Consider the following 171065-nt stretch of genomic DNA (forward strand, 5'->3'; position numbering starts at 1 on the left):
GCTGACGGGACCGCCGGGGCGTCCGGGGCCAGCGCAGCCGGCGGGATCGCCGGGCCTGCCGGGTCCGCCCAGGTGCCGTTCGCCGTCGAGGGCGACCGGTCCGCCGCCGACCGGTAGCCGGGCCCGCACCACACAGCACCGTTCACCATTCAGTTCGCCTGAAAGGAACCATCGAAAACTTTCGATGGACCTGATGGTTCTCCCTGCCGGAGAGTCGTGGACGAGGCCGCACCACGGCCGCCGATCCGCTCCGGCCCGCGAAGGAGAGCCATGAACGACCCCCGCACCGCCACCGACCGCCCCACCGCCGACGAGCCCGACGGCAGCCGGGACGCCGCCCCGTACGGCGGCGGCGACCCGTACGCCGACTACCGCCACGGCGATTTCCCCTTCACCGGCCTCGTCGACCTGGCCGACCGCCGGCTGGGCGGCGGTGTACTGGCCGCGAACGACGAGTTCTTCGCCGAGCGCGAGAACCTGCTCACCCCCGAGCGCCCGGTCTTCGACCCGCACGCGTTCGGGCACAAGGGCAAGATCATGGACGGCTGGGAGACCCGGCGCCGCCGCGGCGCCTCGGCCGGGTCCCCCTTCCCGGCGGCCGGGGACCACGACTGGGCGCTGATCCGGCTCGGGCTGCCCGGGGTGGTGCGCGGCCTGGTGGTGGACACCGCGCACTTCCGCGGCAACTATCCGCAGCGGATCAGCGTGCAGGCCACCGCCGTGCCCGGCACTCCCGGCGCAGCGGAACTGCTCTCCGACGGCGTGCGGTGGGAGGAGATCGTGCCGCCGTCGCCGGTCCGCGGCCATGCCGCCAACGGCTTCGCCGTCACCCGCGAGAACCGCTGGACCCACCTGCGCCTCGTCCAGCATCCGGACGGCGGAATCGCGCGGCTGCGGGTGTACGGCGAGGCGCTGCCGGACCCCGAGTGGCTGGACCTGCTGGGGACCGTGGACCTGGCGTCGGTGCTCTACGGCGGTGTCGTCGAAGGGGCCTCCGACCGGTTCTTCTCCGCCCCGCTCAACATGATCCGCCCCGACCTGTCGCGGAAGATGGAGGACGGCTGGGAGACCCGGCGCCGCCGGGACGCCGGCCACGACTGGGCGCGGTTCCGCCTCGCCGGCCAGGGCGAGATCCGGGCGGTGGAGATCGACACCGCCTACTACAAGGGGAACGCCGCCGGCTGGGCCGCCCTCTCCGGCTGCGACGCCCTCACCGCGGACCCCGCCGATCCGGCCGCGTGGAGCCCGCTGCTGCCGCCGGTGCGCCTGGAGCCCGACACCCTGCACCGCTTCCCGCTCCCCAAGCGGGCCACCGCGACCCATGTGCGACTGGACACCTTCCCCGACGGGGGAGTGGCCCGGCTGCGGGTGCACGGCACCCTCACCGAGCGCGGGCTGGAGCAACTCCGGGAGCGCCACGCCAGGTTGACCGCCTGAGCCGGCGCCCGCCGCCCGGCGCGGGCCCGGGCGGCTTCCGGCCATCGCCTAGCAGATCTCCGTCCGTCTTACGAGCCGTTTATTCTCGCTTTAACCTACGGTGACGTAACCTACGGGGCCGTAAGTACATCCGATGGCTCGACGTCCCCAGGAGCTCGCATTGACCCTCGCCCCCTCCCGCCATCACGGCTCCGCCGTGTGGAGTGACAGCCAGCTGCTGTACGCCCTCGAAGAGGTCGTCGAGACGGAACTCAACCGGCATCTCAAGATCGCCAAGGAGTGGATGCCGCACGAGTACGTGCCGTGGAGCGAGGGCCGGGACTTCGACGGGGTGATGGGCGGCGAGGCATGGGCGCCCGAGCAGTCCAAGGTCACCGACATCGGGCGGATCGCCCTGGTGGTCAACCTGCTCACCGAGGACAACCTGCCCAGCTACCACCACGAGATCGCCACCCTCTTCGGCCGGGACGGTGCCTGGGGCACCTGGGTGCACCGCTGGACCGCCGAGGAGGGCCGGCACGGCATCGTCATGCGGGACTACCTGCTGACCTCGCGCGCGGTCGACCCGGTGGCGCTGGAGCGGTTCCGCATGCAGCACATGTCGGAGGGCTTCCAGTCCGACAACCGGCACAGCATGCTGCACTCGGTGGCCTACGTGGCCTTCCAGGAGCTGGCGACCCGCATATCGCACCGCAACACCGGCCACCACTCGGGCGACCCGGTGTGCGACCGGATGCTGGCCCGGATCGCCACCGACGAGAACCTGCACATGGTCTTCTACCGCAACCTGCTGGGGAAGGCGTTCGAGCTGGCGCCCGACCAGACCATGAGCGCCGTCCGCGACGTGGTCGTCAACTTCCGGATGCCCGGCCACGGCATCCCCGGCTTCGAGCGGGCCGCCGCGCAGATGGCCATCGGCGGCATCTACAACCTGCGCATCCACCACGACGACGTGCTCCAGCCGGTGCTGCGCTTCCTGAAGGTCCTGGAGATCTCCGGGCTGGGCCCCGAGGGACTGCGCGCGCAGGAGGAGCTCGGCCTGTACATGGGCGGGCTGGACGATCAGGCCGTCAAGTTCGACGAGCGCCGGGAGGCGCTGCTGGCCCGCCGGCGGGCCCGGGCCGAGAAGGCCTGAGCCACTCGCACGGCCCACCGCCGGACGGTGCGCAGCCGCCGCCGGGCGCGGGTCGACCGGCGCCTGGTGCGGCACGGCCGCGCAACACCGCGGGGGCGCCCCACACCAGGACGGAACGCCGCGAGGGCGCCCGGGACCAGAAGGTCCCGGGCGCCCTCGCGCTGCCGTCCGCCCGGTCAGGCCCCGGCGGCGGCGTCCGCCGCCTGCGCCTTCAGCGCCCGCTCCACCCCGGAGCGGGACTCCGAGATCAGCCGGCGCAGCGCCGCGTTCGGCTCGGCCGAGGCCAGCCAGGCGTCGGTGGCGTCCAGGGTGGCCTGCTCCACCTGGAGCGCCGGGTAGAGGCCGACCGCGACCTGCTGGGCCATCTCGTGGCTGCGGGCGTTCCAGACGTCCTTGACCACCGCGAAGAACTTCTCCGCGTACGGGGCCAGCAGCTCCCGCTGGTCGGTCTGCACGAAGCCGCCGATCACGGCCTCCTGCACCGCGTTGGGCAGCTTGTCGGACTCCACCACCGACGCCCAGGCGGCCGCCTTGGCCTCGGCGGTCGGGCGCGAGGCGCGGGCGGTGGCGGCGTGCCGCTCGCCCGCCGCCGTCCGGTCCCGCTCGTACTCGGCCGCGATCTCGGACTCGCCGGCCCGGCCGGTCGCCGCCAGCCGCTGCAGGAAGGCCCAGCGCAGCTCGGTGTCCACCGCCAGCCCCTCGATGGTCTCCGCGCCGTCCAGCAGTGCGGCCAGCAGGTCCAGCTGCTCGCCGGTACGGGCCGTCGCGGCGAAGGCCCGCGCCCAGGCCAGCTGGTGGTCGCTCCCCGGCGCGGCGGCCCGCAGCTGCTCCAGGGTGGCCTCGGTCCACCGGGCCAGCCCGGTCTCCCGCCACTCCGGCGCCGCGTACAGGTCGATCGCCAGCTTCACCTGGCGGTGCAGCGACTGCACCACGCCGATGTCGGACTCCTGGGTGATACCGGAGAGCACCAGCTCCAGGTAGTCGCGGGCGGCCATCTCGCCGTCGCGGGTCATGTCCCAGGCGGACGCCCAGCACAGAGCGCGCGGCAGCGACTCGGTGAAGTAGCCCAGGTGCCGCTGGACGGTCCACAGCGACTGCTCGTCCAGCCGCACCTTGGCGTAGCTCAGGTCGTCGTCGTTGAGCAGCACGACCGCCGGACGCTGCCGGCCGACCAGCTGCGGGACCTCGGTGAGCTCGCCGTCCACGTCCAGCTCGATCCGCTCGGTGCGGACCAGGCGGCCGTCCTGGTGGTCGTAGAGACCGATCGCGATGCGGTGCGGGCGGAGCACCGGCTCGCCCTTGGCACCGGCGGGCAGCGCCGGGGCCTCCTGCCGCACCGCGAACGCGGTGACCACACCGGTGGAGTCGGTCACGATCTCCGGGCGCAGCACGTTGATGCCCGCCGTCTCCAGCCACTTCCCGGACCAGGTCTTCAGGTCCCGGCCGCTGGTCTCCTCCAGCGCGCCCAGCAGGTCCGACAGCCGGGTGTTCCCGAAGGCGTGCCGCTTGAAGTAGGCCTGCACACCGGCGAAGAACTCGTCCATGCCGACGTACGCCACCAGCTGCTTGAGGACGCTGGCGCCCTTGGCGTAGGTGATGCCGTCGAAGTTGACCAGGACGTCGTCCAGGTCCCGGATCTCGGCCATGATCGGGTGGGTGGACGGCAGCTGGTCCTGCCGGTACGCCCAGGTCTTCATCGAGTTGGCGAACGTGGTCCAGGAGTGCGGCCAGCGGCTCCCCGGCGCCATCGCCTGGCAGGCGATGGAGGTGTAGGTGGCGAACGACTCGTTCAGCCACAGGTCGTTCCACCACTCCATGGTGACCAGGTCGCCGAACCACATGTGGGCCAGCTCGTGCAGCAGGGTCTCGGCCCGCATCTCGTACGCCGCGTCCGTCACCTTCGACCGGAAGACGTACTGGTCGCGGATGGTCACCGCGCCCGCGTTCTCCATCGCGCCGGCGTTGAACTCCGGCACGAAGAGCTGGTCGTACTTGGCGAACGGGTACGGGTAGTCGAACTTCTCCTCGAACCACTCGAAGCCCTGCCGGGTGACCTCGAAGATCGCGTCCGCGTCGAGGAACTCGGCCAGCGAGGGACGGCAGTAGATGCCCAGCGGCACCGAGCGACCGGTGTCCTTGCTCTCGTAAGAGCTGTGCACCGAGTGGTACGGGCCGACGATCAGCGCGGTGATGTAGGTGGAGATGCGCGGGGTCGGCGCGAAGCGCCAGACGGTGCCCTCGGGCTCCGGCGTCGGCGAGTTGGAGATCACCGTCCAGCCCTCCGGCGCCTTCACGGTGAACCGGAACGTCGCCTTCAGGTCCGGCTGCTCGAAGGAGGCGAACACCCGCCGGGCGTCCGGCACCTCGAACTGGGTGTACAGGTACGCCTGGTCGTCCACCGGGTCGACGAAGCGGTGCAGACCCTCACCGGAGTTGGTGTACGCGCAGTCGGCGACCACCTTCAGCTCGTTCGCGCCGGCCACCAGCCCCGACAGCGCGATCCGCGAATCGGCGAACACCGTGCCGGCGTCGAGCGCCTCGCCGTTGAGCACCACCTCGTGCACGGTGGGGGCGACCAGGTCGATGAAGGTCTCCGCCCCGGCCTCGGCGCTGTCGAAGCGCACGGTGGTGACGGAGCGGAAGGTGCCTCCCTCCTGCGCGCCGCTCAGGTCGAGGTCGATCTCGTACGCGTCGACGGTGAGCAGGCGCGCCCGCCGCTGCGCCTCTTCGCGGGTCAGATTCGTGCCAGGCACGTGGGCATCTCCTCGGTATGTGACGTTTCCGGTCATCCTTCCACGCTCCGGCCTAACCGTGGCCGGGACGGACGGCACACCGCCACGGCCCGTCCGCGTCGATCTTCAGCAGCCCCGGCCCGCCGAGCGGGGCGGAGAGGTCGATCTGCCCGATCTCGTTGACCAGCAGCTCCTCGTAGTCCTCGGTGAGGTCGCCGAGGTGTTCGACGGTGACGTTGCTCTCCCCGCGGTGGGCGAACGAGAGCAGTCCCGGCGGGCCCTCGTACAGCAGCACGTCCGAGCCGTGGCCCTCCAGGACGGTGGTGAGGCGGCGCGCGGTGCCGATCGGGCGGACCGTGAGCACCCAGTGGGTGTCCGCCTCCACCCGGAGGGTGAGCGGCCGGCCCTCGGGGGCGGTGCCGACGGTACGGGCGTGCACGTGGTCCTCGTACCGGTCCAGCAGGTAGTCCTCGCTGCGCCCGTAGACGTCGCAGGACCGGACGGCCACCGAGATGCTGTCGTGGCACTCGATCTCGACCAGGACCCGGCCCGGGGGGATCCGCGGGTCGCAGCTGACGGTCTGGTTCCCCCGGCCCCGCTTGACGAAGGGCGCGAAGGAGGGACCGGTGGGCGCGCCGGGTGCGCCTGCCGGGGGCTGCGCCGGCGAGGGCTGCCAGGCCGGCCCGGCGGGGGGAAGGGACGGTCCGGTGGGCGGGAAGGACGGTCCGGCGCCGGCGGGCGCCCCGGCGGGGGCGAAGGGCACCCCGGCCGGTGGCTTGGCGGGCGGCGCCTGCCCGCCGGGCGGGAACGGCAGCGCGGGCCCGGCGGGCACCGCGAACGGCACCGGGGTCGCCGGCGCGGCGGGCGGCGGGGGAACCGGCACCGGGGCCGGCGGCGGGGGCGGCGGCGGCACCGCGCCGGCCTGCGGTTCGTCCGCCACCTCGATCCCGAAGTCGGTGGCGAGCCCGGCGAGCCCGGAGGCGTACCCCTGCCCCACCGCGCGGAACTTCCAGCCGCCCGAGCGCCGGTAGAACTCGCCGAAGACGAACGCCGTCTCGGTGGTGGCGTCATCGATGCGGAAGTAGGCGACGGGCGCACCCGCCGCCGTGTCGACCCGGACGGCCAGACCCGGTATCCCGCCGAAGGTGCCGCCGTCACACGAGGCGGCCACCACGATCCGGTCGGTCTCCGGCCCCACCCGGGCCGGGTCCACCGAGAGCCAGTCGGCCCGCTCCGGCACGCCGGCCGGGGACTTCCCCAGGTGCCGGACCGCGCCGCTGGGGTGGCTGCGCTGGTTGTAGAACACGAGGTCCGCGTCGCCGCGGACCCTGCCGCCGGTGTCGAGCAGCAGCGCCGACACATCGACGTCCGGCGCCCCGGCCGCGGCGTTCCAGCTGACGGCGACGGTGAGCGGCTCGGCGGGGACGGGCAGGTTTCCGCCCTTGACGATCTGGGTCATGTTCGAACTTTCCCATGAAGATCCGAACATCACCGGGCGTTGTCCACAGCCCGCCCCCGCCGGTATGACTTATCCGAGTTCGGCGGCCACCAGCTCCGCGATCTGCACCGCGTTGAGGGCCGCGCCCTTGCGCAGGTTGTCGTTGGACAGGAAGAGCGCCAGACCGTTCTCGGCGGTCTCGTCGGCCCGGATCCGGCCCACGTACGAGGCGTCCTTGCCGGCCGCCTGGAGCGGGGTGGGGATCTCCGACAGCTCGACGCCCGGCGCGTCCTTCAGCAGCTCGTAGGCGCGCTGCACGCTGATCGGACGGGCGAAGCGCGCGTTCACCTGGAGCGAGTGGCCGGAGAAGACCGGCACCCGGACGCAGGTGCCGGAGACCTTCAGCTCCGGGATCTCCAGGATCTTGCGGGACTCGTTGCGGAGCTTCTGCTCCTCGTCGGTCTCGAAGCTGCCGTCGTCGACCAGGTTGCCGGCGAGCGGCAGCACGTTGAAGGCGATGGGCCGCTGGTAGACGTTCGGCTCCGGGAACTCGATCGCCTCGCCGTCGAAGGCGAGCTGGTCGGCGGCCTCGGTGACCTTGCACGCCTGGCCGTGCAGCTCGGCGACGCCGGCCAGACCCGAGCCGGACACCGCCTGGTAGGTGGTGGCGACCATGGCGGTCAGCCCCGCCTCCAGGTGCAGCGGCTTGAGCACCGGCATGGCGGCCATGGTGGTGCAGTTCGGGTTGGCGATGATGCCCTTCGGACGGTCCTTGAGCGCGTGCGGGTTGACCTCCGAGACCACCAGCGGCACCTCGGGGTCCCGCCGCCAGGCCGAGGAGTTGTCGATCACCACGGGACCCTGCGAGGCGACCTTCTCGGCGAGCGCCCGGGAGGTCGCGCCGCCCGCCGAGAACAGCACGATGTCCAGGCCGGTGTAGTCGGCCGTGGCGGCGTCCTCGACGGCGATCTCGGCACCCCGCCACGGGTAGGTCCGGCCCACCGACCGGGCCGAGGCGAACAGCCGGAGCTCACTCACCGGGAAGTCGCGCTCGGCCAGTATCGACCGCATGACGCCGCCGACCTGTCCGGTGGCTCCGACGATTCCGATCCTCACGAGGTGCTCCTTCTTCCGTCCATCAGGTGTATCCATCATGCGTGTCGGCCCGCGGGTCTTGTCCAGTCCGTTCCACCGGCCGGTACCGGGCGACGGCCTGCGCATACCCTCCGGACGCGGTCGCACGCCCAGCGTGACGCACGCCTCTCCCCGCCCCCCGGCGGCGCGCGGCCGGCGGAGGGGGCGGCGCGCGGCGGGACGGGCCCGTGGAGGCCGGGCCACCGGCGGGGCGGCCCCGGGACGCGCGGGATCCGGGATGGCAGGAGGGGCGGCGGGAAGGCCCGTGAGGCCCGTGAAGGGAGGGGACACGCCAGGGGGCCGGCGGTCACCCAGGAGCCCCGGGAGGGCGCGGACACGCGGAGGGGCGGGCCCCCGGGAAGGGACCCGCCCCGATCACCGTTCCGGCCGGTCCGTCAGGACACGACCTTCTCGATCTTCACGCTGCCGCCACCGGTGACGGTGCCGGCGCCGTTGACCAGCTGCACCTGGCCGAAGAAGGAGCGGCCCTCGGGGGCCGCCGCCGCCACCTCGACCTTGGCGCCGACCGGCGCGGTCGCGCCGTTGGCCAGCCGCAGGGTCGCGGAGCCGTCCACCGTGATCTTGCCGAGCGACGGGGCGAAGTACACGTCGCGGTAGTCGTACTCGGTGGAGCCCGCCGGGACGGCGTAGCCCACGACCTCGATGGTGTACGTGCCGGCCTTCGGGCTGGTGAGGCTCACGGCCTCGTCCGAGTCGCCGTCCGCCGAGGAGCCCACGACCTTGCCGTCCAGCTTGACGTTGAGGTCCAGGTCGGCCTTGTTGTCGGAGACCCCGCCGATCGCCACGTCGAGCTTGGACACGCCCTCACCGACGGTGACGGTGGTGGTCCTGGTCTCGCCCTCCTTGATCACCGGGCGCTCGGTCTTCGCCGAGCCCAGCTCGCCGCCCTTCAGCCGGCCGCCCTCGATCAGGGCGAAGCCGTTGGTGGCCTTCCACTCGACCGGGGTCGGGGTGCCGACCTTGGCCTCGGCCACGGTCTGCACCTCGGGCTCGAAGGTGGTGCCCAGCGCGGTCGCGGTCAGCGTGTACGGGTTGTCGAGCAGCGGCGAGGTGCGGCGCGACTCGACCTCGAACTCCCACACGCCCGGCATCGGGTTGGCGTAGGACCGCAGGTCCGGGCGGCAGGTGTTGGCCGGGTTGGGGTAGTTCGGGTAGCAGTTGATCGTGGAGGTCGGGTCGACCGGGACGCCGTAGGGGTTGATGGCGATCCACCGGGTCTGGCTGTCGGTGGCCAGGCCCTTCAGCGAGACCTCCAGCGACTTGGCGCCCGCGGGCACCTTCACGAAGTACGAGGTGGGGTCGTTGCGCTGCACCGAACCGGACTGCCCGTAGGCGAAGTGCGGCTTGGTGAGCTCCTTGGCGACGACCACGGTCGACAGGATCTTCTTGTCGACGCCCACCGTGCCCGGGTCGTCCACGTCCAGGATCGCGGTGTGGATGCCCGCGGCCCGGGTCTTGGCGGTGACCTTGACGGTGACCGGCTCGTCCAGCGGCAGCGCGACCGAGGTCCGCGCCAGCGTGAAGGTGCCGTCGTTGTTGCGCAGTGCCAGGTCGTGCCGGACCGGGCCCGCGGGGCCGGTGGTGCGGGTGACGGTGACGTCGTAGGTCCGCGACTCGTTGGTCTTCAGACCGCCCTCGCGGTCGTAGACGCCGGTGCCGAAGCCCGGGGTCTTCAGGAAGCCCGCCAGCGCGGTCTTCACCGGCGCCTTCACCGTGTACTGGTGGCTGGTGGCGCCCTCGCGGATCGCCTTCCAGGCGCCCACGATGTTGATCAGGCCGGAGCCCTCCTCGTACGCCTGCGCACCCTTGATGTGCTTGGCGGTGCTGGTCAGCGCGGTCCGCAGGTCGGCCGGCTCCAGGTCGATGTTCTTCTGCTTGGCGGCGGACAGCAGCAGCGCGGAGGCGCCGGCGGCCTGCGGGGACGCCATCGAGGTGCCCTGCAGCATGCCGTAGCCGGGCGGCAGCTGGTAGCCGGCCTCGGCCACCGGGGCGCCCGGCATCCAGGTCTGGATGGTGTTGACCGAGGCGCCGGGGGCGGAGATCACCGGGGTGAAGCCGCCGTCCTCGCGCGGGCCGCGGGAGGAGAAGGGCATCACGGAGTACGGGGTGGTGACCTCGGAGCCGTAGTTGGCGGCCCAGGTCTCCTTGGAGACGGTCGCGCCGACGCTGATGACCTTGTCCGCCAGCGCCGGGTCGCCGATGGTGTTGGCGCCGGGGCCGCTGTTGCCCGCGGAGATGACCAGCTGCACGCCGTAGGTGTCGATGAGCCGGGTGTACAGCTCGGCCCGGGCGTTGTTGCCGTCGTTGAGCGCCGGCAGGCCGCCGATCGACATGTTGACGATGTCGACGTGGCGGTTGACGACCAGGTCGATCATGCCCTCGGTGAGGGCGACGTTGGTGCAGCCGCCGGTCCAGGTGCAGGCCCGCGAGGAGACCAGCTTGGCGCCGGGCGCCGCGCCGTCCATCTCGCCGCCGAACAGGCCGTTCGCGGCGGTGATGCCGGCCACGTGGGTGCCGTGCTCGGACTCGATGACGCCGATGTTGACGAAGTCAGCCTTCTTGCCGGCCCAGTCCCCGCCGAAGGCGTCCATCGGGACGTCCTTGCGGATCTCGATCACGAACGGGATCCGCTCGGCGATCGGGGTCTTCGGGTCGTCGGTGCCGAAGTAGCCGATCTGGAAGCCGTCCCGGTACGGCTTCATGGCCTCGTCGTTGCCGAAGTCGCCGTTGTTGTCGAGGTCGACGCGGACGGTGCCCTTGGCGGCGTCGTAGAGCAGCGCCCAGGAGTCGGTGGTGTCACCGTCGCGGTTGAGGTCGCCCTTCATGTCGCCGCCGGAGGTCACGCTCTCCTTGAAGAGGCTGACCTGGTAGGAACCGGCCGGGGCGGTGTAGGTGCGGCCGTTGAAGCCGAAGCTGGGGCCGGAGGCGGAGGTCACCATCGGGCGCCAGGTGCCGTCGGAGTCCACGATCGGGTCGGTGGCCGTCACCCAGTCGACGATCTTGCGCTCGCCGGTGGTGGTCTTCTGCAGCGCCGGGTGCCCGAGGTCCACGCCCGAGTCCAGGATGCCGATCGTCACGCCGCGGCCGTCGGCCTTGGGGTTCTTCGCGACGAAGTCGACCGCGCCGGTCTCGAAGGCGGGCTGGTACGGGTTCTTCGCCGGGGTGTCCTCGCCGGGCGCCGGGTAGGAGCCGGCGGCGGCGGTCCTGGCGCCCTTGGCGCGGTCCGCGTCCGGGGTCGGGTCCGGCAGCTGGATCTCCTGGCGGAGGTCGATCCCGTGGACCGAGGAGAGCTTCTCCGCCTTGGCGATCGCGGCCTCGGCCTTGCCGGTGGGCACCGTGGCGCGGACGTAGCCGAGCTTGTCGTGGGTGCGGCCGACCGCCGCGCCCTTGACCGCGTCCAGCTGGTCGGCGACCTGCTCGGTCTTGCCGGGTGCGGTCGCGATCATCATCGTGATGTTCTTGTCGCCGTCGGCCTGGGCCTCGGCGAGGAGTTCGGCGTCGGTGGCGCCGAGCTTGTCCGATGCGGACTTCGCCGTACCGGTCGGGGCGGTGGATCCCGGGGTGTCACCAGGGGGGGTGGCGAAGGCGGGGACGGGGCCTGCGGCCGCGAGGGCGGCCACCAGGCCCGCGCCTATCGCTATGCGGGCCGCGCGCCTCGGGCCGCGGACGGATCTCTCTTCGGGTGATGGGGACATGGGCATCCTTGTTCGGAATTCGGTGCCGTCGGTCCGTTCACCTTTGTGGAAGTGACTGATGTTTGGGGAGAGTTGCCCGACCCTGATTGTCTCGTTGGCACATTTCCGCCATACGCCATCGCGGACAAAGTGCGGCCAAACCCGTCAAGCCGCCATCCGCCGGGGGCGCCCGAGGGGTGTCGAGGGGTGCCGGGAGAGCCGGGCGGTGTGCCGCGGCCCGGGTGGGTCAGGGACGGCTCTCCCGGGACCGCGCGTAGTGCCGGGAGGCCTTGGCCCGATTACCGCACCCCGCCATGGAGCACCAGCGGCGGGTGCCGTTACGGGAGGTGTCGAAGAAGTGAAGGACGCAGTCCGGGTGCTGGCAGGCGCGGATGCGGTCCGGGGCGGTCCGCAGCAGCCGCAGGTAGTCGTAGGCGGCGGTCCAGGCGGGGCCCCACACGGGGTCGTCGAACTCGACGGACTCGTCCGGGCCCTCGGCGGTCAGCACCGGGCGGATGCGGCCGTGCCGCAGTACGGCGTCCATCCGGCGCACCGCGTCCGGTGAGCCGGGCGCGCGCACCGCGGCGGCGATCGCGTCCCGGGCGCCGAGCAGTGCCCGCAGTGTGGCGGACGGGTCCGGGGCGCCCGCGGCCGGGGCCTCGCCGGCGGCCGGCAGCAGGTGGCCGAGATCGTTGTCGGCGAGCCAGATGTGCAGCCCTTCCACCGAGGTGAGCAGGTCCTGTCGGCTGCCCTGGACCACCCACCAGGTGTTGAGCAGGTCGAGCGAGACCGGCTCGCCGAGCAGGGGGCGGGGTCCGGCTGGTGGCATCGCTGGGGTCCTTCGGTACGGCTTGTCCTAACCCGTGAATCGTACGAGGCCGGTTGACGACGAGCGCGTCTAACCACTAACTTCCACTTAGGCGGTTAGTTCGGGAAGGGCTCGGGCGGCCGTTCGACGGAGGGGAATGTCATGTCCACTGCTCTGCGTACCGGACACATCGGGATCAACGTGACGGATGTCGACCGCTCGGCCGGCTTCTACGGCCAGGTCCTCGGCCTCGAAGTGGTCACCAAGGGGAGCGAGGAGGGCCGCCGCTTCGTCTTCCTCGGCCGCGACGGCAAGCTCGTGCTGACCCTGTGGCAGCAGGCGCGGGACGCCTTCGACGCCGGCCGCGCCGGACTCCACCACCTCTCCTTCGAGGTGGACACCATCGAGGAGGTGCGCGCCGCCGAGACGCTGCTGCGCGAACTGGGCACCGAGTTCGCCTACGACGGGGTGGTGGCCCACGGAGAGGGCGCCTCGTCCGGCGGGATCTTCTTCACCGACCCGGACGGCACCCGCCTGGAGATCTACGCCCCCACCGGCGCGGAGAACGCCCCGGCACCCGTCGCCGCCGCCCCCACCTGCGGCTTCTTCTAGACCCCGGACTCCGGACGGCCGATCGCGGGCTGCCCGGAGCGCCCACGCCGACCGTCCGGAGCGGGTCCGGGCGGGCCCACCGCCCGTCCGGCCCCGCCCGGATCGCCGATCGACCGACCGGAAGGAAGCCCCGTGAACAGCACCCCGACCACGCCGCCCGGCCCGTACCACCCGGGGGAGCGGGAGGTGCAGCGCCGCGCGGGGCTGCTCGCCCAGGCCGACCACTCCGGGCGGGCGATCGGCGACGGGATCCGCGAGGTGGCGGCCGCGTTCCTCGGCCTCCAGCCGATGCTGGTGGTCGGCGCCGCCGACCGGGCCGGGCGGATGTGGAGCTCCCTGCTCACCGGCCCGCCCGGGTTCGTCACGGCGACCGGCCCGCACTCCATCGGCATCACCGGCGGGGTGGCGGCGGCCGACCCGCTGGCCGAGGCGCTCGCGGCACCCGGGACGAGCGTCGGCACCATCGCGCTCGACCCGCGCACCCGCCGCCGGATGCGGCTCAACGGCACCGCCCGCCCGACCGGCCGCGGCCTGGCGATCGAGGCCGACCAGGTCTTCGCCAACTGCCCCAAGTACCTGCAGAAGCGGCAGCTGGAGGAGGTGGTGGCGGACCGGGCGCCCGGGGCCGCGCGGCGGTCGCCGGAACTGGGCGCGGCGGAGGCGGACTTCGTCCGCGCCGCCGACACCTTCTTCATCGCGACCGCGTCCCCGGCCGGCGACCCCGTCCGGGGACCCGGCGAGCCGGCCGGGGCGCGCCGTGCGGGACCGGCCGACGCCAGCCACCGGGGCGGTCTGCCCGGCTTCGTCACCGTCACCGCGCCGACCCGGCTGAGCTGGCCGGACTATCCGGGCAACGCCATGTTCCTCACCCTGGGGAACCTGGCGGCCGACCCCCGCGCCGGCCTGCTGTTCACCGACTGGAGCAGCGGTGACACCCTCCAGCTGACCGGCACCGCGCGCACCGAGTTCGACGACGGCGGACGCACGGTCCACTTCGAGCTGACCGAGGCGGTGTGGCGGCCGGCGGCGAGTCCGCTGCGCTGGTCCGCCCCCGAGTACTCGCCGGCGAACCCGCCGCTGCCCGGCTGACCCGCCGGCCGCGGGCCCCGCAACGGCCCCCGGGGGAGCGCGGCTCCGCGCCGGGCGCCGGGGCTCTCGGGCCTGCGGCCCCCGGCCGTGGCCGGCCCGTCCTGCCGGTGCCGCAACGCCGGCCCTTCCCCGGTACGTGAACTCCCGGTGAGCGGACGACAGCCGTCCGCCGAGCACCGGATGGCGGTCCGGGCCCTGCATGATCCCTGTGCGCATCTCGGCAGCGCGCGTTGCGGCCGAGTTCACGCACCGGTCACACCCGGTGCCGAGCATCCCCGGTGACGGGTGGCCCCGCCGCCCGGCCGCACCGCGTCCGCGCTCGCACTCGGGGAGATCACGCATGTCCCGCATACGGTCCGCCGCCGCGGCCATCGACCGCCGTACGCTGCTCGTCGCCGCGGGCGCCGCCGGAGCCGCCACCGGGCTCGGCATGGCCCTGGGGCCCTCACACGGATCCGCGACCGCCTCCCCGGCCGCCGGGCCGGACCGGGCCGCCCGGGCCGGGGACGCCGGGGCCCGGCCGGCCGGCCCGTTCACCGCCGGCACCACGCTGCAGGGCGTCGCCGCGCCGCGCGGCGGCCGGGGGCACCTCCCCGGCGCCGGGTACCGGCGGCTGGGCGCCGGCCCCGGCTGGCAGCGCGTGGTCCGCACCGACCTCGCCCGGGCCCACGGCGGCCGGGACCGCCGGCGCACCGCGCTCGCCTCCTTCGTGCACCTCACCGACCTGCACCTGACCGACGTCCAGCACCCGGTGCGCTACGAGTTCCTGCGCTCCGGGGAGCGGAACGCCTGGCGGCCGCACGAGGCGCTGACCGCGGCCGGCGCGGTCTCCCTGGTGGAGCGGATCAACCGGCTGCCCGGCAGCCCGGTGACCGGCGCGCCGCTCGGCTTCGCCATGACCACCGGGGACAACACCGACAACAACTCGCGGATCGAACTCGACTGGTACCTGACCGCGATGAGCGGCGGCCGGATCACTCCCGACTCCGGGGACCCGGGCCACTACGAGGGCGTGCAGAACAGCGGGATCCGGCACTTCTGGCACCCGGAGAGCGCCCTGCGCGACATCGACAAGCGGGACGGGTTCCCGCGCATCGACGGCTTCCTCCGGGCCGCCCTGCGCACCCTGGACAGCCCCGGGCTCCGGCTGCCCTGGTACTCGACGGTCGGCAACCACGACGGGCTGTCCGGTGGCGTCTACGCCTTCGACCGCGGCTACCTCACCGAACTGGCCACCGGTGACCGCAAGCTGGAGATCATCCCGGCCGCCGAAGCCGAGCGGCTCTACCGCGAGGAGCGCAAGGGCGCCGACCCCCGGGGCGCGCGGATGAAGGAGCTGTGGCGGGCGCACGCCCGGGACATGCGGACCGTCACCGCGGACGAGCGGCGCGCCCCGTTCACGCTGCGCGAGTACCTGGCCGCGCACCTCGACCCCCGGCACACCGGAGCCGGGCCCGCCGGCCACGGCTACACCAGGGACAACCTCGACCAGGGCACTCTGTACTACGCGTTCCGCATCTCCGACGACACCGTCGGGATCAGCCTGGACTCCACCGACCCCGGCGGCCACTACACCGGTTCCGTCGGAACCCGCCAACTCCGCTGGCTGGAGCGGACCCTGAAGGCGCACCGGGACGACCACGTACTCGTCTTCAGCCACCACTACAGCCGCAGCATGAAGAACCTGCACCGGGACCCGGCCCGGCCCGACGAGGCCCGGCACACCGGCGCCGAACTGGTCGACCTCTTCCAGCGCCACCCGCAGGTGCTGGCCTGGATCAACGGCCACAGCCACCGCAACGAGATCACCCCGCGCGGCACCTTCTGGGAGATCACCACCGCCTCGCACATCGACTTCCCGCAACTGGCCCGGATCGTCGAGGTCACCGACAACCACGACGGGACGCTGTCGCTGTTCACCACCCTGGTGGAGTCCGCCGCGCCGTACCGGACGGACTTCGCCGACCTGTCCGGGACCGGTCTCGCCGCGCTCTACCGGGAGCTGTCCTTCAACGCGCCCGGGGCCCGCGGCACGCTCGCCGGGGAGGCCGCGGACCGCAACACCGAACTGCTGCTCCGCAAGCGCTGACCGGGCCCGGTCAGCGCGGCAGGACCACGACGCGGACGGCCGGGCCGGACTCGCCCGGCCCCGCGGCGAGGAGCAGCCCGGCCGCGGCCATCAGGGCGGTACGGACCACCGTGGCCTGGTCCGCCGGGGCCTCCCGCAGCCGGTCGGGGGCGACCCGCACCACGGTGATCCCCAACCGCTCCAGGCGCTCGCGGGTGCGGGCCACCCGGCCCTGCGCCAGGTCGGGGGCGCAGCCGTCCGGCCGCATGTCCAGGTGCAGGGCCACCGCCTGGTCCGGCCAGTAGGCGTCCACGTCGCCGACCAGCGGTCCGCCCGGCAGCCGCAGGGTGACGTTCCACAGCGGCTCGGGCAGCCGGTGCCGCCGCACCATCGCGTACAGCCGCCCCTCGGCGACCGCTCGCCCCTCGGCGAGCACCGCTTCGGCGGCGTCCGCCACATGGGGCCGGGTCAGCAGCCGGCACCGGCTCAGCTCGCGCACGACCGCGGTCGCCTCGCAGTGGCCGCCCCGCACCGCCTCCAGGAGCAGCCCGCGCACCACCGCGGCCTCCGGGATCCGGTCCACGGCGTCGGCCAGGGCGCGGGGCACCGGCGCGGTGGGCACCCCCGCCACGTCCTCGGGCGGGGGCAGCGACGGGCCGCGCACCACCCGGACGTACCCGGTGGAGCGGAGCCGCCGGGTCCGCGGCACCAGGACGTCCACCTGGTCGAGCGACGGCAGCGGGGGAGCGGAGGCGAAGTGGTGCAGCGCCAGCGCGGCGAGTCCGGTGATCATCGCCGGGCCGTAGCGGTCCGGCGGCCGCCCGGCGTCCGCCCCCGGCGCGGCGGGGTCCCCGGCGGGTTCCGGGGCGCGCCCGACGGTGTAGAGCAGCGCGGCGTGCAGCCGCTCCTCGTCGGTCACCGGCCCCGAGCGGAGCAGCACCACTCCGGGCAGCAGCAGCTGCCAGGGGCCGCCGGGCCGGCAGCGGGCGGTGACGGCCGACGGGGCGACGCCGTGCGCCCGGAGCTGGCGCAGGGTCAGGACGGTGCGCCCGGCGCCGGATACGTGGTGGGCGCCGGAGAGGTGGCGGACGGGGCGGGGCGGCGGCGGGGAGGGCGGGCTCTCCCCGCCGGGGGCGGCGGAAGGGTGGGTCATGCTCCGGGCCATTCCCGTGCCCGCCACGCCCGCTAACCGCTGTGACACACCTGTCGACAAACCGGAACAACACCGCTCTGGAGTACGGGAGTTCGACCGCCGAATGGCGGTCGGGCCGCCGGCCGGGCCGAAGCCCGGCCGGTCGCCCGGTGGCCTGCGGGACCGGCGGCGCGGAGGTACCCCCGAACGGGCGGCGCGGGCCGGGCGCGACCGGCATACGGCCGGTGCGCCCGGCCCGCGCCGGAGCCACCCGGTGGATCAGGCCGTGGCGCGCGCGTCGCACTCCTGGGCGCGCAGCGCACGCGCCAGGTCGTCCCGGGCCTCGACCACCAGCCGGCGCAGCGCGGGCGGCGCGTCCGGGTGCTCCGCCAGCCAGGCGTCGGTGGCCGCCAGGGTCGGCGCGTCGCCCTGCGGCGCCGGGAACAGGCCGCGCACCACCGCCATCGCGATCTCGATCGACCGGCTCCGCCACACCTCCTCGATCACCGAGAAGTACCGCGGCGCGTACGGGGCCAGCAGCTCCCGCTGACTGGGCTGCCCGAACCCGGCGATGGTCGCCTCCACCAGGGCGTTGGACAGCGCGTCGGAATCCACCACGGCGGCCCAGGCCGCGGCCTTGACCTCGGCCGACGGGCGGGCGGCCAGGCAGCGCACCTGGTGGCGCTTGCCGGAGGCGGTGTCGTCCCGGGCCAGCTCGGCGGCGATCCCGGACTCGTCCACCGCGCCGTGGGCGGCCAGCGGCTCCAGGAACGTCCAGCGCAGCTCCTGGTCCACCTCCAGGCCGTCGATCCGCGCCGTGCCGTCGAGCAGGCCGCGCAGCAGCTGGAGGTCACCGTCGGTGGCGGCGGACTGGGCGAAGAAGCGCGCCCAGGCCAGCTGGTGGCCGCTGCCGGGCTCGGCGAGCCGCAGCTCCCGCAGGGCACCCGCGGCCAGCTCGGCACCGCCCCGCTCGCGCCACCGCGGGTCGGCGTAGTGGCCCAGGGCGGTCCGGGCCCACGCCTGGACCATCTGCAGCACCCCGATGTCGGTCTCGGCGCCGGCGAAGCGCAGCACCAGGTCGAGGTAGTCCCGGGCCGGCATCAGCCCGTCCCGGGTGAGGTTCCACAGCGCCGACCAGCACAGCGCGCGGGCCAGCGGATCGGTGAGGTCGCCCAGGTGGCCGCGGAGGGTGGCCAGCGAGTCGGCGTCGAAGCGGACCTTGCAGTAGGTCAGGTCGTCGTCGTTGACCAGGATCAGCTCCGGCCGCTCGGCGCCGGTCAGCTCCGGTACCGCGGTGTGCTGACCGGTGACGTCGATCTCCGCCCGCGCGTAGCGGACCAGGGCCCCGTCGGCGTCCTGCCGCCGGTAGAGGCCGACCGCCACCCGGTGCGGCCGCAGCGTCGCGGTGCCGGCGTCACCGGTGTCCGGCCGGGCCGGCTGGTGCGGCTGGTCGGCGTCCTCCTGGACGATGGACAGCTCGGTGATGCGGCCGGAGGCGTCGTAGGTGGCCCGCGGGGTGAGCACGTTGACCCCGGGGGTCTGCAGCCAGGCCCGGGACCAGGCGGTCATGTCCCGGCCCGAGGTCTCGGCCAGGACCGACAGCAGGTCGTCCAGCCGGGTGTTGCCGTAGGCGTGCGCCTTGAAGTAGCGGCGGGCGCCCTCCAGGAACGCGTCCCGGCCGGCGTACGCCACCAGCTGCTTGAGGACGCTGGCGCCCTTGGCGTAGGTGATGCCGTCGAAGTTGAGCTTGGCGTCCTCCAGGTCCCGGATGTCGGCGGTGATCGGGTGGGTGGAGGGCAGCTGGTCGGCGCGGTAGGCCCAGGACTTGCGGTTGTTGGCGAAGGTGACCCAGCCGTTGGTGAAGCGGGTCGCCTCGACCATCGAGAAGGAGCCCATGAAGTCGGCGAAGGACTCCTTGAGCCACAGGTCGTCCCACCACTCCATGGTGACCAGGTCGCCGAACCACATGTGCGCCATCTCGTGCAGGATGACGTTGGCGCGGCGCTCGTAGGCGGCCTGGGTCACCTTGCCGCGGAAGACGAACTCCTCCCGGAAGGTGACGCACCCGGGGTTCTCCATCGCGCCCAGGTTGTACTCCGGCACGAACGCCTGGTCGTACTTGCCGAACGGGTACGGGTAGTCGAAGTGGTCGTGGAAGAAGTCCAGGCCCTGCTTGGTGACGGTGAAGATGTCGTCCGCGTCGAAGTGCTTGGCCAGCGAGGCCCGGCACAGCGCCCCCAGCGGGATGTCCAGCACCCGGCCGTCGTCGAAGGTGCGGCGGTAGTGGTCCCGCACCATGTGGTAGGGGCCCGCGACCACCGCGGTGATGTACGTCGAGATCCGCTCGGTCGGCACGAAGCGCCAGGTCGCCGCCGCCTCCCCGGCGGGCTCGGGCGCGCCGGCCGCCTCGCCGTTGCTGAGCACCGTCCAGTCGTCCGGGGCGGTCACGGTGAAGGTGAAGGGGGCCTTGAGGTCCGGCTGCTCGAAGTTGGCGAACACCCGGCGGGCGTCGGCCGGCTCGTACTGCGTGTACAGGTAGACCTTGCCGTCCTCCGGGTCGACGAAGCGGTGCAGCCCCTCGCCGGTCCGGCTGTAGGCGCACTCCGCGTCCACCACCAGGACGTTCTCCGCGGCCAGCCCGTCCAGCGCGACGCGCGCGCCGTCGAACACCGCCGCCGGGTCCAGCTCGCGCCCGTTGAGCACCACCGAGGTGACGCGCGGGGCGATCAGATCGGCGAACGTCGCCGCGCCCGGCTCGGCGGCGCGGAACCGGATGGTCGTCGTCGAGCGAAAGGTCCGCCCCCCGCCGGCCTCGCCGGGGCCCGTCGCCGACCGCAGGTCGAGCGCCACGTCGTAGGCGTCCACGGTCAGCAGCCGGGCCCGTCGGCGGGCCTCGTCTCGGGACAGATTCTCACCGGGCACGACGCGACTCCTTCGTCTTCGTCTCGAATGTCGGACGTCGCGCATCATGTCACGCGGCTTTCGAGGCGGTCATCGGGGAATGCCCGCCCCCGACCCTTGCGTTGCTTGAATGACGTACCGGATACGCACCGTGTACGCACGGCAATCGACAGTCCGCGAAGGAGCGACCGTGACCGCGACCGCCACCGACCCCGCCGGCAAGACCCCGGCCGATTTCTGGTTCGACCCGCTCTGCCCCTGGGCCTGGATGACCTCGCGCTGGATGCTGGAGGTGGAGAAGGTCCGCCCGGTCGAGGTGCGCTGGCACGTGATGAGCCTGGCCGTGCTCAACGAGGACAAGCTCGACCAGGTCCCCGAGGAGTACCGGGAGGCGCTGCGCACCACCGCCTGGCACCCGGTCCGGGTGTGCATAGCGGCCGCGAAGAAGCACGGCAGCGAGGTGCTCGGCCCGCTGTACACCGCGCTGGGCACCCGGTTCCACAACCAGGGCCTGGAGCAGAACCGGGAGACCATCGTGGCCGCGCTGGAGGAGGTGGGGCTGCCCGCCGAGCTGGCGGACGCCGCCTACAGCGACGCCCTCGACTCCGAGCTGCGCGCCTCCCACCAGGAGGGCATCGACCTGGTCGGCCAGGACGTCGGCACCCCGGTCATCGCGGTGCCGGGCGCGGACGGCGAGCAGATCGCGTTCTTCGGCCCGGTGGTGACCCCGGCCCCGAAGGGCGAGGACGCCGCGAAGCTCTGGGACGGCACCCTGCTGGTCGCCTCCATCCCCGGCTTCTACGAGATCAAGCGGACCCGGACGGCCGGCCCGGTCTTCGACTGAACGCGCCGCGCGAGCGTCCCGGCGCCCGCACCGCATGACGGATGGCCCCGCCGAGTCCTGTCCTCGTCGGGGCCATCCGTCCGTCCGCCTGCCGCGTGAAGGGTGAGAAGACGATCACGAGCAGGACGCCTGCGGGTGGTGGCGTCAGGGGGCGAGCAGCAGGTTGTGCGCCCGCTCTTTGGCGGCGGCGTAGCGCTTCGCCACGTCCTGCCAGTTCACGACCTTCCACATGGCCTCGATGAAGTCCACCTTCTGGTTCTTGTACTGCAGGTAGAAGGCGTGCTCCCAGGCGTCGAAGACCAGGATCGGCACGGAGCCCTGGCCGACGTTGCCCTGGTGGTCGTAGACCTGCTCGACGATCAGCCGGCCGGTCACCGGCTCGTACGCCAGCACACCCCAGCCGGAGCCCTGGGTGGTGGCCGAGGCCTTCGACAGCTGCGTCCGGAACTTGGCGAACGAGCCGAAGCTCTCCGCGATGGCGTCGGCGAGCTCGCCCACGCCGTCCTTGTCCAGCGGCTCGCCGCCACCGTCACCGGACATGTTGTGCCAGTAGATGCTGTGCAGGATGTGGCCGGACAGGTGGAAGGCGAGGTTCTTCTCCAGCCCGTTGACGGAGCCCCACTGGTCCTTGTCCCGGGCCTCCGCCAGCTGCTCGAGCGTGTCGTTGGCGCCCTTGACGTAGGCGGCGTGGTGCTTGTCGTGGTGCAGTTCGATGATCTCCGGGCTGATGACCGGGGCCAGCGCCGAGTAGTCGTACGGAAGTTCAGGAAGTGTGTAGATGGCCATGCCGAGCCCTCCGACTGCTTATTGCAATGAAGTTGCAAGTGCACGCTACCAGCAAGTCTGTTCCGCGCCGCGGAACGGGACCGGGATCGGTCCGAAGACGGAGCCCCGATGGGCCTGTGGACCGAGGCCGGTTCCCGCCGGAACCCACCCGCGACCGGGTGCGGCTGCCTTAGGCTTGAAGGTCGTCTCGATCACGCCAGGGGGGCATCCGATGGATCCGCAGCTCGCCGACCTCGCCCGGTCGGCCGGAACGACGGTCGTGGCACTGATGGCGACCCAGGCATGGGAATCCGCGCGGGACGGCGTGCTCTCGCTCTGGCGGCGCTTCCAGCCGGAGCGCGCCGACGGCGTCGGCGACGAACTGGAGGCCGGGCGCGCCGACCTGCTGCTGGCCCGGGAGGCGGGGGACGAGGAATCCGAGGCGGAACTCGCCGCCGAGTGGCAGGGCCGGCTGCGCCGCCTGCTGGTCGCCCGCCCCGAGGTGGCCGACGAACTGCGCCGCCTGCTCGACGAACTGACGCCCCGGCTGCCGGAGGACGCGCGGCCCGCGGTCGGCGAGATCCACCTGCGCGCCGAGGCGTCCGGCAACGGCCGCGTCTACCAGGCCGGGCGCGACCAGCACATCACCGAACGGTGAGCGGGCCGGGACCGGTCCACGGCCAGGCCCGGGGCGCGGGGCGGGTGTTCCAGGCCACCGGCGACCAGCACATCCAGGAGCACCACCACCACTACCCGCCGGGCGCCGGCACGCTGCTCACCCAGGTCGAGGTGCCCGCCCGGGCCGCACCCCAGGGCCTGGCCCCCGACTCGGTGCGGGTGCCGCTCGTCGGCCGCCCGCCCGGTGCGCTGCGCGACCGGCAGGACCTCATGCGCCACCTGCGCGACCGCCTGTCCGGTCCCGGCGGCGTGCAGGTCATCCACGGCATGGGCGGCCTGGGCTGCCGGTGGCCAGGGGCGAGGTGACGCTGGCCGACCGGCTGCCGCCGCTCCCCGGGGACCGGCTGGAGCCCGCGCTGCGCGGACTGCTCGAACACTCCCTGATCGGGATCGTGGAGACGGAAGGGTCCGCTGCGCCAGCGCGCACGGGGTACTGCTGGACAGCGTGGCGGCCGCGGTGCCGGACGGTGAGCGCGCCGCGCTGGCCGACGCGGCGGTACGGCTGCTGGAAGCGGCGCTGCCACCGGACGAGTCGGTGCCCACGCGATCCCACACGGGCTGGCAGCTGCTGGTCCCGCACGTCGACCACCTGCTGCGGACGGCGCCGGGGGAGCGATCGGCCCGGCTGGCGGTGCGGGTGGCCCGTCAGATGCACCACGCCGGGGACTTCGCGGGCGCGCTGAAGTCCTCCCGGGAGACCGGCCGGATCGCCGCCCGGCACCTGGGCGCGGAGCATCCCGTGTCGCTGGCCGCGCGGGACGCCGAGGCGTGGGCCACCCACTTCCTGACCCACTACGCGGACGCCGAGGTGCTGCACCGCCGGAACCTGGCCGCCCGGGAGCGGGTGCTCGGCACGGACCGTCCCGACACCTGGTGGAGCTGCCTGGGCCTCGGACTGTCACTCAGCCTGCTCGGCCGGTACGAGGAGGCGGAGCGGACGCTGCGCCGGGCGGTCGACGGCCAGCGCCGGGTGCTGGGGGAGGACGCCCTGGAAACGCTCTTCAGCCGGTCACGGCTGATTCAGACCCTGCCACACCTCGGCAAGTGGGACGAGTTCAAGGCGGAGGCGCAGGTCGTGGAGGACTGCGAGCGAGTCCTGCCGCCGGACCACCTCACCACGGTGGCGGCCCGTCACGGGTGCGCCGAGGGGCTGCGCGTCTTCGAGCGCTTCGCCGAGGCGGAGCCGATCGCCCGCCGGGTGCTCGCGGACCGGTCGCGCCTCCAAGGTTCCGACCATCCACTCGCCCTCGCGGCGCTCAACCTCACCGCCCTCGTCGCCTACGGCCTGGGGAAGACCGGTGAGGCCGTCGCACTGTGCGAGCAGCTCGTCGAACGCCGTGAACGCGTCCTGGGCGCCGAGCACCCGTTCGTCCTGGGGAACCGTGAACGGCTCGCCCGGTGGCGGGCGGAGGCGGCCGGGGGCTCCTGACGCCAGGCCCCAACGGCCCCGCGGGCGGGTACGGACCTCGGGACCGAGGATCCGTACCCGCCCGCGGGGCGGGGCCGTTGCGGGCTCAGGCGTTCTCGCGCGCCTGGACCATCCGCTGGCGGACGAAGCCGATGACGGCCAGCGCCGCCGCCAGGCCGACGGTGAAGAACAGCTGGGTGCGGTTGTTCTCGTCACGCAGCATCAGCAGCAGCACGCCGATCGTTCCGGCCAGCGCCACCCAGGTGAGGTAGGGGAAGAGCCACATCTTCACCACCAGGCGCTCCGGGGCCTCCCGCTGGAGCTTGCGGCGCATCCGCAGCTGCGCCACCGCGATGAAGGCCCAGACCACCAGCACGGCCGCGCCGACCATGTTCAGCAGCCACTTGAAGATGGTGTCCGGCCACCAGTAGCTGAGCAGCACCGCGAAGAAGCCGAAGGCGGAGGAGGCCAGCACGGTCAGCCGGGGCACGCCGCCGCTCACCTTGCTCAGGAAGCGCGGGCCCTCGCCGCGGGCCACCAGGGAGTACGACATCCGGGAGGCGCCGTAGATGTTGGCGTTCATCGCGGAGAGCAGCGCCACCAGCACGATGACGTTCATGATCTCGCCGGCCGCCGGGATGTCCAGGTGGTTGAGCACCGCCACGTACGGGCCGTCACCGGCCACCGACGGGTCGTCCCAGGGGATCAGGGTGACGACGATCAGCATCGAACCGACGTAGAACAGCGCGACCCGCCACATCGCGGTCCGCACCGCCTTGGCGACGCCCTTCACCGGGTTCTCCGACTCGGCCGCGGCGATCGTCACGGTCTCCAGACCGCCGTACGCGAAGACCGAGGCGAGCAGACCCACGACCAGGCCGTCCACGCCGTTGGGCATGAAGCCGCCGTCACCGGTGAGGTTGTCGGCGCCGGGGGCGTCGGTGCCCGGCAGCACGCCGAGGATCGCCAGCACGCCGAGGGCCAGGAAGAGCACGATCGCGGCGACCTTCAGGGCCGCGAACCAGAACTCGAACTCACCGAAGTTGGAGACCGCGGCGAGGTTGGTGCCGCAGAACACCAGCATGAAGAGGAGGACCCACATCCATGATTCGGTCTCCGGCATCCAGCTGACCATGATGTTGGCCGCGGCGATGGCCTCGGCGGCGATGCCCACGCAGAGCAGTACCCAGAACATCCAGCCCGCGGTGAAGCCCGCCCAGGGGCCGATGGCCCGCTCGGCGTGCACCGAGAAGGATCCGGAGGCGGGGTTCGCCGCGGACATCTCGCCCAGCATGCGCATCACCAGCATGACGAGCAGGCCGGAGGCGGCGTAGGCCAGCACGATCGACGGACCGGCGGCGGCGATGCCGGCGCCGGAGCCCACGAAGAGGCCCGCGCCGATCACGCCGCCCAGGGCGATCATCGACAGATGGCGCTGCTTGAGCCCGTGGGAGAGCGGCGTTCCGGAGTCGTGTGGGGTCGTTCCGGCCTTCTCGGCCTCGCGCTCTCGCGCGGACGACGCAGTTGTCCGGTTCATCAGAGTTTTCTGTCCATTACGTGAGAGCGGAGCGGTGCTGAGCGCCCTCAGTGTGGAGTTCGTGTCCGCTCAGGACAACACCTGCGTCAATGCTGTCTGAATATCGGACGTCAATATGACGCTCCGTGCCCGACCGATCGTCAGGTTGGCTTGATCCGGTGTCAGGCCCTCCGGAGCCGGAGCTCCCGCAGCGCGGCGACGATCAGTACCGCTCCGGTGGCGCCCGCCGACCACAGTAGCTGCGGCCGGGCCCCGTCGTCGGTCAGCATCAGCACCAGCACGGCCCCGATCGCGGCCAGAGCGGCCCAGGTCAGCCAGGGGAAACCCCACATCCGCAGGGTCGCCCGGCCGGCTGTCTCCCGCTCGATGCGGGGGCGCAGCCGCAGCTGCGACACGGCGATCAGGGCCCAGACGAAGAGCAGTACCGCACCCACGGAGTTGAGCAGGTACTGGAAGATCGTTTCTGGCCACTGGAGATTGAGCAGGACCGAAATGAAACCGAATGTGACCGATGCCAGTACGGCGCGGCGCGGCACCCCACCGGGGGACACCCTGAGCAGCGCGCCCGGCGCCTCCTTCCGCTCCGCGAGCGAGAACACCATCCGGGACGAGCCGTAGAGGTTGGCGTTGAGCGCGGACAGCAGGGCCACGAAGACCACGATCTCCATGATCTGCCCGGCCTTCGGCACCCCGAGGTGGGAGAGCACCGCCACGAACGGACTCCCGCCCGGCGTCATCGACGTCCAGGGCAGCAGGGTGACGATCACCAGCATCGAGCCGATGTAGAAGAAGAGGATGCGCCACACCGCGCTGCGCACCGCCCGGCCCACCGCGCGGGCCGGATCGTCCGACTCGGCCGCCGCGATGGTGAGGACCTCCAGGCCGCCGAAGGCGAAGACCACCGCGAGCACCCCGGAGACCACCCCGCCCCAGCCGTGCGGCAGGAAGCCGCCCTGCCCGGTGAGGTTCGCCAGCCCCACCGGGTCGCCGGAGTAGTCGGAGGCGGCCGGCAGCAGTCCGAGGATCGCGAGCAGCCCGAGGACCAGGAAGAGCACGATCGCGGTGACCTTCAGGGTGGCGAACCAGAACTCGAACTCGCCGAAGTTCTTCACGGCGGCCAGGTTGGCGCCGGTGAAGACCACCATGAACACCAGCACCCAGGCCCACTGCGGAACCGACGGCAGCCAGCCGTGCGCGATCCCCGCCGCGGCCGTCGCCTCCACCGCCGCCACCACCACCAGCAGGAACCAGTAGAGCCAGCCGACGGTGAACCCGGCCCAGCGGCCCAGTGCCCGCTCCGCGTGCACCGAGAAGGCCCCCGAGGCGGGCATCGCCGCCGACATCTCGCCCAGCATCCGCATCACCAGCGTGGCCAGTGCGCCCGCGAGCAGGTACGAGATGACGATGCCGGGGCCGGCCACCGCGATCCCGGCCCCCGAGCCGACGAACAGCCCGGCGCCGATCACCCCGCCCAGGCCGAGCATCGTCAGATGGCGCTGCTTGAGGCCCCCGGCGAGCGGTTCGGCCGCCTCGGGCGAGAGCTGCTCGGCGGGCGGGGCGTGGTGCATGGTGCTGGTTCACTCTCGGCTAGCAGCGCCCGACCTGAGCGCGTTGGGGGGTTTCCACAGTCTCCACAAGCGGTCCGCCTGGGCGCAAAGCCATTGACGGCGGAGCCGTCCGAACGTGAGCAGTATCACTGACCTGCCCGAATATGACGTCCGGAGGGTGACTGAACGTCGCGGCGTGCATGGAAAGCGCCAAGCGCGGTCGTGAGGTCTTTGTGGGCAGTCAACGGTGATCGGGGGATGCACGCTGGGTTAACGTCTCGGTGTCCCGCAGTGCCCCGGGAATCACCCGGGGTAGCGGTCCGGTTGTCACGGCAGTTCCCGCCGTGCGCCCGGTCGTCGCGCCCCGGCGCCGCGGGCCGTCCGCAGTCCACCTCTCACCTCGGGGAGAACCGATGAGCTCCGCCTCTGTCCCAGCCGCCCGGACCGGAACGGTCCTCGCCGACGTCGTCTTTCCGGCCGGCGCCGCCCGCCGGGTGCTCGTCCGTGACGCGGCCCTGATCGCCGGCGGAGCCGTGCTGACCGGCCTCGCCGCCCAGATAGCGGTCCCGGTGCCGGGGTCGCCGGTGCCGGTGACCGGGCAGACCTTCGCCGCGCTGCTGGTCGGCACCTCGCTCGGCGCCCGTCGCGGGTTCCTGTCGCTGACCCTCTACACCCTGGTCGGCATGGCGGGCATGCCGTGGTTCGCCGAGGGCGGGTCCGGGGCGCTCGCCCCGTCCTTCGGCTATGTGCTGGGCATGCTGCTGGCCGCGACCGTGGTGGGCGGGCTGGCCCGCCGCGGCGGCGACCGTGACGTGCTGCGCACCGCGGGCACGATGGTGCTGGGCTCCGCGATCATCTACGCGGTCGGGGTGCCCTACCTGGCGGTGGCGGCGGACCTGTCGCCGAGCGCGGCGGTGGCGGCCGGCCTGACCCCGTTCCTGCTCGGTGACGCGCTCAAGGCGGCACTGGCGATGGGCGCGCTGCCGGCCGCCTGGAAGCTGCTGGGCGGCCGCCGGGGCTGACCCCCCGGCTCCCCCTCCGGCGCCCCGCGCCCCCGGACACCCGACGGGCCGGGACCGCACCCCCTTCCCTGGTGCGGCTCCCGGCCCGTTCGGCTGTGCGGTGACGTCCGTCCCGGCTAGCGGGTGGTGGTGGAGTCCTCCCGGGCCGGCTCCACGGCACCGCCCTTGCCGATCCGCTCGCGGACCAGCGAGACGACGACCACGACCGCGGCGACCAGCACCGACATGGTGACCTGGTCCCGGTTGGCGTCATCGGTGAACATATAGCCCAGCACGAAGACGATCATCGCGATGGTCGCCCAGGTCAGGTACGGGAACAGCCACATGCGGACGACCAGCTTGTCCGGGGCCTCGCGGAGGATGATGCCGCGCATCCGCAGCTGGGTGACGCAGATGACCAGCCAGACGAAGAGCGCCACGGCGCCGGAGGAGTTCAGCAGGAACTGGAACACCGTGTCCGGCCACTTGTAGTTGAAGAACACCGCCACGAAGCCGAAGACGACCGAGCAGAGGATGGCGACCTGGGGGACGCCGCTCGCGTTGGTGCGGGCGAACGCCTTGGGCGCGTCGCCGCGCCGGCCCAGCGAGAAGGCCATCCGCGAGGCGGTGTAGAGGCCGGAGTTCAGGCAGGACAGCACGGCGGTGAGCACGATGACGTCCATGACGTTGCCGGCGTGCGGGATGCCGATGGAGTTCAGCGCCGCGACGTAGGAGCCGTCCTCGGCGATCGCCTTGGAGTTCCACGGCAGCAGCGTCAGCACCACGAAGATCGAGCCGAGGTAGAAGACGGCGATCCGCCAGATCACGCTGTTGGTGGCCTTGGTGACCGCGCGCTGCGGGTCCTCGGACTCGCCGGCCGCGAGGGTCACGATCTCGCTGCCCATGAAGGAGAAGACGACCATCAGCACGCCGGTGAGGATCGCTCCGGCGCCGTTGGGCAGGAAGCCTCCGGCGTCGGTCAGATGGGCGAATCCCGCGCCCTCGTTGTCCGAGCCGGGCAGCAGGCCGAACACCGCGAGCCCGCCGACGACCACGAAGGCGGCGATCGCGACGACCTTGATACCGGCGAACCAGAACTCGAACTCGCCGTAGGAGGCGACCGAGACCAGGTTGGTCGCGGTCAGCACCACCATGACGATCAGGGCCCAGCCCCACTGGGGCACGCCGGGCATCCACTTCTCCAGGATCTCCGCGCCCGCGGTCGCCTCCACGGCGAGCACCACGACCCAGAAGAACCAGTAGAGCCAGCCGATGGAGAACCCGGCCCAGCGGCCGAGTGCGCGGTCGGCGTAGGCCGAGAAGGAGCCGGAGGTCGGATTGGCCGCGGCCATCTCGCCGAGCATCCGCATGACGAAGACGACCATCACGCCGACCAGGGCGTAAGAGATCAGGATGGCGGGGCCGGCCTTGGCGATGCCGTCCTTGGAGCCGACGAAGAGGCCGGCTCCGATCACGCCGCCGATGGCGATCATCGACAGGTGGCGGTTCTTGAGTCCGGCCTGGAGGCCGTCCGCGCCGGGCGTCTTCCCGGGATCGCCGGGTGACGTGCCCGGCGGAGTGGTCACGGGCTGTGCGCTCATGTGCACGATCCTTAGCACCGAAGGGTTTTGAGCCGTGCCAGTGAATCTCAGGGATCGGGATAGATGAACCTTTGAATCCGGATCGTTACTTGAGGTTTCCATGAGGTTTAGTGGTTGATCAGCGAATATCCAGCTAAGCGGAGAAGCTAATTCCGCTATTACGCACCGCACTTCAGCGTGCCTTCGCACCCCGCGCGGTCCGGCGGGGCCGCCCGTGTCACACTCGTGGCATGCGCGTGTACCTCGGCTCCGATCATGCCGGTTTCGACCTGAAGAACCACCTCGTCGAGTGGCTCAAGGCCCATGGCCACGAGCCCGTCGACTGCGGCCCGCACATCTACGACGCCCAGGACGACTACCCGCCGTTCTGCCTGCGTGCGGCCGAGCGGACCGCCGCCGACCCGGACAGCCTCGGCATCGTGATCGGCGGCTCCGGCAACGGTGAGCAGATCGCCGCCAACAAGGTCAGGGGCATCCGCGCCGCGCTGGCCTGGAGCGAGGAGACGGCCAAGCTCGGCCGGGAGCACAACAACGCCAACGTGATCAGCATCGGCGGCCGGATGCACACCCAGGAAGAGGCGACCGCGTTCGTCGAGGCCTTCCTGGCCACCCCGTACTCCGGCGAGGAGCGGCACACCCGCCGCATCGAGATGCTCGGCGCCTACGAGACCACCGGCGAGCTGCCGCCCATCCCGGCCCACCACCCGCAGCAGGGCTGATGCCGGAGGGGCACACCATCCACCGACTGGCCGCCGACCACTACGAGAGGTTCGGCGGCCGGTCCGTGCGCGCCAGCAGTCCGCAGGGGAGGTTCGCCGAGGGGGCCGCCCTGGTCGACGGACGCGTCCTGGACCGCGCCGAGGCGCACGGCAAGCACCTCTTCCTGGGCTTCGAGGGCACCGGCTGGATCCATGTGCACCTCGGGCTCTTCGGCACCTACGGCTTCGGCGGGGCCCCGGCGCCGCCGCCCACCGACACCGTGCGGCTCCGGCTGGTCGGCGCCGATTCCTACGCCGACCTGCGCGGCCCCACCGCGTGCGCGCTGATCACCGACGCCGAGAAGGGCGCGATCCAGCAGCGGCTGGGTCCGGACCCGCTGCGCGCGGCGACCGCGCCGGAGGGCGACCGCGGCGGCGAGCGCGCCTGGCTGCGCATCTCGCGCAGCCGCACCTCGATAGCCGCGCTCCTCATGGACCAGAAGGTGATCGCCGGGGTCGGCAACGTCTACCGGGCCGAGGTGCTGTTCCGGCACGGTATCGACCCGTACCGGCCCGGCCGGGAGCTGGTCCGCGCCGAGTGGGACGCCCTCTGGGCGGACCTGGTGCTGCTGATGCGGGAAGGCGTGCGGAACAACCGGATCGACACGGTCCGCCCGGAGCACACCCCCGAGGCGATGGGCCGTCCGCCGCGCGTCGACGACCACGGCGGCGAGGTCTACGTCTACCGCCGCGCCCGGCAGTCCTGCCACATCTGCGGCGGTGAGGTCCGCACCGCCGACCTCGCCGCACGCAACCTCTTCTGGTGCCCGGGGTGCCAGACGCGGTAGCCCGGGCCGGCCGCCGCTGACCCGCCGGCCACCGGGCGGCACCCGCCCTCCCCGGCCGGGCAGGGACCAGCCGGCCCCGGTGACCCGGACGGGGACCCGCGGCGCGGACCGGGGCCCACCGCCCGGGCCGGACCCGGCGCCCGGGCCGGGACTCCGCGGCGCGGATCCGGTCCGGCGGCCGGCCGGCCCGGCCGGCCCTGCTCCGCCGCCGGCCCTTCCGTCGGGGGTTCGCCCGGTCGGCCGGTCAGGCCGCCGTCAGGTCCAGCACCGCCTTGCCGTGCAGCCGCCGGCCCAGCAGCGCGTCCACCGCCTCGGCGGCCTGGTCCCAGCCGCCCCGCCAGGAGATCTGCGGGTCCAGGTCGCCGGCCGCCACCCGGTGCGCCAGCCAGGTCAGATCCGGCCCCAGGCCGGTGGCGGTGAGCAGGAAGAAGGTGGCGATGGTGCGGTCGTGGCGGCCCGGCTCGTCCCAGAAGGCGCCGAGCGGGAAGCGTTCGCCGCCGCCCGTCGACTGGCCCACCGGCACCAGCGTCCCGCGCTCGGTGAGCTTGCCGAACGCGGTGACGAGCTGCTCGCCGCCCACCATGTCGAGCACGCCGTCCACCGGCTCGGTGACCGCCTGCGGCCCAGGGACCACCTCGTCGGCGCCCAGCGCCCGCAGCCCCTCGCCGTGTGCCGCCGGGTCGCCGGTGGAGGCGATGACATGGGCGCCGCCGAGCCGGCCGAGCTGTACCGCGTACCGGCCGACGCCGCCCGTCGCCCCGGTGATCAGCAGCCGCCGGCCCAGGATCGGGCCGATGCGGTGCAGGGCGCGCAGCGCACTCGCGCCCGCGACCGGCACCGTGCTGATCGCGCCCAGGTCGGCGCCCGCCGGCGCGGTGCCCATCAGCGCGGTGTCCACGGCCCGCAGCTCGGCCCAGGCACCGTCGGCGCCGAGCGTCACCACCGGGGTGCCGACGGCCGGGCCGGTGCCGTCGGCGGCGGCCTGTTCGACCACTCCGGCCGCGTCCCAGCCCAGTACCGCGCCGTCGGCGGCGTCCTCGATCCCATGGCGCACCTCGCCGTGGTTGAGCGAGGTGGCCACCACCCGCACCAGCGCCTGGTGGGGCGCGGGCTCGGGGTCGGGGGCGGTGCCGAGACGCAGTCCGCCGGGGGCGGAGCGGTCGACGAGCAGAGCGCGCATGGGTCCGTGCCTTTCAGAGGGGACGGAGGCGGCAGCGAAAGTCGCCTCAGTGGTTAGTGCCACTCAGTGGCATAAACCTACAGGGGGCAACTGCTCCTTCGCTACACTCCCCGGCATGAGCACCGCGCCCCAGGCCCCGACCCCCGGCGAGCGGCTGCCGCTGCGGGCCCGCAAGAAGCTCCGCACCCGGCAGGCACTGATCGACACCGCACTGCGACTGTTCACCGAGCGCGGTTTCGACGGGGTGACCCTCGACGAGCTGTGCGACACCGTCGAGGTCTCCAAGCGCACCTTCTTCCGCACCTTCACCAGCAAGGAAGACGTCGCGATGGCCCCCACCCAGGACATGTGGGCGGCCTTCCTCGACGACCTGGAGACCCGCGACCCGCGCGGCGGCACCCTGCTGGAGATGCTCCGGGACGCGCTGCTCGCCGCGATCGGCGCGATGACCGAGGAGGGCTGGGCGGAGCGGGTGCGGCTGAGCGGACGGCTGGCCGCCAGGACCCCGTCGATGGACGCGCACGGACTGCAGTTCTGCGACCGGACCTGCCGCACCGCGCTCGACACGCTGCACCGCCGGCTGTGGCTCACGGACCCGGCGGCACCGGCGGACCGGGCGGCCGCCCCGGGTCCCGCCGCTGCCCCGCCCCCGGACCCCGCCGGCGGCCCGGCCGGGCCCGCCCCGCTCGCCGACCTGCGGCCACGGCTCGCCCTGGACCTGCTCATCGCGGTGTTCCACCGCGCGCTGGAGAACTGGACCGCCACGCCGGGCAGTCCGACCCGGGACGACCTGGCGGCCCTGGTGCGGGAGGCGTACGACGCCGTGCCCGGCAGCCTCACCCTGCGCCCCGCGCCGCGCGACCCGGCCGGGGCGTAGCGGCCGGACCGGCACACTTCGCCTCCGCCGGGCGCGGGCGGGCCGGCTCCGGCGCGGCCGGCAGCCGGTCAGCCGGCCCGTCGGGGACAGCGGATCAGCCGAGGTCAGCCGCCCGGCCCTCCGGGCCGGCGGGCCGGCGGGTCCGCCGGGGGCGGCAGCGGATCAGCCGGGGCCGGCGGGTCGCTACCGGATCAGCGCACGTCGGCGGGCCGGCGCCGGATCAGTCGGTGCCGCCCGGCCCTCCGAGGCGGCCGGGCCGACGGGCCGGTGCCGGACGCGTCAGGGGCCGGCGCCGGAGGGTCGGGCGGGTCAGAAGCCGTGCGGGAGCCACGGGGCGACATCGCTGCCGAACGCCGTGGACGCCTCGGCCAGCGCCCCCGGCCGCAGCTCGGCCACCCGCCCCGCGCCGGCCAGCGCGGACAACCGGGTCCCGCCCAGGTACACCGCCCCCAACTCCTGCACGTCCAGCCGCAGATCGGCCGGCTCGTCGTCGGCGGCCCGCTCGCAGGACGCGCCCTTGGGATCGCCCACCAGGCGCCAACGCCCGGCGTTCCAGGGGCAGAAGCGGTCCTCGACGTCGAGCACCACATCGACCGGCGCGGTGTAGGTGCGGGCCGACAGCGCCGCCCCGAGGTCCACCAGCCGCACATGGAGGGAGTCGCGGACCCCCACCCGGCAGCGGCGGACGTCCGAGACCAGTTGCAGCAACGGGTCGTCGACCGGCCGGCTGCGCACCATCAGCTTCGAGGTCAGGTCGATCTCGAACAGGAAGCGCCACAACGCCGCGTACGAGGCCGGATCCAGCGCCTCCAGGTCGCGCAGCTGCACCACCCCCTCGGGCCCGGCCGGCTCCCAGACCGGCCGGACGGCGTACCGGGCGTACCCGGTCACCTCGCCGTCCCGCTCGGCCAGGACGCACAGCAGCGGCGACGCGCCCTCGCGGTTCGACGGCGGGTCCAGGAGCGGCAGCCGCTCCCAGCCCGGGGCCCGGGCCAGCATCGCGGGGCGGGCGGCGACCCGCCGCGCGTACACCGACTCGCACGCGTCCCGCGCGTCCGCCGGGGCCGCCATCCGCAGCCGGACCCGGTCGGTGCCCTCGGGGACCCGCAGCACCACCCGGCTGGTGTCGATCTCGGCGGACAGCGTCTGGGTGGCGATGCCGTACCCGAACCGGCCGTAGATCGCCGGCTCCGACGCGGTGAGCGCGGCGACCGGCTCACCGGCGGCGCGGATGTCGGCCAGCTGACGCTCCATCATGGCGGTGAGCACCCCGCGCCGCCGGTGGGTGGCCTGGACACCGACCATGGTCACCCCGGCGGTGGGCACCAGCGATCCGCCGGGCACCGTCATCCGGAAGCCGAACGCCGCCGCGCACCCGACGATGTCCTCGCCGTCCCAGGCGGCCAGCGACCTCTCGATCCCGGTGAGATCCCGCCACAGCGCCTGCTCCTCCGGAGCCTCGGCGACCCCGCCGAAGGCGAGGTCCAGCTTGGCGTACCACTCGTCCCACTCCTCGGACCGGAGCGGTCGTAGCTCAGTCGTCATACCGCCATGCCTACCAGCGGCCGCTCGCACTGGCGAACGGATTTCGCTCCCCTTTGCCCGCACAGGAGGGTGGTGTGACGGACGGCGAATCGACGCGCGTCCGAACGGGTGGGTAGGGTCCCGAAGCAATGACTGGCAGCGGTGGAGCGGACTCGCCGACGGCCCGGACGCGCAAGGCGCTGCACCGGGTCCGAACCGGCGTGCGCAAAGCCGGGGTCGACTACTTCCGCGGCGACGGCTCCGACTGGCTGGCGCTGGCCGCCCTGCTGGTCGCCATCCCCGCCATCGCCCTCGGCACGGTAACCCAGCCCGACTGGTGCTCGCCGGCCGCCCTGGTGCTGCCGATCGTGGCCGGCGGACTGCTGCTGCGCCCCGCCAGCCTGCTCGCGCTCTACGCGGCGGCAGCGGCGGCGCTCATCGTCGAGTCGGCCGTGCTCGGCCCGTACCCCGACGGGCCGGACCGGGTCACCCCCGGCACCATCCTGGTGGTCGCGGCGGTCGGCTTCCTCGGGCTGCTCATCGCCCAGTTCCGCAGCCGGGTCGGCGTGCCCTGGCGGCGCGGCGGCACCATGCTGTTCGACCTGCGCGAACGCATCCGGGTGCAGAGCAAGCTGCCCGCGCTGCCGCGCGGCTGGCACCGCGAGATGGCCCTCCGCCCGGCCGGCGGCCAGTCCTTCTCCGGCGACTTCGTGGTCGCGGCCCGCACCAACGGCGGCCGCACCCTGGAGGTGGTGCTGACGGACGTCTCCGGCAAGGGCATGGACGCGGCGTCCCGGGCGCTGCTGCTCTCCGGCGCCTTCGGCGGGCTGCTCGGCTCGCTGCCCCCGCACGGCTTCCTGCCCGCCGCCAACGGCTACCTGCTCCGCCAGGACTGGGACGAGGGGTTCGCCACCTCCGTCCACCTCGTCCTCGACCTCGACAGCGGCGACTACGAACTGCTGTCCGCCGGGCACCTGCCCGCGCTCCAGCTCAACGCCGGGAGCGGGAAGTGGGAGGAGAAGGCGGCCGAGGGGCCCCTGCTGGGTGTGTACGACGGCGCCCAGTTCGACCCGGTGAAGGGCCGGCTCCGGCCCGGCGACGTCCTGATGCTCTTCACCGACGGGCTCGTCGAGACCGCCGACCGCGACATCAGTGAGGGCATGGACCGGCTGACCGGCGAGGCCGACCGCTATGTGGCGTCCGGTTTCCACGGGGCGGCCTGGCATCTGATCGAGGCCGTCGCCAAGGACGTCAACGACGACCGGGCCCTGCTGCTGATCTGCCGCGACTGACCGCGGCCCGCTGATCCGCCGCGCCCGACCCGCGGCGCACCCGCGTCCGGTACCGGACCGGGGACCGGGGTCCGACCTCCCCGCGGCGCCTCACACCCCCGCGACCGCCGACCTGGTACCGCCTTCCCTCGCGACCCGCCGCCCCCGACGCCTCCCGGGCCCGCGCGGCTTCCCGGGCCCGCGACGCCTCCCGGCCCCGCTTGTACGGCGGACCACCCCCGCGACCTCGGGTTTTCCCCACCCCCGATCCGCCGGCGGCCGCCATGGTCCCGGCCCCCCTCCGCTCCGTACGTTCGAAGCATCCCGGCACCACGGCAGGTGGCGGGCGGAACGGGACACGGAACCACGGCTCGGCAGCCGGGACGAAGGGAACGACACCATGTGGCGGCGCGGTACGCGGCGGAACCAGCGGGAAGCGCCGAGCACCGGCGACTGGGCGGTCGAACTGTGCGGCGTGCGCCGCCGCTACGGGCGCGGCGCCCGCGCGGTGCACGCGCTGCGCGGCATCGACCTGGCCCTGCCCCGGGGCAGCTTCACCGCGGTCATGGGGCCTTCCGGGTCGGGCAAGTCGACCTTCCTGCAGTGCGCGGCGGGCCTGGACCGGCCCAGCGAGGGCGTCGTCCGGCTCGGCGGCACGGAGATCACCGGCATGAGCGAGAACAAGCTGACCGCGCTGCGCCGCGGCCGGCTCGGCTTCGTGTTCCAGTCGTTCAACCTGCTCCCCTCCCTCACCGTCGAGCAGAACGTCCTGCTGCCCATGCGGCTCGCCGGCGCCCGCCCCGACCGGGCCCGCGCCCGCGAGGTCCTCGCCCAGGTGGGCCTGGACCAGCATGCCCGGCGGCGCCCCGGCCAGCTCTCCGGCGGCCAGCAGCAGCGGGTGGCGATCGCCCGCGCCCTGGTCACCCGGCCCGACGTGGTCTTCGCCGACGAGCCGACCGGCGCGCTGGACACCGGCACCGCCGCCGAGGTGCTGACGCTGCTGCGCCGCGCGGTGGACGAGATGGGGGCGACGGTCACCATGGTCACCCACGACCCGACCGCCGCCGGTTACGCGGACCGGGTGCTCTTCCTCGCCGACGGGTCGTTCGCCGACAGCCTGCCGCGGAGCTCCGCCGACCGGATCGCCGCCCGGCTCGGCGAGCTGACCGCCAAGGCCGGGGCGGCGCCCGCCCCGGTGCCGGCCGCCGCCGCCCTCGGGGGCGCGCCGGTATGAGGTCCCTGACCAACGGGCTCGCGCGCGCCGCGATCCGGTTCAAACCGTCCTCCTTCGCGGGCACCTTCATCGCCCTCGCCATGGCCGCGATGATCGTCTCGGCCTGCGGCATCCTGCTGGAGACCGGCATCCGCGCCACCGCGCCGCCCGCGCGCTACGCCGACGCTCCGGTCGTGCTCGCCGCCGACCAGCGGGCCCACCCCTCCGAGGGCCGCGGCGGGGACGCGGAGAGCGACCCCGAGCCGGTGCCGGACCGGGCCCGGCTGGACGCCGGACTGGTGGCCGCCGCGGCCCGCACCCCCGGAGCGGCCGCCGCCGTCCCGGACCTGACCTTCCCGGTCCGGCTCGCCGCCGGGCAGCCCGCCGACCCGGGTGCCCGCCAGGGGGCGGGCCCGGCGCCGGTGACCGCGCACGGCTGGGGCTCGGCCGCGTACACCGGCGTCGAACTGCGCTCCGGTACGGCGCCGCACCCCGGCGAGGTGGTACTGGACTCCGCCGCCGCCGAATCCTCCGGGGTGGCGACCGGCGACCGGATCACGGTGCGCGGCGCCGACGGCGACCACCGGCTGCGGGTCTCCGGGATCGCCGCCGACGGGCCGGGCGGCAGCGGCGCGGGGACCGTGTGGCTCCCGGACCGGGAGGCGCCGCGCATCTCGGGGCACCCGGGCCGCGTCGACGCGGTCCTGGTCCGCCCGGATGCCGGGACGGACCCCGGCGCGCTGGCGGACCGGCTGGAGCGGGACCTCGGCTCCCGCGCCGCGGGCCTGCGGGCACACACCGGCGACGGCCGCGGCGGCGTGGAGCAGCCCGGCCTCGGCGAGGCCAAGGAGATGCTCACCGCCCTCGGCGGATCGTTCGGCGGGATCGCCACCATGACCGCGATCTTCACCGCGGCGGGCACCGTCGCCCTCTCCGTGGGCCAGCGCCGCCGCGAGTTCGCGCTGCTGCGCGCCATCGGGGCCACCCCGCGCCAGATCCGCCGCTCGGTGGCGACCGAGGCGCTGCTGGTCGCCCCGGTCGCCGGTGCGGTGGGCTGCCTGCCCGGCATCGCGCTGGCCCGCTGGTGGTTCGGCGAGCTCAAGGACCGGGATGCCGTCCCCGCCCCGGTCCGGCTCGCCGTCTCCTGGATCCCGCCGACCGCCGCGATCGGCGCCGTAGTGGTCACCGCCCTCTTCGCCGGGCTGGTGGCGGCGCACCGGCCGGCGAGGATCAAGCCGGGCCAGGCGCTCGGCGAGGCCGCGGTGGAGCGGTTCGCGCCCGGTGTCGTCCGTACCGTGCTGGGCGCCGCCGCGCTGGTGGGCGGGACCGTCCTGGCCCGCGTCGCGGCCGAGGCGACCGGCGAGGACGCGGCCACCACGGCCCTCGGCGTGGTGATGCTCTTCATGCTGGCCGTCGGCCTGCTCGGCCCGCTGATCGCCCGGCTGTGCGCCTGGCTGGTCGGCGTGCCGCTGCGCGCGGGGCCCGCCACCGCCCAGCTGGCCTCCGCCAACTCCCGGGCCAACGCCCGCCGCCTGGCCTCCGCCATCACCCCGATCGTGCTGGCCATGGCGTTCGCCTCCACCCTCGTCTTCATGCACACCAGCGAGGATCACGTGGCGGCGGGGGAGCGCCACGCGGGCATCGTCGCGGACCACGTCGTCACCGGGGCCGGCGGACTGCCCGCGGGCACCGCCGCCCGGGTCGCGGCCACCCCGGGCGTGGACACCGCGGTGGGTCTGCTGCGCACCGGTGTGCTGGTGCCGGTCGACGGCGGGGGCGTGCGGATGCTGCAAACCGCCACCGCCCAGGGCGTGACCGGTGGCGGCCAGGCGCTCACCGCCGTCCAGGACCTGGGCGTGTCCACCGGGCGGCTGTCGGATCTGCGGCCCGGCACGGTGGCCCTGGACACCCGGCTCGCCGACGCGGCGCACGTCGGCCTGGGCGACCGGCTCCAGCTGCGGCTCCCGGACGGGACCCGGCACCGGGCGACCGTGGTGGCGACCTACTCCCGCGGCCTGGGCGTGGCCCAGGTGACGCTGAGCCGTTCGGTGCTGGCGGAGCACGTCACCGCGCCGCTCGACGCCGAGGTGCTGGTCCGCGCGGTGGACGGCACGGACCCCGGGGAACTCACCGCGCGGCTCTCCGCGCTCGGCGAGGTCAGCGACCGGGACGGCTACCAGGCCGCCCGGGACGCGGACCGGGCCGTCAACGCCTGGGCGAACCACACCATGGCGGCGGTGCTGGGCGGCTTCGCCGCGGTGGCCGCGGCGAACACCCTGGTGATGACGGTGCTCGACCGCCGCCGTGAGCTGGGTGTGCTGCGCCTGGTCGGCTCCACCCGGCGGCAGGTGCTGCGGATGATCCGCTGGGAGGCGCTGCTGGTGACCTGCGCCGGGGTCGCCCTGGGCACCGCCATCGCGCTGGCCACCCTGTACCCGATGGTGCGCGGTCTGACCGGCGCGGCCCCGTACGTCCCGGTGCCGCTCTACGCGGCCTTCGCCGGCGGCACCCTGCTGCTGGGGCTCGCCGCCACCGCGCTGCCGGCCCGCGCCGCGCTGCGCACCGCGGCTCCGGCGGACGGGGTCCGCGGGTGAGCCCGCCCGCCGGGGCCGGTCAGCCGGTGGCCGCCCCGGCGCCGGACCGGCGCCGGGCCTGCTCGGCCGGGTCCTTGACGAACGCCCACGCCATCCGGGGCTCCATGGCCCAGCGGAAGAGCCGCTGGACCGGTGGGGTGCACAGCGCGGTGACCACCGCGGCCGCGATGACCGAGACGACGATCGCGCCGAGCGGGGTGTGCAGCCACCGGTACTCGTCGAACCAGCCCCAGAAGCGGGAGCCCTTGGCGAGGAAGCCGTGCAGCAGATAGCCGTAGAGGGTTCCGGCGCCGAGTGCGGTGAACCACGTCTGCCGCCGGGGCACCCACGCCAGGAAGCCGATGACCAGCACCGCCGAGCAGCCGAACAGCGCCAGGGTCATCACCGGGCCGGTCCACGGCGGGGCGCCGAGCTCCTGGACGCTGTCCCGGTGGTAGAACCACGCCGAGTTCATCCGGGGGCCCGCCCAGTAGGCGACGGCCACCGCGCAGAGGAAGGCCGGGACGGCCAGCAGGCGCACCTCGCGGCGGCGCAGCCGCTGGAAGTGCTCGGGCTTCAGGTGCAGCCCGATCACGAAGAACGGCAGGAACTGGAGCACCCGCTGCAGGTCCAGGTCGTCGCCGATGTCCGGGGAGACCGACGCCAGGGTCGCGACGGCCAGTGCCACCGGGACGGGCCAGCGGATGAGCTTCCAGATCGGGGTGGTCATCCGCCAGACGAAGAGCGCGATCAGGAACCAGGTGAGGTACCAGGGGTCGAGCAGGCTGAAGTCGTAGGTCGGGTCGTCGTCCGCCCACCGCTTGAAGAAGGTGTACGCCACCTCGAACAGCAGGTACGGCACGGCGACCCCGGTGATCAGCCGCTTGAGCCGGTCCGGCCGCATGTCGAAGCTGCGGGAGAAGTAGCCGGAGATCAGGATGAAGGCCGGCATGTGGAAGGCGTACACGGTCATGTACAGCGCCTCGGCGGCCCGGCTGCCGTCGGTCAGCGGCTCCCACGAGTGCCCCATGGCGACCAGCACGATCGCCAGGTACTTCGCGTTGTCGAAGAACGGGTCGCGCTGCTTCGGCCGCTGCCCGGCCGGGGCGGCGGGTGGCGCGGCGCGCTCGGGCGCCGGCTGCCGGGTGCGGTCCCGGGGCGGTGATTCCTGGACCGGGGGGAGCGGCGACCGCTCATAGCCGTGCGGACGCAGGGAGTTCGTCACAGGCCCTCCGGTGGGGATGTGGGGGAAAGGACCTTGGACCGCACTGCGCAATGCGAGGTGGGGGCAGCGTGGAACATCTGAGGGACCTTAGCGCCGGAACCGCTATTCCGTAAAACTCCGTTCAGCTTCCCTTTGCTTATCGGGCGATTTTCATGCATGCACGCCGATAAAACGGGCCGTTCTGTCCGTTCTGTGCTATTTCATCCACCTTAAACGGGGCATATGCCCCGCAAGCGGCTCGGGTGAAATGTCCAAATCAATGGTGCTTTGCAGGGGCGTCGCGCCATGCCGGAGTGAATTCGGAATTCCTGCCGGGACGCCTCCCGGCAGGCTCCAATTCGATCGCCGCGCATACCGTCGAATTGTGCGCGGCGTCACTTCGCGGTCTCCCCGGCGCGGTCACCGGGAGAGTGATCCTCGTCGCTCCGGAGGGTCTTCGATCGGTCAGCTGCCCCCATTGCGGGGCGAGTTGATGGCACGATGGGTGCAGCGGGGGGTGTGCGGGGAAGGGTGCCTCTCGGGCCGGTGAGACGGATGGCGACCGCGAGGGCGAGTGATCAGTTGTGGTTATTTCCCTGTCCTTGGTGCTGCTGGTGGGGATCGTCATGGCGCTGATGATCCGGAGCGGCAAACTCAAGGGGGGTCCGGCGCTGGTCGCCGTGCTCTTCGGATTCCTGCTGGCCTCCACCGACATGGCGCCGGACATCCAGGAGTTCCTGGACTCGCTCGCCGAGACCATCGCCGAGATCGACATCTGACCGTGCCCGGGGCCGTCCGGCGTCGGTGTGCTTCCGGCGCGCGGGCCCGGTGCGCCCGCCGTGCCATTCCGGTTCCGCGGCCGGGCGTGCGCGCGGGCGCGCGACGGTTTCGCACGGCGCACGCCCACGGGTGCGCCTCCGTGCGCGTCCCCTGGGTCACCGGCCCGCCACCCGGTCCGAAGCCCCGGCTCGGGCCCCGCCCGTCACCACGGTCCGGCCGGTGTGCCGGCCCATGCGAACGGCCCGGTCGAGGGAACCTCGCCGGGCCGTGTGTCGAGCTCTGGAGCGGGCGACGGGAATCGAACCCGCGTAGCCAGTTTGGAAGACTGGGGCTCTACCATTGAGCTACGCCCGCGCGCGCCGGTCGGCCGCCGCGGCGGCGGCGAGTCGGCACGATGTGCATCGTAGCGGGTCCGGACCGTGTCCCGCACACCCCGGCCGGCACCGCGATCACCGGCCGCGGGGCGGCCCCGCGTCCCGGCCCGTCCCCGGAGGTACACCCGGGGAAATGCGGCAGCCAGGGCGTCCGCGGCCATGTACCCTACGTGTCGCACCGACGGGGTGTGGCGCAGCTTGGTAGCGCGTCCGCTTTGGGAGCGGAAGGTCGTCGGTTCGAATCCGGCCACCCCGACCATCAGCACCGGCACCGATCACCAAGATCGCATTGTGGGTGCGATCGCGCATGCGGTTACTATGCAAACTGCGTGCCTGTGTCTCTCTACCGGGCGCGGTCCGCCGAGTCGCTGAACCGAGCGACCGGCGGGATCCCAGATGTCAGCCCCAAGGAGACCGAACCGTGAAGAGCGCCGTGGAGACCCTGAACCCGACCCGGGTTCGGCTCACTGTCGAGGTGCCCTTCGAGGAGCTCAAGCCCAGCCTCGACGCGGCGTACAAGAAGATCAACCAGCAGGTCAGCGTGCCGGGTTTCCGCAAGGGCAAGATCCCTGCGCGCGTCATCGACCAGCGGTTCGGCCGCGGCGCGGTGCTGGAGGAGGCCGTCAACGACGCGCTCCCGAAGTTCTACACCGAGGCCGTCAACGAGGGTGAGCTCAACCCGCTCGGGCAGCCCGAGGTCGACATCACCGAGCTCAAGGACAACGAGCTGCTGACCTTCACGGCCGAGGTCGACATCCGCCCGGCCATCGAGATCCCGGACTACTCCGGCATCGAGGTCACGGTGGACGCCGTGGAGATCTCGGACGAGGACATCGAGAAGTCGGTCCAGCAGCTGCGGGAGCGCTTCGCCACCACCTCCGCCGTGGAGCGCGCCGCCGCCGAGGGCGACGTCGTCACCGTCGACCTGGAGGCCAAGGTCGACGGCGAGGTGCTGGAGGACGGCGTCGCGAAGGGCGTCAACTACACCATCGGCTCCGGTGAGCTGCTGGAGGGCATCGACGACGCCGTCACCGGCCTGGAGGCCGGTGGCAGCGCCACCTTCACCTCCGAGCTCAAGGGCGGCTCCGCCCAGGGCAAGGAGGCCGAGGTCAAGGTGGACGTCACCGAGGTCAAGGCCCGTGAGCTGCCCGAGCTGGACGACGACTTCGCCCAGCTGGCCAGCGAGTTCGACACCCTGGACGAGCTGAAGGCGGACAGCCGCAAGCGCCTGGAGCAGTCCCGCAAGTTCGAGCAGGCCACCCAGGCCCAGGAGAAGGTGCTCGACGCCCTCCTGGAGCTGGTCGAGGTCCCGATCCCCGAGAAGCTCCTCGAGGACGAGATCCAGACCCGCAAGCACAACCTGGAGCACCACCAGCTCGGCCAGATGGGCCTGACCCTGGAGGCGTACCTCAAGATCCAGGAGAAGACCGCCGAGGAGTTCGACGCCGAGCTCAAGCAGCAGGCCGAGAAGGGCATCAAGACCCAGTTCATCCTCGACGAGCTGGTCAACAAGGAGAAGTTGTCGGTCGGCCAGGAGGAGCTCACCGAGCACCTGGTGCGCCGTGCCCAGTCCTCCGGCATGAGCCCGGACCAGTTCGCCCAGGCCGTCGTCGAGGGCGGCCAGGTGCCGATGCTCGTCGGCGAGGTCGCCCGCGGCAAGGCCCTCGCGGTCGTCGTCGAGGCCGCCAAGGTCACCGACAGCAACGGTGAGGTCGTCGACCTCGAGGACGACGAGGACGAGACCGCCGAGACGGTCGAGGCCACCTCCGAGGAGGCCGGCGAGTCCGCCGAGGCCGCTTCCGAGGAGTCGGCGGAGAAGTCCGAGGGCTGATCCACCGCCCCGGCACCGCCCTCCTGAGGCTCGCCAGAACGGGCCCGGACGCCTCGTCGCGTCCGGGCCCGTTCGCGGTCCCGCGGGCATGCGTCCGGGGCCGCGAACGGGCCCGCGGGGCGGGCGGCGGCCGGTGAACCTGCGCTCAGAGCGAACAGTTCCTGATGCGGGATGGCGCCCGCCCACCAGCGCGTTAGGGTCCGTAGATACGAGGGCAGGGGAGTCCCCGTAAGACCCCCGGTAGTACCCGACGAAGATGCTGAGACGGCGCGCCGCCGTCAGAGACGAGCAGGTGGACACGTGACGATTCCGATGCCTTCCGCCGCCAGCGAGACCAACCTCGGTGGCCTCGGCGACCAGGTCTACAACCGACTGCTCAGCGAGCGGATCATCTTCCTCGGTCAGCCGGTCGACGACGACATCGCCAACAAGATCACCGCGCAGCTGCTCCTGCTCGCCGCGGACCCGGACAAGGACATCTACCTCTACATCAACTCTCCGGGCGGCTCGATCTCGGCCGGCATGGCGATCTACGACACCATGCAGTACATCAAGAACGACGTGGTCACCATCGCCATGGGTCTGGCGGCCTCCATGGGCCAGTTCCTGCTGAGCGCCGGTACCCCGGGCAAGCGCTTCGCGCTGCCGAACGCCGAGATCCTGATCCACCAGCCCTCCGCGGGTCTCGCGGGTTCCGCGTCGGACATCAAGATCCACGCCGAGCGGCTGCTGCACACCAAGAAGCGGATGGCGGAGCTGACCGCCTTCCACACCGGCCAGACCGTCGAGCAGATCACCCGCGACTCCGACCGCGACCGCTGGTTCTCCGCCGAGGAGGCCAAGGAGTACGGCCTGATCGATGACGTCATGCACACGGCAGCCGGCGTCCCGGGCGGCGGCGGCACCGGGGCGTGAGCCCACGCCACCGCGCAGCCAGCCCCAGCCCACTGCTCAGACCAGGACGGTGAACACCCAGATGAACAACTTCCCCGGCTCCCTTCCCGGCTCCGGCCTCCGCACGCCGCCGCAGACGCTCTACACCGGCCCCACCGCCGAGTCGCGCTACGTCGTCCCGCGGTTCGTGGAGCGCACCTCGCAGGGCATCCGCGAGTACGACCCGTACGCGAAGCTCTTCGAGGAGCGGGTGATCTTCCTCGGCGTGCAGATCGACGACGCCTCCGCCAACGACGTCATGGCGCAGCTGCTCTGCCTGGAGTCGATGGACCCCGACCGCGACATCTCGATCTACATCAACTCGCCGGGTGGCTCGTTCACCGCGCTGACCGCCATCTACGACACGATGCAGTTCGTGAAGCCGGACATCCAGACGGTCTGCATGGGCCAGGCGGCCTCCGCCGCGGCCGTGCTGCTCGCCGCCGGTACCCCCGGCAAGCGGATGGCCCTGCCGAACGCCCGGGTGCTGATCCACCAGCCGTACAGTGAGACCGGCCGCGGCCAGGTCTCCGACCTGGAGATCGCGGCCAACGAGATCCTGCGGATGCGCTCGCAGCTGGAGGAGATGCTGGCCAAGCACTCCACCACGCCGATCGAGAAGATCCGCGACGACATCGAGCGGGACAAGATCCTCACTGCCGAGGAGTCCCTGTCGTACGGGCTCGTCGACCAGATCGTGTCGACCCGCAAGACCTCCGTGGGCCTGGGCTGACACACCGGTGAGGTACCCCCTTGGACCGAGTCGGTCCAAGGGGGGCCCGCACACCGGGCCCGGCAAGGTACCGTCATAGAGGCTGGGGGTTCGGCCCCCGAACAGAGCGCAGCGCAAGCACCCGGGTCCGCGGAGCAAAGCGGATCCCAGGCGAAGGGGAAGCACCTCGTGGCACGCATCGGTGACGGCGGCGATCTGCTCAAGTGCTCGTTCTGCGGGAAGAGCCAGAAGCAGGTGAAGAAGCTCATCGCAGGCCCCGGTGTGTACATCTGCGACGAGTGCATCGACCTCTGCAACGAGATCATCGAGGAGGAACTCGCGGAGACCTCCGAGGTGCGCTGGGAGGAACTCCCCAAGCCCCGCGAGATCTACGAGTTCCTCGAGGGGTACGTGGTCGGCCAGGAGGCCGCGAAGAAGGCGCTCTCGGTCGCCGTCTACAACCACTACAAGCGGGTCCAGGCCGGTGAGAACGGCAGCCACAAGGACGACGGCATCGAGCTCGCCAAGTCCAACATCCTGCTGCTCGGGCCGACCGGCTCCGGCAAGACGCTGCTCGCCCAGACCCTCGCCCGGATGCTCAACGTCCCCTTCGCCATCGCCGACGCCACCGCCCTCACCGAGGCCGGCTACGTCGGGGAGGACGTCGAGAACATCCTGCTCAAGCTGATCCAGGCCGCCGACTACGACGTCAAGAAGGCCGAGACCGGCATCATCTACATCGACGAGATCGACAAGGTCGCCCGGAAGAGCGAGAACCCGTCGATCACCCGGGACGTCTCCGGCGAAGGCGTCCAGCAGGCGTTGCTGAAGATCCTGGAGGGCACCACCGCCTCGGTGCCGCCGCAGGGCGGGCGCAAGCACCCCCACCAGGAGTTCATCCAGATCGACACGACGAACGTGCTGTTCATCGTGGGCGGTGCGTTCGCCGGGCTGGAGAAGATCATCGAGTCGCGGGCGGGCGCCAAGGGCATCGGCTTCGGCGCCACCATCCGCTCCAAGCGGGAGATCGAGGCCAGCGACCAGTTCCAGGAGGTCATGCCGGAGGACCTGGTGAAGTTCGGGATGATCCCGGAGTTCATCGGCCGGCTCCCGGTCATCACCTCCGTCCACAACCTCGACCGCGAGGCGTTGCTGCAGATCCTGGTCGAGCCGCGGAACGCGCTGGTCAAGCAGTACCAGCGGCTGTTCGAACTCGACGGCGTGGAGCTGGACTTCGACCGCCCCGCCCTGGAGGCCATCGCCGACCAGGCGATCCTGCGCGGCACCGGCGCCCGCGGCCTGCGCGCGATCATGGAAGAGGTGCTGATGTCGGTGATGTACGAGGTGCCGTCCCGCAAGGACGTCGCCCGGGTCGTCATCACCGCCGACGTCGTCCACGCGGGCGTCAACCCGACCCTGGTGCCGCGCACCCGCGGCGGCGAGACCGGCGAGCGCCACGAGAAGAGCGCCTAGCGCGCCCGCGGCGGAGACGCGGAAACGGCGGAGGGCCCCGGATCCCCGGGGCCCTCCGCCGTTTCCGGTGGTGCTCAGGCCGACCGGCGCCCGTTCTCGTACAGCTCCGCGGTGAGCTTGGCGGCCGCCTCCAGGTCCAGGTCCTCCTCGGCGGTGACGTCCGCGTCGAGGTTCACGACCATGCCGGCGTCCGTCTTCTCCGCCCAGGCGCACACCGCGGCGTAGTACTCGCCGTAGAGCTTCACGCCCTGGCAGTCCACCGCCGGGCCGTCGGAGCCGTCCGGCCGGCTGGTCTTCCGGTCCTTGAGGAACTCCGCCTCGGTGTCGCCCTTGAGGTACCCCTTGAACATCTCGTCCTTGATCTTCGCCGGGTCGTTGATGTCGCCGTACATCCCGGAGAAGGACAGGCCGGATTCCGGGTTGTCGGTGCGGGTGTAGCGCGCCAGGACGGAGGTGGCGCCCTCCGGCATGCTGTCCTGCACGCTGGTGCCCTCGGCCTTGAGGTCCTCGGTCCCCTTGTCGAGCTCGTACACCTCGCTGCCCAGCGTCTTCGGCGGGACCAGCTTCATCGCCCCGGCGTCCTCGTCGCCGCCGGTCAGCACCACCACGCCGACCGCCACCGCGGCGACCACCACCACCGCGGCGGAGGCCACCGCGATGATCTTGGTCCGGTCCTTCCGCGGGCCCGGCGGGGCCGGGGCGGGCGGCGGCTGGCCGGCGCCCTGGTCGTACGTGCCGGGCGCCGGCGGGTAGCCGTACCCCTGCTGCGGCTGCCCCGGCTGCTGCTGGGGGTAGCCGTAACCCGGCTGGGGCGCGGGCGCCCCGCCGGTCTGCGGGTAGCCGTAGCCCTGCTGGGGGTAGCCGTAGCCGGACTGCCCGCCGTACCGGCCCGAGGGGTCGGCGGGGGGCTGCGGGGCGCCGTAGGAGCCCGGAGGATCGGCCGGGGTCTGGGGCGCGCCGTAGGAGCCCGGCGGGTCCGCCGGCGGCTGTCCGCCGTCGTACGGGCCGGGCTGCCCGCCTCCGTACGGGCCGGGCTGAGGGGGCGGCTGGTTGTAGCTCAATGGGGTCCTCTCGGGCTCGCTGCCGGTGTGCGGGGGCTACGCGGCCGGGACGAGCGCGTCCTTGCGGACCTTCGTCGCGATGGCCGCCGCCTCCTCGATCGACTTGGAGGAGGTGGGGGAGTCGGAGACCACCGCGATCTCGCCGACCGCGTGGTCGTCGGCCCAGATGCAGACCGGGAAGTTCACGCTCATCCCCGACTTGCTGACCTTGAACTCCTGGCACTTCATGACCGTGCCGTCGAAGCCCTCCGGCTTCACCCGCTCCGGCCGGCCCAGCGGCTCGATCTTGGGGTTGCTGGACAGCCGGACGCTCGCGTGCTCCAGCTGGAACGTCTCGTTCACGGCGCGGTCGGCGCTGGTGACCTTGCCCCAGCTGCCGTTGAACTGCAACGTACCGCCGGACTCGCTGCCGGTGCCGTCGTACTTGGCGGCGATCGGGTGCGGGTCCTCCAGACCGGGGATGTCCTTCTGGGCCAGTTTGTCGGCCTCGGTCATGTTGTCCTCGTTCTTGCCCTCCCCCACCCGGCTCCAGTTGCCGGCCAGCAGCTTGGGGGTGTCCAGCTTCATCTTCTGCGCGGGGGCGGGGGCGGTGGTGCCCTCGTTGCCGCCGTTGCCACCGGGGACCACGACGTCCGTGGTCTCCTTCCCCTTGGCCTTCTTCTTCTTGCCGTCGTCGTCACCGCCGTCGAGCAGCAGGAAGCCGCCCACGATGGCGCCGACCACGACGACCGCGCCGACGGCCAGGGCTATCGCCTTGTTCTTGTTGCCGCCGCCCTGCGGGGGCACCGGCGGCTGCGGGGCGCTGAACCCGTCGGGCTGCCCGTAGGGCCCCGGCTGGCCACCGGGCTGCTGCCCGTACGGGCCGGGCTGCTGGGGCTGGGCGTAGGGGTTGGGCGCGCCGGACTGGCCGGGGTACCCGTAACCGCCCTGCGGGGCCTGCTGCGGCTGTCCGTACGGTCCGGGCTGGGCCGGCTGCTGGGGTTGGCCGTAGCCCGGCTGGCCGGCCGCACCGCCCTGGCCGTAGGGGCCGGGCTGCTGCGGCTGGCCGTAGGGGCCGGGCTGGTTGTAGCTCATGTCAGTCCTCTTGCTTCCGTATGCCGATCGCTGCTGTTTCTCGAGGCGCGGGGGGTGTCGGACGGCGGCGGGGCGGGAACACCGCCCCGCCGGTCACATCGGGAGGCGGCGGGCCGCCCCGCGGGTCACCGCGAAACGCGGATCTCCTTGCGGACGTCGGCGATGGTCTTGGCGGCCTCCTCGGTGGACAGCGGGCTGCCCATGTCCACCAGGGCCACCACGGCCACCGTGCTGTGGTCCGCCCAGCCGCAGATCGGGATGGACGCCGGCATACCGGGCTGCGCCTGCTTGAACTTCATGTCCTGGCACTTCATCACCGCGCCGTCCAGGTTCGCCGGGGCCTGCGCCTGGGGGCTGCCGGTCAGCTCCACGTCGCCGTCGCCCGCCAACTCCTTCTGCCCCTCGGCGAAGATGGCGTCGAGCGCCTTGTCCGGGTCCGAGATGTCGCCGTAGGCGCCGAACACCGACAGCGCCTTCATCGAGGTCAGCTGGGACGGGTCGGGCGTGGCGGAGGGGCCGAGGGTGCTGTACTCGGCCTCCACGCCGGTGCCCTCGCCGGTCATCGTCAGCCCGGCCTTGTCCTCGGAGGACAGCGCGTCGGAGTCCTCGCCGCCGTCGCTGAGCTTGAACTCGCCGAGCACGGTCGGCGGGGTGCTCAGCTTGTGCGGCCCGTCGTTCTTCAGCCCGCCGCCCGGGCCGCCGTTGCCGCCCGGCACCTTGACCGACTCGTTGCCCTGGTTGCCCTTCTTGTCGTCGTCACCGCCGTCGAGCAGCAGGAAGCCACCCACGATGGCGCCGACCACGACGACCGCGCCGACGGCCAGGGCTATCGCCTTGTTCTTGTTGCCGCCGCCCTGCGGGGGCACCGGCGGCGGGGCGTTGAACCCGCCCGGCTGCGGGGGCTGCCCGTAGGGCCCGGGCTGGCCACCGGGCGGCTGCGGGGGCTGCCCGTACGGCCCGGGCTGGCCGCTGGGCGGCTGCGGGGGCTGGCCGTAGGGGCCGGGCGGCTGCTGGGGGTAGCCGTAGCCCGGCTGGCCGCCGGGCGGCTGCTGCGGGTACCCGTACCCGGGCTGGCCGGCCGGGGCGCCCTGGCCGTAGGGGCCGGGCTGCGGGGGCTGCTGGCCGTAGGGTCCCGGCTGCTGGGGCGGCTGCTGCCCGTAGGGTCCCGGCTGGTTGTAGCTCATGTCCGTCCTTACTGTTCCGCTTGTTGCTATCGGTCGATCTCGACGCGTGCGTCGCTGCGAACCTTGACGGTGAGGTCGGCCGCGTCCTTCAACGACATGCCACTGCCCAGGACCCCTGCCGCGGGGTCGGTCATCACCGTGACACCCAAGGTGTCCTCATCACCCCAGACGCACGCGGGGGCGTCCATGGATCCCTGGTCCGACGTCAACTTCACGGCCTGACATTTCAGTACATCTCCGTCGAATCCCTCGGGGGTGAACTCCTCGGGACTGCCCTGCGCCTCCGCCGTGCCGTCGTCCTCCAGGGCCGACACCACCATCGCCAGGGCCATGTCCGAGCCGCGGTCCGGGTCGACGACCTCGCCCCAGAAGCCGGTGAACTTCATCAGCTCCCCGCCCGAGGTCTCGTAGTCGGCCGACACCACGTGGGCGTTCTCCACCCCGGGGACCTGCCGTGCGCTCTGCCCGCCCTCGGAGAGGTCCTTCTCCCCGGTGCCCTCGCCCTGCCGCTCGTACTTCCCGGCGAGCTTCGGCGGCGTCGCCACCTTGTACGGGCCGCTCTCGCCCGAGCCGGTGAGCAGCACCGCCGCGGTCACCGCGGCGGCCACCGCCACCGCCGCGCCGACGGCTATGCCGATCTTCAGGCCGGTGCGGGAACGCCTGGGCGGCAGCTGCCCGTAGGGGCCGCCGGGCTGCGGCAGGCCACCGTAGGGGCCGGGCTGCTGCGCATAGGGGTTCTGCTGCGGGTAGCCGTAACCGGGCTGCGGCTGGTAGTACGGACCCGGCGCCGGATAGCCGCCCTGCTGCGGGTAGCCGTAGCCCGGCTGCGGACTGTACGGGTGCGGCACCGGTGGCTGCTGGCCTCCGCCGTACGGACCCGGCTGACCCCCGTAGGGACCGGGTTGCGGCGGCGGCTGGGAGTAGCTCATCGGGCCTCTCTTCGATGCTTCTTCTCTGCTTCTTCTCTGCGTCTTCGGTGCGCGCGACAGTTGCGCAACATCCTTCCCGACGCCTGTGGCTCCCTTCAGCCCGGGGCGGCAACGGGTTCGTAACGGAGTGCCCCGGCCCCGTAGACTGGCCGTCGTGACCGAGAACACTCAGCAGAGCCCCGCGAGCGGGCCGAACAGCCACCCCGAACTGCCGACCCAGTACACACCGGCCGATGTAGAGGGGCAGCTGTACGAGCGCTGGGTAGAGCGCGGTTACTTCGAGGCGGACGCGGACAGCGCCAAGGAGCCCTTCACCGTCGTCATCCCGCCGCCCAACGTCACCGGCTCGCTCCACCTGGGGCACGCCTTCGAGCACACCCTCATCGACGCCGTCACCCGCCGGAAGCGGATGCAGGGTCACGAGACCCTGTGGCAGCCCGGCATGGACCACGCCGGCATCGCCACCCAGAACGTCGTGGAGCGCGAGCTGGCCAAGGAGGGCAAGTCCCGCCACGACCTGGGCCGCGAGGCGTTCGTGGAGCGGGTGTGGCAGTGGAAGGACGAGTCCGGCGGGCAGATCTCCGGCCAGATGCGCCGCCTCGGCGACGGCGTCGCCTGGTCGCGTGAGCGCTTCACCATGGACGAAGGGCTCTCCAAGGCCGTCCAGACGATCTTCAAGAAGCTCTACGACGACGAGCTGATCTACCGCGCCGAGCGGATCATCAACTGGTGCCCGCGCTGTCTGACCGCCATCTCCGACATCGAGGTGGAGTACCAGGACGACGACGGCGAGCTGGTCTCCATCCGCTACGGCGACGGAGAGGCGTCCATCGTGGTGGCCACCACCCGGGCCGAGACGATGCTCGGCGACACCGCGGTCGCCGTCCACCCGGACGACGAGCGCTACCGGCACCTGGTGGGCACCGAGATCGAGCTGCCGCTCACCGGCCGCCGCATCCCGGTCGTGGCCGACCCGCACGTCGACCCGGAGTTCGGCACCGGCGCGGTCAAGGTCACCCCGGCCCACGACCCGAACGACTTCGAGATCGGCCGCCGGCACGACCTGCCCAACCTGACCGTGATGGACGACCACGCGGTGATCACCGCGCACGGCCCGTTCCAGGGGCTGGACCGGCTGGAGGCGCGCAGCGCCATCGTCGGCGCGCTGCGCGCCGAGGGCCGGATCGTCGCCGAGAAGCGCCCGTACACCCACTCCGTCGGCCACTGCTCCCGCTGCAAGACCACCATCGAGCCGCGGCTGTCCATGCAGTGGTGGGTCAGGACCGGCCCGCTGGCCAAGGCCGCGGCCGACGCCGTCCGGGACGGCCGGGTGAACATCCACCCCGAGGACATGTCGAAGCGCTACTTCGACTGGGTCGACAACATCCACGACTGGTGCATCTCCCGCCAGCTGTGGTGGGGGCACCGCATCCCGGTCTGGTACGGCCCGGACGGCGAGATGGTCTGCGTCGGCCCGGACGAGGAGCCGCCGTCCGGCGAGGGCTGGCACCAGGAGACCGACGTCCTGGACACCTGGTTCTCCTCCGGCCTGTGGCCGTTCTCCACGCTCGGCTGGCCGGAGCGGACCGAGAGTCTGGCGAAGTTCTATCCGAACTCCATCCTCGTCACCGGCTACGACATCCTCTTCTTCTGGGTCGTCCGGATGATGATGTTCGGGCTGTACGCGATGGACGGCACCCCGCCGTTCCACACCGTCGTGCTGCACGGCATGGTCCGCGACCAGTTCGGCAAGAAGATGTCGAAGTCCTTCGGCAACGCGGTCAACCCGCTGGACTGGATGGACAAGTACGGCTCCGACGCGGTCCGCTTCACCCTGGCGCGCGGCGCCAACCCGGGCGTCGACGTGCCGATCGGCGAGGACTGGGTCCAGGGCTCCCGGAACTTCGCCAACAAGATCTGGAACGCCACCCGCTTCGCCCTGATGAACGGCGCCACGGTGGACGGCGAACTGCCCCCCGCCGCGGAACTGTCCGCCACCGACCGGTGGATCCTGTCCCGGCTGAACGCCGTCGTCGCCGAGGTGGACGCGTACTACGAGGACTACCAGTTCGCGAAGCTCTCCGACACCCTGTTCCACTTCGCCTGGGACGAGGTCTTCGACTGGTACGTGGAGCTGTCCAAGACCACCTTCGCCAAGGGCGGCGCGGCCGCGGACGCCTCGCGGCGGGTGCTGGGCGAGGTGCTCGACACCACGCTGCGGCTGCTGCACCCGGTGGTGCCGTTCGTCACCGAGGCGCTGTGGACCTCCCTCACCGGCAAGGAGTCGGTGGTGGTCGCCGAGTGGCCCACGGCCGTGTCCGTCCCCGGCGCGGACACCCCGGGCGGCTTCCGCGACGCGGCCGCCGAGCAGGAGATCGGCACCGTCCAGCAGGTGGTCACCGAGGTCCGCCGGTTCCGCTCCGACCAGGGTTTGCAGCCCGGCCAGAAGGTCCCGGCCCGGCTCGGCCTGGACGGCACGGCGCTGGCCCCGCACGAGGACGCGATGCGCGCGCTGCTGCGCCTGACGCCGCCCGGCGACGGCTTCACCGCCACCGCGTCGCTGCCGGTCGCGGGGGCCACGGTGGCCCTGGACCTGTCCGGGGCGATCGACGTGGCCGCCGAGCGCAAGCGGCTCGCCAAGGACCTCGCGGCCGCCGAGAAGGACCTGGCGCAGACCACGGCCAAGCTCGGCAACGACGCGTTCCTCGGCAAGGCCCCCGATCATGTGATCGAGAAGATCCGTGCCCGGAAGGCCGCCGCCGAGGCCGACATCGCCCGGATCACCGCGCAGTTGGCCGCGCTCCCGGAGAGCTGACGCCCCCCGTGGCGCATCCCCGCCGCCCCGGACCGCCCGGTCCGGGGCGGCGGTGTCGGTCGCGGCCGGAGGTTGCCGCGGTGGCCTCGTAGACTTGGCACCGTGAGCGAGCCCCCACAGCACGAGCCCGACCCGTCCGCCACGCCCGACGACGCCTTCGACGAGATCGTCGACGCCGAGACGGACCGCGACCCCGACCTCGCGGTGATCGAGGCCGGCAGCCGAACCCTGCGCACCCAGGCCGGGCCGCCGCAGGGCGACCAGGTGCCCGCCCGCCCGCTGGACCCGGAGACCGACCGGGCGCTGCGCGAGGTCGAGGCCGAGCTGGCCGGCCGCTGGGGCGAGACGAAGCTGGACCCCTCGGTCCAGCGCATCGCGACCCTGCTGGACATCCTCGGCTCCCCGCACCGCGCCTACCCCGCCATCCACATCACCGGCACCAACGGCAAGACCAGCACCGCCCGCATGATCGAGTCGCTGCTGGGCGCCTTCGACCTGCGGACCGGCCGCTACACCAGCCCGCATGTGCAGTCGGTGACGGAGCGGATCAGCCTGGACGGGGCGCCGATCTCCGCCGAGCGGTTCATCGAGACGTACCGGGACATCCAGCCGTACATCGAGATGACCGACGCCCGGCAGGAGTACCGGCTGTCCTTCTTCGAGGTGCTCACCGCCATGGCGTTCGCCGCGTTCGCGGACGCCCCGGTGGACATCGCGGTCGTCGAGGTCGGCATGGGCGGCACCTGGGACGCCACCAACGTGATCGACGGCAATGTCGCGGTGGTCACGCCGATAGCGCTGGACCACACCGACCGGCTGGGCACCACCCCGGAGGAGATCGCGGTCGAGAAGTCCGGGATCATCAAGAAGGACGCCACCGCGGTGCTCGCCCAGCAGCCGGTGGACGCCGCCTCGGTGCTGCTCAAGCGGGCCGTCGAGGTGGACGCCACGGTGGCCCGGGAGGGCCTGGAGTTCGGTGTGCTCAGCCGCGAGGTGGCGGTCGGCGGGCAGTTGCTGACGCTGCGCGGGCTGGGCGGCGAGTACCCGGAGGTCTTCCTCCCGCTGTACGGCGCGCACCAGGCGCACAACGCGGCGGTGGCGCTGGCGGCGGTCGAGGCGTTCTTCGGGATCGGTTCGCAGCACGCCCGCACCCTGGACATCGACACCGTCCGCCGCGCCTTCGCCTCGGTGACCTCACCGGGGCGGTTGGAGGTGGTGCGGCGCAGCCCGACCGTGGTGCTGGACGCCGCGCACAACCCGGCGGGCGCGCGGGCGGCGGCCGAGGCCGTCACCGAGGCGTTCGGCTTCAGCCGGCTGATCGGGGTGGTCGGAGCCAGCGGCGACAAGGACGTCCGCGGCTTCCTGGAGGCGTTCGAGCCGATCTTCGCCGAGATCGTGGTGACCCGGAACTCCAGCGACCGGGCGATGGACGCGGACGCCCTGGCGCAGGTCGCGGTCGAGGTGTTCGGCGCCGAGCGGGTCCAGGTCGAGCCCCGGCTGGACGACGCGCTGGAGGCGGCGATCACCCTCGCCGAGGAGGAGGGCGAGTTCGCCGGCGCCGGTGTGCTGGTGACCGGTTCGGTGATCACCGTCGGCGAGGCACGACTGCTGCTCGGAAGGGGCTGAGATGCGCACGCTGTGTGCGAGCACGCTGATCGGTGAGTTCATGGTGATCGGCTTCGCCGGTCTGGTCGCGATGAACACCTCGGACCTGTCGACCGGCACCGTGTGGGCGGTCAGCGGCACGGCCATGGTGCTGTGCCTGCTGCTGTGCGGGATGGTCAACCGGCCGGGCGCGGTGCAGGTGGGCTGGGCGCTGCAGATAGCGCTGATACTGAGCGGCGTGGTGGTGCCCACGATGTACTTCCTCGGCGCGGTCTTCGCCGGGCTGTGGTGGGCGTCGGTGCACTTCGGCCGGAAGGTCGACGAGGCCAGGGCCCGGTTCGCCGCGCAGGCGTCCGAGGCGTCCTAGGCCCGGGCGGGGCGCGGGAGGCCGTGCCGGGTGCGGCGTGCCGTCCGAGCCCCTGTAGCCTCGGGCGCACTGCACCCGTCCGCCCTACAACAGGAGCCGCATCATGACTCAGCGCACCCTCGTCCTCCTCAAGCCCGACGCCGTCCGGCGGGGCTTGGTCGGCGAGATCATCGGCCGGATCGAGCGCAAGGCGAACTGGTCCGTCACCGCGCTGGAACTGCGTACCCTGGGCCGCGACATCCTGGAGCAGCACTACGCGGAGCACGTGGGCCGCCCGTTCTACGAGCCGCTGGTGGAGTTCATGTCCTCCGGTCCGGTCGTGGCGCTCGTCGTCGAGGGCGAGCGGGTGATCGAGGGAGTACGGGCGCTGGCCGGCCCGACCGACCCGATCCAGGCCCCCAGTGGGACCATCCGGGGGGACTTCGGCACCATCGTGCGGGAGAACCTGGTGCACGCCTCCGACTCGGAGGAGTCCGCGCAGCGGGAGATCAAGATTTTCTTCCCCGGTCTGGCCTGACGCTCCGTCACCGCCTGACCGCCTCTGACCGGGGGCGACCGAGTAAAAATCGGTCGCCCTCCGGTATACGCGGGCCGATCGGGGGAACGCGACACCCCGACACGACGTCTCCCTTGGAGGAGGCGGGCGCTCCTTCCGCCGACAATGGCTCAAGGACCCTCACGTCGAGTCCGGGCGACCGAGACTACGATGAAAGCTTCCGCGCCTCGCAGCGCACCCTTTTCCTGCTCCCTGCCGACCTCAAGTAAGCATTCGCTCCAGTTGGGAAGGCCAGACGTATCCTCATGGGGAACAACATGTCGTTCATCGGCCGTGACATGGCTGTCGACCTCGGGACCGCCAACACGCTGGTGTACGTCAGGGGCCGCGGGATCGTCCTCAACGAGCCGTCAGTCGTCGCCATCAACACCAACACGGGCGGGATCCTGGCCGTGGGCGCCGAGGCGAAGAAGATGATCGGCCGGACCCCTGGCAACATCGTCGCGGTCCGTCCGCTCAAGGACGGTGTGATCGCCGACTTCGAGATCACCGAGCGGATGCTCCGCTACTTCATCCTGAAGATCCACAAGCGGCGCTACCTCGCCCGGCCGCGCGTCGTGGTGTGCGTGCCGTCCGGTATCACCGGAGTCGAGCGCAGGGCCGTCATCGAGGCGTCCACCCAGGCGGGCGCCCGCCAGGTGCACATCATCGAGGAGCCCATGGCCGCCGCGATCGGCTCGGGCCTCCCGGTCCACGAGGCCACCGGCAACATGGTCGTCGACATCGGCGGCGGTACCACCGAGGTCGCCGTCATCTCGCTGGGCGGCATCGTCACCGCCCAGTCCATCCGGGTCGCCGGTGACGAGTTGGACAACGCGATCATCCAGCACGTCAAGAAGGAGTACAGCCTGCTCCTCGGCGAGCGCACCGCGGAGAACATCAAGATCACTATCGGCTCGGCGTACGAGAGCGAGCACGAGGAGCACACCGAGATCCGCGGCCGCGACCTGGTCAGCGGTCTCCCCAAGACCGTGGTGATCTCCGCCGCCGAGGTCCGCAAGGCCATGGAGGAGCCGGTCAACTCCATCGTCGACGCGGTCAAGACCACCCTCGACAAGTGCCCGCCCGAGCTGTCCGGCGACGTCATGGACCGCGGCATCGTCCTCACCGGCGGTGGCGCGCTGCTCCGCGGCCTCGACGAGCGGCTGCGCGCCGAGACCGGCATGCCGATCCACATCGCGGAGGACCCGCTGGACTCCGTCGCGCTGGGCTCCGGCAAGTGCGTCGAGGAGTTCGAAGCGCTGCAGCAGGTGCTGGACGCCCAGCCCCGCAGGTGACCTCCGGTCACCGTCGCGTCCCGCCGTACGGACGCCGGTGAAGTCCGTACGGCGGCACGCTGGTATACAGGCAAAAGGTCCGACTCCTACGAGGAAGGCACGTCGCCGCACGTGAGGGACACACGAGAGAGCCGCCTGCTCCTGGTGCTGCTGGTCGCCATCGCGTTCGCACTGATCACGGTCGATATCAGAGGCGGCGAGGACTCGCCCCTCGACGGTGCCCGGGAGACCGCGGCCTCCGTCTTCGGCCCGGTGGAGGAGAGCGTCGCCGGAGTCGTCGACCCGGTCGGCAACGCCATCGCCGCGGTGCGGGACTCCGACGAGCGCCACGACCGCATCAGCGACCTCGAACGAGAGAACGCCGAACTCAAGCAGCGGCTCGGCAGCGACGACCGCAACCGCGCCCGCGCCACCGAGTTCGACAAGATGCTCGCCACCGCCGGCCGCGGACAGTACGGCATCACCGGCGCCGAGGTCATCGCCATCGGCAGTACCCAGGGCTTCTCCTGGACCGTCACCATCGACGCGGGCAGCAGGGACGGCATCCGCCGCGACATGACCGTGATCAACGGCGACGGGCTGGTCGGCCGGGTCACCACCGTCGGCCGCTCCACCGCCACCGTGCTGCTCGCCACCGACCCCGACTTCACCGTCGGCACCCGGATGGAGAAGACCGGCGAGATCGGCTTCGCGAACGGCCAGGGCGACCGGCCGCTGCGGGTCCAACTGCTCAACGGCAAGGCCAAGGTGAAGAAGGGCGACCGGCTGGTCACCTTCGGCTCCCGCGGCGACCGGCCGTTCGTGCCCGGGGTGCCGGTCGGCGAGATCGTCCGGGTCGACACCCTGGACGGCGGGCTGACCCGCACCGTCCAGGTCCGCCCCTACGTCGGCTTCACCAAGCTCGACATCGTCGGTGTCGTCACCGAGCCGCCGCGCGCGAACCCCCGCGACTCCGTGCTGCCGCCCCGCCCGGCCGCCCCCAAGCCCAAGCCCGCGCCGAAGCCGAAGGTCACCGTCACGGCCACCCCGCCGGGTCGTGACGCCGCCACCAGGAGCTGACCGATGCTGCGCCTCAACCGGATCCTGCTGTCGACCCTCCTCGTGGTCGTCGCCCTCGTCACCCAGGTCTGTGTGCTCGCCCGGCTGAACCTGCCCGGCGCCGTCCCCGACCTGCTGCTGCTGGTCGTCCTGGGGCTCGCCCTGGTCTACGGCCACACCTCCGGCGCGCTGATCGGCTTCGGTGCCGGACTGCTCGCCGACTTCGCCCCGCCCGCCGACCACGCCGCCGGCCGCTACGCCCTGGTGCTCTGCGTCATCGGCTACCTGGCCGGCCTCGCCAAGCCGGAGACCGGCCAGCTGCGCTCCGCCACCGGCCCGATGCTGGTCGTGGTGGCCGGCGCGGTCGGGTCCACCCTGCTGTACGCGGGTGTCGGCTCGCTCGTCGGCGACGACGCCGGCGGCCACGCGGGCCTGGCCAAGCTGCTGTTCACCGCCGCGCTGTACGACCTGCTGCTGGCGCCCTTCACGGTGCCGCTGATCATGGCGGTGGCGCGGCGCACCGACCACGACCCGCGGGTGGACAGCACCGGCGGCGGCTCCGGCGGCGGCGACAACGCCTACCGCTGGCTCACCTCGGCCAGGCGCAGCGCCCGCGGCGGCCGGCTGGGCAAGGCCGCGCGGGTCGGCAACCAGGGCGGCGGCAGCCTGCTCGCCAAGAACCGGGCGAACAAGGCCGGGCGCATCAAGGGGGTCAAGCGACTGTGAACCCGGTGCCGCCGCCCTCCCCGGCCCACCCGAGCACGTTCCCGTCACCCCTCACCACCGTTCGCACGAGGTGCCGCGCGCGATGAGCAATATTCCGGAGACCGGACGGACGACACGCATCACCATCCGCCTCGTCGCCATCCAGATCCTGGTGTTCTCCCTCCTGCTCACCCTCGGCGGCCGCCTGTGGTACCTCCAGATCCGCAACGGTGACGAGTACGCCGACGAGGCGGCCAGCAACCACGTACAGCAGGTCATCCAGCCCGCCACCCGCGGCTCGATACTCGACGCGCGCGGCATCCCGCTGGCCGACAACGAGACCCGGCTGGTGGTCTCGGCGAGCCGTACCGACCTGATGAAGATGAAGGACGACGGCGAGGCCGTGCTGACCCGGCTCGCCGAGGTCCTCGACATGACCCCCAAGGAGGTCATGGACAAGGTCCGGCTGTGCGACTCGGAGACCCCGCAGCCCTGCTGGAACGGCTCGCCCTACCAGCCGATCCCGATCACCGACGAGGCCACCACCCAGCAGGCCCTGCAGATCCGGGAGCGGGCCGAGGACTTCCCCGGCGTCAGTGCCGAGCCGACCCCGGTGCGCCGCTACGCCGCCCCCGGCGAGTCCAACGCCGCCCAGGTCCTCGGCTACCTCTCGCCGGTCACCGACGACGAGATCAAGAAGGCGGAGGACAGCGAGTCGCCGCTGCTGCGCTCGGACCAGATCGGCCGTTCCGGCCTGGAACGCGCCTACGACGCGCAGTTGCGCGGCAAGGCCGGCGTCACCCGCTACGAGGTCGACAACCTCGGCCGGGTCATCGGCAAGGCGGAGAGCGACCGCGCCGAACCCGGATCGAACATCGTCACCAGCATCGACGCCCGGGTGCAGGCGGTCGCCGAGAAGGAACTGGCGCTGGCGATGAAGGACGCCCGCAAGGTCCACGACCGGAACACCGGCATGAACTACAAGGCCGACGCGGGCGCGGTGGTGGTGATGGAGTCCAGGACCGGCCGGGTGGTCGCCATGGCCTCCAACCCGACCTACGACCCCAACGCCTGGGTGGGCGGCATCTCCGGCAAGGACTACAAGCGCCTGACCGGCAAGGACTCCAACTTCCCGCTGCTCAACCGGGCCATCCAGGGCCAGGCCGCCCCCGGCTCCATCTTCAAGGTGATCCCGACCACCGCGGCGGTCAACGCCGGCTACTCGTTCGAGGGGCCCTACCCGTGCCCCAGCTCGTACAGCATCGGCGGCCAGGTCTTCAAGAACTTCGAGTCGGCCGGCCACGGCAGCATCAGCCTGGGCAAGGCGCTGGAGGTCTCCTGCGACACCGTCTACTACGCCCTGTCGCACAAGGAGTGGCAGAAGGACGGCGGGATCGACCCCAAGAAGAAGCCCGACGACTGGTTCTACAAGACCGCCCACCAGTTCGGCCTGGGCAAGGAGACCGGCATCGACCTGCCCAACGAGGTCGCCGGCCGGGTCCCGGACCGGCAGTGGAAGAAGGACTACTGGAAGGCCAACCAGAAGGTCTGGTGCAAGGACGGCAAGAAGGACGGTGACTACGCCCAGCGGATCGCCTACGAGAACTGCCTCGAAGGCATGAAGATGCGCGCCGGTGACTCCGTCAACTACTCCATCGGCCAGGGCGACACGCTCGTCACCCCGATCCAGATGGCGACCATCTACGCCGCCATCAGCAACGGCGGCACCCTCTACGACCCCTCCGTCGGCAAGGCCATCGTCAGCGCCGACGGCAAGAAGGTCCAGGAGATCAAGCCCAAGGCGCACGGCAAGCTGCCGATGGACGCCACGACCCGGCGGAAGATAAACGACGCCCTCGCGGGGGTGGCCACCCGGGGCACCGCCGCCTGGCGGTTCGTCGGCTGGCCGCAGGACAAGATCCCGATGCACGCCAAGACGGGTACCGCCGAGGTCTACGGCAAGCAGACCACCTCCTGGTTCGCGACGTACACCAAGGACTACACGATCGTCATGACGATCTCCCAGGGTGGTACCGGCTCCGGTGCCTCCGGCCCGGCCGTACGCAACATCTACAACGCGCTCTACGGAGTCGACACGAAGGGCAAGATCAACCGCAAGAAGGGGCTGCTGCCCGTACCGCAGCCCAAGCTGCCCAGGATCGAGGCCGACGGCACCATCGAGGCGAAGCCGTTCGGCAAGACCTACAAGGCGGTCGGACTGGGCGGAGGGAAGCCGCAATGACCGCGTCCCCCTCCGGCTACCCCATCCGGCGCTACGCCCCCGAGCCGGGCACCTGGCGCAAGCTGATGGCACGCGACTCGGTCGTGCGCCGGCTGGACTGGATACTGCTGCTCGCCGCGCTCGCGCTGTCGGCGATCGGAGCGGTGCTGGTCTACTCCGCCACCCGCAACCGCACCGAGCTGAACCAGGGCGACCCGTACTACTTCCTGCTGCGGCACGCGCTGAACACCGGCATCGGGCTGACGCTCGCGGTGGCAACCATCTGGCTCGGCCACCGCACGCTGCGCGGGGCGGTGCCGATCCTGTACGCGCTCTCGGTGGTCCTGGTGCTGGCGGTGCTCACCCCGCTGGGCTCCACCATCAACGGCGCGCACGCCTGGATCGTCATCGGCGGCGGCTTCTCGCTGCAGCCCTCCGAGTTCGCCAAGATCACCATCATCCTGGGCATGGCGATGCTGCTCGCCGCCCGGGTGGACGCCGGCGACCGCCCGGACCCCGACCACCGCACGGTGCTCCAGGCGCTGGGACTGGCCGCGGTGCCCATAGCGGTCGTCCTGCTCATGCCCGACCTGGGCTCCGTGATGGTGATGGCGGTGATCGTCCTCGCGGTGCTGCTGTCCTCCGGCGCCTCCAACCGATGGGTCGCCGGGCTGATCGGCACCGCCGTGCTCGGCGCGGTGCTGGTCTGGCAGCTCGGTGTCCTGGACCAGTACCAGATCGACCGGTTCGCGGCGTTCGCCAACCCGGCCCTGGACCCGGCGGGCGTCGGCTACAACACCAACCAGGCACGCATCGCCATCGGTTCCGGAGGGCTCACCGGCAAGGGGCTGTTCGAGGGCACGCAGACCACCGGTCAGTTCGTCCCCGAACAGCAGACCGACTTCGTCTTCACGGTCGCCGGCGAGGAGCTGGGCTTCCTCGGTGCCGGTCTGATCATCGTGCTGATCGGTGTGGTGATGTGGCGCGCCTGCCGCATCGCGCGGGAGACCACCGAGCTGTACGGCACGGTGGTGGCCGCCGGCATCATCGCCTGGTTCGCGTTCCAGGCGTTCGAGAACATCGGGATGACGCTCGGCATCATGCCGGTGGCCGGTCTGCCGCTGCCCTTCGTCTCCTACGGCGGATCGTCGATGTTCGCCGTGTGGATAGCGGTGGGGCTGCTGCAGTCGATCAAGGTGCAGCGACCGATAGCGGCCTGAGGCCAAGCGCCCGGAACGGCCCGGCCCGGTGCCGGGCCGTTCCGCTGCAAGGGCCCGCCGCGGTCGCGGGCCGGCCGTGCCGGGGGTATCGCCGGGGACGCGATGCGCGCGTAAGTTCTCCCTATGGCGCGCACCGTGCGAGAGGTGGAACGGAAGTACGAGGCGGTCGCGGGCAGCGGTTCGCCCGCCCCGGCCGCGCTGCGCGCGGTCACCGGGACCCCCGGCGTGGCCGCCCTGGAGGAGCGGGGCGACGTCGTCCTGGACGCCGTCTACCACGACACCGCGGACCGGCGCCTGGCCGCGCACGGCGTCACCCTGCGCCGCCGCACCGGGGGCGACGACCAGGGGTGGCACCTGAAACTGCCGGTACGCGCGCCGGGCGGCGGCGGCAGCCTGATCCGGGACGAGATCCGGGCGCCGCTCGCCGACACCGTGCCCGGTGAACTCCTCGCCCTGGTCAGGTCCCGCACCCGGGACGCCGAACTGCGGCCGCTGATCCGGCTCACCACCGTACGGACGGTGTGCCACCTCCTCGGCACGGACGGGCGGCGGCTCGCCGAGCTCGCCGTCGACCGGGTGGCCGCCGAGCGGATGGCGGGCGACCCCGGCCCGGGCTTCCACTGGACCGAGGTGGAGGTGGAGCTCGCCCGGGGCGGCGACGCCGGGCTCCTGGACCGCATCGAGAGCCGGCTCGTCGCGGCGGGCCTGCGCCCGGCCGCCACCGGCTCCAAACTCGCCCGAGCCCTCGCCGAGACCGACCCGGACCCGGCCGCGCAGACGGCGGCCGCGCCGGGAGCGGCGGCCCGCGCCGAACCCGGCAGCGCCGGCGAGGTGGTGCTGGACTACGTGCGACGCCAGATCGCCGCCATCGTCGCCCTGGACCCGGCGGTCCGGCTCGACACCCCGGACGCCGTGCACCGGATGCGCGTCGCCACCCGCCGGCTGCGCGCCACCTTCCGCTCCTATCGCGCGGTGCTCGACCCGGCCGGGACCGGCCCGGTCGCGGACGAACTGAAATGGCTCGCCGCCGAGCTGGGGGTGGACCGCGACCGGGAGGTGCGGGCCGCCCGGCTGGTCGCCGCGCTGGAACGGGTGCCGGACACCCTGCGGCTCGGGCCGGTGCGGGCCCGGCTGCGCATCTGGTCCCAGGCCGAGCGCAGCGGCTCGCGGGCGCGCCTGCTCGCGGTGCTGGACGGCGCCCGGTACCTGGCGCTGCTGACCGCGCTGGACGCCCTCACCGCCGACCCGCCGGCCACCGCCGACGGCGCCCCGGTGCTGCGCCCGGCCGCCGCCCGCCCGGCGCGGAAGGTCCTCCGCAAGGCGGTGCGCAAGGACTTCGCACGGCTCACGGCCCGGCTGGCGGCCGCCTGGGAGGCTCCGCCGGGGGACGACCGGGACCGGGCGCTGCACGAGGCGCGCAAGAGCGCCAAGCGGGTGCGCTACGCCGCCGAGGCGGCCCGGCCGGGGCTGGGCGACGCCGCGGCCGGGCTGGCCGAGCGGATCACCGAGGTGCAGCGGCTGCTCGGTGAGCACCAGGACAGCGTGCTGGCCCGGGCGACGCTGCGCGACCTCGCCGTCCAGGCCCACGCGGCGGGCGAGAGCACCTTCACCTTCGGGCTGCTGTACGGGCGGGAGGAGGCGGCCGCGGCGGCGGTCGAGCGCGCGCTGCCGGGGCTGTGGCGGGAGGTCTCCGGGAAGGAGCACCGGGCGGCGCCGGAGGGCTGACCGCGGCGGCGGCGCCTCCCCGGCGCCCGGCCGGGCACCGGCCCCCGAGGGCACCGCCCGGCTTCCGGCGTGCCGCCGCCCGCGGTGGCCGCTGTGATCGTCGTGCCGGGGGCCGCTCGGAGCGGGTTACGCTTGAGGGTCACTCCTGCCAGCACACGAAGGTCACTGTGATGCCTGTCGAGTCCGTCTTCCCCCAGCTCGAGGCGCTGCTGCCGCATGTGCAGAAGCCCATCCAGTACGTGGGTGGAGAGCTGAACTCCACCGTCAAAGAGTGGGACGGTTGCGACGTCCGCTGGGCACTCATGTACCCGGACGCGTACGAGGTCGGGCTGCCCAACCAGGGCGTCATGATCCTTTACGAGGTCCTCAACGAGCGCGAGGGCGTGCTGGCGGAGCGCACCTACAGCGTCTGGCCGGACCTCGAGGAGCTGATGCGCGAGCACGGTGTGCCGCAGTTCACCGTGGACAGCCACCGGCCGGTGAAGGCGTTCGACGTCTTCGGGCTGAGCTTCTCCACCGAGCTGGGTTACACCAACATGCTCACCGCCCTGGACCTGGCCGGCATCCCGCTGGAAGCCGCGGACCGGGGTCTGGACGACCCGATCGTGCTGGCCGGCGGCCACGCCGCGTTCAACCCGGAGCCGATCGCCGACTTCATCGACTGCGCGGTCATCGGCGACGGTGAGCAGGCGGTGCTGGAGATCACCGAGATCATCCGGGCCTGGAAGGCCGAGGGCCGCCCCGGTGGCCGCGAGGAGGTGCTGTTCCGGCTGGCCCGGACCGGCTCCGTCTACGTCCCCGGCTTCTACGACGTCGAGTACCTGCCCGACGGCCGCATCGGCCGGGTGGTGCCGAACCGGTCCGGGGTCCCGTGGCGGGTGTCCAAGCACACCGTGATGGACCTCGACGAGTGGCCGTACCCCAAGCAGCCGCTGGTCCCGCTCGCCGAGACGGTCCACGAGCGGATGTCGGTGGAGATCTTCCGCGGTTGCACGCGCGGCTGCCGGTTCTGCCAGGCGGGCATGATCACCCGCCCGGTCCGGGAGCGGAGCATCACCGGAATCGGCGAGATGGTCGACAAGGGGCTCAAGGCGACCGGCTTCGAGGAGGTGGGCCTGCTCTCGCTGTCCTCCGCGGACCACAGCGAGATCGGCGACATCGCCAAGGGCCTCGCCGACCGGTACCAGGAGGACAAGATCGGGCTGTCCCTCCCGTCCACCCGGGTCGACGCCTTCAACATCGACCTGGCGAACGAGCTGACCCGCAACGGCCGCCGGTCCGGTCTCACCTTCGCCCCCGAGGGCGGCTCCGAGCGCATCCGCAAGGTCATCAACAAGATGGTCTCGGAGGAGGACCTCATCCGGACCGTCGCCACCGCCTACGGCAACGGCTGGCGCCAGGTGAAGCTGTACTTCATGTGCGGCCTGCCGACCGAGACCGACGACGACGTGCTGCAGATCGCCGACATGGCGACCAAGGTGATCGCCAAGGGCCGCGAGGTGTCGCGGTCCAACGACATCCGCTGCACGGTGTCGATCGGCGGGTTCGTGCCGAAGCCGCACACCCCGTTCCAGTGGGCGCCGCAGCTGTCCGCCGAGGAGACCGACGCCCGGCTGGAGAAGCTGCGCGACAAGATCCGCGGCGACAAGAAGTACGGCCGCTCCATCGGCTTCCGCTACCACGACGGCAAGCCCGGCATCGTGGAGGGCCTGCTCTCCCGGGGCGACCGGCGCGTCGGCGCGGTCATCCGGGCCGTCTACGAGGACGGCGGGCGCTTCGACGGCTGGCGCGAGCACTTCAGCTACGACCGCTGGATGGCGTGCGCCGGGAAGACGCTGCCCGAGTTCGGGCTGGACGTCGACTGGTACACCACCCGGGAGCGGAGCTACGAGGAGGTCCTGCCCTGGGACCACCTGGACTCCGGCCTGGACAAGGACTGGCTGTGGGAGGACTGGCAGGACGCGCTCGACGAGACCGAGGTCGAGGACTGCCGCTGGACCCCGTGCTTCGACTGCGGCGTCTGCCCGCAGATGCAGACGTCCATCCAGATCGGCCCGACCGGGAAGAAGCTGCTGCCGCTCACGGTGAAGTGACGCCCGCAAGCCGTGGGTGAAACCCGCCGCGGCCCCGGCGGCCCGGACACGGGGCCGCCGGGGCCGTGCCCGTTCCGGGCGGGCGATACTCTGCCCGGATGGACGGGTACACGACATCCTCGACGAGACAGCCGGGACCACCGCAGGCACCGGAAGGCTGTCTGACCAAGGCCATCCGGCTGCCGGTCCAGTTGATCGCGCTGATCGTCGTCGTCCCGCTGCGGCTGCTCTGGGACGCCCTGGTCTACTGCTGCCGGGGCCTGTACCGGTGGGTGCTGACACCGCTGGGCCACGCGCTGCGCTGGCTCTTCACGATCTTCGTCGTGGTCCCGCTGCGCGCCCTCGGCACCGCCCTGGCCTGGCTGTTCCGCTACCTGGTGTGGGTGCCGCTGCGCTGGATCTACCAGGTGCTGCTCACCCCGGTCGGGCACGGTCTGCGGTGGCTGTGCCACTACCTGGTCGTGGTGCCCGCCGTCGCCTTCTACCGGTATGTGCTCACGCCGGTGGGCCACGCCGTGCTGTGGGTGGCGCGCGGGATCTGGGCCGTCGTCACCTTCGTGGTGCGGTACACGATCGTGGTTCCGCTGACCGCGCTGTGGCGCTACGTGCTGGGCCCGGTCCTCGGCGCGATCTGGTCGGTGCTGGTCTGGGCCTGGACGGTGGCCGGCCGGATCAGCCGCTTCGTCTGGATGTGCGTGAGCACCCTGTTCCGCTGGGTCTTCGTGATCCCGGTGGCATGGCTGTGGCGGCACGTGCTGAGGCCACCGCTGGTCGCGTTCCGCGACCACCTGTGGCGCCCGGTCGCCCGCGCGGTGCGGCAGGCGCTGCGCGGCGTGCGCCGGGCACTCTTCGGCGCCCCGAGCGCGCCCCCGGGCGGCGGTCCGGTCCCGGCGCAGCGGACCCCCGGACAGCCGGACCCGGGACAGCCGGCACCGGTGCCGGTACCGCACGGGGCGGCGTATCCGCACGGCGGACACCCGCGGTACCCGTACCCGGGGCCCGGCCACCCGGCCCCCTACCAGCAGCCGCCCGCCGCCGGCCCGTACCCGCCGGCCGCCGGGGGACACCAGCCGGGACCGGGGCAGCCACCGGCCCCGCAGCCCGGACCGTACCCGCAGCCCGGCCCGGGCCAGACCCCGTACCCCGGCCCGTACCAGCAGCCGGCGCAGCAGCCGCAGGCCGGATACGTCAACCCGTACCAGCAGGCCCCGCAGCAGCATCCGGCGCCGTACCCGGCGCCGCGGCAGTCGGATCCGCGGGCCCCGCGGGGCTCCGGCTCCGGGGACTGACGGGAACCCCGCCCCGCCGGGGCACGTACTCTAGGTAGCAGTACGACGGCACTCACGAAGGACTGAACGACACTGGGCAAGCGACAGCCCGAAGGCCCGCCGCCCGCACCCGCGGTGCAGCGCATCCGACTGCGCTACACCAAGCGCGGCCGCCTCCGGTTCACCAGCCACCGCGACTTCCAGCGCGCCTTCGAGCGGGCGCTGCGCCGCGCCGAGGTGCCCATGGCGTACTCGGCGGGGTTCACCCCGCACCCGAAGGTGTCGTACGCCAATGCCGCACCCACCGGCACCGGCAGCGAGGCCGAGTTCCTGGAGATCCAGCTCACCGAGGCGAGGGACCCGGACACCCTCCGGTCGCTGCTCGACGCGTCCCTGCCCGACGGGCTGGACATCACCGAGGCGGTGGAGGCCCGCACGCCGGGTCTGGCCGACCGGTTGCAGGCGTCCGTCTGGGAACTCCGGCTCGACGGGGTGGAACCGGCGCAGGCGGAGAAGGCCGTCGCGGCCTTCCTGGCGGCCGGGACCGTGGAGGTCGAGCGCCGCACGAAAAACGGGTTGCGGACCTTCGACACCCGCGGTGCGGTCGTCCGGCTCGAAGCCCTCGAACCGGCGGCCGATAGGCCCGGCGACGGTGCCTGTGCGATACTGCGGCTGGTGGTTCGGCATGTGACACCTGCCGTTCGACCCGACGACGTCCTGTCCGGCCTCCGCGCTACGGCCGACCTGGCGCCGCCGGTCCCCGCTGCGGTGACCAGGCTGGCGCAGGGGCTGCTCGATGAGGAGACCGGCACGGTGACCGACCCGCTCGCGCCCGATCGCGAGGCAGCCGAGGCCGCCCCACCCATGGCCGCCCAGGCTGACCTCCCCCTCCCTTCGCAGGGGGGACCGGCAGCGAAGGCGCCGGAAGGTCCCGCGTAAGGACCGCCGTCGACGCGCCGCCGAAGCACCAGGGAGCCACCCGGGTCCGGCAGGCGCAATGACCAGGAGACTTTCGCCGGTACCGCACAGTCGGTCCCGGCGAGCGAGACGACAGCTCCCGTGTGGCGACCGCGCCCCGGGCAGTGGCACCGCGCTCATCGCGCGGTCCCTGGCCGGAACCGGACGCGGCGCCCGGGAGCGTGACGGGAGAACCGCCCGCATGCTCGAACCAATTGAGCCCACAGAGCCGCAGGACCTGAACGGAGCGGGGCAGCGGAACGCGCGTAGCGCCGCCGCCACCGCCGGGTCCGAGAACAACAGCCCCAGCGACACCCTGCCGCCGCGCCGCCGGCGCCGGGTGGCGTCCCGCCCGGCCGGGCCACCGGCCGGCACGGCGGAGGACGCCGCCGAGGTGACCGCCGCGGCCGGCCCGGCCATACCGGCGGCGCAGTCCGCCGACGAGCCCGGCGCCGAGGCTGGGTCGCTCGCGATGGACAGCGAGGCCGCGGAGGCCGAGACCAAGCCCGCGCGGACGCGCCGCCGGGCGACCCGTAAGGCGACCGCTCCGGCGGGTGCCCCGGCTCCGGCCGAGCCGGTGGCGGAGTCCGCGCCGGTGGCGGAGGAGCCCGCCGGGACCGCTGCCGCCGAGACTCCGGCCGCCGAGGCCGCGGAGCCGGAGGCCAAGCCCGCTCGTGCCCGGCGTCGGGCGACCCGCAAGGCGACCGCTCCGTCGGGCGCCCCGGCCGCCACCGAGACTCCGGCCGCCGAGCCCGCCGCCGAGACCCCGGCTGCCGAGCCCGCCGCCGAGACCCCGGCTGCCGAGACCCCGGCCACCGAGGTCGCGGAGGCCGAGGCCAAGCCCGCTCGTGCCCGTCGTCGGGCGACCCGTAAGGCGACCGCTCCGGCGGGTGCCCCGGCTCCGGCCGAGCCGGTGGCGGAGGAGCCCTCCGGGGCCGCTGCCGCGGAGACTCCGGCCGCCGAGACTCCGGCGGCCGAGGCCGTGGAGGCCGCCGAGCCCGAGGCGAAGCCCGCGCGGACGCGCCGCCGGGCCACCCGCAAGGCCACCGCTCCGGTCGCCGAGGCTGTCGAGGCCGCCGAGGCCGAGGCCCCGGCCGCCGAGGAGCCCGCCGGAACCGAGACCCCGGCCGCCGCCGAGGCGCCCGCGCAGGAGGAGGCGCCGCGCCGCGCCCGTCGGCGCGCCACCCGCAAGACCACCGCGGCCGAGGCCGCCCCGCAGACCGCCGAGGAAGCGCCGGCCGCCGCTGCCGGGCGTGCCGCGGCCGACGCCGGTGCGGACACCGAGCCGGAGGCGCCCGCGCGGACGCGGCGCCGTGGGGTGCGTCCGCCGACCGCCGTGTTCCAGGCCCCGGTGTTCGCCGAGCCGATGTTCCAGACGCCGGAGACGGCGGCCGCCGCTGCCGCCGCCGAGGCCGAGCGGCTGGCCGAGGAGGAGACGGAAGAGGAGGACGCGGAGCAGCTCCGTCCGTCCGGCCGCCGCCGTCGCCGCCGTCGCGCCGAGCTGATCGAGGACCGGACGCCGGTCGAGGAGGCCCCGGAGGCCGACGAGCAGGCCGGTGCCGAGGACGAGGAGTCCGCCGAGGCCGAGGCCGAGGCGGAGGCCGGTGACGAGGAGTCGGGCGACCGTCCGTCGCGCCGCCGTCGCCGTGGTGGCCGCCGCCGTCGCCGGGGTGAGGCCGCCGACGCGGACGCCGGCGAGGAGTCCGAGGCACCCTCCGGCCGGGAGGCCGAGGAGGGCGCCGAGCCGGCCGAGGTCGAGCCGGAGGACACCGAGGCGGAAGCCGAGGAGCAGGCCGAGGAGGAGTCGTCGGGCGGCTCCACCAGCAGCCGTCGCCGTCGCCGCCGTCGCCGCCGCAGCGGGGACACCCTCGAAGGCGAGGCGGGAGGCGACGACCCGGAGCGTACGGTCGTCAAGGTCCGGGAGCCGCGCAAGCGCGAGGAGCCGTCGGACGAGGTGCAGTCCATCAAGGGCTCGACCCGTCTGGAGGCCAAGAAGCAGCGCCGTCGGGAGGGTCGCGAGCAGGGCCGCCGCCGGGTGCCGATCATCACCGAGGCCGAGTTCCTGGCGCGCCGCGAGGCCGTCGAGCGGGTCATGGTGGTCCGGCAGAGCGGCGAGCGCACCCAGATCGGCGTGCTGGAGGACAACGTCCTCGTCGAGCACTTCGTCAACAAGGAGCAGGCGACCAGCTACGTCGGGAACGTCTACCTGGGCAAGGTGCAGAACGTCCTGCCGTCGATGGAGGCCGCCTTCGTCGACATCGGCAAGGGCCGGAACGCCGTGCTGTACGCGGGCGAGGTGAACTTCGAGGCGCTCGGCCTGGCCAACGGGCCGCGGCGGATCGAGACCGCGCTGAAGTCCGGCCAGTCGGTGCTGGTCCAGGTCACCAAGGACCCGATCGGTCACAAGGGTGCCCGGCTGACCAGCCAGGTGTCCCTCCCCGGCCGCTACCTGGTGTACGTGCCCGAGGGCTCGATGACCGGTATCAGCCGCAAGCTCCCGGACACCGAGCGCGCCCGGCTGAAGCAGATCCTCAAGAAGATCGTCCCCGAGGACGCGGGCGTGATCGTCCGTACCGCGGCGGAGGGCGCCAGCGAGGACGAGCTGGCCCGCGACGTCAGCCGCCTCCAGGCGCAGTGGGAGGAGATCAAGAAGAAGGCGAAGAGCGGCAACGCGCCGGCGCTGCTCTACGGCGAGCCGGACATGACCGTCCGGGTCGTCCGCGACATCTTCAACGAGGACTTCTCCAAGGTCATCGTCAGCGGTGACGAGGCATGGGAGACGATCCACGGCTATGTCTCGCACGTCGCGCCGGACCTCGCGGACCGGCTGCAGCGGTGGACCTCGGACGTCGACGTCTTCGCCACCTACCGCATCGACGAGCAGCTGATGAAGGCGCTGGACCGCAAGGTCTGGCTGCCCAGCGGCGGCTCGCTGGTCATCGACCGGACCGAGGCGATGGTCGTGGTCGACGTCAACACCGGCAAGTTCACCGGCCAGGGCGGCAACCTGGAGGAGACGGTCACCAGGAACAACCTGGAGGCGGCCGAGGAGATCGTGCGCCAGCTGCGGCTGCGCGACCTCGGCGGCATCATCGTGATCGACTTCATCGACATGGTGCTGGAGTCCAACCGGGACCTGGTGCTGCGGCGTCTGCTGGAGTGCCTGGGCCGGGACCGGACCAAGCACCAGGTGGCGGAGGTCACTTCGCTGGGCCTGGTCCAGATGACCCGCAAGCGGGTGGGCCAGGGGCTGCTGGAGTCGTTCTCCGAGCAGTGCGTGCACTGCAACGGCCGCGGTGTGATCGTGCACATGGACCAGCCCTCGGCGCTCGGCGGCGGAGGCGGCGGCAAGCGCAAGAAGAAGAAGGCCGGGCAGCAGGCGGAGGCCGAGCAGACCGTCGAGGCGGTGACCGAGATCGCCGCGGAGACCGCGGCGGAGGTCGCGGCGGAGACGGCCGCCGAGGTGGCCGCCGAGGTCGCGGAGCCGGAGCCGGTGGTCGCGGCCGAGCAGGCCGGTGCCCCCTTCGCGCCGGACGAGGAGCTGTACAGCAGCGCCGCGGAGGCCGAGGCCGCCGCGTCCCGGGGCCGGGGCCTCAAGGGCGCGGGCGGTGCGACCCGCACCCGGCGCCGGGCCACCCGCAAGGCGTCCGCTCCGGCGGGTCCGCCGAAGGACACCGCCCCGGAGCCGGTGGTCGTGGTGGCCGCCGAGGAGCCCCAGGCCCCGGAGCCGGCCGCGGCGGCGCCCGCCCCGGAGCCGGAGCCGGCCGAGCCGGTGACCGTCGCCGAGCCGGTGGCGGCCGCCGAACCGGAGGCCGCGCCCGCACCGCGGGCCCGCCGCCGGGTGACCCGTAAGGTGTCCGCTCCGGCGGGCTCCCCGGCGGGGGCCGAGGAGGCCGCCGTGGTGGTCGTCACCGCTCCCGCGGCGCCGTCCGAGGCGCCCGTGGCGCCGGCGGGCGTCACCGGGGCGGAGGCCGCCGCCGAGAGCGGTGCCGCCCCGGCGGAGGCAGCGGTCGAGTCGGGTGCCGAAGCGGAGCCCGAGGCCGCGGCGCCGGCGAAGAAGACGGCCCGCAAGGCCGCCAAGAAGGCGCCGGCGAAGAAGGCCACCGCCAAGAAGACCGCCGCGAAGACGACCGCGGCGAAGACGACCGCGGCGAAGAAGACGGCGGCCAAGAAGACGACGGCGAAGAAGACCGCCGCCAAGAAGACGACGGCCAAGACCGCGGCCAAGAAGACGGCGGCCGGGAAGGCCGCCGCGGCCGAGGAGAAGGCCCTGTCGTCGGTGTCCGGCGCGGCCGACGAGTCGTAACGGCCGGTGCCCGTCCGCCCCGGTCCCGCACGCACCCGCGTGCGGGACCGGGGCGGACGCGTGTCCGCGGCGCCGCCCGGCCGCGGTCCGCGGGGGCCGGCGGCCGGGCGCGCCCCGGGGCCGGTCTGACCCGCCGGGGCCCCGGTTTGACCCCCTGGGCCGGGGGACCGTAATCTTGACCGTCGGCGTCTGTACGCCACACCCCTGAGCACATCCCTCCCGTTCTCCGGGAGAGGCCGCTCGTCCTCACGGATGTATCGGATCCCGGTTCCTGGGGTCCCTGTGAGCGGCTGGCATCAGAGGTTCCGTTCCGAGCGAGAGAGAGTTCCGCGTGTACGCGATCGTGCGCACCGGCGGCCGCCAGCAGAAGGTGTCCGTTGGCGACGTCATTGAGGTTGACCGTATTTCCACCAGCAAGGTCGGCGACAGCGTCGAGCTCTCGACCCTGCTCATCGTGGACGGCGACGCGGTCACCAGCGACCCGTGGGTCCTGGCCGGAGTGAAGGTGCACGCCGAGGTCGTGGACCACCACAAGGGCGCCAAGATCGACATCCTGAAGTACAAGAACAAGACCGGCTACCGCAAGCGGATCGGTCACCGTCAGCTGCACACCGCGCTGAAGATCACCAAGATCGACGCGGCTGCGAAGTAAGGGACTGAGGAGAGATGGCACACAAGAAGGGCGCATCGTCCACTCGGAACGGTCGCGACTCCAACGCTCAGCGGCTCGGCGTCAAGCGCTTCGGCGGTCAGGTCGTCAACGCCGGTGAGATCCTGGTCCGCCAGCGTGGCACTCACTTCCACCCGGGCTCGGGTGTCGGCCGTGGCGGCGACGACACGCTGTTCGCGCTGGCCGCCGGTGCGGTGCAGTTCGGCACCCGCCGTGGCCGCAAGGTCGTGAACATCGTTCCGGTCGCTGAGTAATCAGCCCGTAGAACGACTCCGAGGGCGGACCTCACTTCCCCGTGCGGGAAGCGGGTCCGCCCTCGCTGCGTTGACACTGAAGACACCGGGTGCGCACCGGACCGGACCAGACCGGTCGGACCCTTCGAAGACAACCGCTGTCCTCCGCCCGTAGGCGGCGCGGAGAGCGAACCACCCTGGAGGCACCAGCAATGACCACCTTCGTGGACCGCGTCGAGCTGCACGTCGCCGCGGGTAACGGAGGCCACGGCTGCGCCTCCGTGCACCGCGAGAAGTTCAAGCCGCTCGGCGGCCCGGACGGCGGGAACGGCGGCCGTGGCGGGGATGTGATCCTCACCGTGGACCAGTCCGTCACCACGCTCCTCGACTACCACCACAGCCCGCACCGCAAGGCCACCAACGGCAAGCCGGGCGAGGGCGGCAACCGCTCCGGCAAGGACGGCAGCGACCTGGTCCTGCCGGTCCCGGACGGCACCGTCGTCCTCGACAAGCGCGGGAACGTGCTCGCCGACCTCGTCGGCGAGGGCACCACCTACATCGCCGCCCAGGGCGGCCGGGGCGGTCTGGGGAACGCCGCGCTGGCCTCCGCGCGCCGCAAGGCCCCCGGTTTCGCGCTGCTCGGCGAGCCGGGCCAGGCCGGGGACGTGGTCCTGGAGCTGAAGACCGTCGCGGACGTGGCCCTGGTGGGCTACCCGAGCGCCGGCAAGTCCTCGCTGATCTCGGTGCTCTCGGCCGCCAAGCCGAAGATCGCCGACTATCCCTTCACCACGCTGGTGCCCAACCTGGGTGTGGTGACCGCCGGGTCCACGGTGTACACCATCGCGGACGTGCCCGGCCTGATCCCCGGCGCCAGCCAGGGCAAGGGGCTGGGCCTGGAGTTCCTGCGCCATGTCGAGCGCTGCTCGGTGCTGGTGCACGTGCTGGACACCGCGACCCTGGAGTCCGAGCGGGACCCGGTCTCGGACCTGGACGTGATCGAGGCGGAACTCGCCGCGTACGGCGGGCTGGAGGGCCGGCCGCGGCTGGTCGTCCTCAACAAGGTCGACATCCCGGACGGCCAGGACCTCGCCGACATCATCCGGCCCGAGCTGGAGCAGCGCGGCTACCAGATCTTCGAGGTGTCCGCGGTGTCCCGCACCGGTCTGAAGGAGCTGTCGTTCGCGCTGGCGGGCATCGTCGCCGAGGCGCGCGCCGCCCGGCCGAAGGAGGAGGCGACCCGGATCGTCATCCGCCCCAAGGCGGTGGACGACGCCGGCTTCACGGTGACCGCCGAGGAGGAGGGCCTGTACCGGGTGCGCGGCGAGAAGCCGGAGCGCTGGGTGCGGCAGACCGACTTCAACAACGACGAGGCCGTGGGCTACCTCGCCGACCGCCTCAACCGGCTCGGCGTGGAGGAAGCGCTGGTCAAGGCCGGTGCACGGGCGGGCGACGGGGTGGCCATCGGCTCCGAGGACGACGCGGTCGTCTTCGACTGGGAGCCGACCATGGCCGCCGGTGCCGAGATGCTCGGCCGGCGTGGTGAGGACCACCGCCTGGAGGCGCCCCGTCCCGCCGCGCAGCGCCGCCGGGACCGGGATGCGGAGCGCGACGACGCGGACCGCGAGTACGACGAGTTCCGCCCCTTCTGACCCTCGGGCCCCAGGCCCCACCCGGCTCCTCCCGGAGGCCCGGCTCCCGGCCGGGCCTCCGGCCGTTCTCCGGGCCGGGCCTCCGGCCGTTCTCCGGGCCGGTACCGGGCCGCCGCAGGCCCCGGGCCCGACCGGCCGCACACCGCCCGCAGGCGCACGGGTACGCCTCCCGTCCGGCCGCACCCGCCCACGGGGCGGACGCCGGCGGCCCCGCACCGGCCGGGGAGGATGTACGGCTCGCAGACGGACAAGGCGAAGGCCCCGGAGGCACCTGAGCCTGCACAGTCCCGAAGACCTCGAACACGTCGCCCGGGAACTCAACGGCCGCCCACGCAAGACGCTCGGCTGGGATACCCCAGCCGAGCGTCTACGTGATCTACTCACCACCTGAAAGCACGTGGTGTTGCGACGGCCCCTTGAACCCAAGGTCCTCTTGGGTTCAAGGGGCCGTCGCCGTGTCCCGTGGCCGGGCTCGGACGGTGCTCAGACCGCCGCGGTCTCCTCGGAGCCCGGGCTGCCCGGCTCCAGCTCCATCTCCTCGGCCGCGTCGATCGCCTCCCGCTGCGACGGCAGCTCGGCGGCCATCCGGGAGGCCATCCGGGCCTGCCGCTCCTCCGCCTCGGCGGCCAGCGTGAGCGCCGCCTGGTTGAAGCGGACCATGGACGGCGGGTCGGACGGGCCCAGCAGGTGCTCCTTGAGCGCGGCGCGGGCGCCGGCCAGGGTGTCCTTCTCGGGCTGCCGGACCGACTCCAGCAGAGCCGGGATCCCGGCGGCGTCGGGGGAGAGGATGGCCGCCGCCCGCACGGTCGGGAAGCCGGACCTGAACTCCTCCTCCGACATGCCGCTGGTGTTCGCCACGGCGTACGGCTTCTCGCTGCTCAGATAGTCGGAGACGACGCTCGACACATCACTGATCAGCAGGTCGGCCTGGTTGAAGCAGCTGAAGATCGCCGGGCGCGGGCCGGTGACGATCTGGTGCTCCCACTCCGGCAGCGACGCCCAGAAGGCGTTCTCCCAGGCGGTCAGCGCCTGGTCGACGCGGGCCGCGCGGCCCTCCTCGGGGCTGCCCTGGAGCATCATCCGCTCGATCTCGTCCGCGCTGGCGCGGAACGAGGTGGTGGTGAGCCGGGTCAGCTCGTCGGTGCGGCGGGCCAGCTCGGCGGCGGCCTCCGGGCCGGGCCGGGCGCCGCTGCGCCGGGTGTTGGCCTCGGCGATCATCGCCTTGATGCGCTCGTTGGCGGCGCCGGCCTGCGGGACCACCGAGCCGGTCATCGGGTGCGGCTTGTAGACCAGTCGCACCGACGGGTCGGCGAGCAGGGCGCGGACGATGTTCTCGCCGGCCAGCATGACCGAGGTGTTGCCCGGGTTGCCGTCCCAGCCCTCCCAGGTGGGGGCGTACAGCACGGTGGTGTACTCGCCCGTGGGCGGACCCGAGTAGGGGCGGATCGGGGCCAGCTGCGGACGGCCCACCTCCACCACGTCCCGGTCGTCGATGCCGATGTCGGCGAGCTGGTAGCGGTCGCGGGCGGCCGGGCCGGCCACCCACACCTCGTCGTACGCCTTGGCGTAGGGGTTGCAGCTGGACAGCTTGTCGCTCTCGCCGTGGTTGATGAACGCGTGCTTGATCGACGGGATGCGCAGCACCTGGGAGGTCTTGCCGGAGTTCGCCGGGTGCAGCAGCACCTTGAGCGCGGAGTGCTCCAGCCGCATCAGGTTGGCGACCTTGGGCACGCAGATGATCGGCACGTCGGTGGCGTCGATCTTCTGCACCATGAAGCGCTCGCGGAGCACGATGATCGGCTTGCCGTCCAGCGAGGCGAGCGTGGAGAGCCACATGTTCGCCTGGTACGCGGACGAGGTGCCGCCGGAGAAGTACATGCCCACGGTCGGCTGGTACTCGGCCAGCCAGGAGTCCAGCCAGGCCAGCGCCTTCTGCTCGTTGACCGCGCGCTTGCGCGGCAGCGCCCAGGTCGCCAGGTGCGCGGTGCCGCCGATGCCGATGAGGAGCGCGACGGCCAGACCGGCGCCGCCCCACCAGGCGTTCTCGGTGGCCGCGGAGACCAGCAGGCCGGCGGTGGCCGGGAGCGCCAGGCGCAGCAGGCGACGGCCGTGCTGGCGGGCGAAGATCCGCGGCGGCGCGGCGCTCAGGTGCAGCGCGGAGGCGTCGATGTTGCGGGTCACGAACGGCAGCTGGCGGGTGCGGCGCACCAGCACCGCGGCCGCCTGGCAGGCGAAGTGCACCAGGTAGAACAGCAGCAGGCCGCCGGTGAGCGGCGCGTGCTCGTTCAGCGGGTCGATACCGTCGACGCGCAGCAGTCCGACCAGGATGAACATGTCGCGGATCAGCTGCCGCACCACGACATCGAAGCGGATCTTGCTCAGCAGCGACAGCAGGCCGGGCTGCTGGTGCTGGAGGTAGAGATCGAGCGCGAGGCCACCCGCCGACGCGGCGATGAGGAGCGGCACATTGGGGAGCACGGCACCGATGAGCTGGGTGGTGAAGAACACCACCATCGCGATCAGTGCCGCCAGCTGTACGGCTCGACGGGAGGACGTTCCGGCAGAGGGCACGGGGTGGGCTCCTGGCAGGAGAGCGACGGACGAGGAGAGGGTCTGGCGTGAGTTGGCCATCTGTTCCACACACCGACGTCTGGGCGACGTCTGCGGTTGCGGGACGAGCCGACCACTGACCGTATGACGCGGCCGGGCCCGGTGACAATCTCCGGTGACATCAATCACCTCCAATCGGTGCAAACCGGTAGGCGTTCCGCAGGGCGGAATGCGGCGGCGCTCCCACACCCGCCTGGCGTACATTGCGGGCAACGGACCAGGACGGATGCGGCCGGGAACGGTGGCCGCACCCGCACAGCGAAGGCAGGGGAACAGGCGTGGCAGCGCAGGACGGGACCGGGGGCCATCCCGGACGGGACCTGGGGGAGGCCCGGGGAGAGGTGACCGCGGCCCGCAGGATCGTGGTCAAGGTCGGCTCCTCCTCCCTCACCACCGCCGCCGGGGGGCTGGACGCGGACCGGGTGGACGCCCTGGTCGACGTTCTCGCCAAGGTCCTGGCGAACCGCGGCGGCGACCAGGGCGGCGGAGCCGCGGAGACCGACAAGGAGATCGTGCTGGTCTCCTCGGGCGCCATCGCGGCCGCACTCGCCCCGCTCGGGCTCGACCGGCGCCCCCGCGACCTGGCCCGGCAGCAGGCCGCCGCCAGCGTCGGGCAGGGACTGCTGGTCGCCCGCTACACCGCGTCCTTCGCCCGCTACGGCCGCCGGGTCGGCCAGGTGCTGCTCACCAGCGACGACACCAGCCGACGCGCCCACTACCGCAACGCCTACCGGACCCTGGACCAGCTGCTGGCCATGGGCGTGGTGCCGATCGTCAACGAGAACGACACGGTCGCCACCGACGAGATCCGGTTCGGCGACAACGACCGGCTCGCCGCCCTCGTCGCCCACCTGGTCCGCGCCGACCTGCTGGTCCTGCTCTCGGACGTGGACGGGCTCTACGACGGCGACCCCAGCACCCCCGGTACGTCCCGCATCCCCGAGGTCAGGGGGCCGAAGGAGCTGGCCGGGATCTCCATCGGCAGCGCCGGCCGGGCGGGGGTCGGCACCGGCGGCATGGTGACCAAGGTGGAGGCGGCCCGGATCGCCGCCGCCGCGGGCATCCCGGTCGTGCTCACCGCCGCCAGCCACGCCGCCGACGCGCTGCTGGGCCGGCCCACCGGCACCTACTTCCACCCCACCGGCCGGCGCTCCCGGGGCCGGCTGCTGTGGCTGGCCCACGCCTCCGACCCGCGCGGCTCGATCACCCTGGACGACGGCGCGGTACGGGCCGTGGTCGAGCGCGGCAGTTCGCTGCTGCCCGCGGGCATCGCCGCCGTCGAGGGCGAGTTCAGCGCGGGGGACCCGGTCGAGCTGCGGGACGCCGCGGGCCGGGCGGTGGCGCGCGGCCTGGTCAACTTCGACGCCAAGGAGATCCCCCGCCTGATCGGCCGGTCGACCCGCGACCTGGCCCGGGAACTCGGGGCCGCCTACGAGCGCGAGGTGGTCCACCGGGACGACCTGGTGCTGCTGCGCCACTGACCCCGGCCGGCCCCCGGCCGCGAACCTCGCCGGCCGGCCCCTGGTCGCCGCCCTGGCCCGCTGGCCCCGGCCTCCGGGCCTTGCCCGCTGGCCTCGACCTCCGACCCTGGCCTGTTGGCCCCGGCCTCCGGGCCTGGCCTGCCGGCCCCGCTCCCTGGCCGCTGACCTCGGCCGCCGGCCCGTGGCCGCCGACCTCGGCCTGCTGACCCGCGCCCGCTGGCCACTGACCTCGGGCGGTGGACCGCATCGCCGGGCCGCCAAGCGGGCCGGTGGCCCCGGCTCGCCGACCTCGGTCCGCTGCCCCGCACCCTGTGGCCACGGGATCTCGGTCCGGCGGCCGCCGGCCTGCCGGACCTGCGGCCACCGGCCCTGGTCGCTGACCTCGGACCGCCGGCCGTCGGCCTTCGGGCGGGGTGCGGGCCGGGGATGGCGGTGCTGGCGGCTGGGCCCGGGGGCCGGCACCGCTGACTCCGGCCTGAGGGGCCGAGCGTGCCGGGCCGCGGAAGGGCGGCGCGGACGGCCGGGCCCCGCGCGCCGGGGTGGTACCCGCCGCAGGGGCGGTGGCGGCGGAGGCGCCGGTGAGCCCGCTCGGGCGTCGCCCGACGGCGCGTGACCGGGGCCGCGCGCCCGCTCACGCGCTGCGTCGGGGCGGGCGGCGATGGCGCGCGGGCCGTGCGCCCGGTGGCCCCGTCGTACCGGCGATCCATGGCGTCCCCCTGACGAGCGGCAGGCCGGGGATGGAAAGTGTGACAAGTCCAGACTTCCGGCGGGGACCTTCGGCAAAACCGCCCCACGGCGGCCCCCGGACTGGTCAACTTTGTTGCGGCGGCGCCGCCCGGCGGCGGCTCCGCGGTGGCAGACGCAGACGGCTCCGCGCGCGGGCGGAGCGCTATCCGATCAGGAGGCCGCCGGTGAGACGAGGGCGTCCGGGGGCGCGGCCCCGAGGCGGGGACGCCGCCCTCCGCAGGGCCGCGGGCGAGGAACGCGCCCTGTCCAGCGTGGGGGACGACGCGACCGGGGCGGACCGCGGCCGGGACCGCGCCGTCGTCCAGCCCGCCCGGGGCGGAGCGGGCGTGACCCGGGAGGTCTCCCGGCTGTGGCACGTCACGCTCAGCGTCTCGGGTACCGAAGCGCCGCTCGCCGAGGTCAGACGGGCTCTGGAACAGCTCGCCCACGACCACCCCTTCCTGCTGACCAGCCGGTACGCCAAGGACCACGCCGAGATCCGGTACTGGGAGGAGGCCCGCGATCTGCACGACGCGGCGGCGGTCGCGCTGCGGCTGTGGGGCGAGCACCGCTCCTCCGCCAAGCTCCCGCCGTGGGAGATCGTCGGACTCGAGGTCATCGACCGCGAGACGTACCACCAGCGGATAGCCGAGGGGCACGGCCCGCCGCCCGCGTCCCGGGTGGGCGTCCACCCCTACTGAGCGGCAGCCGGCCCGGTGGCCCGCGGGCCCGGCGGCGCAGTCCCCCCGCCGGCCACGGCATCCCCGCCCCGCGCCGGAGGCCCGGGGGCGTGGTCGGCCCGGCGCGGGCGCGGGCGGGTGTGCCGGCGCCCGCGGAGGGTGAGTGCGTGAGCCGCCGACCGGCGGCGGCCGCGGGGGTACTGGCGGGGGCCGCAGGGGCATCGGCGGCAGCGGCCGCCGACGCGGGTGGAGGGTGTGCCGCGGAGCTGGCCTGCCGCGGACCGCCGGCAGGCGCGGACGCGGCCGCGGGCGGGTGTGCCGCGCGCCGCCGGCCGACCGGGCCCGCCCGCACCGCGGGCTTTCCGGATACCGGCCCCCGCGTCTCGAACCGCGGAATACCCGCCGGTCACCCGGTCGCCGCTCAGTACGCTTCGGGCATGAGCAGCGCACCCACCTCGCCCCTGACCGATCCCTGGCCCAAGTCTCCGGTCCTCCAGGCCGCCTACCGCGCCCGGGCCGCCGCCGCGGACCTGGCGCCGCTGCCGCGTGCCGTCAAGGACGACGCGCTGCTCGCCATCGCCGACGCGCTGGAGGTGCGCACCAAGGAGATCGTCGAGGCCAACGCCGTGGACGTGGAGCGGGCGCGCGCCGCCGGCACCGCGGAGTCGATCATCGACCGGCTGACGCTGACCCCCGAGCGGGTCCGGGCCATCGCCTCGGACGTCCGGGACGTCGTCGCGCTGCCCGACCCGGTCGGCGAGGTGGTACGCGGCTCGACCCTCCCCAACGGCATCGACCTGCGTCAGGTGCGGGTGCCGCTGGGTGTCGTCGGCATCATCTACGAGGCCCGGCCCAATGTGACCGTGGACGCCGCCGCGCTCTGCCTGAAGTCCGGCAACGCCGTGCTGCTGCGTGGTTCCTCCTCCGCCTACGCGTCCAACAGCGCCCTGGTGAAGGTGCTCCGGGACGCGGTCGGCGGAGCCGGACTGCCCGCCGACGCGGTGCAGTTGGTGCCCGGTGAGAGCCGTGACTCGGTGCGCGAACTGATGCGTGCCCGGGGTCTGGTCGATGTGCTGATCCCGCGCGGCGGCGCCTCGCTGATCCGTACCGTGGTGGAGGAGTCCACCGTCCCGGTGATCGAGACCGGCACCGGCAACTGCCATGTGTACGTCGACGCGCACGCCGACATCGACACGGCCATCGGGATCCTGGTCAACTCCAAGGCCCAGCGGCCGAGCGTCTGCAACGCGGCGGAGACCCTGCTGGTGCACCAGGACATCGCCGACCGCTTCCTGCCGAAGGCACTGGTGGCGCTGGCCGACGCCGGGGTGACGGTGCACGCCGACGAGCGGGTGCTGGCCCTGGCCGAGGGCTCTCCGGCCACCGTCGTGCCGGCCGTCGTGGAGGACTGGGAGACCGAGTACCTCTCCTACGACATCGCGGCGGCCGTGGTGGACTCGCTGGACGCGGCGGTCGCCCACATCCGGCTGTGGTCCTCCGGTCACACCGAGGCGATCGTCACCGGCTCCCAGGCCGCGGCCCGCCGGTTCACCCAGTTGGTCGACTCCACCACGGTCGCGGTCAACGCCTCGACCCGGTTCACCGACGGCGGGCAGTTCGGGTTCGGCGCCGAGATCGGCATCTCCACCCAGAAGCTGCACGCCCGCGGACCGATGGGGCTGCCCGAGCTGACCTCCACCAAGTACATCGTCACCGGGGACGGCCACACCCGCTGACCCCGGGGCGGTCGCCGACGCCGCGTCGGGGGGCCCGGCGGCCCCCCGACTTCTCCGCCCGCCCTGCCCAAATTGACCGCTCCGGTCTACTCTGATGGGGTGCCGGACGACGTGGGGGGCAGGCCGTTCCCGGACGGCGACGAGCCCGACGACCGCAGCCACGGGGAAGCGGAGGACGCCTTCGCCACCGTGGTCTTCGACGAGGATTTCGTACGCTCGGCAGAGATCCACGAGCCCACGGCGGTGGAGCGGATGCTCGCCGCCGCCGAGGCCCGGGCGGAAGCGGAGGCGGCGCGCCGCCGCACCGGTGCCGCCACCGCCGAGGACGAGCTGTACGACGACGGCTACGGCCCGGACTCCGAACTCGGTGACGACCCGGACGACCGGGGGACGTACCAGCGGTTCGGCCGGTTCGGGGACGCCGACGACGGGTTCGGCCCCTACGGCCGTTACGGCGGCGGGCGGCCCTACCGCGGCCACGCCCGCTGGCACCGCCCGGTGGCCTGGCTGCTTGCCGTCCTGATGGGCATCGGAGTGGTGGCGCTCGCCTTCGCCGCGGTCTACCGGGGTGCCTCCGGCAGCCGCCAGGAGCCGTCCCCGCCACCGGCCACCAGCGGGGTGGACAACCCGTCCGAGGACCCCAAGGGCGCGGCCCGGGAGCGGCCGGGCGCCTCCCCGGAGGCCCAGGGCTTCTTCACGGACCCCACCGGCGTGCCGGCCGGGCGCACCTCCGGTTCCGGCGCCCCGGCGGCGCCGGTCCCGGCCGCGGTCGTCCCGGGCGGCGGCTGACCCGCCGGTCCGCCCCCGGTCGGGCCGGCCGCTCCTCCCGGCCGGCTCCTCCCCGGCCGCTCCTCCCGGCCGGCTCCTCCCCGGCCGCTCCTCCCGGCCGGGCCACCCGGTTCCGCCCGGCCCCGCGCGCCCTCCGTGATCCTTCCGGTTCAGCCCGGCCCGCGCGCCCTCCGTGATCATCCGGTTCCGTTCGGTCCGGGGCGTTCCCCCGTGCGGACCGGTCTTCCGGTTCCGTCCGGCCGGGGCGTTCCCCCGTGCGGATCGGCCACCCGGCCCCGTCCGGCCCGGCGCCCTCGTGCGAACCCGTCCCGCGCGGCGTTTACGGCGGCGCCCGGAGACCTACCCTTGTGGTATGGCCGGGCCTGGCGACCCACCCGAGGGCACCCCCGAGGGCGTCCCGGGAGGTGGCGACGACGAATACCGATCCGTCGTCTTCGACGAATCGTTCGTGCGGGCTGCCCGCCTCCAGGAGTTCTCCGCCCAGCAGCGGATCGGCGAGCACACGCCCGCCGTCCGGGCCCGGCACTCCTGGGGCCGGATGGCGCCGTCCCGGCAGGCCCTGATCCTGGTCGCGGTGATCGCCGTCGCGTTCGCCGCGGCCGTCTACATGGGCATCCGCAACCCGTACCAGCAGCCGCCGAGGCCGGTCGCCGAACCGCTGCGCAGCAGCGTGGTCCCGCTGGCCCCCCGCGACCCGGTGCCCGGCGGGCGCCCCACCGACCTGTTCGCGCACAGCCCGGCGGCCGACTACGTGACCGGGGCCGAGGGGGTGACCCAGCCGGCCGCCCGGCAGACCGGCAGCTTCTCGGAGAGCGAGGTGATGGGCGCCCTGGCCATCGCCAAGGAGTACGTCATCGAGTCGGCGCTGGACCGCGAGGTGCTCTCCGGTGACTCCGCACAGCCGGTGCGGGCGCTGCTCGACCCGGAGCAGTTCGCGCAGTTCGACCGCAGCTTCACCCGTCCGGCCGAAGACGGCCGGCACGCGGCCACCGGGTGGCTGATCCGCTTCGACCCGGCCCAGGCGGAACTGACCGACGAGCCCGTCCGGGTGCGCGGCACGCTCTCGGTGGTGGAGCGTCCCGCGAACACCCTGGAGGTCACCGCCGACCACACCTTCGTGTACGCGATACGGCCGGCCGGCGACAAGGACGCGGACGCGGCGTCGCTGTTCACCGTCCGCCGCGAGGTCCGGTTCCATCTGGACAGCCAGGACGTGCAGGACCACCGACTGAAGGTGGCGTACAGCTCGGTCCAGGCGGGTCCGCAGTCCTGCGCCGCGGACACTTCCCGGTACCTGCGGCCGCTGCTGGCGGACCAGACCACCAAGAGCGACCGGCCGAGCGGTGTCGACCCGTACGCCACCGGCCGGACCGCCACCTCGCTCTGCGGCGTGCTGGACCCGGGCGCGCAGCCCAGCCCGCCGTCGGCGAAGGACCGCTGACCTGCGCGCCGCGCCCGCGGCCGCGCCGTTTCCCGGCCGCCCCCGGTTCCCGGCCGCCCCGGGGTACCCGGCCGTCTGGGCCCCGGGCGCCCCGGAACCGTCCGTCAGCCCCGGTTCGGCGGGCCGTCCCCGGGCGCCCCGGACCCGTTCACCGGGCCCGGCCCCGCGCCCCCGCCGTCCGTGCGGCCGCCCCCGTCCGCGCCCCCGTCGCCCGGGCCGGTGCCGCCCCCGCGGGCGGAGCCGCCGTCCGGCCCGGTGCCGTCTCCGGCCGGGGCGGAGCCGCCGCGCGCACCGCTGCCGGTGAACCGGTCCCGCAGCCGTCCGCCGAGGTCACCCGCGCCACCGGCGATGTCGCGGACGAAGGCCATCAGCGGGTCCCGGCTGGAGCGCACCGTGTCCGCGTAGTGGGCGGCCGACTCCCGGAAGGAGTCCGAGACCGAGGTGTTCCGGTCGTCCGCGCGGAGCGGGTAGTGACCGTCCATGATCCGCTGGTGGTCGCGGCCCGCGGCCCACTTCCGCAGCTCGGCGGCGCGCACCGTGGTGAACGGGTGGCTGCGCGGCAGCACGTTCATGATCTTCAGTACCGAGTCCCGCAGGTCGCCGGCCTCCTCGTACTCGTCGGCCTGCTCCAGGAACGCGTCCACGTTCATCTCGTGCAGATGGTGCCCCCCGGCGAGCTTCATCAGCCCGCGCATGGACGCCTGCAGATCCTGGCCCACCAGCAGCCCGGCCCGGTCCGCCGACAGCTCCGACTTGCGGAACCATTCGCGCAGTGCGGTCACGAGCGCCATCACCGCCACGTTGCCCAGCGGTATCCACGCGACCTTCAGCGCGAAGTCGGTGAGGAAGAGCAGCACCGTGCGGTAGACGGCGTGGCCGGACAGCGCGTGGCCCACCTCGTGGCCGATGACCGCGCGCATCTCCTCCTCGTCGAGCAGCTCGACCAGCCCGGTGGTCACCACGATGATCGGCCCGTCCAGGCCGATGCACATCGCGTTGGGCTGCGGGTTCTGCGTGACGTACATCGCCGGGACCTTCTCCAGGTCCAGGATGTAACAGGCGTCCCGCAGCATGTCGTTGAGGTGCGCGAACTGCCGGTCGCTCACCCGGACCGAGTCCGACAGGTACAGCAGGCGCAGGCTGCGCTCCGGCAGCAGGCCGCTCAGCGCCTTGAAGACGGTGTCGAAGCCGCTCAGCTTGCGGAGCGCCACCAGTGCCGAGCGGTCGGCCGGGTGCTCGTAGGCACGTGAAGAGATTCCCGGGAACCGCCGCCGGTCGCGACCCGGCTGGTCACCGCCGCCAAGGATCGTGCTGTCGCTCATCAGGACCCCCTCATTGGGCTGCTGTCGTTGCCCGTCCCCCGGACAGCCCCCACCCTAGGGGCGCCGCACCCGGGCGGTTACCGTGGGGACATGCCCGACATGACTGGTCTGACCCCTCAGCTCCTCGCCGTCGAGGCGGGTGACACCGGGCCCGGCGCCCTGCTCCGTATCGTGATCGTCGTGGGCCTGGTGGGCATGGCGCTGCTCGCCTGGCTCCTGCTGCGCGGATACGGCAAGCAGGACTGACCGCTCCGCGGGCCCGTTCCGGTACCCCGTCCGGCCCAGTCCGGCGACCGGCCGGCCGTTCCCGACCCGCCCCGACCGGCCGCAGCTGCCCTACCGGCCCCACCGGCCCCACCGGGCCCCGCCGCGGACCGGACCGTCCCGGCTCCGCCGGGGCCCCGGGCCCTCGGGCGGTGGCCGGAGTCGAGCCCGGGACGCGGTCCGGATCGTGGTCCGGATCATGGTCCGGTCCATGCTCCGGACCGTGGTTCGGCGGTGGCCCCGACGGTGAGCGCGAGCCCCGGCGGCGCGCGCCGGACCTCCCCGCTTACCATGTGGCAGACGTAATGGCCCGCTCACATCCCGGATAGGTCCTGGCGACGATGACCGCTTACAGCACCGCCCACACCCTGGCCACCCTCGCCTCCGAGGGCGGCGAACACGCCGGCAACCACGAGAGCATCAGCCCGTATGTGACCGGTGGAGCGGCGCTGCTCATCCTGCTGCTGCTGCTGTGGATCACCACCCGCTTCAACCGCGACCGCTGAACCGTACCGGCGGCAACGGGGGCCGGCCGGGCAGCGGTGCCGTCTGACGGGACCGCCGGCCGCCGCTGACGGGCCGCGGGTTCGGGGCACCTCGTGCCCCGGCACCCGGCCGGGCCCAGTAGGGTCTGCACGCATGGGAGAGCAGAAACGGTCCGCGAAGCGGCGGCTCGGCGTGATGGGCGGGACCTTCGACCCGATCCACCACGGCCACCTGGTCGCCGCCAGCGAGGTGGCCGCTCATTTCCACCTGGACGAAGTGGTGTTCGTCCCGACCGGGCAGCCGTGGCAGAAGAGCCACAAGAAGGTGTCCCCGGCTGAGGACCGCTATCTGATGACGGTGATCGCCACCGCGTCCAACCCCCAGTTCTCGGTCAGCCGCATCGACATCGACCGCGGCGGGCCCACCTACACCACCGACACGCTCCGGGAACTGCGGTCGCTCAACCCGGAGTCGGACCTGTTCTTCATCACCGGTGCCGACGCGCTCGCGCAGATCCTCACCTGGCGCGACACCGAGGAGCTGTTCTCCCTCGCCCACTTCATCGGGGTGACCCGGCCCGGCCACATACTCGCCGACCCGGGGCTGCCCGAGGGCGGGGTCTCCTTCGTCGAGGTCCCGGCGCTGGCCATCTCCTCGTCGGACTGCCGGGCACGGGTCGCGGCCGGGGACCCCGTCTGGTACCTGGTGCCGGACGGGGTGGTGCGCTACATCGACAAGCGCGAGCTGTACCGGCACGACTGCTGAAGGGGTACCGGTGAACGACGGACAGGACCCGTACGGCCAGGACCCGTACGCGCAGGAACCGTACGGCCGGCAGCCGCAGGTGTACGGCTACGACGCCTACGGGCAACCGGTGTACCAGCCGCCGCAGGACGCGTCGCCGGAGTACGGGTACGACGCCTACGGCCGGCCGGTGCAGTCCGGTGACGCCGCGTACTCCGGGCAGCCGGGGCAGTCCGGTGACGCCATGTACCCCGGGCAGTCCGGGCAGTCCGGTGACGCCGCCTACTCCGGGCAGCCGGGGCAGTCCGCCCCGCAGCCGTACGACTCCGCCGGGGCCTCCGGCTGGGGCGACCCGCAGGCCGGCGGCACGTACGGCGGACAGGGCTACGGCGGTCAGTCGTACGGCGAGCAGTACGGCGGGCAGTACCCCGAGCAGTACGGCCGGCAGTACGGGGAGCCCGGTCCCGACCCCCAGCGGTACCCCGGCCCCGATCCCCAGCAGTACCCCGGCCCCGAGGCGCAGCGGTATCCCGGCCCCGAATCCGGCGGGTCCCAGCAGCCCGGCGCGCCTCAGCAACCCGGCCCGCCCCAGGCGTACCACCCGCAGGCCGGGACACCGCCCCAGTCGCCCCAGGCCGGCCCCCGGCAGCAGACCCCCGCCCGGCCCCAGGCGCGGCCGCTGACCGAATCGGCCCAGGAGCGGCCGACCGGGCCGGACCGCGCACCGCACGGCGGGCCCGCCGCGGCGGCCGGTTCCGCCGCACCCGGCCCGGCCGCGCCGGCCCCCGGCGCGCCCGCCGGCCGGCCGACCGGTGCGCCCGGCCGGCCCGGGGTGCCCGGACAGCGGAGGCAGCGGGGACAGCGCGCCGGGACGGGCGGCCCGGCGCCGAACCCGTCGGCCGCCCGCCGGGCGGCCGACGAGGAGCACCAGGAGCCGGACGGCCCGTACCGCACCGAGCAGTTCTCCTTCCTCGAAGAGCCGGACGAGGAGTCCGAGGACGTCATCGACTGGCTGAAGTTCGCCGAGACCCGCACCGAGCGGCGGGACGAGCGCCGCCGCAAGACCCGTAACCGGCTCATCGCGCTCGCGGTGGTGCTGCTGGTGGTGCTGACGGGCGGCGTGGGGTACCTGTGGGTGGCGGGCCAACTCCCCGGCCAGTCCGGTGGCACCGGCGACGAGGCCGGGTCCGGCAAGGGGCAGAAGCGCGATGTGATCGTCCTTCACCTGCACGAGACGGGCGGCACCGGCGAGACCTCGACCGTGCTGCTGGTGGACAACGAGACCACCGAGAAGGGCACCGCCGTCCTGCTGCCCAACGCGCTCGCGGTGGCCACCGAGGAAGGCGGCTCCACCACCCTCGGCAATTCCGTCGAGGAGAGCTCGGACGCCACCCGGGAGGCGCTGGGCACCCTGCTGGGCGCCGACATCGCCGGCACCTGGCGGCTGGACACCCCCTACCTGGAGAACCTGGTCGAGCTGGTCGACGGCATCACCGTCGACGCCGACACCACCGTGCCGGCCGCCAGGAAGGGCGCCGACCCGCTGGTCACGCCCGGCAAGGGGCGGGCGCTCAACGGCCAGGCCGCGGTCGCCTACGCCACCTACCGGGCGCCCGCGGAGCCGCAGACCGAGCAGCTGGACCGCTTCGGGCAGGTGATGCACGCGGTGCTGAAGAAGATGTCCGGCGACGCGGACGACGCCACCGGCACGGTGCAGTCGCTCGCCCAGATCCCGGACCCCTCGCTGAGCGAGCAGGAGCTGGGTGCCTCGCTGGCCCGGCTCGCGGAACGCGCCAGGAACGGCGCGTACGACACCACGGTGCTCCCCGTCGAGCAGGACGGGACGCTCAGCGAGAAGGCCACCGACCACGTGGTCAAGGACATCCTCGGCGGCACGGTGAAGAACACCGACCCGGGCGGCACCGCGCGGATCAGCGTGCGCAACGCCAGCGGGAAGCCGACCGCGGGCAGCGCGGCGCAGATCGCGCTGATCAACGGCGGCTTCACGGTCCTCGCGGCCGGCGACGCGGGTGGCACCCCGCAGGCCGAGTCCCGGGTGACCTACACCGACCAGGCACAGGCCGCGCAGGCCAAGGAGGTCGCCAAGACCCTGGGACTGCCGGCCGGCGCGGTGGCCAAGGGCAAGGGCGCGGCCAACGCGGACGTGACCGTGGTGCTGGGCCAGGACTACAAGGGCAGCGCGGGTCCGGGCGGTGCCACCGGCTCCGGCGGCACCGCCTCGGGGGACGCCGCCGCCACGGGCGGGACCGCCTCGGCCGGCTCCACGGGCGGCTCGGGCGACGTGCAGGGCGTGTCCACCGGCGGCACCACCGGGGCCACCGGCTGATACGCCCGGCCCGGCCGCCGCCACGCGGCCGGGCGGGTGGCGGACGGTGCGGTGGCTGCGGTGTGCGGCCCGCGCCGGGCGGCGGTCGGCCGGGTGACGGAGCGCGCGGGCGGGTGACCGGTCGGCCGGGGCCCCGGGCTGCCGGTTCCGGGCAGGCCGCGGTGCCGCCCCCGCCGAACGGCCGCTGCCGAACGGTGTCGCGGCCCCGGGGCGGCCTGGAACAAACGTCTGGCGCCGGTGCGGGTGGGGCGTGAGACCCTGGAGGTATCACGTCCCACGACCGGAAAGTACCGCCTGTGACCGCCACAGACCGCTCCATCGAGCTCATCAACGCCGCCGCGCAGGCGGCAGCCGACAAGCTCGCGCACGACATCATCGCGTACGACGTCAGCGACGTCCTGTCGATCACCGACGCCTTCCTGCTGGCCTCGGCGCCGAACGACCGCCAGGTCAAGGCGATCGTCGACGAGATCGAGGAGAAGCTGAGCAAGGAACTCGGCGCGAAGCCGGTGCGCCGCGAGGGCGACCGGGAGGCCCGCTGGGTGCTGCTGGACTACGTCGACGTCGTGGTGCACGTCCAGCACAGCGAGGAGCGCGTCTTCTACGCGCTGGAGCGGCTCTGGAAGGACTGCCCGCAGCTGGAGCTCCCCGCCGACGCGGTCGCCACCCGCGGCAAGGCCGAGGAGCACGCCCAGGCGCGGTCCGCGGCCGGCGACGGGGTCGGTGAGCTGAGCTGAACGGCAGCAAGGGCGGCAGGGGCCGCCGGATCGTGCTGTGGCGCCACGGCCAGACCTCATGGAACCTGGAGCGCCGGTTCCAGGGCTCCACGGACATCGAGCTGACCGAGACGGGCGTCTCCCAGGCCCGCCGCGCGGCCCGGCTGCTGGCCGCCCTCAAGCCGGACGCGATCGTCGCCTCCGACCTGAAGCGGGCGAGCGCGACGGCCGCCGAGCTCTCCGTGCTCACCGGGCTGGAGGTCGCGCACGACGCCGGTCTGCGGGAGACCTACGCGGGCCACTGGCAGGGGCTCACCCACGAGGAGATCATCGAGCGCTACGGCGACCAGTACGCGGCGTGGAAGCGCGGCGAACCGGTCCGCCGCGGCGGCGGCGAGCTGGAGACCGAGGTCGCCGACCGGGCCGCGCCGGTGGTCAGGGCGAGCGCCGACAAGCTGCCGGACGGCGGCACCCTGGTGGTGGTCAGCCACGGCGGCACCATCCGCACCACCATCGGGCGGCTGCTCGGGCTGGACCCCAGGTCCTGGGAGGCACTCGGCGGACTGACCAACTGCTGCTGGTCGGTGCTGGGCGAAGGAGCCCGGGGCTGGCGCCTGCTGGAGCACAACGCGGGGACGCTGCCCGAGCCGGTGCTCGGCGACGACGACTGAACGGCACCAAGCGCCTGCGGTGGACCGGGCCCCGGTCCCCGAGGGCGGCCGGTCGCCCACGGCGGGCAGGTGCCCACGACGGGCCGGTGCCACGGCGGGCCGGGGCCCACGACGTGTCGGTGCCCCCGGCGGGCCTGGTGCCTACCACCGGCCGGTGCTCGTGGCGGACGGGCCGAGGTCCCCGCGCGGGGTGACGGGGGACCGGGTACACCGCCTCCGCCGTGCCGACCGCGACCACCGGGTGCCCGGGGAACGCGGGCCCGCCGGACCTCCCGGTGTGATCGGAGCGGCCGGCCGGGGCGGTGCCCACCGTCCGGAAGCGGGTCTCGGCGGGCCTAGGCGGGCCGCCGACCGGCGGCGGACCCGGTACCGGTCGGCCGATTTCCCATTCGGGCAGGTCACAGGCTAAGGTTCATCTTGTTCGCGGCACGGCGGGGGGAAACCCCGGCGGGGCTGAGAACAGCGGGGCTATAGCTCAGTTGGTAGAGCGCTTGCATGGCATGCAAGAGGTCAGGAGTTCAATTCTCCTTAGCTCCACAGCACGGAAGATCCCGTCTCCCCCCAGGGAGGCGGGATCTTCTGCATGATCCGCCGGTTTCCCGCCCCCCCCTGGCCCTCCCGGTCTTCCCGGTCCTCGTGGTCCCCCCGGTCCTCCCCGTCCGGGGGGCGCGCCTTTTCCCCTGCGGCGTACCGCCGCGAGGGCGCCGTTCCCACGCGGAGGCGGGCCCGCCCCCATCACGCGCCCCGGGCCCACCCCGGGCCACGCGAGTGTCACGGAGGAGGGTCAGGGCGTGGCTGTCGGGGGAGTGCCCGGGCCCGGTGCCACGGGAAGGACTTGACGAGCGCGACCAGGGGCGCGGCGCCAGGGGCAGGTCCGGGACGCGGCGCTGCGGAGGCGGCCCGGCCCCCTGTGGCGCCGGGTTCGCGGTGCACGCCGCCGGGATCCGGCATCGGCGTCCGGGCCCGCTACCGGAGGCGATCGGTCCGGTGTGCCCAACCGGACCCCGCCGTCGGAGTTCTGGCGGGCCGTCACCTCCTCTCCGGATTCCGGCCCCCACCCGCGGCCGGAGGTTGGCGACGGTGGAGCGATCACCCGACAAACGCCGCCGCACCGCCGCTGACCCGCGCCGTTTCGCATGGCAGAATCGGGACGGCCGAAGGGGGACGGGGCCGATGGGGATGGATGGTGCGATGACAACGGCGGCGTCTCCCGGGCCTGTACGGCCGCACCGGCCGGTACGGTCCGCCCGGCCAGCAGCGTCCGCCCGGCCTCTAGGGTCCGCGGCCACACCTGGAGCGGAGTGATGGGGGCACACAGCCGGAAGTGCGACTGGTGCGGGAGCGGCACGCCGATCGTGCGGGACATGGAGCCGCTCAACCCCGAATACCAGTACTGGTGCGTGGAGTGCGCGCGGGCGCTGATCATAAAGGGCGACCCGATCGAGACCTACCGCGAACTCGAAGGGGAACCCATCTACGGGCGACTGCTCGACGAGCACTGCACCCTCAAACGCTTCTACTCGTTCGCGACGGCTTGAAGCACCGGCCGCCCGGCCCGCTCGCCTACCGCCGTTCCGGTCCGCTCGCCCTCCGCCGTCCCGGCCTGCTCGCCCACCGCCGTTCCGGCCCGCGCCTGCCGCCGTCCCGGCCCGCGTCCACCGTCGTCCGGAGCCCGCGCCGGCCGCCCCCCGGAGCCCGCCCGGCTCGGCCGCTCCGGACCTGACCGCCGGCGCCGGCCGAGATCTCCATGCCGGCCGCGCCCACCTCGTCGCCGGCCCTGCCCACCCCTCGTCCACCGGTGTCCGCCGGCTCCGGGCCCGCCGCCACCCCCGTCCGCTTCCGTCCCGCCCGCCGGATCCGGGCAGCGGGTCCGCCGGCCCCTCACGGTCCGCCGGCCCGTCACGGTCCGCCGGCCCCTCACGGTCCGCCGGCCCCCCGCGGTTCGCCGGGACGCCGTCGGGACCATGCCGCCGACCGGGCGGCGCGGAACCGATTTGGCAGAAGGCCGGGGGGTCCGTGTAATGTAGGCGATGCCGCCGAGGGGAACCGGGAAGAACCGGAAGAACCAAGCGGTGCTGAACCTGGGGCTATAGCTCAGTTGGTAGAGCGCTTGCATGGCATGCAAGAGGTCAGGAGTTCAATTCTCCTTAGCTCCACTCCCAAGGTAAGCGGGTCGTCCGAAGCGGACGGCCCGCTTTCTGTTCGGTCGAGCCATGTGCGCCCGCTTCACCCCCTGCGGTAATCTGAGCCCATGCGTGCCGTACGCCTTCTGCTTAGCGGGCCGCGCTGATCAGTACCGACCGGTGAAGGTCGGCATCGGCGCGGCGTCCCCTCCTGTGCGAGGGGATTTTTCGTTTCGTCACCCTGACGAGTCGTACCGCTGACAGAGACGATCGATGGAGCTTTGAGGACGATGAGCGAGACCAACACTGCTGCCGAGGTGGCCGCGCCGCACCGCTACACGGCCGCGCTGGCCGCCGACATCGAGGCGCGCTGGCAGGACTTCTGGGACGCCGACGGCACGTACGAGGCACCGAACCCGACCGGCGACCTGGCCGGCGACCCCGCGGTCGCCGAGCTGCCGAAGACGTTCATCATGGACATGTTCCCGTATCCGTCGGGTGCGGGGCTGCACGTCGGTCACCCCCTGGGGTACATCGCCACCGACGTCTACGCCCGGTTCCACCGCATGACCGGTCACAACGTCCTGCACACCCTGGGCTTCGACGCCTTCGGCCTGCCCGCCGAGCAGTACGCGGTGCAGACCGGCACGCATCCGCGGGTGTCCACCGAGGCCAACATCGTCAACATGAAGGCGCAGCTGCGTCGGCTGGGCCTGGGGCACGACAAGCGCCGCTCGTTCGCGACGATCGACCCCGAGTACTACAAGTGGACCCAGTGGATCTTCCTGCAGATCTTCAACAGCTGGTACGACGAGGAGGAGCGCCGCGCCCGGCCGATCGCCGACCTGGTCGAGCAGTTCGCCTCCGGTGAGCGCGCCACGCCCGACGGCCGCCCGTGGACCGGGCTGAGCGAGGTCGAGCGCGCCGACGTGCTGGGCGGCTACCGGCTGGCCTACGCCTCGGACGCGCCGGTCAACTGGTGCCCCGGCCTGGGCACCGTGCTGGCCAACGAGGAGGTCACCGCGGACGGCCGCTCCGAGCGCGGCAACTTCCCGGTGTTCAAGGCCAATCTGCGCCAGTGGAACATGCGGATCACCGCCTACGCGGACCGCCTGCTGACCGACCTGGACGAGCTGGACTGGCCCGAGGCCATCAAGCTGCAGCAGCGCAACTGGATCGGCCGCTCCGAGGGCGCCCGGGTCGACTTCGCGGTGGACGGCCGCACCGACGCGGCGATCACCGTCTTCACCACCCGCCAGGACACCCTGTTCGGCGCGACGTACATGGTGCTGGCCCCGGAGCACGACCTGGTCTCCGGTACCGACTCGATCGTCCCGGCCGGCTGGCCCGAGGGCACCCACGAGGTGTGGACCGGGGGCTACGCCACCCCGGCCGAGGCGGTGGCCGCCTACCGCAAGCAGGCCGCGTCCAAGTCGGACGTGGAGCGCCAGGCCGAGGCCAAGGACAAGACCGGCGTCTTCACCGGCGCCTACGCGGTCAACCCGGTCAGTGGTGACCGGGTGCCGGTCTTCATCGCCGACTACGTGCTGATGGGCTACGGCACCGGCGCGATCATGGCCGTCCCGGCGCACGACACCCGCGACTTCGCCTTCGCCCGCGCCTTCGAGCTGCCGATGCGCTGCGTCGTCGAGCCGTCGGACGACCGCGGCACCGACCCCGCCGACTGGGACGACGCGTTCGGCTCGTACGACGGCACGATCGTGAACTCCGCCCAGGACGGGATCTCGCTGGACGGCCTGGGCGTCGCCGAGGCCAAGGTGAGGATCACCGAGTGGCTGGAGACCCGGGGCATCGGCGAAGGCACCGTCAACTTCCGCCTGCGCGACTGGCTGTTCAGCCGTCAGCGCTACTGGGGCGAGCCCTTCCCGATCGTCTACGACGAGGACGGCGTCGCCCACCCGCTGCCGGAGTCGATGCTGCCGCTGGAGCTGCCCGAGGTCGACGACTACTCGCCGCGCACCTTCGACCCGGACGACGCGGACACCTCCCCGGAGACCCCGCTGTCCCGCAACGACGAGTGGGTCCACGTGGAGCTGGACCTGGGCGACGGCCGCGGCCCCCGCCGCTACCGCCGGGAGACCAACACCATGCCCAACTGGGCGGGCTCCTGCTGGTACGAGCTGCGCTACCTGGACCCGCACAACAGCGAGCGGCTGGTCGACCCGGACATCGAGCGCTACTGGATGGGTCCGAGCGCGGGCCGCCCGCACGGCGGTGTCGACCTGTACGTCGGTGGCGCCGAGCACGCCGTGCTGCACCTGCTGTACGCCCGGTTCTGGTCCAAGGTGCTGTTCGACCTGGGGCACATCTCCTCCGCGGAGCCGTTCCACAAGCTGTACAACCAGGGCATGATCCAGGCCTATGTGTACCGGGACGCCCGCGGCATCGCGGTCCCGGCCACGGAGGTCGAGGAACGCGACGACGTCTACTACTACGAGGGCGGCAAGGTCTCGCGGCTGCTCGGCAAGATGGGCAAGTCCCTGAAGAACGCGGTCACGCCGGACGAGATCTGCGTCGAGTACGGGGCGGACACCCTGCGCCTGTACGAGATGGCGATGGGGCCGCTGGACGTCTCCCGGCCGTGGGACACCCGCGCGGTCGTCGGCCAGTACCGGCTGCTGCAGCGGCTGTGGCGGAACGTGGTCGACGAGAACACCGGCGAGGTCACCGTCGTCGACGCCGAGCCGGACGAGGCGACCCTGCGCGCCCTGCACAAGGCGATCGACGGCGTCCGGCAGGACATGGCGGGGCTGCGCTTCAACACCGCCATCGCCAAGGTCACCGAGCTGAACAACCACGTCACCAAGTTGCGGGAGGTGCCGCGCTCGGTCGCCGAGGGCCTGGTGTTGCTGATCGCGCCGCTGGCCCCGCACATCGCCGAGGAGCTGTGGCGCAAGCTGGGCCACCAGGACTCGGTGGTCCACCACGACTTCCCGGTCGCCGACCCGGCGTACGTGGTGGACGAGAGCGTGACCTGCGTCGTGCAGCTCAAGGGCAAGGTCAAGGCCCGGCTGGAGGTGCCGCCGACGATCTCGGACGACGAGCTGGAGAAGCTGGCGCTGGCCGACCCGGCGGTGGTCGCCGCACTGGGCGGCGCCGGTATCCGCAAGGTCATCGTGCGCGCGCCGAAGCTGGTCAACATCGTTCCGGCATGACACCGGAGCACTGACGCGGGCGGCCCCGGCCGTGACCGGCGAGACGGCCACGGCACCGCCCACCGGAGCGCCCCGGCGTCACCCCGTGGACACCACGGCCTCACTGGTGACCGGTCACTGGTCACCGGTGAGGTGCGGCGGGCGAGGGGTGACGGGTGAGGGGTGACCGGGCCTCCGGTGGCCGGGTGACCGCTTCGCGGCCGTGACCGCGTCGGCGCCTGACCGCCGTGCCCGGTCGGCAGGCCCGCCGAGCGGCTGGCTGGCGGTCGGTCGGCGGTCGGCGGGCGCGGGGCCGGACCGGCCGGGCGCCGTCGAAACGGTTCGCGGGCAGGGTGGGGTTCCCAGGAACTTCGGCCCTGCCCGTCCGTGTTTCAGGGCCTCCGAGGAACTCCGGTCCGGCCTGTCTGCGTTTACCGTGGAGGGACGACACGTCCGGATACGCGCGCGCCGACAGCGAGGGGCTAGGGATACCGATGGAATCCGTGATTCTGATCCTGGCGCTCCTCGTCGTGGTGATCATGGGGCTGGGGATCTACCTGGGAGTCAAGGCGGTACGGGCCGCCAAGCGCGGCGTGGACCGCACGATCACCCAGGCACGGCGCACCGTCGAGGACACCGCGCTGCGGGCCAAGAGCTTCGGCCAGCCGGGCCCGGCGGGCGAACTGGCGCAGCTGCGGCTGTCGCTCCGCAAGTCCATGACGGCGACCGAGCAGGCGCTGCAGGCGGGCGCCGCCGAGGACTCCTCGCTGAGCGAGTCGCTCGCCCTCTTCCAGCGGCTGCGGTCCCACGCCGACGAACTCGACGCCGAGCTGAAGCGAGCGGAACGGGAGCCCGACAAGAGCCGCGTCCTCGGCCGCCTGCCCGAGATGCGCGAGCGCACCCGGCAGGTCACGTCCTCGGCCGATTCGCTGCGCCATGCGGCCCAGGAGCGGGCCCATCGCTTCGCGCAGGACGACCTGGCCCAGCTGTCCCGCCAGATCGAGATGGAATCCGGCGCCCTGCGGCACTGGACTCCGGCGCCCGGAGCCACGGACACCTCGCCCGCCGCCTCCGCGGGGACGGCACCCGGCGCCACGGGCTCCCCGGCCGCCAGGGACGCCGACGGGGGCGCCGGGGGCACCGAGCGCGCCGGAGACACGCCGGCTCCTGGCGTGGCCACCCCGGGGGCCGCCGGGCCGGCCACGGCGGAGTCACCGCGGCCCGCACTGGACGCGCCGCCGGAGCACACCTGGCAGCCGGGCCACTCCTGGCAGCGGTCCGCCCACCCGGAGAACGGCTGACCCGCACGGTACGGTGACCCACGCACCACCGCCGGTAAGCCGGCGGGCGTCGCGCCGGCCGCGGGCGCCCCTGCCGCACCGCCCGTGGCACGCCCGTGGCGCATCCGTCGCACGATGCGTGGCGCACCCGCCGCGCGGTGTGGGGCGGATCGGCCGCGCGGTGTGGGGCGGACCGGCCGCACGGTGCGGGGCGCCTCTGCCGCGCCGCTTGCGGCGTATCCGCAGCGCCCCCGGGGCGCTGTCACCGTGCGGCCCGGAGGGCCCGCGCTGTCGGGTCCGCACGTCCCCCGCTAACCTCCCAGTCATGTCCCGCCATGTCGCGATCGTGACCGATTCCACGGCCTACCTGCCTCAGCAGGTGATGGAGCGACATCACATCACCTCGGTCCCCCTCACGGTGGTGCTCGGCAGCCGGGCACTGGAGGAGGGCACCGAGATCTCGGCCCGCTCCGTCGCCCAGGCGCTCCAGAAGCGCAAACCCGTCACCACCTCCCGCCCCAACCCGGAGATGTTCGCCGCCGCCTACCGTGCGGCCGCCGAGGCGGGTGCGGCCGGTGTCGTCTCCCTCCATCTGTCCGCCGAGTTCTCCGGGACCTACGACGCGGCGGTGCTGGCGGCCCGGGATGCGCCGGTGCCGGTGCGGGTGGTCGACAGCGGCATGGTGGCCATGGCCCTCGGCTTCTGCGCGCTGGCCGCCGCCGAGACCGCGGACAGCGGCGGCACCCTGGATGAGACCGTCGCCGCCGCGGTGAAGCGGGCCGAGGCGACGTCGGCCTACTTCTACGTGGACACCCTCGACTACCTGCGGCGCGGCGGCCGGATCGGCGCGGCGCAGGCGATCTTCGGCTCGGCCCTGGCGGTGAAGCCGATCCTGCAACTCGACGAGGGCCGGATCGAGTTGCGGGAGAAGGTCCGGACCGCCTCGAAGGCCATCGCGCGCCTGGAGGAGATCGTCGTGGAGCGGGCCGGGGCGAGCCCGGTGGACATCGCCGTGCACCACCTGGCGGCCGGCGAGCGGGCGACAGCGCTCGCGGACCGCTTGCGGGACCGGGTGCCGGGGCTGGAGGAACTGTACGTGAGCGAGGTCGGCGCGGTGATCGGCGCTCACACTGGCCCCGGCCTGCTGGGGGCCGTGGTCTCGCCCCGGTAGGAGGTGGCCGTCCGGGTGCTCGGCCCCTCAGGCGCGGTATCGGGGGGCGACCGGTACCGGCGGGATGCGAAGGCGCATCTCAAGGCGCATCTTGTGGTGGCGGAATGTGCGGTGACGCGTTGCGCGGAGATGGGGCGGCGGCGTGGCGTATGTGTGCGGCGTGTCTGTGCGGTGTCACACGGTGGCGGATGTGTGTGGTGACGCGTCGTGCTGGGTGAGTCATCCCCGATCGACGGGCTGGGCATGCCCCGCCGGGCCCGGTTCCCTCGGCCGAGTGGCTGAGTTATCCACAACTGGCCGGTTATCCCCGGGAATCGCGGTCCTCCAGCGAGATCGGCGACCTCCGCCTACCGTCGGGCCTCATGGGATCACGATCACAATCCGTAATCGACCGCCCGGCGCACGGACGACCGCGCGTGCGGCGCGGATCAGGTGCCCACCGTCTGGTCCGCACCCCGCGCCCCAGCTCCGGCACGGCCGAGCGGGCAGCCGCCCTGCTACGCCACCCGCCGGGGACGCGACCGCATACCGGAAACGGCCCGGTGAGCCCGGCCACCCGCCGTGGCGGAGCCACTCGCACCGGCCCGCCCTCCATCGGGATCGACCGGCCACCGGAAGCCGCGGCCGGCCCCCGGGAGGGGACCGATGGGGTCGGCCCGGTCGGCACCGCCACTGCCGGCACCGTGGGTACCGCCGGATCAGGCCCCTGCGATACCGCCGAACCCCGGGCAGCCGAGACAGCTGAACCGCAGGCCGAGACAGCCGAGCTTCGGACCGCCGCCACCGCCGCCGCCACCGAACGCGGTGCTGTCGGCACCACCGGCACCGCCCTGACCGGCGTCGGCTCCGACGACGGGTCCGCAGTTCCGGCTCCGCGCTCTGGGCTGCCACCGGATGGCGGGTTCCCTCCTTCCGGCGCCGCGTCGGGTGGGTGGCGCCGGCACCGCATCCGGCTCGCGGTGAGCGAACGGTTACCCCTGTGGTGGCGGACCAGGTGCGGCGTCGAGCCTCGGACCCTCGCCGCACTGGCCCTCGTCCTGCTCGTCGCGGCAGGCTTCGCCGCCTACCACTTCTGGGCAGGGCGCCCACAGACCGTGCACGCCCCCGCCGCCGAACACCCGTCCGGTACTTCCGCCGTCACTCCGTCCGGGGACACTGGGCAGACCCCTCACGGTCCGCCGCTGCCGGCGCCCGCTCCGGCAGCGGCAGCCACCAGCGGCGGCGCCCCCGGCCACGGCCGGGGCGTGGTGGTCGACGTGGCGGGCAAAGTGCACGACCCCGGTGTCCACCGGCTCCCGCCCGGTTCCCGGGTGGCCGATGCCCTCAGCGCGGCCGGTGGCGTACGGCGGGGCACGGATCTCAGCGGCCTGAACCGCGCCCGGGTGCTGACCGACGGCGAGCAGATCGTGGTCGGCGGCGCGCCCGGTCCGCCGACGGGGGGACAGCCCGCCGCGCCGGGTGCCGCGCCTCGCGGTGCGAACGCGAGCGGCACCGCCCCGGAGGGTGTCCCGATCAGCCTCAGTACCGCCACCGCCGAACAACTCGACACGCTGCCCGGGGTCGGACCGGTGCTGGCCCAGCACATCCTCGACTACCGGACCGAGCACGGGGGTTTCCGCTCGGTCGACGAACTCCGTGACGTCCACGGCATCGGCGCGCGCCGCTTCGCCGACCTGCGGCCGCTGGTTCGACCATGAGCGGCGCGGACCGGACGCCGACGGTGGCGCCCCCGGAGGCCGGGGCCGCGGCGCGGCATCCGGCCGGGGCTCGCGCCGGCATCCCGGACGGACCACCGCTCGTGGTCGGCGGCCTCCGGCATGACGCCCCGGGGAGGAACGGGAGGACCGCACCGGGGAGGAACGGGAGGGCCGCGGCGGGGGTGCGGCCGGGGCGCGTACGGGTGCACGCCGATGCGGTGTCACCGCTGGGGGCGTCCGACCCCCGCCAGGAGGGCCCTGCCGACCTCCGGCTCGTCTTCCCCGCGCTCGCGGCGTGGATCGCCGCCGCACTGGCGCTCGGTTCGTCGTCCGGCGGTGCGGTGGCGTCCGCTTGCGCCGCGGCCCTGGTCGCCGGGGTCGGGCTGCTGTGCTGGGATTACCGTCGCGGACGGGCCGCCCCCGGCCCGACTGCTCGAATCCAGGCGGGGCAGCGACCGGGACGCCCGCGGCCCGGGGGCACCCATGCCGCACGCGCCGACGCACCGGACGGTGAGACCGGACCGCTCGCCGCCGCGGAAGGCGAGGCTGAGGAGACCTGCGGGGCCGGGGCCGGCGCCGTCCGGGTGGGGGAAACCGGTGCCGGTGCGCGGCGGGTGCGCGGGGGCGGTGCCGCGCGGATCCGGGTAGCAGGCGGCACTCCGCGGGGCGGGGCGGGCGGCGCTGGTGCCGACCAGGGGCAGGCGGACGATGTGGGGGCCGGCCGGGGGATGGCGGATGGCGCCGGAGGCGAGCGGGTGCGCGGGGACGTCGCCGGCCGGAGCGGGGCGCCAGGTGGCACCGGGCTCACTCGTCCGCCCGCTCCCGGGGCCGGCCGGGTGCGGGCGGACGGGGACAGCGCCGGGCGGCGCGGGGCGGGGGTGGCCCTCGCCATGGCTCTGCTCTGTGCCTCGGCCGCCGCCGCGGTGGCCGGTCTGCACTCGGCGGAACTGCGCCGCGGACCACTGCCCGTCCTCGCCGGCCGGTACTCCGAGGCGACGGTCGAGCTGACGGTCACGGGCGACCCCCGCCAGGCCCGCCTCCCGGTGGGCGGTGCGACGTCCGCACCGACCACGGTGGTCCTCAGAGCCGAGGCCACCCGGATCACCGCACCCGACGGCACGGTCTCCACCAACCGTTCCCCCGTACTGGTCACGATCCGGCCCCGCCCCGGGGCCGAGGCGTCCTGGCTCGCCCTGTTGCCCTCCACTCGGCTGCGGGTCTCCGCCCGGCTGGCGCCTCCGCTGCGGGAAGCCGAGCCGTACGCCGCGGTCCTCCGGGTCCGCGGCGGAGGACCGCCCCGGGTCACCGGTGACCCCAACGCGCTGCAACGCACGGCCGGGCGGCTCCGCGCCGGGCTGCGCACCGCGACCGACGGGCTGGGGGCGGATGCCCGGGCACTGTTGCCCGGCCTGGTGGTCGGGGACACCTCCCGGCTGCCGGCCGAGCTCGACGAAGCGTTCCGCGCGACCGACCTGGCCCACCTGTTGGCGGTCAGCGGCAGCAACCTCACGCTCCTGCTGGTGCTGCTCGTCGGCCCACCGCACCTCGCGGCGCGCGCCGAGCGGCGAGGTCTCGCCGGACGCCTCGGCATCCCGCTGCGCACCACCGCCCTGCTGGGCGGCCTCCTCACCCTGGCCTTCGTCGTGGTCTGCCGCCCGGACCCCAGTGTGCTGCGCGCGGCGGCCTGCGGGCTGATCACCCTGCTCGCGATCGGCACCGGCCGACGCCGTTCCCTGCTTCCCGCGCTGGCGGCCGCCGTGCTGGCCCTGGTCCTCTACGACCCGTGGCTGTCCCGTAGCCCCGGCTTCCTGCTGTCCGTCCTGGGGACCGCCGCGCTGCTCACCCTCGCGCCCGGTTGGAGCGCCGCGCTGTGCCGCCGTGGGGTACCGCCGCGGCTCGCCGAGATGCTGGCCGCGGCCCTCGCCGCCCAGGCCGTCTGCGCGCCGGTCATCGTGATGCTTTCGGCCCGGGTGAGCCTGGTGGCGATCCCCTGCAACCTGCTCGCCGAGCTCGCGGTGGGCCCGGCCACCGTGCTCGGGTTCGCCGCCCTCGCGACCGCGCCATGGGCGATGCCGGTCGCCGAGGTCTTCGGCCGGCTGGCGGGCTGGCCGGCCGAGTGGATCGCGGCCGTGGCCCGGACCGGTGCCGGCCTGCCCGGCGCCGAGGCGGGCTGGCCGGGCGGCTGGGGCGGCGCGCTGCTGCTGGTGGCGGCCACCGGCGTGGCCGTGCTGGTGGTGCGGAGCGTGCCGTGGCGTCCGTGGGTCTGCGCGGCCGGGGCGCTGCTGCTGATGATCGTGCTGCTGCGGCCCGCTCCACTGGCCCGGGTCGTCACCGGCTGGCCGCCGCCCGGCTGGCGGATGGTCGCCTGCGACGTCGGTCAGGGAGACGCGCTGGTGCTGGCCGCGGGCGACGGCGCGGGCGTGGTGGTGGACGCCGGACCGGAGCCGCGCGCCGTCGACCGGTGCCTGCGCTCTCTGGGCATCGTCCGGGTCCCGCTGGTGGTGCTGACCCACTTCCACGCCGACCATGTCACCGGCCTGCCCGGCGTACTGCGCGGCCGGTCGGTCGGGGCGATCGAGACCACCGGCCTGGCGGAGCCGCCGGACCAGGCGGAGTACGTCCGCAGACAGGCGCGGGCCGCGGACATCCCGGTGATCACCGCCACCCCGGGGGAGCGGCGGCGGGTGGGCCCGCTGTCCTGGGAAGTGCTGTGGCCGCCGGCCCCTTCCGCCGGCCCGGCGGGCGCGGCCGCGGCGGTCACCGCCACGGAGGAGCCGAACGACGCGAGCGTCACCCTGCTGGTCCGCACGGCCGGGCTGACCCTGCTGCTCCTCGGCGACCTCGAACCCCCGGCCCAGCGGGGCCTGCTGGCCGCCTACCCGGAGCTGCCGACGATGGACGTGGTGAAGGTCGCCCACCACGGCTCCGCCTATCAGGACCCGGAGTTGATGCGGCGACTGAAGCCCAGGCTGGCCGTCATCTCCTGCGGTGCCCGGAACCTCTACGGGCACCCGTCCCCGCGGACCCTCGCCGCGCTCCGGAGCCACGGGGCGGCCGTGGTCCGCACCGACACCGACGGCGCGATCGCCGTCATCGGGTCAGGGGCGGGCCTGCGGGCCTCGGTCACCGGCGGCAGACACGGCAACCGGCGCCGAAGGCCCCCGGGAACGCCACGCGGTGCCGCCGGAGGCGGAGGCCGAAGCCGGCGCGCCCCCGCCGACACCCGTCCGGCGTACCGGGGTCCCGGAGCCGTTCCGCCGGCCCGCCGCTGGGGCCGATGGCGGCGCGTGCCGCGGTCAGACCACCCAGACACCGTTCCGCATCAGGTGCCGCCCGGCCATCTCGTGTTCCTCGTGCCACGCCTGCACGCCGGTCAGCAGGACCTTGAAGTACTGGTAGGAGGAGCCGTTCCCCGGGTTGCGGGGGTCCCACCGCGCCTTGGCCGCGAACGCGTCACCCGTCCGCTGCGGGATGGCGTCCCGGGGAATGATCTCCGTCACCCGTCCGTCGAGGATCACCACGTCCCGCGTGTGCCCGAACGACAGCCGCACCCGGCGGGTCTCCTGGAGGTTCCGGCCGGTCGGGTTGGTCGCGCGGGTGGAGAGCCACACCGTCTGCCCGTCCCAGAGGAACGACAGCGGCACCAGGCAGGGGGTGCCCGTCTTGTCAGCCGAGGCGACCCAGATGTCCTCCTCGCGCGCCAGCCGGTCCAGGACGTCGTGCTTGCGCTGCTCCTGGCTGCGCACCGGCGCCGATTCCACCGTCATCTTCCACTCCCTCGTGCGGCGTCCCGTGCGGGCCGCGCTGCTCGCACGCTAGCGAGGTCCGCCGCGCGGTCGCCTCGGGCGGAAGAAGGAGCCGTGGCGGGCGGCTGCGGCCAGGGAACTACGTCTCCGGTCCGAGGACGCCGCGGAGCGGGGACCGGTGCGGCGCCGGTGCGAGGCCGTGGCCGGCGGGCCTCCCGCGGGGTGTCAGCCGGGGTAGTCCTCCAGCCAGCCGTCGTACCCCTCCGCCAGCTCGTGCAGTTCCGTCTCGGCCAGCCGTCCCGCCGGGTCCTCCACGACGACCAGCCACTGCGCGTCCTCGGCGTCGTCCTCCCCGGCCAGGGCGTCGCGGACCAGCCGGGGTTCGTCGGTCCACGGGAAACGCCGGGTCAGCGCGTCGGCCACCTCTTCGGCCGCGTCGCGGTCGGGCAGCACCAGGACGTGTCGTTCCTTCACCGCAGCATTGTCCGTCAGCCGGAGCTGTCGGTGGCACGTGGGATGCTGGTCGGCGATGGCCAGGAAGAGTACGACCGACAACCCGCTCGCCCCCGTGACCCTCGCCGTGGGACAGGAGGACCTCCTCCTGGACCGCGCGGTGCAGGAGGTCGTCGCGGCGGCCCGCGCCGCCGACCCGGACACCGATGTCCGGGACCTCGCCCCCGACGCGCTGCAGCCCGGCACGCTGGCCGAGCTGACCAGCCCGTCGCTCTTCGCCGAGCGGAAGGTCGTGGTGGTGCGCAACGCCCAGGACCTGTCCGCCGACACCATCAAGGACGTGAAGGGCTACCTCGGTGCGCCGGCCGAGGAGATCACGCTGGTGCTGCTGCACGCGGGCGGAGCCAAGGGGAAGGGGCTGCTGGACGCGGCGCGCAAGGCGGGGGCGCGGGAGGTCGCCTGCCCGAAGATGACCAAGCCCGCCGACCGGTTGGCGTTCGTCCGTACGGAGTTCCGGGCCACCGGCCGTTCGGCGACCCCGGAGGCGTGCCAGGCGCTGGTGGACGCCATCGGCAGCGATCTGCGGGAGCTGGCCAGTGCCTGTGCCCAACTGGTCGCCGACATCGAGGGCACCATCGACGAGGCGGTGGTGGCCCGCTACTACACCGGGCGGGCGGAGGCGTCGAGTTTCACCGTCGCCGACCGTGCCGTGGAGGGGCGTACCGCGGAGGCACTGGAGGCGCTGCGCTGGGCGGTGGCCACCGGCGTCGCACCCGTGCTGATCACCAGCGCTCTCGCTCAGGGCGTCCGGGCCATCGGCAAGCTGGCCTCCGCACCGCGCGGGGCCCGCCCCGCGGATCTGGCGCGTGACCTGGGCATGCCGCCGTGGAAGATCGACCGGGTGCGGCAGCAGATGCGCGGCTGGTCGGCGGACGGGGTGGCGGTGGCGCTGCGCGCGGTCGCGGAGGCGGACGCGGGCGTCAAGGGCGGCGGGGACGACCCCGAGTACGCCTTGGAGAAGGCCGTGGTCACCGTGGCGCGGGCGGCCCGGGCCGGCCGCGGACGCTGACCGCCGCGGGGTGCGCCCGCCCGCTGCGAGGAAAGTCTTGTTGCTCCGGTTGCTCCGGCTGCTCCGGTTGCCCGCGCTGGCACCGGTCCGGCCGTCGCACGGCGGGGACCTGCTGCCCGGGGGGCCCGCGTCGGCCGTCGTGCCGAGGAGGACCCGCTGTCACGGCTGACCGTGCCGGCCTCGACCCGTCCGCTGTGCGAGAGCCCGCTGCCCCGGCGGCCGGCGCCGGTGCGGCCGGGCGCCGTCCGGGTCGTCCGTGCCGAGAAGGGGCCGCGTCGCCCGCTGCAGTGCGGCCCCGCGCTGTTCGGGTTGTCCGAGCCGTCCGAGCCGTCCGAGCCGCTCGGGCCGTCGCGCACCGGCATCGGCTCGGCTGTTGTGCCGAGGACGACCTGCTGCCCCCGGCGACCCGTGCCTTCCGCCGCGCCGAGGAGGACCCGCTGGCCGGGCGGCCCAGGTAGGTGCGGCAGGGCGCTGACCCGGGGCGGTTAGTACAGCTGACCGGGGCGGTCCGTGCAGCTCCCCGGGGTCGGTCCGCACAGTTGCTCCCGCTTCCCGCTTCCCGCTTCCCGCTTCCCGCTTCCCGGGACGTCCGTACGGCTATCCGAGGGCGGGACGGTCCCTACGGCTGCTCCCGTACAAACGGTTGCTTCCGTACAAGGAGGATGCACACCGTCACGCGCCGGCCACCCCGTCACGCGCCGGTCACCCCGCCACGCGCCACGCGCCGGCCACCCCGCCACGCACCCCGGGGCCGGCCCCGGGCCGCTCCCGGGGCCGCCGCGGGCCGGGCAGCGGGCGTGGTGAGGCCCGGGCCGCCGGCCCCCCGGCGGGGTGTCCGCGGGGTTACTTCCCGGCGCCGAGCTTGCCCAGGGTGGCTTTGGCGCTCTTCTTCAGCATGGTCTCCACCTCGGCGCGGGTCGAGGCCATGTGCTCCGAGGAGTCGTAGTCCGAGTCGTAGTCGGAGTCGTAGTCGTCGTCCGACGAGGAACTGCTCGATACGTACTCCGACCACGTCAGGGAGTAGGTGAGCCAGCCGTCCCGGACGGCCAGGATCATGTACTCGCCGTTCGACTCGTCGCTGGACTCCTCGTCCTTGTCGAACTGGGTCACCAGGTACGCCTCGTCGCCGAGGCCGTCGACCTTCTTGACGGTGTAGCGGTACGTGCCGGACTTCTGGTCCTCGTAGGCGCGGTACTGCGCCTCGAACTCCGGTGCGGGGTCGGTCTTCTTGTGCAGCAGCGCGCTGCTGTAGACCCAGGCGTTGGAGTAGTCGTCGCTGCCGGCGTTGGCCGGCTCGAAGTCGATGTTGCAGTTCATCGTGTCGAGGGCGGCGTGCTCGGAACCGTAGAACTCCGGGTTCTTGTCCTTGTCCTCGTCCTCCGGTTCCTCCTTCTGGTACTCACCACCCTCGGTGAAGGCGGAGAAGTCGTTGGAGGAGCAGTAGTCGCCGGTGTACTGGTACCCGCCCAGTTCGGGCTCGGGGTCGCCCCCGAAACCGCCGGTGGCGAAGACCGCCCCGGCCCAGACCGCGGAGGCGGCCACCGCACCGCCGACGGCCCACAGCCAGCCCTTGCGCCCGCCGGCCGCGGCCGGCGGCGGCGGGACGCCGGGACCGTATCCCGGGGCGGCACCGCTCATCGGCATGCCGGGCATGGTGGGCTGGGAGTAGGGGTTGGGGACGGCGCCGGGGGCCATCCCGGGGGCGGGCTGCTGCGGAGGCACCTGTGCGTAGGGGTTGGGAGTCGGCGGCTGGCCCTGCGGCGGTTGTGCGGGCTGCTGGGCGTACGGATTGGGTTCCCCCGGTATGGACATGCGCGAAGGGTACCCGAACGCCTACAGCGCGAAGACCCCGCGTGCGTCCTGGGGAAAGGACGACCGCGAGGTCTTCGTCACGTACGGCGGGTTCCGCGCGTACGCCCTGTGCTGTGTGCGCCGCACCCGCGTGGCGAACGCAGGCCGCGTGCGGCGCGATGTCACTGCTCGCAGGAGGATCCTTCGGACGCCCTGCGGAGTGCCGGTCGGAGCGGGTGAGAGGGACCGCTGTATGCCCGTCCCGGCAGGGGGCTCACGCCCCGGGGTGAAGCTCGGGTCAGCCCTTGAGGGTGGCGACCTGCTGCGCCAGCGCCGACTTCTTGTTGGCGGCGGCGTTCTTGTGGATCACGCCCTTGCTGGCGGCCTTGTCGAGCTTCTTGGCGGCCTCGCGGCTGGCGACGGTGGCCTTCTCGAGGTCACCGGCGGCCACGGCCTCGCGGGCCTTGCGGACGGCGGTCTTGACCGAGGACTTGACGGCCTTGTTGCGCAGGCGCGCCTTCTCGTTGGTCTTGTTCCGCTTGATCTGGGACTTGATGTTCGCCACGAATGAGCCTTTTCAGGTTCGACTGGAATTTCGGAGCGCCTCCGCCGGGGCGCTTGGGGCACCCTTGCCGAGGCACTGGTGGGTGTCCCTGCCGGACACCCGTCGCGCCTCGCGCTGAGAGGGCAAGAGGCACAGTGAGCCAGGCTACCAGCAGCCTCTGCGGCGTCCCAAACCGGTCACTCGCGGCCAGTCATGGGACGATGGGGGGAACAACACCCGAGTCCCGCCTAGACACAGGACGCTGCGTGCCCGCGACCCCTACCCATGTGCCGGAGCCAAGCCGCACCGACCCGGCGCACATCCGCAACTTCTGCATCATCGCGCACATCGACCACGGCAAGTCCACGCTCGCCGACCGGATGCTCCAGCTCACCGGCGTGGTCGAGCAGCGACAGATGCGCGCGCAGTACCTCGACCGCATGGACATCGAGCGCGAGCGCGGCATCACGATCAAGTCCCAGGCGGTGCGTCTGCCCTGGGCGCCCCTGTCTGGGGAGGCCGCGGGTACCACCCACATCCTCAACATGATCGACACCCCGGGGCACGTGGACTTCACCTACGAGGTCTCGCGTTCGCTCGCGGCCTGTGAGGGCACCGTCCTCCTGGTCGACGCGGCCCAGGGCATCGAGGCCCAGACCCTCGCCAACCTCTACCTGGCGATGGAGAACGACCTCACGATCATCCCCGTGCTGAACAAGATCGACCTACCGGCCGCCCAGCCGGAGAAGTTCTCCGAGGAACTGGCCGGTCTCATCGGCTGCGACCCGGAGGACGTCCTCAGGGTCTCCGCGAAGACCGGTATCGGCGTCGAGGCGCTGCTGGACCGGGTCGTCGAGCGGGTCCCGGCCCCGGTCGGGGTCGCCGACGCGCCCGCCCGCGCGATGATCTTCGACTCGGTGTACGACTCCTACCGCGGCGTGGTCACCTACGTCCGGGTGGTGGACGGCCAGCTGTCCAAGCGCGAGCGCATCCGGATGATGTCCACCGGGGCCACCCACGAGCTCCTGGAGATCGGCACCAACTCCCCGGAGATGCTGCCCGCGGACGGTCTGGGCGTCGGCGAGGTCGGTTACCTGATCACCGGCGTGAAGGACGTCCGCCAGTCCAAGGTGGGTGACACGATCACCCAGCAGTCGGGCGGGGCCACCGAGGCGCTCGGCGGCTACAAGGACCCCAAGCCGATGGTGTTCTCCGGGCTGTACCCGCTGGACGGCTCGGACTACCCCGACCTCCGTGAGGCCCTGGACAAGCTGCAGCTCAACGACGCCGCGCTGGTCTACGAGCCGGAGACCTCGGCGGCGCTCGGCTTCGGCTTCCGGGTCGGCTTCCTCGGCCTGCTGCACCTGGACGTGATCCGGGAGCGGCTGGAGCGCGAGTTCGGCCTGGACCTGATCGCCACCGCCCCCAACGTGGTCTACCGGGTGCTCATGGAGGACGGCAGCGAGCACATCGTCACCAACCCCAGCGAGTTCCCCGAGGGCAAGCTCTCCGAGGTCTACGAGCCGGTGGTGCGGGCCACGATCCTGGCGCCGAGCGAGTTCATCGGCTCGATCATGGAGCTGTGCCAGACCCGCCGCGGCACCCTGCTCGGGATGGACTACCTCTCCGAGGACCGGGTCGAGATCCGCTACACGCTGCCGCTCGCCGAGATCGTCTTCGACTTCTTCGACCAGCTGAAGTCCAAGACCCGCGGTTACGCCTCGCTGGACTACGAGCCCACCGGCGAGCAGACCTCGCAGCTGGTGAAGGTGGACATCCTGCTCCACGGCGACAAGGTCGACGCCTTCTCCGCGATCACCCACAAGGACCAGGCGTACGCCTACGGTGTCCGGCTGGTGGCCAAGCTGCGCGAGCTGATCCCGCGGCAGAGCTTCGAGGTGCCGGTGCAGGCGGCGATCGGCTCCCGGGTGATCGCCCGCGAGACCATCCGCGCCATCCGCAAGGACGTCCTCGCCAAGTGCTACGGCGGTGACATCTCCCGTAAGCGGAAGCTGCTGGAGAAGCAGAAGGAAGGCAAGAAGCGGATGAAGATGGTCGGCTCCGTGGAGGTGCCGCAGGAGGCCTTCATCGCGGTGCTGTCCAGCGACGACTCCGGCCAGAGCAAGGGCAAGAAGTAGCGGTCGGCGGTTCCGCCCGAGGGGCCCGGTGCGCCGCGCCGGGCCCCTCGGGCGTGTCCGTCGCGGCGGGCTCAGGCGCGGGCGGCGGCGGACGCCGGCCCCCGCCGCCCGTGCGGAGTCCGCGGCGGCGGGCCGGGCCCGGGCCGGGCGTGCGCCGTCCGCGGCGGTCGCCTCACGCCCGGCCCGGACCTGCCGGAAACTCGGTCACACCTTGAACAACGTCGGTCTGAACTCTTACCAACGCGGGGCACGGCCTCTACGCTGACCCTGCTCGAATGTTACTCGCGAGTCATAAGCACTGAGGCGGGCCCCGGAGGATGCCGTGACCGACACACAGACGCTGCTTGACAACCGGCCGCCGTCGCTGGCCACCCTGTTTCTCCAGCGGGTCGAGGAAACGCCGGAGACCGAGGCATTCCGCTACCCCGTGCCCGCCGCCTCCGGCGAGGGCCGGGACGACTGGACGCCGCTGACCTGGCGCCAGACCGCGGACCGGGTGTTCGCCATGGCGGCCGGTCTCATGGCGCTCGGCGTCCGTCCCGAGGAGCGCGTGGCGATCGCGTCCGGTACCCGGATCGAATGGGTCCTCACCGACCTGGCGGTGCTCTGCGCCGGAGCCGCGACCACCACGGTCTACCCCAGCACCAACGCCGAGGAGACCGCCTTCATCCTCTCCGACTCCGGTAGCCGGGTGCTGATCGCCGAGGACGCCGGCCAGCTGGCCAAGGCCCGCGAGAAGCGCGCGGAGCTCCCCGAGCTGAGCCACGTCGTGGTGATCGAGGGCGCGGACGCGGTGCCGGCCGAGGGTGACCCGGACGGCTGGGTGCTCTCCCTCGCCGAGCTGGAGAAGCGTGGGCTGGCCCTGCTGGACGAGCAGCCGGACGTGGTGCGGGAGCAGGTGGGAGCGCTCCGCGCGGACCAGCTCGCCACGCTCATCTACACCTCCGGCACCACCGGCCGCCCCAAGGGCGTGCGGCTCTCGCACGACGCCTGGTCCTACATGGCGGTCGCGATCGGCAACATCAACCTGCTCAAGCCGGACGACCTCCAGTACCTCTGGCTGCCGCTGGCCCATGTGTTCGGCAAGGTGCTCACCGCCGGGCAGATCTACGTCGGCCACTCGACCGCCGTCGACGGCCGTATCGACAAGATCATCGAGAACCTGCCGGTGGTCCGCCCCACGTACATGTGCGCCGTGCCGCGCATCTTCGAGAAGGTCTACAACGGTGTCGCCGCCAAGGCCCGGGCGGGCGGCGCGGCGAAGTACAAGATCTTCCAGTGGGCGGCCGGGGTCTCCCGCGAGTACGCCCAGGTCTACCAGGACAACTTCCGCCGCACCGGCACCGGCAGTGTGCCGGTGGGCCTGCGGACCAAGCACGCCCTCGCGGACAAGCTCGTCTACACGAAGCTGCGCGAGGCGTTCGGCGGGCGACTGCGCGCCGCCGTCTCCGGCTCCGCCTCCCTCGCCCCCGACATCGGTTTCTTCTTCGCGGGCGCCGGGATAAACATCCTGGAGGGCTACGGGATGACCGAGTCCAGCGCGGCGAGCTTCCTCAACCCCGAGAACTACCGCACCGGCACCGTCGGCAAGGCGCTGCCCGGGCTGGAGGTGCGCATCGCCGACGACGGCGAGATCCTGATGCGCGGCCCCGGCATCATGCAGGGCTACCACGGCCAGCCGGAGAAGACCGCCGAGGTGCTGGAGCCGGACGGCTGGCTGCACACCGGTGACATCGGCGAGCTCTCGCCGGACGGCTACCTGCGGATCACCGACCGCAAGAAGGACCTGATCAAGACCTCCGGCGGCAAGTACGTGGCGCCGGCCGAGGTGGAGGGGCAGTTCAAGGCGGTCTGCCCGTACGTCTCGAACATCCTGGTGCACGGCGCCGACCGCAACTACTGCACCGCGCTGATCGCCCTCGACGAGCCCTCGATCCTGGCCTGGGCCGCGGAGAACGGTCTGGAGGGCAGGACCTACACCGAGGTCGTCGCCACCAAGGAGGTCAACGAGCTGATCGAGGGCTACGTCCAGCAGCTCAACGCCGGTCTCCAGCGCTGGCAGACGATCAAGAAGTTCCGGCTGCTGCCGCGCGACCTGGACGTCGAGCACGGCGAACTGACCCCGAGCCTGAAGCTCAAGCGCCCGGTGGTGGAGCGGGAGTACAAGGGCCTGATCGAGGAGATGTACGCCGGCGCCCGGGAGGCGTGACCGCCGGGCGCTCCCCGGCGCCCTCCTCTCCTCCTCCCTCCCCTCCCTCCCCTCCCTCTCTTCCCACTCCTCCCTCTCTGGCTTTCCTCCCCTCCTCCGTCGCCTTCCGCACCCCTCCGGTCGCGCCGGTCAGGCCCCCGCCGGGCCGGGCCGGCGCCGAACGGGCGGGCGGGGCCACCGCTCAGCCCCGCCCGTCCCCGTCCCTGTCCCCGTCGCGGAGCCCGTGGCCGCCAGGGGGCCGGTCCGGCGCTGCGCTGCCGGAGCGACTGTCCCGGTCGTGGCGCCCCCCGTTCGGTTCCGGGCGCCCGGGTCCGGCTGCGCTGCCGCAGCGCCCGTCCCCGTCGCGGTCCCCCGCCGTCGCCAGGCGTGCCGGCGGGTCCCCGCGATGCCGGACAATGGGACGTATGCCTTCCGTACTGCCCGATGGTGAGCCCGTGCCCGACGACGGGGCGCTGCCCCGCCATGCGCTGGACGGTGCCGCCGGGCGGCCGCTCGGCTTCTATCTGCATGTGCCGTACTGCGCGTCCCGCTGCGGCTACTGCGACTTCAACACCTACACCGCCACCGAGCTGCGCGGCTCCGGCGGGGCGCTGGCCTCCCGGGACAACTACGCCGACACCCTCGTCGAGGAGGTCCGGCTCGCCCGCAAGGTGCTGGGCGACGACCCCCGGCCGGTCCGGACGGTCTTCGTCGGCGGCGGCACCCCCACCCTGCTGGACGCGGCGGACCTCGGCCGGATGCTCGCGGCGATCAGGGACGAGTTCGGGCTCGCGGACGACGCGGAGGTCACCACCGAGGCCAACCCCGACTCGGTCGATCCGCGCTACCTGGCCGAGCTGCGGGAGAGCGGATTCAACCGGGTCTCCTTCGGCATGCAGAGCGCCCGGCGCCATGTGCTGCGGGTGCTGGACCGCACCCACACGCCCGGCCGTCCCGAGGCGTGCGTGGCCGAGGCCCGGGCGGCCGGCTTCGAGCACGTCAACCTGGACCTGATCTACGGCACGCCGGGGGAGACCGACGACGACTGGCGCGCGTCGCTGGACGCGGCGCTCGGCGCCGGCCCGGACCATGTCTCGGCCTACGCGTTGATCATCGAGGAGGGCACCCAGCTGGCCCGGCGGATCCGCCGCGGCGAGGTGCCGATGACCGATGACGATGTGCACGCCGACCGCTACCTGATCACCGAGGAGACCCTGTCCGCGGCCGGCTTCGCCTGGTACGAGGTGTCCAACTGGGCCACCTCCGAGGCCGCACGCTGCCACCACAACGAGCTGTACTGGCGCGGCGCCGACTGGTGGGGCGCGGGACCCGGCGCGCACAGCCACATCGGCGGGGTGCGCTGGTGGAACGTGAAGCACCCCGGCGCATACGCCCAGGCGCTCGGCGAGGGGCGCTCGCCCGGCGCGGGCCGCGAGGTGCTGAGCGCGGAGGACCGCCGGGTGGAGCGGATCCTGCTGGAGCTGCGACTGGCCGAGGGCTGCCCGCTGGAGCTGCTGGCCCCGGCGGGGCAGCGGGCCGCGGCGCGCGCCGTACGGGACGGCCTGCTGGAGGACGGGCCGTACCGGGCGGGACGCGCGGTGCTGACGCTGCGCGGGCGGCTGCTGGCGGACGCGGTGGTGCGGGACCTGGTGGACTGACCGGCCGCCCCTGGCCGCCCCTGGCCGCCGCGCGGACCCCCTTGGCCGGCCCGGGCAGACCCCTGGCCCGCTCGGCCGCAACCGCCGGGCCCGCTCGGCCGGAACCGCCCGCCGGGCCCGCTCGGCCGGAACCGCCCGCCGGAACCGCCCGGGCGGCTCGGCCGGAACCCGCGAAGCCGACCGCTCCCGGGACCCGGTCCGCGGCGGCGCCGGGCCAGCCGGTCCCGGCCGGAACCCTGGGACCGGCCGCGCCGCCGTTCTCAGCCCGCGGTGACGTGGTCGATGAGCCGCTCCACCGCGCCCAGCAGCTCCGGTTCCAGGTCGCGGTAGGAGCGGACGGCGCCCAGGATCCGCTGCCAGGCGGCGCCGGTGTTCTCCGGCCAGCCCAGCGCCCGGCACACGCCGGTCTTCCAGTCCTGGCCGTGCGGGACGGCCGGCCAGCCCGCGATCCCCAGCGACGAGGGCTTCACCGCCTGCCAGATGTCGACGAAGGGGTGGCCGACGACCAGTACGTCCTCGCCGGTGACCCGGGCGGCGATGCGGGACTCCTTGGAGCCGGGCACCAGGTGGTCGACGAGCACGCCGAGCCGGGCGTCCGGGCCGGGGGAGAAGGCGCGGACGATCTCCGGGAGGTCGTCGACGCCCTCCAGGTACTCGACCACCACCCCCTCGATCCGCAGGTCGTCGCCCCAGACGCGCTCCACCAGCTCCGCGTCGTGCCGGCCCTCCACGTAGATGCGGCCCGCGCGGGCCACCCGGGCCCGGGCGCCGGGCACCGCGATGGAGCCGGACGCGGTCAGCCGGGGGCCGGCGGGCCCGGCGGCGGCCGGGCGCACCAGGGTGACCACCTTGCCCTCCAGCAGGAAGCCGCGCGGCTCCATCGGGAAGACCCGGTGTTTGCCGAACCGGTCCTCCAGGGTGACGGTGGGGCCCTGGGCGGTCTTCTCGCAGCGGATGACGGCGCCGCAGAAGCCGGTGCCGACCTCCTCGACCACCAGATCGGCCTCCGCGGGAACCTCCGGCACCGGGGCCTGCCGCTGCCACGGAGGGGTCAGGTCGGGGTCGTACCGTCTGCTGCGCACCGGCCGACGATACGAAAAAACGGCAGGCCGCGGTGGCGACACGCCGGTGGGCGGCGGTTACCGGTCACCGGCCGCCGGGGGTCCGCCGCCGGGCGTACCGGCCAGCTCGTCGCGTTGCGCGCGGACGAAGGCGGCGTCCACCACGGCGCCGTGGCCGGGCACGTACCGGGCGTCCTCGCCGCCGAGCGCGAGCAGCCGGTCCAGGGCGGCGGGCCAGCGGGCGGGGATCGCGTCCGGCCCGGCCTGCGGTTCGCCGGACTCCTCGACCAGGTCCCCGCAGAACACCACCTCGGGGGTGCCGGGGACCAGGACCGCGAGGTCGTGGCCGGTGTGGCCGGGGCCCACGTTGGCCAGCAGCACCCGGCGGCCGCCCAGGTCCACCACGAGCTCCCCGGACACCTCGTGGTGCGGGATCACCAGCAGGTCGGTGGCCTCCGCCGCGGTGTCGCCGGGCACCCCGTGCCGTTGGGCGTCCTCGCGCAGGTCGTCCCGCTCCCGGCGGAGCAGGTCGGCCATCCCGACGGCCGCGTACACCTCGCAGCCGGCGAACGCGGCGGTGCCCAGGACGTGGTCGAAGTGCGGGTGGGTGAGCACGACATGGGTGGGGCGCCGGCCGAAGAGCGCGGTGACCTCGCGGCGGATCATGGCCCCGTCGGCCAGCGTGGCGCCGGTGTCGATGACGAGTACGCCGTGTTCGCCCGCGACGGCGCCGATCGTCTCGTCCCAGCCGGGGAGCCGCCGGCGTACCACGCCGGGCGCGAGGCGCTCCCAGCCGGCCGGTTCGGCGGTGCGGTGCGCGGACGGTTCCGCAGTGCTGTCCATGGGGCAGACGCTAGCGCCCGGGGAGGGTGGCGGCACGGCCGGCGCCCGGCGGGCGGGGCGGTCCGGTGCCGCGGGGCGCGGGCCCTCCGGGAGCGGCCGACTCCACCGTGTGCGGTCCCGGTTGTGCCGTGCGCCGGGCCGTCCACCGGGGCTGGGACGGCTCTTGCCCCCGCCATGGGACCCGGCCGTACACTGACTCAGGAAGGATTTGGCACTCGGGGCAGCTGAGTGCCAGCGGGGCGGCCCTGAGAGCCCCACGGAGCCCGGCCGGGCAGGGAGGTGAGCGCGTGCTCAGCGAACGCAGACTCGAGGTGCTGCGCGCCATCGTCCAGGACTACGTCGGCACCGAGGAGCCGGTGGGGTCCAAGGCGCTCACCGAGCGGCACCGGCTGGGGGTGTCCCCGGCCACCGTGCGCAACGACATGGCGGCGCTGGAGGACGAGGGGTTCATCGCCCAGCCGCACACCAGCGCGGGCCGTATCCCGACCGACAAGGGCTACCGCCTCTTCGTGGACAAGCTCGCGGGCGTCAAGCCACTCTCCCAGGCGGAGCGCCGCGCCATCCAGAACTTCCTGGACGGGGCGGTCGACCTGGACGACGTGGTGGGGCGCACGGTGCGGCTGCTCGCGCAGCTGACCCGGCAGGTCGCGGTCGTGCAGTACCCGTCGCTCACCCGCTCCACCGTCCGGCATGTGGAACTCCTCGCGCTGGCGCCCGCCCGGGTCATGCTGGTGCTGATCACCGACACCGGCCGGGTCGAGCAGCGCATGGTGGACTGCCCGGCGCCGGTCGGCGAGACGGCCCTGGCGGACCTGCGGGCGCGGCTGAACAGCCGGGTCGTGGGGCGGCGCTTCGCCGACGTCCCGCAGCTGGTGCAGGACCTGCCGGAGTCGTTCGAGACGGAGGAGCGGGGCACCGTCTCGGCGGTGCTGGCGACCCTGCTGGAGACCCTGGTCGAGGAGACCGAGGAGCGGTTGATGATCGGCGGCACCGCCAATCTGACCCGCTTCGTACATGACTTTCCTCTCACCATCCGACCGGTGCTGGAAGCGCTGGAGGAGCAGGTCGTCCTGCTCAAGCTGCTGGGTGAGGCCAAGGATTCGGGCATGACCGTGCGCATCGGGCATGAGAACGCCCACGAGGGGCTGAACTCCACGTCCGTGGTCGCGGTCGGCTACGGTTCTGGCGACGAGGCGGTCGCGAAACTCGGCGTGGTCGGACCGACCCGCATGGACTACCCCGGAACGATGGGAGCGGTACGCGCAGTGGCACGTTACGTCGGACAGATCCTGGCGGAGTCGTAAGTGGCGACGGACTACTACGCAGTCCTGGGCGTGCGGCGTGATGCCTCACAGGACGAGATCAAGAAGGCGTTCCGCCGGCTCGCCCGGGAGCTGCACCCGGACGTCAACCCGGATCCCAAGACCCAGGAGCGGTTCAAGGAGATCAACGCCGCTTACGAGGTGCTGTCGGACCCGCAGAAGAAGCAGGTCTACGACCTCGGCGGCGACCCGCTGTCCAGCACCGGCGGCGCCGGCGCCGGTGGCTTCGGCGCGGGCTTCGGCAACTTCTCCGACATCATGGACGCGTTCTTCGGCACCGCCTCGCAGCGCGGCCCGCGTTCGCGTACCCGGCGGGGCCAGGACGCCATGATCCGGCTCGACATCGAGCTGGACGAGGCCGCGTTCGGCACCACCAAGGACATCCAGGTCGACACCGCCGTGGTGTGCACCACCTGCAGCGGCGAGGGCGCGGCCCCCGGGACCTCCGCCCAGACCTGTGACATGTGCCGCGGCCGCGGCGAGGTCTCGCAGGTGACGCGGTCCTTCCTGGGGCAGGTCATGACCTCCCGGCCGTGCCCGCAGTGCCAGGGCTTCGGCACGGTCGTCCCGACGCCGTGCCCGGAGTGCGCCGGTGACGGCCGGGTGCGGTCCCGCCGCACCCTCACGGTGAAGATCCCGGCGGGTGTCGACAACGGCACCCGGATCCAGCTGGCGGGCGAGGGCGAGGTCGGCCCCGGCGGCGGCCCGGCCGGCGACCTGTACGTCGAGATCCACGAGATCTCCCACCCGGTCTTCCAGCGCCGCGGGGACGATCTGCACTGCACGGTCACCATCCCGATGACCGCGGCGGCCCTGGGCACCAAGGTGCCGCTGGAGACGCTGGACGGTCTGGAGGAGGTCGACATCCGGCCCGGCACCCAGTCCGGCCAGTCGATCCCGCTGCACCAGCGCGGTGTGACGCATCTGCGCGGCGGCGGCCGCGGCGACCTCGTCGTGCACGTCGAGGTGCAGACGCCGAGCAAGCTCGACCCGGAGCAGGAGGAGCTGCTGCGGCGGCTCGCCAAGCTGCGCGGCGAGGAGCGACCGACGGGCGAGTTCAAGCCAGGCCAGCAGGGCTTGTTCTCGCGCCTGAAGGACGCGTTCAACGGGCGTTAGGGCCCACGGCCCACGCGGCCCGGACCGGTGGCCACCGAGCCGCCGGACGGGCCGCGACGCCGTTGCCGTCCGCGGCCGGCGGGCGGATCAGGGCCGGTGGGGTCGGCTCCGCCACTCGCCCGAGGCCGTTACGGGTCGGTGCCGGGAACGTGACACGATGTGTTCATGTCCTCTGCGCTGACCGATCTTTTTCGGTATCCGATCGTGCAGGCCCCCATGGCCGGTGGCGCCTCCTGCCCTCACCTCGCCGCCACTGTCTCCGAGGCCGGCGGTCTCGGTTTCCTCGCCGCGGGCTACAAGACGCCGGAAGCGATGTACGAGGAGATCAAACAGCTCCGCGGACAGACCGACCGGCCGTTCGGCGTGAACCTGTTCATGCCGCAGCCGGCCACCGCCGATCCGTCCGCCGTCGAGGTCTACCGCGAGCAACTGGCCGGTGAGGCGTCCTGGTACGAGGCCCCGCTGGGCGACCCCGACTCGGGCAACGACGACGCCTACGAGGTCAAGCTGGCCATCCTGCTCGACGACCCGGTCCCGGTGGTCTCCTTCACCTTCGGCTGCCCCTCCCGGTCCGTCCTGGAGGCGTTCGCCAAGGCGGGCACCCGCACCGTGGTCACCGTCACCTCGCCGGTGGAGGCCCAGGCCGCGCAGTGGGCGGGCGCCGACGCGGTGTGCGTCCAGGGCGTCGAGGCGGGCGGCCACCAGGGCACCCACCGGGACGACCCGCACGCCGACGGCACCGGCGCCGGGTTCGGTCTGCTGTCGCTGATCGCCCTGGTGCGCGAGACGGTGCAACTGCCGGTCATCGCGGCCGGCGGGCTGATGCGCGGCGCGCAGATCGCGGCGGTGCTGGCCGCGGGCGCGAGCGCCGCGCAGCTGGGCACCGCCTTCCTGGTCTGTCCGGAGTCGGCCGCCAGCCCGCTGCACAAGCGGGCGATGACCGATCCGCTGTTCACCCGGACCGAGCTGACCCGCGCCTTCTCCGGGCGCCCGGCGCGCGGGCTGGTCAACCGCTTCATGCGCGAGCACGGCCGGTACGCCCCGGCCGCCTACCCCCAGGTGCACCACCTCACCTCCGGGCTGCGGAAGGCGGCGGCCAAGGCGGGTGATCCGCAGGGCATGGCGCTGTGGGCGGGCCAGGGGCACCGGCTGGCCCGGGAGATGCCCGCGGCGCAGCTGGTCGAGCTGCTCGCCGCCGAACTCGACCAGGCGCTCGTCGGCCTGCCCGCCTCGCGCGGGGGAGTGGCGTCGTGACCGCGCCGGTCTTCGTGGTGGACTCCGTGCCGGGCGCCGGGGAGTTCGTCCTGGACGGCCCCGAGGGGCGGCACGCCGTCTCGGTGCGGCGGCTGCGCCCCGGCGAGGAGGTGGTGCTCACCGACGGCGAGGGCGCCTGGGCGGAGGGGGTGGTGCTGGCGGCCGAGGGCAAGGACCGGCTGGTGCTCCGGGTGGCCGGCGGCCGCATGGTGGACGCCGAACCCGCGCCCCGGATCACGGTGGTGCAGGCACTTCCGAAGGGCGACCGCGGCGAGCTGGCCGTGGAGACGATGACCGAGACCGGTGTGGACGCGATCGTGCCGTGGACGGCGTCCCGCTGCATCACCCAGTGGCGCGGCGACCGGGGCGCCAAGTCGCTGGCCAAATGGCGTGCCACCGCCCGGGAGGCGGGCAAGCAGTCCCGCCGGGTGCGGTTCCCCCGGGTGCTGGAGCCGATGGGCACCAAGCAGGTGGCGGAGTTGCTCGCCGGTGCTGATTTCGCCGCGGTCCTGCACGAGGACCGGGACGCCGGCAGTGCGCCGCTGGCCACCGCGGAGCTGCCGGCCTCGGGCGGGATCGTGCTGGTCGTCGGCCCCGAAGGCGGGGTGTCGCCGGAGGAGTTGGCGGTCTTCGCCGCGGCGGGCGCGGCACCGTACCGGCTGGGGCCGAGCGTGCTGCGGACCTCCACGGCCGGCACCGCCGCGGTCGCGCTCCTGCTGGGCCGTACCGGCCGCTGGTCCTAGCGCCGGTCAGGTGACGTGGGTCCGGTGCCGGGGGCGAGGCCGGCGCGGGACCGGGAACTGCCGTGTCCGGGGCGGGTGTTAGCTTCTCTCCCGTGGCGGATCACCAGGACGAGACCAGGGCGGCCTACGACGGGATCGTCGAGCTGTACGCCTCGATGTTCGACAACCGGATGGAGACGGAGCCCTTCGCGCGGGCCATGATCGGCACCTTCGCCGAGCTGGTGCGCGGGACCGGGAACCCGCGCGCGGCCGACGTGGGGTGCGGGCCCGGGCATCTGACGGCCATGCTGCACGAACTGGGGCTGGACGCGTTCGGGCTCGACCTCTCCCCGGCCATGGTCGAGCACGCCCGGCGGGCCCATCCGGAGGTGCGGTTCGACGAGGCGCGGATGGAGGCCCTGCCGGTCGAGGACGGCGCGCTCGGCGGCGTGCTGGCCCACTACTCGATGATCCACACCCCGCCCGGGGAACTGCCCGCGCTCCTCGCCGAGCAGGTGCGCGTCCTGGCCCCCGGGGGCCTGCTGCTGGTCTCGTTCTTCGGGACCGACGGACCGGAGCCGGTCCGCTTCGACCACAAGGTGACGCCCGCCTACAGCTGGCCGGTGGACCGGTTCGCCGAGTTGCTGGCCGGGGCCGGGCTCGTCACGGTCGCCCGGCTGCTCCACGATCCGGCCTCCGCGCGGGGTTTCCTCGACACCCACCTGCTGGCCCGCCTGCCGGAGCGGCGCTGACACCGACCGGGTCCGCGTCCCGGCCCGGGTCCCGTCACAGGGGCGCCGGGCGGTACCCGGCGCGCCTCCGCCGCCGGGGCGGTGTGCCGCCGCCCGCCGCGGTGGGCGCCCCGGCGCGGTTCCTCCGGGCCGGGTGACGCCCGGGGCTATGCCGTCCCGGTCAGACGCAGCCGGGTGCGGGCCATCGCCGACGGGGTGAGCGTGGCGAGGATGTCCGCGAGGGTGACCCCCGTGAGGCTGTCCCGCCACGCCTGGTGCGCGTCGGCCATCTTCTCCGCCAGCACGCAGGTCCGGCGGCATTCCTCGTCGGGCAGGGCGCCCCGGCCCTGCCGGCGGATCTCCCGGCACTCGTACGGCGCGGACGCGCCGTCGACCGCCTCCACGATCTGCAGCAGGGTGATCTCGGCGGCGGGCCGGGCAAGCCGGAAGCCGCCCCGCGGACCGGTGGTCGCGGCCAGCACACCGGCTTTCACCAGCGCCTTCAGCTGCTTGGCCAGGTAGGCCGCGGGGAGGTCGTAGTACTCGGCGAGCTGAGCCGTCGACGCACTGGAGCCCGCGTCGAGCTGCGCCAGCGACGAGGCGCAGTGCAGGACCCATTCCGTACTCACAGGCAGCTTCACACACCTCAGTTTATTCGCAGACATCATGGATCTGTTTAGTCCATAATAGGGACAGCACTCGGAAGCGAGAGAAGGAGAGACCACCATGCGGATCGCAGTCGCCGGTGCGACCGGGAACATCGGGGCGCTCACCGCCGCCGCCCTCGAACGCGCCGGACACGAGGTGGTGCGGATCAGCCGCTCACTCGGCGTGGACCTGCTGACCGGGGACGGCCTGGCGGAGGCCCTCGCCGGGGTCGAGGCCGTCGTCGACGCGGTCAACGGCCCGGCGGGCGACCGGGACGAGACGGTGGCGTACTTCGGCACCACCACACGGAACCTGCTCGCCGCCGAGGAGCGGGCCGGGGTCCGCCACCACGTGCTGCTCTCGATCGCGGGGGCGGACCGCATCGAGGGCAACGCGCACTACGCGGGCAAGCGGGAGCAGGAGCGGCTGGTGGCCGCCGGACCGGTGCCGTGGACGATCGTCCCGGCCACCCAGTTCCACGACTTCGCGGCGATGGTGACGAGCTGGACCGAGCAGGACGGGGTCGCCACCATCGCGCCCCTGCTGGTGCAGCCGATCGCGCCCGCGGACGTGGCCGACGTCCTCGCCGAGATCGCGGCGGGCCGGCCGCGGCAGCGGTACGCCGACGTCGCCGGGCCGGAGCCGCAGGACCTGGTGGACATGGCCCGGCGGACCAACGAGGCGCGCGGCCGTACGGTGCGGCTGGTGCCGACCTGGTCGACGGTGTTCGGCCCGGACATGGCCGGAGACGTGCTGCTGCCCGGCGAAGGGGCCCGGATCGCGCCGACCACCTTCGACGCCTGGCTCGCCGAGCAGTGACGGGGCCGCGGCCCGCGTGGCGGTCCCGGCCCGCCGCCCGGGCCGCCACCGGAGGCGGGCCCGGCGGCAGCCGCGAGGTGGGGACCCCCGCGCCGGCCGCCGGGCCCGGCAGCCGGTGCGACGGGCAGGCGGTGCATGTCACGATGCATACCCTGTTTCCTGACTTCCCATGATGTAACAGGTGAAAGGTGTGGCCGAAGACCGTCTTCCGGAGCGGCTCGCGACGATGGCAACCTGTCCGTCATGCGGGTGTCGAGACGGATGGTGCGAGGTGGTCGGGCGCGAGGCGGCAGGCTGCTGGCGGTCGTCGCCGTGACGGGGGCGGTCATCGGGCTGACCGTCGCCTGCGAGCCGGATGAGGACCGAGGCCTCAGCGCCATCGGGGTGGCCTACACCACCGACAAGGTGGCCACCGAGGCGCTGGAGCGCGGCCATGTGCAAGTGCGCTGGATGACGTGCTCCGGCGACGCCAAGGGCGACGAGCGGGTGGGGCGGAGCGGTTCCTCCCGGCCGCCGGTCCGCGAGGTGTCCGTGCGCTGCCGCGGCCGCGCGGAGAAGAACGACGCCGACATCCGGGTGGAGGGCGTGGTCACCCATGAGCGCCAAGGCGCCTGCGTCCGGGGCGACCTGACCGCGAAGCTCGACGGCCGGCAGGTGTTCCGGGCCGATGTGATCGGCGACTGCGGCAGCGCCGGCAAGGCCGGCCGCCGCGCTTCCTGACCGCGCCGCGCTTCCGCGCTTCCTGACCGCGCCGCGCTTCCGCGCTTCCTGACCGCGCCGCGCTTCCGCGCTTCCTGACCGCGCCGCGCCTCGTGCCCGTGCCGTGCGCCTGCCGGGGCGCGCCGTGCCCGCCGGGCGCGCCTCGGCACCCGCCCCCGAGGAGCCGGGCCGCCCGGTAGCATCCCGGCTACGTACGGAACCAGCCGTACGAGCCCATGCGACCCGAGGAGCCCACCGGTGGCGGGAGAACCGCAGGCCGACTGCCTGTTCTGCAAGATCGTGAAAGGCGAGGTACCCGCGGACGTGGTCCACGAGACGGAGACCACCCTCGCCTTCCGCGACATAAACCCGCAGGCGCCCACCCACGTCCTGGTGATCCCCAAGGTGCACCACCCGGACGCCGCCTCGCTGGCGAACGCCGAACCGGCCGTGGCCGCCGACGTGCTGTGCGCCGCCGGCGAGGTGGCCAAGGCGGAGAGCGTCGAGGGCACCGGATTCCGGATCATCTTCAACACCGGCGCGGGCGCGGGCCAGACCGTGTTCCACGCGCACGCCCACGTGCTCGGCGGGCGCGGCTTCAACTGGCCCCCCGGGTAAGCACGTTGTCCGTACGAGAACTGGTCGTCCTGGGCACCGCCAGCCAGGTCCCGACCCGGCACCGCAACCACAACGGTTATCTGCTGCGCTGGGACGGCCAGGGCATGCTGTTCGACCCCGGCGAGGGCACCCAGCGCCAGATGCTGCGCGCCGGAGTGGCCGCGCACGACATCCACCGGATCTGCGTCACGCACTTCCACGGCGACCACTCACTGGGGCTGGCCGGGGTCATCCAGCGCATCAACCTGGACCGGGTGCCGCACCCGGTGACCGCCCACTACCCGGCGAGCGGCCGGCGGTTCTTCGAGCGACTGCGGTACGCCACCGCCTACCGGGAGACGGTGCGGCTGGCCGAGGAGCCGGTGGCGGCCGACGGGGTGCTGGCGCGCACCCCCGGCTACCTGCTGGAGGCGCGGCGGCTGTCCCACCCGGTGGAGTCCTTCGGCTACCGGCTGACCGAGCCGGACGGCCGCCGGATGCTCCCCGAGCGGCTGGCCGAACACGGCCTCGCCGGACCGGAGATCGGCCGGTTGCAGCGCACCGGGTCGGTCGTGGTGGACGGCCGTACCGTCACCCTCGACGAGGTGAGCGAGGAGCGCTACGGGCAGCGCTTCGCGTTCGTGATGGACACCCGGCTGTGCGACGGGGTGTACGCGCTGGCACAGGGGTGCGACCTGCTGGTGATCGAGTCGACGTTCCTCGACGAGGACGAGCGGCTGGCCACCGAGCACGGTCACCTGACGGCCGGCCAGGCGGGGGCGGTGGCGGCCGGGGCGGGCGTCCGCCACCTGGTGCTGACGCACTTCTCGCAGCGCTACGACGACCCGGCCGTCTTCGAACGGCAGGCGCGCCGGGCGGGCTTCGAGGGGGAGCTGACGGTCGCCCGCGACCTCATGCGCGTTCCGGTCCCCAGCCGTCGTCGGACCCCTCCGCCGGGTCGGTGACCAGGAAGGACACCACCTTGCCGGTCGCGGTCGGCTCCGAGGACAGCTCGGCCACCATGGCCGTGAGCAGGACCAGCCCGCGGCCGGTGTCCGCGTCCCAGGCCACCTCGGCCGGCACCGCCATCACCGGGCTGGAGTCGTGGACCATCACCCGCACCCCCTCGGCCACCTCGGCCAGCGTCAGGGTGCACGGGGCCCCGTGACCGACGTGCTTGTGCACATTGGTCAGCAGCTCGCTGATGCCCTGCGCGACGACCTGCCGCACCTGCTTGGCGTGGCCCCAGCGGCGCAGCTGCTCGTTCGCCTGCCGCCGGACGTGCTGGATCTCCTCCGGGTGCGCGGTCACCGGCGTCACGCTGGTGCGCCCCGCGACCCCCTGCCCGGCGGCGCTCGGGGCTGTCTGTTCTGCCATGGAACCCTTCGGACCCTTCACCAGGACACTCCCGCCACCTCCGCCGGACCTCGTCCGGTGGCGCCCCCGGCCGGCACCCGGCGGGAACCGTGTGCGCGCAGTGGTCGGAGGATCACAGAGTGGCCCGCAAAGCCGTTGATGCGCAAGCGTGTTGAGTGACACAACATGGCCCGACCGGCCACGGTGGCCGGAACTGTCCGTGTGATGGTGGACGATGGGTGAGAACGGAACGACCGCGGAGCGTACGGTGACGACACACGACGACGAACAGTTCGCCCCTCCCGCTGCCCTGCCCGCTGCCCTGCTCGACCCGCTGGCCGCGCTCCGCCGCCCCGGCGACCCGCCCTGGGACGTCCACCTCACCGGCACGGTCTTCCTCGACATCATCTTCACCGGACTGGACTCCGCTCCGGTGCGCGGCACCGAGTCGTGGGCGCGCGGCATGGGCTCCAGCCCGGGCGGCGTCGCCAACATGGCCACCGCGCTCGCCCGGCTGGGGCTGCGCACCTCGCTCGCCGCCGCGTTCGGCGACGACATGTACGGCGACTACTGCCGGGACGCCCTGGAGCGGGGCGAGGGCATCGACCTGTCGCGGTCCCGCACGGTGCCCGGCTGGCACTCCCCGGTGACCGTGTCCATGGCCTACGAGGGCGAACGCACCATGGTGTCGCACGGTCACGAGGCGCCACCGCACGGCGGCGCGCCGCATGGTGCGCTGACCGCGGCCGGGTCCGGCCAGGGCCCCGGCCGGGACCCCGCCGCGGAGCCGGCCGCGCCCCCGCGGGCGCGGGCCGCGATCGCCGCGCTGGTGCCGGGCAGCCGGGAGGGGTGGATCGCGCGGGCCGCCGCCGGGGGCTGCCGGATCTTCGCCGACGTCGGCTGGGACGACAGCGGCCGCTGGGACCCGGCCGACCTCGCCGACTTGGAGCACTGCGAGGCGTTCCTGCCCAACGCCACCGAGGCGATGCGCTACACCCGCACCGACTGCCCGCGGGCCGCCGCGCACGCGCTGGCCGAGCGGGTGCCGCTGGCGGTGGTGACGCTGGGCGCGGAGGGCGCCTACGCGGTCGACGGGCGGACCGGGGAGACCGCCGAGGTGCCCGCCATCGCGGTGGAGGCGCTGGACCCCACCGGGGCGGGGGACGTGTTCGTGGCGGGCTTCGTCACCGGCACCCTCGCCGACTGGCCGCTGGCCGACCGGCTGGCCTTCGCCGGGCTCACCGCCGCCCTGTCGGTACAGGAGTTCGGCGGCTCGCTCTCCGCGCCCGGCTGGGCCGAGGTAGCCGCCTGGTGGCAGCACATGAAGTCCTACGCGGGCACCCCCGGGGACGCGGCGGCCGCCCAGGACCGCGCCGCGCTGCACCGCTACGACTTCCTGGACCGGATGGTGCCCGCGGCGCCCCGCCCCTGGCCGCTCGCCCGGGCCGTGCCCACCATCGGCTTCCGGCGGCCCTGACCGGCCGTCACCGGCTGGTGACCGGTCGTCCCCGCCCGCCCGGGACGGCCACCGGGCGGGCCCCGCAGCCCCGGCCGGACGCTCCGGCGGGCCCGCGGCACCCTGCCGAAAAGCACTCGGGCCTTGTCGGTGCCCCGTCGTATCCTTTGACTATCGAGGCTGGCGAGCAGCCGGACTCTGCCCGAGGAGGATGAGCAGGCCGCAGAGCCGACTTATGACGCAGACACCCACAGGACGGCAGGCGCACGCCCAGTTCACGGTTCCCAGCAAGCACCCCATGGTCACGGTCCTGGGGTCCGGGGACTCGCTGCTGCGCGTCATCGAGAAGGCCTTTCCGTCGACGGATATCCATGTACGTGGCAACGAGGTCAACGCCACCGGTGACGAGCGGGAAGTCGCCCTGGTCCAACGCCTCTTCGACGAGATGATGCTGGTGCTCCGCACCGGTCAGCCGATGACGGAGGACGCGGTGGAGCGGTCGATCGCCATGCTCAGGGCGGCGGACAACGGGGAGAGCGGTGCTCCGGAGAGCCCGGCCGAGGTGCTCACCCAGAACATCCTCTCCAACCGGGGCCGCACCATCCGCCCCAAGACGCTCAACCAGAAGCGGTACGTCGACGCCATCGACAAGCACACGGTGGTGTTCGGCATCGGCCCCGCGGGCACCGGCAAGACCTACCTGGCCATGGCCAAGGCGGTCCAGGCCCTGCAGTCCAAGCAGGTCAACCGGATCATCCTGACCCGGCCGGCGGTCGAGGCGGGGGAGCGGCTGGGGTTCCTGCCCGGCACCCTCTACGAGAAGATCGACCCGTACCTGCGGCCGCTCTACGACGCGCTGCACGACATGCTCGACCCCGACTCCATCCCGCGGCTGATGGCCGCCGGGACGATCGAGGTCGCCCCACTGGCGTACATGCGCGGCCGGACGCTGAACGACGCGTTCATCATTCTGGACGAGGCGCAGAACACCAACCCCGAGCAGATGAAGATGTTCCTCACCCGGCTCGGCTTCGACTCCAAGATAGTGATCACCGGGGACGTCACCCAGGTCGACCTGCCGAACGGCACCAAGAGCGGCCTGCGTCAGGTGCGGGAGATCCTGGACGGCGTCCCCGACGTCCACTTCTCCATGCTCACCAGCACCGACGTGGTCCGGCACAAGCTGGTCGGCCGTATCGTCGACGCGTACGAGCAGTACGACAGCCGCAACGGGAAGCAGTAGTCACAGCGCCATGGCGATCGACGTCAACAACGAATCCGGTACCGATATCGACGAGCAGGCCGTCCTGGACGTCGCCCGCTACGCACTGGCCCGGATGCGTATCCACCCGCTGTCCGAACTCTCGGTGATCGTCGTCGACGCCGATGCCATGGAGCAGCTGCACATCCAGTGGATGGACCTGCCCGGCCCGACCGATGTCATGTCCTTCCCGATGGATGAGCTGCGGCCGCCGTCCAAGGACGACGAGGAGCCCCCGCAGGGGCTCCTCGGGGACATCGTGCTCTGCCCCGAGGTGGCCAAGCGGCAGGGCGAGGAGGCGCCGACCGGCCACTCCATGGACGAGGAGCTCCAGCTGCTGACCGTGCACGGCGTGCTCCACCTCCTCGGCTACGACCACGAGGAGCCCGACGAGCGGGCGGAGATGTTCGGCCTGCAGGCCGCGATCGTCGACGGCTGGCGGGCCGAGCGCGGGATCGAGGGCCCCTCCCCGGCCCCCACCACCCGATGACCGGCCAGCTGATCGCCGCCGCCGTCCTGCTGGTGGTGGTCGCCTGGCTGGCGGCCTGCGCCGAGGCCGGCCTGGCCCGCACCACCCGGTTCCGCGCCGAGGAGGCGCTGCGGTCCGGGCGGCGCGGCGGCGCGAAGCTGATGGCGGTCGCCGAGGACCCCACCCGCTACCTCAACGTCGCCCTGCTGGTGCGGGTGGCCTGCGAGGTCGCCGCGGGCGCCGTGGTGACGTACGCCTGTGTGCGGGCCTTCGACACCACCTGGGAGGCCCTGGTCATCGCGATCGGGGTGATGGTGCTGGTCAGCTATGTGGCGGTGGGTGTCTCGCCGCGCACCATCGGTGCCCAGCACCCGCTGAACACCGCGACGGCCGCCGCCTATGTGCTGCTGCCGCTGGCCCGGATCATGGGCCCGGTCCCGCAGCTGCTGATCCTGCTGGGCAACGCGCTGACCCCCGGCAAGGGCTTCGCCAAGGGCCCGTTCGCGTCCGAGGCGGAGCTGCGCGCGCTGGTCGACCTCGCCGAGAAGGAGTCGCTGATCGAGGACGACGAGCGCCGCATGGTGCACTCGGTCTTCGAACTGGGCGACACCCTGGTGCGCGAGGTCATGGTGCCGCGCACCGACCTGGTGACCATCGAGCGCTTCAAGACCATCCGGCAGGCGCTGACCCTCGCACTCCGCTCGGGCTACTCGCGTATCCCGGTCACCGGGGAGAGCGAGGACGACATCGTCGGCATGGTCTACCTCAAGGACCTGGCCCGCAAGACGCACATCAGCCGGGACGCGGAGGCGGAACTGGTCTCCACCGCGATGCGCCCGGCGGCGTTCGTCCCGGACACCAAGAACGCCGGGGACCTGCTCCGGGAGATGCAGCAGGAGCGCAGCCACGTCGCGGTGGTCATCGACGAGTACGGCGGCACGGCCGGGATCGTCACCATCGAGGACATCCTGGAGGAGATCGTCGGGGAGATCACCGACGAGTACGACCGGGAGCTGCCGCCGGTGGAGGAGCTGGGGGAGGACCGCTACCGGGTCACCGCCCGGCTGGACATCGGCGACCTCGGCGAGCTGTACGGGCTGGTGCTGGACGACGAGGACGTGGAGACCGTCGGCGGGCTGCTCGCCAAGTTCCTGGGCCGGGTCCCGATCGCCGGCGCGGCGGCCGAGATACCGCTGCCGGAGGACGGTCCGCAGCCGGACCTGGCGGCGCTGCGGCTGACCGCCGAAGCCTCCGCCGGCCGCCGGAACAAGATCGTCACCGTGCTGGTGGAGCCGGTGCGCATCGCCGGCTCGGAGCGGGCCGAGGGCTGACGCGCCCGCCGGGGGTCCGCGGTGCCGCCGCGGCCCTCCCGGCGGCCTGCCTTCCGGCGGCCTGCCTCCCGGCGGCCTGCCTCCCGGCGGCCTGCCTCCAGGGCGGCCCGCGCGCCCGGTGGCTCGCGCTCTCGGTGGTGCGTCCTCCCGTCGGTGTGACCCCCCGGCGGCCCGCGGTCCCGGCGGTGCGCCCTCCCGGCGCCCGCGCTCCCGTCTGACCTCCCGGCGGCCCGTGGTCCCGGCGGTGCGTCCTCCCGGCGGTCCGGTGGTGACCTCCCGGCGGCCCGCGCTCTCGGCGGGCCCGCGCTCGGCGGCCCCGCGCTTCGGGCGGTGCGACCTCCCGGTCGGGGCCCGCGCCGGCCCGCTTATCCTCGTCCCCATGAGCGAAGCAGCCCCGCTGGACCCGGAAGACCAGAAGATCATCACGCTGGCCCGCTCCGCGCGCGCCCGCAACGGCGTGCCGGAGGGTGCCGCCGTCCGTGACGAGACCGGGCGCACCTATGTCGCCGGGACCGTCGCGCTGGACTCGCTCCGGCTCAGCGCGCTGCGCACCGCCGTCGCGATGGCCGTGGCCAGCGGCGCGACCTCGCTGGAGGCCGCCGCGGTGGTCTCCGCCGACGAGGCCGTGGCGGACGAGGACCGGGCCGCCGTGCGGGACCTGGGCGGGGCCGGCACCCCGGTGCTGCTGGCGGGCCCCGACGGCGTCCTGCGCGCCACCGAGCCGGCCTGAGCCGCACCCGCCCGGCCCGGCCGCGCCCGTCCATAGCCACCGGTTATCACGGAAGATCTTGGACGCGACCGGTCCGGCGCGAGAGGCTGATGATCAGTCGGGGAAACCACCCCGGCTGATCACCGGCCTCCGAGGAGCCACACCGTGACCGCGCTTCCCACCCGAGCCCTGGGCGACCTGACGACCTCCGCGATCGGCTTCGGAGCGATGGTGCTCTCGCCCGGCGTCTACGGGGAGATCGACGACGACCGGGCCCTGACCGCCCTGCGCTCCGCGCTGGACGAGGGCGCCACCCTGATCGACACCTCCGACGGCTACGGCGAGCAGGGGCACAACGAGCGCATCGTGGGCGAGGCCGTCCGCGGCCGCCGCGACGAGGTGGTGATCGCCACCAAGTTCGGCTTCCGGCTCCCGGAGGGCGTCGAGCCCCACCCCTTCCCCGTCAACTACTCCTTCGAGCAGCTGGCGGTCAACGCCGAGCCGCGGCACATACGCGGCTACGCGCAGACCTCGCTGCGCACCCTGGGCACCGACCACATCGACCTGTACTACCCGCACTTCCCCGACCCGGTGGTCCCGATCGAGGAGACCGTCGGCGCCGTCGCCGAGCTCGTCGAGGAGGGCCTGGTCCGGCACCTGGGCATGTCCAACGTCACCGCCGACCAGCTGCGCCGGGCGCACGCCGTCCACCCGGTGGCCGCCGTGCAGGCCCAGTGGTCGATGTGGGCCCCGGTCGACACGGAGCTGCACGCCACCGCCCGCGAGCTGGGCATCGGTGTCGTCGCCTGGTCCCCGCTGGGCAGCGGCTTCCTGACCGGCACCGTCCAGGACGTCAAGGACGACGACTTCCGCCGCTTCATCCCCGGCTTCTCGTCCGGCAACCTCAAGGCGAACAACGACCGCTTCGCGCCGGTCCGCGAGATCGCCGCCGAACTCGGCCTGACCCCCAGCGGGCTGGCCCTGGCCTGGCTGCTGCACCAGGACGAGCACGTGGTGCCGATCCCCGGCAGCCGCACCCCGGCGCACATCGCGGAGAACCTGTCCGCGGCCGGGACCTCGCTCTCCCCGGAGATCCTGGCCCGCATCGACCAGGCGCTGGACGGCTTCGTCCCCGAGGGCGGCACCAGCCTGCTCGGCTGAGCCGCGCCACCGCCACCGCCACCGACACCGCCACCGGTACCGCCGGCGACCTTGGTGAGGGGCGCCGCCGCGGCCGGTCCGCCGCCCGTGCCGCTCCGCCGCGCGACCCCGCGCGGCCGGGGCGGCGGGCCCCGGGCGGGCGGGTGGTCGGAGCGGGCCGGGGGATCGGGGAGAATGGGCGGCATGAGCGTTCCTACCCCGCACCCCGTCGAGCCCGCACCGCGCGGCGGCACCACCCCGCACCGTGCCGGGTTCGCCTGCTTCGTGGGCCGCCCCAACGCGGGCAAGTCCACCCTGACGAACGCTCTGGTCGGCACCAAGGTGGCCATCACCTCCAACCGGCCGCAGACCACCCGGCACACCGTGCGCGGCATCGTGCACCGCCCCGACGCCCAGCTGGTGCTGGTCGACACCCCCGGGCTGCACAAGCCGCGCACCCTGCTCGGCGAGCGGCTCAACGACGTCGTGCGGACCACCTGGGCCGAGGTCGACGTGATCGGCTTCTGCCTGCCCGCCGACCAGAAGCTGGGCCCCGGCGACCGGTACATCGCCACCGAGCTCGCCGGGATCAAGAAGACCCCGAAGATCGCGATCGTCACCAAGACCGACCTGGTCGACTCCAAGCAGCTCGCCGAACAGCTGATCGCCATCGACCGGCTCGGCAAGGACCTGGGCATCGAGTGGGCGGAGATCGTCCCGGTGTCGGCGGTCGCCGGCGACAAGGGCGCCGGCGGCAGGGCGGGCCAGGTGGACCTCCTGGCGGACCTGATCGCCCCGCTGCTGCCGGAGGGCCCGGCGCTGTACCCGGAGGGTGACCTCACCGACGAGCCGGAGCAGGTGATGGTCGCCGAGCTCATCCGGGAGGCGGCGCTGGAGGGCGTCCGGGACGAGCTGCCGCACTCCATCGCCGTGGTGGTGGAGGAGATGCTGCCGCGGGAGGACCGCCCGGCCGACCGGCCGCTGCTGGACATCCACGCCAACGTCTACATCGAGCGGCCCAGCCAGAAGGGGATCATCATCGGCCCCAAGGGCAAGCGGCTCAAGGAGGTCGGCACCAAGTCGCGCAAGCACATCGAGGCGCTGCTGGGCACGCCGGTCTTCCTCGACCTGCACGTGAAGGTCGCCAAGGACTGGCAGCGCGACCCCAAGCAGCTGCGCAAGCTGGGCTTCTAGCCCCGTTCCGGCGCGTGAGCCGCGACGCTCGCCGCGGCTCAGGCGCCTTCCTTGAGGACGGTGCGGACCAGTTCGCGCTGCGCGTCGCTGAGCCCGGGGTCGGCGCAGTGGGTGGTACGGCTGTCCACCGTGATCTCGTAGTGGAAGCCGTCCGGGACGCCGCGCGGGGACGCGGCGGGCCCGGACTCGACCGCCTGATGCGCCAGGGCCTCCAGATGACGGGCGTCGGGGCGGCCGGCGGTGTCCAGCTCGGCCCGGCGTTCGATGCCGGCGAAGCCGCCGGTGCGGGTGACACGGATACGCATGGCACCATCCTTACCCGGTACGGCGCCCCGCATCGCCCGCCGCGGCGCGGTCCGGTGCGTCCGGGCACCCGGTCGCACCGCTCCCGGCGGCCGCCGGGCGGTTCTCAGGCCGGCTCGTCCGCCGCCTCCACCTCCACCCCGACCTCGGTCCAGGCGTCCTTGACCGCCTTGTGCTCGTCACCGTCGCCGAACCGCTCGTGGGCGGCCGCCACGGTGAGCCGGGCGAAGTCGGCGAACCGGGCGTCGGTGGCCAGTTCACCGCCGGTCAGCACGTCGTACCAGACCTGACCGGCCTTCTCCCAGGCGTTCCCGCCGATCTCGGTGGCGGCGAGGTGGAAGGCGCGGTTGGGGATGCCCGAGTTGATGTGCACCCCGCCGTTGTCCTGGCTGGTGCGGACGAAGTCGTCCATGTGCCCCGGCTGGGGGTCCTTGCCGAGGACGTCGTCGTCGTACGCGGTGCCGGGGGCCTTCATCGACCGCAGGGCCTCGCCGCTGACGTCCGGGCCGAGCAGCCCGGCGCCGATCAGCCAGTCGGCCTGGTCGGCGGTCTGGCCGAGCGCGTGCTGTTTGATCAGCGCGCCGAACACGTCGGAGAGGGACTCGTTGAGCGCGCCGGACTGCCCGAAGTACTCCAGGTTGGCGGTGTACTGGGTGACGCCGTGGGTCAGCTCGTGGCCGATGACGTCCACCGGGATGGTGAAGTCCAGGAAGAGGTCGCCGTCGCCGTCGCCGAAGACCATCCGCTCGCCGTCCCAGAAGGCGTTGGCGTACTCCTCGCCGTAGTGGACGGTGGCGTCCAGCGGCAGGCCGGAGCCGTCGATGGAGTGCCGCTGGTAGGCGTCGAGGAACAGCTGGAAGGTGGCGCCGAGTCCGGCGTGGGCGCGGTTGACGGTGGCGTCGTCGGACGGCCCGTCGCCCTCCGCGTGCACCTTGGTGCCGGGCAGCGTCTCCTGGTGGCGGGCGTCGTAGATGGTCCGGTCGGGCTTGTCGGACGCGGCGCGGGCGGTGGGGGCCAGGCCGCGGACGGTGGTGATGCGGCGGCGGGTGCGCTGGAGGGCGTCGTGTTCCAGGGTGCGTCGGGCGGCCGCGGAGCGCCGCGGATGGTCGGCGCGGGCGAGTGCGACGAGGACGTGCGGTGGCACGATCGTGCAGAAGACCGGGTTTTTGGTGACATCCATACCAGGCAATGTGGCAGTGGGTCACGGTGCTGTCACCCCGTGCTGCCATGATTGATGAATACGAGTGGTTCCTCACGTTTCCGGCATGACGCGAGGCCCGTCCCGCATACTGATACGACACGACCACTCCTCGACCGGTTCGGCTAGGGTGCTGCGCATCATGCGTTTCGGGCTGCTTCTCCTTAGCTGCCGCGGCGAGGGCCTGTAGTCGTAGGCCGACCCCCTCCCCGCGGAGTTCGGTGTTGCCTCACCGTCGGCCGTCGAAGATCGTTCGACAGGAGCCCCGCGCACATGACCTCCTCCTCCGCCAACGCCGGCAACGCCGTCGGCCGTCCCACCCCCATCACCGCGGCGACCGTCGCCCAGCGGCCCTCGGGGATGCCGATCCACAAGTACGGGCGGTACGAGGCCGTCGACATCCCCGACCGCACCTGGCCGGACAACCGCATCACCGCGGCCCCCCGCTGGCTCTCCACCGACCTGCGGGACGGCAACCAGGCGCTGATCGACCCGATGTCCCCGGCCCGCAAGCGGGAGATGTTCGACCTGCTGGTGCGCATGGGCTACAAGGAGATCGAGGTCGGCTTCCCCTCCTCGGGCCAGACCGACTTCGACTTCGTACGGTCGATCATCGAAGAGGGCGCGATCCCGGAGGACGTGACCATCTCGGTGCTGACCCAGGCCCGCGAGGAGCTGATCGAGCGGACCGTGGAGTCGCTGGTCGGCGCGCACCGCGCGACGGTGCACCTGTACAACGCGACCGCCCCGGTCTTCCGCCGGGTGGTCTTCCGCGGCTCCCGGGAGCAGGTCAGGCAGATCGCGGTGGACGGCACCCGGCTGGTGATGGAGTACGCGGAGAAGCTGCTGGGCGACGAGACGGTCTTCGGCTACCAGTACAGCCCGGAGATCTTCACCGACACCGAGCTGGACTTCGCGCTGGAGGTCTGCGAGGGCGTGATGGACGTCTGGCAGCCCGAGGAGGGCCGCGAGATCATCCTCAACCTGCCCGCCACCGTGGAGCGCTCCACCCCCTCGACGCACGCGGACCGCTTCGAGTGGATGTCCCGGAACCTGTCGCGGCGCGAGCACGTCTGCCTGTCGGTCCACCCGCACAATGACCGCGGCACCGCCGTCGCCGCCGCCGAGCTGGCGATCATGGCGGGCGCGGACCGGATCGAGGGCTGCCTGTTCGGGCAGGGCGAGCGCACCGGCAACGTCGACCTGGTCACCCTGGGCATGAACCTGTTCAGCCAGGGCGTGGACCCGCAGATCGACTTCTCGCAGATCGACGAGATCCGCCGGACCGCCGAGTACTGCAGCCAGATGGAGGTCCACCCGCGCCACCCCTACGCCGGCGACCTGGTCTACACCGCCTTCTCCGGCTCCCACCAGGACGCCATCAAGAAGGGCTTCGAGGCGATGGAGGCCGACGCGGCGGGCCGCGGCGTGACGGTCGACGACATCGAGTGGGCGGTGCCGTACCTGCCCATCGACCCCAAGGACGTGGGCCGTTCCTACGAGGCCGTCATCCGGGTGAACTCGCAGTCCGGCAAGGGCGGTATCGCCTACGTCCTGAAGAATGACCACAAGCTGGACCTGCCGCGCCGGATGCAGATCGAGTTCTCCAAGACGATTCAGGCCAAGACCGACGCCGAGGGCGGCGAGGTCACGCCGGGCCAGATCTGGTCGGTCTTCCAGGACGAATACCTGCCGAACCCGGACAACCCGTGGGGCCGGATCCAGCTGCGCACCGGACAGACGACGACCGGCAAGGACGGCACGGACACGCTGACCGTCGAGGCGGTCGTGGACGGGGCCGAGACCGTGCTGACCGGGTCCGGCAACGGTCCGATCTCCGCGTTCTTCGCCGCGCTCGGCACCATCGGCGTCGACGCCCGGCTGCTGGACTACCAGGAGCACACCATGAGCGAGGGGGCGAGCGCCCAGGCCGCCTCGTACATCGAGTGCGCGATCGACGGCAAGGTGCTGTGGGGCATCGGCATCGACGCCAACACCACCCGCGCCTCGCTCAAGGCGGTCGTCTCGGCCGTCAACCGGGCCGCCCGCTGAGCCGCTGACCACCGTCACCCGAACGGGGTCCCGCCGGCCGCGCACGGCGGGCGGGGCCCGGGGCCTTTGGCCTGTTGTCTCCGTACGGGGTACTGACGCCGCAAGTCGGGTGTGGTTAACATCACGTCCACACGGGGGCGTTGCCGTGGGAGTGCCCCTGTGCCCGCTGGGCAGCGGGGGACTGATGGAGGTGCGACATGGTGCACACGCAAGGCCGACGCGTCCGGGACCTGTGCATCGTGGGCGTGCGAACCCTGTGGCGGACCGTCGGGGACGGTGAGTTCTACTGCACCGAGTGCGGCGGGGACCGCAACTACCGCCGCCGGATCGGGCAGCGCCGCATCGTCGTCCTCGGCCTGCCGCTGCTGCCGCGAGGCCAGGTCGCCCCGGTGGTGGAATGCGCCTGCTGCCACGGCCGCTTCGGCACCGAGGCGCTCGACCACCCCACCACCACCCGGTTCTCCGCGATGCTCCGGGACGCCGTGCACACCGTCGCGCTGGCGGTGCTCGCCGCGGGCGGCACCGGGGCCCGGCCGGTCCGGCAGGCCGCGGTCGGCGCGGTGCGCGCCGCCGGGTACACCGACTGCAACGAGGAACAGCTGATCACCCTGATCGAGGCGCTCGCCGCGGACACCGGACGCCACCCCGGGACGCGCCGGGACTCCGCCCAGGAGTCGCTCGAACCGCCCCAGGAGACCGGCTGGGAGGTGCCCACCGGCACCTCGCTGGCGATAGAGCTGCACGAGGCGCTGGAACCGCTGGCCCCGCACCTGGCCCCCGCGGGACGGGAGAACATCCTGCTCCAGGGCGCCCGCATCGCGGTCGCGGACGGGCCCTACCTGCCGGCCGAGCGGGCCGTGCTGGAGACAGTCGGGCGGGCGCTGACGATCTGCCCGGAGGACACCGCCCGACTGCTCGCGGGCATCCGCACCCCCTCCTGACCCGCCCGGGAGCCGGTCCGTGCGCCGTCCGGCGGGCCGCCCCCGGGGCGCCCGGCGTCAGTCGACCAGCCCCAGGCGCGCGGCCCGCACCCCGGCGGCGAACCGGCTCGGCGCCCCCAGCTTCTCGGTGATCTGGGTCAGCAGCCGCCGCAGCGTCCGCTCCGAGCAGCCCAGCCGCCGGGCGATGGCCTCGTCCTTGGCGCCGACCGCGAGCAGCGCGAGCACCTCCCGCTCCTGCGGTGAGAAGTCCGCCGCGCCGTGCGCCCGGCGGCAGCCCGGATACGGACGGGCCGCGAGCCAGCAGTGCTCGAAGACCTGCCGGAAGCAGCGGGCCAGTTCCAGGCTGTGCAGGACCAGGTCGCCGGCCGGGCCGCCGTCGTCGTCGTCCCGGCCGATCGCCACCACCGTCACCGCCCGGTCGAGGATGTTCATGTAGAGCGGGACGGTGGGCGCCACCCGGACGGCGATGCCCGCTTCGGAGAGCGCGTCCAGGAAGTGGCCGACGCCGTGCCCGCGCAGTGCCTGGGCGGCGACCAGCATCCGGCCGGCGCTGCCCTGCGCCGTCCACCTCAGGTCGTTGGCGAGGCTGGCCCGCAGCACCGCCGGCTCCGGGAAGGTGGTCCGCATGGCGAGCAGTTCGACGCGGCTGAGCGCGTCCAGCTCCTCCAGGCGTCTGCGCAGCTCCTCCCGGTCCTCGAAGAACTCCACCTGCACCGACTCCCGGCCGCCGAGCCGGGTGGTGGGCAGCAGCCCCAGCACGTCGTCGATGGCCAGGGCGCTGCGGAGCAGCGTCTCGCCCGCGGTGCGCACCTCCCGCTCGTGCTCCAGCAGGAGCTCCCGCAGCGCCCGTTCGGGGGAGCTGAGCCGGGTGTGCCGCTGGTCCAGCAGGTGCCGCTCGGTGAGCCACCGGCTCAGCGCCGCCGGCAGCGAGCCCAGTTCCCTCACCTCCTGGGCGGTGTCCCGCACCCCCGACGCGGTGATCCGCCGGACCAGCGAGACGTACACCTCCCGCGCCTCGGCCGCCGCGCGTGCCGTGCACGATTCGCCCGCGCCGCCCACGCCGAGCGGCCCGGGCCCGGGCCGACCGCTCGTACGGGGTTCCTCGCCGGACATGGCTGCACGATAAGGCCCCGCCCGCCCCGGCGGCCAGCAGTCGGCGAGCGGTGATCGGCCGGGCCGCAGACAGCCGCCGACAGCCGCCGACAGCCCGGCCGGGCCGTCGGCGGCGGACGAGCCGGGCGGCGCTCCGCCGGACTCCGGCCCGGCCGCCGGGCGGCGCTCCGCCGGGCTCCGGCCCGGCCGCCGGGCGGCGCGCCGGAACGCCCCCGGGCGGCGGTGGCCGGGACCGGCCACGCCCGATCCGGCCGGGTCCAGCGGGCAGTTACCGACGGTACGGTTTCGACGCGGCGCCGGACGACGACCGGCGGTCCGCCCCCTTTCACTCCCCCCAAGGCCGGTGCGCCGTGCGCGCGCACCGGCCGTCGAGAAAGGTTTGCGTGCCATGAAGCGGCTCCATCTCGGTGCACTTCTGCTCGCCGTGCCGACGGCACTCGTCCCCGCGGTCAGCGTGGCGGCGTCCGGCGGCCAGGACGCCACCCCCGCCCCGCTGATCGCGGTGGAGAAGGCGGAGGCGGGAACCGCCGTCCCGTCGAACTACATCGTCACCCTCAAGCCGGGTGTCGACGCCGAGGACCTGGCCGGGGACAAGAAGGTCAAGCCGCGGCACCTCTACTCCAAGGTGATCAACGGTTTCGCGGCCAAGCTCACCCCGGGCCAGCTCGACTCGCTGCGCCGGGACGGCGACGTCGCGGCGATCGAGGAGGACCAGACCTTCCGGGCCGACACCACCCAGCCCAACGCGCCCTGGGGCCTGGACCGGATAGACCAGCGCAGCGGCCGGGACGGCAACTACACCTACACCCGCAACGGCTCGGGCGTCACCGCGTACGTCATCGACACCGGCATCGACACCGGGCACGCCGACTTCGGCGGGCGGGCGCGCAACGTCTTCGACGCCTTCGGCGGCAACGGCGCCGACTGCCACGGCCACGGCACGCATGTGGCGGGCACGGTCGGCGGCAACACCTACGGCGTCGCCAAGGGGGTGCAGCTGCGCGGGGTCAAGGTGCTGAACTGCCAGGGCTCCGGCTCCACCTCCGGCATCGTCGCCGGGTTCGACTGGGTCCGGCAGAACGCCGTCAAGCCCGCGGTCGCCAACGCCTCGCTGGGCGGCGGCTACTCCACCGCGCTGAACAACGCGGCGACCAACCTGGCCAACTCCGGCGTCCACCTGGCCGTCGCGGCGGGCAACGAGAACCAGGACGCCTGCAACGTCTCCCCGGCCAGCGCCACCGGCCCCATCACGGTGGCCGCCTCGGACAGCGGCGACCGCAAGGCGTCGTTCAGCAACTACGGCTCCTGCACCGACATCTACGCGCCCGGGGTCTCCATCACCTCGGCCCGGATGGGCGGCGGCAGCACCGCGATGAGCGGCACCTCGATGGCGTCCCCGCACGTCGCGGGCGTCGCCGCGCTGTACAAGGCGAACCACGGTGACGCCTCCTCGGCCACCGTCAACCAGTGGCTGGTCGCCAACTCCACCACCGGCGCGATCGGCGGCAACGTGGGCAGCACCCCGAACAAGCTGCTGTTCAAGGCCGGTCTGTGAGGATCCGCTGACCGACCGGTGACCCACAGCGGGCCCGGGCACCGGTCACCCGCTCCGCCTCCCGTCGGGTGACCGGACCGGACCCCCGCGGCCCGTCCCCGGGCCCCCATCCGGGGACGGGCCGCGGAGAGCACGGCGGGCCCGCCGCCTTCAGGGGAAGCGGCGGGCCCGCCGGGTGACCCGGTTCCGGCCGGCGTGCGGCCGACCGGAACCGGGGGTGGGGGCGGGGCGGGGCCCGGCCGCCCGCGAGGCCGTCCTCCGAGGCAGGACGGGGTCCGCCGCACCGGCGGGCCGGCCGCGGCCCCGCCCCTTGAGAGCCCACCGGGTTACTCCCCCGGGAGTAACCCGGCCCACCGGACGCCCCGGGGGGTAACCCCGATCTCCGCCGCCGGCGCGACGATCCCGGCCGCCCGCGCCGGAAGCCTGGTGGGTATGAAGACACCAGCCGACACCGAGGCACCGCGGGCCGCCCAGGCCGGTCCGCGCAGACGTACCGCACTGCCCTGGGTGCTGGTCGCCCTGTGGATCGCCGTGCTCGCCGTCGCGGGACCGCTCGCCGGCAAGCTCGGCGACGTACAGCGGGACCGGGCCGTGGACTACCTGCCGGCGAGCGCCGACTCCACCCAGGTCGCCGAGATCCAGGACGCCCTGCCCGGCGGCGAGGCCACCGAACTGGTCCTCGTCTACCACCGCGACGGCGGTCTGACCGAGACCGACCGCCGCACCGCCGCCCGGCAGACCGCGGAGATCGCCCGCGACCACGAACTCACCCGCCCCGGACGGCCCGAGGGCATCCCCTCCGACGACGGCGGCACCCTGATGTACCCGGTCGCCAGCACCGCGCCCGGCCAGGACGAGGACGCGCGGCAGGACTTCGTCGAGAAGGTCCGCGAGGTGGCTCAGGGCGGTGACGGGCTGGAGGTGGAGACCGGTGGCCCCGGGGCGCTGTCCGCCGACGCCCAGGAGGTCTACGGCTCGCTGGACGGCCCGCTGCTCTACACCACCGTCGCCGTCGTCGCCGTGCTGCTCATCCTCATCTACCGCAGCCCGCTGCTGTGGCTGGTGCCGCTGGTGGTCGCCGGCATCGCCGACGCCACCGCGATGGCGGCCGCCTACGGGCTCAACCAGGTCTTCGGCACCACCGTGTCCGGCCAGAGCTCCGGGGTGATGACCATCCTGGTCTTCGGGGCCGGCACCGACTACGCGCTGCTGCTGGTCTCCCGCTACCGCGAGGAACTCCGCTCCCACCAGCGGCCGTACGACGCGATGACCGCCGCGCTGCGCGGCTGCGGCCCCGCCGTCCTCGCCTCCTCCGGGACGGTGGCCGCCGGACTGCTGTGCCTGCTCGCCGCCGACCTCAACAGCAGCCGCGGCATGGGCCCGATCGCCGCGGTCGGCGTGCTCTGCGCGCTGCTGGCGATGATCACCCTGCTGCCCGCGCTGCTGGTGCTGTTCGGCCGCCGGGTGTTCTGGCCGCTGGTCCCCGCCTACGGCAGCCGCCCCAAGGCCCGCACCTCGGTGTTCGCCGCCATGGGCGGCTCGGCCGGGCGCCGGCCGCTGGCGGTGCTGGCCGGCGGCGGGGTGCTGCTCGGGGCGCTGGCGCTGGGCGCGTTCGGACTGCCCGGCAGCCTCAAGCAGGAGGACAGCTTCATCGACAAACCGGAGTCGGTCACGGCGATGGAGACCCTCGCCACCGCCTACCCCGAGCGCAGCTCCCAGCCGATCGTGGTGATGGCCCCCACCGACCGGGCGGACCGGGCGCTGGCCGCGGCCCGGGCCACCGAAGGCGTCGACTCGGCCGAACGCGGGCGCAGCGGCGACGAGTGGACCGAGCTGTCGGTGATCGCCCAGCACCCGCCGCAGACCGACGGCGAGACCGCCACCATCGAGGCGCTGCGCGACCGGCTCGACGGCGATCTGGGCGCCTACGTCGGCGGACCCAGCGCCCAGCAGCTGGACCTGGACGACACCAACGCCCGCGACCGGCTGATCGTCATCCCGCTGGTCCTCCTCTCCGTGCTGCTGATCCTGGTCGCGCTGCTGCGCAGCCTGGTCGCCCCGGTGCTGCTGGTGGCCGCCGTGGTGGCGGTGTGGGGCGCGTCCCTGGGCATCGGCGGGCTGGTCTTCGAACCGCTCTTCGGGCTGGAGGGCACCGACCCGGGACTGCCGCTGCTCTCCTTCGTCTTCCTGGTGGCGCTCGGCGTCGACTACGGCATCTTCCTGATGCACCGGATGCGCGAGGAGTCGCTGTCCGGGGCGGAACCGGCGGACGCGGCTCTCACCGCGCTCCGCACCACCGGTGGGGTGATCGCCTCGGCTGGCCTGGTGCTGGCGGCCACCTTCGCGGTGCTGCTGAACATGCCGCTGGTGCAGCTCTTCGAGCTGGGCTTCGTGATCGCGGTCGGCGTGCTGCTCGACACCTTCCTGGTCCGCACCTACCTGGTGACCTCGGCGAGCGTGGCGCTGGGCCGCAGGGTGTGGTGGCCCGGGGCGCTGTCCCGGCCGGCCGTGAACTCCCGGCGGGCGGACCGCACACCGGCCCCGGAGCGGACGGACCACGCGCCGGTGCCGTGACCGGCACGCGCCGGTGCCGCGGCCGCCGCCGCGGTCCCGGCGCGGGGCCGCCGCCCCGGTCCGGCCGCGGGGGCCGCCGCCCAGGTCCCGTCGGGGGCCCGCCGGGACCGGCGGTCGCCGGGCCCTGGTCCGGCGACGGGCTCCGGCGTCCGCCCGGGGCCCGGCGGTCTGTTCAGGGTTGGGGGTTCGCCCGGGGTCGGGGGGTCTGCCCAGCGCCGGGCGGTCTGTTCACGGTCAGGGTTCGTCCAGACCCCGAGGATCTGTTCAGGGTCAGGGTTCGCCCAGGACGAGGGGTTCGCCCAGCGCCCGCCGGTCTGTTCAGAGCCGGGAGCCGCCCGGGGCCCGGGAGTCTGTTCACGGCCGGGGTCCGCCCAGGGCCCGGGGGTCTGTTCACGGCCGGGGTTCGCCCAGGGCTCGGGGTCCGCCCAGGGTTCGGGTCTGCCCAGGGCCGCCGGCGGCCCCCGGCCGGCGGGCCCTCCTCCGGCAGGCAGTGGCGGGCCGGTCGCACCTCCGGTGCCCCGCCCCCCGTCCCGGGTGCCGGCGCCGCACCGGGCCCGGGGCCGGGCGTCCGGCCCCGGACCGTTCGACCGTCCGGGCCCATGGCCCGGTCCGCACGCGATCCCCGAGGATGGAGCGGTGACCGAACAGTCCACCGGCCGGGCGGCCGGAGCGTTTCCCGCACCCGCCACGGCGGCGCTCGAGGTCCGCGCGCCGGGCCGTACCGTGCCGACCGCCGGACCCTCGTCCGCGCCCGTGCCGCCGGGTGCCGCGGGCCCGCCCGCCGGCCCGGTGCCCGCGGCCGCGTCCCGCCTGGAGCGGCTGCTGCGGGTGCTGCACCGCGCCGGCGGCGACCCCCGGCGCTCGTTCCGCGTCGATCTCGCCATCGCCGTGCTGGTGCTGCTGGTGCAGACGGTGCTGGCGCTGACCGTGGCCGAGACCGGGGGAGTGCGCCCCGACGCCCTCGGCTGGCTGCTGCTCACCGCCGCCGCACTGCCGCTGCCGTGGCGGCGGCGCGCCCCGCTGATCACCCTGGCGCTGGTGATGGTCACCATCGTCCCGTACCACGCGATGGGCAACGTGCACATCGCCGGCACCTGTGCCGCGCTGCTGGCGCTGTACTCGCTGGCCGCCGCCGGGCCCCCGCTGCGCACCGTGGTCTGTGTCGCGGTGGTGATGGTGGTGGTGGCCGTGGCCATGATCCTCACGCCCGAGCACGGTGCCGCCGTCGAGGCCGACCTGCTGCGGAGCCTGGGCTGGGTGCTGGCGTTCCCGGCGTTCGGGGAGATGGTGCGGGTGCACCGGCGGTACATCGCGGCCGTGGTGGAACGCGCCGAACGGGCCGAGCGCACCCGTGAGGAGGAGGCGGCCCGCCGGGTCACCGAGGAGCGGCTGCGCATCGCCCGCGACCTGCACGACCTGCTGGCGCACAGCATCACCCTGATCGGGGTGCAGACCTCGGTGGCCGCGCACGTCCTCATCGCCGACCCGGAGAAGCTGGACCGCGACACGATCGCCGCCGCGCTGGACGGGATCGCCGACACCTGCCGCGAGGCCCGCTCCGAACTGCGCACCACCCTGGGGGTGTTGCGGGGCGGCGACGCGGGGCAGGCCGACAGCCTGGACCCGCTGCCCCGGCTCGACGGGCTCTTCGACCTGGCCCGGATCGCCAGGTCGGCGGGGGCCCAGGTGGTGCTCGCCGTGCAACCCGGCCTGCTCGGTGCCGACGCCCCGGAGGCCGCCGGCGGTCCCGCGGGCCCGCCCGGTGCTGCCGTGGACCCGCCCGGTGGTTCCGTCCCGGGCCGCACCGGCCGGGGTGGTACCGGCCCGGCCGGGCCCGGCTCCACCGGTGTCACCCGCGCCGGGGCGGCGCCGGTCGCGGTGCCCGCCGCGGTCGGCGCCGCCGCCTACCGCATCGTGCAGGAGTCGCTGACCAACGCGGTCCGGCACGCGGGTCCGGAGGTGCGGGTCCGGGTGGCGGTGCACCTCGACGGCACCGGCGCCGCCCGGGCGCTGCGGGTCACCGTCACCGACGGCGGCCGGGTGCCGGGCGCGCACACCGCACCGGAGGCGCCGGCCGGCGGCGGCTTCGGTATCGCGGGGATGCGGGAACGCGCCCGCACCATCGGTGGCACCCTGGAGACCGCGGCCCACCCGCACGGCGGTTTCACCGTCACCGCGCTGCTACCGCTGGACGGCCGACTCCCCCTGGAGGATGAGCGTTGAGCCCGACCCCGCCCGTCGACCCGGACACCGGCCCCGCCCCGGCGGGAGGTCCCACCCCGGCCACCGAGCCCGGCCCGGCCACCAGTCCCGCCCCGGCCACCAGTCCCGCCCCGGCCACCGAGCCCGGCCCGGCGGCCGGCGGCGACCGCGCAGGTACCGTCCGGGTGCTCCTCGCGGACGACCAGACGCTGGTCCGCGCCGCGTTCGCGATGCTCGTCGGGTCGGCCCGGGACATGACCGTCGTAGGGGAGGCGGGGACCGGCCGGGAGGCCGTCGCCCTGGCCCGCTCGGCCCGGCCCGATCTCGTCGTGATGGACGTGCGGATGCCCGATCTGGACGGGATCGAGGCCACCCGCCGGATCGCCGCCGATCCCGGGCTGGCCGGGGTCCGTGTGCTGGTGCTGACCACCTACGACACCGACGACCACATCGTGGAGGCGCTGCGCGCGGGCGCCTCCGGCTTCCTGGTGAAGGACACCCGCCCGGCCGAACTGCTGGACGCCATCCGGACCGTGGCCGCCGGGGAGGCCCTGCTCTCCCCGGGGCCGACCGCCCGGCTCATCGCCCGGGTCCTGCGGTTGCCCGCCGCGCCGCCGGCCACCGCCCCGGGGCCGGACCAGGTCCTGCCACGGTTGTCGGAGCGCGAGCAGCAGGTCCTCACGCTGGTCGGACGCGGCCTGAACAACACCGAGATCGGCCAGGCGCTGTCCCTCAGCCCCCTGACCGCCAAGACCCATGTGAGCCGCATCATGGGCAAGCTCGACGCCCGCGACCGGGCCCAACTGGTCATTGCCGCCTATGAGTCGGGGCTGGTGACACCGGCGTCGGCGGGCGGCCCGGCGGCCGGGGGGTGAGCGCCACCGTCCGCGCCGGCGGCCGGTAGGTTCAGCGCATGGGATCAGCACGGGTGGACGTACGGTACTCGGCCTCGACCTGGCAGCAGCCCTGCCCGCCGGCCGCCTCCGCGGAACGCAGCGCGCTGGTCGGGCAGGTCGCCCGCCGCGTTCTCGCCCTGGGCCCGGGCCGGCTGCTGGTCGGCATCGACGGCTTCACCGCCGCGGGCAAGACCAGCTTCGGGCACGAGCTGGCGGAGTGGATCGGCGGCACCGGGCGTCCGGTGCTCCGGGCGACGCTCGACGACTTCAAGAAGCCGTGGAAGGACCGGCACCTGTACGACCGGGAGTCCGGCGAGGGTTACTACCGCAACGCCTACGACTACGACGCCGTCCGGCGCCTGCTGCTGGATCCCTGCCGTACCCCGGAGGCGACGTCCTGCGCCCTGTGCGGGATCGATCCGCTGACCCAGCTGGACCACTCGGCCGAGAAGACCCCGCTCACCGCCGACACGGTGCTGATCGTGGACGGTGTCTTCGCCTTCCGCCCCCGGATCGACGCCTACTGGGACTTCCGGATCTGGCTGCGGGTGGACGCGGAACTGTCGGTACGGCGCGGGGCGGAACGGGACCAGGACTGGGCCGGGTCCGAAGCGGAGGCGATCCACCGCGACCGCTATCTGCCGGCGCAGCGCCTGTACCTGGCGGAGGCCGATCCGCTGCCGCGGATGGACCTCGTCATCGACAACTCGGTGTTCGCCGGTCCCCGCGTCGTCACGCCCTGACAGGCCCCGGGTCCGGGGAGCTTCGCAGCGGTCCCCGGACCGTGCCGGTCCGGCCGGGCGGCGAGCCCCGGTTGGTAGCTTGCCCCCCATGACAGTGGCATTGATCGACTCAGGATTCGGCCTCCTTCCCACCACGGGATGGCTTCGGCACCTCGCCCCGGAACTCGATCTGCTGCTGTTCCTGGACCCCGACGGCGCCCCCTGGGGCCCGAGAACGGCCTCCTTCGTCACGGACCGTCTGCTCAGCACCGCCCGACTGGCGGTCCAGCGGGGCGCGGAGGCCATCGTGGTCCCCTGCAACACCGCCACCGTCACCGCGATCGACGCTCTGCGCGCGGAGTTCGAACCGCGCGTACCCGTGATCGGTACCGTGCCCGCCGTGAAATCGGCCGCGGCGACCGGCCGGAACATCGCCGTGTGGGCCACCGTCCGGACCACGGCGAGTGCCTATCAGGATCGCCTGATCGCGGACCACGCGAACGGCCGGCCCGTCGCGCGTGTCGCATGCCCCGGTCTGGCCGAGGCGATCGACCACGGCGACATGGCCGCGGCGACGGAGGCGATCGCCGACGCAGCCGGGCGAACCCCCGGGAACTGCGACTCCGTGGTGCTGGGATGCACGCACTACCCCCTGGTGGCGCGGGAGATCCTGCGGAGCCTGCCCGCCGGCACCACGCTGTACGACAGCGCGGAGGCGGTCGCTCGGCAGACACTGCGGCGACTGGACCGAACCGGGGAAGCGCGCGGCACCGTGGGCGCCATCGACGTGGTGCTCAGCGGTCGCCGCGGAAACCTCCCGGCAGGCGCCCACGCCCACCCGGTGGGCCGCGCCCTTGCCGCGGCAGGGCGGGTGCCCCGCGACCTCCTCCTCTCCGCCGCGACGCGCTCCCCGACGGCCGCACCGGCGATCTGAGCGAACCCCGGATCCTCCGCGCCTCCCGGCCGGGCGCACCGCCACTCCGCTCCGTACGCGCCTTCCCGGCCGGGGCGTACAGCCGCTCCGCTCCGTACCGACCCGGGCGATCACGGAGCGCGGCAGCGCCGTGAGCGCCCGCCACCCGCGAAGGTGTCAACCGGGGTTGACGTCGAGAGGGTAGTCAACCTAAGTTGACATGTATGAGCGACGCAACGGATCTCGCCGAGCGGGCGGGTGACCAGGACCCCCGGGTGGGTCTGCGGGCCGTGGCCGCGCTGCGCCGGCTGTTGGAGCAGCTGGAGGCCGTACAGGTCCGCAGTGCCCGCGCCAAGGGCTGGTCCTGGCAGGAGATCGCCGCCGAACTGGGTGTGAGCAGGCAAGCCGTGCACAAGAAGTACGGGAGGCACTGAATGTTCGAGAAGTTCACCGAGGGCGCGCGGGAAGTGGTGCTGGGCGCCGCCCGCCACGCCGACGACGCCCCCGACCACCGGGTCGGGGAGCGGGAGTTGCTGTTCTCGCTGCTGGACCGCACGGGCACCACCGCGGCCGGCGTGCTCGCCCGGCTCGGCGCCCACGACCGCCGGCCGGCGATCGAACGCGACCTGGCCGACATCCGCCGCCGGGGCGGCCTCTCCCGCCAGGACACCGAGGCGCTGGCCGGCCTGGGCATCGACGTCGGGCAGATCGTCGAGCGGGTGGAACGGACCCACGGCGTGGGCGCGCTCGCCGGAGCCCGGCCGGGACCGCGCCGGCGGTGGTTCCCGAAGCACCGCCCGTTCAGCGCCGAGGCCAAGGCCGTCCTCGTGCGGTCGCTGCGGATCGCCGGCGGCCGCGGGGAGAAGCGCATCGGCGACGAACACATCCTGCTCGCCCTCACCGCCCGCCCCTCGCCGATCACCCACGTCCTCGCCGACCACGGGGTGACCTACGTCGACGTGGAGCGGGCGCTGGAGGGCGCCACCCGCGGGGGCCGGTGACGCTCACGAACCGTGGTTCGACCGACCGCGGATCGGGACTTGATCTCACGTCCGGTTCCCGCCTCGCGACCGTCTCGGGGCCACCCGGGAACCGCCTCGCGACCGCCTCGCGACCGCCCCGGGACCACCGCGCGATCGCTTCGGGACCACCTGGGGGCCACCGCGCGACCACCTCGCGACCACCTGTGTGGACCCACCTCGCGACCGTCTCGCGGGTCTCCGGCGGCTCCGCCCCGCGGGTCACCCGCCGGGCGGAGCCGGCGGCGAAGTGGTGCTCGTCGAGGCAAGCCACCCACTGAGCCGCCCACCTGCCGCTCGACCGGGCCACGCGCCCCATGCCACCTGCTCCCGAGGCCGTAATTCGGTTGCCCGGCGCGACGGCGGTCTGTTGCACTGCTCCACGCCCGCCCCCGGCCGTCCGGCCGTCGGGCTCGCCGACCAAGGAGACGTAATGCGAGCTGCGTGCATGTCCATCCCTCAGGAAATCGCCACCTCCGCGAAGGACATGACACGTAGTGCACACGCTGAATCTGGGCATCCTGGCGCACGTCGACGCCGGTAAGACCAGCCTGACCGAGCGGCTCCTCCACACCGCCGGGGTCGTCGACGAGCCCGGCCGCGTCGACCACGGCAACACCCGCACCGACTCGTCGGCGCTGGAGCGGCAGCGCGGCATCACCATCCGGTCCGCCGTCGTCTCCTTCGTCCTGGACGACGTGACGGTCAATCTCATCGACACCCCCGGGCACCCGGACTTCATCGCCGAGGTGGAACGGGTGCTGGGCGTCCTCGACGGCGCCGTGCTGGTCATCTCCGCCGTGGAGGGCGTCCAGCCGCAGACCCGGGTACTGATGCGGGTGCTGCGACGGCTGGGCATCCCCACGCTCCTCTTCGTCAACAAGATCGACCGGAGCGGCGCGCGGTACGGCTCGCTGCTGCGGAGCATCGCCGAGAAGCTGTCCCCGGCGATCGTCCCGATGGGAACGGTCGGCGGCCTGGGCACCCGGGACGCCAGCTTCACGCCGCACGCCCCGGACGACGCCGGGTTCACCACCCGGCTGGTGGACGTGCTCACCGGTCACGACGACGCACTGCTCGCCGCGTACGTCGAGGACGAGGCGGCGGTCACCCCCGGCCGGCTGCGCCGTGCCCTGGCCGAGCAGACCGGGCGGGTGCTGGCCCATCCGGTGTTCTTCGGCTCGGCGATCACCGGCGCGGGGGTGGACGCCCTGGTCCGCGGCGTCCGGGAGCTGCTGCCGGCGGCGCCGGGGGACGCGGACGGGCCCCTCGAAGGCACCGTCTTCAAGATCGAGCGCGGCCCGGCCGGGGAGAAGATCGCCTACGCGCGGATCTTCTCCGGGACGGTGCGGGTCCGCGACCACCTCGCCTACGACCGGCCGGAGCCGGCGCCCGGCACCCCGGGGCCGGCGGGTCACGGCGTGCGGCGGACGGTGGACGGCCACCGCAGCGGTGCCCGGCGGACCGCGGAGCGGGTCACCGGGATCGGCGTCTTCGACCGGGGCGCGGTGGTGCCCGGCGGGACGGCCGGCGCCGGGCGGATCGTCACCCTCCAGGGCCTGGCCGGCGTCCGGATCGGAGACGTGCTCGCCGCCCCGCGGCCGGCCGGTGCGGCGGACCGCCCCGGCCCGGGCGGCACCGCGGCCCCGGCCGGAGCGGCGGCCGGCGCCGACCCGGCGGGTGCGGCACGCGCCCGGCGCGGCCACTTCGCCCCGCCGACGCTGGAGACCGTCGTGGTGCCCGTCCGCCCCGCCGACCGGGGCGCGCTCCACCTGGCGCTCACCCGGCTCGCCGAGCAGGACCCGCTGATCGACCTCCGCCAGGACGACCTGCGCCAGGAGGTGTCGGTGTCGCTCTACGGCGAGGTGCAGAAGGAGGTCATCCAGGCGACGCTCGCGGACGACTTCGGCATCGACGTCACCTTCCGGGAGACGAGCACGATCTGCGTCGAGCGGCCGATCGGCACCGGCGAGGCGGTGGAGATCATCGACCAGGACCCCAACCCGTTCCTGGCCACCGTCGGCCTGCGGGTCGAACCGGCCCCGCCCGGGGCCGGGGTGGAGTTCCGGCTGGGGGTCGAGCTGGGCTCGATGCCGTACTCCTTCTTCCGGGCGGTGGAGGAGACCGTACGGGAGACCCTGGGACAGGGGATCCACGGCTGGCGGGTCACCGACTGCGCGGTCACCATGACGCACGCCGGCTACTGGCCCCGGCAGAGCCACGCGCACGCCGTCTTCGACAAGAGCATGTCCAGCACCGCCGGGGACTTCCGCAACCTCACCCCGCTGGTCCTGATGGCCGCCCTGGTCCGGGCCCGCACCCAGGTCCACGAGCCGATGCACCGCTTCCGGCTGGACCTCCCGGCGGACGCTCTCAGCCCGGTGCTGGCCGCCCTGGCCCGGCTGCGGGCGGTGCCCGGGGCCCCGCTGCGGACGGGCACCTCGTATCTGCTGGAGGGCGAGGTGCCGGCGGCCCGGGTGCACCTGCTGGAACGGCAACTGCCCACGCTCACCAGCGGCGAGGGGGTGCTGGAGTCGTCCTTCCACGACTACCGGCCGGTCCGCGACGCACCCCCGGCCCGCCGGCGCACCGACCACAACCCGCTGGACCGCAAGGAGTACCTGCTCCGCGTGGCGCGGCGGGTCCGGCACGCCGGCGGCGAGGGGGAGGGCGCCACCGGGCCCGGCCCGGGGTGATCACTGACCGGCGTCCGGGAGCCGGGCGGCGTTCAGCAGGGCCAGCTGCTCCTCGCCGAGGGTCAGCCCGGCGGCCCGGGCGGAGTCCGCGATGGAGGCCGGACGGCTGGCGCCGGGGAGCGGGATCACCCTCGGTGAGAGCGACAGCAGCCAGGCCAGGCACACCTGCTGCGGGCTGACCCCGTGCTCGGCGGCGACCCGGTGGAACGCGGTGCCCGCGGAGACGGGGCCGGACGGGCCGTCGAGGGAACTGCGGGAGATGCCGCCGAGCGGGCTCCAGGGCAGGAAGGCCAGCCCCTCGGCGGTGGCGAGGCGCAGTTCGGGCTCGCTGTCGCGGACGGCGGGGGAGAACCGGTTCTGCACCGAGACCAGCCCGTCCCCGAGGATCGCGCGGGCCTCGCGGATCTGCCCGACGGTGACGTTGGAGATCCCGGCGTGCCGGATCTTGCCCGCGTCCAGCAGGTCGCGCAGGGCGCCCACCGACTCGGCCCACGGCACCCGCGGGTCCGGCTTGTGCAGCTGGTACAGGCCGATCGCCTCGGTGCCCAGGCGGCCGAGCGAGGCCTCGCAGGCCCGCTTCAGATGGCTCGGGTGGCCGTCCACCGTCCACGAGCCGTCGCCCGGGCGGCCCCGGCCGCCCTTGGTGGCGACGAGCACGTCCGCGGTGTCACCGCCGTACCGGGCGAGGGCACGCGCGATGAGCCGTTCGTTGTGCCCGGTCTCGTCCGGGTGCCAGTGGTAGGAGTCGGCGGTGTCGATCAGGGTGATGCCCGCGTCGAGCGCCGCGTGCAGGGTGGCGACGGCCCGGTCCTCGTCGGGCCGGCCCTCGATGGACAGCGGCATGGCGCCGAGTCCGATGGCGCTGACGGTGAGGTCGCCGAGGGTGCGGTGCGGCACGGGGAAGTCCTTTCGGGTGCGCCGCCGCATCGACACACCGGTATACCGATACATCGACACGGCGGGACGGGAGGGGTGAGCGGGGTTCAGCGGGCCATCGCGGTGAGGGTGTCGGTGACCGCCTCCGGCAGCCAGTCGGACGTGTGCGAGAAGCGGAAACCCAGCCGCTCGGCCCGGGCGTTGCTCATCGCGTAGAAGCGGTCGAAGGAGAACGGCGACGCGTCCGCCCCCACCGTGCGGTACCGGGGCCGGCGGCCGGTCCGGTCGGCGATCGTGGCGCCCAGTGCGTACACGTCGAGCAGGCCGTGCGAGCAGGCGTTGACCGGCCCGGTGAAGTCGCCCAGCGCGGCCCAGCGCAGCAGGTCGGCGATCTCGTCGTGGTGGATGAAGACCGTGGGCCGCACCCGGCGGTGCACCGCGATGTCCGCACCGTCGCGGACGCGGCGGACGTAGTGCTCCAGGCGGCCGGTGAACTCCCGCGCGCCGCCGCCCAGGACGTGGGCGCTGCGCACCGTCACGAAGGGCACGCCGCGGGCGGCGAAGGCGCCGGCGAGCACCGCCTCGGCCTGCCGCTTGCCCTCGGCGTACCGGGCCTCGCGGAAGTCCGCGTCGTGCCACGGGAGTTCCGGGCGCACCGGCCAGGTCAGCGGGTCGACCGTGCCCTCCGGCAGCGGGGCCGCGGGCCCGGCCGGGGCCGGGGCGCCGGTGGCCGGGTCGTAGACCTCGATGGTGGAGGTCATCACGTAGCGGGCGGTGCGGCCGCCGAAGACCCGGGCCGCGACGGCCGCCTGGGCCGGTGTGTAGCAGACCTGGTCGATCACCGTGTCGAAGTCGCGGGAGCCGAGCGCCCCCGCCAGCGCCCGTTCGTCGTCGCGGTCGGCGACCAGCAGGCCGGCGCCCGGGGGCGGTGCGGTGGAGCCGCGGTTGATCACGGTGACCTGGTGGCCGGCCTCGTGCAGCCGCCGCACCAGGTGCCGTCCGAAGTAGCGGGTGCCGCCGATGACGGCGATCCGGCGCCGGTCGCGGTCCCCGGCGCGGCCGGCAGCGCCGCGGTGGCTGGCCTCGTTGTCGCTCATGGCCGCCACTCTGGCCCGGTACCGTCATCAGCGGAACTGCTCACTTCCTGGATACGTATGAAGGAGAACTGTTGATAGACCTCCAGCGGCTCCGGATCCTGCGCGCGGTGGCCGAGCACGGCAGCTTCAACCGGGCGGCGGCCCAGTTGCTGATCACCCCGTCCGCCGTCTCCCAGCAGGTGGCCGCGCTCGAACGCAGCCTGGGGACCCGGGTGGTCGAGCGCAGCACGCGCGGCGTCACCCTGACCCAGCCCGGCCGGATCATGGTCGAGGCGGCGGACGCCGTCACCGCCGAACTGGCGCACGCCCGGGACCAGGTCGAGCGGCTCACCCGGCACCGGCCCGTCCTCACCGTCACCACGTTCACCAGCGGCGGCCGCGAACTGCTGCCCGGCGCGCTGGCCCGGTTCACCGCCGTTCACCCCGAGGTGGAGCTGCACGTGATCGAGAACGAGCCCGAGCGGAGCCTGCCGCTGGTCCGCGAGGCACGGGCGGACCTCGCGCTCGCCTACCACTTCGACGACCCGCCCGCGGCCCTCGCCGGGGAGCGCAGCGGCCTGGAGTGGACGCCGCTGATGGACGATCCGATGTCCCTGGTGGTCCCCGAAGGCCACCGCCTCGCGGACCGGCGGACCGTCGGCTTCGCCGAACTCGCCACCGAGTCCTGGGTACTCGGCTGCAGCAAGACGGAGGCGTACCTGCGCCGGTACGCGCGTCAGGCGGGATACGAACTGCGGGTACGCGGCAGCACCACCGACTACTTCTTCGCCCGCTCCCTCGTCGCGGCCGGGATGGGCATCTCGCTGGTCCCCTCGGTGTCCCTGACACCCCCGCTGGACGGCACCCGGGTGATCCGGGTCGAGGACCCCCGGCCGACCCGGTACATCGGGGTGGCCACCGCCCGGCTCCGCCGCCCCTCGGAGCACGTCACCGCCTTCCTGGCGGCGCTGCGCGAACAGGTGGGCACCCGGGTGCCCTGACCCAGCCTGCCCACCGGCCGGCCACCGGCCCGCCCGCCGGCCCGTCCGCCCGCCGTGCTGGCGGCCCACTCGCCGGCCGGCCGCGCGACCGGTGCCGGGGCACCCGACCCGGCACCCCGCGGTCCTGCCCCGAGACCGCCCGGAAAGCCCGGTCGCGCCGCCTCCCCGCCCGCTACGCTGATCCGACGGTGACCATCCGTGGTCGTCCGGAGCGTCGCGGTGAACGGGGGCATCGGCGGTGGCGGGTGGCAGAGGCGCGGAGTTACTGTCCCGGCTCGGGCTGGCGGCGGCGAGCGTGCTGCCGCCCGCGCTGCTCGGGGCGAAGTTCTGGTCCTCGGTCGAGGCCCACCCGGTCGGCGCGCTGCTGCTGCTCCTCGGCTACGCCGCGCTCCTGGCGGTGGTCGCCTTCCTGGTGAAGGTGTACGCCAACGTCTCCGACCGCTGGGTCGGACGGGCCGCCGACGCGCTCGACGGCCGGCTGCGCCGCCGGATCTCCCGCTTCGAGCGCGAATACCGCGCCTTCGTCCTCAGCCACCACCGCTTCATCGACCTCAAGGGGCTGGCGACCCGGGGCGACTACACGCCCGGGCTGGAGGAGGTCTTCGTCGACGTCAGCCTGGTGCCGCGGCCGGCCCACGAGGTGTCGGCGGAATCCCTCGCCGGTACCCGGCAGGCGGGCGCGGTCCCGGTGCGCCGGTCCATCCGGGACTTCCTCGGGGAGCCCGCGGGCACCGCGCTCGCCGTCATCGGCGCCCCGGGCACCGGCAAGACGACACTGCTGAAGCACCTCGCCCTGGAACTGGCCGGGCAGCGCGGCCGCCGCGGCCGGCGCGACCTCCCGGTGCTGCTACTGCTGCGCGACCACACCGAGGCCATCACCGCCGACCCCCGGGTGACGCTGGGCGAGGTCATCACCGCGTCGCTGCGCCGCTGCCCCGCCCAGCAGCCCCCCGGCTGGTTCGACCAGCGGTTGCGCGAAGGCCGCTGCGTGGTGCTGCTGGACGGCCTGGACGAGGTGGCCCACGAGCAGGACCGGCGCCGGGTCTCCGCCTGGGTCGAGGAGCAGATGGCCGGATACGAGGCGAACGACTTCATCCTCACCTCGCGCCCGCACGGCTACCAGACCGCACCCGTGGACCGCGCCCGCGTCCTCCAGGTGCGCCGGTTCACCGGGGAGCAGATATCCCGCTTCGTGCACGGCTGGTACCGGGCCATCGAGCGGCTGAGCACCGGCACGGCGGACGCCGGTGTCGCGGCCAGGGCCACCGAGGAGGCGCAGGACCTGCTGGACCGCCTCCGCGCCCGCCCCATGCTCTACGACCTGGCGGCCAACCCGCTGCTGCTCACCATGATCGCCAACGTGCACCGCTACCGGGGCGCGCTGCCGGGCAGCCGCGCCGAACTGTACGGGGAGATCTGCGAGGTGCTGCTCTGGCGCCGCCAGGAGGCCAAGGGCGCACCGGTCGCCCGGGCGGAACTCACCGGGGCGAAGAAGGAGGTCGTGGTCCGGGAGCTGGCCCACGCGATGATGACCGACCGGAAACGGGACATCGAGGCCGCCCGCGCGGAGGAGATCCTGCGACCGATCCTGCTCCGCGTCGCGGCCACCGTCCGGGTGGAGGACTTCCTCGCCGAGATCGTCACCAGCGGACTCCTCGTCGAGCGGGAACGCGGCCTCTACGCCTTCGCCCACCTCACCCTCCAGGAGCACCTGGCCGCGCTCCACATCCAGCAGCGCGGGCTCGGGGACGTCCTGGCCGCGCACGTCTGCGACGACTGGTGGCGGGAGACGACGCTGCTGTACGCGGCACGGGTGGACCCGGCCCGGATCGTGGCCGCGTGCCTCGACTCCGGCAGCGTCACGGCGCTCGCCCTGGCGTACGACTGCGCCGAGGAGGCCGCGGAACTCGATCCGGAGATGGCGCGCCGGCTGGAGGAACTGCGGCAGTCCGCGCTCGACGGCGGCACCGACCCGCGGCTGCGGCGGCTGCTGACGGCGGTGACCGTCACCCGCCAGCTCCGCGAGACCGTCACCCTGAGCGAGGACACCACCGTCTGCGCCCGCCCGGTCACCCGCGGGCTGTTCCACCTCTTCGCGACCGAGCGGCGGCTGTGCACCGACGACCGGCTCGCCGGCAGCCCCGTGGACGCGGTCGCGGCCGGCCCGACCCACCGAGAGGCGGCGGACTTCCTGATCTGGCTGAACGACCTGCTGCCCGACGGCTCCGGATACCGGCTGCCCACCGGGGCCGAGGTGCGGGACCCCGGATTCCGGCTGGTGGCGCACTCCGGCGAGCACGCGTTCTGGTGCGCGCCACCGGCGGAGCGGCCCTCCGGTCCTCCGGTGCTGTGGGTGCCGGAAGGAGTGGCGGACCCGTGGCCCACGTCCCCGTTCCTCTCCTTCGGCCGCTCCGAGACCGACAAGGTCGCCCTGCTGATCGGCCAGTTGGGCCTCGCCGAGGGGCTGGCGGCCGCCGCCTCCCGCGACCCGGCGCAGACCGCCCCCGGCGGCATCTTCGACGTGGCCCAGCGGATCGCCGAGGAGGACCTCCAGGGCTTCACCGAGGCGACCATGCGGGTCACCCAGGGCGTGCTGAGCGGCGAGATCCGCATCGACGAGATCGACGTGGCCAGCTTCGTGCTCGGCGTGGTCCTCGCGGTGGACGACGTCCGGCAGCGCCTGCGGGACTGCGACCGGTTCTCCCCGGAGTTCCTCGGCCGGGACTACCGCCGCAGCCGCGTGGCGGCCTGGTCCATCGCCGTACTGGTCCGACTCGCCGGTGAGCCGGGGGAGCGGACCTTCGGCCGCGGCGACCGGCGCATGGTGCTCTTCTGGGAGTACGTCGAGCCGCTGCTGCGCGGCACCGGCACCGCCCGGTCCGCCGACCCCACCACCCGCCCCAGCGCCGACCTGTCCCTGGAACCGCTCGCCGAAACCGCCCTGCGGGACCTCCGGAGCCGAGTCACCCTGCTGGTCAGGCCGCGGTGGCTGCGGCCGGTGGTGGACCGCCTGGGCACCGCCCTGGACACCATGCTGCGGGCCCTGGCGGTGAACCACCGCGCCGTCGACCCCGGGGAGCTGCCGTACCTCCGGCTCGCCGCCTTCGCCCTGGCCGCCACCGCCGAACACTCGATGCGGCACCCCGAACTGGCGGACCGCTACCGCGCCATCGCCGGTCACCTCACGGCCCTGGAGCGCCGCGCCGACGGCACGGTCACCCCCAACGAAGCCATCGCCCTGGTCCGGGCCTGACCGCTCCGGCCGCCGCGCCGACCCCCGATGGGAGCCGCCTTGTACAACGTCGCCTCGCTCGGCGTCTCGTTCGTCGCCCTCGTCCTCTCGGCCATCGCCGCCTGGCGGCAGCTCCGCCACGCGCGGTCCCAGAGCGCCCTCACCACGATCCTGGAGGTGTACTTCCGCGACATCCGCGACATGGACTTCCAGCGCGACCAGACCTACGTGGTGACCCGGCTGGCCACGGAGCACCCGGCACCGGACGAGGGCGGCATAGCGGCCCTGCCCGAACAGGCCCAGCACGCCATATGGAACGTCGCGTTCATGTACGAGAGCATCGGCATGATGCACGCGCTGGACATGATGGACTCCCGGGTCGCGCTGGGGGTCTTCAACTTCCGCATCATCCAGGTGTGGGAGGCGATGGAGCCGTACATCATGGCCGAGCGGGCGATGCGGCAGGCCCCCTTCCTGGCCTTCTTCGAGAACCTCTACCTCCAGGCGCGCGCCACGCCACCGGCGGACCTCTACCGCGAACTCGGCCTGCGCACCATCGGTGGCTTCACCCCCCGCTCGGGGTGAGCACCGGCCGCCGCGGCCGGACCCCCCCGGCCGAGCCGGGCCCGAGCGCGGCCGCCGGGGCCCGCGGGCCCCGGCGGGAACCCCGTGCGTCCGGTCAGTCGCTGAGCCTGGTCAGCAGAACCGCGCGCTCGCGGATCCCGGTGACCTCGAACTCCACTCCGGCCAGCTCGATCACGTCGCCGGCGGAGACCTCGTACCTCGCGGTCAGGACGCCCGCGCACCTCACCGCGATGCCGGCGAACGGCTCGTCGTCGACGCTGGTGATCGCGGTGGCCAAGCCGCCGTCGGCCAGCAGCGGCATGGGCTCCTTCCTGCCGGTGGGGTCGCTCAGGGACCAGGTCCCGCCCTTGGGCGGGAAGGGCTCGGCGCCCTGGGCGCGGACGTCCGGGCGCGTGGTGAAGCAGAGTCGGTTGTCCTGCTCGTCGCCGACCGGCACCAGGCTGGCGGGTTTCGCGGCGGCGGCGGCGCGGTCCTTGGCGTCGTCCGGCCGGAGTACCACCCGGTACGAGCAGATCTGGCTGACGGTGTAGGAGTGCCCGGAGACGGTCAGCCGCTGACCGGGGCTCACTGTCCAGCGCTGCCCGGTCTGCTGGGGACGTTCGCCCTCCAGGAGCACGGCGGTACGTGCCGTGCCATCGGTGTCCGTAGTCTCGGAGCGGTAGGTGACGGCTCCGCCGCCCGGCAGCCGGAAGGCTCCGCCGTACAGGACGTGCAGGCCGTCCGCCGGGGCTTCGCCGGCGCACCTCGGGGTCGCGCCCTTGGCGCGAGCGGACTTCGTCGCCTTGCCGGCGGTCGGCTTCTTCCCGGCATCACCGTCGGACGAGCCGCAACCCGTGAGCGCGACCAGCGCCACGACCGCCGATAATCCACGTCTTCGCATGTGCGTACTCCACGTTGTCGTTCCCGGGCCCACGTGTCGGTGCACGAGCGTGTGCACCGACCGCACGGGATGTGCGTTCGGTAACCGGCTTCACACTACTTGTCACCGGGTGATCTCCGGGCCGGGGGTATGCGCGGCCGGGGGCGGCAAGCGCCCGGGTGCCGGGGGCCGGGGCCGGGCGTAGCGTGGGAGGCGTGGCTACCGCGGAGCATGTGGACACCGCCGCCCTGAACGGCCTGCGCGATCGGTTCGCGGGGCGGGTGATCGCCCGTGGCGATCCCCCGTACGACGAAGCCCGCACCGTCTTCAACGCGATGATCGACCGGCGGCCGGCGGTGATCGCGCAGTGCGAGAATCCGGCGGACGTGGCCCACGCCGTCCGCTTCGGCCGTGAGCAGGGGCTGGAGATCGCGGTCCGCGGCGGTGGGCACAGCGTCGCCGGGATGGCCCTCACCGAGGGCGGCATCGTCGTGGACCTGCGGCGGATGCGGGCGGTCACCGTCGACCCCGGGGCCGGTACCGCCCGGGTCGCGGGCGGCGCCACCATGAGCGATCTGGACCGGGCGGGCGAGCCGTACGGCCTGATGACGACCGGCGGCCGGGTCTCCACCACGGGCGTGGGCGGCTTCACGCTCGGCGGCGGGACCGGCTGGCTGGACCGGAAGTTCGGGCTCGCCTGCGACAACCTGCTCTCCGTCGACCTGGTGACCGCGGACGGTGCCACGGTCCGGGCGAGCGACGAGGAGAACCCGGACCTGTTCTGGGCGCTGCACGGCGGGGGCGGCAACTTCGGCGTCGCGACCTCCCTCACCTTCCGGCTGCACCGACTCCCGTCGGTCACCGCCGCCCTGCTGTTCCAGGACCCGGAGGCGGGGCCCGGCGTGCTGCGCGGCTACCGCGACTTCATGGCGCTCGCCCCGGACGAGGTGGGCGGCGGGATCCTCTACGCCACCGGACCGGACGAGGAGTTCGTCCCCCGGCACCTGGTCGACCGGCTGACGCTCGTCACGGTCCTGGTCTACGCGGGCCCGGAACCGGAGGCCCGCCGGGTGCTGGCACCGCTGCTGGACCTCGGCCACCAGGGCGAGTTGATCGCCGAACTGCCCTACGCCGAGCTCCAGTGCCTGCTCGACGACCCGCCCGGCTACCGCAACTACTGGTCGGCCGAGTACCTGGAGGCGCTCCCCGACGAGGCCGTGGAACTGTTCTGCGCCCGCGCCACCGACATGATCGTCCCGTCCCCGTCGCAGCACGTGCTGTTCCCCGGCGGCGGCGCGGCCGGCCGGGGCAACTCCGACTACCCGCTGCCCTGGCGGCACGCGGCGTGGGTGGCGCACCCGTTTGGCCTCTGGGCGGACCCTGCGGACGACGAGCGCGGCCGGAAGTGGGCACACGACGTCCGGGCCGACCTGAAGCCCTGGTCGAGCGGCGCGGTGTACCTCAACTTCATCGGCGACGAGGGCCGCGGGCGCGTCATCGAGGGGTTCGGCACCGAGCACTACGGGCGGCTGGGGGCGGTCAAGGCGCAGTACGACCCGGACAACGTCTTCCGCCGCAACCACAACATCGCGCCCCAGCCGGTCATCGGGATGTAGACCGCGCCCGGTCCGCCCCGTCCGTCCCCGTGACGCCCGGTCTTGCCGGCCCCGTCCCCGTCAGGAGGTCAGTTCGCGGGTCAGCGGGGCGGGGAAGCGGGCCGCCATGCGCCGCTGGGCGAGCCAGTCGTGCAGCCGGGCCGCCTCGGCCGCGACCGCGTCCCGTGCCTCCGCGCCCCGGTCGGCGAGCAGCCGCCACACCACCTCGCCGTCGTCCCGCTGCGCCCAGGCGCCGATGATCTCGCCGTTCCACCAGACGGTGGGCCCGCCGTTGCCCGCGGAGTCGAAGATCAGCGGGCGGTGCTCCGGGTCCAGGTACCAGTCGCGGTGCTTCCAGCCCATGGTGGCCGGGTCGAGGGAGGGCAGCAGCGCGACCCAGGGTTCGCCGCCGGTCTCCGGCGGGCTGTCGAGGTCCTCGGGCAGCACCCATCCGGTGCCCTCGGCCAGCCGGACCTCCGCCGGCGCCAGCCGGGCCAGCGCGCCGCGCACCTCGGCGACGGTCCACCCGGTCCACCACTTGATGTCGTCGGTGGTGCCCGGCCCGTACCGGGCCAGCCACCGCCGCACCAGTTCGGCCCGGGCGTCCGCCGGATCCATGGCGGGCATCTCCGGGGCGAGGGTGTAGCGGAACTGCCCCGACGCCCAGCCGCCGAGCTGTCGCCCGCGGCGAATCCGCCCTTCCATCGCGAGCAGCCGCAGTACCGAGCCGCCGACCCGCTGCCGGGCCTCGTACCGCTTGCCGGGGGACAGCACGATCGTCTCCTGGAGCGCGGGCACCTCCGCGGTCACCTCCGCCGTACCGGCCTCGCCGAGGCCGGCCAGGGCGGTCAGCGCCGCTTCCCGCGCCGCGTCCAGCCACTCCCCGTCCCGCGCGGGGTCGCTCGCCGCCAGGTGTTTGAGCAGCGTGGCGCGCTCGCGGGGGATCAGGGCGGTGGTCGTGGAGTGGTGCACGACCGGAACGAGGTCGGCGGGCACGGCGAAGAGGGTGCGCCGCATGCCGTGCATCCGGACCAGCGTCCGGTCCTCGTACAGGGCGCGTTCCACATCGGACAGCCGCGGTTCGCGCAGCCGGGCCCAGGAGGAGAGGACCACGCTCGCGGCGTCGGTGGCGTGCAGCCCGACCAGGGCGTCGGCCACCTCCTCGGTGCGCGCCGCGCGGGTGCCCGGGAGGAGGAGGTGACGACGGCCGAGGCGGGCGCGGCGCTCGCCGGGTGTGATCAGCATGGCCGCAATCTACGGCCCGGCACTGACAATCGGAGGTCCGGCGGCCGGGGCACCCGGGGTGGACCGCAGCCAGGCCACCGCCGCGGTGAGCGGGTCGGTGCCGTCGGGTGTGGGTTCGTCCGGGGCTATCGGGTCGTTCCCGTAGAGCTGGCCTGTCCGGTCGGCCTCCCTGGCCGCGGTGAGGACGAGCATCGCCCCGTCGGACAGGTCGATGGCGGCGTTGCCGGTCGCCAGACCCGCGGTGGGCCGACCGAAGGTCCGCACGCCGGGCATGCCGAGGAAGGCGATGAGGGTGGCTTCACCGGCGCTCATGGTCTGTCCGTCGGTGAGGACCGCGACGGGCGGCCGGGGCCCGGCCGGGCGGTAGGGGTTGGGCTCCGCCGAGAGCGCCTCGCCGTCCACGTACACCACGCCGTCGCGGAGCGTCCAGCGGCCCGACGGCTCACCCGCCGCGTCCACGAACGACCCCAGATGCCCGTCCCCGAGCAGCGGGGCGACCACCGTCAGCATGGGGAACATGGCGCCCCCGGTGTTGCCGCGCAGGTCGACGATCCAGCCGCGGGGGCGGCGGCCGTCCAGGTCGCGCAGGGCGGCGGCACCGTGCTGGATGTACCGCCTCTCGGCCTCCTCGACGCCGCTCGCCGAGGGGATGGTGAGATGGGCGAAGTGCCCTTCGACCAGGCGCCCGGTGGGGACGGGCTCGACCAGGGCGGCGCCCTCGTCCCGGGTCTCCGCGGCCTGCTCGGGGCGGAGCAGGAAGGTGTGCGGATCTCCCAGCAGGTCGATCACCGCGTCGATGACGTCGTAGGTCTCTGCGGTGCCGGTCGCGTCCGCGATCCTCGCCCGCGCCGTCCGGCGCACCCGTGCCCAGTCCACCCGGTCACGGTTGAGGGCGTGTTCCGCAAGCAGGTCCAGGACCTCCGCGAGGTACACGTGGGCCGGTGACGCTTCCACAGGCGGACTCTCGGCGGACATCCCGGTGCTCGACCCCTTCTGCGTACGGACGTCGCGGGCCGCGACAGGGCGAACCTAGCAACGCCCGGACGCGCCCGGCACCGGGTTTTCCGGCGCCGGGGAACCGGGCCGGGACTCAGGACTCCGGGGCGCGCACCTCGAACCACACCTGCTTGCGGTCTGCTTCGGGGCCGCCGAACCAGGTGACTCCCCAGCGGTGGGCCAGCTCCTCCACCAGCAGCAGCCCCCGGCCGCCCTCGCCCTGCGGGTTGGGCGGGCACCGCAGCGGCATGCCGTCGGGGTCGTTGTCCTTGACGGCGATGACCGCGGCGCCGTCCTGGACCAGGACGTCGACATGGATCACGCGGGTGTTCCCGGCGTGCCGGTGGACGTTGGTCACCGCCTCCGAGACGAGTAACCGCGCGGTGTCCGCGAGGGCGCCCGCCCCGGCGGCGTCGAGTACGGCGGCGACGGTGTCGCGGCAGACGCGGGGACTGGAGGGGAGGTTGGGGGCGCTGAGCCGGTACAGGGGGGTGATGTTGCTGGTCGTGGGCATGACGGTGTCTCCCAACGCGGTACGTGGTGACGCGAATGCGCTGTGCAATCATGACGATAGGGCAAGAGAGTGCACACGTGCACTCGAACTCATAAACGCGTGCATTGATTAGACGTGGCGGACACCCGCCGCGACACTGTGCGACGGAACCAGGGGAGGGAACGTCATGTCGCCGAGGTCAGCCCCCACAGCCCGGCAGCGGCGTCTGGGTGCGGAACTGCGGAAGATGCGGGAGCACGCCGGGATGAGCGTCGCCCAGGCCGGGGAGCAGTTGGGCACGGACAGGACCCGCATCAGCAACATGGAGGCCGGGCGCCTCGGGATGAGCGAGGAGCGACTACGGTCGCTGGCCGCCATCTACCAGTGCGGGGAGCAGGCGTACGTCGATGCCCTCGCCGCCATGGCCATCGAGCGGGTCAACGGCTGGTGGGAGGAGTACCGGGGCGCATTGAGCGCGGGCGTCCTCGACCTCGCCGAGCTTGAGCACCACGCGCTGAGCCTGCGCGGCTACCAGCCGATGTACATGCCGGGACTCCTGCAGACCGAGGCCTATGCCAAGGCCCTGTTTGCCATGGCGGTGCCCGAACCGACCCCCGTGCAGATGCGCCGCCGCCTGTCGCACCGGCTGCGCCGTCGCGATGTGCTGGACCGGGACAACCCTCCCGACTGCACGTTCCTGATCCATGAGTCCGCGCTGCGGATGGGATTCGGCGGAAGCAAGGTGGCTCAGGAGCAGCTGACCCACGTCCTCGAAGCGTCGGAGCGCGAGAACGTGACCGTGCGGGTGATCCCGTTCGCTGCCGGCGGTTTCGCCGCAGCCGACAATTCCATCCTCCACGCGGCAGGGCCGGTACCCCGGCTGGACACGGTTCAGCTCGACGTGGCCACCGGCGTCACTTTGGTGGATGCCGAGACGCTCCTCGCCAATTACCGGTTGATCTTGGATCGCATGGAAGAGAAGTCCCTGCCTCCCGCGGGCACGCGCGATTTCATCCACGCCCTCGCCCAACAACTCTGAGAGCGGAGAGATGTCGAACATACAGTGGCGGAAGTCCTCGTACTCCGGAGCGACTGAGAACAACTGTGTGCAAGTGGCCCGCGTACCCGGCGTGGCTCTGTTGCGGGAGAGCGACGACCCCGCCCACACGATCACCACCAGCCCGGCCGTCCTCGCCCGCTTCCTGCGCGCGGCGCAGACCGGTGGATTCGATCATCTGGGCCGTGCGGGACAATGAGCGCATGAGTCTGTTCCGTGACGACGGCATCGTGCTGCGCACCCAGAAACTGGGTGAGGCGGACCGGATCATCACCCTGCTCACCCGGGGTCACGGCCGGGTACGGGCGGTGGCCCGGGGGGTGCGCCGCACCAAGTCGAAGTTCGGGGCGCGACTGGAGCCGTTCAGCCACGTCGACGTGCAGTTCTTCGCCCGTGGCGGGGAGCTCGTGGGGCGCGGGCTGCCGCTGTGCACGCAGAGTGAGACGATCGCGCCGTACGGCAGCGGCATCGTCACCGACTACGCCCGCTACACCGCCGGCACGGCCATGCTGGAGACGGCCGAGCGGTTCACCGACCACGAGGGCGAGCCGGCCGTCCAGCAGTACCTGCTGCTGGTGGGCGGACTGCGGACGCTCGCCGCGGGGGAGCACGAGCCGCACCTGGTGCTGGACGCCTTCCTGCTGCGGTCGCTCGCCGTCAACGGGTACGCCCCGAGCTTCGACAACTGCGCGAAGTGCGGAATGCCGGGGCCGAACCGATTCTTCTCGGTCGGCGCCGGTGGCGTGATATGCGGAGACTGCCGGGTGCCCGGTAGCGTCGTACCCTCGGCGGAGTCGCTGACGCTGCTCGGCGCGCTGCTGACCGGGGACTGGAAGACGGCGGACGCGTGTGAGCCACGCCACGCCCGGGAGGGCAGCGGGTTGGTGGCCGCGTATCTGCACTGGCATCTGGAGCGGGGCCTGCGCTCGCTCCGGTACGTGGAGAAGTAGCCGCGGCGCGTAGCGGCGGTAGAGACGACAAGGGAGACGAGCCCCGCAATGGCACGACGCGGAATACTGGGCCGGCAGCGTCGCGAGTACCGGACCCCGGACCCGCACCCCTCCGGTGCCCGCCCGCCGAAGATCCCCGGTGAGCTGGTCCCTGGGCACGTGGCGATCGTCATGGACGGCAACGGCCGCTGGGCCAAGCAGCGCGGGCTGCCCCGCACCGAGGGGCACAAGGTCGGCGCCGAGCAGGTGCTGGACGTCCTCCAGGGCGCGATCGAGATGGGCGTGAAGAACGTCTCGCTGTACGCGTTCTCCACCGAGAACTGGAAGCGCTCGCCGGACGAGGTGCGCTTCCTGATGAACTTCAACCGCGACTTCATCCGCAAGTCCCGGGACCAGCTCGACGCGCTGGGCGTGCGGGTGCGCTGGGCGGGCCGGATGCCCAAGCTGTGGAAGTCGGTGGCCAAGGAGCTCCAGATAGCGCAGGAGCAGACCAAGGACAACGACGGGCTGACGCTGTACTTCTGCATGAACTACGGCGGCCGCGCGGAGCTGGCGGACGCGGCCCAGGCGCTGGCGATGGACGTGCGTGCGGGCCGGCTGGACCCGTCGAAGGTCAACGAGAAGACCCTCGCCAAGTACCTGTACTACCCGGACATGCCGGACGTGGACCTCTTCCTGCGGCCGTCCGGTGAGCAGCGCACCTCCAACTACCTGATATGGCAGAGCGCGTACGCCGAGATGGTCTTCCAGGACGTGCTGTGGCCGGACTTCGACCGGCGCGACCTGTGGCGGGCCTGCCTGGAGTACGCCTCCCGCGACCGCCGGTTCGGTGGCGCGGTGCCCAACGAGCTGCAACCGCGCGGCGAACAGAGCGAGTCCGGCTCGGTAACGGGCTGACCCGTCGTCACGGGCCGCGGTGCCATCACCACTCGATGGTGGCACCGCGGCCCGCGCCGTTTCCGGACCGGTGCGGAGAGTTTGTCCAAAAGGCCGTCAAGTACCCCGTAACCAGGCGCTTCCCGTCGGTCGCGGCGGACCGAATCGTTGACCGTATACGGGGCTTACCGAAGTTGACATCCGGCCGCACGGGGCGTTGGATGATCCGACGGGGGACAGTTTGTTCGAACTGTTGACACGTCACCACCACGCGCTTCCAGGGGATGCGGAGGGGTAGGGGGTGTGACGTCTCGCTGTGCCCCCGTACGGGAGATAGCGCGAGACGGGGATTTCAGCGTGACGCTTGCCTACGTACTTGACGGCGGCATGAACGACCAACCGGGTGCCGGCTCGGAACTTTACGAGCTTTTTCCCGTGGTCCGTCAGTGTTATGAACAAATCGAAGCGTGGACGGGCCTGGACGCCCAGCGCATCTTCACCGAAGAGCGCGAACCGGGCCAGCAGCACCGCCAGGGCATCGGCGCCATTCGCCAGGCCGCCGCGGTCTTCGGCATCGCCGACGTCCTCGCCGAGGAATACGGAATCACTCCCGGCGCGGTGTGCGGCCTGAGCTTCGGCGCGCTCGTCGGGGCCAGCCTCGCCGGCTCGGTCGAGCGCGAGGACCTGTTCCGGCTGCTGATGCGGATGCGCGAGATGCCGGTGCCGCCGAGCGACGGCGCCACGGCACAGGGCGTCGCCGCGGTCCGGCTGCCCTACGATCTCGACCTCGACGAGCGCCTCGCCGGCGTGGCCGACGTCTATCTCTCCGCCGACCTCGGGCGCATCGGCACCGGCAGCGAGCGCATGGTGCTGCTGGCCGGCTACCGCACCGCCCTCGCCGACTTCGGCACCCGGCTCCCCCCGGGCACCCTGCAGATATCCGACGAGCACGGCTTCGCGTTCCACTCGCCGCTGCAGCAGGAAATCAGCGACTTCCTCGAACCGACGCTGCGGGAGATGACCTTCCGGGACCCCAAGGTGCCGGTGCATTCCTGTATGGACGTCAAGACGCTCACCACCGGTGAGGAGATCCGCGACCTCTACCGCAGGAACCCCACGGACCCGGTGAGCGTTCCCCATATGATCAACGGTCTCGAAAGGGCGGGCACCGAACTCGGACTCGTCCTGGGACCCTGCTCTTTCGGCACATTCCTCGGTTCGTCGTTCCCGGTGGTGCACGTCCAATCCCCGGATCACGTATTCGAGGCCATGACCGCCATTTACGAGCTCGGCATCGAGCTCGACTCAACTGAAGCCGTGGGCCGGTGAGATCGATGAAGAACGACGTGACCCCGCAGATCGAAGAGTGGCTTTCACAGGACATCGACGCGTGGACGCGCCGGGTGATCCGTCGTCACTTCGACCCGGACACCGGCAGCCCGTACTGGCTCAAGCGCGCCACCGAACTCGACTTCGACCCCCGGGACATCACCCGCTACGAGGAGCTGTCCAAGTTCGGCCCGATGCCGATCGGCGACCTGCGCACCATGGACCCCGCGGAACTCGTGCCGCTGGCCGTGCCCCGGCCGCTCACCGGCCGTGTCTGGGAGTCCGGCGGCACCACCGGCAACCCCTGCCGGGTCTACTACACCGAGCCGATGCTGCAGCAGCGCGCGTACTGGCGCCGCTGGATCCTGGAGAAGGAAGGCTTCGAACAGGGCCGCAACTGGCTCCAGGCCAGCCCCACCGGGCCGCACATCATGGGCCACGGCGCCTGGGACCTGGTCGACCTCTACGACGGCCGGGTCTACGGCATCGACTTCGACCCGCGCTGGGTCAAGCGGATGCTGCGCGCCGGCCGGCTGAGCGACGCCCAGGAGTACACCGACCACCTCGTCGCCCAGATGTCCGACCTGCTGGAGACCCAGCCGATCGACTACCTGGTCACCACCCCCGCCCTCTTCCAGGCCCTCGCCAAGGCCCGCCCGGAACTGGTCGCCGCGCTCAAGGGCGCCCGCCTCAGCGGCACCCACGCCACCCCGGCGATGCGCCGCTCCTTCCTCAAGGCCCTCGGCGACGGGCTGCTCGTCGTCACCTACAACAACACCTTCGGCAACACCGTGGCCCTGCCGGTCGAGCGGGACGGCGACCTGATGCCGTACCTGCCGAACTACCCGCAGGTCACCATGGGTGTCGTCGACCGTGACGACTGGACCCGGACCGTCGACTACGGGGAGCACGGCCAGGTCAAGCTGACCGTGATGCACGAGGACCTGTTCCTGCCGAACATCCTCGAGCGCGACCTCGCCATCCGCTACGACACCGGCAGCGCCTACCCCTGCGACGGCGTGGCCAACGCCCGCCCGCTCCAGGTGGTGCGCACCGCGCCGGAAGGCATCTACTGACCGTCGCCCGGTAACTCCGCCCGACCCTTCGCGGGTCGCCCGCCCCGTCACCACCGACCGGGCGGGCGGCCCGGTGCTGCCCGGCGTGCCGCACGCCGCTGCCGGAACACGTGGCGCCAAGCCGCCGCGCGATCCCACACATCCGACACACCGGACGTCTCCCGCACGTCCGGCACGCTCAGAACTCCGCACGTCCAGTTCCAGGGGGAGTCACGCTGATGACGGTTTCCGACGCTCTGCCTGACCCGGCGAACACGCCCATCGCCATCGTCGGACTGTCGTGCAGGCTCCCCGGAGCGCCCGACGCCCAGGCGTTCTGGGAGCTGCTGCGCAGCGGCACCGACGCCATCGGCGAGGTGCCCGCCGAACGCTGGAACGCGGACGACCTCCACGACCCGGACCTCAGCACCCCCGGGAAGATCAACACACGTCGTGGCGGATTCCTCCCGCAGGACCAGGTCAGCCACTTCGACCCGGCCTTCTTCGGGATCTCCCCGCGCGAGGCCGCGGCCATGGACCCGCAACAGCGACTCGTCCTGGAACTCACCTGGGAAGCCCTGGAGGACGCCGGAATCGTCCCGGACCGCATCCGGGACAGCCGCACCACCGTCTCCCTCGGCGTCATCTGGGACGACTACGCCACCCTCCAGCGCAACGGCGACCTGACCGCCATCAACCGGCACAGCGTCACCGGCCTCCACCGCAGCATCATCGCCAACCGCGTCTCCTACACCCTGGGCCTGCGCGGCCCCAGCCTCACCATCGACGCCGGTCAGGCGTCGTCCCTGGTCGCGGTGCACACCGCGTGCGAACAGATCCGCAGCGGCGAAGCCACCCTGGCGATCGCCGGCGGCGTCAACCTCAACCTCGCACCGGACAGCACCGTGGCCGCCGCCAAGTTCGGCGGGCTCTCCCCGGACGGCCTCAGCTACACCTTCGACGAACGCGCCAACGGCTACGTACGCGGCGAAGGCGCCGGAATCGTCATCCTCAAGCCGCTCGCCGACGCCCTGGCCGACGGCGCCCCGGTCTACTGCGTCATCCGCGGCGGCGCCGTCAACAACGACGGCGGCGGCGAGAACCTCACCACCCCGCACCAGCCCGCCCAGGAAGACGTCCTCCGGCGCGCCTACCACAACGCCGGAGTCGACCCCGCCGACGTCCAGTACGTCGAACTCCACGGCACCGGAACCAAGGTGGGCGACCCCGTCGAGGCAGGCGCACTCGGCGCCGTCCTCGGCACCGCCCGCACCCCCGGCGCCGCACCCCTCCAGGTCGGCTCCGCCAAGACCAACGTGGGCCACCTGGAAGGCGCGGCCGGCGTCGTCGGCCTGATCAAGACCGCGCTCTGCGTCAAGCACCGGGAACTCGTCCCCAGCCTCAACTTCCGCACCCCCAACCCGCGGATCCCGCTGGACGAACTCAACCTGCGGGTACGCACCGAGACCGGCCCGTGGACACCGCACGACCAGCCGCTGACCGCGGGCGTCAGCGCCTTCGGCATGGGCGGCACCAACTGCCACCTCGTCCTGACCGAGGCACCCGCCCCGGCAGCGGGACAGGACCGGGACGAGCCGGAAGACCAGCCGGACGGAATCACCCCGGCGCACGAGGGCCCCGCCCTCCCCTGGGTGGTCTCCGGCAAGACCGAACCCGCCCTGCGCGCCCAGGCCGCACGGCTGCTGGCACACCTCGAACAGCACCCGGAACTGCGCACCGAGGACGTCGGCGGCGCGCTGCTCACCACCCGCACCCTCTTCCCGCACCGCGCCGTGCTGACGGCGGGGGAGCGGGAGGGTTTCCTGGCGGGGCTTTCGGCGTTGGCCGAGGGTCGGGAGGTGCCGGGTGTGGTGCGTGGTGTGGCCGGTGAGGGTG

General features: G+C 73.4%; 133 protein-coding genes, 4 tRNA genes and 1 pseudogene. 100 read left to right on the forward strand and 38 right to left on the reverse strand.

All coding sequences use genetic code 11. The features are described 5' to 3' along the window. Nucleotides 1-270 precede the first annotated feature (270 nt). Entirely contained in the window at nucleotides 271-1437 is a 1167-nt protein-coding gene (gene alc, locus ACH4B3_RS18810; RefSeq protein ID WP_398463980.1) for an allantoicase, read from the forward strand. 160 nt (nucleotides 1438-1597) lie between these two features. After that, the gene (locus ACH4B3_RS18815) at nucleotides 1598-2572 is read left to right on the forward strand and encodes an acyl-ACP desaturase (RefSeq protein WP_398463981.1); all 975 of its coding nucleotides are present in this window, start codon (nucleotides 1598-1600) and stop codon (nucleotides 2570-2572) included. Between the two features lie 176 nt (nucleotides 2573-2748). Here the strand turns inward: ACH4B3_RS18815 and pepN (ACH4B3_RS18820) are convergent, their stop codons facing one another. From pepN (ACH4B3_RS18820) to ACH4B3_RS18840, 5 genes are all read right to left on the reverse strand, one after another. Further along, nucleotides 2749-5325, reverse strand: a complete 2577-nt coding sequence (gene pepN, locus ACH4B3_RS18820; RefSeq protein ID WP_398463982.1) for an aminopeptidase N — start codon at nucleotides 5323-5325, stop codon at nucleotides 2749-2751. Between the two features lie 52 nt (nucleotides 5326-5377). Beyond that, complete coding sequence (locus ACH4B3_RS18825; protein WP_398463983.1) at nucleotides 5378-6763, reverse strand: TerD family protein; 1386 nt, start codon at nucleotides 6761-6763, stop codon at nucleotides 5378-5380. A gap of 69 nt (nucleotides 6764-6832) precedes the next feature. Beyond that, entirely contained in the window at nucleotides 6833-7858 is a 1026-nt protein-coding gene (locus ACH4B3_RS18830) for an aspartate-semialdehyde dehydrogenase (protein WP_398463984.1), read from the reverse strand. Between the two features lie 413 nt (nucleotides 7859-8271). Further along, a complete protein-coding gene (locus ACH4B3_RS18835) occupies nucleotides 8272-11592 on the reverse strand; it encodes a S8 family serine peptidase (protein WP_398463985.1) in 3321 nt (1106 codons plus the stop codon). Between the two features lie 226 nt (nucleotides 11593-11818). Then, nucleotides 11819-12400 (reverse strand): CGNR zinc finger domain-containing protein, encoded by a 582-nt coding sequence (locus ACH4B3_RS18840; protein ID WP_398463986.1) that lies wholly within the window; start codon nucleotides 12398-12400, stop codon nucleotides 11819-11821. 141 nt (nucleotides 12401-12541) lie between these two features. Between ACH4B3_RS18840 and ACH4B3_RS18845 the strand changes: the two genes are divergently transcribed. From ACH4B3_RS18845 to ACH4B3_RS18855, 3 genes are all read left to right on the forward strand, one after another. Further along, on the forward strand, nucleotides 12542-12991 hold the full coding sequence (locus ACH4B3_RS18845; RefSeq protein ID WP_398463987.1) for a VOC family protein: 450 nt from the start codon (nucleotides 12542-12544) through the stop codon (nucleotides 12989-12991). Nucleotides 12992-13123: 132 nt separating this feature from the next. After that, a complete protein-coding gene (locus ACH4B3_RS18850; protein ID WP_398463988.1) occupies nucleotides 13124-14080 on the forward strand; it encodes a pyridoxamine 5'-phosphate oxidase family protein in 957 nt (318 codons plus the stop codon). A gap of 340 nt (nucleotides 14081-14420) precedes the next feature. Then, complete coding sequence (locus ACH4B3_RS18855; protein WP_398463989.1) at nucleotides 14421-16169, forward strand: TIGR03767 family metallophosphoesterase; 1749 nt, start codon at nucleotides 14421-14423, stop codon at nucleotides 16167-16169. A 10-nt stretch (nucleotides 16170-16179) separates the two neighbouring features. On the opposite strand, the gene ACH4B3_RS18860 is transcribed toward ACH4B3_RS18855, so the two are convergent. Together ACH4B3_RS18860 and pepN (ACH4B3_RS18865) are read right to left on the reverse strand one after the other, a co-directional pair. Next, on the reverse strand, nucleotides 16180-17301 hold the full coding sequence (locus ACH4B3_RS18860; protein ID WP_398463990.1) for a hypothetical protein: 1122 nt from the start codon (nucleotides 17299-17301) through the stop codon (nucleotides 16180-16182). Between the two features lie 258 nt (nucleotides 17302-17559). Beyond that, nucleotides 17560-20202, reverse strand: coding sequence for an aminopeptidase N (gene pepN / locus ACH4B3_RS18865; RefSeq protein ID WP_398463991.1), 2643 nt, complete (start codon nucleotides 20200-20202; stop codon nucleotides 17560-17562). A gap of 169 nt (nucleotides 20203-20371) precedes the next feature. Between pepN (ACH4B3_RS18865) and ACH4B3_RS18870 the strand changes: the two genes are divergently transcribed. Next, a complete protein-coding gene (locus tag ACH4B3_RS18870; protein WP_398463992.1) occupies nucleotides 20372-21025 on the forward strand; it encodes a DsbA family protein in 654 nt (217 codons plus the stop codon). Between the two features lie 144 nt (nucleotides 21026-21169). On the opposite strand, the gene ACH4B3_RS18875 is transcribed toward ACH4B3_RS18870, so the two are convergent. After that, nucleotides 21170-21811 carry a superoxide dismutase gene (locus ACH4B3_RS18875; RefSeq protein ID WP_398463993.1) on the reverse strand — a complete coding sequence of 214 codons (642 nt, stop codon included), beginning with the start codon at nucleotides 21809-21811 and terminating at the stop codon, nucleotides 21170-21172. Between the two features lie 211 nt (nucleotides 21812-22022). Here ACH4B3_RS18875 and ACH4B3_RS18880 point away from each other — a divergent pair, with 211 nt between their 5' ends. From ACH4B3_RS18880 to ACH4B3_RS18890, 3 genes are all read left to right on the forward strand, one after another. Further along, nucleotides 22023-22448, forward strand: a complete 426-nt coding sequence (locus ACH4B3_RS18880) for a hypothetical protein (RefSeq protein ID WP_398463994.1) — start codon at nucleotides 22023-22025, stop codon at nucleotides 22446-22448. Continuing rightward, the gene (locus ACH4B3_RS18885) at nucleotides 22445-22774 is read left to right on the forward strand and encodes a hypothetical protein (protein WP_398463995.1); all 330 of its coding nucleotides are present in this window, start codon (nucleotides 22445-22447) and stop codon (nucleotides 22772-22774) included. The genes ACH4B3_RS18880 and ACH4B3_RS18885 overlap by 4 nt, the downstream gene beginning before the upstream one ends. 139 nt (nucleotides 22775-22913) lie before the next feature. After that, on the forward strand, nucleotides 22914-23897 hold the full coding sequence (locus ACH4B3_RS18890; protein ID WP_398463996.1) for a tetratricopeptide repeat protein: 984 nt from the start codon (nucleotides 22914-22916) through the stop codon (nucleotides 23895-23897). A gap of 85 nt (nucleotides 23898-23982) precedes the next feature. On the opposite strand, the gene ACH4B3_RS18895 is transcribed toward ACH4B3_RS18890, so the two are convergent. Both ACH4B3_RS18895 and ACH4B3_RS18900 read right to left on the reverse strand, forming a co-directional pair. Further along, on the reverse strand, nucleotides 23983-25413 hold the full coding sequence (locus ACH4B3_RS18895; RefSeq protein WP_398463997.1) for an amino acid permease: 1431 nt from the start codon (nucleotides 25411-25413) through the stop codon (nucleotides 23983-23985). Between the two features lie 161 nt (nucleotides 25414-25574). Further along, nucleotides 25575-26981 (reverse strand): amino acid permease, encoded by a 1407-nt coding sequence (locus ACH4B3_RS18900; protein ID WP_398463998.1) that lies wholly within the window; start codon nucleotides 26979-26981, stop codon nucleotides 25575-25577. A 392-nt stretch (nucleotides 26982-27373) separates the two neighbouring features. Here ACH4B3_RS18900 and ACH4B3_RS18905 point away from each other — a divergent pair, with 392 nt between their 5' ends. Beyond that, nucleotides 27374-27982: a biotin transporter BioY gene (locus ACH4B3_RS18905; RefSeq protein ID WP_398463999.1), complete on the forward strand. Its 609-nt coding sequence runs from the start codon at nucleotides 27374-27376 to the stop codon at nucleotides 27980-27982. Nucleotides 27983-28098: 116 nt separating this feature from the next. Here ACH4B3_RS18905 and ACH4B3_RS18910 read toward each other — a convergent pair whose 3' ends face one another. Then, nucleotides 28099-29562, reverse strand: a complete 1464-nt coding sequence (locus tag ACH4B3_RS18910) for an amino acid permease (protein ID WP_398464000.1) — start codon at nucleotides 29560-29562, stop codon at nucleotides 28099-28101. A gap of 230 nt (nucleotides 29563-29792) precedes the next feature. Here ACH4B3_RS18910 and ACH4B3_RS18915 point away from each other — a divergent pair, with 230 nt between their 5' ends. Continuing rightward, nucleotides 29793-30281 (forward strand): ribose-5-phosphate isomerase, encoded by a 489-nt coding sequence (locus tag ACH4B3_RS18915; protein WP_398464001.1) that lies wholly within the window; start codon nucleotides 29793-29795, stop codon nucleotides 30279-30281. Beyond that, nucleotides 30281-31108: an Fpg/Nei family DNA glycosylase gene (locus ACH4B3_RS18920; RefSeq protein ID WP_398464002.1), complete on the forward strand. Its 828-nt coding sequence runs from the start codon at nucleotides 30281-30283 to the stop codon at nucleotides 31106-31108. The genes ACH4B3_RS18915 and ACH4B3_RS18920 overlap by 1 nt, the downstream gene beginning before the upstream one ends. A 244-nt stretch (nucleotides 31109-31352) precedes the next feature. Here ACH4B3_RS18920 and ACH4B3_RS18925 read toward each other — a convergent pair whose 3' ends face one another. Beyond that, on the reverse strand, nucleotides 31353-32288 hold the full coding sequence (locus ACH4B3_RS18925; RefSeq protein WP_398464003.1) for a zinc-binding dehydrogenase: 936 nt from the start codon (nucleotides 32286-32288) through the stop codon (nucleotides 31353-31355). A 115-nt stretch (nucleotides 32289-32403) separates the two neighbouring features. Between ACH4B3_RS18925 and ACH4B3_RS18930 the strand changes: the two genes are divergently transcribed. Continuing rightward, a complete protein-coding gene (locus tag ACH4B3_RS18930) occupies nucleotides 32404-33165 on the forward strand; it encodes a TetR/AcrR family transcriptional regulator (RefSeq protein WP_398464004.1) in 762 nt (253 codons plus the stop codon). Between the two features lie 309 nt (nucleotides 33166-33474). Here the strand turns inward: ACH4B3_RS18930 and ACH4B3_RS18935 are convergent, their stop codons facing one another. Beyond that, nucleotides 33475-34710 (reverse strand): GNAT family N-acetyltransferase, encoded by a 1236-nt coding sequence (locus ACH4B3_RS18935; protein WP_398464005.1) that lies wholly within the window; start codon nucleotides 34708-34710, stop codon nucleotides 33475-33477. Between the two features lie 128 nt (nucleotides 34711-34838). Here ACH4B3_RS18935 and ACH4B3_RS18940 point away from each other — a divergent pair, with 128 nt between their 5' ends. The 3 genes from ACH4B3_RS18940 (at nucleotide 34839) to ACH4B3_RS18950 (ending at nucleotide 39767) form a co-directional block, all read left to right on the forward strand. Then, complete coding sequence (locus ACH4B3_RS18940) at nucleotides 34839-35981, forward strand: PP2C family protein-serine/threonine phosphatase (protein ID WP_398464006.1); 1143 nt, start codon at nucleotides 34839-34841, stop codon at nucleotides 35979-35981. A 379-nt stretch (nucleotides 35982-36360) separates the two neighbouring features. After that, nucleotides 36361-37194, forward strand: a complete 834-nt coding sequence (locus tag ACH4B3_RS18945; RefSeq protein ID WP_398464007.1) for an ABC transporter ATP-binding protein — start codon at nucleotides 36361-36363, stop codon at nucleotides 37192-37194. Continuing rightward, a complete protein-coding gene (locus tag ACH4B3_RS18950; RefSeq protein WP_398464008.1) occupies nucleotides 37191-39767 on the forward strand; it encodes an ABC transporter permease in 2577 nt (858 codons plus the stop codon). The genes ACH4B3_RS18945 and ACH4B3_RS18950 overlap by 4 nt, the downstream gene beginning before the upstream one ends. A gap of 19 nt (nucleotides 39768-39786) precedes the next feature. Here the strand turns inward: ACH4B3_RS18950 and ACH4B3_RS18955 are convergent, their stop codons facing one another. Beyond that, the gene (locus tag ACH4B3_RS18955; RefSeq protein ID WP_398464009.1) at nucleotides 39787-40971 is read right to left on the reverse strand and encodes an acyltransferase family protein; all 1185 of its coding nucleotides are present in this window, start codon (nucleotides 40969-40971) and stop codon (nucleotides 39787-39789) included. Nucleotides 40972-41534: 563 nt separating this feature from the next. On the opposite strand from ACH4B3_RS18955, the gene ACH4B3_RS18960 reads away from it, so the two are divergent. Then, on the forward strand, nucleotides 41535-41729 hold the full coding sequence (locus tag ACH4B3_RS18960; protein WP_398464010.1) for a hypothetical protein: 195 nt from the start codon (nucleotides 41535-41537) through the stop codon (nucleotides 41727-41729). Between the two features lie 281 nt (nucleotides 41730-42010). On the opposite strand, the gene ACH4B3_RS18965 is transcribed toward ACH4B3_RS18960, so the two are convergent. After that, nucleotides 42011-42084: transfer RNA gene (locus ACH4B3_RS18965), tRNA-Gly, on the reverse strand. A 202-nt stretch (nucleotides 42085-42286) separates the two neighbouring features. Here ACH4B3_RS18965 and ACH4B3_RS18970 point away from each other — a divergent pair. The 5 genes from ACH4B3_RS18970 (at nucleotide 42287) to clpX (ending at nucleotide 47053) form a co-directional block, all read left to right on the forward strand. Then, nucleotides 42287-42363: transfer RNA gene (locus ACH4B3_RS18970), tRNA-Pro, on the forward strand. Nucleotides 42364-42525: 162 nt separating this feature from the next. Next, nucleotides 42526-43935, forward strand: a complete 1410-nt coding sequence (gene tig, locus ACH4B3_RS18975) for a trigger factor (RefSeq protein WP_398464011.1) — start codon at nucleotides 42526-42528, stop codon at nucleotides 43933-43935. A gap of 312 nt (nucleotides 43936-44247) precedes the next feature. Then, complete coding sequence (locus tag ACH4B3_RS18980) at nucleotides 44248-44850, forward strand: ATP-dependent Clp protease proteolytic subunit (RefSeq protein WP_398464178.1); 603 nt, start codon at nucleotides 44248-44250, stop codon at nucleotides 44848-44850. A gap of 61 nt (nucleotides 44851-44911) precedes the next feature. After that, nucleotides 44912-45601, forward strand: coding sequence for an ATP-dependent Clp protease proteolytic subunit (locus tag ACH4B3_RS18985; protein WP_398464180.1), 690 nt, complete (start codon nucleotides 44912-44914; stop codon nucleotides 45599-45601). A gap of 168 nt (nucleotides 45602-45769) precedes the next feature. Next, nucleotides 45770-47053 (forward strand): ATP-dependent Clp protease ATP-binding subunit ClpX, encoded by a 1284-nt coding sequence (gene clpX / locus ACH4B3_RS18990; RefSeq protein WP_398464012.1) that lies wholly within the window; start codon nucleotides 45770-45772, stop codon nucleotides 47051-47053. Between the two features lie 74 nt (nucleotides 47054-47127). On the opposite strand, the gene ACH4B3_RS18995 is transcribed toward clpX, so the two are convergent. The 4 genes from ACH4B3_RS18995 to ACH4B3_RS19010 all read right to left on the reverse strand — a co-directional run bounded on the left by ACH4B3_RS18995 (nucleotide 47128) and on the right by ACH4B3_RS19010 (nucleotide 51301). Beyond that, a complete protein-coding gene (locus ACH4B3_RS18995) occupies nucleotides 47128-48114 on the reverse strand; it encodes a hypothetical protein (RefSeq protein ID WP_398464013.1) in 987 nt (328 codons plus the stop codon). A gap of 36 nt (nucleotides 48115-48150) precedes the next feature. Beyond that, nucleotides 48151-49188 carry a hypothetical protein gene (locus ACH4B3_RS19000; RefSeq protein WP_398464014.1) on the reverse strand — a complete coding sequence of 346 codons (1038 nt, stop codon included), beginning with the start codon at nucleotides 49186-49188 and terminating at the stop codon, nucleotides 48151-48153. Between the two features lie 125 nt (nucleotides 49189-49313). Continuing rightward, the gene (locus tag ACH4B3_RS19005) at nucleotides 49314-50372 is read right to left on the reverse strand and encodes a hypothetical protein (RefSeq protein ID WP_398464015.1); all 1059 of its coding nucleotides are present in this window, start codon (nucleotides 50370-50372) and stop codon (nucleotides 49314-49316) included. A 26-nt stretch (nucleotides 50373-50398) separates the two neighbouring features. Further along, nucleotides 50399-51301 (reverse strand): hypothetical protein, encoded by a 903-nt coding sequence (locus ACH4B3_RS19010; protein WP_398464016.1) that lies wholly within the window; start codon nucleotides 51299-51301, stop codon nucleotides 50399-50401. A 154-nt stretch (nucleotides 51302-51455) separates the two neighbouring features. Here ACH4B3_RS19010 and ACH4B3_RS19015 point away from each other — a divergent pair, with 154 nt between their 5' ends. From ACH4B3_RS19015 to obgE, 17 genes are all read left to right on the forward strand, one after another. Beyond that, nucleotides 51456-54116 carry a valine--tRNA ligase gene (locus ACH4B3_RS19015; RefSeq protein WP_398464017.1) on the forward strand — a complete coding sequence of 887 codons (2661 nt, stop codon included), beginning with the start codon at nucleotides 51456-51458 and terminating at the stop codon, nucleotides 54114-54116. Between the two features lie 102 nt (nucleotides 54117-54218). Further along, nucleotides 54219-55742, forward strand: coding sequence for a bifunctional folylpolyglutamate synthase/dihydrofolate synthase (locus ACH4B3_RS19020; RefSeq protein ID WP_398464018.1), 1524 nt, complete (start codon nucleotides 54219-54221; stop codon nucleotides 55740-55742). A 1-nt stretch (nucleotide 55743) separates the two neighbouring features. Next, complete coding sequence (locus ACH4B3_RS19025; RefSeq protein WP_398464019.1) at nucleotides 55744-56088, forward strand: DUF4233 domain-containing protein; 345 nt, start codon at nucleotides 55744-55746, stop codon at nucleotides 56086-56088. Between the two features lie 103 nt (nucleotides 56089-56191). Then, on the forward strand, nucleotides 56192-56605 hold the full coding sequence (gene ndk, locus ACH4B3_RS19030; RefSeq protein ID WP_398464020.1) for a nucleoside-diphosphate kinase: 414 nt from the start codon (nucleotides 56192-56194) through the stop codon (nucleotides 56603-56605). A 296-nt stretch (nucleotides 56606-56901) separates the two neighbouring features. Further along, on the forward strand, nucleotides 56902-57921 hold the full coding sequence (locus ACH4B3_RS19035) for a rod shape-determining protein (protein WP_398464182.1): 1020 nt from the start codon (nucleotides 56902-56904) through the stop codon (nucleotides 57919-57921). A 111-nt stretch (nucleotides 57922-58032) separates the two neighbouring features. Continuing rightward, a complete protein-coding gene (mreC, locus tag ACH4B3_RS19040; RefSeq protein WP_398464021.1) occupies nucleotides 58033-58980 on the forward strand; it encodes a rod shape-determining protein MreC in 948 nt (315 codons plus the stop codon). Between the two features lie 6 nt (nucleotides 58981-58986). Beyond that, on the forward strand, nucleotides 58987-59685 hold the full coding sequence (mreD, locus tag ACH4B3_RS19045; RefSeq protein WP_398464184.1) for a rod shape-determining protein MreD: 699 nt from the start codon (nucleotides 58987-58989) through the stop codon (nucleotides 59683-59685). An 82-nt stretch (nucleotides 59686-59767) separates the two neighbouring features. Next, a complete protein-coding gene (gene mrdA / locus ACH4B3_RS19050) occupies nucleotides 59768-61906 on the forward strand; it encodes a penicillin-binding protein 2 (protein WP_398464022.1) in 2139 nt (712 codons plus the stop codon). Further along, nucleotides 61903-63105 (forward strand): rod shape-determining protein RodA, encoded by a 1203-nt coding sequence (rodA, locus tag ACH4B3_RS19055; protein ID WP_398464023.1) that lies wholly within the window; start codon nucleotides 61903-61905, stop codon nucleotides 63103-63105. Before mrdA ends, rodA begins: the two co-directional genes overlap by 4 nt. Nucleotides 63106-63228: 123 nt before the next feature. After that, on the forward strand, nucleotides 63229-64830 hold the full coding sequence (locus tag ACH4B3_RS19060; protein ID WP_398464024.1) for a CHAD domain-containing protein: 1602 nt from the start codon (nucleotides 63229-63231) through the stop codon (nucleotides 64828-64830). A gap of 170 nt (nucleotides 64831-65000) precedes the next feature. Further along, on the forward strand, nucleotides 65001-66923 hold the full coding sequence (locus ACH4B3_RS19065) for a TIGR03960 family B12-binding radical SAM protein (RefSeq protein WP_398464025.1): 1923 nt from the start codon (nucleotides 65001-65003) through the stop codon (nucleotides 66921-66923). Nucleotides 66924-67021: 98 nt separating this feature from the next. After that, entirely contained in the window at nucleotides 67022-68212 is a 1191-nt protein-coding gene (locus tag ACH4B3_RS19070) for a hypothetical protein (protein WP_398464026.1), read from the forward strand. 114 nt (nucleotides 68213-68326) lie between these two features. Then, the gene (locus ACH4B3_RS19075; protein WP_398464027.1) at nucleotides 68327-69130 is read left to right on the forward strand and encodes a TIGR03936 family radical SAM-associated protein; all 804 of its coding nucleotides are present in this window, start codon (nucleotides 68327-68329) and stop codon (nucleotides 69128-69130) included. 220 nt (nucleotides 69131-69350) lie between these two features. Continuing rightward, on the forward strand, nucleotides 69351-73454 hold the full coding sequence (locus ACH4B3_RS19080) for a ribonuclease E/G (RefSeq protein ID WP_398464028.1): 4104 nt from the start codon (nucleotides 69351-69353) through the stop codon (nucleotides 73452-73454). A gap of 331 nt (nucleotides 73455-73785) precedes the next feature. Further along, on the forward strand, nucleotides 73786-74106 hold the full coding sequence (gene rplU / locus ACH4B3_RS19085) for a 50S ribosomal protein L21 (protein ID WP_197988465.1): 321 nt from the start codon (nucleotides 73786-73788) through the stop codon (nucleotides 74104-74106). A 14-nt stretch (nucleotides 74107-74120) separates the two neighbouring features. Further along, nucleotides 74121-74378: a 50S ribosomal protein L27 gene (gene rpmA / locus ACH4B3_RS19090; protein WP_398464029.1), complete on the forward strand. Its 258-nt coding sequence runs from the start codon at nucleotides 74121-74123 to the stop codon at nucleotides 74376-74378. 191 nt (nucleotides 74379-74569) lie between these two features. Continuing rightward, nucleotides 74570-76006 carry a GTPase ObgE gene (gene obgE, locus ACH4B3_RS19095; protein ID WP_398464030.1) on the forward strand — a complete coding sequence of 479 codons (1437 nt, stop codon included), beginning with the start codon at nucleotides 74570-74572 and terminating at the stop codon, nucleotides 76004-76006. Between the two features lie 483 nt (nucleotides 76007-76489). Here obgE and ACH4B3_RS19100 read toward each other — a convergent pair whose 3' ends face one another. Continuing rightward, nucleotides 76490-78577 (reverse strand): hypothetical protein, encoded by a 2088-nt coding sequence (locus ACH4B3_RS19100; protein WP_398464031.1) that lies wholly within the window; start codon nucleotides 78575-78577, stop codon nucleotides 76490-76492. 380 nt (nucleotides 78578-78957) lie between these two features. On the opposite strand from ACH4B3_RS19100, the gene proB reads away from it, so the two are divergent. The 5 genes from proB to ACH4B3_RS19125 all read left to right on the forward strand — a co-directional run bounded on the left by proB (nucleotide 78958) and on the right by ACH4B3_RS19125 (nucleotide 85469). After that, nucleotides 78958-80097, forward strand: a complete 1140-nt coding sequence (gene proB / locus ACH4B3_RS19105) for a glutamate 5-kinase (protein WP_398464186.1) — start codon at nucleotides 78958-78960, stop codon at nucleotides 80095-80097. A gap of 911 nt (nucleotides 80098-81008) precedes the next feature. Beyond that, entirely contained in the window at nucleotides 81009-81524 is a 516-nt protein-coding gene (locus tag ACH4B3_RS19110; RefSeq protein WP_398464032.1) for a hypothetical protein, read from the forward strand. Between the two features lie 416 nt (nucleotides 81525-81940). Beyond that, on the forward strand, nucleotides 81941-83239 hold the full coding sequence (locus tag ACH4B3_RS19115; RefSeq protein WP_398464033.1) for a glutamate-5-semialdehyde dehydrogenase: 1299 nt from the start codon (nucleotides 81941-81943) through the stop codon (nucleotides 83237-83239). 99 nt (nucleotides 83240-83338) lie between these two features. Beyond that, nucleotides 83339-84028, forward strand: coding sequence for a hypothetical protein (locus ACH4B3_RS19120; RefSeq protein ID WP_398464034.1), 690 nt, complete (start codon nucleotides 83339-83341; stop codon nucleotides 84026-84028). Between the two features lie 352 nt (nucleotides 84029-84380). Then, the gene (locus tag ACH4B3_RS19125; RefSeq protein ID WP_398464035.1) at nucleotides 84381-85469 is read left to right on the forward strand and encodes a hypothetical protein; all 1089 of its coding nucleotides are present in this window, start codon (nucleotides 84381-84383) and stop codon (nucleotides 85467-85469) included. 104 nt (nucleotides 85470-85573) lie between these two features. On the opposite strand, the gene ACH4B3_RS19130 is transcribed toward ACH4B3_RS19125, so the two are convergent. Further along, complete coding sequence (locus ACH4B3_RS19130; RefSeq protein ID WP_398464036.1) at nucleotides 85574-86791, reverse strand: M48 family metallopeptidase; 1218 nt, start codon at nucleotides 86789-86791, stop codon at nucleotides 85574-85576. A gap of 90 nt (nucleotides 86792-86881) precedes the next feature. Between ACH4B3_RS19130 and ACH4B3_RS19135 the strand changes: the two genes are divergently transcribed. The 14 genes and pseudogenes from ACH4B3_RS19135 to ACH4B3_RS19200 form a co-directional block, all read left to right on the forward strand. Continuing rightward, complete coding sequence (locus tag ACH4B3_RS19135; RefSeq protein ID WP_398464037.1) at nucleotides 86882-87037, forward strand: hypothetical protein; 156 nt, start codon at nucleotides 86882-86884, stop codon at nucleotides 87035-87037. 359 nt (nucleotides 87038-87396) lie between these two features. Beyond that, nucleotides 87397-87561, forward strand: coding sequence for a hypothetical protein (locus tag ACH4B3_RS19140; RefSeq protein WP_398464038.1), 165 nt, complete (start codon nucleotides 87397-87399; stop codon nucleotides 87559-87561). Between the two features lie 133 nt (nucleotides 87562-87694). After that, complete coding sequence (gene nadD, locus ACH4B3_RS19145) at nucleotides 87695-88306, forward strand: nicotinate-nucleotide adenylyltransferase (protein WP_398464039.1); 612 nt, start codon at nucleotides 87695-87697, stop codon at nucleotides 88304-88306. A 10-nt stretch (nucleotides 88307-88316) separates the two neighbouring features. Then, the gene (locus tag ACH4B3_RS19150) at nucleotides 88317-90632 is read left to right on the forward strand and encodes a LytR C-terminal domain-containing protein (RefSeq protein WP_398464040.1); all 2316 of its coding nucleotides are present in this window, start codon (nucleotides 88317-88319) and stop codon (nucleotides 90630-90632) included. A gap of 296 nt (nucleotides 90633-90928) precedes the next feature. Next, nucleotides 90929-91369 carry a ribosome silencing factor gene (rsfS, locus tag ACH4B3_RS19155; RefSeq protein WP_398464041.1) on the forward strand — a complete coding sequence of 147 codons (441 nt, stop codon included), beginning with the start codon at nucleotides 90929-90931 and terminating at the stop codon, nucleotides 91367-91369. Further along, nucleotides 91366-92019 (forward strand): histidine phosphatase family protein, encoded by a 654-nt coding sequence (locus ACH4B3_RS19160; RefSeq protein WP_398464188.1) that lies wholly within the window; start codon nucleotides 91366-91368, stop codon nucleotides 92017-92019. The genes rsfS and ACH4B3_RS19160 overlap by 4 nt, the downstream gene beginning before the upstream one ends. Nucleotides 92020-92483: 464 nt before the next feature. After that, nucleotides 92484-92556: transfer RNA gene (locus ACH4B3_RS19165), tRNA-Ala, on the forward strand. A gap of 767 nt (nucleotides 92557-93323) precedes the next feature. After that, nucleotides 93324-93557, forward strand: coding sequence for a hypothetical protein (locus tag ACH4B3_RS19170; protein WP_352137407.1), 234 nt, complete (start codon nucleotides 93324-93326; stop codon nucleotides 93555-93557). A 545-nt stretch (nucleotides 93558-94102) separates the two neighbouring features. Then, a tRNA-Ala gene (locus tag ACH4B3_RS19175) sits at nucleotides 94103-94175 on the forward strand. A 257-nt stretch (nucleotides 94176-94432) separates the two neighbouring features. Beyond that, nucleotides 94433-97318, forward strand: a complete 2886-nt coding sequence (gene leuS / locus ACH4B3_RS19180) for a leucine--tRNA ligase (RefSeq protein ID WP_398464042.1) — start codon at nucleotides 94433-94435, stop codon at nucleotides 97316-97318. Nucleotides 97319-97791: 473 nt separating this feature from the next. After that, nucleotides 97792-98598, forward strand: coding sequence for a hypothetical protein (locus tag ACH4B3_RS19185; protein WP_398464043.1), 807 nt, complete (start codon nucleotides 97792-97794; stop codon nucleotides 98596-98598). Between the two features lie 304 nt (nucleotides 98599-98902). Further along, on the forward strand, nucleotides 98903-99748 hold the full coding sequence (locus tag ACH4B3_RS19190) for a DegV family protein (protein WP_398464044.1): 846 nt from the start codon (nucleotides 98903-98905) through the stop codon (nucleotides 99746-99748). A 959-nt stretch (nucleotides 99749-100707) separates the two neighbouring features. After that, on the forward strand, nucleotides 100708-101445 hold the full coding sequence (locus tag ACH4B3_RS19195; RefSeq protein ID WP_398464045.1) for a helix-hairpin-helix domain-containing protein: 738 nt from the start codon (nucleotides 100708-100710) through the stop codon (nucleotides 101443-101445). A gap of 890 nt (nucleotides 101446-102335) precedes the next feature. Further along, nucleotides 102336-104567 (forward strand): annotated as a pseudogene (locus ACH4B3_RS19200) (ComEC/Rec2 family competence protein); the annotation flags it as partial. 174 nt (nucleotides 104568-104741) lie between these two features. Here ACH4B3_RS19200 and ACH4B3_RS19205 read toward each other — a convergent pair. Both ACH4B3_RS19205 and ACH4B3_RS19210 read right to left on the reverse strand, forming a co-directional pair. Next, the gene (locus ACH4B3_RS19205; protein WP_398464046.1) at nucleotides 104742-105212 is read right to left on the reverse strand and encodes a pyridoxamine 5'-phosphate oxidase family protein; all 471 of its coding nucleotides are present in this window, start codon (nucleotides 105210-105212) and stop codon (nucleotides 104742-104744) included. 204 nt (nucleotides 105213-105416) lie between these two features. Continuing rightward, nucleotides 105417-105665 carry a hypothetical protein gene (locus ACH4B3_RS19210; protein ID WP_398464047.1) on the reverse strand — a complete coding sequence of 83 codons (249 nt, stop codon included), beginning with the start codon at nucleotides 105663-105665 and terminating at the stop codon, nucleotides 105417-105419. Between the two features lie 55 nt (nucleotides 105666-105720). Here ACH4B3_RS19210 and holA point away from each other — a divergent pair, with 55 nt between their 5' ends. Further along, nucleotides 105721-106713, forward strand: coding sequence for a DNA polymerase III subunit delta (gene holA / locus ACH4B3_RS19215; RefSeq protein WP_398464048.1), 993 nt, complete (start codon nucleotides 105721-105723; stop codon nucleotides 106711-106713). A gap of 843 nt (nucleotides 106714-107556) precedes the next feature. Here holA and ACH4B3_RS19220 read toward each other — a convergent pair. After that, the gene (locus tag ACH4B3_RS19220) at nucleotides 107557-108525 is read right to left on the reverse strand and encodes a hypothetical protein (RefSeq protein WP_398464049.1); all 969 of its coding nucleotides are present in this window, start codon (nucleotides 108523-108525) and stop codon (nucleotides 107557-107559) included. A gap of 277 nt (nucleotides 108526-108802) precedes the next feature. After that, nucleotides 108803-109069 carry a 30S ribosomal protein S20 gene (rpsT, locus tag ACH4B3_RS19225; protein WP_398464050.1) on the reverse strand — a complete coding sequence of 89 codons (267 nt, stop codon included), beginning with the start codon at nucleotides 109067-109069 and terminating at the stop codon, nucleotides 108803-108805. Nucleotides 109070-109314: 245 nt separating this feature from the next. On the opposite strand from rpsT, the gene lepA reads away from it, so the two are divergent. The 3 genes from lepA to hemW all read left to right on the forward strand — a co-directional run bounded on the left by lepA (nucleotide 109315) and on the right by hemW (nucleotide 115032). Beyond that, a complete protein-coding gene (gene lepA, locus ACH4B3_RS19230) occupies nucleotides 109315-111186 on the forward strand; it encodes a translation elongation factor 4 (RefSeq protein ID WP_398464051.1) in 1872 nt (623 codons plus the stop codon). Nucleotides 111187-111508: 322 nt separating this feature from the next. Then, a complete protein-coding gene (locus ACH4B3_RS19235; protein WP_398464052.1) occupies nucleotides 111509-113395 on the forward strand; it encodes an AMP-dependent synthetase/ligase in 1887 nt (628 codons plus the stop codon). 404 nt (nucleotides 113396-113799) lie between these two features. Then, nucleotides 113800-115032, forward strand: a complete 1233-nt coding sequence (hemW, locus tag ACH4B3_RS19240; RefSeq protein ID WP_398464053.1) for a radical SAM family heme chaperone HemW — start codon at nucleotides 113800-113802, stop codon at nucleotides 115030-115032. Between the two features lie 260 nt (nucleotides 115033-115292). On the opposite strand, the gene ACH4B3_RS19245 is transcribed toward hemW, so the two are convergent. Then, nucleotides 115293-116114, reverse strand: coding sequence for a DUF3097 domain-containing protein (locus tag ACH4B3_RS19245; protein ID WP_398464054.1), 822 nt, complete (start codon nucleotides 116112-116114; stop codon nucleotides 115293-115295). A 57-nt stretch (nucleotides 116115-116171) separates the two neighbouring features. Beyond that, nucleotides 116172-116936: an MBL fold metallo-hydrolase gene (locus ACH4B3_RS19250; RefSeq protein WP_398464055.1), complete on the reverse strand. Its 765-nt coding sequence runs from the start codon at nucleotides 116934-116936 to the stop codon at nucleotides 116172-116174. 287 nt (nucleotides 116937-117223) lie between these two features. Here ACH4B3_RS19250 and hrcA point away from each other — a divergent pair, with 287 nt between their 5' ends. From hrcA to ACH4B3_RS19275, 5 genes are all read left to right on the forward strand, one after another. Then, the gene (gene hrcA / locus ACH4B3_RS19255) at nucleotides 117224-118240 is read left to right on the forward strand and encodes a heat-inducible transcriptional repressor HrcA (protein WP_398464056.1); all 1017 of its coding nucleotides are present in this window, start codon (nucleotides 117224-117226) and stop codon (nucleotides 118238-118240) included. Beyond that, nucleotides 118241-119374: a molecular chaperone DnaJ gene (gene dnaJ / locus ACH4B3_RS19260; RefSeq protein WP_398464057.1), complete on the forward strand. Its 1134-nt coding sequence runs from the start codon at nucleotides 118241-118243 to the stop codon at nucleotides 119372-119374. A gap of 165 nt (nucleotides 119375-119539) precedes the next feature. Continuing rightward, complete coding sequence (locus ACH4B3_RS19265; protein WP_398464058.1) at nucleotides 119540-120628, forward strand: nitronate monooxygenase; 1089 nt, start codon at nucleotides 119540-119542, stop codon at nucleotides 120626-120628. Then, nucleotides 120625-121371 (forward strand): 16S rRNA (uracil(1498)-N(3))-methyltransferase, encoded by a 747-nt coding sequence (locus ACH4B3_RS19270; RefSeq protein WP_398464060.1) that lies wholly within the window; start codon nucleotides 120625-120627, stop codon nucleotides 121369-121371. The genes ACH4B3_RS19265 and ACH4B3_RS19270 overlap by 4 nt, the downstream gene beginning before the upstream one ends. A 92-nt stretch (nucleotides 121372-121463) precedes the next feature. After that, nucleotides 121464-122102 (forward strand): class I SAM-dependent methyltransferase, encoded by a 639-nt coding sequence (locus tag ACH4B3_RS19275; RefSeq protein ID WP_398464062.1) that lies wholly within the window; start codon nucleotides 121464-121466, stop codon nucleotides 122100-122102. Nucleotides 122103-122248: 146 nt separating this feature from the next. Here the strand turns inward: ACH4B3_RS19275 and ACH4B3_RS19280 are convergent, their stop codons facing one another. After that, a complete protein-coding gene (locus tag ACH4B3_RS19280) occupies nucleotides 122249-122722 on the reverse strand; it encodes an RrF2 family transcriptional regulator (protein WP_398464064.1) in 474 nt (157 codons plus the stop codon). Nucleotides 122723-122807: 85 nt separating this feature from the next. Between ACH4B3_RS19280 and ACH4B3_RS19285 the strand changes: the two genes are divergently transcribed. The 4 genes from ACH4B3_RS19285 (at nucleotide 122808) to ACH4B3_RS19300 (ending at nucleotide 125809) form a co-directional block, all read left to right on the forward strand. Beyond that, complete coding sequence (locus tag ACH4B3_RS19285; RefSeq protein WP_398464065.1) at nucleotides 122808-123548, forward strand: SDR family oxidoreductase; 741 nt, start codon at nucleotides 122808-122810, stop codon at nucleotides 123546-123548. Between the two features lie 243 nt (nucleotides 123549-123791). Next, entirely contained in the window at nucleotides 123792-124268 is a 477-nt protein-coding gene (locus ACH4B3_RS19290) for a hypothetical protein (protein WP_398464067.1), read from the forward strand. A gap of 237 nt (nucleotides 124269-124505) precedes the next feature. Next, entirely contained in the window at nucleotides 124506-124865 is a 360-nt protein-coding gene (locus tag ACH4B3_RS19295; protein ID WP_398464069.1) for a histidine triad nucleotide-binding protein, read from the forward strand. A 5-nt stretch (nucleotides 124866-124870) separates the two neighbouring features. Beyond that, on the forward strand, nucleotides 124871-125809 hold the full coding sequence (locus tag ACH4B3_RS19300; protein WP_398464071.1) for a ribonuclease Z: 939 nt from the start codon (nucleotides 124871-124873) through the stop codon (nucleotides 125807-125809). Here the strand turns inward: ACH4B3_RS19300 and ACH4B3_RS19305 are convergent. Next, on the reverse strand, nucleotides 125757-126221 hold the full coding sequence (locus ACH4B3_RS19305; RefSeq protein ID WP_398464073.1) for an ATP-binding protein: 465 nt from the start codon (nucleotides 126219-126221) through the stop codon (nucleotides 125757-125759). The two genes, ACH4B3_RS19300 and ACH4B3_RS19305, sit on opposite strands and share 53 nt — an antisense overlap. A 247-nt stretch (nucleotides 126222-126468) precedes the next feature. Here ACH4B3_RS19305 and ACH4B3_RS19310 point away from each other — a divergent pair, with 247 nt between their 5' ends. From ACH4B3_RS19310 to era, 7 genes are all read left to right on the forward strand, one after another. Continuing rightward, complete coding sequence (locus ACH4B3_RS19310) at nucleotides 126469-127677, forward strand: carbohydrate kinase family protein (protein WP_398464075.1); 1209 nt, start codon at nucleotides 126469-126471, stop codon at nucleotides 127675-127677. Between the two features lie 214 nt (nucleotides 127678-127891). Continuing rightward, nucleotides 127892-128899 carry a PhoH family protein gene (locus ACH4B3_RS19315; protein WP_398464077.1) on the forward strand — a complete coding sequence of 336 codons (1008 nt, stop codon included), beginning with the start codon at nucleotides 127892-127894 and terminating at the stop codon, nucleotides 128897-128899. Nucleotides 128900-128909: 10 nt separating this feature from the next. Beyond that, nucleotides 128910-129407 carry an rRNA maturation RNase YbeY gene (gene ybeY, locus ACH4B3_RS19320; RefSeq protein WP_398464079.1) on the forward strand — a complete coding sequence of 166 codons (498 nt, stop codon included), beginning with the start codon at nucleotides 128910-128912 and terminating at the stop codon, nucleotides 129405-129407. Then, nucleotides 129404-130717 carry a hemolysin family protein gene (locus ACH4B3_RS19325; RefSeq protein WP_398464081.1) on the forward strand — a complete coding sequence of 438 codons (1314 nt, stop codon included), beginning with the start codon at nucleotides 129404-129406 and terminating at the stop codon, nucleotides 130715-130717. The genes ybeY and ACH4B3_RS19325 overlap by 4 nt, the downstream gene beginning before the upstream one ends. Nucleotides 130718-131096: 379 nt before the next feature. Continuing rightward, entirely contained in the window at nucleotides 131097-131447 is a 351-nt protein-coding gene (locus ACH4B3_RS19330; RefSeq protein ID WP_398464083.1) for a cytidine deaminase, read from the forward strand. 144 nt (nucleotides 131448-131591) lie between these two features. After that, entirely contained in the window at nucleotides 131592-132587 is a 996-nt protein-coding gene (locus ACH4B3_RS19335) for an aldo/keto reductase (RefSeq protein ID WP_398464085.1), read from the forward strand. A 183-nt stretch (nucleotides 132588-132770) separates the two neighbouring features. After that, on the forward strand, nucleotides 132771-133760 hold the full coding sequence (gene era, locus ACH4B3_RS19340) for a GTPase Era (protein ID WP_398464087.1): 990 nt from the start codon (nucleotides 132771-132773) through the stop codon (nucleotides 133758-133760). A 38-nt stretch (nucleotides 133761-133798) separates the two neighbouring features. Here era and ACH4B3_RS19345 read toward each other — a convergent pair whose 3' ends face one another. Both ACH4B3_RS19345 and ACH4B3_RS19350 read right to left on the reverse strand, forming a co-directional pair. Further along, nucleotides 133799-134065 carry a protealysin inhibitor emfourin gene (locus tag ACH4B3_RS19345; protein ID WP_398464089.1) on the reverse strand — a complete coding sequence of 89 codons (267 nt, stop codon included), beginning with the start codon at nucleotides 134063-134065 and terminating at the stop codon, nucleotides 133799-133801. Between the two features lie 104 nt (nucleotides 134066-134169). After that, entirely contained in the window at nucleotides 134170-135243 is a 1074-nt protein-coding gene (locus ACH4B3_RS19350; protein ID WP_398464091.1) for a M4 family metallopeptidase, read from the reverse strand. Nucleotides 135244-135534: 291 nt separating this feature from the next. On the opposite strand from ACH4B3_RS19350, the gene leuA reads away from it, so the two are divergent. Together leuA and ACH4B3_RS19360 are read left to right on the forward strand one after the other, a co-directional pair. Next, nucleotides 135535-137313, forward strand: a complete 1779-nt coding sequence (gene leuA, locus ACH4B3_RS19355; RefSeq protein ID WP_398464093.1) for a 2-isopropylmalate synthase — start codon at nucleotides 135535-135537, stop codon at nucleotides 137311-137313. A gap of 197 nt (nucleotides 137314-137510) precedes the next feature. Continuing rightward, nucleotides 137511-138254, forward strand: a complete 744-nt coding sequence (locus ACH4B3_RS19360) for a TerB family tellurite resistance protein (protein WP_398464095.1) — start codon at nucleotides 137511-137513, stop codon at nucleotides 138252-138254. A gap of 57 nt (nucleotides 138255-138311) precedes the next feature. On the opposite strand, the gene ACH4B3_RS19365 is transcribed toward ACH4B3_RS19360, so the two are convergent. Then, on the reverse strand, nucleotides 138312-139367 hold the full coding sequence (locus ACH4B3_RS19365) for a response regulator transcription factor (protein WP_398464097.1): 1056 nt from the start codon (nucleotides 139365-139367) through the stop codon (nucleotides 138312-138314). A 388-nt stretch (nucleotides 139368-139755) separates the two neighbouring features. Here ACH4B3_RS19365 and ACH4B3_RS19370 point away from each other — a divergent pair, with 388 nt between their 5' ends. The 9 genes from ACH4B3_RS19370 to ACH4B3_RS19410 all read left to right on the forward strand — a co-directional run bounded on the left by ACH4B3_RS19370 (nucleotide 139756) and on the right by ACH4B3_RS19410 (nucleotide 151944). Beyond that, nucleotides 139756-140922: a S8 family peptidase gene (locus ACH4B3_RS19370; protein WP_398464099.1), complete on the forward strand. Its 1167-nt coding sequence runs from the start codon at nucleotides 139756-139758 to the stop codon at nucleotides 140920-140922. Nucleotides 140923-141354: 432 nt separating this feature from the next. Continuing rightward, nucleotides 141355-143496: an MMPL family transporter gene (locus ACH4B3_RS19375; RefSeq protein ID WP_398464101.1), complete on the forward strand. Its 2142-nt coding sequence runs from the start codon at nucleotides 141355-141357 to the stop codon at nucleotides 143494-143496. Nucleotides 143497-144132: 636 nt separating this feature from the next. Continuing rightward, a complete protein-coding gene (locus ACH4B3_RS19380) occupies nucleotides 144133-145719 on the forward strand; it encodes a sensor histidine kinase (protein WP_398464103.1) in 1587 nt (528 codons plus the stop codon). A gap of 209 nt (nucleotides 145720-145928) precedes the next feature. Next, nucleotides 145929-146573 (forward strand): response regulator, encoded by a 645-nt coding sequence (locus ACH4B3_RS19385; RefSeq protein ID WP_398464190.1) that lies wholly within the window; start codon nucleotides 145929-145931, stop codon nucleotides 146571-146573. Between the two features lie 38 nt (nucleotides 146574-146611). Next, entirely contained in the window at nucleotides 146612-147337 is a 726-nt protein-coding gene (locus ACH4B3_RS19390; protein ID WP_398464105.1) for a uridine kinase, read from the forward strand. An 88-nt stretch (nucleotides 147338-147425) separates the two neighbouring features. Next, a complete protein-coding gene (locus tag ACH4B3_RS19395; protein WP_398464106.1) occupies nucleotides 147426-148250 on the forward strand; it encodes a glutamate racemase in 825 nt (274 codons plus the stop codon). 203 nt (nucleotides 148251-148453) lie between these two features. After that, nucleotides 148454-148663, forward strand: coding sequence for a helix-turn-helix domain-containing protein (locus ACH4B3_RS19400; protein WP_398464108.1), 210 nt, complete (start codon nucleotides 148454-148456; stop codon nucleotides 148661-148663). Next, nucleotides 148664-149230 carry a Clp protease N-terminal domain-containing protein gene (locus tag ACH4B3_RS19405; protein ID WP_398464110.1) on the forward strand — a complete coding sequence of 189 codons (567 nt, stop codon included), beginning with the start codon at nucleotides 148664-148666 and terminating at the stop codon, nucleotides 149228-149230. A gap of 515 nt (nucleotides 149231-149745) precedes the next feature. Further along, the gene (locus ACH4B3_RS19410; protein WP_398464112.1) at nucleotides 149746-151944 is read left to right on the forward strand and encodes a GTP-binding protein; all 2199 of its coding nucleotides are present in this window, start codon (nucleotides 149746-149748) and stop codon (nucleotides 151942-151944) included. Here the strand turns inward: ACH4B3_RS19410 and ACH4B3_RS19415 are convergent, their stop codons facing one another. Together ACH4B3_RS19415 and ACH4B3_RS19420 are read right to left on the reverse strand one after the other, a co-directional pair. Further along, nucleotides 151945-152841, reverse strand: a complete 897-nt coding sequence (locus ACH4B3_RS19415; protein WP_398464114.1) for an aldo/keto reductase — start codon at nucleotides 152839-152841, stop codon at nucleotides 151945-151947. It lies immediately after the preceding gene. A gap of 86 nt (nucleotides 152842-152927) precedes the next feature. After that, the gene (locus ACH4B3_RS19420; protein WP_398464116.1) at nucleotides 152928-153917 is read right to left on the reverse strand and encodes an NAD-dependent epimerase/dehydratase family protein; all 990 of its coding nucleotides are present in this window, start codon (nucleotides 153915-153917) and stop codon (nucleotides 152928-152930) included. 71 nt (nucleotides 153918-153988) lie between these two features. On the opposite strand from ACH4B3_RS19420, the gene ACH4B3_RS19425 reads away from it, so the two are divergent. The 3 genes from ACH4B3_RS19425 to ACH4B3_RS19435 all read left to right on the forward strand — a co-directional run bounded on the left by ACH4B3_RS19425 (nucleotide 153989) and on the right by ACH4B3_RS19435 (nucleotide 158714). Then, nucleotides 153989-154897 carry a LysR family transcriptional regulator gene (locus ACH4B3_RS19425; RefSeq protein ID WP_398464118.1) on the forward strand — a complete coding sequence of 303 codons (909 nt, stop codon included), beginning with the start codon at nucleotides 153989-153991 and terminating at the stop codon, nucleotides 154895-154897. Between the two features lie 238 nt (nucleotides 154898-155135). Then, nucleotides 155136-158150: an NACHT domain-containing protein gene (locus ACH4B3_RS19430; RefSeq protein WP_398464120.1), complete on the forward strand. Its 3015-nt coding sequence runs from the start codon at nucleotides 155136-155138 to the stop codon at nucleotides 158148-158150. A gap of 27 nt (nucleotides 158151-158177) precedes the next feature. Next, nucleotides 158178-158714 carry a hypothetical protein gene (locus ACH4B3_RS19435; protein ID WP_398464122.1) on the forward strand — a complete coding sequence of 179 codons (537 nt, stop codon included), beginning with the start codon at nucleotides 158178-158180 and terminating at the stop codon, nucleotides 158712-158714. A gap of 94 nt (nucleotides 158715-158808) precedes the next feature. Here ACH4B3_RS19435 and ACH4B3_RS19440 read toward each other — a convergent pair whose 3' ends face one another. Next, nucleotides 158809-159594, reverse strand: a complete 786-nt coding sequence (locus tag ACH4B3_RS19440) for a hypothetical protein (protein WP_398464124.1) — start codon at nucleotides 159592-159594, stop codon at nucleotides 158809-158811. Nucleotides 159595-159788: 194 nt separating this feature from the next. On the opposite strand from ACH4B3_RS19440, the gene ACH4B3_RS19445 reads away from it, so the two are divergent. Further along, nucleotides 159789-161189: an FAD-binding oxidoreductase gene (locus ACH4B3_RS19445; protein WP_398464126.1), complete on the forward strand. Its 1401-nt coding sequence runs from the start codon at nucleotides 159789-159791 to the stop codon at nucleotides 161187-161189. Between the two features lie 60 nt (nucleotides 161190-161249). Here the strand turns inward: ACH4B3_RS19445 and ACH4B3_RS19450 are convergent, their stop codons facing one another. From ACH4B3_RS19450 to ACH4B3_RS19460, 3 genes are all read right to left on the reverse strand, one after another. Continuing rightward, nucleotides 161250-162413, reverse strand: coding sequence for a winged helix DNA-binding domain-containing protein (locus ACH4B3_RS19450; protein WP_398464128.1), 1164 nt, complete (start codon nucleotides 162411-162413; stop codon nucleotides 161250-161252). Between the two features lie 9 nt (nucleotides 162414-162422). Further along, entirely contained in the window at nucleotides 162423-163367 is a 945-nt protein-coding gene (locus tag ACH4B3_RS19455) for a S41 family peptidase (protein ID WP_398464129.1), read from the reverse strand. A 136-nt stretch (nucleotides 163368-163503) separates the two neighbouring features. Continuing rightward, the gene (locus ACH4B3_RS19460; protein ID WP_398464131.1) at nucleotides 163504-163923 is read right to left on the reverse strand and encodes an ATP-binding protein; all 420 of its coding nucleotides are present in this window, start codon (nucleotides 163921-163923) and stop codon (nucleotides 163504-163506) included. A gap of 166 nt (nucleotides 163924-164089) precedes the next feature. On the opposite strand from ACH4B3_RS19460, the gene ACH4B3_RS19465 reads away from it, so the two are divergent. From ACH4B3_RS19465 to ACH4B3_RS19495, 7 genes are all read left to right on the forward strand, one after another. After that, nucleotides 164090-164941 carry a helix-turn-helix domain-containing protein gene (locus tag ACH4B3_RS19465; protein WP_398464133.1) on the forward strand — a complete coding sequence of 284 codons (852 nt, stop codon included), beginning with the start codon at nucleotides 164090-164092 and terminating at the stop codon, nucleotides 164939-164941. Nucleotides 164942-164951: 10 nt separating this feature from the next. Beyond that, nucleotides 164952-165158, forward strand: a complete 207-nt coding sequence (locus ACH4B3_RS19470; protein WP_398464135.1) for a DUF397 domain-containing protein — start codon at nucleotides 164952-164954, stop codon at nucleotides 165156-165158. Between the two features lie 4 nt (nucleotides 165159-165162). Next, nucleotides 165163-165909, forward strand: a complete 747-nt coding sequence (recO, locus tag ACH4B3_RS19475; protein ID WP_398464137.1) for a DNA repair protein RecO — start codon at nucleotides 165163-165165, stop codon at nucleotides 165907-165909. Nucleotides 165910-165957: 48 nt separating this feature from the next. Next, nucleotides 165958-166806 carry an isoprenyl transferase gene (locus ACH4B3_RS19480; RefSeq protein WP_398464139.1) on the forward strand — a complete coding sequence of 283 codons (849 nt, stop codon included), beginning with the start codon at nucleotides 165958-165960 and terminating at the stop codon, nucleotides 166804-166806. Nucleotides 166807-167142: 336 nt separating this feature from the next. Beyond that, nucleotides 167143-168114 carry an acyltransferase domain-containing protein gene (locus ACH4B3_RS19485; RefSeq protein ID WP_398464141.1) on the forward strand — a complete coding sequence of 324 codons (972 nt, stop codon included), beginning with the start codon at nucleotides 167143-167145 and terminating at the stop codon, nucleotides 168112-168114. Between the two features lie 5 nt (nucleotides 168115-168119). Then, nucleotides 168120-169190 carry an arylcarboxylate reductase gene (locus tag ACH4B3_RS19490; protein ID WP_398464143.1) on the forward strand — a complete coding sequence of 357 codons (1071 nt, stop codon included), beginning with the start codon at nucleotides 168120-168122 and terminating at the stop codon, nucleotides 169188-169190. Nucleotides 169191-169408: 218 nt separating this feature from the next. Then, nucleotides 169409-171065 (forward strand): type I polyketide synthase (locus tag ACH4B3_RS19495; RefSeq protein ID WP_398464144.1); only part of this gene is annotated, 1657 nt, incomplete at its 3' end.

This window comes from Streptomyces sp. NPDC018031 (assembly GCF_044327625.1).
Lineage (GTDB): Bacteria > Actinomycetota > Actinomycetes > Streptomycetales > Streptomycetaceae > Streptomyces.

Bases quoted from the DNA above. Each gene is read 5' to 3' on its own strand.
- ACH4B3_RS18910 (WP_398464000.1), bottom strand. From the start codon at position 29,562: ATGAGCGCACAGCCCGTGACCACTCCGCCGGGCACGTCACCCGGCGAT.
- ACH4B3_RS19375 (WP_398464101.1), top strand. From the start codon at position 141,355: ATGAAGACACCAGCCGACACCGAGGCACCGCGGGCCGCCCAGGCCGGT.
- ACH4B3_RS19125 (WP_398464035.1), top strand. From the start codon at position 84,381: ATGGCCGGGCCTGGCGACCCACCCGAGGGCACCCCCGAGGGCGTCCCG.
- hemW (WP_398464053.1), top strand. From the start codon at position 113,800: ATGCCTTCCGTACTGCCCGATGGTGAGCCCGTGCCCGACGACGGGGCG.
- ACH4B3_RS18980 (WP_398464178.1), top strand. From the start codon at position 44,248: ATGCCTTCCGCCGCCAGCGAGACCAACCTCGGTGGCCTCGGCGACCAG.
- ACH4B3_RS18945 (WP_398464007.1), top strand. From the start codon at position 36,361: ATGTGGCGGCGCGGTACGCGGCGGAACCAGCGGGAAGCGCCGAGCACC.
- ndk (WP_398464020.1), top strand. From the start codon at position 56,192: ATGACTCAGCGCACCCTCGTCCTCCTCAAGCCCGACGCCGTCCGGCGG.
- ACH4B3_RS19490 (WP_398464143.1), top strand. From the start codon at position 168,120: ATGAAGAACGACGTGACCCCGCAGATCGAAGAGTGGCTTTCACAGGAC.
- era (WP_398464087.1), top strand. From the start codon at position 132,771: ATGAGCGTTCCTACCCCGCACCCCGTCGAGCCCGCACCGCGCGGCGGC.
- ACH4B3_RS19220 (WP_398464049.1), bottom strand. From the start codon at position 108,525: ATGTCCATACCGGGGGAACCCAATCCGTACGCCCAGCAGCCCGCACAA.
- ACH4B3_RS19465 (WP_398464133.1), top strand. From the start codon at position 164,090: ATGTCGCCGAGGTCAGCCCCCACAGCCCGGCAGCGGCGTCTGGGTGCG.
- ACH4B3_RS19385 (WP_398464190.1), top strand. From the start codon at position 145,929: ATGCTCGTCGGGTCGGCCCGGGACATGACCGTCGTAGGGGAGGCGGGG.
- ACH4B3_RS19470 (WP_398464135.1), top strand. From the start codon at position 164,952: ATGTCGAACATACAGTGGCGGAAGTCCTCGTACTCCGGAGCGACTGAG.
- ACH4B3_RS19395 (WP_398464106.1), top strand. From the start codon at position 147,426: ATGACAGTGGCATTGATCGACTCAGGATTCGGCCTCCTTCCCACCACG.
- ACH4B3_RS18950 (WP_398464008.1), top strand. From the start codon at position 37,191: ATGAGGTCCCTGACCAACGGGCTCGCGCGCGCCGCGATCCGGTTCAAA.
- alc (WP_398463980.1), top strand. From the start codon at position 271: ATGAACGACCCCCGCACCGCCACCGACCGCCCCACCGCCGACGAGCCC.
- ACH4B3_RS19080 (WP_398464028.1), top strand. From the start codon at position 69,351: ATGCTCGAACCAATTGAGCCCACAGAGCCGCAGGACCTGAACGGAGCG.
- ACH4B3_RS19315 (WP_398464077.1), top strand. From the start codon at position 127,892: ATGACGCAGACACCCACAGGACGGCAGGCGCACGCCCAGTTCACGGTT.
- ACH4B3_RS19285 (WP_398464065.1), top strand. From the start codon at position 122,808: ATGCGGATCGCAGTCGCCGGTGCGACCGGGAACATCGGGGCGCTCACC.
- ACH4B3_RS19460 (WP_398464131.1), bottom strand. From the start codon at position 163,923: ATGCCCACGACCAGCAACATCACCCCCCTGTACCGGCTCAGCGCCCCC.
- rodA (WP_398464023.1), top strand. From the start codon at position 61,903: ATGACCGCGTCCCCCTCCGGCTACCCCATCCGGCGCTACGCCCCCGAG.
- ACH4B3_RS19390 (WP_398464105.1), top strand. From the start codon at position 146,612: ATGGGATCAGCACGGGTGGACGTACGGTACTCGGCCTCGACCTGGCAG.
- ACH4B3_RS19365 (WP_398464097.1), bottom strand. From the start codon at position 139,367: ATGTCCGGCGAGGAACCCCGTACGAGCGGTCGGCCCGGGCCCGGGCCG.
- ACH4B3_RS18920 (WP_398464002.1), top strand. From the start codon at position 30,281: ATGCCGGAGGGGCACACCATCCACCGACTGGCCGCCGACCACTACGAG.
- ACH4B3_RS18905 (WP_398463999.1), top strand. From the start codon at position 27,374: ATGAGCTCCGCCTCTGTCCCAGCCGCCCGGACCGGAACGGTCCTCGCC.
- ACH4B3_RS19305 (WP_398464073.1), bottom strand. From the start codon at position 126,221: ATGGCAGAACAGACAGCCCCGAGCGCCGCCGGGCAGGGGGTCGCGGGG.
- ACH4B3_RS18900 (WP_398463998.1), bottom strand. From the start codon at position 26,981: ATGCACCACGCCCCGCCCGCCGAGCAGCTCTCGCCCGAGGCGGCCGAA.
- leuS (WP_398464042.1), top strand. From the start codon at position 94,433: ATGAGCGAGACCAACACTGCTGCCGAGGTGGCCGCGCCGCACCGCTAC.
- ACH4B3_RS18915 (WP_398464001.1), top strand. From the start codon at position 29,793: ATGCGCGTGTACCTCGGCTCCGATCATGCCGGTTTCGACCTGAAGAAC.
- ACH4B3_RS19185 (WP_398464043.1), top strand. From the start codon at position 97,792: ATGGAATCCGTGATTCTGATCCTGGCGCTCCTCGTCGTGGTGATCATG.
- ACH4B3_RS19025 (WP_398464019.1), top strand. From the start codon at position 55,744: ATGCGCACGCTGTGTGCGAGCACGCTGATCGGTGAGTTCATGGTGATC.
- ACH4B3_RS18895 (WP_398463997.1), bottom strand. From the start codon at position 25,413: ATGAACCGGACAACTGCGTCGTCCGCGCGAGAGCGCGAGGCCGAGAAG.
- ACH4B3_RS18835 (WP_398463985.1), bottom strand. From the start codon at position 11,592: ATGTCCCCATCACCCGAAGAGAGATCCGTCCGCGGCCCGAGGCGCGCG.
- ACH4B3_RS19330 (WP_398464083.1), top strand. From the start codon at position 131,097: ATGAGCGAAGCAGCCCCGCTGGACCCGGAAGACCAGAAGATCATCACG.
- ACH4B3_RS19170 (WP_352137407.1), top strand. From the start codon at position 93,324: ATGGGGGCACACAGCCGGAAGTGCGACTGGTGCGGGAGCGGCACGCCG.
- ACH4B3_RS19130 (WP_398464036.1), bottom strand. From the start codon at position 86,791: ATGAGCGACAGCACGATCCTTGGCGGCGGTGACCAGCCGGGTCGCGAC.
- ACH4B3_RS18935 (WP_398464005.1), bottom strand. From the start codon at position 34,710: ATGACGACTGAGCTACGACCGCTCCGGTCCGAGGAGTGGGACGAGTGG.
- rpmA (WP_398464029.1), top strand. From the start codon at position 74,121: ATGGCACACAAGAAGGGCGCATCGTCCACTCGGAACGGTCGCGACTCC.
- ACH4B3_RS18930 (WP_398464004.1), top strand. From the start codon at position 32,404: ATGAGCACCGCGCCCCAGGCCCCGACCCCCGGCGAGCGGCTGCCGCTG.
- obgE (WP_398464030.1), top strand. From the start codon at position 74,570: ATGACCACCTTCGTGGACCGCGTCGAGCTGCACGTCGCCGCGGGTAAC.
- ACH4B3_RS19065 (WP_398464025.1), top strand. From the start codon at position 65,001: ATGCCTGTCGAGTCCGTCTTCCCCCAGCTCGAGGCGCTGCTGCCGCAT.
- ACH4B3_RS19435 (WP_398464122.1), top strand. From the start codon at position 158,178: ATGGGAGCCGCCTTGTACAACGTCGCCTCGCTCGGCGTCTCGTTCGTC.
- ACH4B3_RS19345 (WP_398464089.1), bottom strand. From the start codon at position 134,065: ATGCGTATCCGTGTCACCCGCACCGGCGGCTTCGCCGGCATCGAACGC.
- ACH4B3_RS18940 (WP_398464006.1), top strand. From the start codon at position 34,839: ATGACTGGCAGCGGTGGAGCGGACTCGCCGACGGCCCGGACGCGCAAG.
- ACH4B3_RS19060 (WP_398464024.1), top strand. From the start codon at position 63,229: ATGGCGCGCACCGTGCGAGAGGTGGAACGGAAGTACGAGGCGGTCGCG.
- ACH4B3_RS18855 (WP_398463989.1), top strand. From the start codon at position 14,421: ATGTCCCGCATACGGTCCGCCGCCGCGGCCATCGACCGCCGTACGCTG.
- ACH4B3_RS19400 (WP_398464108.1), top strand. From the start codon at position 148,454: ATGAGCGACGCAACGGATCTCGCCGAGCGGGCGGGTGACCAGGACCCC.
- ACH4B3_RS19070 (WP_398464026.1), top strand. From the start codon at position 67,022: ATGGACGGGTACACGACATCCTCGACGAGACAGCCGGGACCACCGCAG.
- ACH4B3_RS18860 (WP_398463990.1), bottom strand. From the start codon at position 17,301: ATGACCCACCCTTCCGCCGCCCCCGGCGGGGAGAGCCCGCCCTCCCCG.
- ACH4B3_RS19135 (WP_398464037.1), top strand. From the start codon at position 86,882: ATGCCCGACATGACTGGTCTGACCCCTCAGCTCCTCGCCGTCGAGGCG.
- ACH4B3_RS19205 (WP_398464046.1), bottom strand. From the start codon at position 105,212: ATGACGGTGGAATCGGCGCCGGTGCGCAGCCAGGAGCAGCGCAAGCAC.
- ACH4B3_RS19190 (WP_398464044.1), top strand. From the start codon at position 98,903: ATGTCCCGCCATGTCGCGATCGTGACCGATTCCACGGCCTACCTGCCT.
- ACH4B3_RS19350 (WP_398464091.1), bottom strand. From the start codon at position 135,243: ATGGATGTCACCAAAAACCCGGTCTTCTGCACGATCGTGCCACCGCAC.
- mrdA (WP_398464022.1), top strand. From the start codon at position 59,768: ATGAGCAATATTCCGGAGACCGGACGGACGACACGCATCACCATCCGC.
- ACH4B3_RS19290 (WP_398464067.1), top strand. From the start codon at position 123,792: ATGCGGGTGTCGAGACGGATGGTGCGAGGTGGTCGGGCGCGAGGCGGC.
- holA (WP_398464048.1), top strand. From the start codon at position 105,721: ATGGCCAGGAAGAGTACGACCGACAACCCGCTCGCCCCCGTGACCCTC.
- ACH4B3_RS18880 (WP_398463994.1), top strand. From the start codon at position 22,023: ATGGATCCGCAGCTCGCCGACCTCGCCCGGTCGGCCGGAACGACGGTC.
- ACH4B3_RS18985 (WP_398464180.1), top strand. From the start codon at position 44,912: ATGAACAACTTCCCCGGCTCCCTTCCCGGCTCCGGCCTCCGCACGCCG.
- ACH4B3_RS18925 (WP_398464003.1), bottom strand. From the start codon at position 32,288: ATGCGCGCTCTGCTCGTCGACCGCTCCGCCCCCGGCGGACTGCGTCTC.
- ACH4B3_RS19115 (WP_398464033.1), top strand. From the start codon at position 81,941: ATGAGCAGCGCACCCACCTCGCCCCTGACCGATCCCTGGCCCAAGTCT.
- ACH4B3_RS19440 (WP_398464124.1), bottom strand. From the start codon at position 159,594: ATGCGAAGACGTGGATTATCGGCGGTCGTGGCGCTGGTCGCGCTCACG.
- ACH4B3_RS19480 (WP_398464139.1), top strand. From the start codon at position 165,958: ATGGCACGACGCGGAATACTGGGCCGGCAGCGTCGCGAGTACCGGACC.
- leuA (WP_398464093.1), top strand. From the start codon at position 135,535: ATGACCTCCTCCTCCGCCAACGCCGGCAACGCCGTCGGCCGTCCCACC.
- ACH4B3_RS19250 (WP_398464055.1), bottom strand. From the start codon at position 116,936: ATGGACAGCACTGCGGAACCGTCCGCGCACCGCACCGCCGAACCGGCC.
- ACH4B3_RS19140 (WP_398464038.1), top strand. From the start codon at position 87,397: ATGACCGCTTACAGCACCGCCCACACCCTGGCCACCCTCGCCTCCGAG.
- ACH4B3_RS19035 (WP_398464182.1), top strand. From the start codon at position 56,902: ATGTCGTTCATCGGCCGTGACATGGCTGTCGACCTCGGGACCGCCAAC.
- nadD (WP_398464039.1), top strand. From the start codon at position 87,695: ATGGGAGAGCAGAAACGGTCCGCGAAGCGGCGGCTCGGCGTGATGGGC.
- ACH4B3_RS19000 (WP_398464014.1), bottom strand. From the start codon at position 49,188: ATGAGCTACAACCAGCCCGGCCCCTACGGCCAGCCGCAGCAGCCCGGC.
- ACH4B3_RS19360 (WP_398464095.1), top strand. From the start codon at position 137,511: ATGGTGCACACGCAAGGCCGACGCGTCCGGGACCTGTGCATCGTGGGC.
- recO (WP_398464137.1), top strand. From the start codon at position 165,163: ATGAGTCTGTTCCGTGACGACGGCATCGTGCTGCGCACCCAGAAACTG.
- ACH4B3_RS19370 (WP_398464099.1), top strand. From the start codon at position 139,756: ATGAAGCGGCTCCATCTCGGTGCACTTCTGCTCGCCGTGCCGACGGCA.
- ACH4B3_RS19265 (WP_398464058.1), top strand. From the start codon at position 119,540: ATGTCCTCTGCGCTGACCGATCTTTTTCGGTATCCGATCGTGCAGGCC.
- ACH4B3_RS19010 (WP_398464016.1), bottom strand. From the start codon at position 51,301: ATGAGCTACTCCCAGCCGCCGCCGCAACCCGGTCCCTACGGGGGTCAG.
- ACH4B3_RS18875 (WP_398463993.1), bottom strand. From the start codon at position 21,811: ATGGCCATCTACACACTTCCTGAACTTCCGTACGACTACTCGGCGCTG.
- ACH4B3_RS19405 (WP_398464110.1), top strand. From the start codon at position 148,664: ATGTTCGAGAAGTTCACCGAGGGCGCGCGGGAAGTGGTGCTGGGCGCC.
- ACH4B3_RS19005 (WP_398464015.1), bottom strand. From the start codon at position 50,372: ATGAGCTACAACCAGCCGGGACCCTACGGGCAGCAGCCGCCCCAGCAG.
- ACH4B3_RS19420 (WP_398464116.1), bottom strand. From the start codon at position 153,917: ATGAGCGACAACGAGGCCAGCCACCGCGGCGCTGCCGGCCGCGCCGGG.
- ybeY (WP_398464079.1), top strand. From the start codon at position 128,910: ATGGCGATCGACGTCAACAACGAATCCGGTACCGATATCGACGAGCAG.
- ACH4B3_RS18845 (WP_398463987.1), top strand. From the start codon at position 12,542: ATGTCCACTGCTCTGCGTACCGGACACATCGGGATCAACGTGACGGAT.
- ACH4B3_RS19325 (WP_398464081.1), top strand. From the start codon at position 129,404: ATGACCGGCCAGCTGATCGCCGCCGCCGTCCTGCTGGTGGTGGTCGCC.
- ACH4B3_RS18840 (WP_398463986.1), bottom strand. From the start codon at position 12,400: ATGCCACCAGCCGGACCCCGCCCCCTGCTCGGCGAGCCGGTCTCGCTC.
- ACH4B3_RS18825 (WP_398463983.1), bottom strand. From the start codon at position 6,763: ATGACCCAGATCGTCAAGGGCGGAAACCTGCCCGTCCCCGCCGAGCCG.
- ACH4B3_RS19450 (WP_398464128.1), bottom strand. From the start codon at position 162,413: ATGCTGATCACACCCGGCGAGCGCCGCGCCCGCCTCGGCCGTCGTCAC.